The organism is Mesorhizobium sp. C264A, from assembly GCF_040324515.1.
Lineage (GTDB): Bacteria > Pseudomonadota > Alphaproteobacteria > Rhizobiales > Rhizobiaceae > Mesorhizobium.
In genome coordinates this window covers 1,301,087-1,525,280 of the sequence record NZ_JAMYVY010000001.1, presented here as the reverse complement: position 1 = coordinate 1,525,280, position 224,194 = coordinate 1,301,087, and the positions used below count along the sequence as shown (strand labels likewise).

General features: G+C 62.6%; 221 protein-coding genes, 5 tRNA genes, 5 pseudogenes and 1 riboswitch (2 of these 232 cut by a window edge). Of the genes and pseudogenes, 89 read left to right on the top strand and 142 right to left on the bottom strand.

What is annotated here, in order from left to right; translation table 11 throughout:
- The 26 genes from secY to rpsL all read right to left on the bottom strand — a co-directional run.
- Window positions 1-708 carry the 5' portion of a preprotein translocase subunit SecY gene (gene secY / locus NKL04_RS07460; RefSeq protein ID WP_023672761.1) on the bottom strand. It extends 633 nt beyond the left edge of the window, so the window shows 708 of its 1,341 coding nt (coding positions 1-708); its start codon is at window positions 706-708; its stop codon lies off the left edge, out of view.
- Between the two features lie 257 nt (window positions 709-965).
- Window positions 966-1,436, bottom strand: a complete 471-nt coding sequence (gene rplO / locus NKL04_RS07455) for a 50S ribosomal protein L15 (protein WP_023672760.1) — start codon at window positions 1,434-1,436, stop codon at window positions 966-968.
- Window positions 1,437-1,458: 22 nt separating this feature from the next.
- Complete coding sequence (gene rpmD, locus NKL04_RS07450) at window positions 1,459-1,656, bottom strand: 50S ribosomal protein L30 (RefSeq protein ID WP_006205449.1); 198 nt, start codon at window positions 1,654-1,656, stop codon at window positions 1,459-1,461.
- 24 nt (window positions 1,657-1,680) lie between these two features.
- A complete protein-coding gene (gene rpsE / locus NKL04_RS07445; protein WP_006333394.1) occupies window positions 1,681-2,244 on the bottom strand; it encodes a 30S ribosomal protein S5 in 564 nt (187 codons plus the stop codon).
- 154 nt (window positions 2,245-2,398) lie between these two features.
- The gene (rplR, locus tag NKL04_RS07440) at window positions 2,399-2,758 is read right to left on the bottom strand and encodes a 50S ribosomal protein L18 (RefSeq protein WP_023682602.1); all 360 of its coding nucleotides are present in this window, start codon (window positions 2,756-2,758) and stop codon (window positions 2,399-2,401) included.
- 140 nt (window positions 2,759-2,898) lie between these two features.
- On the bottom strand, window positions 2,899-3,432 hold the full coding sequence (gene rplF / locus NKL04_RS07435) for a 50S ribosomal protein L6 (RefSeq protein WP_023682603.1): 534 nt from the start codon (window positions 3,430-3,432) through the stop codon (window positions 2,899-2,901).
- 41 nt (window positions 3,433-3,473) lie between these two features.
- On the bottom strand, window positions 3,474-3,872 hold the full coding sequence (gene rpsH / locus NKL04_RS07430) for a 30S ribosomal protein S8 (protein ID WP_006205453.1): 399 nt from the start codon (window positions 3,870-3,872) through the stop codon (window positions 3,474-3,476).
- A gap of 12 nt (window positions 3,873-3,884) precedes the next feature.
- On the bottom strand, window positions 3,885-4,190 hold the full coding sequence (gene rpsN / locus NKL04_RS07425) for a 30S ribosomal protein S14 (RefSeq protein ID WP_010909282.1): 306 nt from the start codon (window positions 4,188-4,190) through the stop codon (window positions 3,885-3,887).
- A 27-nt stretch (window positions 4,191-4,217) separates the two neighbouring features.
- Complete coding sequence (rplE, locus tag NKL04_RS07420; protein ID WP_023672755.1) at window positions 4,218-4,817, bottom strand: 50S ribosomal protein L5; 600 nt, start codon at window positions 4,815-4,817, stop codon at window positions 4,218-4,220.
- On the bottom strand, window positions 4,810-5,124 hold the full coding sequence (gene rplX / locus NKL04_RS07415; RefSeq protein ID WP_013531428.1) for a 50S ribosomal protein L24: 315 nt from the start codon (window positions 5,122-5,124) through the stop codon (window positions 4,810-4,812). The genes rplE and rplX overlap by 8 nt, the downstream gene beginning before the upstream one ends.
- Before the next feature lie 12 nt (window positions 5,125-5,136).
- The gene (rplN, locus tag NKL04_RS07410; RefSeq protein WP_006205457.1) at window positions 5,137-5,505 is read right to left on the bottom strand and encodes a 50S ribosomal protein L14; all 369 of its coding nucleotides are present in this window, start codon (window positions 5,503-5,505) and stop codon (window positions 5,137-5,139) included.
- A 72-nt stretch (window positions 5,506-5,577) separates the two neighbouring features.
- A complete protein-coding gene (rpsQ, locus tag NKL04_RS07405) occupies window positions 5,578-5,817 on the bottom strand; it encodes a 30S ribosomal protein S17 (RefSeq protein ID WP_010909280.1) in 240 nt (79 codons plus the stop codon).
- An 11-nt stretch (window positions 5,818-5,828) separates the two neighbouring features.
- On the bottom strand, window positions 5,829-6,029 hold the full coding sequence (rpmC, locus tag NKL04_RS07400) for a 50S ribosomal protein L29 (RefSeq protein WP_006205459.1): 201 nt from the start codon (window positions 6,027-6,029) through the stop codon (window positions 5,829-5,831).
- A gap of 13 nt (window positions 6,030-6,042) precedes the next feature.
- Window positions 6,043-6,456 carry a 50S ribosomal protein L16 gene (rplP, locus tag NKL04_RS07395; protein ID WP_006205460.1) on the bottom strand — a complete coding sequence of 138 codons (414 nt, stop codon included), beginning with the start codon at window positions 6,454-6,456 and terminating at the stop codon, window positions 6,043-6,045.
- Between the two features lie 26 nt (window positions 6,457-6,482).
- Window positions 6,483-7,208: a 30S ribosomal protein S3 gene (gene rpsC, locus NKL04_RS07390; protein ID WP_023672753.1), complete on the bottom strand. Its 726-nt coding sequence runs from the start codon at window positions 7,206-7,208 to the stop codon at window positions 6,483-6,485.
- Window positions 7,208-7,597: a 50S ribosomal protein L22 gene (gene rplV / locus NKL04_RS07385; protein WP_006205462.1), complete on the bottom strand. Its 390-nt coding sequence runs from the start codon at window positions 7,595-7,597 to the stop codon at window positions 7,208-7,210. Before rplV ends, rpsC begins: the two co-directional genes overlap by 1 nt.
- 2 nt (window positions 7,598-7,599) lie before the next feature.
- On the bottom strand, window positions 7,600-7,878 hold the full coding sequence (gene rpsS, locus NKL04_RS07380; RefSeq protein WP_006205463.1) for a 30S ribosomal protein S19: 279 nt from the start codon (window positions 7,876-7,878) through the stop codon (window positions 7,600-7,602).
- Between the two features lie 16 nt (window positions 7,879-7,894).
- The gene (rplB, locus tag NKL04_RS07375) at window positions 7,895-8,728 is read right to left on the bottom strand and encodes a 50S ribosomal protein L2 (protein WP_023706515.1); all 834 of its coding nucleotides are present in this window, start codon (window positions 8,726-8,728) and stop codon (window positions 7,895-7,897) included.
- 22 nt (window positions 8,729-8,750) lie between these two features.
- A complete protein-coding gene (locus tag NKL04_RS07370; protein WP_023672751.1) occupies window positions 8,751-9,044 on the bottom strand; it encodes a 50S ribosomal protein L23 in 294 nt (97 codons plus the stop codon).
- Window positions 9,041-9,661: a 50S ribosomal protein L4 gene (rplD, locus tag NKL04_RS07365; protein ID WP_023672750.1), complete on the bottom strand. Its 621-nt coding sequence runs from the start codon at window positions 9,659-9,661 to the stop codon at window positions 9,041-9,043. Before rplD ends, NKL04_RS07370 begins: the two co-directional genes overlap by 4 nt.
- A complete protein-coding gene (rplC, locus tag NKL04_RS07360) occupies window positions 9,661-10,389 on the bottom strand; it encodes a 50S ribosomal protein L3 (RefSeq protein ID WP_023682606.1) in 729 nt (242 codons plus the stop codon). Before rplC ends, rplD begins: the two co-directional genes overlap by 1 nt.
- Window positions 10,390-10,450: 61 nt before the next feature.
- Window positions 10,451-10,759, bottom strand: coding sequence for a 30S ribosomal protein S10 (rpsJ, locus tag NKL04_RS07355; protein WP_010909272.1), 309 nt, complete (start codon window positions 10,757-10,759; stop codon window positions 10,451-10,453).
- Between the two features lie 69 nt (window positions 10,760-10,828).
- Complete coding sequence (gene tuf / locus NKL04_RS07350) at window positions 10,829-12,004, bottom strand: elongation factor Tu (RefSeq protein ID WP_023723394.1); 1,176 nt, start codon at window positions 12,002-12,004, stop codon at window positions 10,829-10,831.
- 65 nt (window positions 12,005-12,069) lie between these two features.
- Complete coding sequence (gene fusA / locus NKL04_RS07345) at window positions 12,070-14,160, bottom strand: elongation factor G (RefSeq protein WP_023667430.1); 2,091 nt, start codon at window positions 14,158-14,160, stop codon at window positions 12,070-12,072.
- Window positions 14,161-14,190: 30 nt separating this feature from the next.
- Window positions 14,191-14,661, bottom strand: coding sequence for a 30S ribosomal protein S7 (gene rpsG, locus NKL04_RS07340; protein ID WP_008875664.1), 471 nt, complete (start codon window positions 14,659-14,661; stop codon window positions 14,191-14,193).
- Between the two features lie 76 nt (window positions 14,662-14,737).
- Window positions 14,738-15,109 (bottom strand): 30S ribosomal protein S12, encoded by a 372-nt coding sequence (rpsL, locus tag NKL04_RS07335; RefSeq protein WP_006333356.1) that lies wholly within the window; start codon window positions 15,107-15,109, stop codon window positions 14,738-14,740.
- Window positions 15,110-15,604: 495 nt separating this feature from the next.
- Here rpsL and NKL04_RS07330 point away from each other — a divergent pair, with 495 nt between their 5' ends.
- Window positions 15,605-15,886 (top strand): hypothetical protein, encoded by a 282-nt coding sequence (locus NKL04_RS07330; RefSeq protein ID WP_023694876.1) that lies wholly within the window; start codon window positions 15,605-15,607, stop codon window positions 15,884-15,886.
- 105 nt (window positions 15,887-15,991) lie between these two features.
- Window positions 15,992-16,927 (top strand): Gfo/Idh/MocA family protein, encoded by a 936-nt coding sequence (locus NKL04_RS07325; RefSeq protein WP_023702452.1) that lies wholly within the window; start codon window positions 15,992-15,994, stop codon window positions 16,925-16,927.
- A 46-nt stretch (window positions 16,928-16,973) separates the two neighbouring features.
- Here NKL04_RS07325 and NKL04_RS07320 read toward each other — a convergent pair whose 3' ends face one another.
- From NKL04_RS07320 to tuf (NKL04_RS07240), 17 genes are all read right to left on the bottom strand, one after another.
- The gene (locus NKL04_RS07320; RefSeq protein WP_023702453.1) at window positions 16,974-17,639 is read right to left on the bottom strand and encodes an O-methyltransferase; all 666 of its coding nucleotides are present in this window, start codon (window positions 17,637-17,639) and stop codon (window positions 16,974-16,976) included.
- A gap of 79 nt (window positions 17,640-17,718) precedes the next feature.
- Window positions 17,719-21,915: a DNA-directed RNA polymerase subunit beta' gene (gene rpoC / locus NKL04_RS07315; protein ID WP_023667434.1), complete on the bottom strand. Its 4,197-nt coding sequence runs from the start codon at window positions 21,913-21,915 to the stop codon at window positions 17,719-17,721.
- 147 nt (window positions 21,916-22,062) lie between these two features.
- Window positions 22,063-26,199 (bottom strand): DNA-directed RNA polymerase subunit beta, encoded by a 4,137-nt coding sequence (rpoB, locus tag NKL04_RS07310; protein WP_023686024.1) that lies wholly within the window; start codon window positions 26,197-26,199, stop codon window positions 22,063-22,065.
- Window positions 26,200-26,447: 248 nt separating this feature from the next.
- Window positions 26,448-26,825, bottom strand: coding sequence for a 50S ribosomal protein L7/L12 (gene rplL, locus NKL04_RS07305; protein ID WP_023667436.1), 378 nt, complete (start codon window positions 26,823-26,825; stop codon window positions 26,448-26,450).
- A 54-nt stretch (window positions 26,826-26,879) separates the two neighbouring features.
- Window positions 26,880-27,398: a 50S ribosomal protein L10 gene (gene rplJ / locus NKL04_RS07300; RefSeq protein ID WP_023667437.1), complete on the bottom strand. Its 519-nt coding sequence runs from the start codon at window positions 27,396-27,398 to the stop codon at window positions 26,880-26,882.
- Window positions 27,399-27,772: 374 nt separating this feature from the next.
- A complete protein-coding gene (gene rplA / locus NKL04_RS07295) occupies window positions 27,773-28,471 on the bottom strand; it encodes a 50S ribosomal protein L1 (protein WP_023667438.1) in 699 nt (232 codons plus the stop codon).
- A 4-nt stretch (window positions 28,472-28,475) separates the two neighbouring features.
- Window positions 28,476-28,904 (bottom strand): 50S ribosomal protein L11, encoded by a 429-nt coding sequence (gene rplK / locus NKL04_RS07290; RefSeq protein WP_006333334.1) that lies wholly within the window; start codon window positions 28,902-28,904, stop codon window positions 28,476-28,478.
- Window positions 28,905-29,077: 173 nt separating this feature from the next.
- A complete protein-coding gene (gene nusG, locus NKL04_RS07285) occupies window positions 29,078-29,605 on the bottom strand; it encodes a transcription termination/antitermination protein NusG (RefSeq protein WP_006333333.1) in 528 nt (175 codons plus the stop codon).
- Between the two features lie 27 nt (window positions 29,606-29,632).
- Window positions 29,633-29,836 carry a preprotein translocase subunit SecE gene (secE, locus tag NKL04_RS07280; protein WP_023667439.1) on the bottom strand — a complete coding sequence of 68 codons (204 nt, stop codon included), beginning with the start codon at window positions 29,834-29,836 and terminating at the stop codon, window positions 29,633-29,635.
- Between the two features lie 487 nt (window positions 29,837-30,323).
- Window positions 30,324-30,791 carry a hypothetical protein gene (locus NKL04_RS07275; RefSeq protein WP_156951509.1) on the bottom strand — a complete coding sequence of 156 codons (468 nt, stop codon included), beginning with the start codon at window positions 30,789-30,791 and terminating at the stop codon, window positions 30,324-30,326.
- Window positions 30,792-30,864: 73 nt separating this feature from the next.
- The gene (locus NKL04_RS07270; protein WP_023695292.1) at window positions 30,865-31,329 is read right to left on the bottom strand and encodes an Hsp20 family protein; all 465 of its coding nucleotides are present in this window, start codon (window positions 31,327-31,329) and stop codon (window positions 30,865-30,867) included.
- Between the two features lie 428 nt (window positions 31,330-31,757).
- Window positions 31,758-31,833, bottom strand: a tRNA-Trp gene (locus tag NKL04_RS07265).
- Window positions 31,834-31,992: 159 nt separating this feature from the next.
- Entirely contained in the window at window positions 31,993-32,475 is a 483-nt protein-coding gene (locus NKL04_RS07260; protein ID WP_023694880.1) for a group II truncated hemoglobin, read from the bottom strand.
- A gap of 92 nt (window positions 32,476-32,567) precedes the next feature.
- A complete protein-coding gene (locus NKL04_RS07255; protein ID WP_245271463.1) occupies window positions 32,568-32,804 on the bottom strand; it encodes a hypothetical protein in 237 nt (78 codons plus the stop codon).
- Window positions 32,805-32,821: 17 nt separating this feature from the next.
- On the bottom strand, window positions 32,822-34,225 hold the full coding sequence (locus NKL04_RS07250; RefSeq protein ID WP_245271464.1) for a COG3904 family protein: 1,404 nt from the start codon (window positions 34,223-34,225) through the stop codon (window positions 32,822-32,824).
- Between the two features lie 327 nt (window positions 34,226-34,552).
- Window positions 34,553-36,052: a COG3904 family protein gene (locus NKL04_RS07245; protein ID WP_352723468.1), complete on the bottom strand. Its 1,500-nt coding sequence runs from the start codon at window positions 36,050-36,052 to the stop codon at window positions 34,553-34,555.
- A gap of 282 nt (window positions 36,053-36,334) precedes the next feature.
- Window positions 36,335-37,510 (bottom strand): elongation factor Tu, encoded by a 1,176-nt coding sequence (gene tuf / locus NKL04_RS07240; protein ID WP_023723394.1) that lies wholly within the window; start codon window positions 37,508-37,510, stop codon window positions 36,335-36,337.
- A gap of 313 nt (window positions 37,511-37,823) precedes the next feature.
- On the opposite strand from tuf (NKL04_RS07240), the gene NKL04_RS07235 reads away from it, so the two are divergent.
- Window positions 37,824-38,711, top strand: coding sequence for a DMT family transporter (locus NKL04_RS07235; protein WP_023681464.1), 888 nt, complete (start codon window positions 37,824-37,826; stop codon window positions 38,709-38,711).
- A 65-nt stretch (window positions 38,712-38,776) separates the two neighbouring features.
- On the opposite strand, the gene NKL04_RS07230 is transcribed toward NKL04_RS07235, so the two are convergent.
- Window positions 38,777-39,034 (bottom strand): GlsB/YeaQ/YmgE family stress response membrane protein, encoded by a 258-nt coding sequence (locus tag NKL04_RS07230; protein WP_023667446.1) that lies wholly within the window; start codon window positions 39,032-39,034, stop codon window positions 38,777-38,779.
- A 131-nt stretch (window positions 39,035-39,165) separates the two neighbouring features.
- On the opposite strand from NKL04_RS07230, the gene NKL04_RS07225 reads away from it, so the two are divergent.
- Window positions 39,166-39,642: a YidB family protein gene (locus NKL04_RS07225; RefSeq protein ID WP_023681465.1), complete on the top strand. Its 477-nt coding sequence runs from the start codon at window positions 39,166-39,168 to the stop codon at window positions 39,640-39,642.
- On the opposite strand, the gene NKL04_RS07220 is transcribed toward NKL04_RS07225, so the two are convergent.
- Window positions 39,632-40,525 (bottom strand): helix-turn-helix transcriptional regulator, encoded by an 894-nt coding sequence (locus tag NKL04_RS07220; protein ID WP_023681466.1) that lies wholly within the window; start codon window positions 40,523-40,525, stop codon window positions 39,632-39,634. The genes NKL04_RS07225 and NKL04_RS07220 overlap by 11 nt on opposite strands.
- A 98-nt stretch (window positions 40,526-40,623) precedes the next feature.
- Here NKL04_RS07220 and NKL04_RS07215 point away from each other — a divergent pair, with 98 nt between their 5' ends.
- Window positions 40,624-40,947, top strand: coding sequence for a VOC family protein (locus NKL04_RS07215; RefSeq protein ID WP_306413607.1), 324 nt, complete (start codon window positions 40,624-40,626; stop codon window positions 40,945-40,947).
- A gap of 82 nt (window positions 40,948-41,029) precedes the next feature.
- On the opposite strand, the gene NKL04_RS07210 is transcribed toward NKL04_RS07215, so the two are convergent.
- Window positions 41,030-41,103 (bottom strand) — tRNA-Gly (locus NKL04_RS07210).
- A gap of 28 nt (window positions 41,104-41,131) precedes the next feature.
- Window positions 41,132-41,216 (bottom strand) — tRNA-Tyr (locus NKL04_RS07205).
- Window positions 41,217-41,426: 210 nt separating this feature from the next.
- Between NKL04_RS07205 and NKL04_RS07200 the strand changes: the two genes are divergently transcribed.
- Window positions 41,427-42,278 carry a TrmH family RNA methyltransferase gene (locus NKL04_RS07200; protein WP_023702457.1) on the top strand — a complete coding sequence of 284 codons (852 nt, stop codon included), beginning with the start codon at window positions 41,427-41,429 and terminating at the stop codon, window positions 42,276-42,278.
- Window positions 42,279-42,333: 55 nt separating this feature from the next.
- Here NKL04_RS07200 and NKL04_RS07195 read toward each other — a convergent pair whose 3' ends face one another.
- From NKL04_RS07195 to gcl, 3 genes are all read right to left on the bottom strand, one after another.
- Window positions 42,334-43,218 (bottom strand): 2-hydroxy-3-oxopropionate reductase, encoded by an 885-nt coding sequence (locus tag NKL04_RS07195; RefSeq protein WP_023702458.1) that lies wholly within the window; start codon window positions 43,216-43,218, stop codon window positions 42,334-42,336.
- Window positions 43,219-43,432: 214 nt separating this feature from the next.
- The gene (gene hyi / locus NKL04_RS07190; RefSeq protein ID WP_023702459.1) at window positions 43,433-44,230 is read right to left on the bottom strand and encodes a hydroxypyruvate isomerase; all 798 of its coding nucleotides are present in this window, start codon (window positions 44,228-44,230) and stop codon (window positions 43,433-43,435) included.
- A 168-nt stretch (window positions 44,231-44,398) separates the two neighbouring features.
- Window positions 44,399-46,180, bottom strand: coding sequence for a glyoxylate carboligase (gene gcl, locus NKL04_RS07185; RefSeq protein WP_352723467.1), 1,782 nt, complete (start codon window positions 46,178-46,180; stop codon window positions 44,399-44,401).
- Window positions 46,181-46,383: 203 nt separating this feature from the next.
- Between gcl and bhcR the strand changes: the two genes are divergently transcribed.
- Both bhcR and NKL04_RS07175 read left to right on the top strand, forming a co-directional pair.
- A complete protein-coding gene (bhcR, locus tag NKL04_RS07180) occupies window positions 46,384-47,202 on the top strand; it encodes an HTH-type transcriptional regulator BhcR (RefSeq protein ID WP_023681470.1) in 819 nt (272 codons plus the stop codon).
- Between the two features lie 47 nt (window positions 47,203-47,249).
- Window positions 47,250-47,612 (top strand): hypothetical protein, encoded by a 363-nt coding sequence (locus NKL04_RS07175; protein WP_245263552.1) that lies wholly within the window; start codon window positions 47,250-47,252, stop codon window positions 47,610-47,612.
- 76 nt (window positions 47,613-47,688) lie between these two features.
- On the opposite strand, the gene NKL04_RS07170 is transcribed toward NKL04_RS07175, so the two are convergent.
- The 3 genes from NKL04_RS07170 to NKL04_RS07160 all read right to left on the bottom strand — a co-directional run bounded on the left by NKL04_RS07170 (window position 47,689) and on the right by NKL04_RS07160 (window position 48,777).
- Window positions 47,689-47,997 carry a BA14K family protein gene (locus NKL04_RS07170; RefSeq protein WP_023667455.1) on the bottom strand — a complete coding sequence of 103 codons (309 nt, stop codon included), beginning with the start codon at window positions 47,995-47,997 and terminating at the stop codon, window positions 47,689-47,691.
- A gap of 200 nt (window positions 47,998-48,197) precedes the next feature.
- Window positions 48,198-48,446: a hypothetical protein gene (locus NKL04_RS07165; protein ID WP_023702462.1), complete on the bottom strand. Its 249-nt coding sequence runs from the start codon at window positions 48,444-48,446 to the stop codon at window positions 48,198-48,200.
- A 163-nt stretch (window positions 48,447-48,609) separates the two neighbouring features.
- Window positions 48,610-48,777 carry a hypothetical protein gene (locus NKL04_RS07160; protein WP_023702463.1) on the bottom strand — a complete coding sequence of 56 codons (168 nt, stop codon included), beginning with the start codon at window positions 48,775-48,777 and terminating at the stop codon, window positions 48,610-48,612.
- A 158-nt stretch (window positions 48,778-48,935) separates the two neighbouring features.
- Between NKL04_RS07160 and NKL04_RS07155 the strand changes: the two genes are divergently transcribed.
- A tRNA-Thr gene (locus NKL04_RS07155) sits at window positions 48,936-49,011 on the top strand.
- A gap of 127 nt (window positions 49,012-49,138) precedes the next feature.
- Here the strand turns inward: NKL04_RS07155 and NKL04_RS07150 are convergent.
- From NKL04_RS07150 to NKL04_RS07135, 4 genes are all read right to left on the bottom strand, one after another.
- Window positions 49,139-49,666: a DUF2569 family protein gene (locus tag NKL04_RS07150; RefSeq protein ID WP_245260196.1), complete on the bottom strand. Its 528-nt coding sequence runs from the start codon at window positions 49,664-49,666 to the stop codon at window positions 49,139-49,141.
- A gap of 166 nt (window positions 49,667-49,832) precedes the next feature.
- Window positions 49,833-50,522: a TetR/AcrR family transcriptional regulator gene (locus NKL04_RS07145; protein ID WP_023702464.1), complete on the bottom strand. Its 690-nt coding sequence runs from the start codon at window positions 50,520-50,522 to the stop codon at window positions 49,833-49,835.
- A 69-nt stretch (window positions 50,523-50,591) separates the two neighbouring features.
- Window positions 50,592-52,019: an amidase gene (locus tag NKL04_RS07140; RefSeq protein WP_023688399.1), complete on the bottom strand. Its 1,428-nt coding sequence runs from the start codon at window positions 52,017-52,019 to the stop codon at window positions 50,592-50,594.
- A 97-nt stretch (window positions 52,020-52,116) separates the two neighbouring features.
- Window positions 52,117-53,151 (bottom strand): extracellular solute-binding protein, encoded by a 1,035-nt coding sequence (locus NKL04_RS07135; protein ID WP_023688398.1) that lies wholly within the window; start codon window positions 53,149-53,151, stop codon window positions 52,117-52,119.
- A gap of 285 nt (window positions 53,152-53,436) precedes the next feature.
- Between NKL04_RS07135 and NKL04_RS07130 the strand changes: the two genes are divergently transcribed.
- From NKL04_RS07130 to NKL04_RS07120, 3 genes are all read left to right on the top strand, one after another.
- Window positions 53,437-56,412, top strand: coding sequence for a caspase family protein (locus NKL04_RS07130; RefSeq protein WP_156951511.1), 2,976 nt, complete (start codon window positions 53,437-53,439; stop codon window positions 56,410-56,412).
- A gap of 444 nt (window positions 56,413-56,856) precedes the next feature.
- The gene (locus NKL04_RS07125; protein ID WP_023681482.1) at window positions 56,857-57,624 is read left to right on the top strand and encodes an NAD kinase; all 768 of its coding nucleotides are present in this window, start codon (window positions 56,857-56,859) and stop codon (window positions 57,622-57,624) included.
- A gap of 192 nt (window positions 57,625-57,816) precedes the next feature.
- Window positions 57,817-59,430, top strand: a complete 1,614-nt coding sequence (locus NKL04_RS07120; RefSeq protein WP_031196539.1) for a DEAD/DEAH box helicase — start codon at window positions 57,817-57,819, stop codon at window positions 59,428-59,430.
- Between the two features lie 166 nt (window positions 59,431-59,596).
- Here the strand turns inward: NKL04_RS07120 and NKL04_RS07115 are convergent, their stop codons facing one another.
- On the bottom strand, window positions 59,597-60,490 hold the full coding sequence (locus NKL04_RS07115) for a LysR family transcriptional regulator (RefSeq protein ID WP_023702466.1): 894 nt from the start codon (window positions 60,488-60,490) through the stop codon (window positions 59,597-59,599).
- Between the two features lie 119 nt (window positions 60,491-60,609).
- Here NKL04_RS07115 and NKL04_RS07110 point away from each other — a divergent pair, with 119 nt between their 5' ends.
- Both NKL04_RS07110 and NKL04_RS07105 read left to right on the top strand, forming a co-directional pair.
- The gene (locus NKL04_RS07110) at window positions 60,610-61,494 is read left to right on the top strand and encodes an NmrA/HSCARG family protein (RefSeq protein ID WP_023702467.1); all 885 of its coding nucleotides are present in this window, start codon (window positions 60,610-60,612) and stop codon (window positions 61,492-61,494) included.
- 47 nt (window positions 61,495-61,541) lie between these two features.
- Window positions 61,542-61,811, top strand: coding sequence for a DUF2798 domain-containing protein (locus tag NKL04_RS07105; protein WP_023667468.1), 270 nt, complete (start codon window positions 61,542-61,544; stop codon window positions 61,809-61,811).
- A gap of 236 nt (window positions 61,812-62,047) precedes the next feature.
- Here NKL04_RS07105 and NKL04_RS07100 read toward each other — a convergent pair whose 3' ends face one another.
- The 4 genes from NKL04_RS07100 to NKL04_RS07085 form a co-directional block, all read right to left on the bottom strand.
- Window positions 62,048-62,656, bottom strand: coding sequence for a hypothetical protein (locus NKL04_RS07100; protein ID WP_023702468.1), 609 nt, complete (start codon window positions 62,654-62,656; stop codon window positions 62,048-62,050).
- Between the two features lie 237 nt (window positions 62,657-62,893).
- On the bottom strand, window positions 62,894-63,544 hold the full coding sequence (locus NKL04_RS07095; protein WP_023667470.1) for a YiaD family glycine zipper/OmpA-like lipoprotein: 651 nt from the start codon (window positions 63,542-63,544) through the stop codon (window positions 62,894-62,896).
- 151 nt (window positions 63,545-63,695) lie between these two features.
- On the bottom strand, window positions 63,696-64,064 hold the full coding sequence (locus NKL04_RS07090) for a GFA family protein (RefSeq protein WP_023667471.1): 369 nt from the start codon (window positions 64,062-64,064) through the stop codon (window positions 63,696-63,698).
- A gap of 147 nt (window positions 64,065-64,211) precedes the next feature.
- Complete coding sequence (locus NKL04_RS07085) at window positions 64,212-65,102, bottom strand: LysR family transcriptional regulator (protein ID WP_023681487.1); 891 nt, start codon at window positions 65,100-65,102, stop codon at window positions 64,212-64,214.
- 103 nt (window positions 65,103-65,205) lie between these two features.
- On the opposite strand from NKL04_RS07085, the gene NKL04_RS07080 reads away from it, so the two are divergent.
- On the top strand, window positions 65,206-66,075 hold the full coding sequence (locus NKL04_RS07080; protein WP_023667473.1) for an NmrA/HSCARG family protein: 870 nt from the start codon (window positions 65,206-65,208) through the stop codon (window positions 66,073-66,075).
- A gap of 53 nt (window positions 66,076-66,128) precedes the next feature.
- Here NKL04_RS07080 and NKL04_RS07075 read toward each other — a convergent pair whose 3' ends face one another.
- The 5 genes from NKL04_RS07075 to NKL04_RS07055 all read right to left on the bottom strand — a co-directional run bounded on the left by NKL04_RS07075 (window position 66,129) and on the right by NKL04_RS07055 (window position 72,530).
- The gene (locus NKL04_RS07075; RefSeq protein WP_023667474.1) at window positions 66,129-66,524 is read right to left on the bottom strand and encodes a hypothetical protein; all 396 of its coding nucleotides are present in this window, start codon (window positions 66,522-66,524) and stop codon (window positions 66,129-66,131) included.
- Window positions 66,525-66,812: 288 nt separating this feature from the next.
- On the bottom strand, window positions 66,813-67,232 hold the full coding sequence (locus NKL04_RS07070) for a GFA family protein (protein ID WP_023667475.1): 420 nt from the start codon (window positions 67,230-67,232) through the stop codon (window positions 66,813-66,815).
- Window positions 67,233-67,338: 106 nt separating this feature from the next.
- Window positions 67,339-68,470, bottom strand: a protein-coding gene (gene prfB, locus NKL04_RS07065; RefSeq protein ID WP_155922402.1) for a peptide chain release factor 2 whose coding sequence is annotated in 2 segments (ribosomal slippage) — window positions 67,339-68,403 and window positions 68,405-68,470 — 1,131 coding nt in all. Because the reading frame shifts where the segments join, the coding sequence is not laid out codon by codon here.
- A gap of 130 nt (window positions 68,471-68,600) precedes the next feature.
- A complete protein-coding gene (locus tag NKL04_RS07060) occupies window positions 68,601-71,057 on the bottom strand; it encodes a penicillin-binding protein 1A (protein WP_023702469.1) in 2,457 nt (818 codons plus the stop codon).
- Window positions 71,058-71,270: 213 nt separating this feature from the next.
- The gene (locus tag NKL04_RS07055) at window positions 71,271-72,530 is read right to left on the bottom strand and encodes an N-acetylmuramoyl-L-alanine amidase (protein ID WP_023702470.1); all 1,260 of its coding nucleotides are present in this window, start codon (window positions 72,528-72,530) and stop codon (window positions 71,271-71,273) included.
- A 647-nt stretch (window positions 72,531-73,177) separates the two neighbouring features.
- Between NKL04_RS07055 and NKL04_RS07050 the strand changes: the two genes are divergently transcribed.
- The gene (locus NKL04_RS07050) at window positions 73,178-76,096 is read left to right on the top strand and encodes a ribonuclease E/G (protein WP_023702471.1); all 2,919 of its coding nucleotides are present in this window, start codon (window positions 73,178-73,180) and stop codon (window positions 76,094-76,096) included.
- A 93-nt stretch (window positions 76,097-76,189) separates the two neighbouring features.
- Here NKL04_RS07050 and NKL04_RS07045 read toward each other — a convergent pair whose 3' ends face one another.
- Both NKL04_RS07045 and NKL04_RS07040 read right to left on the bottom strand, forming a co-directional pair.
- Window positions 76,190-77,119: a glutaminase gene (locus NKL04_RS07045; RefSeq protein WP_023702472.1), complete on the bottom strand. Its 930-nt coding sequence runs from the start codon at window positions 77,117-77,119 to the stop codon at window positions 76,190-76,192.
- Window positions 77,120-77,130: 11 nt separating this feature from the next.
- Window positions 77,131-78,279: a pyridoxal phosphate-dependent aminotransferase gene (locus NKL04_RS07040; protein WP_352723464.1), complete on the bottom strand. Its 1,149-nt coding sequence runs from the start codon at window positions 78,277-78,279 to the stop codon at window positions 77,131-77,133.
- 144 nt (window positions 78,280-78,423) lie between these two features.
- Here NKL04_RS07040 and NKL04_RS07035 point away from each other — a divergent pair, with 144 nt between their 5' ends.
- From NKL04_RS07035 to aat, 6 genes are all read left to right on the top strand, one after another.
- On the top strand, window positions 78,424-79,836 hold the full coding sequence (locus tag NKL04_RS07035) for a M48 family metalloprotease (RefSeq protein ID WP_023702473.1): 1,413 nt from the start codon (window positions 78,424-78,426) through the stop codon (window positions 79,834-79,836).
- Window positions 79,837-79,894: 58 nt separating this feature from the next.
- Window positions 79,895-80,698: a DsbA family protein gene (locus NKL04_RS07030; RefSeq protein WP_023667484.1), complete on the top strand. Its 804-nt coding sequence runs from the start codon at window positions 79,895-79,897 to the stop codon at window positions 80,696-80,698.
- A gap of 150 nt (window positions 80,699-80,848) precedes the next feature.
- Complete coding sequence (gene aroQ, locus NKL04_RS07025) at window positions 80,849-81,283, top strand: type II 3-dehydroquinate dehydratase (RefSeq protein ID WP_023667485.1); 435 nt, start codon at window positions 80,849-80,851, stop codon at window positions 81,281-81,283.
- Window positions 81,284-81,309: 26 nt separating this feature from the next.
- Window positions 81,310-81,774 (top strand): acetyl-CoA carboxylase biotin carboxyl carrier protein, encoded by a 465-nt coding sequence (accB, locus tag NKL04_RS07020; RefSeq protein WP_023681496.1) that lies wholly within the window; start codon window positions 81,310-81,312, stop codon window positions 81,772-81,774.
- A 10-nt stretch (window positions 81,775-81,784) separates the two neighbouring features.
- Window positions 81,785-83,128, top strand: coding sequence for an acetyl-CoA carboxylase biotin carboxylase subunit (accC, locus tag NKL04_RS07015; RefSeq protein WP_023681497.1), 1,344 nt, complete (start codon window positions 81,785-81,787; stop codon window positions 83,126-83,128).
- A gap of 27 nt (window positions 83,129-83,155) precedes the next feature.
- Window positions 83,156-83,773 (top strand): leucyl/phenylalanyl-tRNA--protein transferase, encoded by a 618-nt coding sequence (gene aat / locus NKL04_RS07010; RefSeq protein ID WP_023681498.1) that lies wholly within the window; start codon window positions 83,156-83,158, stop codon window positions 83,771-83,773.
- Between the two features lie 42 nt (window positions 83,774-83,815).
- Here aat and NKL04_RS07005 read toward each other — a convergent pair whose 3' ends face one another.
- The 3 genes from NKL04_RS07005 to NKL04_RS06995 all read right to left on the bottom strand — a co-directional run bounded on the left by NKL04_RS07005 (window position 83,816) and on the right by NKL04_RS06995 (window position 85,340).
- Window positions 83,816-84,199, bottom strand: a complete 384-nt coding sequence (locus tag NKL04_RS07005; RefSeq protein WP_023702474.1) for a hypothetical protein — start codon at window positions 84,197-84,199, stop codon at window positions 83,816-83,818.
- A 75-nt stretch (window positions 84,200-84,274) separates the two neighbouring features.
- Window positions 84,275-84,826, bottom strand: a complete 552-nt coding sequence (locus tag NKL04_RS07000; protein WP_023667490.1) for a DUF2155 domain-containing protein — start codon at window positions 84,824-84,826, stop codon at window positions 84,275-84,277.
- Between the two features lie 115 nt (window positions 84,827-84,941).
- A complete protein-coding gene (locus NKL04_RS06995; protein ID WP_023667491.1) occupies window positions 84,942-85,340 on the bottom strand; it encodes an NADH:ubiquinone oxidoreductase subunit NDUFA12 in 399 nt (132 codons plus the stop codon).
- 325 nt (window positions 85,341-85,665) lie between these two features.
- Here NKL04_RS06995 and panB point away from each other — a divergent pair, with 325 nt between their 5' ends.
- The 4 genes from panB to NKL04_RS06975 all read left to right on the top strand — a co-directional run bounded on the left by panB (window position 85,666) and on the right by NKL04_RS06975 (window position 90,327).
- On the top strand, window positions 85,666-86,496 hold the full coding sequence (panB, locus tag NKL04_RS06990; RefSeq protein ID WP_023702475.1) for a 3-methyl-2-oxobutanoate hydroxymethyltransferase: 831 nt from the start codon (window positions 85,666-85,668) through the stop codon (window positions 86,494-86,496).
- A gap of 11 nt (window positions 86,497-86,507) precedes the next feature.
- Window positions 86,508-87,365: a pantoate--beta-alanine ligase gene (gene panC, locus NKL04_RS06985; protein ID WP_023688379.1), complete on the top strand. Its 858-nt coding sequence runs from the start codon at window positions 86,508-86,510 to the stop codon at window positions 87,363-87,365.
- A 224-nt stretch (window positions 87,366-87,589) separates the two neighbouring features.
- Window positions 87,590-88,750: a helix-turn-helix transcriptional regulator gene (locus tag NKL04_RS06980; RefSeq protein ID WP_023667494.1), complete on the top strand. Its 1,161-nt coding sequence runs from the start codon at window positions 87,590-87,592 to the stop codon at window positions 88,748-88,750.
- Between the two features lie 182 nt (window positions 88,751-88,932).
- Complete coding sequence (locus NKL04_RS06975) at window positions 88,933-90,327, top strand: ArnT family glycosyltransferase (protein WP_352723462.1); 1,395 nt, start codon at window positions 88,933-88,935, stop codon at window positions 90,325-90,327.
- A gap of 16 nt (window positions 90,328-90,343) precedes the next feature.
- Here the strand turns inward: NKL04_RS06975 and NKL04_RS06970 are convergent, their stop codons facing one another.
- From NKL04_RS06970 to NKL04_RS06955, 4 genes are all read right to left on the bottom strand, one after another.
- Window positions 90,344-90,832, bottom strand: coding sequence for a GNAT family N-acetyltransferase (locus tag NKL04_RS06970; RefSeq protein WP_023702477.1), 489 nt, complete (start codon window positions 90,830-90,832; stop codon window positions 90,344-90,346).
- Between the two features lie 4 nt (window positions 90,833-90,836).
- Window positions 90,837-92,336: an Asp-tRNA(Asn)/Glu-tRNA(Gln) amidotransferase subunit GatB gene (gene gatB, locus NKL04_RS06965; protein WP_023667497.1), complete on the bottom strand. Its 1,500-nt coding sequence runs from the start codon at window positions 92,334-92,336 to the stop codon at window positions 90,837-90,839.
- A 202-nt stretch (window positions 92,337-92,538) separates the two neighbouring features.
- Window positions 92,539-92,970 (bottom strand): CBS domain-containing protein, encoded by a 432-nt coding sequence (locus tag NKL04_RS06960; protein ID WP_023667498.1) that lies wholly within the window; start codon window positions 92,968-92,970, stop codon window positions 92,539-92,541.
- Between the two features lie 138 nt (window positions 92,971-93,108).
- Entirely contained in the window at window positions 93,109-93,876 is a 768-nt protein-coding gene (locus NKL04_RS06955) for a rhomboid family intramembrane serine protease (RefSeq protein ID WP_023702478.1), read from the bottom strand.
- 400 nt (window positions 93,877-94,276) lie between these two features.
- Between NKL04_RS06955 and NKL04_RS06950 the strand changes: the two genes are divergently transcribed.
- From NKL04_RS06950 to NKL04_RS06940, 3 genes are all read left to right on the top strand, one after another.
- On the top strand, window positions 94,277-94,915 hold the full coding sequence (locus NKL04_RS06950) for a PAS domain-containing protein (RefSeq protein ID WP_023702479.1): 639 nt from the start codon (window positions 94,277-94,279) through the stop codon (window positions 94,913-94,915).
- 124 nt (window positions 94,916-95,039) lie between these two features.
- Entirely contained in the window at window positions 95,040-95,657 is a 618-nt protein-coding gene (locus NKL04_RS06945; RefSeq protein ID WP_023667501.1) for a PilZ domain-containing protein, read from the top strand.
- 289 nt (window positions 95,658-95,946) lie between these two features.
- On the top strand, window positions 95,947-96,555 hold the full coding sequence (locus NKL04_RS06940; protein WP_023691212.1) for a transglutaminase-like cysteine peptidase: 609 nt from the start codon (window positions 95,947-95,949) through the stop codon (window positions 96,553-96,555).
- Between the two features lie 244 nt (window positions 96,556-96,799).
- Here NKL04_RS06940 and NKL04_RS06935 read toward each other — a convergent pair whose 3' ends face one another.
- Both NKL04_RS06935 and NKL04_RS06930 read right to left on the bottom strand, forming a co-directional pair.
- Window positions 96,800-97,327: a gamma carbonic anhydrase family protein gene (locus NKL04_RS06935; RefSeq protein ID WP_023667503.1), complete on the bottom strand. Its 528-nt coding sequence runs from the start codon at window positions 97,325-97,327 to the stop codon at window positions 96,800-96,802.
- 85 nt (window positions 97,328-97,412) lie between these two features.
- Window positions 97,413-97,781 carry a DUF6949 family protein gene (locus tag NKL04_RS06930; RefSeq protein ID WP_023667504.1) on the bottom strand — a complete coding sequence of 123 codons (369 nt, stop codon included), beginning with the start codon at window positions 97,779-97,781 and terminating at the stop codon, window positions 97,413-97,415.
- A gap of 110 nt (window positions 97,782-97,891) precedes the next feature.
- Here NKL04_RS06930 and NKL04_RS06925 point away from each other — a divergent pair, with 110 nt between their 5' ends.
- Window positions 97,892-98,617, top strand: a complete 726-nt coding sequence (locus NKL04_RS06925) for a hypothetical protein (protein ID WP_023702480.1) — start codon at window positions 97,892-97,894, stop codon at window positions 98,615-98,617.
- 153 nt (window positions 98,618-98,770) lie between these two features.
- Window positions 98,771-99,853, top strand: coding sequence for a transposase (locus NKL04_RS06920; protein WP_023701472.1), 1,083 nt, complete (start codon window positions 98,771-98,773; stop codon window positions 99,851-99,853).
- Window positions 99,854-100,237: 384 nt separating this feature from the next.
- Here NKL04_RS06920 and NKL04_RS06915 read toward each other — a convergent pair whose 3' ends face one another.
- The gene (locus NKL04_RS06915) at window positions 100,238-100,441 is read right to left on the bottom strand and encodes a DUF3126 family protein (protein ID WP_006200852.1); all 204 of its coding nucleotides are present in this window, start codon (window positions 100,439-100,441) and stop codon (window positions 100,238-100,240) included.
- A 256-nt stretch (window positions 100,442-100,697) separates the two neighbouring features.
- Window positions 100,698-101,546: a serine O-acetyltransferase gene (cysE, locus tag NKL04_RS06910; protein WP_023667506.1), complete on the bottom strand. Its 849-nt coding sequence runs from the start codon at window positions 101,544-101,546 to the stop codon at window positions 100,698-100,700.
- Between the two features lie 133 nt (window positions 101,547-101,679).
- Here cysE and NKL04_RS06905 point away from each other — a divergent pair, with 133 nt between their 5' ends.
- The gene (locus tag NKL04_RS06905; RefSeq protein ID WP_023702481.1) at window positions 101,680-102,294 is read left to right on the top strand and encodes an HD domain-containing protein; all 615 of its coding nucleotides are present in this window, start codon (window positions 101,680-101,682) and stop codon (window positions 102,292-102,294) included.
- On the opposite strand, the gene NKL04_RS06900 is transcribed toward NKL04_RS06905, so the two are convergent.
- The 6 genes from NKL04_RS06900 to NKL04_RS06875 all read right to left on the bottom strand — a co-directional run bounded on the left by NKL04_RS06900 (window position 102,291) and on the right by NKL04_RS06875 (window position 105,705).
- Window positions 102,291-102,791 (bottom strand): GNAT family N-acetyltransferase, encoded by a 501-nt coding sequence (locus NKL04_RS06900; RefSeq protein ID WP_023702482.1) that lies wholly within the window; start codon window positions 102,789-102,791, stop codon window positions 102,291-102,293. The two genes, NKL04_RS06905 and NKL04_RS06900, sit on opposite strands and share 4 nt — an antisense overlap.
- A gap of 39 nt (window positions 102,792-102,830) precedes the next feature.
- Window positions 102,831-103,145: a hypothetical protein gene (locus NKL04_RS06895; protein ID WP_023667509.1), complete on the bottom strand. Its 315-nt coding sequence runs from the start codon at window positions 103,143-103,145 to the stop codon at window positions 102,831-102,833.
- A 70-nt stretch (window positions 103,146-103,215) separates the two neighbouring features.
- Window positions 103,216-103,587 carry a hypothetical protein gene (locus tag NKL04_RS06890; protein WP_031209729.1) on the bottom strand — a complete coding sequence of 124 codons (372 nt, stop codon included), beginning with the start codon at window positions 103,585-103,587 and terminating at the stop codon, window positions 103,216-103,218.
- A 57-nt stretch (window positions 103,588-103,644) separates the two neighbouring features.
- Window positions 103,645-104,412 carry an alpha/beta fold hydrolase gene (locus tag NKL04_RS06885; protein WP_023702484.1) on the bottom strand — a complete coding sequence of 256 codons (768 nt, stop codon included), beginning with the start codon at window positions 104,410-104,412 and terminating at the stop codon, window positions 103,645-103,647.
- A 10-nt stretch (window positions 104,413-104,422) separates the two neighbouring features.
- Window positions 104,423-104,995 carry a DUF192 domain-containing protein gene (locus tag NKL04_RS06880; protein ID WP_023691205.1) on the bottom strand — a complete coding sequence of 191 codons (573 nt, stop codon included), beginning with the start codon at window positions 104,993-104,995 and terminating at the stop codon, window positions 104,423-104,425.
- Between the two features lie 113 nt (window positions 104,996-105,108).
- Window positions 105,109-105,705: a cold-shock protein gene (locus tag NKL04_RS06875; protein ID WP_031209730.1), complete on the bottom strand. Its 597-nt coding sequence runs from the start codon at window positions 105,703-105,705 to the stop codon at window positions 105,109-105,111.
- A 354-nt stretch (window positions 105,706-106,059) separates the two neighbouring features.
- On the opposite strand from NKL04_RS06875, the gene NKL04_RS06870 reads away from it, so the two are divergent.
- On the top strand, window positions 106,060-106,500 hold the full coding sequence (locus tag NKL04_RS06870) for a VOC family protein (RefSeq protein ID WP_352723459.1): 441 nt from the start codon (window positions 106,060-106,062) through the stop codon (window positions 106,498-106,500).
- Window positions 106,501-106,633: 133 nt separating this feature from the next.
- A complete protein-coding gene (locus tag NKL04_RS06865) occupies window positions 106,634-106,927 on the top strand; it encodes a DUF2218 domain-containing protein (protein ID WP_023702485.1) in 294 nt (97 codons plus the stop codon).
- Between the two features lie 112 nt (window positions 106,928-107,039).
- Here NKL04_RS06865 and NKL04_RS06860 read toward each other — a convergent pair whose 3' ends face one another.
- The 3 genes and pseudogenes from NKL04_RS06860 to ilvA form a co-directional block, all read right to left on the bottom strand.
- The gene (locus tag NKL04_RS06860) at window positions 107,040-107,738 is read right to left on the bottom strand and encodes an outer membrane protein (protein ID WP_023702486.1); all 699 of its coding nucleotides are present in this window, start codon (window positions 107,736-107,738) and stop codon (window positions 107,040-107,042) included.
- Window positions 107,739-107,888: 150 nt separating this feature from the next.
- Window positions 107,889-108,466: pseudogene (locus NKL04_RS06855) on the bottom strand (DUF1697 domain-containing protein).
- Complete coding sequence (ilvA, locus tag NKL04_RS06850; protein WP_023702487.1) at window positions 108,463-109,719, bottom strand: threonine ammonia-lyase IlvA; 1,257 nt, start codon at window positions 109,717-109,719, stop codon at window positions 108,463-108,465. The pseudogene NKL04_RS06855 and the gene ilvA overlap by 4 nt, the downstream one beginning before the upstream one ends.
- Before the next feature lie 123 nt (window positions 109,720-109,842).
- On the opposite strand from ilvA, the gene NKL04_RS06845 reads away from it, so the two are divergent.
- The 3 genes from NKL04_RS06845 to NKL04_RS06835 all read left to right on the top strand — a co-directional run bounded on the left by NKL04_RS06845 (window position 109,843) and on the right by NKL04_RS06835 (window position 113,717).
- A complete protein-coding gene (locus NKL04_RS06845; RefSeq protein ID WP_031209731.1) occupies window positions 109,843-111,246 on the top strand; it encodes an aminopeptidase P family N-terminal domain-containing protein in 1,404 nt (467 codons plus the stop codon).
- A 100-nt stretch (window positions 111,247-111,346) separates the two neighbouring features.
- Window positions 111,347-112,420 (top strand): alpha/beta hydrolase, encoded by a 1,074-nt coding sequence (locus tag NKL04_RS06840; RefSeq protein WP_023702489.1) that lies wholly within the window; start codon window positions 111,347-111,349, stop codon window positions 112,418-112,420.
- A gap of 133 nt (window positions 112,421-112,553) precedes the next feature.
- Complete coding sequence (locus NKL04_RS06835; RefSeq protein ID WP_031209732.1) at window positions 112,554-113,717, top strand: alpha/beta hydrolase; 1,164 nt, start codon at window positions 112,554-112,556, stop codon at window positions 113,715-113,717.
- A 21-nt stretch (window positions 113,718-113,738) separates the two neighbouring features.
- On the opposite strand, the gene ade is transcribed toward NKL04_RS06835, so the two are convergent.
- Window positions 113,739-115,550 carry an adenine deaminase gene (gene ade, locus NKL04_RS06830; protein WP_023702491.1) on the bottom strand — a complete coding sequence of 604 codons (1,812 nt, stop codon included), beginning with the start codon at window positions 115,548-115,550 and terminating at the stop codon, window positions 113,739-113,741.
- A gap of 247 nt (window positions 115,551-115,797) precedes the next feature.
- On the opposite strand from ade, the gene NKL04_RS06825 reads away from it, so the two are divergent.
- From NKL04_RS06825 to NKL04_RS06815, 3 genes are all read left to right on the top strand, one after another.
- Window positions 115,798-116,649: an alpha/beta fold hydrolase gene (locus NKL04_RS06825; protein WP_023702492.1), complete on the top strand. Its 852-nt coding sequence runs from the start codon at window positions 115,798-115,800 to the stop codon at window positions 116,647-116,649.
- Window positions 116,650-116,778: 129 nt separating this feature from the next.
- Window positions 116,779-117,441 carry an outer membrane protein gene (locus tag NKL04_RS06820; RefSeq protein ID WP_023702493.1) on the top strand — a complete coding sequence of 221 codons (663 nt, stop codon included), beginning with the start codon at window positions 116,779-116,781 and terminating at the stop codon, window positions 117,439-117,441.
- 128 nt (window positions 117,442-117,569) lie between these two features.
- Window positions 117,570-117,655 (top strand) — tRNA-Leu (locus tag NKL04_RS06815).
- 237 nt (window positions 117,656-117,892) lie between these two features.
- Here NKL04_RS06815 and NKL04_RS06810 read toward each other — a convergent pair.
- Window positions 117,893-119,089, bottom strand: a complete 1,197-nt coding sequence (locus NKL04_RS06810; protein WP_023700062.1) for an IS256 family transposase — start codon at window positions 119,087-119,089, stop codon at window positions 117,893-117,895.
- A gap of 661 nt (window positions 119,090-119,750) precedes the next feature.
- Between NKL04_RS06810 and NKL04_RS06805 the strand changes: the two genes are divergently transcribed.
- The gene (locus tag NKL04_RS06805) at window positions 119,751-119,942 is read left to right on the top strand and encodes a hypothetical protein (protein WP_023667524.1); all 192 of its coding nucleotides are present in this window, start codon (window positions 119,751-119,753) and stop codon (window positions 119,940-119,942) included.
- Between the two features lie 943 nt (window positions 119,943-120,885).
- Window positions 120,886-121,134 (top strand): hypothetical protein, encoded by a 249-nt coding sequence (locus NKL04_RS06800; protein ID WP_023695401.1) that lies wholly within the window; start codon window positions 120,886-120,888, stop codon window positions 121,132-121,134.
- Here the strand turns inward: NKL04_RS06800 and NKL04_RS06795 are convergent.
- Complete coding sequence (locus tag NKL04_RS06795) at window positions 121,131-121,994, bottom strand: ATP-dependent DNA ligase (RefSeq protein WP_023667527.1); 864 nt, start codon at window positions 121,992-121,994, stop codon at window positions 121,131-121,133. The genes NKL04_RS06800 and NKL04_RS06795 overlap by 4 nt on opposite strands.
- A 162-nt stretch (window positions 121,995-122,156) precedes the next feature.
- On the opposite strand from NKL04_RS06795, the gene NKL04_RS06790 reads away from it, so the two are divergent.
- The gene (locus NKL04_RS06790) at window positions 122,157-122,300 is read left to right on the top strand and encodes a hypothetical protein (protein WP_245259867.1); all 144 of its coding nucleotides are present in this window, start codon (window positions 122,157-122,159) and stop codon (window positions 122,298-122,300) included.
- A gap of 1,286 nt (window positions 122,301-123,586) precedes the next feature.
- Here the strand turns inward: NKL04_RS06790 and NKL04_RS06785 are convergent.
- Entirely contained in the window at window positions 123,587-124,558 is a 972-nt protein-coding gene (locus NKL04_RS06785) for an ATP-grasp fold amidoligase family protein (RefSeq protein WP_023681534.1), read from the bottom strand.
- Window positions 124,559-124,646: 88 nt separating this feature from the next.
- On the bottom strand, window positions 124,647-125,225 hold the full coding sequence (locus NKL04_RS06780; RefSeq protein ID WP_023688346.1) for an NUDIX domain-containing protein: 579 nt from the start codon (window positions 125,223-125,225) through the stop codon (window positions 124,647-124,649).
- A 143-nt stretch (window positions 125,226-125,368) separates the two neighbouring features.
- Here NKL04_RS06780 and NKL04_RS06775 point away from each other — a divergent pair, with 143 nt between their 5' ends.
- From NKL04_RS06775 to NKL04_RS06760, 4 genes are all read left to right on the top strand, one after another.
- Entirely contained in the window at window positions 125,369-126,466 is a 1,098-nt protein-coding gene (locus tag NKL04_RS06775) for an NADH:flavin oxidoreductase/NADH oxidase (protein WP_023701165.1), read from the top strand.
- A 124-nt stretch (window positions 126,467-126,590) separates the two neighbouring features.
- Window positions 126,591-126,905, top strand: a complete 315-nt coding sequence (locus NKL04_RS06770) for an SH3 domain-containing protein (RefSeq protein ID WP_023701166.1) — start codon at window positions 126,591-126,593, stop codon at window positions 126,903-126,905.
- A gap of 84 nt (window positions 126,906-126,989) precedes the next feature.
- A complete protein-coding gene (locus tag NKL04_RS06765) occupies window positions 126,990-127,268 on the top strand; it encodes a DUF982 domain-containing protein (protein ID WP_032891817.1) in 279 nt (92 codons plus the stop codon).
- A gap of 59 nt (window positions 127,269-127,327) precedes the next feature.
- On the top strand, window positions 127,328-127,567 hold the full coding sequence (locus tag NKL04_RS06760; RefSeq protein ID WP_023667535.1) for a DUF2188 domain-containing protein: 240 nt from the start codon (window positions 127,328-127,330) through the stop codon (window positions 127,565-127,567).
- 119 nt (window positions 127,568-127,686) lie between these two features.
- On the opposite strand, the gene NKL04_RS06755 is transcribed toward NKL04_RS06760, so the two are convergent.
- Together NKL04_RS06755 and NKL04_RS06750 are read right to left on the bottom strand one after the other, a co-directional pair.
- Entirely contained in the window at window positions 127,687-127,959 is a 273-nt protein-coding gene (locus NKL04_RS06755) for a hypothetical protein (protein WP_023688343.1), read from the bottom strand.
- A 65-nt stretch (window positions 127,960-128,024) separates the two neighbouring features.
- Window positions 128,025-129,026, bottom strand: a complete 1,002-nt coding sequence (locus NKL04_RS06750) for an alpha/beta fold hydrolase (RefSeq protein ID WP_050593569.1) — start codon at window positions 129,024-129,026, stop codon at window positions 128,025-128,027.
- A 175-nt stretch (window positions 129,027-129,201) separates the two neighbouring features.
- On the opposite strand from NKL04_RS06750, the gene NKL04_RS06745 reads away from it, so the two are divergent.
- From NKL04_RS06745 to NKL04_RS06715, 7 genes are all read left to right on the top strand, one after another.
- On the top strand, window positions 129,202-129,942 hold the full coding sequence (locus tag NKL04_RS06745; protein ID WP_023681539.1) for a competence/damage-inducible protein A: 741 nt from the start codon (window positions 129,202-129,204) through the stop codon (window positions 129,940-129,942).
- A 98-nt stretch (window positions 129,943-130,040) separates the two neighbouring features.
- Window positions 130,041-130,874, top strand: coding sequence for a universal stress protein (locus NKL04_RS06740; RefSeq protein ID WP_023681540.1), 834 nt, complete (start codon window positions 130,041-130,043; stop codon window positions 130,872-130,874).
- 87 nt (window positions 130,875-130,961) lie between these two features.
- Window positions 130,962-131,462, top strand: a complete 501-nt coding sequence (gene gpt / locus NKL04_RS06735; RefSeq protein ID WP_023667540.1) for a xanthine phosphoribosyltransferase — start codon at window positions 130,962-130,964, stop codon at window positions 131,460-131,462.
- Window positions 131,463-131,671: 209 nt separating this feature from the next.
- Window positions 131,672-132,169, top strand: coding sequence for an NUDIX hydrolase (locus NKL04_RS06730; protein WP_023667541.1), 498 nt, complete (start codon window positions 131,672-131,674; stop codon window positions 132,167-132,169).
- Window positions 132,170-132,354: 185 nt separating this feature from the next.
- A complete protein-coding gene (locus NKL04_RS06725; protein ID WP_023688340.1) occupies window positions 132,355-132,675 on the top strand; it encodes an ArsR/SmtB family transcription factor in 321 nt (106 codons plus the stop codon).
- On the top strand, window positions 132,672-133,136 hold the full coding sequence (locus NKL04_RS06720) for an SRPBCC family protein (protein ID WP_023688339.1): 465 nt from the start codon (window positions 132,672-132,674) through the stop codon (window positions 133,134-133,136). The genes NKL04_RS06725 and NKL04_RS06720 overlap by 4 nt, the downstream gene beginning before the upstream one ends.
- A gap of 20 nt (window positions 133,137-133,156) precedes the next feature.
- The gene (locus NKL04_RS06715; RefSeq protein ID WP_023695410.1) at window positions 133,157-133,570 is read left to right on the top strand and encodes a GFA family protein; all 414 of its coding nucleotides are present in this window, start codon (window positions 133,157-133,159) and stop codon (window positions 133,568-133,570) included.
- Between the two features lie 43 nt (window positions 133,571-133,613).
- Here the strand turns inward: NKL04_RS06715 and NKL04_RS06710 are convergent.
- From NKL04_RS06710 to NKL04_RS06685, 6 genes and pseudogenes are all read right to left on the bottom strand, one after another.
- Window positions 133,614-135,420: pseudogene (locus NKL04_RS06710) on the bottom strand (ABC transporter ATP-binding protein).
- 388 nt (window positions 135,421-135,808) lie between these two features.
- The gene (locus NKL04_RS06705) at window positions 135,809-136,219 is read right to left on the bottom strand and encodes a GNAT family N-acetyltransferase (RefSeq protein ID WP_023701169.1); all 411 of its coding nucleotides are present in this window, start codon (window positions 136,217-136,219) and stop codon (window positions 135,809-135,811) included.
- A 70-nt stretch (window positions 136,220-136,289) separates the two neighbouring features.
- Entirely contained in the window at window positions 136,290-137,240 is a 951-nt protein-coding gene (locus NKL04_RS06700) for a diacylglycerol kinase catalytic domain-containing protein (RefSeq protein WP_196813700.1), read from the bottom strand.
- A gap of 13 nt (window positions 137,241-137,253) precedes the next feature.
- Entirely contained in the window at window positions 137,254-138,138 is an 885-nt protein-coding gene (locus tag NKL04_RS06695; protein WP_023701171.1) for an SPFH domain-containing protein, read from the bottom strand.
- A gap of 33 nt (window positions 138,139-138,171) precedes the next feature.
- Entirely contained in the window at window positions 138,172-139,887 is a 1,716-nt protein-coding gene (locus tag NKL04_RS06690; RefSeq protein WP_023701172.1) for an NAD+ synthase, read from the bottom strand.
- Between the two features lie 62 nt (window positions 139,888-139,949).
- Entirely contained in the window at window positions 139,950-140,666 is a 717-nt protein-coding gene (locus NKL04_RS06685) for a DNA-3-methyladenine glycosylase I (protein ID WP_023701173.1), read from the bottom strand.
- Window positions 140,667-140,757: 91 nt separating this feature from the next.
- Here NKL04_RS06685 and NKL04_RS06680 point away from each other — a divergent pair.
- A pseudogene (locus NKL04_RS06680) lies at window positions 140,758-141,320 on the top strand (DUF1003 domain-containing protein).
- Complete coding sequence (locus tag NKL04_RS06675) at window positions 141,317-141,925, top strand: DedA family protein (RefSeq protein WP_023701174.1); 609 nt, start codon at window positions 141,317-141,319, stop codon at window positions 141,923-141,925. Before NKL04_RS06680 ends, NKL04_RS06675 begins: the two are co-directional and overlap by 4 nt.
- Window positions 141,926-141,928: 3 nt before the next feature.
- Here the strand turns inward: NKL04_RS06675 and NKL04_RS06670 are convergent, their stop codons facing one another.
- From NKL04_RS06670 to NKL04_RS06660, 3 genes are all read right to left on the bottom strand, one after another.
- Window positions 141,929-142,516 carry a hemerythrin domain-containing protein gene (locus NKL04_RS06670; protein WP_023667553.1) on the bottom strand — a complete coding sequence of 196 codons (588 nt, stop codon included), beginning with the start codon at window positions 142,514-142,516 and terminating at the stop codon, window positions 141,929-141,931.
- A 43-nt stretch (window positions 142,517-142,559) separates the two neighbouring features.
- Entirely contained in the window at window positions 142,560-142,919 is a 360-nt protein-coding gene (locus NKL04_RS06665; protein ID WP_023681553.1) for a diacylglycerol kinase, read from the bottom strand.
- A gap of 75 nt (window positions 142,920-142,994) precedes the next feature.
- Window positions 142,995-143,414, bottom strand: a complete 420-nt coding sequence (locus NKL04_RS06660) for a GFA family protein (protein WP_023667555.1) — start codon at window positions 143,412-143,414, stop codon at window positions 142,995-142,997.
- Window positions 143,415-143,752: 338 nt separating this feature from the next.
- Between NKL04_RS06660 and NKL04_RS06655 the strand changes: the two genes are divergently transcribed.
- The 3 genes from NKL04_RS06655 to NKL04_RS06645 all read left to right on the top strand — a co-directional run bounded on the left by NKL04_RS06655 (window position 143,753) and on the right by NKL04_RS06645 (window position 146,057).
- Complete coding sequence (locus tag NKL04_RS06655; protein ID WP_023701175.1) at window positions 143,753-144,823, top strand: GGDEF domain-containing protein; 1,071 nt, start codon at window positions 143,753-143,755, stop codon at window positions 144,821-144,823.
- A 105-nt stretch (window positions 144,824-144,928) separates the two neighbouring features.
- Window positions 144,929-145,327, top strand: coding sequence for an MbcA/ParS/Xre antitoxin family protein (locus NKL04_RS06650; protein WP_023701176.1), 399 nt, complete (start codon window positions 144,929-144,931; stop codon window positions 145,325-145,327).
- The gene (locus tag NKL04_RS06645) at window positions 145,287-146,057 is read left to right on the top strand and encodes an RES family NAD+ phosphorylase (RefSeq protein WP_023701177.1); all 771 of its coding nucleotides are present in this window, start codon (window positions 145,287-145,289) and stop codon (window positions 146,055-146,057) included. The genes NKL04_RS06650 and NKL04_RS06645 overlap by 41 nt, the downstream gene beginning before the upstream one ends.
- Window positions 146,058-146,115: 58 nt before the next feature.
- Here NKL04_RS06645 and NKL04_RS06640 read toward each other — a convergent pair whose 3' ends face one another.
- The 3 genes from NKL04_RS06640 to NKL04_RS06630 all read right to left on the bottom strand — a co-directional run bounded on the left by NKL04_RS06640 (window position 146,116) and on the right by NKL04_RS06630 (window position 151,420).
- Window positions 146,116-147,489: a class II 3-deoxy-7-phosphoheptulonate synthase gene (locus tag NKL04_RS06640; protein WP_023701178.1), complete on the bottom strand. Its 1,374-nt coding sequence runs from the start codon at window positions 147,487-147,489 to the stop codon at window positions 146,116-146,118.
- A 135-nt stretch (window positions 147,490-147,624) separates the two neighbouring features.
- The gene (gene mfd, locus NKL04_RS06635) at window positions 147,625-151,122 is read right to left on the bottom strand and encodes a transcription-repair coupling factor (protein ID WP_023701179.1); all 3,498 of its coding nucleotides are present in this window, start codon (window positions 151,120-151,122) and stop codon (window positions 147,625-147,627) included.
- Window positions 151,123-151,132: 10 nt separating this feature from the next.
- Entirely contained in the window at window positions 151,133-151,420 is a 288-nt protein-coding gene (locus NKL04_RS06630) for an FAD assembly factor SdhE (protein ID WP_023681561.1), read from the bottom strand.
- A gap of 313 nt (window positions 151,421-151,733) precedes the next feature.
- Here NKL04_RS06630 and recG point away from each other — a divergent pair, with 313 nt between their 5' ends.
- Complete coding sequence (gene recG, locus NKL04_RS06625) at window positions 151,734-153,842, top strand: ATP-dependent DNA helicase RecG (RefSeq protein WP_023701180.1); 2,109 nt, start codon at window positions 151,734-151,736, stop codon at window positions 153,840-153,842.
- On the opposite strand, the gene NKL04_RS06620 is transcribed toward recG, so the two are convergent.
- From NKL04_RS06620 to NKL04_RS06605, 4 genes are all read right to left on the bottom strand, one after another.
- Window positions 153,794-154,564, bottom strand: coding sequence for a DUF502 domain-containing protein (locus NKL04_RS06620; protein ID WP_031193123.1), 771 nt, complete (start codon window positions 154,562-154,564; stop codon window positions 153,794-153,796). The two genes, recG and NKL04_RS06620, sit on opposite strands and share 49 nt — an antisense overlap.
- A gap of 92 nt (window positions 154,565-154,656) precedes the next feature.
- Window positions 154,657-156,480, bottom strand: a complete 1,824-nt coding sequence (glmS, locus tag NKL04_RS06615; protein WP_023701181.1) for a glutamine--fructose-6-phosphate transaminase (isomerizing) — start codon at window positions 156,478-156,480, stop codon at window positions 154,657-154,659.
- A gap of 194 nt (window positions 156,481-156,674) precedes the next feature.
- Window positions 156,675-158,048, bottom strand: a complete 1,374-nt coding sequence (gene glmU / locus NKL04_RS06610; protein ID WP_023701182.1) for a bifunctional UDP-N-acetylglucosamine diphosphorylase/glucosamine-1-phosphate N-acetyltransferase GlmU — start codon at window positions 158,046-158,048, stop codon at window positions 156,675-156,677.
- Between the two features lie 121 nt (window positions 158,049-158,169).
- A complete protein-coding gene (locus NKL04_RS06605; protein ID WP_023701183.1) occupies window positions 158,170-158,919 on the bottom strand; it encodes a cytochrome c biogenesis CcdA family protein in 750 nt (249 codons plus the stop codon).
- Window positions 158,920-159,136: 217 nt separating this feature from the next.
- Between NKL04_RS06605 and NKL04_RS06600 the strand changes: the two genes are divergently transcribed.
- The 8 genes from NKL04_RS06600 (at window position 159,137) to rpmG (ending at window position 168,504) form a co-directional block, all read left to right on the top strand.
- On the top strand, window positions 159,137-159,514 hold the full coding sequence (locus tag NKL04_RS06600) for a COG4315 family predicted lipoprotein (protein ID WP_023701184.1): 378 nt from the start codon (window positions 159,137-159,139) through the stop codon (window positions 159,512-159,514).
- Window positions 159,515-159,830: 316 nt separating this feature from the next.
- A complete protein-coding gene (gene topA, locus NKL04_RS06595) occupies window positions 159,831-162,497 on the top strand; it encodes a type I DNA topoisomerase (protein ID WP_023701185.1) in 2,667 nt (888 codons plus the stop codon).
- 4 nt (window positions 162,498-162,501) lie between these two features.
- Window positions 162,502-164,808 (top strand): ribonuclease R, encoded by a 2,307-nt coding sequence (rnr, locus tag NKL04_RS06590; RefSeq protein WP_023701186.1) that lies wholly within the window; start codon window positions 162,502-162,504, stop codon window positions 164,806-164,808.
- On the top strand, window positions 164,808-165,260 hold the full coding sequence (locus NKL04_RS06585; protein ID WP_031209414.1) for a DUF983 domain-containing protein: 453 nt from the start codon (window positions 164,808-164,810) through the stop codon (window positions 165,258-165,260). Before rnr ends, NKL04_RS06585 begins: the two co-directional genes overlap by 1 nt.
- 87 nt (window positions 165,261-165,347) lie before the next feature.
- The gene (locus NKL04_RS06580) at window positions 165,348-166,088 is read left to right on the top strand and encodes an NUDIX hydrolase (RefSeq protein WP_023701187.1); all 741 of its coding nucleotides are present in this window, start codon (window positions 165,348-165,350) and stop codon (window positions 166,086-166,088) included.
- Window positions 166,089-166,167: 79 nt separating this feature from the next.
- Window positions 166,168-167,343 carry an MFS transporter gene (locus tag NKL04_RS06575; RefSeq protein WP_023701188.1) on the top strand — a complete coding sequence of 392 codons (1,176 nt, stop codon included), beginning with the start codon at window positions 166,168-166,170 and terminating at the stop codon, window positions 167,341-167,343.
- A gap of 116 nt (window positions 167,344-167,459) precedes the next feature.
- Window positions 167,460-167,915, top strand: a complete 456-nt coding sequence (locus NKL04_RS06570; protein WP_023688312.1) for a YqfO family protein — start codon at window positions 167,460-167,462, stop codon at window positions 167,913-167,915.
- Between the two features lie 421 nt (window positions 167,916-168,336).
- Window positions 168,337-168,504, top strand: coding sequence for a 50S ribosomal protein L33 (gene rpmG / locus NKL04_RS06565; protein WP_006201775.1), 168 nt, complete (start codon window positions 168,337-168,339; stop codon window positions 168,502-168,504).
- Window positions 168,505-168,912: 408 nt separating this feature from the next.
- Here the strand turns inward: rpmG and NKL04_RS06560 are convergent, their stop codons facing one another.
- The gene (locus tag NKL04_RS06560) at window positions 168,913-170,286 is read right to left on the bottom strand and encodes a PleD family two-component system response regulator (protein ID WP_023701189.1); all 1,374 of its coding nucleotides are present in this window, start codon (window positions 170,284-170,286) and stop codon (window positions 168,913-168,915) included.
- Window positions 170,287-170,310: 24 nt separating this feature from the next.
- Entirely contained in the window at window positions 170,311-170,682 is a 372-nt protein-coding gene (locus NKL04_RS06555) for a response regulator (RefSeq protein WP_023667574.1), read from the bottom strand.
- A 239-nt stretch (window positions 170,683-170,921) separates the two neighbouring features.
- Between NKL04_RS06555 and NKL04_RS06550 the strand changes: the two genes are divergently transcribed.
- Together NKL04_RS06550 and NKL04_RS06545 are read left to right on the top strand one after the other, a co-directional pair.
- A complete protein-coding gene (locus NKL04_RS06550; RefSeq protein ID WP_023691161.1) occupies window positions 170,922-171,221 on the top strand; it encodes a DUF3572 domain-containing protein in 300 nt (99 codons plus the stop codon).
- Window positions 171,218-171,871 carry a hypothetical protein gene (locus NKL04_RS06545; RefSeq protein ID WP_023701190.1) on the top strand — a complete coding sequence of 218 codons (654 nt, stop codon included), beginning with the start codon at window positions 171,218-171,220 and terminating at the stop codon, window positions 171,869-171,871. The genes NKL04_RS06550 and NKL04_RS06545 overlap by 4 nt, the downstream gene beginning before the upstream one ends.
- Before the next feature lie 25 nt (window positions 171,872-171,896).
- On the opposite strand, the gene NKL04_RS06540 is transcribed toward NKL04_RS06545, so the two are convergent.
- A complete protein-coding gene (locus NKL04_RS06540; RefSeq protein WP_023701191.1) occupies window positions 171,897-173,426 on the bottom strand; it encodes a hypothetical protein in 1,530 nt (509 codons plus the stop codon).
- A 98-nt stretch (window positions 173,427-173,524) separates the two neighbouring features.
- Window positions 173,525-174,099 (bottom strand): annotated as a pseudogene (locus NKL04_RS06535) (GNAT family N-acetyltransferase).
- 67 nt (window positions 174,100-174,166) lie between these two features.
- Here NKL04_RS06535 and NKL04_RS06530 point away from each other — a divergent pair.
- Window positions 174,167-175,495 carry a DNA polymerase IV gene (locus NKL04_RS06530; protein ID WP_023701192.1) on the top strand — a complete coding sequence of 443 codons (1,329 nt, stop codon included), beginning with the start codon at window positions 174,167-174,169 and terminating at the stop codon, window positions 175,493-175,495.
- A 6-nt stretch (window positions 175,496-175,501) separates the two neighbouring features.
- On the opposite strand, the gene NKL04_RS06525 is transcribed toward NKL04_RS06530, so the two are convergent.
- Complete coding sequence (locus NKL04_RS06525) at window positions 175,502-176,008, bottom strand: hypothetical protein (RefSeq protein WP_023701193.1); 507 nt, start codon at window positions 176,006-176,008, stop codon at window positions 175,502-175,504.
- Between the two features lie 182 nt (window positions 176,009-176,190).
- On the opposite strand from NKL04_RS06525, the gene NKL04_RS06520 reads away from it, so the two are divergent.
- Window positions 176,191-177,072 carry a DMT family transporter gene (locus NKL04_RS06520; RefSeq protein ID WP_023701194.1) on the top strand — a complete coding sequence of 294 codons (882 nt, stop codon included), beginning with the start codon at window positions 176,191-176,193 and terminating at the stop codon, window positions 177,070-177,072.
- A 7-nt stretch (window positions 177,073-177,079) separates the two neighbouring features.
- Here NKL04_RS06520 and NKL04_RS06515 read toward each other — a convergent pair whose 3' ends face one another.
- The 4 genes from NKL04_RS06515 to NKL04_RS06500 all read right to left on the bottom strand — a co-directional run bounded on the left by NKL04_RS06515 (window position 177,080) and on the right by NKL04_RS06500 (window position 184,400).
- On the bottom strand, window positions 177,080-177,883 hold the full coding sequence (locus NKL04_RS06515; protein ID WP_023701195.1) for a potassium channel family protein: 804 nt from the start codon (window positions 177,881-177,883) through the stop codon (window positions 177,080-177,082).
- A gap of 147 nt (window positions 177,884-178,030) precedes the next feature.
- Window positions 178,031-178,429 (bottom strand): nuclear transport factor 2 family protein, encoded by a 399-nt coding sequence (locus NKL04_RS06510; protein ID WP_023701196.1) that lies wholly within the window; start codon window positions 178,427-178,429, stop codon window positions 178,031-178,033.
- 169 nt (window positions 178,430-178,598) lie between these two features.
- Window positions 178,599-182,126, bottom strand: a complete 3,528-nt coding sequence (gene dnaE / locus NKL04_RS06505; RefSeq protein ID WP_023701197.1) for a DNA polymerase III subunit alpha — start codon at window positions 182,124-182,126, stop codon at window positions 178,599-178,601.
- 261 nt (window positions 182,127-182,387) lie between these two features.
- Window positions 182,388-184,400, bottom strand: a complete 2,013-nt coding sequence (locus NKL04_RS06500) for an acetyl-CoA carboxylase biotin carboxylase subunit (protein WP_023701198.1) — start codon at window positions 184,398-184,400, stop codon at window positions 182,388-182,390.
- 237 nt (window positions 184,401-184,637) lie between these two features.
- Between NKL04_RS06500 and NKL04_RS06495 the strand changes: the two genes are divergently transcribed.
- The 6 genes from NKL04_RS06495 to NKL04_RS06470 all read left to right on the top strand — a co-directional run bounded on the left by NKL04_RS06495 (window position 184,638) and on the right by NKL04_RS06470 (window position 189,460).
- Window positions 184,638-185,765, top strand: coding sequence for an S-(hydroxymethyl)glutathione dehydrogenase/class III alcohol dehydrogenase (locus NKL04_RS06495; RefSeq protein ID WP_023701199.1), 1,128 nt, complete (start codon window positions 184,638-184,640; stop codon window positions 185,763-185,765).
- A 67-nt stretch (window positions 185,766-185,832) separates the two neighbouring features.
- Complete coding sequence (gfa, locus tag NKL04_RS06490) at window positions 185,833-186,402, top strand: S-(hydroxymethyl)glutathione synthase (protein ID WP_023691150.1); 570 nt, start codon at window positions 185,833-185,835, stop codon at window positions 186,400-186,402.
- Window positions 186,403-186,466: 64 nt separating this feature from the next.
- Window positions 186,467-186,940 carry a YaiI/YqxD family protein gene (locus tag NKL04_RS06485; protein WP_023701200.1) on the top strand — a complete coding sequence of 158 codons (474 nt, stop codon included), beginning with the start codon at window positions 186,467-186,469 and terminating at the stop codon, window positions 186,938-186,940.
- A gap of 21 nt (window positions 186,941-186,961) precedes the next feature.
- Window positions 186,962-187,654, top strand: coding sequence for a DUF1345 domain-containing protein (locus NKL04_RS06480; RefSeq protein ID WP_023688301.1), 693 nt, complete (start codon window positions 186,962-186,964; stop codon window positions 187,652-187,654).
- Window positions 187,655-187,806: 152 nt separating this feature from the next.
- A complete protein-coding gene (locus NKL04_RS06475; protein WP_198029306.1) occupies window positions 187,807-188,667 on the top strand; it encodes a cytochrome b/b6 domain-containing protein in 861 nt (286 codons plus the stop codon).
- Between the two features lies 1 nt (window position 188,668).
- Window positions 188,669-189,460 (top strand): molybdopterin-binding protein, encoded by a 792-nt coding sequence (locus NKL04_RS06470; protein WP_023701202.1) that lies wholly within the window; start codon window positions 188,669-188,671, stop codon window positions 189,458-189,460.
- A 19-nt stretch (window positions 189,461-189,479) separates the two neighbouring features.
- On the opposite strand, the gene NKL04_RS06465 is transcribed toward NKL04_RS06470, so the two are convergent.
- Window positions 189,480-190,481 carry a hypothetical protein gene (locus NKL04_RS06465; RefSeq protein WP_023701203.1) on the bottom strand — a complete coding sequence of 334 codons (1,002 nt, stop codon included), beginning with the start codon at window positions 190,479-190,481 and terminating at the stop codon, window positions 189,480-189,482.
- A gap of 229 nt (window positions 190,482-190,710) precedes the next feature.
- Window positions 190,711-190,797, top strand: a riboswitch (glycine riboswitch).
- Window positions 190,798-190,946: 149 nt separating this feature from the next.
- Here NKL04_RS06465 and gcvT point away from each other — a divergent pair.
- From gcvT to gcvP, 3 genes are read left to right on the top strand one after another with little or no spacing between them, the layout of a single operon-like run.
- The gene (gene gcvT, locus NKL04_RS06460; protein WP_023701204.1) at window positions 190,947-192,047 is read left to right on the top strand and encodes a glycine cleavage system aminomethyltransferase GcvT; all 1,101 of its coding nucleotides are present in this window, start codon (window positions 190,947-190,949) and stop codon (window positions 192,045-192,047) included.
- Window positions 192,048-192,052: 5 nt separating this feature from the next.
- Window positions 192,053-192,421, top strand: a complete 369-nt coding sequence (gcvH, locus tag NKL04_RS06455) for a glycine cleavage system protein GcvH (RefSeq protein WP_023681591.1) — start codon at window positions 192,053-192,055, stop codon at window positions 192,419-192,421.
- A 17-nt stretch (window positions 192,422-192,438) separates the two neighbouring features.
- Window positions 192,439-195,249 carry an aminomethyl-transferring glycine dehydrogenase gene (gene gcvP, locus NKL04_RS06450; protein WP_023701205.1) on the top strand — a complete coding sequence of 937 codons (2,811 nt, stop codon included), beginning with the start codon at window positions 192,439-192,441 and terminating at the stop codon, window positions 195,247-195,249.
- A 12-nt stretch (window positions 195,250-195,261) separates the two neighbouring features.
- Here the strand turns inward: gcvP and NKL04_RS06445 are convergent, their stop codons facing one another.
- The 11 genes from NKL04_RS06445 to cpaB form a co-directional block, all read right to left on the bottom strand.
- A complete protein-coding gene (locus NKL04_RS06445; RefSeq protein ID WP_023701206.1) occupies window positions 195,262-196,425 on the bottom strand; it encodes a GGDEF domain-containing protein in 1,164 nt (387 codons plus the stop codon).
- Between the two features lie 161 nt (window positions 196,426-196,586).
- The gene (locus NKL04_RS06440) at window positions 196,587-197,057 is read right to left on the bottom strand and encodes a hypothetical protein (RefSeq protein WP_023667596.1); all 471 of its coding nucleotides are present in this window, start codon (window positions 197,055-197,057) and stop codon (window positions 196,587-196,589) included.
- Window positions 197,058-197,190: 133 nt separating this feature from the next.
- Window positions 197,191-197,682, bottom strand: a complete 492-nt coding sequence (locus NKL04_RS06435) for a PA3715 family protein (RefSeq protein WP_245271407.1) — start codon at window positions 197,680-197,682, stop codon at window positions 197,191-197,193.
- Entirely contained in the window at window positions 197,652-198,026 is a 375-nt protein-coding gene (locus NKL04_RS06430; RefSeq protein ID WP_245260193.1) for a hypothetical protein, read from the bottom strand. Before NKL04_RS06430 ends, NKL04_RS06435 begins: the two co-directional genes overlap by 31 nt.
- Window positions 198,027-198,172: 146 nt before the next feature.
- A complete protein-coding gene (locus NKL04_RS06425; protein ID WP_023701207.1) occupies window positions 198,173-199,138 on the bottom strand; it encodes a type II secretion system F family protein in 966 nt (321 codons plus the stop codon).
- A 1-nt stretch (window position 199,139) separates the two neighbouring features.
- Window positions 199,140-200,105: a type II secretion system F family protein gene (locus NKL04_RS06420; protein WP_023667599.1), complete on the bottom strand. Its 966-nt coding sequence runs from the start codon at window positions 200,103-200,105 to the stop codon at window positions 199,140-199,142.
- 4 nt (window positions 200,106-200,109) lie between these two features.
- Window positions 200,110-201,531 (bottom strand): TadA family conjugal transfer-associated ATPase, encoded by a 1,422-nt coding sequence (locus tag NKL04_RS06415; RefSeq protein WP_023667600.1) that lies wholly within the window; start codon window positions 201,529-201,531, stop codon window positions 200,110-200,112.
- On the bottom strand, window positions 201,528-202,742 hold the full coding sequence (locus NKL04_RS06410; protein ID WP_023667601.1) for a CpaE/TadZ family protein: 1,215 nt from the start codon (window positions 202,740-202,742) through the stop codon (window positions 201,528-201,530). The genes NKL04_RS06415 and NKL04_RS06410 overlap by 4 nt, the downstream gene beginning before the upstream one ends.
- A 45-nt stretch (window positions 202,743-202,787) precedes the next feature.
- The gene (locus tag NKL04_RS06405) at window positions 202,788-203,054 is read right to left on the bottom strand and encodes a hypothetical protein (RefSeq protein ID WP_023667602.1); all 267 of its coding nucleotides are present in this window, start codon (window positions 203,052-203,054) and stop codon (window positions 202,788-202,790) included.
- Between the two features lie 4 nt (window positions 203,055-203,058).
- The gene (locus NKL04_RS06400) at window positions 203,059-204,417 is read right to left on the bottom strand and encodes a type II and III secretion system protein family protein (RefSeq protein WP_352723452.1); all 1,359 of its coding nucleotides are present in this window, start codon (window positions 204,415-204,417) and stop codon (window positions 203,059-203,061) included.
- A gap of 120 nt (window positions 204,418-204,537) precedes the next feature.
- Complete coding sequence (cpaB, locus tag NKL04_RS06395; RefSeq protein ID WP_023701208.1) at window positions 204,538-205,443, bottom strand: Flp pilus assembly protein CpaB; 906 nt, start codon at window positions 205,441-205,443, stop codon at window positions 204,538-204,540.
- 257 nt (window positions 205,444-205,700) lie between these two features.
- Between cpaB and parE the strand changes: the two genes are divergently transcribed.
- Entirely contained in the window at window positions 205,701-207,755 is a 2,055-nt protein-coding gene (parE, locus tag NKL04_RS06390; protein ID WP_023667605.1) for a DNA topoisomerase IV subunit B, read from the top strand.
- A gap of 102 nt (window positions 207,756-207,857) precedes the next feature.
- A complete protein-coding gene (locus tag NKL04_RS06385; RefSeq protein WP_023701209.1) occupies window positions 207,858-209,924 on the top strand; it encodes an FUSC family protein in 2,067 nt (688 codons plus the stop codon).
- A 4-nt stretch (window positions 209,925-209,928) separates the two neighbouring features.
- Here the strand turns inward: NKL04_RS06385 and NKL04_RS06380 are convergent, their stop codons facing one another.
- The gene (locus tag NKL04_RS06380; protein ID WP_023701210.1) at window positions 209,929-211,050 is read right to left on the bottom strand and encodes a DUF2336 domain-containing protein; all 1,122 of its coding nucleotides are present in this window, start codon (window positions 211,048-211,050) and stop codon (window positions 209,929-209,931) included.
- A gap of 91 nt (window positions 211,051-211,141) precedes the next feature.
- On the opposite strand from NKL04_RS06380, the gene NKL04_RS06375 reads away from it, so the two are divergent.
- Window positions 211,142-211,654: a MaoC family dehydratase gene (locus NKL04_RS06375; RefSeq protein ID WP_444848965.1), complete on the top strand. Its 513-nt coding sequence runs from the start codon at window positions 211,142-211,144 to the stop codon at window positions 211,652-211,654.
- Window positions 211,654-212,529 (top strand): HpcH/HpaI aldolase/citrate lyase family protein, encoded by an 876-nt coding sequence (locus NKL04_RS06370; RefSeq protein ID WP_023701211.1) that lies wholly within the window; start codon window positions 211,654-211,656, stop codon window positions 212,527-212,529. The genes NKL04_RS06375 and NKL04_RS06370 overlap by 1 nt, the downstream gene beginning before the upstream one ends.
- Here NKL04_RS06370 and NKL04_RS06365 read toward each other — a convergent pair.
- Together NKL04_RS06365 and NKL04_RS06360 are read right to left on the bottom strand one after the other, a co-directional pair.
- Complete coding sequence (locus NKL04_RS06365; protein ID WP_023701212.1) at window positions 212,526-214,427, bottom strand: CASTOR/POLLUX-related putative ion channel; 1,902 nt, start codon at window positions 214,425-214,427, stop codon at window positions 212,526-212,528. The two genes, NKL04_RS06370 and NKL04_RS06365, sit on opposite strands and share 4 nt — an antisense overlap.
- 106 nt (window positions 214,428-214,533) lie before the next feature.
- Window positions 214,534-215,118, bottom strand: coding sequence for a nitroreductase family protein (locus tag NKL04_RS06360; RefSeq protein ID WP_023701213.1), 585 nt, complete (start codon window positions 215,116-215,118; stop codon window positions 214,534-214,536).
- Between the two features lie 165 nt (window positions 215,119-215,283).
- Between NKL04_RS06360 and NKL04_RS06355 the strand changes: the two genes are divergently transcribed.
- Window positions 215,284-216,246 (top strand): RgsD C-terminal domain-containing protein, encoded by a 963-nt coding sequence (locus NKL04_RS06355; protein WP_023701214.1) that lies wholly within the window; start codon window positions 215,284-215,286, stop codon window positions 216,244-216,246.
- A 59-nt stretch (window positions 216,247-216,305) separates the two neighbouring features.
- Here NKL04_RS06355 and NKL04_RS06350 read toward each other — a convergent pair whose 3' ends face one another.
- Complete coding sequence (locus NKL04_RS06350; protein WP_023701215.1) at window positions 216,306-217,244, bottom strand: lysophospholipid acyltransferase family protein; 939 nt, start codon at window positions 217,242-217,244, stop codon at window positions 216,306-216,308.
- Window positions 217,245-217,329: 85 nt separating this feature from the next.
- Entirely contained in the window at window positions 217,330-219,303 is a 1,974-nt protein-coding gene (thrS, locus tag NKL04_RS06345; RefSeq protein WP_023667614.1) for a threonine--tRNA ligase, read from the bottom strand.
- A 207-nt stretch (window positions 219,304-219,510) separates the two neighbouring features.
- Between thrS and NKL04_RS06340 the strand changes: the two genes are divergently transcribed.
- A complete protein-coding gene (locus tag NKL04_RS06340) occupies window positions 219,511-220,347 on the top strand; it encodes an SAM-dependent methyltransferase (protein WP_023695453.1) in 837 nt (278 codons plus the stop codon).
- A gap of 13 nt (window positions 220,348-220,360) precedes the next feature.
- Here NKL04_RS06340 and blaOXA read toward each other — a convergent pair.
- Window positions 220,361-221,175 (bottom strand): annotated as a pseudogene (gene blaOXA / locus NKL04_RS06335) (class D beta-lactamase).
- A gap of 157 nt (window positions 221,176-221,332) precedes the next feature.
- The gene (gene yidD / locus NKL04_RS06330) at window positions 221,333-221,701 is read right to left on the bottom strand and encodes a membrane protein insertion efficiency factor YidD (RefSeq protein WP_023667617.1); all 369 of its coding nucleotides are present in this window, start codon (window positions 221,699-221,701) and stop codon (window positions 221,333-221,335) included.
- A gap of 374 nt (window positions 221,702-222,075) precedes the next feature.
- Between yidD and NKL04_RS06325 the strand changes: the two genes are divergently transcribed.
- A complete protein-coding gene (locus tag NKL04_RS06325; protein ID WP_023701216.1) occupies window positions 222,076-223,011 on the top strand; it encodes a LysR substrate-binding domain-containing protein in 936 nt (311 codons plus the stop codon).
- Here the strand turns inward: NKL04_RS06325 and tolA are convergent.
- Window positions 223,008-223,403, bottom strand: a complete 396-nt coding sequence (gene tolA / locus NKL04_RS06320; RefSeq protein ID WP_156933737.1) for a cell envelope integrity protein TolA — start codon at window positions 223,401-223,403, stop codon at window positions 223,008-223,010. The genes NKL04_RS06325 and tolA overlap by 4 nt on opposite strands.
- Window positions 223,404-223,463: 60 nt before the next feature.
- On the bottom strand, window positions 223,464-223,910 hold the full coding sequence (locus NKL04_RS06315; RefSeq protein ID WP_023701218.1) for an iron-sulfur cluster assembly scaffold protein: 447 nt from the start codon (window positions 223,908-223,910) through the stop codon (window positions 223,464-223,466).
- 241 nt (window positions 223,911-224,151) lie between these two features.
- On the opposite strand from NKL04_RS06315, the gene folE reads away from it, so the two are divergent.
- Window positions 224,152-224,194, top strand: the start of a protein-coding gene (gene folE, locus NKL04_RS06310) for a GTP cyclohydrolase I FolE (protein ID WP_023667622.1). It continues 593 nt past the right edge of the window; 43 of the gene's 636 nt are visible here — the first part of the coding sequence; the start codon lies at window positions 224,152-224,154; the stop codon falls past the right edge of the window.

Genomic DNA, 224,194 nt, shown 5'->3' with positions numbered 1-224,194 from the left:
CACGATCAGCGCGATGACGATGATGGCCAGCACGATGATCGCGAGTATCAGCCCGGTCGATAGGGCGCCGGTGCGGCCGAGCTCCAGCGTGCCGGAGATGGCGCGCGGCAGGCCGGCGACGATGCCGGAAAAGATGATCAGCGAAATGCCGTTGCCGATGCCGCGGGCGGTGATCTGCTCGCCCAGCCACATCAGGAACATGGTGCCGCCAACCAGCGTGACGACGGTCGAGATGCGGAAGAACATGCCGGGATCGTTGACGATGCCGTTGCCGCCTTCCAGGCCCACTGAAATGCCGTAGGCCTGCACCAGCGCCAAGAGCACCGTGCCGTAGCGCGTGTACTGGTTGATGACCTTGCGGCCCTGCTCGCCTTCCTTTTTCAGCGCTTCCAGCGACGGAATGACCGAGGTCATCAGCTGCATGATGATGGAGGCTGAGATGTAAGGCATGATGCCGAGCGCGAAGATCGCCATGCGCTGCACGGCGCCGCCGGCGAACATATTGAACATGCCGAGCACGCCCTTGGCCTGCGAAGAGAAGGCCTGCGCGAATGCATCCGGATTGATGCCGGGCAGCGGGATATAGGTGCCGAGGCGATAGACGAGCAGCGCGCCGACGGTGAACCAGATTCGCTTCTTCAGGTCCTCCGCCTTGGCGAAAGCCGCAAAGTTCAGATTCGAGGCTAGTTGTTCAGCAGCCGAAGCCATGCCTGATTCTCCGCTAGAGCATGATGCCGAAAAGTGTGAAGCGGTTTTCGGACAACGTCATGCGCTACTTCTTTGATTTGTATGTCACGCTCGATGCCCGCAGCTCAGGCGGCGCGTGGCACCGAAGCTCACGAGATAAGCTCCGGGCTCTAAACATGCAAGCGGCCGCGTTGACGCGGCCGCCTAATTGATTGGATCAAAGCGCAATCATGAACAAAAACGGATACCGTTCCTGCCGACCGCGCTTCAAATTGCCGTTACTCCGCTGCCGCTTCCGGCAGCTTGACCGAACCGCCGGCCTTTTCGATCTTCTCGATCGCGGCCTTGGAGGCGCCGGCGACGTCGAAGGCAAGCTTTGCCTTGAGCTCGCCGTCCGAGAGGATGCGCACGCCGTCCTTGACGCGGCGGATGACGCCGGCGGCAACGAGTGCCTCGGCCGTCACGGTCGCCTTGGCGTCGAGCTTCTTGGCATCGAGCGCCGTCTGGATACGAGCCAGCGACACGACGACAAAGCTCTTGGCGAAGATGTTGTTGAAGCCACGCTTCGGCAGGCGCCGATAGAGCGGCATCTGGCCGCCCTCGAAGCCGTTGATGGCAACGCCGGAGCGCGCCTTCTGGCCCTTGACGCCGCGACCGCCGGTCTTGCCGGAGCCGGAGCCGATGCCACGGCCGAGACGCTTCTTGGAGTGCGTCGCGCCGTCCTTGTCACGCAGATCGTTGAGTTTCATCTGGGTTCTCCTGCGCTTTTGCTCAGCCCTCGTCCACGACGCGGACGAGATGCTGGACGGCAGCGATCATGCCGCGCACCGAGGGAGTGTCCTCCAGCGTGCGCTGCTTGTGCATCTTGTTGAGGCCGAGGCCGACCAGCGTTGCGCGCTGTTCCTTCGGGCGGCGGATCGGCGAACCGATCTGCTCAACGGTGATGGTCTTGGTTGCTTTCTTGGCCATGGTCAAAATCCCTGGTCAGATCGACTATTCTTCAGCCGCAACGGCGGTGCCGCGGCGGGCCTGAAGGGTCGAATACTTGATGCCGCGCGCAGCAGCCACATCCTTGGGATGCATCTGGCTCTTCAGCGCGTCGAATGTGGCCCGAACCATGTTGTAGGGGTTCGACGAACCCATCGACTTGGCGACCACGTCATGCATGCCGAGCGTCTCGAAGACAGCGCGCATCGGGCCGCCGGCGATGATGCCGGTACCCTGCTTGGCAGCGCGCAGCAGCACGCGTCCGGCGCCCCAGCGTCCTTCGACGTCGTGGTGCAGCGTGCGGCCCGAGCGCAGCGGCACGAAAATCATGTCGCGCTTGGCCGACTCGGTTGCCTTGCGGATCGCTTCCGGCACTTCGCGCGCCTTGCCGTGACCGAAGCCGACGCGGCCCTTCTGGTCGCCGACGACGACGAGTGCTGCAAAACCGAAGCGACGGCCGCCCTTGACGACCTTGGCGACGCGGTTGATGTGGACGAGCTTGTCCACCATGCCGTCATCGCGTTCTTCACGATCGCGGCCGCGGCCGCCATCCCTACGTTCCTGTGCCATATCCTGTTCCTTGTTCTTTTCCGGAAGCACGGTTGCTGATAAGATCCGGTGCGCCTCTTTGGGTCACCGGGGGCGAATTATTTTTCCTTGCATGATCTTGTCCGAAAAGTCTGCAACTTTTTGCTGCGCTGACCTTCGGTTCGGGATCAGGCAATTAGAAGCTCAGACCGCCTTCACGGGCAGCCTCGGCCAGCGCCTTGACGCGGCCGTGATAGATATAGGCGCCGCGGTCGAAGACGACTTCCTTGACGCCGGCCTTCGAAGCACGCTCGGCGATCAGCTTGCCAACAGCGGCTGCTGCCTCGGTGTCGGCGCCGGTCTTGAGCGAACCCTTGAGGTCCTTCTCGAGTGTCGACGCAGCCGCGATGGTATGGCCCTTGGCGTCGTCGATGACCTGCACGTAGATGTTCTTCGACGTGCGGTGAACCGAGAGACGCGGACGTTCGCCGGCGACCTTCTTGATCTGGCGGCGGACGCGCTGCGCGCGGCGCTGGATGGATTCCTTGGTAGCCATGATAATCTTCCTTGCCTTCAAAAAACGGGGGCCGCCATGTGCGGTAGGCGAAAGCGCCTCCCGCGACCGCTCCCCGCGGCGTTGCACTTCTTTGGCTTGGCCTTTTCCGAAAAGTCTGCAACTTTTCGGGGCCAGGCCTACTACTTCTTCTTGCCTTCCTTGCGGACGATCTTCTCGCCGGCATAGCGGACACCCTTGCCCTTGTAGGGCTCGGGACCGCGATACTCGCGGATCTCGGCTGCAACCTGGCCGACCTGCTGCTTGTCGATGCCGGTCACGGTGATTTCCGTCGGCTTTGGCACAGTGATCGTGATGCCGGCCGGCGTCTCGTAAACGACGTCGTGGCTGAAGCCAAGCGCCAGCTGCAGGTTCTTGCCCTGAAGTGCCGCGCGATAGCCGACGCCGGTGATCTCGAGCTTCTTCTCGAAACCGTCCTTGACGCCCTGCAGGATGTTGACGATCTGCGTGCGCGACATGCCCCACTTGGAGCGGGCGGTCTTGGTCTGGTCGCGCGGCTGGACAGCGATTTCGCTGCCTTCCATCTTGACCAGCACTTCGTCGTTCACCACGAACTTCAGCTCGCCCTTGGGGCCCTTCGCCGTCACGGTCTGGCCGTTGACGGTCGCGGTCACGCCCTGCGGCAGCGAAACGGGTTTCTTTCCAATACGAGACATTTGGTTGTCCTCGTCACTTCTCTTGTTTCAGGTCTGCCGAATTAGAAAATCTGGCAGAGGATTTCGCCGCCGACATTCTGTTCGCGTGCTTCGTGATCGGCCATCACGCCCTTCGGCGTCGAAAGGATGGCGATGCCGAGGCCGTTGGCGACGTGCGGGATCGACTTGGCCGAAACGTAAACGCGGCGGCCAGGCTTCGAGACGCGGGCGATTTCGCGCACGACCGGAGCACCGTCGAAATACTTCAGCTCGATTTCGATTTCGGACTTGCCGTTGTCGAAGTCGGTCTGGCTGTAGTCGCGGATATAGCCTTCAGCCTTCAGCACGTCGAGGACGCGGGTACGCAGGCGCGACGCCGGCGTCGAAACGCTCGACTTCTTACGGCCATACGCGTTGCGGATGCGGGTCAGCATATCGCCGAGAGGATCGCTCAATGACATGTTATGTCCTCCTTACCAGCTCGACTTGACCAGGCCCGGGATCTGGCCGTTATTGCCGAGATCACGAAGCGCGATGCGCGATACTTTGAGCTTGCGATAATAGGCGCGCGGACGGCCGGTAACTTCGCAGCGGTTGCGGATGCGGATCTTGGCCGAGTTGCGCGGCAGGGCAGCAAGCTTCAGCTGAGCGCGGAAACGCTCTTCCATCGGCTTGGACTGGTCCATGATGATCGCCTTGAGCGCTGCGCGCTTGGGACCGTACTGGTCGGCAAGCTTGCGGCGCCTGTTGTTCTTCTCGACTGAGCTGGTCTTTGCCATTTCAGATTTTTCCTTTTCTCGCTGCCGTTACTGGCGGAAGGGGAAGTTGAAGGCCTTGAGCAATGCCCTGGCTTCGTCGTCCGTCTTCGCAGTCGTACAAACGATGACGTCCATGCCCCAGATCTGATCAACCTTGTCGTAGTTGATCTCCGGGAACACGATGTGTTCCTTGATGCCCATGGCGTAGTTGCCACGGCCATCGAAGCTCTTCGGATTCAGTCCGCGAAAGTCGCGGACGCGCGGCAGTGCGATGTTCACGAGACGGTCGAGGAACTCGTACATGCGTTCCTTGCGCAGCGTGACCTTGGCGCCGATCGGCATCTTCTCGCGGACCTTGAAGCCGGCGATCGAATTACGGGCGCGGGTGACGACGGCCTTCTGGCCGGCGATCATCGCCAGGTCTTCGGCCGCGATCGAAGGCTTCTTCGAATCCGCGGTCGCTTCGCCGACGCCCATGTTCAGCACGATCTTGTCGATGCGCGGAACCTGCATCTCGTTCTCGTAGCCGAACTGCTCCTGCAGCGCCTTGCGGATGGTCTCGTTGTAGACCTGCTTGAGGCGCGGCGTGTTCTGGGCCTTGGACTGTTTGCTTTCAGCCTTGGGCTTCGTGGTTTGAGCCTTAGCCATTGATGACTTCTCCCGAGCGCTTGGCGACGCGCACCTTCTTGCCGTCCTTCTGGAAGATGAAGCCGACGCGGGTCGGCTTGCCATCCTTGGGGTCGGCGAGCGCGATGTTCGACAGCTGGATCGGCGCTTCCTTGGTGATGATCCCGCCCTCTTGGGACTGGGACTGCTTCTGGTGACGACGGATCATGTTGACGCCGCGCACCAGCGCGGTGTCTTCCTTCGGCTGAACCGAGAGGACTTCGCCCGAACGGCCCTTGTCCTTGCCGGCCAGCACGACGACCTTGTCGCCTTTTCTAATCTTTTGCATTGGTCCGGCTCCTTACAGCACTTCAGGCGCGAGCGAGATGATCTTCATGTGGTTCTTGGCGCGGAGTTCGCGCGGAACCGGTCCGAAGATACGCGTGCCGATCGGCTCTTTCTTGTTGTCGACGAGAACGGCCGCGTTCTTGTCGAAACGGATCACGCTGCCGTCCGGGCGGCGGATGTCCTTGGCCGTGCGAACCACGACCGCCTTCATCACATCGCCCTTCTTAACGCGGCCGCGCGGAATGGCTTCCTTGATCGACACCACGATGATGTCGCCTACGGAAGCGTATTTCCGCTTCGAGCCGCCCAGCACCTTGATGCACATGACACGACGGGCGCCGGAATTATCCGCGACGTCGAGGTTTGTTTGCATCTGAATCATGACTGGCCGCCTTCTTCTCTTCTAACGGGACGGGCTCAAAGCCCCTCCCCGGTCTGTCCAAAATTCGGTTTGTTACGCCTGGTCCGAAGACACGACGATCCAGCGCTTGTCCTTGGAAATCGGCTTCGATTCCTGGATGAACACCTGATCGCCGACCTTGTGGGCGTTGTTCTCGTCGTGCGCCTTGTACTTCTTGGTCATGCGCACGGTCTTCTTCATCACGGGATGCGTGAAGCGCCGTTCGACCTTGACGACTACCGTCTTCTCGTTCTTGTCGCTGACGACAGTGCCCTGCAGAATGCGCTTTGGCATGATTTTCGTCCTTAAGCCTTCTTGGCCGCGGACTTTTCCGCAGCGATGGTCTTGATACGCGCAATGTCCTTGCGAACCTGCCGCACGCGCGCGGTCTTCTCGAGCTGGCCGGTGGCCTTCTGGAAGCGCAGGTTGAACTGCTCCTTCTTCAGGCTGGCCAGATCGTCGGTCAGCTGGTCCTGGGTCTTGGTCCGGATGTCTTCGGCTTTCATGATCAGCCCGTCCTTATTCTGCGATGCGCTGTACGAAGCGCGTCCTGACCGAGAGCTTGGCCGCGCCGAGACGCAGCGCCTCACGGGCGGTTTCTTCGTTGACGCCGTCGATCTCGAACATGATGCGGCCCGGCTTTACGCGCGCCGCCCAGTAATCGACAGCGCCCTTGCCCTTGCCCATGCGCACTTCAGTCGGCTTCGACGTCACCGGCACATCAGGGAAAATACGGATCCACACGCGGCCGGCACGCTTCATCTCACGAGTGATCGCGCGGCGGGCCGCTTCGATCTCACGCGCGGTGACGCGGTTCGGCTCAAGCGCCTTCAGCCCGAAACCACCGAAATCCAGGTTGGTGCCGCCCTTTGCGGTACCATGGATACGGCCCTTGAACTGCTTGCGGAACTTTGTGCGCTTTGGCTGCAGCATCGTTCTAACTCCAAATTCCTAAATAATCAGGCGTTTTCGCGACGACGACCGCGTTCGCGATCACCACCACCGCCATGCGCAGCATCACCCTCGGTCGCGCGACGCTCCGAAGCCATCGGATCGTGCTCGAGGATTTCGCCCTTAAACACCCAGACCTTGACGCCGCAGATGCCGTAAGCCGTGTGCGCTTCGGCCGTGCCATAGTCGACATCGGCGCGCAGCGTATGCAGCGGCACGCGGCCCTCGCGGTACCATTCCATGCGCGCAATCTCGGCGCCGCCGAGACGGCCGGCGCAGTTGATGCGGATGCCTTCGGCGCCAAGGCGCATGGCCGACTGAACGGCGCGCTTCATGGCGCGGCGGAACGCGATACGACGCTCGAGCTGCTGGGCGATCGACTGGGCGACCAGGGTTGCGTCGATTTCCGGCTTGCGCACTTCAACGATGTTCAAGTGCGTCTCGGACTTCGTCATCTCCATCAGCTTCTTGCGAAGCTTTTCGATGTCGGCGCCCTTCTTGCCGATGATCAGGCCCGGGCGCGCCGCATGGATGGTGACACGGCACTTCTTGTGCGGGCGCTCGATCACGACCTTGGAAATCGCAGCCTGCTTGAGTTCCTTTTCAAGATATTTGCGGATCTTGATGTCCTCATGCAGCAGCTTGCCGTACTCGCCGGTGTTCGCGAACCAGCGCGAATCCCAAGTGCGGTTGATGCCGAGGCGCAGACCGATCGGATTGACTTTCTGACCCATTATGCGGCCTCCCCTTTTTCTTCGACTTCACGAACGACGATCGTGAGGTGCGAGAACGGCTTTTCTATACGGCTGGCGCGACCGCGGCCACGAGCATGGAACCGCTTCATGACGATCGACTTGCCGACATAGGCTTCCGCCACGATCAGCGCATCGACGTCGAGGTCGTGGTTGTTTTCCGCGTTGGCGATCGCCGATTCCAGCGTCTTCTTGACCGTGCCGGAAATCCGCTTGGCCGAGAATTCGAGATCGGAAAGCGCTGTCGCGACCTTCTTGCCGCGGATCAGCGCGGCAACCAGGTTCAGCTTCTGCGGGCTGATACGGATCGTGCGCAGAACGGCGCGCGCTTCGTTGTCAGCAAGCCTGCGCGGAGCTTTGGCCTTGCCCATGATTATTTCCTCTTCGCCTTCTTATCCGCGCCGTGACCGTAATAGGTCCGGGTCGGAGCGAATTCACCGAACTTGTGACCGACCATGTCCTCGTTCACCGAGACCGGAACATGCTTCTGGCCGTTGTAGACACCGAAGGTGAAGCCGACGAACTGCGGCAGGATGGTGGAGCGACGGCTCCACATCTTGATCACCTCATTGCGACCACCTTCACGAACCTTGTCCACCTTCTTGAGAAGGTAGCCGTCGATGAAGGGGCCTTTCCAAATAGAACGAGTCACTTGGCGTTACCTCTTCTTAGCTCTTGCGCTGATGGCGCGAGCGCAGGATGAACTTGTCGGTCGCCTTGTTGGACCGCGTCTTCTTGCCCTTGGTCGGCTTGCCCCACGGGCTGACCGGATGACGGCCACCGGAGGTGCGGCCTTCACCACCGCCATGCGGATGGTCGACCGGGTTCATGGTCACGCCGCGATTGTGCGGGCGCTTGCCGCGCCAGACCGTGCGGCCGGCCTTGCCGTCGTTGATGTTGCCGTGGTCGGGGTTCGACACGGCGCCGACGGTGGCCATGCAGGAGCCGTGAACGACACGCTGCTCGCCCGAGTTGAGGCGCAGGATCGCCATGCCCTGGTCGCGACCGACCAGCTGGCCATAGCCACCCGCTGAACGTGCGACCTGGGCGCCCTTGCCCGGCTTCAGCTCGATGTTGTGGACGATCGTGCCGACCGGCATCGAGGCCAGCGGCATCGCATTGCCCGGCTTCACGTCGACCGATTCACCGGCCACGATCTTGTCGCCGGCGGCAAGGCGCTGCGGAGCGATGATGTAGGACAGCTCGCCATCGTCATACTTGATCAGCGCGATGAAGGCGGTGCGGTTCGGATCGTATTCAATGCGCTCGACCGTGCCGACGACGTCGAACTTGCGGCGCTTGAAGTCGATGATGCGGTACGAACGCTTGTGACCGCCGCCGATGAAGCGGGCCGTGATGCGGCCGTGATTGTTGCGGCCGCCCGACTTCGTCAGGCCTTCGGTCAGGCCCTTGACGGGCTTGCCCTTGTAGAGGCCCGAGCGGTCGACGATGACCAACTGGCGGGTGCTCGGCGTTACCGGGTTGAATTTTTTAAGTGCCATTGTCCTGTCCTCGCGGCCTAGCTCAGAGACCCGTCGCGACGTCGATCGACTGGCCGTCGGCCAGCGTCACGATCGCCTTCTTGACGTCGCTCTGGCGGCCGATCGTGCCGCGGAAGCGCTTGATCTTGCCCTTGCGGACAAGCGTGTTCACGGCCGTAACCTTGACGCCAAACAGCGCTTCGACAGCGGCCTTGATTTCCGGCTTCGACGCCTTCTTGGCGACGTTGAAAACAACCTGGTTGTTCTCGGAAGCCATGGTCGACTTTTCGGTGATCGCCGGCGAGACGATCACGTCGTAATGACGGAGGTCGGTCATTTAAAGCGCTCCTCGAGAGCCTCGACGGCGGCCTTCGAAAGGACCAGCGTGCCGCGGCGCAGAATGTCGTAGACGTTGATGCCCTGGATGGGCAGCACATCGATGTTCGGGATGTTGGTCGCCGCCAGCTTGAAGTTCTGGTCAAGCTCGGCACCGCCAATCACCAAGGCATTGGTCAGGCCCAGCGTCGCGAAATTCGCGATCAGCGCCTTCGTCTTGGCCTCGGTCAGCTTCAGCTCGTCGATGATGATGATCGACGCGCTCTTGGCCTTGGCCGAGAGAGCATGCCGCAAGCCCAGAGCGCGCACCTTCTTCGGCAGATCGTGCTCGTGGCTGCGAACGACCGGGCCGTGGGCCTTGCCGCCGCCGCGGAACTGCGGAGCGCGTGCCGAATGGTGACGGGCGCGGCCCGTACCCTTCTGCTTGTACATCTTGGCGCCGGTGCGCGCGATTTCGGCGCGGCCCTTGGCCTTGTGCGTGCCCTGCTGCCGTTTGGCCAGCTGCCAGCGCACGACGCGCTGCAGGATGTCCTCGCGCGGATCAAGGCCGAAAATCTCCTCGGAGAGTTTCACCTTGCCGGCGTCCTTGCCGCCAAGCGTTGTGATCTTGAGATCCATTATTCTGCTCCCTCTGCGGCCGGAGCCTCGTTCTTGGCGCCACTCTCGGCGGCAACGGCGCGGATCGCGGCAGGCTTCGGCGCATTGGCCGGCAGTGCCACCTTGGCCGCATCGCGGACCAGGATCCAGGCGCCCTTCGATCCGGGAACCGCACCGCGGATCAGGATCAGGCCGCGATCGGCGTCGGTCGAAACGATCTCGACATTCTGTGTGGTGACGCGGGTGTCGCCCATGTGGCCAGCCATATGCTTGCCCTTGAACACTTTGCCCGGATCCTGACGCTGGCCGGTCGAACCGTGCGTACGGTGCGAAACCGAGTTACCGTGCGTCGCGCGGCCACCACCCATGTGGTGGCGCTTGATGACGCCCTGGAAACCCTTGCCGATCGTCGTGCCCGTCACATCGACCTTCTGGCCGGCGACGAAGTGCTCGACGGTGATCTCGGCGCCGACATCGATCATGTTGTCGGCGGAGACGCGAAACTCGGCGACCTTCGCCTTCGGCTCGACGGAAGCGGTCGCGAAATGGCCGCGCATCGCCTTCGACGTGTTCTTCACCTTGGCAAGGCCAACGCCGAGCTGGACGGCCGTATAGCCGTTCTTCTCCTGCGTGCGCTGAGCCACGACCTGGCAGTTCTCCATCTGGAGAACGGTGACGGGAACATGTTCCCCGGCATCATTATAGATGCGGGTCATTCCCACCTTCTTTGCAATCACACCTGAACGCATCGGTTCAATTCCTTTAGAGTTCCGGGCCAGGGGCACCGCCCCTTACCGCGCTCTCATTCCCTTAGAGCTTGATCTCGACGTCGACACCGGCGGCCAGATCGAGCTTCATCAAAGCATCGACCGTCTGCGGGGTCGGATCGACGATGTCGAGCAGACGCTTGTGCGTGCGCATCTCGAACTGCTCGCGGCTCTTCTTGTCGACGTGAGGCGACCGGTTGACCGTGAACTTTTCGATCCGCGTCGGCAGCGGAATGGGGCCGCGGACGTTTGCTCCGGTGCGCTTGGCCGTCGACACGATTTCTTTCGTCGAGGCGTCAAGCACGCGGTGATCAAACGCCTTCAGGCGGATGCGGATATTCTGTCCGTTCATGCGTCACTTCCTTGTTCTGGCGCGGCGCGGGCAAATCCTGCGCCCGCGACAGATCGGTTTAAGTCTAAATTACTCTTTGATGGTGACGACGATGCCGGCACCGACGGTACGGCCGCCTTCACGGATGGCGAAGCGCAGCTTCTCTTCCATGGCGATCGGCACGATCAGCTCGACATCGACCGTGATGTTGTCGCCGGGCATAACCATTTCCGTGCCTTCCGGCAGCGACACGATGCCGGTCACGTCGGTCGTGCGGAAGTAGAACTGCGGACGGTAGTTGGTGAAGAACGGCGTGTGACGGCCACCTTCGTCCTTGGTCAGGATGTAGGCTTCGGCCACGAACTTCTTGTGCGGCTTCACCGTACCGGGCTTGGCCAGAACCTGGCCGCGCTCGACGCCTTCACGATCAACGCCGCGCAGCAGCGCGCCGATGTTGTCGCCGGCCTGGCCCTGATCGAGCAGCTTGCGGAACATCTCGACGCCCGTGCAGGTCGTCTTGGTCGTCGGGCGGATGCCGATGATTTCCAGTTCCTCGCCGACCTTGACGATGCCGCGCTCGACGCGGCCGGTCACGACCGTGCCACGGCCCGAGATCGAGAACACGTCTTCGATCGGCATCAGGAACGGCTTGTCCAGCGGACGAACCGGCGTCGGGATATAGGCATCGACCGCAGCCATCAACTCGCGGATCGCATCTTCGCCGATGGTCTTGTTGGAATCTTCCAGAGCAGCCAGCGCCGAACCCTTGACGATCGGAATGTCGTCGCCGGGGAACTCGTTCTTCGACAGAAGCTCGCGAACCTCGAGCTCGACCAGTTCGAGCAGCTCGGCATCGTCGACCTGGTCGACCTTGTTCAGGAACACCACGATCGACGGCACGCCGACCTGACGGGCAAGCAGGATGTGCTCGCGGGTCTGCGGCATCGGGCCGTCGGCGGCCGACACCACCAGGATCGCGCCGTCCATCTGCGCAGCGCCCGTGATCATGTTCTTCACATAGTCGGCGTGGCCGGGGCAGTCGACATGGGCATAATGGCGCGCTGCCGTCTCGTATTCGACGTGCGCCGTCGAAATCGTGATGCCGCGGGCCTTCTCTTCGGGCGCCGCATCGATCTGGTCGTAGCGCTTGTATTCGCCAAAATACTTCGTGATCGCCGCCGTCAGCGACGTCTTGCCATGATCGACATGGCCAATCGTGCCAATGTTCACATGAGGCTTGTTACGCTCGAATTTACCTTTTGCCATGTGATGTCTCCAATCTGCTCGCCCGTACGGGCCTTGAATTAAGTTACCGATGCAACCCGTTCAGGTTACGCGTATTTCTTCTGGACTTCCTGGGCGACCGCGGTCGGCACAGGCTCATAGTGATCGAACTGCATCGTGTAGGCCGCGCGGCCCTGGCTCATCGAGCGCAGGTTGTCGACGTACTTGAACATGTTGGCCAGCGGCACCATCGCGTTAATGACGACAGCCACGCCGCGAGCTTCCTGGCCCTGGATCTGGCCACGACGGCCGTTCAGGTCGCCGATGACGCTGCCGACGTAGTCTTCCGGGGTCACGACTTCGACCTTCATGATCGGCTCGAGCAGCTGCACGCCAAGCTTGGGTGCGGCTTCACGGAAGCAGGCGCGGCCGGCGATTTCGAACGCCAGGACGCTGGAGTCCACATCGTGGTAAGCGCCGTCGATAAGCGTCGCCTTGACGCCGATCATCGGGAAGCCCGCGAACGGACCCGACGACATGACACTGTTGATGCCCTTTTCGACACCCGGGATGTATTCCTTGGGAACCGCACCGCCGACGATCTTGGTCTCGAACTCGAACTCCGAGCTTTCCGGGTTCGGTTCGAACACGATCTTGACGCGAGCGAACTGACCGGTACCGCCGGTCTGCTTCTTGTGGGTGTAGTCCTGCTCGTGCCTGCGGGTGATGGTCTCGCGGTAAGCCACCTGCGGCGCGCCGACATTGGCCTCAACCTTGAACTCGCGACGCATGCGGTCGACGATGATGTCGAGGTGAAGTTCGCCCATGCCCGAAATGATGGTCTGGCCGCTTTCCTCGTCGGTCTTGACGCGGAATGACGGATCCTCGGCGGCCAGGCGGTGAAGGGCGAGGCCCATCTTTTCCTGGTCGTTCTTGGTCTTCGGCTCGATGGCGATCTGGATGACCGGATCCGGGAATTCCATGCGCTCGAGGATGACCGGGTGCAGCGGATCGCTGAGCGTATCGCCGGTGGTCGTGTCCTTGAGGCCGGCCAGAGCAACGATGTCGCCGGCAAAGGCTTCTTCGACGTCGGCGCGCGAATTCGCATGCATCTGCAGCATGCGGCCGATGCGCTCTTTCTTGCCCTTGACGGTGTTATCGACCGAGATGCCCTTGGTCAGTTTGCCCGAATAGATGCGGGCAAAGGTCAGCGAACCGACGAACGGGTCGTTCATAATCTTGAAGGCCAGCATCGACAGCGGCTCGTTGTCGTCGGCATGACGCTCGATCTCGGCATCGGTCTTGGCGTCGACGCCCTTGATGGCGGGAACATCGGCCGGCGACGGCAGGTATTCGACGACGGCGTCGAGCAGCGGCTGCACGCCCTTGTTCTTGAAGGCCGAGCCACAGAACATCGGGTAGAACTTGACCGCGATGGTGCCCTTGCGGATCAGCGCGCGGATCTCGTCATTCGACGGCATCTTGCCTTCGAGGTAATTCTCGAGGGCCGTCTCGTCCATTTCGACGGCGGCTTCGATCATCTTCTCGCGGTATTCTTCGGCCCGGGCCTGAAGGTCGGCAGGGATCTCGACGACGTCCCAGGCAGCGCCCAACGTCTCGTCGCGCCAGACCAGCGCGTTCATCTCGACGAGATCGACGACACCCTTGAACTCGGTCTCGGCGCCGATCGGCAGCTGCATGACGACGGCATGCGCACCAAGACGCGAGCCGATCATCTCGACCGAGCGGTAGAAGTCGGCGCCGATCTTGTCCATCTTGTTGCAGAAGATCATGCGCGGAACTTTATACTTGTCGGCCTGGCGCCAGACAGTCTCGGTCTGCGGCTCGACACCGGCATTGGCATCGAGCAGCGCAATGGCGCCGTCGAGCACGCGCAGCGAACGCTCGACTTCGATGGTGAAGTCGACGTGTCCGGGAGTGTCGATGATGTTGAAGCGGTACATCTTGCCGCTGCGACCCTTCCAGAAGGTCGTGGTGGCGGCGGACGTGATCGTGATGCCGCGTTCCTGCTCCTGCTCCATCCAATCCATGGTGGCAGCGCCGTCGTGGACTTCGCCGATCTTGTGCGACTTGCCCGTGTAATAGAGGACGCGCTCGGTGGTCGTCGTCTTGCCGGCGTCAATATGCGCCATGATACCGAAATTGCGGTAGTCTTCGATTTTATATTCGCGGGCCATCTTGGATGCCTTCTCAGTCTCGTTCGCGCTTTACCAGCGGTAGTGTGCGAAAGCGCGGTTGGCTTCTGCCATCTTGTGGGTGTCTTCACGCTTCTTCACGGCGGTGCCGCGGTTATTGGCCGCGTCCATCAGCTCGCCGGAGAGGCGGTCGACCATGGTGGTCTCGTTGCGGTTGCGGGCCGCGGCGATCAGCCAGCGGATCGCCAGGGCCTGACGGCGCTCGGGGCGCACATCGACCGGAACCTGGTAGGTAGCGCCGCCGACGCGGCGCGACCGGACTTCCACATGCGGCGCGACATTGTCGAGCGCCTGATGGAAGACGGTGACCGGCTCCTGCTTGGTCTTCGACTGAACCTGGTCGAGCGCACCGTAGACGATGGTCTCGGCAACCGACTTCTTGCCGTCATACATAACGGCGTTCATGAACTTGGTAACGATCAGATCGCCGAACTTCGGGTCCGGATTGATCTCACGCTTTTCTGCACTGTGACGACGCGACATGGCTTTTGTCTCTCAATCTCGTAGCCCGACGCATTCAAGCAGCGCCAGGGCCGGAAAATCTTACTTCGGACGCCCCTTACTTCGGACGCTTGGCGCCGTACTTCGAACGGCGCTGCTTGCGGTTCTTCACGCCCTGCGTGTCGAGCACGCCGCGGATGATGTGGTAGCGCACGCCCGGAAGATCCTTGACGCGGCCGCCGCGGATCATGACCACGGAGTGTTCCTGAAGGTTGTGGCCTTCGCCGGGGATGTAGCCGATCACTTCAAAGCCGTTGGTCAGGCGGATCTTGGCCACCTTGCGCAGTGCCGAGTTCGGCTTCTTCGGCGTCGTTGTATAGACGCGCGTGCAGACGCCCCGCTTCTGCGGGTTCTGCTGCATGGCCGGGACCTTGTTGCGCTTCACCGGCGCAATGCGCGGCTTGCGGATCAGCTGGTTGACGGTAGGCATTAAACCCTCTTGTCTCTCAATTCCGTGTCTCGCCCGGTCAGGGCCGCTCAAAGCGCCAATTCCATACGCAAATTCGGGCCATAAACCGCGCCTCGCGGTCCTGCCCGAACAAAATGCAGAGGAAGCGGGAACCGCTTCATGCGCGCCGGAAATGTCTTTTCGCTCGTAAAACGAACCCTGTTTGAGGCAAACTCCAAAGCGTGTCGCTTCGGAAGGGAGAGCCTCACATCGGTTCTGACTGGGCGGCTTCTACTCGCAAGACCGTGAACCGTCAAGCCCGGCACGCCAAATATTGCGCGCTGACGACGGCTTGGCAGCCATGCGAAAAACGCATGTAATTTTCTTTCTTCGTTTTGCAAGGCAGAGGAAGAAAGTGACCGGGGCAGACAAGAAAGTGACCGGCTTTTGGCTGTCATGCGCGGGTTCTTCATGGCAAAAGGCGCCATGGACAGCCCAAAACCCCTCGCCCGCCCCCGCCTCAAGAGGAATCAGCCCGTGAACGACAATGAGGAACGCCCGGTCACCATCGTCACCGGCCGGGTCTGGAAAAAGAAGGGCGGCAAGCCGGAAGGCGTCCATGTGATGCTGGTTGCGCCCGACGACGATTCGGCCGTGCGCCGGGTGCTCGAATCGCTTGCGGCCGAAGGCTATGCCGAAGTCGAGCTCGACCAGATCGGCGATATGGACGGCGAACCCGACGAGGAGCCGCATCTGTCAGCCTTTCAGGGTGCCCTCGAAGGTGAGGTGTCGATCGTCACGTTTGACGTGCCGCTCTGAGCGTCACAGGCTGCTTGCGCCTGTACCGCGCCGGCTTGCCCGGCACCGGTTCTCTGCTAAGAACCAAGCGACTTAACAAGCCAAATTCGAATCCGCGGAGTCCCCATGCCCTCGAACAATGGTCCCATCAAGCTCGGCATCGTCGGCGTCGGCAAGATCGTGCGCGACCAGCATCTGCCGGCAGTGGCCAAGGATGCGGACTACCGCCTCATCGCCGCTGCCAGCCGGCACGGCAAGGTGGACGGCATCCCGAATTTTCCGACCATTGAGGCGATGCTCGACGCGGTGCCCGACCTCGAGGCCGTCTCGCTGTGCATGCCGCCGCAGTTCCGCTACGACGCGGCACGCACCGCGCTGATGGCGAAGAAGCATGTTTTCCTGGAGAAGCCGCCGGGCGCCACCGTCAGCGAGGTCGAGGACCTGAAGCGGCTGGCGGCAGCCAGTGGCGTCTCACTGTTCGCCAGCTGGCATTCGCGCTACGCGCCGGCGGTGGAAGCCGCGCGTGCCTTCCTGGCGTCGGCCAAGGTCAACTCGGCCGCCATCGTCTGGAAGGAAGATGTCCGCCGCTGGCATCCGAACCAGGATTGGATCTGGGCGCCGGGCGGTTTCGGCGTCTTCGATCCCGGCATAAACGCACTGTCGATCGCAACCCACATCCTGCCGGCGATGTTCATCACCTCGGCCGTCCTCGACTTCCCGGAAAACCGCGCCTCGCCTGTGGCGGCCCACGTGACCTTCCGCACCTCGGATGGGTTGCCGGTGACCATGGAGCTCGACTGGCTGCAGACGGGACCACAGAGCTGGGACATCCGGGCGGACACCGACAAGGGCAAGATGGTGCTGTCCGGCGGCGGCACCAAGCTTGCCATCGACGGCAAGTTGGTTCACGACGAGCCGGAGGCCGAATACCCCCAGCTTTACCGGCGCTTCGCCGAAGTCGTACGCGACGGCGTCTCCGATGTCGATTTGGCACCCCTGCAGCACGTCGCCGACGCGTTCATGCTCGGCAAGCGCAATGTGGTGGAAGCGTTCTTCGATTGAGCGATGAGTTCTGCCGGACCGCAGTCCGGACACTCACCATGCAGCCTTACTCGACGATCGCAATCGCAAACCCGTCATAGCCTTTGGCGCCGACGGTCTGGATGGCGGTGCCGTCCAGGCCATTGTCGCCGCCGATGAAGGAAAACGCACCGCGTGCGCCTTCGACATACGCGTCACGGCCATCGTCGTTGAGCACGGTGCCGTCGCGGATGACGTTGTCGCAGATGATGACCGTCCCCGGCCGCGACAGGCGCATGGCCCATGACAGATAATTCGGATTGTTCGGCTTGTCGGCGTCGATGAAGATCAGATCGAACGGAGCGGCATTTTCGGCAACCAGCGTCTCAAGCGACTGAAGCGCGGGGCCGATCCTGAGCTCGACCTTGTCCGACACCCCTGCCCGCTCGAGATTCGAGTGCGCGACTTTTGCATGATGCGGCTCGAGTTCGAGCGTCACGATCTTGCCGCCGACGGGCAATCCCCTTGCCATCCAGATGGTCGAGTAGCCGCCAAGCGTGCCGATCTCCAGCACCTTCCTGGCGCCGCTGATGCGGACCAGCAGCGACAGCAGCTTGCCCTGCGCCGGCGATACGTCGATGGCCGGCAGGCCCTGGTCGCGGTTGGCCGCAAGCACCGCTTCGAGGATGGGATCTGCCTCGAAGAGAGAGGAAACGATGTAGTCGTCGACGTCAGTCCAAACCTTCTTGCTCATGTTTTCCTCGATTCGATTGGGGGTCAAAACGCGAAAAGGGGCCACTGGGGCCCCCTTCCTTCTTCTCGTCCTACCGCGCTTACTGCGCGGCGTTGACCATGTCGGTCAGCATCGGCTCAGCGACCTCGACACCGGAGGCCTTGCGGCGCTCGTCGATGATCAGTTCGTCGCGCGAGGTGGCGATGCGCCGGATCTGGCTCATCGTGCCGCCGGTACCGGCCGGGATCAGCCGGCCGACGATGACGTTTTCCTTCAGGCCCTGCAGCATGTCGGTCTTGCCGGCAACCGCAGCTTCGGTCAGCACCCTGGTCGTCTCCTGGAAGGAGGCGGCCGAGATGAAGGACGGCGTCTGCAGCGAGGCCTTGGTGATGCCCAGCAGCACCGGCTGGCCTTCGGCCGGCTTCTTGCCGTCCTCGACCAGGCGCTCGTTGACCTCTTCCAGTTCGATCACGTCGACGTGGTCGCCCGGAATGTAGGTCGAGTCGCCCTGCACCGTGATCTCGACCTTCTGCAGCATCTGGCGAACGATCACCTCGATGTGCTTGTCATTGATCGACACGCCCTGCAGACGGTAGACTTCCTGGATTTCGTTCACGAGGTAGGAAGCAAGTGCTTCCACGCCCTTGATCGCCAGGATGTCGTGCGGCGCCGGATTGCCGTCGAGGATGTAGTCGCCCTTCTCGATGACGTCGCCGTCCTGGAGATGGAACGGCTTGCCCTTCGGGATCAGGTATTCGACCGGCTCAAGCGTCGAGTCATGCGGCTCGATGATGATGCGGCGCTTGTTCTTGTAGTCGCGGCCGAAGCGGATCGTGCCATCGATCTCGGCGATGATGGCGTGATCCTTCGGACGACGTGCCTCGAACAGTTCGGCAACACGCGGCAGACCGCCGGTGATGTCCTTGGTCTTGGCGCTTTCCATCGGGATACGCGCCAAAACGTCGCCGGGACGAACCTGCGAACCCGGCTCGACCGAAAGAATGGCCTCGACCGAGAGCAGGAAGCGGGCGTCGCCGCCCTTCGACAGCTTGCCGACCTTGCCCTTCGGGTCAAGGATGGCGATCGCCGGCTTGAGGTCGTTGCCGCGTGGCGTCGAGCGCCAGTCGATAACCTCGCGCTTGGTGATGCCGGTCGATTCGTCGGCCGTTTCCTGAACGGAAATGCCGTCGACCAGATCCTCGTACGACACCTTGCCCTCGATTTCGGTGAGGACGGGGCGGGTATAGGGATCCCATTCGGCGATACGCTGGCCGCGCTTCACCTTGTCGCCATCGTCCACGAAGATGCGCGAACCATAGGTAAGGCGATGCGAGGCACGCTCCTTGCCGGCTTCGTCGAGGATCAGCACCGCCATGTTGCGGCCCATGACCATCTGCTGGCCGTCCGAGTTGCGCACCACGTTGCGGTTGCGGATCTCGACCTTGCCCTCATACGAGGCTTCAAGGAACGAGCTGTCCACCACCTGCGCCGTACCGCCCATGTGGAAGGTACGCATGGTGAGCTGGGTCCCCGGCTCGCCGATCGACTGCGCCGCGATAACGCCGACGGCTTCGCCCTGGTTGACCGGGGTGCCGCGGGCAAGATCGCGTCCGTAGCAGACCGCACAGACGCCGATCCTGACCTCGCAGGTCAGTGCCGAGCGAATGCGGACCGACTGCACGCCGGCCTTTTCGATCTTTTCCACGTCACGTTCGTCCATCAGCGTTCCGGCCTTGACCAGAACCTCACCCGAAACCGGATGCGTGATGTCGTCGAGCGAGGTGCGGCCCAGCACGCGCTGGCCGACCGAAGCGACGACCTGACCGGCATCGACGATCGGCTGCATGGTGAGGCCCTTGTCGGTGCCGCAATCCACGGAGTTGACGATGCAGTCCTGCGCCACGTCGACCAGACGACGGGTGAGGTAGCCCGAGTTCGCCGTCTTCAAGGCGGTGTCGGCCAGACCCTTGCGGGCGCCGTGGGTCGAGTTGAAGTACTCGAGCACGGTCAGGCCTTCCTTGAAGTTCGAGATGATCGGCGTCTCGATGATTTCACCCGAGGGCTTTGCCATCAGGCCGCGCATGCCGGCGAGCTGACGCATCTGGGTGGGCGAACCACGCGCACCCGAATGCGACATCATGTAGATCGAGTTCATCGGCTTTTGACGGCCACTGTCCTCGAACTCGACGGCCTTGATGCGGGCCATCATCTCGTCGGCGACCTTTTCCGAGCACTTGGCCCAGGCGTCGACGACCTTGTTGTACTTCTCGCCCTGCGTGATCAGGCCGTCATTGTACTGCTGCTCGTATTCCTTGGCCAAAGCCTCGGTGTCGGAAACCAGCTTGATCTTGGCGTCCGGGATCAGCATGTCGTCCTTGCCGAACGAAATGCCGGCGCGGCAGGCGTGGCTGAAGCCGAGGGCCATGATGCGGTCGCAGAAAATGACCGTCTCCTTCTGACCGCAGTGGCGGTAGACGGTGTCGATCATCTTGGAGATGTTCTTCTTGGTCATCTCCTGGTTGGCCGTCTCGTAAGGCACATTGACGTTCTTCGGCAGCAGCTCGCCGATGATCATGCGGCCAGGCGTGGTGTCGTAGATTTTCGACACGACCTTGCCTTCGGCGTCGACCGTGCGGAAACGACCCTTGATCTTGGAGTGCAGCGTCACCGCCTTGGTCTCGAGCGCGTGCTGGAGTTCGCCCATGTCGGCAAACACCATGCCTTCGCCCGGCTCGTTCTGATTGACGATCGAGAGATAGTAGAGACCCAGGACCATGTCCTGCGAAGGCACGATGATCGGCGCGCCGGAAGCCGGGTGCAGGATGTTGTTGGTCGACATCATCAGCACGCGGGCTTCAAGCTGCGCTTCCAACGAGAGCGGCACGTGAACGGCCATCTGGTCGCCGTCGAAGTCGGCGTTGAAGGCCGTGCAGACCAGCGGATGCAGCTGGATCGCCTTGCCTTCGATCAGGATCGGCTCGAACGCCTGGATGCCGAGGCGGTGCAGCGTCGGTGCACGGTTCAACAGCACCGGATGCTCGCGGATGACCTCGTCGAGGATATCCCAGACTTCCGGACGCTCCTTCTCGACCAGCTTCTTGGCCTGCTTGACGGTCGAGGAGAACCCCTTGGCGTCGAGGCGGGCGTAGATGAACGGCTTGAACAGTTCGAGCGCCATCTTCTTCGGCAGGCCGCATTGGTGCAGCTTGAGCTCCGGACCGGTGACGATGACCGAACGGCCCGAATAGTCGACGCGCTTGCCGAGCAGGTTCTGGCGGAACCGGCCCTGCTTGCCCTTCAACATGTCGGACAGCGACTTCAGCGGACGCTTGTTGGCGCCGGTGATGACGCGGCCGCGACGGCCGTTGTCGAACAGCGCATCGACGGCTTCCTGCAGCATGCGCTTTTCATTGCGCACGATGATGCCGGGGGCGCGCAGCTCGATCAGCCGCTTCAGACGGTTGTTGCGGTTGATGACGCGGCGATAGAGATCGTTCAGGTCGGACGTCGCGAAACGTCCACCATCCAGAGGAACCAGCGGGCGCAGGTCCGGCGGGATCACCGGAACCACCTTCATGATCATCCATTCCGGACGGTTGCCGGACTCCATGAAGTTCTCGACGACCTTGAGTCGCTTCAGATACTTCTTCTGCTTCAGCTCGGACGTGGTCGAAGCCAGTTCCGAACGCAGGTCGCCGGCGATCTTCTCCAGGTCCATGCCGGCCAGAAGGTCATGAATGGCCTCGGCGCCGATCATGGCGGTGAACGAATCCTCGCCATACTCGTCGACGGCGATCATGTACTCTTCCTCGCTGAGCAGCTGGTGCTCCTTCAGCGCGGTTAGGCCAGGCTCGGTGACGATGTAGTTCTCGAAGTAGAGGACGCGCTCGATGTCCTTCAGGGTCATGTCGAGCAGCGTGCCGATGCGCGACGGCAGCGACTTCAGGAACCAGATGTGAGCGACAGGTGCCGCCAGCTCGATGTGGCCCATGCGCTCGCGGCGAACGCGCGACAGCGTGACTTCGACGCCGCACTTTTCGCAGATGACGCCCTTGTACTTCATGCGCTTGTACTTGCCGCACAGGCATTCATAGTCCTTGATCGGGCCAAAAATGCGCGCGCAGAACAGACCGTCACGCTCCGGCTTGAAGGTGCGGTAGTTGATGGTCTCCGGCTTCTTGATCTCGCCGAACGACCAGGACAGAATCTTCTCAGGGCTGGCGAGCGATATCCGGATGGAATCGAACACCTGCGCCGGCGCCTGCGGATTGAAGAGATTCATGACCTCTTGGTTCATGCCGTTCTCCTTTTCGGGGTCCTCGAAAACCCCTTGCATCTAACGCGGGCCAAATGCCCGCTGAGTGGTCGGCCCACTGGCCGTAGAATTTGTCGCATCCGGTCGCGGCGTTCCGCGACCGGATGTCTTGCTTACTCGGCCGCGCCCCTATTCGGCAGCATCTGGCAGCCGGACAGGGTTGTCGTCGAGCTTGGTATTCTCCAGCTCGACATTGAGGCCGAGAGACCGCATTTCCTTGACGAGCACGTTGAAGCTCTCGGGAATGCCGGCCTCGAACGTGTCGTCGCCGCGCACGATCGCCTCGTAGACCTTGGTGCGGCCGGCGACATCGTCCGACTTCACCGTCAGCATTTCCTGCAGCGTGTAGGCGGCGCCATAGGCTTCCAGCGCCCAGACCTCCATTTCGCCGAAGCGCTGGCCACCGAACTGCGCCTTGCCGCCCAGCGGCTGCTGGGTAACGAGCGAGTAAGGACCGATCGAACGCGCGTGGATCTTGTCGTCCACCAGGTGGTGAAGCTTGAGCATATAGATATAGCCCATCGTCACCTTGCGATCGAACGGCTCGCCTGTGCGTCCGTCATAGAGCTGCGACTGACCGCTGGTGTGCAGGCCCGCCTGCTCCAGCATGATGTTGATGTCGACTTCATGCGCGCCGTCGAACACCGGTGTCGCGATGGAGACGCCGCGGCGCATCTGCTCGCTCAGGCGAACGATGCTCTCGTCGTCATATTCGCGGACCGGCTCGTTGCGGTCGTTGGCTGGGATGAAGCTCTCGAGCGTCTTGCGCAACGGCTTGATGTCTCCAGCCGTCTTGTACGCGTCGATAAGCTCGCCGATCTTCTTGCCCATGCCCGCGCATGCCCAGCCCAGATGCGTTTCCAGGATCTGGCCGACATTCATGCGGCTCGGCACACCCAGCGGGTTGAGCACGATATCGGCATGCGTGCCGTCCTCGAGGAAAGGCATGTCCTCGACCGGAACGATCCGCGACACGACACCCTTGTTGCCGTGACGTCCCGCCATCTTGTCGCCCGGCTGCATCTTGCGCTTCACGGCCACGAAGACCTTGACCATCTTCATGACGCCCGGAGGCATTTCGTCGCCGCGCTGGACCTTCTCGACCTTGTCCATGAAGCGCTGCTCGAGCGCCTTCTTGGAATCGTCGTACTGGCCACGCAGGGCTTCCAGTTCGCTCTGGAGCTTTTCGTTCTCCACCGCAAACTGCCACCACTGCGAACGTGGATACTCGTCAAGCGTGTCCTTCGACAGCTTCGAGCCCTTCTTGAAGCCCTTCGGCCCGGCAATCGCTTCCTTGCCGACGAGAACGTCGGAAAGGCGCGAATAGACGTTGCGGTCGAGGATCGCCTGCTCGTCGTCGCGGTCCTTGGCGAGGCGTTCGATCTCCTCGCGTTCGATCGCCATGGCGCGCTCGTCCTTCTCGACGCCGTGGCGGTTGAACACGCGCACTTCGACGACGGTGCCGAAGGTGCCCGGAGGCATGCGCATCGAGGTGTCGCGAACGTCCGACGCCTTTTCGCCGAAGATGGCGCGCAGGAGCTTTTCTTCCGGCGTCATCGGGCTTTCGCCCTTCGGCGTGATCTTGCCGACCAGGATGTCGCCCGGCTGCACTTCCGCGCCGATATAGACGATGCCGGCTTCGTCGAGGTTCTTCAGCGCTTCTTCCGAAACGTTCGGAATGTCGCGTGTGATTTCCTCCGGTCCAAGCTTGGTGTCGCGGGCCATGACCTCGAATTCCTCGATGTGGATCGAGGTGAAGACGTCGTCGGCCACGATGCGCTCGGAGAGCAGGATCGAGTCCTCGTAGTTGTAGCCGTTCCACGGCATGAACGCGACCAGCACGTTGCGGCCGAGCGCCAGATCGCCGAGCTCGGTCGACGGACCGTCGGCGATGATGTCGCCCTTGTTGACGCGGTCGCCCATGCGCACCAGCGGACGCTGGTTGATGCAGGTGTTCTGGTTCGAACGCTGGAACTTCATCAGCCGGTAGATGTCGACGCCCGACTTGCCGGGATCGAGATCTTCCGTGGCGCGGATGACGATACGCGTCGCGTCCACCTGGTCGACGATGCCGCCGCGGCGGGCGCCGATGGCGGCGCCCGAGTCACGGGCAACGATCGGCTCCATGCCGGTGCCTACGAACGGCGCTTCGGCGCGCACCAGCGGCACGGCCTGACGCTGCATGTTGGAGCCCATCAGCGCGCGGTTGGCGTCGTCGTTCTCGAGGAACGGGATCAGCGCCGCGGCCACGGACACCATCTGCTTGGGCGACACGTCCATCAGATCGACGTTTTCGCGCGGCGCCATCATCACTTCGCCGGCGCTGCGGCAAATGACGAATTCGTCGACGAAACCACCATTCTTGTCGAGCTCGGCATTGGCCTGCGCAACGTGGTGCTTAGACTCTTCCATAGCGGAGAGATAGACGACCTCATTGGTCAGCTTGCCATTGACGATCTTGCGGTACGGGCTTTCGATGAAGCCGTACTTGTTGACGCGCGCGAAGGTCGCCAGCGAGTTGATCAGACCGATGTTCGGGCCTTCCGGCGTCTCGATCGGGCAGATGCGGCCGTAATGCGTCGGGTGCACGTCGCGCACTTCGAAGCCGGCGCGCTCGCGGGTCAGACCGCCCGGGCCAAGTGCCGACAGGCGGCGCTTGTGGGTGATCTCCGACAGCGGGTTGGTCTGATCCATGAACTGCGACAGCTGCGAGGAACCGAAGAACTCGCGCACGGCGGCAGCCGCCGGCTTGGCGTTGATCAGGTCCTGCGGCATCACCGTATCGATCTCGATCGAGGACATACGTTCCTTGATCGCGCGCTCCATGCGCAGCAGGCCGACGCGGTATTGGTTCTCCATCAGCTCGCCGACAGAACGCACGCGGCGGTTGCCGAGATTGTCGATGTCGTCGATCTCGCCCTTGCCGTCGCGCAGCTCGACCAGCGTCTTGACCACGGCCAGGATGTCGTCCTTGCGCAGCACGCGCACGGTATCCTCAGCCTTGAGCTCGAGGCGCATGTTCATCTTGACGCGGCCGACGGCCGACAGGTCGTAGCGCTCCGAGTCGAAGAACAGCGAGTTGAACATGGCTTCGGCGGTTTCAAGCGTCGGCGGCTCGCCCGGGCGCATCACACGATAGATGTCGAACAGTGCGTCCTGGCGGCTCTCGTTCTTGTCGACGTTGAGCGTATTGCGGATGTAGGCGCCGACATTGACGTGGTCGATGTCGAGAACCTTGATCTCGCTTTCGCCCGTGCCGAGCAGCACCTTCAGCGTCTTTTCGTCGATCTCGTCGCCGGCTTCGAGGAAAATCTCCCCGGTGCCGTAGTTGACGATGTCCTCGGCCAGGTAATTGCCGAGCAGATCCTCGTCGGTCGCCTTGATCGCCTTCAGACCCTTTTCGCCAAGCGCCCTTGCCTGGCGGGCGGTGATCTTCTTGCCGGCCTCGACGACAACTTCGCCTGTGTCGGCATCGACGAGGTCGCCAACGGCCTTGAGGCCGCGGAAACGCTCGACGTTGAACGGGATGCGCCAGTGGTCGCCGGCGCGCTTGTAGGTGATCTTGTTGTAGAAGGTCGACAGGATTTCTTCGCCGTCCATGCCGAGCGCCATCAAGAGCGACGTCACCGGAATCTTGCGGCGGCGGTCGATGCGGGCGTGCACGACGTCCTTGGAATCGAACTCGATGTCGAGCCACGAACCGCGATAGGGAATGACGCGCGCCGCAAACAAAAGCTTGCCCGAGGAGTGCGACTTGCCCTTGTCATGGTCGAAGAAGACGCCCGGCGAACGGTGCATCTGCGAGACGATGACGCGCTCGGTGCCGTTAACGATGAAGGTGCCGTTGAGCGTCATGAGCGGCATGTCGCCCATATAGACGTCCTGCTCCTTGATGTCCTTGATCGACTTTGCGCCGGTATCCTCGTCGATATCGAACACGATGAGGCGCAGCGTCACCTTGAGTGGCGCGGCATAGGTCAGGTCGCGCTGACGGCATTCGTCAACGTCGAATTTCGGTCCTTCGAACTCGTACTTCACGAACTCCAGCATCGAGGAGCCGGAGAAATCGGAGATCGGGAAAACCGACTTGAAAACGGCCTGCAGTCCCTCGTCCGGACGCCCACCCTTGGGCTCCGCCACCATCAGGAACTGGTCATAGGATGCTTTTTGAACCTCGATCAGGTTCGGCATCTCCGCAACTTCCGGAATCTTTCCGAAGAACTTGCGTACGCGTCTGCGGCCATTGAAAGTCTGGGTCTGGGCCATCGTCGCTCCTTAGCTACAAACTCGGGGCGAGCCTCGCCGCGGCTCACCTTGCATGCGCGGCCACCTGGGCGGCGGCCCCTGATCTGTTTCCCGCCGCCTGGCGGCGACGGCTAAAACGGGAGAAAACCCGTTTCCTGAAGGCCGGTTTCGGCCCTCAGGAAAGAGGTTCTCGTACATCTCGCGCTACGCATCCTCCCCTCTGATGAAGGGAGTGGCGGACGGCGCGAGGCCGCCCGCCGCTTTTACGCTTACTTCAGGTCGACCTTGGCGCCGGCTGCTTCCAGCTGGGCCTTGAACTTCTCAGCGTCAGCCTTGGAAACGGCTTCCTTGACCGGCTTCGGAGCTGCTTCGACCAGATCCTTGGCTTCCTTGAGGCCCAGGCCGGTGATGGCGCGGACTTCCTTGATGACGTTGATCTTCTGAGCGCCTGCCTCAGTGAGGACGACGTCGAATTCCGTCTTTTCCTCAGCCGGAGCAGCAGCAGCGGCAGCGCCGCCGGCAGCGGCAACCGCCACCGGAGCAGCAGCCGAAACGCCCCACTTTTCTTCCAGAAGCTTCGACAGTTCGGCCGCCTCGAGGACGGTCAGCTTCGAAAGGTCGTCTACGATCTTTGCCAGATCAGCCATTGTTGTATTCCTTCATCAGGTTCGAACGTGTGTTTGTGATAGCGAGGAACGGCCTCATGCCGCCTCGTCCTTCCGGGCGTAAGCGCCGATGACGCGCGCGACCGAAGCCGCTGGCGCATTGACGATCTGGGCGATCCGGGTTGCCGGCGTGGCGATCATGCCAACCAGCCTGGCGCGCAGCTCATCGAGCGACGGAAGTGTGGCGAGTGCCTTCACACCGTCGGCGTTGAGCGAGGTGGTGCCCATTGCGCCGCCGAGAATGACCAACTTGTCATTTCCCTTGGCGAAATCGGACGCGACCTTCGGCGCCGCAATCGGATCCTCCGAATAAGCGATCAGCGTCTGTCCCTTGAACAGGTCGATGATCGATGCGGAGTCCGTGCCCTGAAGAGCGATTTTGGCGAGACGGTTCTTCGCGACTTTGACGGTGCCACCGGCAGCGCGCATTTTCGACCGAAGGTCGTTCATTTGCGCGACGGTGATACCGGCGTAGTGGGCCACGACGACTGAACCAGCGCCTGCAAAAGCACCATTCAGGCCCGTGACGAGTTCGCGTTTTTCCGCTCTGTCCACTGCCTATCTCCAGTTGACCCCTGCCCCGCTAGTGGGACAGGCGTCGGGTTGCCTTTTTGCCGGCCGGGCCATCCATTACAGATCTCCCGAACGACGCTCGAGGATCCTGCCCCCTTTCGCCACATCGACGGCAAGCCGGAGATGCGCAGACAAAAGGCAAACACGGTTCGAACCTTTCATTGGAGCTTGTCGCTCCGTTGTCCGGTTTTCACCCGTCTCATGCAGGCCCAATTCGATTAAGGCTTCTGGGCCGCCTGCAATCTCGGACAGGATGTCCGGAAGCCTCTCGACTTCCGGTACCGGGCCGCCGACAAGTCGGAGGCCCGGAATTCACTTGCGGATCAACGCCTTGGCAGCCGATCCAGATGTTCGTATCAAGACGCTGCGAGCGTCGAGACGTCGAGCTTGAGGCCCGGGCCCATCGTCGAGGTGACCGACACCTTCTTGACGTAGTTGCCCTTGGCGCCAGCCGGCTTTGCCTTGGTCACGGCATCGGCGAAGGCGCGGACGTTTTCTTCCAGCGCCTTGACGTCGAACGAGACCTTGCCGACGCCGGCATGAACGATGCCGGCCTTCTCGACGCGGAACTCGACAGCGCCGCCCTTCGATGCCTTGACGGCGGCGGCGACGTCGGTGGTGACGGTGCCGACCTTCGGGTTCGGCATCATGCCGCGCGGGCCGAGCACCTTGCCCAGACGGCCGACCAGCGGCATCATGTCCGGCGTGGCGATGCAGCGATCGAAGTCGATCGTGCCCTTCTGGACGATGTCGACCAGATCCTCGGCACCGACGATGTCGGCGCCGGCGGCGCGAGCCTCATCGGCCTTGCCGCCACGTGCGAACACGGCGACGCGGACAGAGCGGCCGGTGCCGTTCGGCAGGTTGACCACGCCGCGGACCATCTGGTCGGCATGGCGCGGGTCGACGCCGAGGTTCATCGCAACTTCGATGGTCTCGTCGAACTTCACCGTCGAACGGTCCTTGAGCAGCTTCAGCGCCTCACCAAGGGCATAGGCCTTGTTGGGGTCGATGCCGTCACGGGACTTCGATACACGCTTTGCAATCTTTGCCATGATCTCAGCCCACCACTTCCAGACCCATCGAGCGGGCGGAGCCCTCGACCATGCGCATGGCCGCCTCGACGTCGTTTGCGTTCAGATCCTTCATCTTCTGTTCGGCGATGGCGCGCACCTTGTCGCGACCGATCGTGCCGGCCTTGATCTTGCCCGGCTCTTTCGAACCTGACGTCAAGTTCGCCGCCTTTTTCAGGAAGTAGCTCACCGGCGGCGTCTTCATGACGAAGGTGAAGGACTTGTCTTGGTAATAGGTGATGACGACCGGGATCGGCGATCCCTTTTCCATTTCCTGGGTCTGCGCGTTGAACGCCTTGCAGAATTCCATGATGTTGATGCCGCGCTGACCAAGTGCCGGGCCGATCGGCGGAGACGGCGTAGCCGATCCCGCTTTGACCTGGAGCTTGAGCTGGCCTGCAATTTTCTTAGCCATCTCTTTCCTGCCTTTATCTCATGCCGGCCCCAGTATCGGGAACACCGGCGGTTGCAGTCTGGTGGTGCGGTCCGCGCGGCCGGCTAAAGCCGCATTCGCCTCCCACCCGTTCATGGCCGCGCGCTTTCCGCGCCGCCTCCCCTTGCCGGGCGAACCGGCGCAGGGTTTTCGGATCAGCCCTTTTCGACCTGTCCGAATTCCAGATCGACCGGCACGGCGCGCCCGAAGATCGAAACTTCCACCTTGAGCCGCGCCCGCTCCTCGTCCACTTCCTGGACGAAACCGTTGAACGAGGCGAACGGACCATCCGAAACGCGGATCGCCTCGCCGATCTCGAAAGTGACCGAGGGCTTCGGCCGCTCGACGCCTTCCTGAACCTGGTTCAGGATGCGCTGCGCCTCGGCTTCGGTGATCGGCACCGGCTTGGAGTCACCGAGGAAGCCGGTGACCTTCGGCGTGTTCTTGACCAGCGAGAACACCGCATCGGTCAGATTGGCCTTGAGCAGCACATAGCCCGGAAAGAACTTGCGCTCGGCATCGACCTTGCGGCCGCGGCGGATTTCGACGACCTTCTCGGTCGGCACCACGATCTGCTCGATATCGGCGGACAGGCCCTTCTGCTTGGCCTTGTTCTCAATGTCCTCGGCGACCTTCTTTTCGAAGTTCGAATAGGCGTGGACGATGTACCAGCGCGCGGTCATTTCAAGACTTCTCCGTAATCGCCGGACTTAATGGCCGAGGCTCAGTAACCGCTCGATCGCGTAGCCCATGGCCACGTCGGCGGTGAAGAAAAAGATCATCGCGATGACCGCGAATACGAGCACCATCACCGTCGAGATCATCGTCTCCCGGCGCGACGGCCAAGTCACCTTGGCGGTCTCCGCGCGGACCTGCTGGAGAAAGACGAAAGGATTTGTGGTTTTCGAAGCCATATGCCGCTCTGTCTTCAAGACCCGTTGGCCGGGTCTCCTGGATGATCCCGCTGGCCGGGACGTGCCGCCTGGGTTCAACTCGGCGCCGAATCAGCGCCATTTCGCCCATGCAAATCGGACGCGTAAAGCCGGCTTCCCAGCTCCACGCGTCGCGTGTCTGTTGTGTCTACATAAAACCGATTCTTGATCCACGCAAGTGGCAAGTGTCCGCTTTATGACCAAACGCCGCCTCGGAACCATCCAGTCGTCCCGTCCCGGCTATCGGCGCCTTATGCCTCAGTTTGCCCAATATGGCAAGCCACCTGCCGTTTTTCAATGCCGGACCCGAATTCCGGAGGTGCATCCGGAAATCAGGCACGTGACTACAAGTTCGAGGAAATGGCGTTGAGGACGAACCTGCGACCTGCTGTTTTGGAAAGCAAATGAAGCACCCAAGGTTGGAATCCAGCTGCCCCTGGCGAGGCAGCTGGATCAACCCAGGGTTAGTTCAGGCACAGGCGAGTTCGACCCCGGCCACTGCGCCGATTCCGCGTGGTGGGCGTGGGCGCGGCGCGATCACTGCCGGGCACGGGGGCGGGTCGTCGTCATCGTCGGGGCCGAAAGAACGGCCACGACGCCGCCAAGCCTTGAGAGCGCTGCGGCGCGAGGAGGGTCGCCAAGGCAGCACTCGGCCTGAAGTCTCTTTCCCCAGCGTGGGTTTCTCATCCAGAGCCTTCAACGCCCTCAGAATCTGGTCGACAGGGATTACAGTGACGTTGTCCAGGCGGCGCAAGGCAGGCTGGTTTTCCACCGCGCAGGCATCGGACGCCCACGAGGAAAGCAGTGCCCGCTTTTCTCCACGGCTGAGGCGTGGATGGTTGATGACGTCGTCTGGATTGTCGAGCAGGCACAAAGAAGTTTCAATTTTGCCCGAGCGTGCCGCAGAAAGTGTCGGTGTCTCGTAGAAGTTGTCCATCTCCATTCTCCGCAATCTGGGCCTCCCGGCCGAAGCCGGGAGGCGGACCGCAGGGATAACTGAATCGATACGATCAGGCCGCTTTGCGGGTGCGTTCCGTATCCTGGGCGATCTGCTTGCCGCCCACCTGAGCGTCGCCGGCCCCGATGCTGATGCGGCGCGGCTTCAGCTCTTCGGGAATCTCACGGACGATGTCGATGGTCAGGAGACCCTTCTCAAGGTTTGCTGCCTTGATCTTCATGTGGTCGGCAAGCTTGAACGTCTGCCTGAAACTGCGGTAGGCGATGCCCTGGTGCAGCAGCTGGCGTCCGCTCTGATCATCAGCCTTCTGGCCTACCACGACCAGTTCGGGTCCATGCTGGGTCAGCTCAACCTCATCCTGGCTGAAGCCTGCGATGGCCATCGAGATACGGTAATCGTTCTCGTCGACCTTCTCGATGTTATAGGGCGGCCAGTCTGGACGCGTGCCGCTGTCGAGCATGTCGAAAAGCCGGTCGAAACCGACGGTGGTCCGATAGAGAGTATCAAAGGTTCTCATAGCCACATCCTCCTTGAAGCAACATGGGTACAAGGGCGCCGCCCAGCAGCGCCGTCTTTTGCCAAGCCAATCGGCCTCGGCGCGAAACGAATTAGGAAGGGCCGAAAACGGGTTCAAGAGCCCTGTTCAGAAAATTTCAGAAGCCAGGCCAGCATCCCGCTTCCAATAATTCGCAGCCGCTGAAAAGCAGCCGGCGGCAGCAAAATATGCCTATTCTGAATTGTGAACGCAAATGGCAATTGGCTCGCCAATGGCAGTTGGATCAAGGAAATCGGTTCGTGGAAATACGCCGACTTCGGCATTGCGCATCAGCGCTCTCGCTCTGCGCATGCCTTCGGAACGTCGCTCGTCGAGTACGCGGCTTCAGCCCAACCAAACGAGGAGCCAAAACAAGGCGTTTCTAAAATGCCGGATTCCAACGAGGAAAATGGCACGGGCAGCAGGGCTCGAACCTACGACCTGCGGTTTTGGAGACCGCCGCTCTACCAACTGAGCTATGCCCGTACGCGCGTTTCAGCGCAGGCGCTTCCTAAAAGCTTCCGGGCGCGCTGTAAAGAGTTGTCTGACGCGCTTTCAGATCCTTTGCCAAAATCCGAATAGGTGATGACCAGCCTGTCCCTGCCTATCTCGATTTTTCGCCTGCCTGAAGCCGCATGCCGGCGCTCAGCCCCCGGCCGGCGGCTTGTACGGCCCGCCCGGCACGCCCCAGCCCCAGGCCGGCATCGGTTCGGTCTGCGGGTCGCAGGTCTCGCCGAGGGTGGAATTCATCTTGGCAAGCCGTGACCCCCATTCGACATAGCCCATGAAGGCGGAACGGAATTCGGGATCGTCCGGCAGCCCGACCGCATCGGCGGCATCGGCAAGCAGGCTGATCCAGCGGCGGCGCTGTTCCTCCGTCAGATGCTTGCCCAAGTGATGCATGACCATCTCGCGATGGCCGCCATGCTGTTCGCTGTAGGTCTTGGGTCCGCCAAAAACCTCGCCGATGAAGGCCGCGACATGCGCGGGATGATCCGGCGACATGTGTTTGAACACTGGGCCGACCACCGGGTCGCGCGACACCTTGTCGTAAAAGGTTTCCGTCAGCCGGTTGAGGGCTTCGATGCCGCCGGCCCATTCGTAGAGTGTCGGGATGTCCTGGCTCATTGTCGATCCTCCGCCAGCCCGGCGCCGGCACGACGATAGCGGAAATCGCGCCCTGCTCAACCTGCCTCGATGGCGAGTGTGAACCCGCCGCGCTACAATTTGGCCGGCGCTTCGGCCTGGGCGTTGGGCGACGGCGCCACGCGGCAGTTCTCAGCTTTCGGCACCGACTTGCAGATGCCGGGACCCGTCAGCGCATCCACCGACTGGGGCCCGGTCGTCAGCCCGACCTCCAGCATCATATCAGGGTCGAGCTCACGCTCGGCGAAACGGTCCTGAAGCGCTGTGAACAGACGGGGGCTGATCGCCATCTCATTCAGATACGTCTTCACCAATTGCTTCTGTCCCATCAGGTGAAGCTGAGTCGCGCCTGGGGGCCGACAAACCGTCTGGCGCCACCGGCCAGCATGAGCGCGCAGGCCGAATCGCAGTCGGCTCCGGCGTCGAAGCTCAGCCCGGCATAGATGCCGTCCTCGACCGGGTCACCGATATCGGTGCGGCCAACGGCGACGTCGAGCTTCTTTTCATGGATGATCCGTCCGGTCGCCAGAGCGCTGAACAAGTCTCCGCCTCGTGAGCTGATCACCACGGGCAGCCGCCGGTTGCCAAGCGTGTCGAGTAATTGGCGCAATTTTTGCGGTGTCTGAGGCGTGATCGCGCCTTGCGCAGAAATCCATTGCGGACACTGCGGCGTGCAATGCTGGTCGCTGCCGCGGACCACGACAAAGCTCATATCCACACGAGCCGCTGCGGGGTCCGGCAAAGGCTTTGTGACAGCGGCGGGCTTGGCTGCCACATTCGCGAGCTTGACTGCGACCGTCGTGGCAGCGACCGGCGGCGTCGGCTTGCCTGCCGGTCCAGGCACTTCCCGGCAATTGGGAGCCGGCGGATCGAACATGCACAGACTTGCTCTGGTAAACAGGTCCAGAGTGTCCGTGCTGGTGGCCAGTTTCATCGTCAGCATATCGTGGAGGCCGATCTGCCTGATGTCGCTGGCCGGCGTCGCCTTCATCAAGTCCAGCACGCCCTGCCCGATACCCATCTCTCGGAGATAGGCCGAGATCTTTCTCGCGTACCCCTTACTCATCTCATAGGTCTTGTAGCTTTCACCGGGAGTGACGGTTTGCGTGGTGACCCGATATTTTTTGCCCCGTTTGACGCGATAGGTGGTCCGGTAGTGCGTTGTGGAGGGGAACCAGGTGGTCGTGATCTGGTGAACACCCAGATAGTTCCAGCCGCCGGCCACGCGCCGGACGCCTCCGGCAAACATTAGCGGACAGGCGGAATTGCAGCTGGCACCGTCAGACGCTCTGCCGAAAAAAGCCGTGCCCTTGCCGTAGTCGGCGCCACAACCCTCTGTCCCGGGCCAACAATCGGGAAACTCGGTCTTGCCTACGGCGATATCGAGCTTGTTCTTGCGGATTATCCGGCCAAGTTCGAGCGCTGCATTGACGTTGCCGCCAAAGGAATTGACGATAATCGGCAGTTTGCGACCGCCTAGCTTCTTCAAGGTGCGCTTGAGCAGGGCTGGCGTGCCGGCTGCGATGTCGCCTTCGGCGGAGATCCACTCCGGACAATTGGGCTCGCAGCCCGGTGCGTTGCTGCGCGCGACGACAAACTTCATCTCCGAGCGATCCTCGGACCATATCGTCGGATCATTCGTCGGATAGGGCACTCCCTGCAGAGGGAGCAATGTCTGCCATGTCCCGGGGGCGGCATCCTCGGCCTTCGCGGCGAAGGCAGCCATCGCCATCGCGGCCACCGTCGCCAGCCGAACCAGCCCGCGCCGCCACCTTGCAGCATTGTCTGAACGGTGTCCCCAAACCACGCCCGGCAAACCCCTCAATGCAATCCATAATAGTTGCGGCGACGGTGCTTGCAATAGCTTTGACCAACCGTGCAATACTTGTGCCGCGCAACGCCGGAAACAAAAAGGCAGCCCAAAAGACCGCCCTCTCCTGGTCGATCCGGCTGACACCGGCTCGACTATTTCTCGATGGTGATGACGACGCCGGCACGACGGTGCGGCCGCCTTCACGGAAGGCGAAGCAAGGCTTCTCTTCCATGACGATAGGCGCGATCAGCCATTGGACGACGGCACCACGCGGCAATTCTCAGGTTTCGGCGCCGACTTGCAGATGCTGGAACCCGTCAGCGCATCCACCGACTGGCGCCCGGTCGTCAGGCCAACCTTCAGCATCATGTCGGGTTCGAGCTGGCGCTCGACCGAACTGCCCTGGAGCGCCCTGAACAAAGCGGGGCTGATCGCCATCTCGTCGAGGTAGGACTTGACCGCCTGCTTCTGCCCCATCAGATAGAGGCTGAGCCGCGCCTGGGTACCGACAAGCCGCCTGGCGCCACCGGCCAGCATGAGCGCGCAGGCCGAATCGCAGTCGCCGTCGCCATCGACGCTCAGCCCGGCATAGGCGCCTTCCCTGGCCAGGCAATTCCACTCTGCCGGGTCGCAGCCGACGAAATCGGTGCGGGCAACGGCAACGTCGAGCTTCTTTTCATGGATGATCCGGCCCGCCGCCAGGGCGCCGGAGAGGTCGCCGCCTCGCGAGCTGATCACCACCGGCAGCCGCCGGTTGCCAAGCGTGGCGAGCAATTGGCTGAGTTTCTGCGGCGTCTGGGGCGTAATCGCGCCTTGCGCTGCAATCCATTCCGGGCAGTCGGGATTGCAGAGCGGGTTGCTGCCGCGAACCACGACAAAGCGCATGCCGTCATCGTGCGGCGCGCTCTCCGGCTTCACCGGCAGCGGCGCAGCCTTTGCCACATCCGGCAGGCCGCCGGCTGGCTTGTTCGCCGGTATTTCCCGGCAATTCGGAGCCGGAAGGTCCAGCCTGCACAGGCTTGCGCTGGTCAGCAGATCTGCAGCGTCTTCGCTGGTGACCAGCTTCATTGTCAGCATGTCGCTGAGGTCGATCTGCTGGATGTCGCTGGCCGGCGTGCTCTTCATCGTCTCGATGATGCTGAGGTCGACACCCATCTCCTTGAAATAGGCGGACAGCTTGCGCTCCACCCCCTTGCTCATCTCGTAGGTCTTGTAGCTGCCGGTGTTCTTGCGGCTGACGACCTTCTTGCTGATGACCCGCTTCTTGCCTTTCACGATCCGGTAGCGGACCTGATATTGCACGTTCATCTGCACGATCGTGGTGGTGATCTGGTGGACGCCGAGATAGGCCAGCGGCCCGACCAGGCGCCTGGTGCCGCCGGCCAGCATCATTGGACAAGCGGATGCGCAATAGCTGCCGAGCACATAGGGGCTGCCGATATAGTGCTCGCCTCTGGCGTCGTTCTCCTTGCAGTTTTTCACCCCTGGCTCGCAGCCGACGAACCAGGTCCTGCCGACCGCGATGTCGAGCTTGTTCTTGCGTATCATCCGGCCCATGGCGATGGCTGCATCGACATCGCCGCCGGGAGAGTTGATGACGATCGGCAATTTGCGGCCGCCGAGCGTTTTCAGGGCAGCCTTGAGCAGCGCCGGCGACTTGGCCGATATCGCACCCTCGGCCGATATCCATTCCGGACAGCTCGGCTCACAGCCCGCCGCGTCGCTGCGCACGACGACGAACCGCATCGGCGGATCCGGATCCGGCTCTGAATTTTTGTCTCGGCCGCCAAGGCGGCAGTGCCCATGGCAAACATCGACACCAGGCAGATCAGCCCCAGTGCCCACCATGACCGACTATGCAAACGGTGCTGTGGAACCATCCGACCAAGCCCTCAATGCAATCTATACTGTAGAGGCTCACAGACTTGCAACAGAGATTGGGACCCCAAAACAGGCACATCTGGCCAACGAAAAAGGGCGGCCCGAGGGCCGCCCCTATCCGTTTCGATCCGGCGATGCCGGGCTCGATTACTCTTTGATGGTGACGACGATGCCGGCACCGACGGTGCGGCCGCCTTCACGGATGGCGAAGCGCAGCTTCTCTTCCATGGCGATCGGCACGATCAGCTCGACATCGACCGTGATGTTGTCGCCGGGCATAACCATCTCCGTGCCTTCCGGCAGCGACACGATGCCGGTCACGTCGGTCGTGCGGAAGTAGAACTGCGGACGGTAGTTGGTGAAGAACGGCGTGTGACGGCCACCTTCGTCCTTGGTCAGGATGTAGGCTTCGGCCACGAACTTCTTGTGCGGCTTCACCGTACCGGGCTTGGCCAGAACCTGGCCGCGCTCGACGCCTTCACGATCAACGCCGCGCAGCAGCGCGCCGATGTTGTCGCCGGCCTGGCCCTGATCGAGCAGCTTGCGGAACATCTCGACGCCCGTGCAGGTCGTCTTGGTCGTCGGACGGATGCCGATGATTTCCAGTTCCTCGCCGACCTTGACGATGCCGCGCTCGACGCGGCCGGTCACGACCGTGCCACGGCCCGAGATCGAGAACACGTCTTCGATCGGCATCAGGAACGGCTTGTCCAGCGGACGAACCGGCGTCGGGATATAGGCATCGACCGCAGCCATCAGCTCGCGGATCGCGTCTTCGCCGATGGTCTTGTTGGAATCTTCCAGAGCAGCCAGCGCCGAACCCTTGACGATCGGAATGTCGTCGCCGGGGAACTCGTTCTTCGACAGAAGCTCGCGAACCTCGAGCTCGACCAGTTCGAGCAGCTCGGCATCGTCGACCTGGTCGACCTTGTTCAGGAACACCACGATCGACGGCACGCCGACCTGACGGGCAAGCAGGATGTGCTCGCGGGTCTGCGGCATCGGGCCGTCGGCGGCCGACACGACCAGGATCGCGCCGTCCATCTGCGCAGCGCCCGTGATCATGTTCTTCACATAGTCGGCGTGGCCGGGGCAGTCGACATGGGCGTAGTGGCGCGCAGCCGTCTCGTATTCGACGTGCGCCGTCGAAATCGTGATGCCGCGGGCCTTCTCTTCGGGCGCCGCATCGATCTGGTCGTAGCGCTTGTATTCGCCAAAATACTTCGTGATCGCCGCCGTCAGCGACGTCTTGCCATGATCGACGTGGCCAATCGTGCCAATGTTCACATGAGGCTTGTTACGCTCGAATTTACCTTTTGCCATAGTCTCTTTCCTTGGACGGCCTTGACCTTCAGTTCAGTCGAATGCGGGGCGATTAGCGACTACGGCCGAAAAACACAAGTGCCTTGTGGCCGGGTGCGCTGTCCACTCGGTGCGAACCGATGATCCGATTGCGGGGATGTGGCGCTGATATAGGAACGCGCGAACGGAAATGAAATGGGGGCTGCGGGCTCCAGCACCTGTTTGCTATTCCCGCCCATGTCCTGTCCCGCCCATGTCCTGGCCTTTGCCTGCCGGATGTGCAGCCGGCGCCTGGCCCATTGCCGCTGCGGCGGCGGTCTGATTTGGTTGCCCCATGCAATTCATACCGACCTCCATACGCGGCCCGCTGTTCATGATCGTTTCGACGGGGTCGTACCTCGTCAACGACACGATGATGAAGCTCGCCACAGCGGGATTGCCGTCCTATGAAGTGCTGTTCCTGCGCGGGGTCGCGGCCACGCTATGGGGCATGCCGCTGCTGTTCCTGCTGGGCTATGGCAGGCAGATCCCTTTGATCTTCGACAAACGCGTGCTGCGCCGCAACCTGCTCGAGCTGGCGGCCATCCTTTGCTACGTCGTGGCGCTGGCCAACATGCAGATCGCCGATTCGACCGCGCTCGGGCAGATCACCCCGCTTTTGATGCTGGTCGGCTCCTCCATCCTGTTCGGCGAACGGATCGGCGGCGTGCGCATGGCGCTGATCGGGCTCGGCTTCATCGGTGCGCTTATGGTGGCCCAGCCGACCATGCAGGGCATCTCGGTCTATGCGTTGCTGGCGCTCGGCAACGCGGCATTGGCGGCGGCGCGCGATCTTGCCGGCAGGCGGGTCGCGGCCGAAGTGCCGGGCATGATCGTCGCCATTTCCGCCGTCGTGGTGGTGCTGATCGGCGCGGGCGCCGCGCATCTCGTTTCCGAGCGCTGGGTGATGCCGGAAGCCCGGCACCTGCTGCTCATGGCCGGCGCCGGATTCTTCCTGATCTTCGGCCATTTCTTCATCTTCATGGCCTATCGCGTCGGTCCGACCGGCGTGGTGGCGCCGTTCTACTACTGCTTTACCGTCTGGGCGGTCATCTCAGGCGTGCTGGTATTCGGGCAGTTCCCGAATGCCCTGGCGGTCTGCGGCATCCTGCTGGTGGTCGCGAGCGGGCTGACCATCGTCTCGCTTGATGAACGCAAACGCAGGCTGACCGTCGTCGCCTGACCTTCAAGTCAACGCGTCGAAGCAGGTTTGGCCGTCCTGCGGTCAGCCAGTCGGCAGACTGGTGCCTAAAGCGTTCGCTTGCCGGAGAACTGGTGATAGGCCCACAGCACGACCACCGCGCCGATGACGGCGACGATCAGGCTCCAGATGTTGAGGCCGGTCACGCCCGTGGCGCCAAAGGCGCTGAAGATCAGCCCGCCGACGATGGCGCCGACAATGCCGAGCACGATATCCATGATCAGGCCCTGGCCGGTCTTGTTGACGATCTTGCTGCCGATAAAGCCGGCGATGACGCCGAGGATGATCCAACTGATAATGCCCATTTTTCCTCTCCATTCCCCCGCCGGCCGATCATGGTCACATGATTGTCAAAAGCTCAAGCCAACTTGAATTTCCGCCCGCATGCTCCATTGTAGCCGGCGGGACGGGCTTGGTCGTTATGGAGGATTGACCTATGGGACTTTTTGACAACGCCGTACCTGGCGGCAACATCACCAAACCGCTGATGATCGCGCTCGGCGCGCTGCTGGTGGGAAAGATGCTGAGCGGCAGAAGCGCCGAACAGACGAGTGCCGAAGAGACGGGCGAGCCCGCCCAGCCTCAAACGCCAGCCCCCACCGGAACCACGGCCTCAGGGGATGGCGGCCTGCTTGGCGGACTGGGCGGACTGCTCGACAAGCTCAAGACTGCCGGCCAAGGCAATGTCGCTGACTCCTGGGTCGGCACCGGACAGAACCAGCCGATCAACGCCAATGATCTCGGCAAGGCGATCGGCCCGCAGGTCATTCGAGAGATCGCGCAAAGGACCGGACTGGACGAGCAGGAGTTGCTCAAGCAATTGTCCACAGCCCTGCCCGGCATTGTCGACAGACTGACGCCGAACGGACAGGTGCCGCAGCAACACCAGGTCGCGTCCGCCTTCAACAGCTAGACTTCTGCGCCTGCATCACGCGCAAACACGCCCGGCACCGCCTTGCGGCTGTCGGGCGTTGCTGCGACCAGCGCCGCGAACCGCCTGGCAGTCGACGCATCGACCGGCGTGTAGACGGAAACCGAGAAATCACTGTCGCGGCCGCCCGGCTGCACGTGGCGAAATCGAACGACATCGCGCCGGCGACAGGGTGCCGGATGGATTTCCGCCAGATCGGTGGCTCGGCGATGTCGCGGCTGTTCCAGCACGTGGCGAACGCTTCGCTTGCCGCTTCCAGTGACGAAACCAGCGCAGCCAGCACCGGATCGCGAGTCATGGCGACAGTGGCAAGCCGGAACTGCGCCGCCGCCGAGCGCAAAACCTCCGGCCAGTCGACAAAGCGCTGCCGCCATTCCAGGTCGAGAAACAGCCGGGCGAGCAGGCTGCCGGACCACTCATCATCCGTCTCGAAATCCCCAAGCAGCACCGCCGCCGGATGGTTACAGGCGACGACCTGCCAGTAGCGATTGACGACATATGCCGGGTGCGGCGCCAGCCCGTCGAGCAGGCTGAGCAACGGCGCGCTGGGCAGGCCTTGCGCGCCGAGCCGGTTTCGCCAATCGAGATCGGGCCGCGCCAATTGGAAGAGATAGGCCTGCTCCGACCGGCTCAGTCTCAGCACCCGCGCCAGCGAGCGAAGCACCTGCGGCGACGCGTTCACCTCCCGTCCCTGCTCGAGCCAGGTGTACCAGGTGGTGCTGATCCCCGCCTGGGCGGCGACCTCTTCGCGCCTGAGGCCCGGCGCCCGGCGGCGGCCATTGGCGCCATCGATCCGCGGCAAGCGGTCCCGCCGCTCGCGCAGGAAGCGGGCAAGCTCATCGTGCCGTGGGCCGTCGTATGGCATGCAGTCACCTCCGATACCAGTATAAGCTATAGTCTTGTACTACTTTAAAGGAAAGCTAGGTTGCGGGCGATCGAACATCTGCCCACGGGACTTCGACAATGAATGCGCTCAATGAAATCCGTCAGATCGACTACACCGTCATCTTCGCCCGCGACATGGCCGCCATGCGGCACTTCTACGGGGATGTGATGGAATTTGATCTGCAGCGCGAACTCGGCGACAGGTGGATCGAATATCGGGTCGGCCCGAACACGCTGGCCTTGACCAGCCTCGGCATGATGTTCAACGACACGCCGCAGCAGCGGGATGCGCTGTCGCTTCAGCTGGCATTCCGGGTGGCGCCGGAGATGGTCGCTGCTTGCGCCGAGGCGCTTCAGGCCAAGGGCGTGCAGCCGGTCCTGCCGCTCACCGACCAGGAATGAGGCCACAGGACAGTGTTCTTCCGCGATCCGGACGGCAACGTTGTGGAGATATTCGCTGAGATCTGATGCGGAGTGGGGAGTTTGGAGCGGGTAGCGGGAATCGAACCCGCATATTCAGCTTGGAAGGCTGCTGCTCTACCACTGAGCTATACCCGCATCGTCCTCAAGGTTCGCGGGCTGGCAGTGGTGGAGAGGGTTGGATTCGAACCAACGTAAGCTAAGCTAACGGATTTACAGTCCGTCCCCTTTAACCACTCGGGCACCTCTCCAGCCTGCCGTCGAAGCCTTGCAACGAGGCATTCTCGCCGATCAGGTCGAAACCAGGGTTTTGTCCGAAATCAGCGAAGCGCCTTATGGCGGCAAGGCCAGTGGGTGTCAACCGCACCGCAAGGCAAAATGCGCTGATTTTGACAGCTCACCCGGCAAGCCGGCTTTCTGCCTGTATCCATGGCCCGGCGACGCGGCTATAGAAGCCGGCCATGAGCAATGACAACACGTCCAAGACCGCCAAAGACACCCACTACGCTAAGCTGCGTCGCGCTCATCGCGACGAGAAGGCCGGCGGCGCGCCTGCCTTCCGGCCGCGCCAGCCGGTGCCGCCGGGCGAGAACGCCGCCGACGGGCTGGTGCGGCTTTATGGCCTGCACACGGTGCGCGCCGCGCTCGACAATCCGCGCCGGCGGATCAGAAAGATGTTGGTGACGCGCAATGCCGCCGAGCGGCTGGCGATCGCCGACCTCGCCGCTTTGCCGTTCAAGGCCGAACTGGTCGAGCCGAAGGACATCGACAAGATCACCGGTTCGGATGCCGTGCATCAGGGCGTGCTGATCGAAGCCGAACCGTTGAAGCCGAAACGCCTCGACACGCTCGGCGACACGAAACTGGTGCTGGTACTCGACCAGGTCACCGACCCGCACAATGTCGGCGCCATATTGCGCTCGGCGGTCGCCTTCGGCGCCGGCGCACTGATCACCACGGCCCGCCACAGCCCGCAGGAATCCGGCGTGCTGGCCAAATCCGCCTCCGGCGCACTGGAGCATATCGACCAGATCGAGGTGAAGAACCTGGCCGACGCGCTGGGACAGCTGCACGATGCCGGCTTCCAGACCATCGGCCTCGATTCGGACGGGCCGGCCGAACTCGAAACGGGTTTTTCAGGCGAGAAGATCGCGCTGGTGCTCGGCGCCGAAGGCAAGGGCCTGCGCCAGAAGACGCGCGAGACGGTGACGACACTCGCCCGCCTCGACATGCCCGGCGCCATCCGCTCGCTCAACGTGTCGAACGCCGCGGCGGTGAGCCTTTATGCGGCACGGAAATTCCTTGGAAAGTGAATGGTGAAATAGTGAATGGTGAATGGTGAATGGAAGCGTTCTTACCATTCACCATTCACCGCACTTCATGTCCCGCCATCCGCTCCAGCGCACGAACCAGCGCTGAGTGATCCTCTTTTGCACCGCCATTCGCCGAGCATGAGTTGAACAGCTGCTGCGTCGTCGAGGTATTGGGCAGCGAGACACCGAGTGCCTTGGCGCCTTCCAGCGCCAGGTTGAGATCCTTCTGGTGCAGTTCGATGCGGAAGCCCGGCGCGAAGGTGCGCTTTATCATGCGCTCGCCATGCACCTCGAGGATGCGCGATGCCGCCAGCCCGCCCATCAGCGCCTGCCGGACCTTGGCGGGGTCGGCGCCGGCTTTTGCGGCAAAGACCAGCGCCTCGGCGACCGCCTCGATGGTCAGGGCTACGACGATCTGGTTGGCAACCTTGGTGGTCTGGCCGACGCCGTTCGGGCCGACAAGCGTGACGTTCTTGCCCATCTTTTCGAACACGGGCTTGGCGCGCTCGAACGCCTTGTCCTCGCCGCCGACCATGATGGTCAGGGACGCCGCCTTTGCGCCGACCTCGCCGCCCGACACCGGCGCGTCAAGATAGTCGCAGCCGAGATCGTTGATTTTCTTGGCGAAAACCTTGGTCTCGATCGGCGAGATCGAGCTCATGTCGATGACCAGCTTGCCCTTGCTCAGGCCGGAAGCGACACCGTTCTCGCCGAACAGCACCTCGGCTACCTGCGGGGTGTCGGGAACCATGGTGATGATGATATCCGCGGCCTTCGCCACTGCCGCGTGGCCGGTGATGCTTCTCAAGCCCTTGGCGACGAGATCGGCCGGCGGCTTCGAGCGGTGGTCGCTGGCAATGACGGCGTAGCCGGCATCCAGGAGATGCCCCGCCATCGGCGCGCCCATGATGCCAAGGCCGATGAAGCCGATGGTTTCCATTGTTTTCTCCTTTGTTGAGGCTGAGTTCCTTCGCGCCCCCTCTGGCCTGCCGGCCATCTCCCCCACTTGTGGGGAGATTGGCAGTTTCGGCGCCTCGCTCACCCTGCAATGTTGGGGAGCGAAAGCCGGGATGACGTCCGATCTCCCCACCTGTGGGGGAGATGGCCGGCAGGCCAGAGGGGGGCGCGAAGGAACGCGACTTCAATCGTAACAGCTAAGCCGCGGCACTCCCCTGCCCGTTAAGCTCCCGAAACCACCCCAGCCCAGCCTCCGTCCCCGCCTTCGGTTTGTATTCCGCTCCGACCCAGCCGGAATAGCCGGTCCTGTCGATATGCTCGTAGAGGAAGGGATAATTGATCTCGCCCGTCCCCGGCTCGTGACGGCCGGGATTGTCCGCAAGCTGGATATGCGCGATGCGGCCGAGGTTGGCCTCGATGGTACGGGCGAGATCCCCCTCCATGATCTGCATGTGATAGATGTCGTATTGCAGGAACAGGTTCTTCGAACCGACGCGCTCGATCAGCGCCAGCGCCTGCTCCGAATAGTTCAGGAAAAAACCCGGTATGTCGCGCGTGTTGATCGGCTCGATCAAAAGCCGGATGCCGGCCTGCTCCAGTTTCTCGGCTGCAAACGCGAGGTTCTCGGCTAAAGTATTTTCCAGCACCGAACGATCCACGCCCTGCGGCGCGATGCCGGCGAGGCAATTGACCTGCTCGCAGCCGAGCGCATGGGCATAGCTGATCGCCTTGGCGATGCCTTGCCGGAATTCCGGCGCGCGGTCGGGCAAAACCGCGATGCCGCGCTCGCCCTTGCCCCAGTCGCCGGCCGGGAGGTTGAACAGCACCTGTGTCAGGCCGTTCTTCTTCAGCCGGGCCGCGACCACGTCAGGCGTATGATCATAGGGGCCGATATATTCGACGCCCTTGAAGCCGGCGCGGGCTGCGGCATCGAAGCGATCGAGGAACTCATGCTCGCCAAAGAGCATCGACAGATTGGCTGAAAAACGCGGCATTCTTTTTCTCCTTCTTCTGCTTGGCCCTAGGCGTGTTGAGATTCAGGTCGGGCAGAGTCGAAAACGGTGACTTTCGAGAACCGGAGCGGAACGTACTTTCTGTACGTGAGCACCGGAAGCGCAGGAAGGCGCCGTTTGCAGGCCTGTCTCACCTGAATATCGGCGCGCCTAATCGAGCAACACAATCGCCGTCGGCGCATCCTCATGGCTTTCGGCAAGGTCCTCGAATTCGGTGATCTTGTCGATTTCCGTGCCCATGGAAATGTTGGTGACGCGTTCGAGGATGAATTCAAGCACCACCGGCACCTGGTATTCCTTCATCAGCCGCTGCGCTTCCTTGAACGCGCCGGCGAACTCTTCCGGTTTGCGCACCCGGACCGCCTTGCAGCCCATCGCTTCTGCGACCGCGACATGGTCGACGCCGTAGCCGGCCTCCGGATCGTTGGCGCGGTTGACGTTCTCGAAGGCCAGGCTCACCTCGAAATCCATCGCAAAACCGCGCTGCGCCTGGCGGATCAGGCCGAGATAGGCATTGTTCACGACGACATGGATATACGGCAGTTTGTGCTGTGCGCCGGCCGCCAGTTCCTCGATCATGAACTGGAAGTCGTAGTCGCCCGACAGCGCCACGATGGAGCGATCCGGATCGGCGGCGCGCACGCCAAGCGCTGCCGGCAGCGTCCAGCCGAGCGGGCCGGCCTGGCCGCAATTGATCCAGTTGCGCGGCTTGTAGACATGCAGGAACTGCGCCCCGGCGATCTGCGAGAGGCCGATCGTGGTGACGTAGGTGGTGTCACGGCCGAACGACTTGTTCATCTCCTCATAGACGCGCTGCGGCTTCAGCGGCACCTGCTCGAAATGCGTCTTGCGCTTCATCGTCTTCTTGCGGGTCTGGCATTCCTTCGCCCAGCCCGACCAGTCGCGCAGCTTTCCTGCCGTCTTCCATTCGGTGGCGACGTCGAGCAGCATCTTTAGTGCCGCACCGGCGTCCGAGACGACGCCGAGATCCGGCGCGAACACCCGGCCGATCTGGGTCGGTTCGATGTCGACATGGATGAATTTCTTGCCCTTGGTGTAGACATCGACCGAACCGGTGTGGCGGTTGGCCCAGCGATTGCCGATGCCAAAGACGAAATCGGCTTCCAACATCGTCGCATTGCCGTAGCGATGCGAGGTCTGCAGCCCGCACATGCCGGCCATCAGCCGGTGGTCGTCGGGGATCGCGCCCCAGCCCATTAGCGTCGGGATGACCGGCACGCCCGTTATCTCGGCAAATTCGATCAACAGATCCGACGCATCGGCGTTGATGATGCCGCCGCCGGCGACGATCAGCGGCTTTTCCGCGGCATTGAGCATCGCCAAGGCCTTTTCGGCCTGGGCGCGCGACATTGCCGGCTTGAACGGGACCAGCGGTTCATAGGCATCGATATCGAATTCGATCTCGGCCAATTGCACGTCGACCGGCAGGTCGATGAGCACCGGGCCCGGTCGCGACGAGCGCATCAGGTGAAATGCCTTCTGCAGCGCCATCGGCACGAGATAGGGCTCCATGACCGTGACCGCCCATTTGGCGACGGGTGCGGCTATGGCGGCGATATCGACCGCCTGGAAATCCTCCTTGTTGAGCCGTGCCCGCGGCGCCTGACCAGTGATGCACAGGATCGGGATGGAGTCCGCCGCCGCCGAATAGAGCCCGGTGACCATGTCGGTGCCGGCCGGGCCCGACGTGCCGATGCACAGCCCGATATTGCCTGATTTAGCTCTCGTGTAGCCCTCGGCCATATGCGAGGCCGCCTCGACATGGCGCGCCAGGATGTGGCGGATCGAGCCCCTCGCCTTCAGCGCCGAATAGAACGGATTGATCGCCGCGCCCGGCACGCCGAAGCCGCAGGAAACGCCTTCCTTTTCGAGAACGAGAACCGCTGCATCTACAGCGCGCATCCTGGCCATGTCCAGCCTCCGCAAATTGTTGGTCTACCGACAATGCCAGTATGGTTTTCATTTTTCAATTTTTTCAGAATAATTTTTCATTTCTAGAAAACGGCTCCTGTCCACTGATTTCGCTGGCTTTTCCGTTTTTCATGAATCCGGGCACCAGAATCTGTGAAAAAGTTTTTCATTGCGATTTCGGCGAAACCGGCGACAATGCCGCCATGGAAACCAGCGAAAAACGCCAGCGCGGCCGGCCGCGCGCTTTCAACGGTCCGTCCGAGGCCGGTTCTGTACAGTCGCTGGACCGGGCCTTGCGCATCCTGGCCATCGTCGCTGAAGGCAGTGGCCTGTCGCTGAGCGAGATTTCGGCGCGTAGCGAGCTCGCGGCGTCCACCGCCTACCGCATGCTGACGACGCTACAGAACCACGGCATGGTCGAGTTCGATACATCGGACCAGCTGTGGTCGATCGGCGTCGAGACCTACCGCATGGGTGCCGCCTTCCTGCGCCGCCGCAAGCTTGTCGACCGGGCCCGCGTGGTCATGCAGGAATTGATGGAGAAGACCGGTGAAACCGCCAATCTCGGCGTCGCCGAGGACGATTGCGTCGTTTTCGTCAGCCAGGTCGAGACCCATCAGGCGATCCGCGCCTTCTTCCGCCCGGGCACGCGCAGCTCCTTCCATGCCTCGGGCATCGGCAAGGCGGTGCTGGCGCAGCTCGAGCCGGAACGCGTCGCCGCCATCCTGCGCAAGTCGGGCCTGCAGCGCTTCACCGACAAGACGCTGTCCGACATTTCGGCGCTGGCCCATGACCTGGCTGTCATCAAGCACCGCGGCTGGTCGGTCGACGACGAGGAGCGGCATCCCGGCATGCGCTGCGTAGCCGCCGCCATTTTCAACGAGTTCGGCGAGCCGATCGGCGGTGTCTCGGTCTCCGGACCGACGGTGCGGGTGACGATGGAGCGGCTGGACGAGATCGGGCCGCTGGTGCGCGACGCCGCCGCTGAGGTGACGAGGATGATCGGCGGGTTCCGATTATAATGCGGAGAACGCTTCAGCTTTTGCTCGCCGCTTCACTGTGCGGATGCGTGGCGACGGCGCCCGAACCCGCCCCTGTCTCCCAGCAAGTCAGCGAGATTCCGATCTCGCTCGCTTTGGAGGAGACAATCACGATCGGCATTCGCCAGCATTTGCAGGATCCTGTATCCGCCAGATTCGGGCAGATGCGTGCCGGCGAGCGAACGCTCGACGGCCGCCGCGAAATCCTGGTCTGCGGCCATGTCGCTGCAAAGACGTCGTCCGGTGGTCATACAACAGACCAACCGTTCGCCGCCAAGATCTATCCGGATGAAGGAAGCAGCTTCGAACTCATCGCCATGGGCGATCAATCGCAGAATGCGAGTGTTGCCCGCATCTGCCGTGCAGCGGGATTGCCGATCTCCGAACCGTAGCCCGCACCGCGGCGCGCTCAAATCAGGAAGGAGGGGCTGCGTACAGCCCCTCCTTTCCGTGTGGGGGTGCCTCCTCCTAAAGGCGGCAATAGTGGCGGTAGCCGTCATAGCCGACATAGGTGTCGGAGTACGGATCGTAACTGGCGTAGCGGTTGGCGCAGCGGCGGACGTGCCAGGAGCCACCCTCGTCGTCGACATAGACGGTGCGGGGCTGCTGGTTGAGCAGGCTGCCGAGCACGAACCCGCCGACGCCGGCGGCGATGCCGATGCCGATTTCGCGGTTGTGGTGATGGCTGTGGGCGGCCGACGGCTGGACGGTGCCGACCAGCGAGGTGGCGGCGACGGTGCTGGCGATAAGAGCGGAAGCGATTTTGCGCGTGAACATGACGATCTCCTTGTTTCGTTGCGAGAGGCGATCCATCCGCCTCTTGATGATGGGTCGTCGCGACGAGAAAAAAGGTTCGAAGGTTTTTGAGATTTCTTCTCGGGTCCGGCAAAAATCTGCTGCGTGCCGGTTTCATCGCTATCGAGGCCAAGCAAAAAAGGGCGGCCGAAGCCGCCCTTTCCGCGAGGCGGTCGTCTCGCTCAAAGGAAGATGATCACCTTGCCATGATGATGCTTGTGGTGGTGGTGCTTGTGGTGGTGGTTCCACCACCACCAAGGCTTGTCGTGGTGGTGGTGCTTGTGGTGGTGGTTCCACCACCACCAAGGCTTGTCGTGGTGCTTGTGATGATGGTGGTGGCTGTGAGCGGAGGACGACTGCACGGTGCCGGCGAGCGCGCCGGTGGCGACGAGAATGGCGACGAGGCCTGACGTAAGAGTGCGCTTCAACATGATGATCTCCCTGGTCGAGGCGACCATTCGCCTCTGGAGATCAGTCGTCGCGGTGCGGCGAAAGGTTCGAAGGTTTCAGCGAGTAGCGAGTAGCGAGTAGCGAAATGGCTTTCGGGAGTTAAGACTTCCCTATTCGCTACTCCCTATTCGCTATTCGCTCCCGTCACCCCATGCCCGTAACGTGCCGCAGCCAGAAGGCCAGCACGATGAAGCCGATGATGGTGGCGACGCCGGTCCAGTCGATCTTGGCGCTCTTCACATCCTTGATGAGCTCCACCACGAGAAACCAGGCGATGACGACAAGCGGCAGGATGATGACAAGTCTGATCATGCGACACCCCGTTCGATGCGTTTGCACGTGAGAGATATGTAGGGATCGCATTGGCGGTTTTCAGCATGGCGGCCCGCCCACCTCGGCGGGGTCCATTAGCGATCGAAAACGGAGTTTTGTCTTTACTGGCGCACGAAATATGCTAACCGGAGCGCCGTGCCCTTGTAGCTCAGCTGGTAGAGCAGCGGTTTTGTAAACCGAAGGTCGGCGGTTCGATTCCGTCCGGGGGCACCACCCCTTCGCTCTTCGAGCTTCGGGTGGCAGGCCACCCAAAGCTCGTTAGACGAAGGAGGACTGCCGACGGTTCTATTCGGCGGAGCTGGCAGCACGACATCAGGCCAACTCGCAGCCGTCGGACCTTCTAGGAAAATGTGGCAGCCTGTATGGCTGCCGTATCGCCGAACGTGTTCCTCACCCTAACCGACCTGTAGACGTAGGCGGCCCAGATCCCTGTGACTATGAAGGATGCCAAAGGTGTAACCAGAGCTCCTCCGGCAAGCAAACGGTTTACCGGGACACCAAGCACAGTCGATATCCAAACTGTGTCCAGTACGAACAAGAGAGGGATCGCGAACCACAGACATATGAACAGCTGCGGAAAGCGGTGGCTTCGCCGCAGCATCGAAACAAGCACGACCAGCTGAAGCACCAGAAATGCCAGATTGAGGGCTGCCTCGCCATAGATGGCCAAGGCCCCGTTGGGCACTGTAACAAGCTGTTGGTAGGTTTTGACCAGACTGGCCATATCGACAAGTGTGCGCAACGGCGAAAGGGACAGGCTGATCGCCAGCAGGATCAGCCAGCCGCCGAACCCCACGAGGTCATCTGGGCTCTGTGAGGATTTGCGCGACGACCGGACGGCGAAGAAAACCGGCACGCCAATCAGCAACAGAAGTATCGCCCAATGCCACATTTACCCACCCTCGAATGCATCCCTGGGTTGTTTAGCTCGCACCTCTGGATTGTGCAAGCGTTTTTACAGAGATCAAGGCATCGTAGAGATTTTCGGGTTTAGGTTTGCAGAGGACGCTTTCGTCGCTCGCAATGGCCGCATCTCACCCCAAGTCAAAATGCCGCGGAAAGGCCTGGTGCAGCAGGAGCAGCATGGTCTTGCGCAGCACGTCGGTGTCGCGGCTGGACGGGTTGAGATGGTCCCAATACCAGGCGCCATGCACCAGATAGTTCAGGCTCTCCGACAGCGTGTCTATGTCGACGCCGGTGTAACCGCCGCTGCGTGAAATCTCGATCAGCAGCTCGCGCGCTTCGGCCGTGTAGGCGAGATCGCTCGGCAGGCCGATTTCATTGTAGATCTGCATGCTCTTGCGGTCGCTGGAAAACACGACGAAGACCGAGACCCATTTCGGATGCTGCCGGGCAAAGCGCTGCGCGCAATCGACCGCGCCCAACACCCGCTCCACCGGCGACAGGCCGGGCGCCCGCACCAGCGTCAGCCACAGCGCGTCATATTGCTCGCTGAGATATTGCAGGACGGCCCGGAACAGGTTCTCCTTGCTGCGAAAATGAAAGACCACCAGTGCGTTGGACGAGCCGACATGCTCGGCAATGCGCTGCATGGTGACGCTGGCCAGCCCCTCCTCCGCGATGAGCTCGATGGTGGCGTCGATGATGCGCTGGACGCTCGCTTCGCCGCGCTCGCGCCGGCGGTCCTTGGGCGCGGCGTCGTTCGCCGCACCCTTGGCCGCCTTGCTTTTTCCCGCATCCGGAGTGGCTATGCGTTGCGCCATTGTCGTCAGGCCTTTCCCCGGCGGCCGAAACATCCCGCCGCTGCCTTGGCATGCCGGCGCCCTGCGGACTCACAGCGCCGGGCGTGTCCCGGCATTCGTGTACCACTGACCACGAGCCGTCTCATAGGCCATACCCGCCCGGAACACGTCAGCGTCGCTATAGGTGCGGCCTACAATCTGGATGCCTGTCGGCACGCCGTTGGCGGCGCGGCCCGACGGGATCGACAGAACCGGGCAGCGGCTCAGCATGTTGAACGGCGTCGTCATCACCCAGCCCAGCGACGGGTTCACCTCTCGTCCATTGATCTCGACCTTGCCTTTGGTCTGATCGAATTCCGCCGGCACTGCGGGAAGCGCATTGGTCGGGCAGATCAGCACGTCGTATTTTTCCAGCAAAGGCCCCAGCGTCAGGTACATCCTGGCCGCCACATCGAGCGTCGCGACAAAATCCGTCGCCTTCGACTTCTGCCCGTCCTGCGCGAACTGCCTGGCATAGCTGGTCATGTCCTTGCCGTTCTTGGCGAGCAGCGGCGACAGCGAGGCGCCGAAGAGATGTTCGAGATAGGCCATGCCGGCCTTGAGCACCTCGTCGCCCCAGCCGAGGTCCACCTCCTCGACGGTGGCGCCGAGCGAGCGGAACACATCGCAGGCAGCGAGCGTGTTCTTGCGCACGTCCGCATCCACCTCGAAGGACCCGAGATCCATGGAGAATGCGATCTTCCAACCCTTGATCGGCTTGTAGTCGAGCGGCAGGCGCAGTTTCGGGCGCAGCGTGGCGATGTCGAGCGGGCTCGGCCCGGCCATGACGTTCTGCAGCAGGATCGCATCCCCGACGTTTCGGGCCAAGGGCCCGGTGTGGCAGAAAAAATCGAGATTGAACGGCGGCTCATCGGGATTGCGGCCGTAAGGCGGCTTGAAGCCGACCAGGCCGCAGGCCGAGGCAGGGATGCGGATTGAGCCCGCTATGTCCGAGCCGGTTGCGATCGACGACGTGCCGGAGGCCAGCGTTGCCGCCGAACCGCCCGACGAACCGCCCGGCGTGAAATCCGGGTTCCAGGGGTTGCGCGTGACGCCCCAGCGCTTCGACCAGGTATAACCGGCGCAGCTGAATTCGGGCGTCGCGGTGCGGGCGTGGACGATGCCGCCGGCCTTCATGACACGCTCGTTCATGGTCGAGGTATGGCCGCCAATGGCGTCCCCGGACAGCAGCGAGCCATGCGAGGTCGGCTTGCCCTTGATGTAGCTCTCATCCTTGATGCCGATCGGCAGGCCCTCGAGCGCGCCGGTCCTGGCGCCTCTGGCGTATTTCGCCTCGGCTTTTCTGGCGAGATCCATCGCCTCGTCGAAATGCGTGAAGGTGAGGCAGTTGATCGTCGCCTTGGTTGCCTCGGCGCGGCGGATGGTGGCCTGCATCAGTTCCAGAGGCGACAGTTTCTTCGCCTTGAACAGCCGCAACGCCTCGCTGGCCGGCATGTAGCAAAGGTCGAGATCGGACATAAAAAATCTCCCGCGGCGGCTTTACGGCATCTGGCATTGGGGATGGCCGAGCCGCGATGCGCGGCCCGATGTTGGTCAGCTTCGGCCGGCGGCGCTGCTATTTCTGCAGATCGGTCCAGATCCTGGTGTAGAGCGCCTGGACGTCGGCGGGACAGGCCGACATGAATTGGCCCTTGTCGGCAAATTCGGCCGGAACATCCACTTCGGGCGCGCCCTTCATATCGGCCGGCAGGAAGGGCTCGGAGCCCTTGATGCCATTGGCGTAGTGCGCGAAGGCCGAGATCATCGCTGCATTCCTGGGGTCCATGATGAAATTCTGGAAGAGCTTGGCGTTCTCGACGTTCTTGGCATCCTTGAGCACCGCGACATTGTCCATCCAGATTGGAAAGCCCTCCTTGGGATAGCCGTAGACGATCTTGTCGTTCTCCAGCCGCTCGCGCAGCGATATGCCGTTCCAGTTGACGCCGGCGGCAATGTCGCCCCTGCCGAGACCGTCGACGGCCGCATAGTCGAGCGACAGCCATTTCGCTTTCGCCTCGATGAGCTTGTCATGCACCTTTTTCAAAAGCACCTTGTCGTCGGTGCAGTACTTACCGCCCTCATAGGCAATGGCGAGGAACATGATGTCTCCCATTTCGGGCACGACATTGATCTTGCCCACGAGTTCCGGCGGCGGATCGAGGAAAATCGCCGAGGTGTTCGGATCGCCCGCATAGACCGATTTGTTGACCGAGATGCCGGTCGTGCCCCATTGCCACGGCACCGAATATTTGCGGCCGGGGTCGAACGGCACGTCGACCCATCTCGGATCGACGTTTCTAAAGTTCTCCATCGTGTTGGGATCGGTTTCCAAGAGCAGGCCTTCGCTGATCCAGATCGGCATCACGCTGGCCGATGGAACGACGATGTCATAGCCGGAAGCGCCCTGGCGGACCTTGGCCAGAGCCGTATCGTTGGAGTCGTAGTCGGTGACGGTAACCTTGACCTTGTAGGTTTCCTCGAACTTCTTGATCAGGTCCGGGCTGGTGTAGTTGCCCCAATTGTAGATTTGGAGTTCGCCCTCGGCGCGGGCAATGCCGGTCATCGCCAGCAGCGACAGGCCGAGCGCCGTGGCGGTCGATTTCAACTGCATGCTTGTGTCTCCCATTGTTGGGACCGGCGGGATTGCGCCTCGAGTCCCTAAGTTCCCTTCGTCCTGGTGATCATTCACCGGCGAATGCCGGCTGACCAACTCGGTATCTCGGGCAACGGTATTAATTACTAAACATACAGTCAATATCTTTTAGCGACACAACTGCATCATCGGCACCGGCAGTGCGCCGGCGAAGCCGACATGATATGGTCAAGGATGGGCCATTGATGAATTGGGGCAAGCCGTGGCGTGAGCGCCGCAGCCTGCAGGGCTTGGATCACGGTCATGCGCCTTTTTCTGGCGGTCGTGCTGCTGATGACCATGGCGCTCTTCTCCGCTGCGCGCGGCGAAGAGCGGATAGCGCTGGTTGTCGCCAATCCGGCCTCTGAGGGCTCACCGGCAATCGCCAACGCCGACCTCAGTGCCGAACTCGTTGCAGCGACACTACGATCGCTTGGCTTCACCGTCCGGCAGGTGTCGGATGGCGACCGCGCCGATGTCGCGCGCGCCATGCATGATTTCGCCCAATCCCTGGCCAAACCGGACTCCGTCGGCATCTTCTACTATGTCGGCCACACCGCGCAGGCCAACGGCAGGAACTATTTACTGACGCGCGGCACCCGGATCGATTCAAAGGAAACGGTCGACCAGACGGCATTGCCCCTCGATCTGTTCATGCAGGCGCTCGAGGCAACCCCGACATTGAAGGTGGTTCTGCTCGACAATCCCGGCGATGGCCACAACCCTACTTCCGGCGTGATGCAGGGTCTGGCGGCGGTCGATCCCCTCACCCACGCCATCGTCGCTCTGTCGGCCAAGCCCGGAACCGTTGCACTGGGCGAAGCCCGCCCCGTCACCGTATTTGCCGATGCGCTCACCGCTGCGCTGGTCAAGCGCGGCGCGGACATAGCCATCATCCTCGCCTCGGTCAGGCAAACCACTATCGACAAAACGTCAGGCGCCCAGTGGCCATGGATGGCATATGGCCGCTCGGCAGACGCTGCCTTTGTGCTGACGCCGGACCAGGTGGCCGGCGCGGCACCGGCGCTGCCGCTTGTGCCGGAACCGGCACCGCCGGCGATGGCGAGCGGCGGCTACATCTCCGGGAGTGGCGGTTGGGAGCCTGATGGCAGCGACTACGCCGATGGCAGCGGTCAGGAGCCCTACCCCATGGACGTTGCACCGGGCTCCGGCAGTCCCGATGCCGCGATGGGCGACAGCGCCAAGGAGGCGGCGCTCTACGAGGAATACAAACGCCAGGAACAGCAGCGCCAATTGCAGGAAGAGCAGGCTCGGCAACGATACGAAGAGGAAAAGCAACGTCTTGAAGACGCAGCTGTGGCCGCTGCCCAGAACAATCTCGGCGGGACCTATCCGCAGGATGGCGGAGCCACCGGCGCCGAACCGCCCCCCGATAAGGCAGGGATCCCCCCTGAGGACGGCATGACATCGGCCCCGCCACCCGCGACCGGCGCCGAAAGTCCGCCGGAGGCGCAGGCGCCACCGAAACCAGCGCCGCCGCCCATCGACCAGGCGCAAAGCCCTCCTTCCGGCGGCGCCCTTCCACAACCCGAGACGGGCGCTGTCGAGGTGGTGCGCCATCCAACCATCGATGCGCCGGATGAGATTGTCGCCGGCGAGACGGTGACCGTTTCGATCGCCCTTACCGAAGAGCAATTCACGCCCGAAGTGAAGGTGAAGGCAGCGCCGGGCTCGTCGGTGACGGAAGATGGCGCCCTGGCCATGGCGATGCCGGCGGGAACCGAGCAATGGCCGATCGATATCGATCTGTTCGCCTCCGGCTTCGATCTCGCTGACGGCGGCAAATGGAGCCGACGGACGACGCTCTACCGCCAGGGCGACAGCGACTTCGTCCGCTTCGACGTCAAGGCGCGGCCGATCGCCAAGGACAGCAAGCCGGCCCAGTTCATCGCGCGCACCTACAGCGCCGAGAGGTTCCTGGGATCGGCATCGCGGTCGGTTATCATTCGCCGCACCGCGCCTGTCGAGGCAGCCGCTCTGAGCGCCACAGCCGAACGCTCCGCAGCACCTGCCATGCTGATGCTGGCCGCAGCGGCGCCGCAGCCGGCGGTAACTGGCAATGTGACGCTCGGCGGCGCAGCCGGCGATGACGTCCCCGATCTCGACGTGACCATCCTCTATGACGATCCGAGCGGGCTGGGTTCGGGGCAGATCATCATCCATTCGCCGCATCTGGCCGGTCCGGTGACCGATACGTTCTCGACGCCACCTGAGATGGCGGCATGGCTGGACTCCGAATACCGCCGCCTGCTGCAGCTCGGATTGAGCCTGCGCGGCGCCGTTTCGCTGCAGCAGCCTGCCGCAAGCAGCGATACGGGGGCGCAAAAGCGCTTTGTCACGCTCGCCGCCGAAGGTTTTGGCGATGCGCTCTACCGCGACTATGTGCCGAAACCGTTCAAGGACGTGTTCTGGTCGCTGCGCGGCAAAGGCGAACTCCATTCGATCCAGATCACCTCGAACAGCCCGACGCTGCCCTGGGAATTGATCCGCCCGCGCAGCGCCGACGGCGCCGTCGCCGACGGTTTTCTCGGCATGGGCTACCGGCTGGCGCGCTGGGCTCCGCGCAGCAGTGCCTCACAGGTCGACAACCCGCTCGACCGCATGACCTTCACCGGCGTCGCGGCCGTCGCGCCCTCCTATCTCGACAAGCGCTCGCTGCGCTTTCAGCAGGACGAGATCGCGGCGCTGAGCAAGCTTTACGGCTACCGCCGCTTCGATGGCGATTTCACCTCTTTCGAGAAACTGGTCGGTGAAGTCTCGACCGGTTTCATTCATTTCTCCGGTCATGGCGAGGTCAACCAGCCGAGCAGTGGCCGGCCGGTCTTTGCCATCGATCTCGTCGACCAGTCGCTCGACCCCGATACATGGGCCGCGCTGGTCGCGGCCGCGCATGGCAAGGGCAATCCGTTCTACTTTTTCAACGCCTGCGACACCGGCCGTTCGCAGATGCTCGGCGGTTTCGTGCAGGGCTGGGGTCCGGCGGTGCTGGCGGGCGGCGCTTCCGGCTTCATCGGCGGCATGTGGCCACTGACCGACCGCGCGGCAGCGGCCTTCTCGACCGATTTCTATGGCGGCATCAGCACGCGGATCAAGGACGGGCCGGTCTATCTGGCCGAGATCCTGCAGGATGTCCGCAGAGAATTCTACCGGACCGGCGATCCGACCTATCTCGCCTACACATTCTACGGCAACGCCAATCTGAGGATTGTCGGGCAGTAGGCGACGGATCGTCGTTGGCGGATTGGCTTCGCCTACAATGCGTTTTGCGGGCATGGCACGCCGGCGCCGCCGCAGCGTGAGGCCATCGGCCTGGAGCTCATGTCTTCGGACTGCCGCACAAGCTCCGCAAAGAGAAGGGCGAAACTTCCCATCACAAGGAAGACGATAATCAGGCGTGTCACCGGCAATAGACAGGTCTCGACTGGCTAGCCCCCCAGCCACCCATCCTCTGTCGGCTAACATGATCGATCAGGCTTTACGAGTGCTTAAGCTCGCACTTAACCATCACATTCGCCGTTCCGGCGACATGAAGCGCGAGCCGCCGATTTCGTTTCGCCGCGGCCGCAACTGGCCCGGACGATGCCTCCCTTTGCAGATGCGCTTGCCCATGCTACCCCACGCAACCGCCGCCGACCGCCATCGGCCGACCGCCATCGGAATGTCATGAGCAAAGCCAATCTCGCCTTCGTCTCCTCCGACACTGCCGATGCCAAGGCGGCGATGGAGAGCCTGTCGGCCCGCTATGGCCAGGCATCCTTCGACGACGCCCAGGTGGTGGTGGCACTGGGTGGCGACGGCTTCCTGCTGCAGACCTTGCGCGACACGATGAGCACGGGAAAGAAGGTCTACGGCATGAACCGTGGCACCATCGGCTTCCTGATGAACGAGTACCGCGTCGGGGGCCTCACCGAGCGCATCGCGGCCGCCGTCGCCGAAACGATCCGCCCGCTGGAAATGCTGGCGTTGACGCATGAGGGCGAGACGGTTTCGGCACTCGCCATCAACGAGGTGGCGCTGTGGCGTCAGTCCTACCAGACGGCAAAGATCCGCATCACCGTCGACGAGCAGGTCCGCATCGAGGAACTGAACTGCGACGGCGTGATGATCGCGACGCCGGCCGGCTCCACCGCGTACAATCTTTCGGCGCACGGGCCGATCCTGCCGCTGGATGCGCCGTTGCTCGCGCTGACCCCGGTCAGCCCGTTCCGGCCGCGCCGTTGGCGGGGTGCCTTGTTGTCAAACAAGGCGACCGTACGCTTCGATATTCTGGAGTCGGAAAAGCGCCCGGTGAACACCGCCGCCGACCACACCGAGGTCAAGGCGGTGGCTTCCGTAACGGTCCGCGAATCGCCGACTGCGACGGCAACGCTGCTGTTTGATCCCAACCATTCGTGGAACGAACGCATTCTCGCCGAGCAGTTCCGCTATTGAGCCGGCGCAAAGAGTGACTACCTAATTAAGCATCGCGATTAAGCTTACGTTTTCACAATCGTGCCAATCCCGCCCGTTTCTGTTGACAAATCGCGGGCTTGCGCCTAATCGCAATACCAATCTTGCAGGCACGCTGTGCTTGCCGCGACGGATGCCGTTGCGCTTCCCCGAACCAGCCAAAGACAGCAACTCTTGTCCTCAGACACCACGACCGCTCTAGAAGCGTTGACCTTTTCAGACCTCGGCCTGTCGCCCAAGGTCCTTTCCGCAGTCACCGATGCGGGCTACACCGTGCCGACGCCGATCCAGGCTGGCGCCATCCCGCATGCCTTGCTCGGCAAGGATATTCTGGGCATAGCACAGACCGGCACCGGCAAGACGGCTTCCTTCGTGCTGCCGATGCTGACCCGCCTCGAAAAAGGCAGGGCCCGTGCCCGCATGCCGCGCACGCTGATCCTCGAGCCGACGCGCGAGCTCGCCGCGCAGGTCGAAGAGAATTTCATCAGATACGGCAAGAACCACAAGCTCAACATCGCGCTGCTGATCGGCGGCGTCTCCTTCGACGAGCAGGACAAGAAGCTGGAGCGCGGCGCCGACGTGCTGATCGCCACGCCCGGCCGTCTGCTCGATCACCGCGAGCGCGGCAAGCTGTTGCTCAACGGCGTCGAGATCCTCGTCATCGACGAGGCCGACCGCATGCTGGACATGGGCTTCATCCCCGACATCGAGCGCATCTGCGAGATGATCCCGTTCACCAGGCAGACGCTGTTCTTCTCAGCGACCATGCCGCCGGAGATCACCAAGCTCACCGAGAAGTTCCTGCATGCGCCGGTGCGCGTCGAGGTTTCCAAGGCGGCATCCGCTGCCACCAACATCATCCAGCGCCTGGTCAAGTCCGGCTCCAAGCCGTGGGACAAGCGCGAGACGCTTCGCAATCTGATAAAGGCCGAAGACGCCGAGCTGAAGAACGCTATCATTTTCTGCAACCGCAAGGTCGAGGTCGCGGAGCTGTTCCGCTCGCTGCTGAAGTATGATTTCGACGCCGGCGCCCTGCATGGCGACATGGACCAGCGCGCCCGCATGCAGATGCTGGCCAATTTCCGCGATGGCAAATTGCGCTATCTCGTGGCGTCCGACGTCGCCGCGCGCGGCCTCGACATTCCCGACGTCAGCCACGTCTTCAACTACGACGTGCCGATCCACGCCGAAGACTATGTCCACCGCATCGGCCGCACCGGCCGCGCCGGACGCTCGGGCAAATCCTTCACCATCGCCACCAAGTCCGACACCAAATACATCGACGCCATCGAGCGGCTGATCGGCAACAAGATCGAGTGGCATGACGGCGACCTGTCGACCGTGGTCGCCAGCGAAGGCGGCGAGGACGAAGCGCCCCGCCGTGGCCGTGGCGCTCCGCGCCGCGCCGGCCGCAAGGACGAGGACCGCAAGGCCCATGATCGCAAGGAGGGTGGCGAGCGCAAGCCGCGCGAACGCCATGCCAAGCGCAGCGACGACGCGCCAGCGGCAGATGCCGCGCGCGAGGAACAGCCGGTGGTAGCCGAGGCCGCGGTCGCCGACATCGGCGAACGGCATCAGCGCAAGGAAGCGATCCGCTCCGAAAACAGCGACCGCAAGGTCTCCGATCGCAACAACGAGAACCGCGCCCCGGAACGCGGCGACACAAGGCCGCAGCGCGCCAGCAACAGCCGCCCTGCCCGCGGCAACAACCGCGGTGAAGACAATGACGGCACCGTCGGCTTCGGCGACGACATGCCGGCCTTCATGAAGATCGTCGCCAAGGTCTGATTCCATGAGCCGCGGCGTCCCGAGGACGCGCGGCTTTCCTGGACGCGATTGGGATGCGAGATCTGGAGCCCGCTCAGGATCAATCAGCGCCATGCGCGGTAATCGCAAGACAGGCTCGATCTGCCCGATCTCTTCCGGCCTGGAGCGCTTCAAATACCCGTCGATGCTACAGGCTTTTGAGTTCCAGGCGGGATGCCAATAAATCCAGAAATGCCCGAACCTTGGCCGAAGATGACCGGCCTTCCTGCCACAAGGCATGGATCGGCACCGGTGCCGGCTCGAATTCCGTCAAAACCAGTTCGACGAGACCGTCGTCGACCAAATGTCTTATCTGCCACAGAGGCGAGAAGCCCAAACCCAGTCCGTGGATTGCGGCGGCATAGACCGAGGTCATCAGATTGGAGCGAAAAGCGCCTGCGACCTTCACGGTCCGGGGTTTCCCGTCGATCTGAAACGTCCATTCACCTGGACGCTCGTTAGCGGTTCTGATGATGCAACTGTGCTCACTCAGCTGGAAGGGATGGGCCGGCCGGTCGCACCGCGCGAAATAGGAAGGCGCGCCGAACACAACGCGCCGCAACGCCCCCAGGCGTTTGGCTTTCAAGTTGGAATCCGGCAAATCGCCGATACGTATTGCCAGGTCGAGACCTTCGGCGCCAAGATCGGCAAATCCATCGGAAAGTTGAAGATCGACCTCGACCCGAGGAAATGTCCTCATGTATTCCGCGATGACAGGCATCAGGACGTTCGGGCCAAACAGAACCGGCGCCCCGATGCGCAGGACGCCTGCCGGCTCCGATCGTTGATTGATCGCCTGAAGTCTTGCGTCGTTTATTTCGTCGACCGCCGGTTTGATCCGGTTGAAAAAGGCTGCTCCGACTTCACTCGGTGTCGAGCGACGCGTTGTCCTGTGGATCAGCTCGACGCCGACTGATTCCTCCAGTGCCGCCAGGGACCGGCTGACCGACTGCAGCGAGCGGTTCAGCCGATGTGCGGCAGTCGTCAGACTTCCATGCTCGACGATCGCGATGAAAGCCTCGAAATCGTCCATCCGGCTCATGTATTCTCCCGATCTTCGACATAATATATCGCAAAAACGGGTAATTGTAACGACAATTGCGACGTCGTACCTCTCTGCAAGTTGTCCCGCGAGGACAGGCTTGATGGAAGGGAATCGTCATGCAAGTAGCCAATCCAACTGTTCTGGTCGTTGGTGCCACAGGCCGAGTTGCGGGACTTGTCGTGCCTGAACTTGTCCGACGCAATGCCAATGTTCGAGCGCTCGTTCGCGACCCTGCGAATGCCGAAAAGGCCCGGAAGCTAGGGGCATCCGAGGTTGCGACAGGAGATTTGCGAAATCGTCAGAGCCTCGAAAGGGCGGTCGAGGGCGTCGACGGCGTCTTTCACATTGGGCCGGCATTTGCTCCCGATGAAGCAGCCATGGGCGTTGCCATGGTTGAGGCCGCCACGCGAGCAGGAGTTCGAAAGTTCGTCTTCTCGTCGGTGATCCAGCCTACCAATACGCGACTGAAGAACCATGCCAGCAAGGTGCCTGTCGAGGCTGCTCTCTACTCGACGACGATGGAATATACGATTCTGCACCCTGCCAATTTCATGCAGAACCTCGCAGCGGCCTGGCCGTCCGTCGTTGAACATGGTGTTTTCTCGGAACCGTTTCCAAAGACGGCGAAGCTGGCCCGCGTCGACTACCGCGATGTCGCTGAGGTGGCGGCGATCGCCCTAACCGAAGCGCGATTGTCCTACGCGACCCTCGATCTGTGCGCTGACGGCATGCACAGCCGGGAAGACATCGTTGCGATGATGAGTGAGGAACTTGGCCGACCCATCTCTTCTGGTGAGCCGACATTTGGCGAGTGGGCGGCCGAGGCACGCCTTCCCTACAATGACCGCCAAATGCAGGTGCTGGCCAAAATATACGCCCACTATGCCCACTATGGCCTTGGCGGAAACAGTCTGACATTGCGCGCCGCCCTGGGCCGCGAACCGCGTTCGTTGCGCGGCTTTATTCGGAACCTGGCCCAGCAAATGGCGCAGGCCGCCTGACTGCGCTCAGCCGCGCATACTTTCACTTTTCGAGAAGGAGATAGGTGATGCGACCGTCATCCCACAAGGTTTTGAAATCGAGAAAGCTACCGGCCTCTTACAATGCGCTGGTGATGCCATTCGTTCTTTCCATCCTGATGTCGTGCATTGTTTCCGCGGTAGCGACGCTGATCAATGCGGGCTGGACAACCGGTTTCGTGGCGACCTGGCCGTATGCATGGGGAGCATCATGGCTAGTGGGCTTTCCAAGTCTGCTGCTGGTCTTGCCGATCGTGCGCCGTATCGTTGCGGCAATTGTCGATCAGCCGACCTCGTAGGCCTTGATTACAGGGTCCGACATGCCAAACAAAACGGCCCTTGCGGGCCGCTTTTACCTTCGACTGACGGCTCGCAGCGCCATTGTCGGCTTCTGCGACCAGATACCTGTCTTCATGCGGGCAGCCTTCCTGCGCGCCAGCCCTCATGCCGATCGTCCTCCGAACCTGATCCCGAGCGCTCTCAAATGCAGCCGGCCAGCTTGCACTCTTGGCACGCTCCTATCCTGGCCCGTCCGTCACATCGGGCCGGGCATCATCTTGGTCGGTTTTTCCAGCATCGGAAACTCTGCCTTGCTGCATTTCACGTTCGGGTTGGTCGGACTGAACATGCCGTTCGGATTGTCTCTGAACAGCCAAGCATGAAGGTCGTAGTGGACGAACTCCCTCGGAATGAGCGGATAGTGCCCTTCCATCGGTCCCATGAAGGTCTGGCCAAATAGTTTTGGAGGTTCCTTGGTGTCTGGCGTCAGGGGCACCAGCCATTCCACGCCAACCAATCTCAAGCCTTTCTTGGTCGGCTCGTAGATCAGCACATTGGGGCGCATCGGATCGAGTTTCTGACCGACACTCGGGACGTTGACGAAATGGATGCCCATAGCGCCCTTCGGATAGTCCATTGCGCCCTCGATCCTGTCCCCGCTGTAATAGACACACCCGACAGTCGACAGATAAAGGTCGCGGACGGCGACCGTGTAGTCCTCATATTTGGCGAGCGATTTCTTCAAAGCTTCGATGTCGGCTTTGTTGGCGTCCTCGGCTCGAGCCGTGGCGGCTGCGCACCAAGCTGAGGCCAGACCTGTCAAAATGAGGACGCCGCAGCGCCCAAGACGAGCTGTTCTTGTCATGCATTCCTCCCAGATTTCCTTATCTGGCCGTGCAGGACCGGGGCCGACTAAGTGACTGCGCGGCCGTTTGTATCGCCCCATCCCCTCTGGAACCGCGCCAATGCTAATCCCTTCAAAGGTCTCCGGAAAGGGATTATTAGAAATCTCTAATGCATTAGACCTTTTGGCGGACCACAGGAGCCCAAAAAGAAAGCGGCCCCTTGCGGGGGCCGCCTTCGCATTTCGATGCCGAACAATTCAGGTCAGCGGCGAAAGCTGGATCTCGACGCGCCGGTTCTGCGCACGGCCGGCCGCCGTTCCGTTGGACGCGATCGGACGGGTCTTGCCGAATCCGGTGACGGCGAAGCGGCGCGAATCGACACCTTGGCCTGAGAGATAGTTGGCGACCGCCAATGCGCGGCGCTGCGACAGATCGAAATTGTGTTCGTCGCCACCGGTCGAATCGGTATGGCCGAACACGTCGACCGTGGTCTGCTTGAACTTCTTCAGCACCAGCGCAACCGAGTTCAGCACCTGGTAGAAGCCGGGCTTCACCGCATCCTGGTCGACGTTGAAAGTAATGTCGGACGGCATGTTGAGGATGATCTGGTCGCCGGTGCGGGTGACGCTGACGCCGGTGCCTTCGAGCTGGCGGCGCAGTTCAGCCTCGTTCTGGTCCATGGTCGCGCCGATGGCGCCGCCGGCCAGCGCGCCGATACCGGCGCCGATCAGCGCGTTGCGGCGGTCATTGCCGCCGGCAAGCAGGCCGAGGCCCGCGCCCGCCAGGGCGCCAAGGCCGGCGCCGGCTGCGGTGTTCGAAACCTTCTGCTCCCCGGTGTACGGATCGGTCGTGGTGCAGGCACTCACCAGCACAGCCGTCGCAACGGCGACGAGCACAGTCTTTTTCATAAGGATCGTCCCTCTCCAAAGCGCGGCCTTTGCGGCTCGCGCATATAAGCCCTTCTCCGGTCTTGTAACATGAAATGCGGCGAAAAACCGAGCGGCGAAAGCGGCTTCTCCCCGCTCGCGCCACACTTCCGCTTCGGTGGCTGGTGCTGGCCTACCAGAGGTTCTTGCCGTCAATGACGACCACCTCGACCTTGTCGAGGTCGAAATCGTCGAACAGCCGCGAATTGACTGAGATCTTGGGATTGTCGAAGTCCGGTTTTCCGGTCGACCAGTCCGGCGTTTCGGTGAAGGTGCCGCAGCCGCAAATGGCGCAAAACCCGTGTTTGACGGTCTTCGATCCCCATTGATAGAAGGAAACGTTTTCCGGCGAGCTGGTGAGCTTGAATTGCGACGGAACGTAGTAAGCCCACAGCGAACCGCGCTTGGAGCAGAACGAGCAGGTGCATTGTGTTACCGTCTCGGGCGCCTGCGAAACCTCGAACGTCGTCGCCTTGCAATGACAGCTGGCCTTGATGGTCATGAAAAGCTTTCCTCTCCGTTGCCCGCCACCCATGCGGCAAGGCACCATAAAGGAAGGCTCCTGACAACTGTCTGTCAGCAGGCTCCGGTCGATCGAGCCGAGCGGCGCTCTGGCTGAAGCAGGCCCGTCGTCACCTCCCAATCGTCGTCACCTGCCGATATAGGCGGCCAGTTCGTCCGGCGTCCCGTTTGGGAAAGCCTGTTTCAGAAAATCCAGGAACGCCGACACGCGCGCGCTGAGCAGCCGCCGGGAGGGGTAGAGCGTCCATAGAGAAATTTCGGGGCCGTCAATATCCCCCCAATTCACCAGTGTGCCGTCAGCCAGGTCGTGGGCCACCAACGAAATGGGAAGCCGTCCTGCGCCGATGCCGGCTCGCACCGCATCCCGGACCATGATGAGCGTCGACAAGGCGAGGACCGGCTCGATTCTAAGTGTTGCCCGGCCACCTGGTGTCTTCACCTGCCATGTTTGCCGCTCGCCCGTCCCGCGCGCAACGCCAGGAGCGGCGAGCCCATCGGCCGGGCGAGGAAGGTCCGGGCTCGCCACAACGACCAGGCGGTCGCGGAGAAACGCCCGTCCGACCAGGCTTTCATCGGGATCCGGATTGACCCGGATTACCAGATCGTAGCCTTCCTCGATCATGTCGACATGCCGGTCTTCGGTGGTCACTTCAAGCCTCACCTCAGGATACCTCAGGGCAAATCCCGCGGCGATCCTCCCCATTGCAGTCTGCGAAAAATGCAAAGGCGCGCTGATCCGCAATCTGCCCTTGGGTCTCTGGCCGCCCGAGGCAATCGCCGATGCCGTCTCGTCCAGCTCGGCAAGCAACGCCCCCGTCCGCTCGAAGAGCGCCCGTCCTTCTTCGGTCAGCTTCAGGTTACGCGCACCCCGTTCGAACAGACGCAGATCGAGACTGCTTTCCAATTCGCCAACGCGCCGGGACAATGTTGCCTTGGGCCGGCCGGTGGACCTTGCCGCTTTGCCGAAGCCGCCATGGCGAGCCACGAGGTTAAAATCGGCAAGGGCTAAAAGATCCATGACTGTCCCACCAGTGAGACGACGTGTCTAAAATTGCCGTCTACTGGGCTCTTTGTGAGCCACACATATTGGGGCTGTCAAGCAACCCAACAGGAGAAATTCCATGACCATTCTCGTTACCGGCGCCACCGGCAATATCGGCCGCCAAGTCGTCGAACAGCTCGCCAAGCGCGGCGCCGATGTGCGTGCTCTCGTGCGCGATCCGTCGAAAACCAGTTTTCCGGCAGGCGTATCCGTCGTGCAAGGCGACTTTCTCGATGTCGATTCGCTGCGCAAAGCCATGTCTGGCGTTTCCACGCTGTTCCTCTTGAACGCCGTGGTGCCGGACGAATTCACCCAGGCTTTGATCGCCTTGAATGTCGCCCGATCGGCCGGCATCGAGCGGATCGTCTATCTCTCGGTGATCCACGCTGACGTCTATGTGAACGTGCCGCATTTCGCGGGCAAGTTCGGCGTGGAGCGAATGATCGAACAGATGGACTTCAAAGCTACGATCTTGCGCCCGGCCTACTTCATCCAGAACGATCTGACGGTCGAAGACGTCATCACCGGCTACGGCACCTACCCAATGCCGATCGGCCCCAAGGGTCTCGCCATGATCGATGCCCGCGATATCGCCGAGATCGCCGCTCTTGAGCTGCTGCGTCGCGAACGGTCCAAGGAGCCGCTTGCGTTCGAGAGGATCAACCTCGTCGGTCCGCAGACACTGACCGGGACGGACATTGCCGCAATCTGGTCAGACGTACTCGCCCGCCCGATCAGCTACAGCGGCGACAATACGGAGGGTTTTGAGCAAAATCTCAAGCAGTTCCTGCCCGCCTGGATGGCCTACGACATGCGCCTGATGGGCGAGCGTTTCTTTACCGACGGGATGCTGCCCGAGACCGGCGACGTCGAGCGCCTGACGGCACTTCTGGGTCGCCCACTGCGGCCGTATCGCGACTTCGCCTCAGCACTCGCTGCTTCCGTCTGACGCAAGCGCCTTCAGCACCAAGGCCGGCTTCCGATGAGAACTGCCAACAGAACTCAGTAGGAACGCGGTGGCACGAACAGGCAGATCGTCTTGCCTGCGTCGAGGCCGGCCTGGTGCGCGCACCAGTGGAAATCGCCGTCGGGTGAGTCCTTGACCCGCTTGTCGCTCATCGGCACGACCTCCCCCGTTCCGGCGATGACATAGCCCTCCGGCTTTTCCAGCACCTCGCCGGTATGGGTGGTACGGCAGTCGTAGTTTGCGCAGCAGGCGAAGGGATAACTCCAGCCTTGCGGCTTCGCCGCCGTAGGCTTGGCGTCATGGGCGAAGGCGGGTGCGGTCAGCACCGCAGCAAGCATCGCGATTGCAAAGATCGGGGTCACGAACAAGGAAAACAGGAGTCGGCCAGCCGGTTGAACGGCTCTGGCCGATCGGAGAGTGGCAGCAGACATGGAAGCGTTCCTTTCAAACGAGCATCAAGCGTTTCGCTTGCCCGTTCCCGGAACGTGTCTTCCCAGTGGCCGGATCGTCAGGTCGCAGATATGCCGCGTCCGGCCATAAATGCTTTTTCTCTTCCAGCCCTCGGATGCTGGGCTGATTCCTAGGCTGGCGCAAGAAGTTGCTGCGCGAGGCCGCCACATCTACGCCGCTATCTGCAACCGCTGACGAGATCCAAGGCCAGGCTCAACTCCCGGCAGACGGGCATCGAAACAACGGGATTGGCCGAATGTGGTTCCAGCCTATACTTCGCCTGGACCGGCGACCACATGCCCTTCATATTGCGGCAAGTCGTCGGCGATGGTGAACCATGGCGCTTTGGAGCCGACGAAGATGTGCGCGGTCGGCCGGATCGTCGGATCGTCGACCAGCGTGCCCATGGCGACATGGACATAGGCGCCGTCGCGGACCAGCGAATACAGCAACGAGCCGCAGCGGCTGCAATGCGCATCGTGGCCGCTGTCATCGCCGAAATGGATGAGCCCGTGATGCCCTTCGGCAAGGGCAAGTTTCTCGCGCTCGATGCCGGCGAAGGGCTTGAAGGCGGAACCTGTGGTGCGCCGGCAGTTCGAACAATGGCAGATCGCGGCATAGACGAACTCGTCCGCCACTTCATACTGAACCGTGCCGCAAAAGCATTTGCCGGTGAGCCTGCGAGTCATGGTTCCTCCTTCGCTCCCCCGCCAAGGGATGTTCTTATTCAAGAAAGTGGCGGAAGCGCAGGTATCATCCATTCGCAGGCCGGCCTCAGCTGAATATGAACATATCCTAGTCGAGGTCGGCCACGGCTTCACCGGCACCGCCCTCGATGCGCTGCGACAACGAGGCTTCCATGAAGTCGTCGAGGTCGCCGTCGAGCACGCTCGACGGGCTGGTGCTCTCGACGCCGGTGCGCAGGTCCTTCACCAACTGGTAGGGCTGCAGCACATAGGAACGAATCTGGTGACCCCAGCCGATGTCGCTCTTCGACGCTTCTGTGGCATTGGCCACCGCTTCGCGCTTCTTCAGCTCTTCCTCGTAAAGGCGCGAGCGCAGCATTTCCCAGGCCTTCGCCTTGTTCTTGTGCTGCGAGCGTTCGGCCTGGCAGGCAACCGCGATGCCGGTGGCGATATGGGTGATGCGAACCGCCGAGTCCGTGGTGTTGACGTGCTGGCCGCCCGAACCGGATGAGCGGTAGGTGTCGATGCGTACATCGGATTCCGAGACGTCGATCTCGATCCTGTCATCGACAACCGGGTAGACCCAGACGCTGGAGAAGGACGTGTGGCGGCGCGCATTGCTGTCATAGGGTGAAATGCGGACCAGGCGATGAACGCCCGACTCGGTCTTCAGCCAGCCATAGGCATTGTGGCCCTTGATCAGGAGCGTGGCGGACTTGATGCCGGCCTCTTCGCCGTCATGGACTTCCAGCACTTCGACCTTGAAACGGCGACGCTCGGCCCAGCGCGTGTACATGCGCAGAAGCATCGAGGCCCAGTCCTGGCTCTCGGTGCCGCCGGCGCCGGCATGGACTTCGAGATAGGTGTCGTTGGCGTCGGCCTCGCCCGACAGCAGCGTCTCGACCTGGCGGGCCTTGGCCTCGCCCTGCATCGAGCGGAGGGCTGCTTCCGCCTCGGCGATCACGCTCTGGTCGCCCTCTTCCTCACCCAGTTCGATCAGGCCGATATTGTCTTCCAGCGCCTGAGTCAGGCTTTTGACGCCGGCGATCCCGTCTTCGAGGCCTTGGCGCTCGCGCATCAGCTTTTGCGCTTCCAGCGGATCATTCCAGAGGCTGGAATCCTCGGCGCGCACGTTCAGGTATTCAAGCCGCTTTATAGCCTGATCCCAGTCAAAGATGCCTCCTCAGCAGGGTGATCGCCTGCCTGATCTCGTCGACAATATTCTGCGTTTCCGCGCGCATGGCTGGTTGTTCTGTCCTGTTTTCGAAGTGGCGCTTGGGTCGGCGCGATACATAGGCACGGCATTGCTGCCTGTAAAGCGAAATGGGCCGGCTCAACAAGCCAGCCCATTCGACGTAAAAAATCAGGTCGTCAGTAGAGTCCGCCGCCGGGTGCCTGGATGGCTTCCGTTGCCTGCGGCGATAGCGGTCCGCCGGCGCCGTTGGACCCGTCGGCGCCCATGCCGATCACCCAATAGCTGTCGGCTGGGCCGGTGCCGGGCTTGAAGGCTTCGATGATGGTGCCGGGATCGCCCGACGCGGCACGCATGCCGGTCTTGCGGTTGATCGCGACCAGGTTCATGCCTTCCGGCACCTTGAAGTCGACATTCGGCGTGCCGTCCAGCGCAACGCGCATGAAGTCCTTGAAGATAGGTGCCGCCAGACCGCCGCCAGTGGCGCCATGGCCGAGACCGCGCGGCGTGTCGTAACCCATGTAGAGGCCGACGACGAGGTTCGGCGTATAGCCGATGAACCAGGCGTCCTTCTCGTCATTGGTCGTTCCGGTCTTGCCGGCGATGTGGCGGCCAAGCTCGGCGATGGTGGCGCCGGTACCGCGCTGGACGACGCCTTCCATCATCGAGGTGATCTGGTAGGCGGTCATCGGATCGAGCACCTGCTCGGAATTGTCGACCAGTTCCGGTTCGGGCTGGTTGTTCCATTCGGGCGCATTGCAACCTTCGCAGCCGCGCTCGTCCTGCTTGAACACGGTCTTGCCGTAGCGGTCCTGGATGCGGTCGATGAGCGAGGGTTTGATCGACTTGCCGCCATTGGCCATGATCGAATAGGCCGACACCATGCGCATCACCGTCGTCTCGCCGGAACCCAGCGCCATCGGCAGATACGGCGCCAGATGGTCGTAGACGCCGAAACGCTCGGCATATTCCACCACCAGCTTCATTCCCATGTCGTTGGCGAGCCGCACCGTCATCAAATTGCGCGACTTTTCGATACCGGAGCGCAAGGTCGCGGGGCCGGCCACCGTGCCGTCATAGTTCTTCGGCGTCCAGGTCGTGTTGCCGCTCTGGATGGTGATCGGTCCGTCCATGATAACCGAGGCCGGCGTATAGCCATTGTCGAGCGCGGCCGAATAGACGATCGGCTTGAAGGACGATCCCGGCTGGCGCATCGCCTGCGTGGCGCGGTTGAACTCCGACTGCGCATAGGAGAAGCCGCCGACCATGGCCAGCACGCGGCCGGTATGTGGATCCATGGCGATCAGGCCGCCCTCCACTTCCGGCACCTGGCGCAACGTGTAGGCGCCTTCCGACCCTTCGTTCTTCTGCACGAAGATGACGTCGCCGGGCTGCAGTACATCGGCCGGAGACTTGGCCTTGACCGTCTTGCCATCGACCACATGGCGCATGGCAAAGCTCATGTCTTCCTTGCTGACGGCGCCTTCGACGCGTTCCTTGACGATATCGCCCGAAATCTGCCGCGTCGGCTGCAGGCCGATGGAAAGGCCGGTCGCCGAGCTGTCGAGCACGACGGCAAGCGACCATTCCGGCACGTCTTCCAGCCCCTTGACGTTGCCCAGCGCCACGCCCCAGTCGCCGGAAGCATCGATATGCGTCACCGGTCCGCGATAGCCGCGCAGCGTGTCGTATTTGAGCAAGCCGTTCTGCATCGACTTGCGGGCGATGAGCTGGATCTTCGGATCGAGCGTCGTGCGCACCGAAAGGCCGCCCTCATAGAGCGCGTTCTCGCCATAGCGCGAGATGATCTGGCGGCGCACTTCCTCGGTGAAATATTCACCCGCAAACAGATAGGAGCCATTGCGACGCGGCGTCACGCCGAGCGGCTCGGCCTTGGCCTTGTCGCCTTCCTCGCGCGTCACGTACCCGTTCTCGACCATCTGGTCGATGACCCAGTTGCGGCGCTCGATGGCGCGGTCGGCATGCTTGAAGGGATGGTAGTTGTTGGGCCCCTTCGGCAGCGACGCCAGATAGGCGGCTTCCGCGACGGTGAGTTCGTTGACCGACTTGTCGAAATAGGTCAGTGCCGCGCCCGCAACGCCATAGGCGCCGAAACCGAAGAAGATTTCGTTGAGATAGAGCTCAAGGATGCGGTCCTTCGAATAAGCCTGCTCGATGCGGAAGGCCAGGATCATCTCCTTGATCTTGCGCTCGTAGGTCTGGTCCGAGGACAAGAGGAAGTTCTTCGCCACCTGCTGGGTGATGGTCGAGGCGCCGACCTGGCGCCTGCCCGAACCCAGATTCTGCAGGTTGACGTAGATGGCGCGGCCAAGCCCGGTGATGTCGATGCCGGGATGGTTGTAGAAATTCTTGTCCTCGGCCGACAGGAACGCCGCCTTGACCCGGTCCGGAACCGCCTGGATCGGCAGATAGAGCCGCCGTTCGCGCGCATATTCGGCCATCAGCGAGCCGTCGGAAGCATGGATGCGGGTCGTCACCGGCGGCTCGTACTTGGCCAGGACCTCGTAGTCGGGCAGGTCTTTCGACAGATGGCTGATGTATATCGCCACGCCCGCGGCGACCATAAGCGCCAGCGTCGTGCCGATACCAAAGAAATAGCCGATAAGACGAATCATGCCCGCTCCAGTCCGAGGTTCGGGAATTTCCTAGACGAAGGCGCCTTTCGCGCAAGCCTTCGCAACTGTCCCGATCCGTGATGGAAAACCCATGTCGCCACCATGTGGGCAAAATACGGCAGTGCCCGGTTTCGGCATCCCCCACCGGAAATAAAAGCGCCTGGTGTTGTCGGCGTGCAACGCTGCCTCCGGTCGTGGGCGGCGGCGACCATCTCAGCCTCCGGTTCCCGTTCCCATCTTGGCGGAGGCAAACAGGGCGACGGCGTTGGTGATGCTCTGCGCCGCCTTGCCGCGCCAGTCGGCGTCGAGCAGTTGCGCCTCATCCTTGGCGTTGGAGAGATAGCCGAGTTCGACCAGCACCGACGGCACATCGGGCGCTTTCAGCACTTTGAAGCCGGCTGAGCGCTGCGGATTGTTGATCAGGCCGACGCTGGTGGACAACTGGCCGACCAGAGTGTGGGCAAAGCTCATCGAGAAATTATGCGTCTCGCGGCGGATCAGGTCGATCAGTATGTCGGTGACTTCCTTGTTGTCGTCCTTGATCACCATGCCGGCGAACTGGTCGGAGAGGTTTTCGCGGTCGGCAAGCGCCTGCGCTTCCGGGTCGGATGCCTTGTCGGAGACGGTATAGACGGTGGCGCCTCTGATACCCTTGACGCTGATCGTGTCGGCATGGATCGAGATCAAAAGGTCGGCCTCGTGCTGCCGGGCGATGCGCACGCGGTCATCGAGCCGCAGGAACTCGTCGGTATCGCGCGTCATGAACACGTCGTAGTTGGCGACGGCGGCGAGCTTGTCGCGCAATTCGGTGGCGAAGGCCAGCGTCACGTTCTTCTCGATGGTGCCGTTGAGGCCTTCGGCGCCACCGTCGATGCCGCCATGGCCGGGATCGATGACGATGGTGAAGCGATGCCCGGGATTGGAGATCGGCCCTGTGCCGACCCTGGAGCCCTTGTCGGTGGAGACGGTCGAGCCAGTGGTCAGCGCCTGGTTGGCAAGGGCTTCGTCGAACTCGCGGTCGGAGGCTGCCGACATGTCGATGGCGATGCGATAGCCTGCGCCGTCCTCGTTCTTGAGCACCTCGAGCTTGTCGACCGAGAACGGCCCCTTGCCGGTCAGGATCAGCCGCGATCCCTCGCCCTGATCGCCATAACGCACCGCTTTGACCAGGCCGCGGGCCTTGGCGTCCTTCGCGCCAATGGCGAATCGGGTGCGCGGCAGGTCCACGACCAGCCGGTTGGGGCCGCGCAGCAGGAACCATTTGATGTCGGGCTCGCGGTCGAAATCGATGACGATGCGCATCTTGGTAGCGTCGCCGGCCATCTTGTAGGCGGTGGCGCCGAGTGGCGCATCGGCGGCGCGTGAAACCGGCGCAAAAGCAAGGCAAAGCGCCAGCAGCAACAGCACACCGGCAGCGCGCAGGAAACGGCCTGCACGGCCATGGCCCTTGTCTATGATGCCCGCCAGTCCCATTTCTTTGCAGTCGCTCCCGGTTTGGCGCTTGCGCCCGCGTGGTTGGTCGAAATGCCGGTCAGGCCGCAGACTCGATTAACGATTGGTATCCAGAGAAGGTTAACCAAGCCTTTTCATCGAGGATTAAGGCCTGTGCTTCCGTTACGGCACTGCTTTTTGCCGGCATCCGAAATCGGGGTTGCCTTCCACCCCGTCAAATCATAAAAGCGATGGTGGATCACTGCAATCCTGGAACCGCTTCTCCCGCAGCTTCCTGCTACAGGTCAGATGAAAGGCGGCTCCTTTCGCTCCAGCGAAAAGGCTTCAGGTGATCGCGACGAATTTCGCAGGTGTGCGCCCGTGGCGGGGGAATCGCCTGCGTGAGGAAAACGGCCGGGTTTGTTCCCGTGCCGGCTCTGTATGAGCAAACAAGCTGGTCCGGTTCGTCCGGGCTTTGGTTCAAAAGGTTCTGCTGGTGACGATGGCTTCAAGCGCAATCATGGAAAGGTCCGCATCAAACCGCGCCATTGTGGCTGCGGGCGGCACCGCCATGGCGCTCAAGCGGCGTCCGGCGGACATTCAGACATCCGGCACCCACATCCCAGACACGCAGCAGCGGGCTTTGCCTCGCAAGCTGCGGCTGACGGCTGCCGGGAGGAAACGAAATAATGCCCAACAAAATGCTGATAGACGCCTCCCACCCGGAGGAAACACGCGTTGTCGTTATCCGCGGTAACCGTATTGAAGAATTCGACTTTGAATCTCAGGACAAGAAGCAGCTCAAAGGAAACATCTATCTCGCCCGCGTAACGCGCGTCGAACCTTCCCTTCAGGCAGCCTTTGTCGAATATGGCGGCAACCGGCACGGTTTCCTCGCCTTCAGTGAAATTCACCCCGACTATTACCAGATCCCGGTCGCCGATCGTCAGGCTTTGCTGCGCGCTGAAGCGCAGGAAGCCGAGGACGAGGAGAACGAGGACAATGACGGCGACGACCGCCAGAGCCGCGATCGCGGCCGGCGCGGCCGCCGGCGCGGCGGCAAGGGTCGTGAGCGCGGCGAACACAAGCGCGACGCCGGCGCCGATGATGAGAACGGCGAACATGGCGATGCCGGCAGCGATGCCGTCTCCGAAGCGCCTGCTTCCGAGCATGCCGCGGCCAATACCGCCGGGCATGACGATCATGCCGGGCATGGCGACAGCGAAGCCTCCGACGCCGAGACATCCGGGACCGAACCGTCGGAAGACGGCCCGACATCGATCGCGGCAAGCGTCGAAGCGGATGTGATCTCCGAAGCTGTCCCTGCGGCGGAGCCGGGTGACGAAAGGTCGTCCAGCGAGGCAAGTGGCGAAGCCACCTCCGAGGACAATGATCGCGGCATGCTGGAAGAGGTGCAGTCCTCGCATCCGGACGACCACGAGATCGAATCCGTAGGCGCCGAGGATGCGCTGGAAGAGGTGCGCAGCCGCCGCAAGCCGGTGCGCCGCCAGTACAAGATTCAGGAAGTCATCAAGCGCCGGCAGATTCTGCTGGTGCAGGTGGTCAAGGAAGAGCGCGGCAACAAGGGCGCTGCACTCACCACCTATCTGTCGCTTGCCGGCCGCTATTCCGTGCTGATGCCCAACACCGCACGCGGCGGCGGCATTTCGCGCAAGATCACCAGTGCGGTCGACCGCAAGCGCCTCAAGGAGGTCGTTGCCGATCTCGAAGTGCCGCAGGGCATGGGCGTCATCCTGCGCACCGCCGGCGAAAGCCGCACCAAGGCGGAAATCAAGCGCGACTACGAATATCTGATGCGGCTTTGGGAAAACGTCCGCAACCTGACGCTGCAATCCACCGCCCCTGCCCTCGTCTATGAGGAAGGCAGCCTGATCAAGCGCTCGGTGCGCGACCTCTACAACAAGGATATCGACGAGATTCTTGTCTCCGGCGAGGAAGGCTATCGCGAGGCCAAGGATTTCATGCGCATGCTGATGCCGAGCCACGCCAAGGTGGTTCAGCCGTTCCGCGACACGACGCCGATCTTCGTGCGCAACGGCATCGAGGCGCAGCTCGACCGCATGCTGCAGCCGCAGGTGACGCTGAAGAGCGGCGGCTACATCATCATCAACCAGACCGAGGCCCTGGTCGCCATCGACGTCAATTCGGGCCGCTCCACCAAGGAGCACTCGATCGAGGACACCGCTCTCCACACCAACCTTGAAGCGGCGGAAGAGGTCGCCAGGCAATTGAGGCTGCGCGATCTCGCCGGCCTGATCGTCATCGACTTCATCGACATGGAGGAGAACCGCAACAACCGCTCCGTCGAGAAGCGGCTGAAGGATCACCTCAAGAACGACCGAGCCCGCATCCAGGTCGGCCGCATCTCACATTTCGGTCTGATGGAGATGTCGCGCCAGCGCATCCGCGCCAGCGTGCTGGAATCGACCATGAAGCCCTGCCCGCATTGCGGCGGCACCGGCCATGTGCGCTCCGATTCGTCGGTGGCGCTGATGGTGGTGCGGGCGATCGAGGAATTCCTGCTCAAGGATTCGCGCAGCCACATCACGGTGCGAACCCCGGCGGCGACCGCTCTCTATGTGCTCAACCACAAGCGCGGCACGCTGGTGGAACTCGAAAGCCGCTTTGGCCTGACCATCACCGTCGAGGCCGATGATACGGTCGGTGTGCAGCACTACGCGATCTTCCGCGGCGCCATTGCCGAAAAGCCGGAAGGCTTTGTCGAAGCGCGAACCTTCCCGGCCTATGTCGAGCCGGAAGAGCCCGAGGACGAGATCGTCATCGAGGAGGAAGACGACGAGGTTGTGGTACAGGCCGAGCAGCCGCGCCAGGCGCAGCCGCAATCGCAGCAGCAGCAGCCGAGATCGGCTGAGGACGGCGAAGGCCGCGACCGCAAGCGTCGCAAGCGCCGCAGGCGGCGCGGCGGCAAGGATCGCGAACGCGAACATGGCGATCGCGAGCATGGCGCCGAAGGTGCTTCGGTTTCGGCGGCAAGCGACGACTTTGCCGCTGAACCAGGCGATGACGATGCAACACAGCAAGACGAAGCCCAGGTTGGCGCCGTCGAAACGGTGGAAGCATCAGATGACGCCCAGGGCAAGAAGCGCCGTCGCGGCAAGCGCGGCGGCAAGCGCAATCGTCGCGAAGACGGCACGGAGACCGAAGCCGGCGAAACCGCCTCGGTGGCCGAGGCCGCTGAAGTCGGAACGGCCGCAAGCGAGCCCGTAGCAGCCGTAGCGGTTGAAGAAGCAGCGGCTCCCGCCGCGGCGAACGACGACGCTCCAGCCGAAAAGCCGAAGAAGAAGCGCGCTTCAAGGGCAAAGAAGGCTGTGGTGGAAGTCGCCGATGAGACGGCGGCCGAGGCTGCACCGGAAGCTGCCGTCGAAGCAGCCGCCCCCGCTGCGGCCGATGCCGCCACGGAAACGACCGTCGACGACGAGCCCGCCAAGGCTCGCCCGTCACGGCGCAAAGCCGTGGCCGCGGATACCTCCGCGGTGCCGGTGGTTTCCTCCAGCGTTGCCGACGAGGCAAAGGCCGAGGAAAAGCCGAAGCGCGCCGGCTGGTGGCAGCGGAAGGGCTTTTTCTAAGCTATTCAGCCGATTAAGATAGGTTCCTGACAAAAATCCCGCGCCGTTCAAACCACGGCGCGGGATTTTTGCATGCGCGAATGACGGAAGGCGTCAGGGGGCGAAAATCGACCAGTTCATCATCCTGGCCAGTTTTTCCAAGGCGATCGACCCCAGCTTGGAATTGCCGTTGGCGTTCAAGCCCGGCGACCATACGGCGAGCGAAGCAACACCCGGCACGATCCCCAATATGCCACCGCCGACGCCGCTTTTGCCGGGAATGCCGACACGGAAGGCGAAATCGCCGGAACCGTCATAGTGGCCGCAGGTCAGCATCATGGCGCCGATGCGCCGCGCCCGCTCGGCAGACACCACGGAGTGCCCGGTTGCCGGGTTTCTGCCGCCATTGGCGAGGAAGCGGCCGGCCAGCGCCAATTGCCGGCAGTTCATGGCGATGGCGCAATGGTGGAAGTACACGCCCAGCGCCAGCTCCGGTGCATGGTTGAGATTGCCGAAGGATTTCATGTAGTTGGCAAGCGCGAAGTTGCGATAGCCGGTGGCGCGTTCGGAAGCCGCGACCTCGCGGTCGATGATGATGGTTTCGTCATCGGCAAGGAACTGGATGAAGCGCAGGATTTCGCCGATCGCCTCGCGCGGCTGGTGGCCGGCAAGCAGTATGTCGGACACGACGATGGCGCCGGCATTGATGAACGGATTGCGCGGAATGCCGTTCTCATGCTCGAGTTGCACGATCGAGTTGAACGGATTGCCCGACGGCTCGCGTCCGACACGCTGCCACAGCGCGTCGCCGACATTGCCGAGCGCCAACGTAAGCGTAAACACCTTGGAGATGGACTGGATCGAAAACGCCTGGTCGGCGTCGCCGGCGACCAGCACGCGGCCGTCATTGGTCACGGCGGCAATGCCGAATTTCTTCGGATCGACCTTGCCGAGCTGCGGAATGTAGGTGGCGACGTCACCGCGATCGGTGCGCTCGGCCATCTCGGCGGCGACATCGGCCAGCGCTTGTTCAAGATCCGGCATGCTCGTCCCCGCTATTTCAGCCAGCGCTCGATGCGCACCATCGCCTCGACCATGTCGTCATGGCTGCCGGCATAGGAAAAGCGCATCGTGCGGTGGCCCTGAAGTGGATCGAAATCGCGGCCGGGCGTAGCCGCCACATGCGCCTCGGCTAGCATCTTGCGCGCAAAGGCCATGCTGTCATTGGTATGCCGGGTAACATCGCAGAAAGCGTAGAAGGCGCCGTCCATCGGCGCCGCCAAGGGAAATCCGAGTTCCGGCAGGCGCCGCATCAACAGCTCGCGGTTCCAGGCGTAGCGCGCCTTTACCGCTTCCAGCTCTTGCGTCGCCTTGAAGGCTTCGATCGCCGCGATCTGCGACAGTTCCGGCGGCGAGATGTAGAGGCTCTGGGCGATGCGCTCGATCGGCCTCACCAGAGCTTCCGGCAGCACCATCCAGCCAATGCGCCAGCCGGTCATGCAATAATATTTCGAGAAGGAATTGATCACCGTCACGCCTGAGCCATGGGCCAGCGCAGTGGTGTCGGGCGCGGCATAGGCCAGCCGATGATAGATTTCGTCCGATATCACCGCGATGCCGAGTTCTTCGGCTGTCCTCACCAGTGCGGACAACTCGTCGACGGGAATGACCGCACCTGTCGGATTGGCCGGGCTGGCGAACAACACGCCCTTCAGCGGTTTTTCCTGGTGCGCCGATTTCAAATGCTCGGCGTGCAGGTAGGCGTCCGTGCCGAGCTCGATCTCGACGATCTCGATGCCGAGCGCGGCCATGATGTTGCGGTAGGCCGGATAGCCGGGTGATGCGATGGCGACGCGGTCGCCGGGATCGAACATCGCCAGGAAGGCCAGATTGAAGGCGGCCGACGATCCCGTGGTCACGGCGATCCGGTTCGGCGAGACATCGATCCCGTAATGGTCGCCATAATGCGCGGCGATCGCCTTGCGCAGATCCGCCAGACCGAGCGTGTCGGTATAGCCGATGCGTCCGATCCTCAGCGCATTTGCGGCTGCTTCCCTCGCGCCCACGGGCGCCGGATCGGATGGCTGGCCGACGGCCATGGAGACGACAGGCACGCCCGTCGCCTTCAGCCGGTTGGCTTCGGCCAGAATGTCCATGGCGTGAAACGGCTCGACTTCACCGCGGCGCGACAGCGAAACTACCATTTGACCTCCGTCCGGCCCGCCGCTCGAAGCCATGAACCGGCGGCAGCGCCGCACAAATGCCCGATTGATGTGAGGATCACAAGTTCGCCTAGTTTCGGTGCCGTGACTTTTCATCGTTCGCCCGCTCGTTTACCAGTGGACCTCATGCTGAGCCGACCCAAATCGACGATGTCCAAATCTTCCATCGGGAAGACAGCGCGCGGCTTCGCGACGCTTTTGCTTGCCGCCGCCGTCGCTGTCACCGGCTCGGTGACGGCCTTCGCGCAGGCGGTGCCGGTCGTGCGCGATGCCGAGATCGAGGCGCTGGTGCGCGACTATGCGCGGCCGATCTTCAAGGCGGCCGGTCTTGCCAATGACGGTGTCGATATCGTTCTGGTCAACGATCAGAGCTTCAACGCCTTCGTCACCGGGCGCCGGCTGTTCATCAACACCGGCGCGCTGATGCAGGCAGAAACGCCCAACGAGATCATCGGCGTCATCGCCCATGAGGCCGGCCACATCGCAGGCGGCCATCAGCAGAAATTGCGCGACCAGCTCGAGCGCGCCAAGACCATGGCCATCATCGCCACGCTGCTTGGCGCCGGCGCCATCGTTGCCGGCGCCACCACCAACAGCCGCGGCCTTGCCGGCGCCGGCATGGGCGTGGCTGCGGGCGGCGGCGAGATGGCGCAGCGCAGCATTCTTGCCTACCAGCGCACCGAAGAGTCGACCGCCGACCGCTCTGCCATCACCTATCTCAATGCCACCGGCCAGTCCGGCATGGGCATGCTGAAGACCTTCGCCCGCTTCCAGAGCGCGCTGTCGCTTTCCGGCACGCAGGTCGATCCCTACCGCATCAGCCACCCGATGCCGCAGGAGCGCATCGCCAATCTCGAAGTGCTGGTCAAGCAGAGCCCTAACGTCGACAAGGTCGATCCGCCGGCACTGCAGCAGCGGCACGACATGATGCGCATCAAGATCGCCGCCTATATGGGCGGCCAGGCCGCCGCCACGCGGCTGATCCGCAAGGCCCCGGGCAGCCTCGCCTCGCGCTATGGCGAAGCGCAGATGGCCTATCTCTACGGCAATCTGGGTGCAGCACTGACCAAGGCCAATGGATTGATCAAGGAACAGCCGAAGAACCCCTACTTCCAGGAAATGCGCGGCGACATACTGATGAAGGCCAACAAGCCCAAGGACGCCGCGGACGCCTATGCCAAGGCGGTCAGCCTCGATCCGGTGAGGTCGGGCCTGTTGCCCGTTTCCCTCGGCCAGGCGCTGATGGCCATCGGCACGCCCGACTCGCTGAAGAAGGCGGTGGTGCAGATCAACAACGGTCTCGGGCGCGACAAGGAAAACACGGTCGGATACCGCTATCTCGCCCAGGCCTATGGCGAGCTTGGCAACATTCCGGCGGCGGAACTCGCCACCGCCGAGGGCCACTTTTATTCCGGCGATTACACGAATGCGAAAATTTTCGCCATGCGCGCGCAAAAAGACTTGAAGCGCGGCGAGCCCGGCTGGATTCGGGCGCAGGACATCATAAACTACAACCCTTCAGGCAAACTCAAGAAATGAACCTTCCGGTCGCCCGCGGCGACTAGGATAGACCGGAACCGGTAAAGAGGATGAGACGATGAACAAGGCAATATTGCTCGGCACGACGGGAGTGGCGGCTGCTCTTGCCATGCTCGCTTTCGGGTTCGTCGCCGGCAGTCCGCAGGTGGCCAAGGCCGGCACGGCGCAGACCGTGCAGACCGCCTCTGCCGACACCAAGATCGATCGCACCGAGGTCGAGGGCATTATCCGCGACTATCTCCTGAAGAACCCCGAAGTGCTGCTTGAAGTGCAGGAGGCGCTCGAGGCCAAGCAGAAGGAAGAGCAGCGCATAGCCAGCCTCGGCGTCATCGAGAAGGCCAAGTCCGAGATTTTCAACTCGACCTTCGACGGCGTCGTCGGCAATCCGAAGGGCAAGGTCACCATCGTCGAATTCTACGACTACAATTGCGGCTTCTGCAAACGCGCCATCGACGACATGCAGGCTCTGACAAAGGCCGATCCGGAGCTGCGCTTCGTGCTCAAGGAATTCCCGATCCTCGGGCCGGATTCGCAAAAGGCCAGCGTCGTCTCGATGGCTTTCCACCTGATGCATCCGGAGAAATACGGCGAGTTCCACAACGCCCTGCTCGGCGGCCAGGGCCGCGCCACCGAGGCGGCGGCCATCAAGGTTGCGCTGTCGCTAGGCGCCGATGAGGCGAAATTGCGCGAGAAGATGAAGGATCCGACCATCACCGAGGCTTTCTCCAAGACCTTCGACCTCGCCAACAAGCTGGCCATCACCGGAACGCCTTCCTACGTGGTCGGCAATGAGGTGGTGTTCGGGGCGCTCGGCCAGGAAGTGCTGGCTGAAAAGATCGAGGCGGCGAAAGCCGCGCTCTGATCTTGCACGCGAGCCTATTTCTCACGGGCACATTTCCGCCTGTTGTGGACAGTGAAAGATCGCACTTGTGCTCTTTCCGCGGGCGGCTATGCCCATTATAGAAGGCCCTGCGCGCCGGCTTGAGGCCGGCGTCGGAAAAGGTCGGCATTTTTGAAAACGATTTTCGTCCTGAACGGCCCCAACCTGAACGCGCTCGGCAAGCGCGAGCCGGGCATCTATGGCGGCAAGACGCTTGCCGCGATCGCCGACGACTGCAAGCAGGCGGGCGCCGCGCTTGGCCTCGAGATTGATTTTCGCCAGTCGAACCATGAGGGCGACCTCGTCGACTGGATCCAGGAAGCCGGCGACAAGGCAGCCGGCATCGTCATCAATCCGGGTGCCTACAGCCACACCTCGATTGCCATTCACGACGCCATCCGCGCTGTCGCGCCGCTGCCCGTCGCCGAAGTTCACCTCTCCAACATCCACGCGCGGGAACCATTCCGCCACGTCTCCATGGTCGCGCCGGTCGCTGTCGGCATGATCTGCGGGTTCGGGCCGCTTGGCTACTCGCTGGCGCTGCAGGCGCTGGCGGCACGCCTATGACCGGCCCACAAACAGAAGGCTCGAAAATGTCGATAAAGAAGACCGGTGTTGACCAGCAACTGATCCGCGATCTGGCGGGCATACTGAACGACACCAATCTCACCGAGATCGAAGTCGAGCTCGGCGACCTGAAGGTGCGCGTATCGCGCCAGGCGCCGGCCGTCCACGCCATCGCCGCACCGCAGGCCGGTTATGCTCCGGCAGCGCAGCAGCCCGCGGCGGGCGCGGCTGCCGCACCAGCAGTGGCCGACCCGTCCAAGAACGCGGTCCCCTCGCCGATGGTCGGCACCGCCTATCTCGCGCCCTCGCCCGACGCCAAGGCCTTCATCGAAGTCGGCCAGAAGGTCAAGGAAGGCCAGACGCTGCTGATCATCGAAGCGATGAAGACGATGAACCAGATCCCTTCGCCGCGCGCCGGCACGGTGACGGCGATCCTGTTCGAGGACGGCCAGCCGGTCGAGTACGGCATGCCGCTCGTCGTGATCGAGTAGAGCGGGCCGGATGTTCCAGAAGATCCTCATCGCCAACCGCGGCGAAATCGCGCTTCGGGTGCTGCGCGCCTGCAAGGAACTCGGCATCCAGACCGTGGTCGTGCATTCGACCGCCGACGCTGACGCCATGCATGTCAGGCTCGCCGACGAAAGCGTGTGCATCGGTCCGCCGCCGTCGCGCGACAGCTATCTCAACATCCACCAGATCGTCGCAGCCTGCGAGATCACCGGCGCCGATGCCGTGCATCCGGGCTATGGCTTCCTGTCGGAAAACGCCAAGTTCGCCGACATTCTCGCCGCCCACAACATCACCTTCATCGGCCCGTCGGGCGACCACATCCGCATCATGGGCGACAAGATCGAGGCCAAGCGCACCGCAAAGCGGCTCGGCATTCCGGTTGTGCCGGGCTCCGACGGCGCCGTCACCGACCAGAAGGAAGCCAGGCGCATTGCCGCCGAGATCGGCTATCCCGTGATCATCAAGGCATCGGCAGGCGGTGGCGGGCGCGGTATGAAGGTCGCCCTTACCGAGGCTGACCTTGAGATCGCCTTGCAGACAGCGAGCACGGAAGCGGGAGCCGCCTTCGGCGACGATGCCGTCTACATCGAGAAATACTTGGAAAAGCCGCGCCACATCGAGGTGCAGGTATTCGGCGACGGCGCCGGCCGCGGCGTGCATTTCGGCGAGCGCGACTGTTCGCTGCAACGCCGCCACCAGAAAGTCTGGGAAGAGGCGCCCTCGCCGGCCCTTAACGCCGAGGAGCGCGCCCGCATCGGCAATATCTGTGCCAAGGCCATCGCCGACCTCGGCTACTCCGGCGCAGGCACCATCGAATTCCTGTACGAGAATGGCGAGTTCTACTTCATCGAGATGAACACGCGGCTGCAGGTCGAGCATCCGGTGACGGAGGCGATCACCGGCATCGATCTCGTGCACGAACAGATCCGCGTCGCCTCCGGCGGCGGGCTTTCAGTGCGCCAGGAGGACATAAAGTTCAACGGCCACGCCATCGAATGCCGCATCAATGCCGAGGATCCGCGTACCTTCACGCCTTCGCCCGGCACGATCACGCATTTCCACACGCCTGGCGGTCTCGGCATTCGCGTCGATTCCGGTGTCTATTCCGGCTACAAGATCCCGCCCTATTATGACAGCCTGATCGGCAAGCTGATCGTGCACGGCCGCAACCGCGTCGAATGCATGATGCGGCTGCGCCGGGCGCTCGACGAATTCGTCGTTGACGGCATCAAAACGACGCTGCCGCTGTTTCGCGACCTGGTCGGCAATGCCGATATCGCCAATGGCGACTACGACATCCACTGGCTGGAAAAGTATCTGGCCAAAGAGGAATAGCGCCCGAATTGCCGCTATGATGCCGCGATGACCCGCCCTTACGCACCCGGCTATCGCATTCCGACCGACCTCTTGCTCAAGGCCTATGCCTCGGGCGTCTTCCCGATGGCGGAGAGCGCTTCCGACCCGGAAGTGTTCTGGGTGCGGCCGGAGACGCGCGGCATCATCCCGCTCGACGGCTTCCACACGCCGAAGAGCCTGCGGAAGACGATCCGCAAGCACCCGTTCGACATCCGCTTCGATTTCGATTTCGAGGCGACGATCGACGGCTGCGCCGAAAAACGCGAGGAGCGCCGCTCGACCTGGATCAACGCGCCGATCCGCGAAGCCTATATCGAACTGCACCGTCTGGGGCACTGCCATTCGGTCGAGGCATGGCGCGAGGAACGGCTGGTCGGCGGCCTCTATGGCGTCTCGCTCGGTCGCGTGTTCTTCGGCGAAAGCATGTTCGCCCGGGAAACCGACGCGTCCAAGACCTGCCTGTATCATCTGGTCGAGCGGCTGAAGGCGCGCGGCTTTGCCCTGCTCGACACGCAATTCACCACTGAGCATCTCAAACGCTTCGGCGCGGTCGACGTGCCGCGCGTCAAATACGAGAAGATGTTGGCCGACGCGCTGAAGGGCGAAGCCGTTTTTTATCCCTGATCGGAGACCGAGCGGCCGAGCCGGCTCGACCGGTGAAAGGGGTCAGCCCTTCGCGGCTTCCATCGGCGTCTGCGAATGGAACATCATCTTCCAGCCGTTGACACGGTGGACATAGCCAGTGCTGACCAGCGCCGCGTAGGGCTCGCCGTTTTCCCGTGTCGCATGAGCCTCATAGGTCAGCATGATAATGTCGCTGCCGGGCTCGATGATACCCTTGAGGTCGATCTGAAGGTCGCGCCAGCGGTTGGGCTTGGTCGCGGTCTTGGCCAGATCGGCATTGTCCATTGCCTGTGCCATCTCAGGAAATGCCACCAGGCATTCTGTGTCGACATTGGCGGCGTAGTAAGCTTCGTCGCCCGTCCAGAACCCCTTTTCGAGTTCGAGCAGGTCGTCTTTGCTGGCCGTTATCCGTTTGCTGTCCGACATCAGAATATCCTCCAAGCGCATAAATGCGTCATCGTCCATGGCCCAACGCATAGTTGCCACCACGGTTCCGGAGGATCAGTTGGTGTTGGTCGCGTCAGGTTCCGTGGGGTCTGGCTGTTCGGCGGCCGGAGCAGCGGCGGGCTTTGGCTTGGACGTGTCGACCTTGGGCGTCTCGGCATTGGCCGCGTCGGGCGGCGGCACATCCGACTTCTGCTTGCAGCCCTTTAGCCAGACGTCATAGACGGCGTGCTCGACGGCGTTTAGGCCGGGGCTCTCGGCGAACATCCAGCCGGTGAAGATGCGGCGGATCTTGCGGTCGAGCGTGATTTCGTCGACTTCGACGAAGGAATCGGTCTTCGGCTCTTCATTCTCCGGCCGCGAATAGCAGATGCGCGGCGTCACCTGCAAAGCGCCGAACTGCACGGTTTCGTCGATGTAGACATCGAAGGTGATGATACGGCCGGTGATCTTGTCGATGCCGGCAAATTCGGCGACCGGATTGGTGATGCGATCGGAGATTGCGGGTGCTGCCGCAGGCGCCTGCGCCGCGGCAAACGCTGTCGGGAACATGGCGATAGCGCCAATTGCCGCCAGTCCGGCCATCGATGTCAGGCTGAAAATGTTCATGCGGAGATACCGGTGGTTTGGGCCCGGGTGATTCTGTCACGCCCAAGGCTATTCGCCGTTGTCATATCAGCAAGCAGCTAAACGCCAATTGTGGCGACAAAGGACCGGCCGGCGGTCAAGAACCAGGCGTCCACGCATCGTAGTCGCCCGTCACCTGCGGACGGTGCTGATTGGTGAGCACGGAACCCTTCGGGCGATAAGCCGCCGGTGTTCCCGTGAGGTTCGGCTCATGCGCCTTTTCCCATTCGCGCGGCCGATAGTCATCGCTTGGCGGCGCCACATCGACGCGGTGATGCATCCAGCCGTGCCAGCCCGGAGGGATCGCCGACGCCTCCGAATAATTGGCGTAGATGACCCAGCGGCGGGTGCGGCCTTCCGAATCGACGCCGCCTTCGTAGTAGACGTTGCCGGCCCCATCCTGGCCGACCTTGTTGCCGTGGCGCCAGGTGTGAAAACGGGTTCCCAGCGTCTGGCGGTTCCACCAGGTGAAAAACTGCAGAAGGAAAGTTTTCATTCAGATCCTCGCGGGGCGCACGGCGGTGCCAGCTTCCTGCTTATGGCGTCAGGACTCCGCGAAGGCAAGGGTTTTGCGGTGCCTGCGGCACTGACGGCATGCCGAAACGCTCAGTGATTGGCCGATCCATTTCGCACCTGCGAACCGACGCTTGCCAAGCCGGCTGTGTGTTCCTAAAGCTCTCATCGTCGGCGCTGCCGCATGACCCCGAAAATCGAAATCGATTTTCGGAAAGGATCATGCGCAAACCAAAGTGCTACAGCGTCCTTTGCGCGTCCACGGGACGCGCGGCGCTGTAGTCAACGCCGGCTGCGGGAGGTGAGGAATGGCCCCAGCTGTCGCCAGGATCAGTGCGGAGACAATACGCGCCCGCAAGGGCGGCGTGCCGGTCGTATGCCTTACCGCTTACACCTATCCCGTCGCCCGCCTGCTCGACGATCATGTCGACCTTCTCCTGGTCGGCGACAGCGTTGCCATGGTGCTGCATGGCCACAAGACCACGCTTGGCGCGTCGCTGGAAATGATGATCGTCCATGGCCAGGCCGTGATGCGCGGCTCGGCAAAGGCCTGCGTGGTGGTCGACATGCCGGCCGGCAGCTACGAGACTTCGGCCGCGCAAGCCCTTGCCTCGGCGCGCCGCATCTCTGAGGAAACCGGCTGCCAGGCGGTGAAGCTGGAAGGCGGCGTCGACGTCGCCCTCCAGATCGCCGCAATCGTCGCGGCCGGCATTCCAGTGATGGGCCATATCGGCTTGCAGCCGCAATCGGTGGAAAAGGACGGTGGCTACAAGATCAAGGGCCGCACGCCGGAGAATGTGGCCGCGCTCATGCGCGACGCCGACGCGGTCGCAAAGGCCGGCGCGTTTTCGCTGGTCATCGAAGGCACGGTCGAGACCGTTGCCGCCGACCTCACCCGGCGCATTGCCATTCCCACCATCGGCATCGGCGCCAGCCGCGATTGCGACGGCCAGATCCTGGTCATCGACGACATGGTCGGCCTGACGGTCGACCGGGTGCCGAAATTCGTCAAGGAATACGCCGATTTGCGCAGCGCGGTCGCCGATGCCGCGGCGCGCTACGCAGCGGAGGTGCGCAGCCGCACCTTCCCCGGGCCGGGCCACGTCTTTTCAGCCGCGAGCGACAAGGACAAGGCATGAACCGGCCCCCCATCAGCCAGCCGCTCGTCGTCGACACCGTGCCCGGCCTTCGCGCGCAGATCCGCGAATGGCGGCGCGAAGGCCTGAGCGTCGCCATGGTGCCGACCATGGGCGCTTTGCATGACGGCCATATCTCGCTGGTCGGGGCCGCGCTCGCAACGGCCGATCGCTGCGTCGTCTCGATCTTCGTCAACCCGGCCCAGTTCGCCCCCACTGAAGATCTCGACAAGTATCCGCGTCAGCTGGCCCGCGATCTCGACCGGCTGACCGAGGCCGGCGCACAGCTTGCCTTCACGCCTACGGTTTCCGAGATGTATCCGGCAGGCTTTGCGACGAAGATTTCGGTCGGCGGCCCGTCTTCTGGCCTGGAATCGGATTTCAGGCCGACCTTCTTCGAGGGCGTCGCCACGGTCGTGGCCAAGCTCTTTCTGCAAGCCCTGCCCGACTACGCCATCTTCGGCGAAAAAGACTACCAGCAGCTTTGCGTCGTCCGAAAGCTCTGCCGCGATCTTGACCTTCCGGTGGAAATCGTCGGCGCGCCAACCGTGCGCGATGCGCATGGCCTGGCAATGTCGTCGCGCAACGCCTATCTCGACGCCGCCGAACTCGACGTCGCGCGACAGCTCAATGTCATCTTGCGCCAGACGGCGGCAGCGCTCGCGGCCGGCGCCGATGAAAACGGCGTGACCGGCAAAGCCACTGCCGCGCTTCTCGAGGCAGGCTTCGACAGCGTCGACTACGTCGCCGCGCGCAAGAGCCTGACGCTCACCTCGTGGCGGCGTGACGGCGATGGCCGCCTGCTTGCCGCGGCGTGGCTTGGCAGAACCAGGTTGATCGACAATGTGGAAGTTTCCTCATTTATTCCCTGAAAAATTGCAATTCCGTTCACTTTGATTTGTATCGCAGAGCGGCCCGAGTGCTCTTAGACAACGGCTCATCAGGCACGTTCTGGCCAGCCCGTAAGCGCTCACAATACACCGAACGCCGCTGTGAGACGTTTCACAGACGTAACCAAGCCGGCTATGTTGTGTGCGACCTCAGGCGGAGACAGTGTGTGACCTGCCACTACGCTGCAATCCTTACGAGGCTCTACGTGTCTGTCCAGGCCAACATATTCGGTCGCGCCCTGCCGCAGATCGTCGAAGCGATTTACGATTCGATTGCCGATGTCGGCCGTTGGCCATCGACGCTTGAATCAATCTGCAAATTGGCGCTCGGCCGGCTTGCCATGCTGGCGGTCGTCGATACGGCGAGAAACTCGGCCCGGTTTTCGACTTCCTGCGGCGATCCGGTCCTGCTTGAGCCGCTGCAGCGCGACTACGCCTGCGAGGTGCCCTTCTTCAAGGCGGTGCCGAAGATGGAAATCGACATGCCGTTCACCGTCGATAGCGTCTACGCCCTGCAAGGCCCTGACGCCCGCCAGAACTGGCTCGAAAGCCGCATCGTGCGCGAGTGGGTGGAACCCAACCGTCTCGACGATTTCTTCTGGGTGGCGCTGATGAAGCAGCCGGCGCGCGCCGGCACGCTGATGGTGGTTACCGACAAGGACAGGCCCCAGATTTCAGCCAGGGATATCGACCTGATGTCCACGCTCGCCCCCCATGTCCGGCGTGCGGTGACCATCGGCGACCTGTTCGAGGCCGAGCGGCGCAAGGCCGACGTCTTTCGCTCGATCCTCGAGAGCCTCGACCATCCGGTGCTGATCGTCGCCGACGATATGCAGATCATTTTCGCCAATCGGGCAGCCGAAGCCCTGCTCACCGAAACCGCCTCAGTGTCCTCGGTGCGCGGCCAGCTGTCCTTCGCTTATGCCAACGCCAACACCGCCATCGGCCGCGCCGTCCAGCTCGGCACGCGCGACGAATTCGCGCTCGGACCGTCCGGCATCAACATTCCGCTGGTGAAGGCCATGTCTCCGGCGGTGGCGCATGTCATGCCTCTGGCGCGACGCGACATTTCGGCCCGCATATCGCCGCGCGCCGCCGCGGCCATCTTCATTGCCGCCGCCGGCGCCACATCAGTGCCGGCGCTGGAAGCGATCGCTGCACTGTTCGGACTGACAGCAGCGGAAAAGCGTGTCGCCGGCCATGTCGCCGCCGGGCTGACACGGCGTGAAATCGCGGCTGCCAGCGGCGTCTCGGACGGCACCGTCAAATCACAGCTGGCGACGATCTTCGACAAGACCGCCACTGGCGACCAGCGAGAGCTGGAACTCCTGATGCGCGAATTGACGCCGCCGCTGCGCTCGGCCTGAAGCCATACTCGGAGCCAATCGTCAGATTTTTCAACTATTTGCCGGTACGCAGGCGTAATCCACAATACCAAGCCGGCATCGTTGCAATTCGGCCAAAATCATGGTGCGGTTCTGCTCCGGTCCGGAGACGGTGCATCGTGCACGACCGGACGTGGAAACCATTTCCTGGGCGGTCCCCGAACTTGATACCGACACGAATTGAACGGCTGCTGCCTTACCTCTTCCTGCTGGCCCTGCTTTGCATCGCGCTCGCTTTTCGTCCGCTATTGCCGGTCGATGAGACGCGTTATCTCAGCGTCGCCTGGGAGATGTATCTCGGTGGACATGTCTTCGTACCGACGATGAACTTTGCGCCCTATCTGCAGAAGCCGCCGCTGTTGTTCTGGCTCATCGATCTCGTCTGGAACATCTTCGGTGTGAGCCGCGCGGCGGCGATGCTCGTCATCTTCGCCGCCTCGTCGCTGGTCATCTGGCTGACGACACTTCTGGCCAAAACCCTGTTTCCCGAGCGCCCGGACATCGCCAGTCGCATCCCCTGGCTGGTGGCCGGCAGCACCGTCTTTGTCATCTATTCGACCCTGATCCTGTTCGACATGCTTTTGACGGCTTGTGTGGTCGCCGCACTGCTGTCGTTGCTGGCCTTCGCCGGCAACCGGTGGCAGGCGGTGCTGGCGGGTCTGTTCATCGGGCTCGGCGTGCTGGCCAAAGGCCCGGTCGTGCTCATTCACATCGGCGCGCCCGTCCTGCTCTATCCTCTCTGGCGTGACCGGCGAGCCGGCCTTGCCCCTTTGCAGTTCTTTGCCGGAGCCGGCCTGGCAATTCTCGCCGCCCTTGTCCCGGTCGCCATATGGCTGGCGCCCGCGACCATCCTGACCAAGGGCAGTTTCGTCTACGATCTCGTGTGGAACCAGTCGGCAGGTCGGGTTACCGGAAGCCTGCACAATTCGCATGGCCGGCCGTTTTACTTTTACCTGATGCTGTTGCCGCTCATGTTCGTGCCCTGGGCCTTTATCCCCCCGGTGTGGCGGCTGAAGCCGGCTGCCCGGATACGCAGCCTGATCGGCACGAAATCCCCGGATCTGCGTGCCCTGCGCCTGCTGTCGTTCTCGTTCATTGCGGTGCTGCTGGTCTTCAGCGCCATATCCGGCAAGCAGCCGCACTATGTCGTGCCGGCACTACCATTCGCGACCATTCTGCTGGGCTACTTCATGGCCGAGATTTCAGTCGCCAGGCTGAGGGCTACGGCCTTTGTCATGCTTGCCCTTTTCGCCATCGGCCACGCCGCCGCCTCGGCAACCGTGTTCAAACGCTACGATCTCACGCCGCTGGCGAGCTTCATCGACGAACGAAAGGACGCGGACTGGGCCGTCGCTTACGACTATCAGGGCGAGGTCGGTTTCCTTGGGCGAATAGAGAAGCCATTCGAGAACGCCGACAAGCCTGAGGAATGGCTCAAGTCTCATCCCGGCGGCTACGTCATCGAAAAGCAATCGAAAGATCCGGGCACATCCGAACAGATCGCCTTCCGGCAGCCGGTGGAACGCGGCTATCTGGTCGTCCTGAAGGGACAGCACTGAACGTTTCGTCGGACGCCTATCCCAGCGGCTTCTCGAAGATCAGCGCCGGCAACCCCGAACCGCCGCCGCAATCGGCGGTGCTGCCGACCGGCAAAAATCCCTTCGAACGGTAGAAGGCGATGGCCGGCACGTTGGCCTCTTCCACCTCGACGCGCAACCTGTTCGCCTCGGGAAAGCTGGCTTCGACCTCGTCCAGCAAGGCCTGGCCGATGCCTTGCCGCTGGCAGGCCGGCAGTACATAGAGCTGGTTCAGCAGCACGATCTTCGTATCCGTCGTTGCGGCGGCAAAAGCCATGCCGCCGATACGCTTGCCGTCATCGGCGACCAGGAATTCCGAGTTCGGCCTTGTCAGCCGCGCCTTGAGCGAGGCGATCGAATGCCAGTCGTCGGTAATTTCGGTCACCCGCTCGGCGCCATAGATCGTGTCGTACGTTGCGTGCCAGGTTTCGACCAGCAGCGCGCGGACGGCAGCAAGGTCACGTTCGCTGGCGGTGCGGACGAACATTGTTCTATTCGATACCGAGCTTGGCCTTGACCAGATCGTTAACTGCTTGCGGGTTGGCCTTGCCGCCGGTGGCCTTCATCACCTGGCCGACGAACCAGCCGGCCATGGTCGGCTTGGCGCGAGCCTGCTCGACCTTGTCGGGGTTGGCGGCGATGACTTCGTCGACCGCCTTCTCGATGGCGCCGGTGTCGGTGACCTGCTTCATGCCGCGGCTTTCGACCAGCTGGCGCGGATCGCCGCCCTCGTTCCAGACGATCTCGAACAGATCCTTGGCGATCTTGCCGGAGATGGTGCCTTCCTTGATCAGGTCGATCACGGCACCGAGCTGCTCCGGTGTTACAGGAGCATTTTCAAGGTCCTTGCCGGCCTTGTTAAGCTGGCCGAGCAGGTCATTGATGACCCAGTTGGCGGCAAGCTTGCCGTCGCGGCCCGAGGCCACCTGCTCGAAATAGTCGGCGATCGGCTTTTCCGACACCAGGATCGAGGCGTCGTATGTCGACAGGCCAAGTGAAGAGATCAGGCGCGCCTTCTTGTCGTCGGGCAGTTCCGGCAACTCCTTGGCCAGCGCGTCGACATAGGCCTGATCGAATTCCAGCGGCAAAAGGTCGGGATCGGGGAAGTAGCGGTAGTCATGCGCCTCTTCCTTGCTGCGCATCGAGCGCGTCTCGCCTTTGACGGCGTCGAACAGCCTGGTTTCCTGATCGATCTTGCCGCCATCCTCGAGGATGGCGATCTGGCGGCGCGCCTCGAACTCGATGGCCTGGCCGATGAAGCGGATCGAGTTGACGTTCTTGATCTCACAGCGCGTACCGAATTCGCCGCCGGGCCTGCGAACGGAGACGTTGACGTCGGCGCGCATCGAACCTTCGTCCATGTTGCCGTCGCAAGTGCCGAGATAGCGCACGATGGTGCGCAGCTTGGTGACATACGCCTTGGCCTCGTCGGCGGAGCGCATGTCGGGCTTGGAGACAATCTCCATCAGCGCCACGCCGGAGCGGTTGAGATCGACATAGGACATGGTGGGATGCTGATCGTGCATCGACTTGCCGGCGTCCTGCTCCAGGTGCAGGCGCTCGATGCCGATCTCGATGTCCTCGAACTCGCCCTGCCGGTCGGGACCGACCGAAATGACGATCGTGCCTTCGCCGACGATCGGCTGCTTGAACTGCGATATCTGGTAACCCTGCGGCAGGTCGGGATAGAAATAGTTTTTCCGGTCGAACACCGACTTGTGGTTGATCTGCGCCTTCAATCCGAGGCCGGTGCGGATCGCCTGCTTGACGCATTCCTCATTGATGACCGGCAGCATGCCGGGCATGGCCGCGTCGACGAGGCTGACATTGGCGTTGGGCGCCGCGCCGAAAGTCGTCGACGCCCCGGAAAACAGCTTTGCTTCCGAGGTCACCTGCGCATGGACCTCGAGGCCGATGATGATCTCCCAATCGCCGGTAGCGCCGGCAATAAAACGTTTGGCATCGGGCGTGCGGGTATCGATAAGGGTCATGGTGGCCTGCGCTTTTGGCTCGCGAAAACTGCGATTTTCGTGATTTGGGTAATCGGTCTTCGCTAGTGCAAACCGCTTCGCGAGACAAGCGCCCAAAGCAGCGCAGACCAGCGGGCTGGCCTTTTCAGCCCCTTTCGGCCGCTCGGCAACCGATAGAATGAACGCCGCCGGCCGGTATTCGGTCGGCGGTTTCTTCGTCAGGTCAGGCCGTTGCGATATAGGCCCTGATTTCGTCGGCCTCGCGCTCGACATCCTCGATGCGGCGCTTGACCACGTCGCCGATCGACACGATGCCGTCGAGCAGCCCATCCTTTTCCACCGGCAGATGGCGGAAACGGCCTTTGGTCATGATCTCCATCACCTCGTTGACCGTGTGGTTCTCGTTGCAGATCTTCACTTTCGGCGTCATCGCCGAGCGTACCGTTATATCAAGTGCGGCAGCGCCTTCCCTGGCAACGACCCGCACGATGTCACGCTCGGAAAGGATGCCGACGATCTTGCGATCGCCATTGGTGATGACCAGTGCACCGATCTTGTGGTCGGCCAGGATTCGAATGGCTTCGCTGAGCTTTACATTCGGCCCGAGCGTGAACACGTCATGGCCTTTTCTCTCGAGAATTGCCTTAACCGTCATGGCGTCCTCCTCCTCCTGCTTGGCTAGCCAGCTCCCGCCCTGACCGGCTTCACATAAGAGTGAACATCGTGCGCCGTGATCGGTTGCTTTTCAAGTGTGCCAGTGGGGTGTGCCAGTGGGCTGCGCCAATAGAGTGCGCTAGTCGGGGGTGCGCTGGTCGTCGGGGATCTCCCATTCAGGCGCCCGCCAGCGCCGGTCGAACCAGCGCAACCCGAAGAAGCCTGCGACGAGGCCGCCAATATGCGCTTCCCAGGCGATCTGGCCGGGTTCTCCGAGCCCGAGACCGTAAAGGCCGGTGGCGAGGTTGATGACCATCCAGGCGCCGAGAAAATTGACGACGCCGCGCATGCGCAAAACCATTGCGATCGGCAGCACGGGACCGGCAAAGGCCGCCCTGCCGGAGGAGCGGTCGGTACGGAACCCGAAGCGAGCCGCCGCACCCATCATGCCCGATATCGCCCCGGAAGCGCCGACCAGCGGTGCTTCGCCATATGGATGGACCGCCCAGAACAGCACCACCGCGGCCAGCCCGGTGGCGGCGAAAAACAAGGCGAACCAGAACCAGCCGAGACGGTTGGCCAGCGGCGACCCGAAGGCGGCCAGCGCAACCATGTTGATGGCAATGTGAGCAACGCCGCCATGCATGAAGGCATAGGTGAAAGGACGGGTGAAGAGGAACCAGTCGAAACCGTATTGGCCGGTGTAGAGGACCGGAATGAAGGCGCCATCGGTGAGCAATGTTATCTGCTGCTCTTCGGTCAGCACATATTGCTGCAGCAGGAAGACGGCGACGCAGATGCCGATCACCGCCAGCACCACCGGTGGCAGGTTGAACACCGGCTCGCGGCGCGGCGGCGGCGCCTCCGCGGTCTGTTCGGTCTCCAGGGGGCCGGTCGGTTCGCTCATATGCTCTGATCCAGGGATTTGCGTGTCGCGAGCATCTAGGCCATGCCCGGACAAATCACAAACTACGAATCACAAAGCGCGAATCACAAACCGCGAATCAAAAAGAAGCCGTCCAAGGTTTCCCTTGAACGGCTGGTCGAGCCCCCTGCTCCCCTAAAACTATTGACCGAAGTGCTGTTGGTCGTCGCGAAACGACCGCTTCTGGAGTGGTTTTGGTGTGCCATGGCGAGCCTGTGCGCGCAACGTAAACCGTTTGTTAACCTTAACGTCCCCGACCCGTGAACAAGTCTTAACGACGCTGGCACGCATCCTGCTCCGGAACGCATGTAGGTCATCGGAGGGCGCCCTTTCTGTTCACCGATGGGACCATCAGACGGCAGAATGCGCGGAGTTTCATAGCATGAACCAGAACGGATCAATCGCGCTGTTCCATTATTGGAATCGCCTGCGTCATGGACGTCCTGCCCCAAAGCGTTCGGAAGTCGAACCGGCCGATATCAAGGCGCTTTTGGCCGACACCTTCATCCTGGAAAGGGATACGCGCGGCGAAGCGGTGTTCCGGCTTGCCGGCACCAGGCTTTGCGCCGGCTACGGCCGCGAGCTCAAGGGTTTTTCGTTCCCCTCGCTATGGCGCGAGAAGGACCAGCGGCTGGTGTCGCGCCTCATTCACGGCGTTTTCGAGCAGAAATCCGTGGTGCTGATCACTTATGAGGGGTTCAGCCGCAGCGGCCGGTCCAACCACTTCGAGTTGCTTGCGCTGCCGCTCGACGGCGGCGTCGAGAACACGCGCTGCCTCGGCGTCATCAGCGCCGTGGAAAAGCCGTTCTGGCTGGGCGCCGACCCGATCACCGATGCGCTGATCGATGCCATCCGCGTCATCGATCCCGACAAGGACCCGATGTTCCTGAAAAACCGGCCGGAAATATCCGTTCCGTCGTTGGCTCCCACCGAACTCGAAGCGGCGGAGACCATCTCGGCGCTCGGTCGGTCGCGCCGTATCCGCCACCTCGTCGTGTTCGACGGCGGGCGCGAGCAATAGTCTCCAAGCCGGCGCTAATCTTAACTATCGGCGACCCACTTTTCTCCTTTGTTAACCTGCTTGGCTGTAGTTTTGGCCGAGATTCCACGCACGACGCGGGAATGCCAACGGGGTGTAGGCAGTCATGAGGTCAGCGGCGGTCGAATACGCACCGTCCCGCGCCGAAAGGCGTAACTTTCAGCGCGTCCGGGTCAAGATCTACGGGCGCTTCATGCTGGAGGACCGCACCGAACACCCTTGCCAGGTCGTCGATATGTCACCGGGCAATGTCGCGTTGCGCACCGAGCGCGTCGGCATGCCGGGCGAAAAAATCATTGCCTATATCGATCATATCGGCCGCATCGAGGGCGTGGTGACGCGCACTTCGCAGGACGGCTTTGCCATGACCGTCATTGCCTCGGATCGCAAGAAGGACAAGCTGGCCGCGCAGTTGACCTGGCTCGCCAACAAGCATGAACTCGACCTGCCGGAAGACCGCCGCCACGAACGCGTGGCGCCGCGCAACCCGACAAGCGTCCTGCAGCTCACCGATGGGCGCCAGTATCAGTGCCGCATCATCGACCTGTCGCTATCGGGCGCGGCGGTCGAGATCGACGTCAAGCCGGCGCTCGGCATCCAGGTGATGCTAGGCACCATGCGTGGCCAGGTGGTGCGTCATTTCGAGGATGGCGTCGCCATCGAATTCGCCGTCATCCAGCGCCCGGAAACGCTCGATTCCGAGTTCAACGCCCCGCGCGCCTGAACGATCGGCAACAGGCAGCAAAAACGAACCGGCCCTGCGCGGCCGGTTTTTTGTTGCCGGCGTTCCGCCTGCCTCTGCAGCTTGTAGCGGCACGCAGCAAATCCACGGCTCCACCCGGAAATCCGCGCCCCGACACCGCGGTTTTACGCCGAGACCCTGAACGATTTTATACTCAAATAGATCAAATTTTACGCGTATTCTATTGAGGTTTTACTCAATGTCTACTTCGGGTTTTTGCGTCAAATAAATCCAACGCTGTCATTGTCTCCTCAAACGGGGAGACTGACGAATGGCAAAGACGTGGGGCAAGCTGTTGCTCTTGGCAATGGCGATGCAGCTTTCCGCTTGGGGAACGGCGCAAGCAGCAGGACCGGCCTACATGCACACTGGCGGCCGCACGACACAGCCGGTCGGTCACTACGAATTCTGCCAGAAGCTGCCGCAGGAGTGCGCTCAGCGCACGCCGAAGCAGGCACCGGTCGAACTGACCCGCAAGCTGTGGGCGGCGATCGTCGACGTCAACAATTCGGTCAACACCCGGATCGTGCCGCGCACCGACATGGAAATGTGGGGTAAGGAAGAGGTCTGGTCCTATCCCGACAGCGGCTTCGGCGACTGCGAGGACTATGCGCTGGAGAAGCGCCGCGAATTGATGGCGATCGGCGTTCCCGCCGGCAATCTCTTGATGACCGTGGCGCGCCAACAAAATGGCGACGGCCACGCGGTGCTGACCGTGCGCACCAGCCTCGGCGAGTTCATCCTCGACAATCTGGAGTCCAAGGTGCTGTCCTGGACCGACACCGACTATACATACCTGAAGCGCCAGTCCGACCAGAATTCCGGCGTGTGGGTGACGATCAATGACGGTCGCGCCGACGCGGTTGCCAGCGTCCGCTAGGACGCCATCACAGAGGTCAAGCACATCGAATAATGCGACGTGCCTAACGAGAAAGCCCGGTCGAGTCCCCACCCTCCCCGTCCCCAACGACCGGGTTTTAAGGAGCCGGCCCCGTCCCCGGGCCGGCTCCACCATTTCAGACCATGATCCCGAGCCGAAGGACCGCGGCAGCGAAAAGTGAGAACCGGTTTTTGCTGCGCTGACCTGCCGTTCGGAAAAGATCATCGTCAAACAGGAATAGAGTTCAGGCCTTCTTCAGCCCCGCCTTGAAGCGCTTGCCGTTTGCGACATAGTGCGCGGCCGAGGCGCGCAGCCTGGCGACCGCGGCGTCGTCCAGCGTCCTGATCACCCGCGCGGGCGAGCCGACGATCAGGCAATTGTCGGGGAACTCCTTGCCTTCGGTGACCAGCGCGCCGGCGCCGACCAGGCAATTCTTGCCGATCCTGGCGCCGTTGAGGACTATGACGCCCATGCCGATCAGGCTGTTGTCGCCGATCGTGCAGCCATGCAGCAAGGCGCGGTGGCCGATCGTGCAGCCCTGCCCGATCGTCAGGGAAAAACCGGGATCGGTGTGCATCACCGTGTGTTCCTGGACATTGCTGTCGGCGCCGATGACGATCGCCTCGTTGTCGCCGCGGATGACCACGCCAAACCAGAAGCCGGCATTGCGGCCGACGCTGATGTCGCCGATCAACGTAGCGTCCGGCGCGATCCAGTTGCTGTCGGCATCCTCGAAACGGGGCGCTTTTCCGTCGATTGCGTAGGTCGGCATTTGCAGTCTCCGATTCGTCGCAGGCCGGGACAAACCCTAGAACAATCCGAGGAAAACCGCGTGCCGGTTTTCTCCCGCAATTGCCTCAAGGCAAATACCGCGCCAGCGATTCCACCAAAAGCTGAAGCGCACCAGGAGAGCCGATGCCCCAGGAGGCAATGGCGATCAGCACGATGCCCAGCGTCAGCGCCCAGGCGATCACCGTGCAGCCGCAGGACATCAGCATCAGCGTCGAAATGCGGCCCTCGCGCCGCGCATCGAGCGCATCGTTGGCGAGCATGAACGGCCCGGCGCAAGCGGTCGCGGCCAGCGAGCGCAGGATGTACGCTGGCGACACATAAGGCTCGGCAAAGGCAAGCCGGCGGCCCGCCGCCAGTTCCATCACGGACCCGGTAAGCCCGCAGGCGGTGAGGCCGACGGCGAAAGCGAAGAGAACGGGCAGTAGCAGGCTCATCTTTACCTTCCGTTTACCATGAAATCGCACAGTCGCGTCCAGCGCAGCAAGAGCCATGCCGCGGCATGTGTGCCGCCCAGGGACAGAGGGCGGCGACTATGGGGATTGCGATGAAGCAGGCAGCGACCGCAGAAGAGTTCAACGTCGTCGATTCCGTGCTGATGAAGCGGGTGTTCTATGCTTTTGCCGCATTGGCGCTGCTGTCGCTGGCGATCAGCCTTGGCGGAAAGTGGTTCGGCCGCTCGATCGCCATGGCCGGCTACACCGACGACACCACGGTCCACAGGGTAGTGATCGGCAACAATGTCATTGCCGTGCCGGCCAACGCCATCCGCTTCCTGCAGGCGCGGCGCGACGGCATCGCTTCGCGCCTCGACCTCTATCTGCGCTATCCCCAGATGGACGGCTACAGCGAAGCCGCCCGCGACGATTTCAACCACACGGGGGCCGCCAAAAACATCATCTTCCTGTCGTTTGAACCGCAGATGATGTCGCGCGACATGAGCGGCCGTTTCGCGCCGATCTATAGCGCGCTCATCAGCCAGCCCGGCGCGCCCGGCCCCGGCGGCACGACGATTTACGGTTTTACGGAAAAATCAGGCTATCTCAACGAGGTGCTCGCGGTCGCCGGCCGGGCCGGCAAGGACCCGTTCGTCGCCCGCTGCCTGAGCGGACCGAGCGCCGAGGAATCGCTGGCGCCCTGCGAGCGGGACATCCAGGTCGGCGACAGCCTCAGCCTGACCTACCGCTTTCCCCGGGAGTTGCTGGGCAACTGGCCGGCGCTTGACGCCGCTATCGTCGCCGAGGCCACGCGCGTCCTGAAGACCGGGCGCTAGCCTGCCTCTGTTCGGGCGAAGCGAAGCGGCGCAGAAGTTTACGAACGTTGGCGGGACAGCACCCCCCTCTGTCCTGCCGGACATCTCCCCCGCAAGGGCATAGGCGCTAAGATAGGTATTGCCCTGCGGAATCGGGTGTGATTCTACACTGCGATGACACACGAATCGCTTGTTGATGACGGCTGGGCCGAGACGATTGAGCTTCTGGGCGGCGAAGAGTTGATCGCAGCAAGTGCCCGCGAGACGAAGGCGTTCCTGCGCCCGCGCGGCGTCAGGTCGGCGAGCGACCTGTTGCGCCTGACACTGGCTTACTGCCTTGGCAAGGTTGGCATGCGGGGCGTCGTGGCCTGGGCGGCGGCGAGCGGGATAGCCGACATTTCGGACGTGGCGTTGCTTGGCCGGCTGCGCAATGCAGGACCATGGCTGCAGCAGTTGATTGGGCACCTTTTGAAGCGCGAGGATGCAGGTTTGGCCAAAGGCCGACTGGTTCGCATCCTCGATGCGACAGCGGTTGCCAAGGCCGGTGCGTATGAGAAGAAGAACAATGGTCTTTGGCGCATGCACTGCGCCTTCGAGCTTGAGCGCGAGCAGTTCGACTTCATCGAGATCACCGACCAGAGCGAGGCCGAGTTGATCGACCGCGTGCCGGTGGTGCCGGGCGAGATCCGCATCGGTGACCGCGCCTATCTGCAGGCCGAGCGGATCGCCAAGGTGATGGCGCAAGGCGGCGATGTTGTTGTGCGCGCGTCGTGGAAAAACGCGCGATGGCTCGACGCCAACGGCAGGGCGTTCGATCTCATCGGCTACCTGGAGAACTGCCGGGAGGAAGTCTGCGAAACGCCTGCCCGGCTGGCACTCAAGAAGGGCGAGCCTGTGAAGATGCGCCTGATCGCCTTGCGCAAATCCGAGGCCGCGGCACAAGAAGCGCGGCGCAAAATCAACAAGGAAGCCAGGGCCAAGGGCAACAAGGTTCAACCGCAGACGCTGATTGCGGCCGGCTTCGTCCTGCTTGTGACCTCGCTTGACCGGGAGGAGTTTCCCGCCGATACGGTCCTCAAGCTCTACCGCATGCGCTGGCGCATCGAACTCGCCTTCAAGCGCCTGAAGAGCCTGATCGGGCTGCGCTCTCCTCCCGCCAAAGACCCAAGGATCGCAAGGCCTTGGATCCTTGCCCACTTCCTCATCGCGCTCGTGACCGAACCCCTCTCGCAGGAGTTGGGTGTCTCTCCCCCTTGAGCGACGGGCGCCCGCTACTGTGGCGCGCAACCCGCCAGATCGTCGCCTCTCTGATCGCGACCATCTTTACTCAACCTTCCTTGGCGGCCCTGCGCCACAATCTCCATGCCTTGCGATATCGCTGGCGCGAACCACCACGAAAGCGCAAATTTCAGTCCATGCCAAAGCTATCTTAGCGCCTATGCCCGCAAGGGGGAGATTACGCCCCCATCACTGCTTTCGCCAATTATCGAGGTTGCAGAAGAAGAGCCGAGGAACTGCCGATCTCCCCCCTTGCGGGGGAGATGTCCGGCAGGACAGAGGGGGGTGGGAAGGATCGCCGAGGCTTGCTCTTCATCTCCCCACTTCGTTGGAGATAGGCAACTCCGATCCCCAGTTCCGCGATCAGGCCAGATCGATGTCGAGGATCGCCATCGAGAAATTATAGTCGCCGTCGTCCTCGTCCTTGAAGACGATGCCGAGGAACTCGTCGCCGACATAGACCTCGGCCGAATCTTCCTTGCGCGGCCGCGCCTTCACCTCGAGTTTGGGATTCTGGAAGACGCGCTTGAAATAGGCGTCCAGCTTTCTGATTTCGTCCGGCTTCAAAAGTCTTCTCCGATCGTCGGGCTTGCTCGTTGGAACGCGCTTCTGGCACGTCGACAATGGCGATGTAAAGGCAAGCCGGCTGGATAGAACGCGAACCCTGGGGCCGGATGATTTCAGGTCGAATCCAAATCCGCCTCTAAATCAAGGAGGTAGAGCATGATGTCGTCCGAAAACCGCCTCACACTTTTCGGCATCATGCTTCAGAGGCAACGGCGCCGGCAACCGGACTTCAGTCCGGCGCGCCGGGTGTTGCAAATCAGATGTCGAAGCTGACGACCTGGTCCATCGATTGCGACGGCAAAAGCTGGTCCATCTGGCGCGAAGGCTGGTCGCAGCCGGTCTCGCCGACGACGCGGGCCGGTACGCCGGCAACCGTCTTGTTGTGCGGCACCGGCGACAGCACGACCGAGCCTGCCGCGATCTTCGAGCAATGGCCGATCTCGATATTGCCGAGAATCTTGGCGCCGGCGCCGATCAGTACGCCGTAACGGATCTTGGGGTGGCGGTCGCCGCCGGCCTTGCCCGTGCCGCCCAGCGTCACGCCGTGCAGGATCGACACATCGTCCTCGATCACCGCCGTCTCACCGACGACGAGGCCGGTGGCGTGGTCGATGAAGATGCCCTTGCCGATGCGGGCGGCCGGGTTGATGTCGGTCTGGAACACCGAAGACGAGCGGCTCTGCAGATAGAGGGCGAAATCCTTGCGGCCCTGATTCCACAGCCAATGTGCCAGCCTGTGCGTCTGGATGGCATGGAAACCCTTGAAATAGAGCACCGGCATGATGAAGCGGTCGCAGGCCGGATCGCGGTCGTAATAGGCCTGGATGTCGACACGCACGATCGACGACCATTCCTTGTCGTCGGCCAGCATCGACTTGAACGTCTGGCGGATGAGGTCGGAGCCGATGTCCTGATGCGCGAGCCGCTCGGCGAGCCGATGGATGACAGCTTCCTCCAGGCTCTCCTGGTTGAGGATGGTCGAATAGAGGAACGCCGCCAGAAGCGGGTCGCGGTTGACCGCTTCCATCGCCTCGTCGCGGACCGAACGCCAGATCGGATCGACCGGCTGGACCATTGTGGGGCGGGAAATGCTGATGCTGTTCATCGACGTCTTGTCCTGCGTCCTGGCCGCTTGCCTATTCTCCGGCGGCACATATAAGCCAGATCATAGCACGATTGAACTCAATTTTCCTTAGTGCTCGGTGAAATGGATTTGGTTCACGGAAATTCAAGCCGCCATGGAAAACGAACCCTTGATCGACGCTCCGCTGAAACGCGCGCTCTCCGCGCTCTATCAAGCTCCGGATCGCCACTATCACAACCTCGCCCATATCGAGGCGTTGCTGGCGCTGGCGGACGAATATCGAGCATCGCTGCATGATTCCGGCGCCGTCGAAGCCGCGATCTGGTTCCATGACGCCATCTATGACAGCCGCGCCAAGGACAACGAGGCCAGGAGTGCGGCACTTGCGCAGGACAAACTTGCCACCCGCACCGATCCGGAGCGCCTCGGCCGCATCGCGGCGATGATCGTCGCCACCGCCACGCATGAACTGCCCAGCCTTCACCCAGGGGGCCTTGCCGATGAGAACGCCCTCCGCGACGCAGCGCTTTTCCTCGACATGGACTTGGCGATCCTGGGTGCGTCAGCCGACGCTTTCGACGCCTATGAACAAGCGGTCCGACGCGAATATGGCTGGGTCGAGGAGCCGATGTGGCGCGCCGGCCGCGGCGCGATTCTCAAGACTTTCCTTGCGCGCCAGCATATTTTTCACTCGCAGGAATTCCGCCAGAGGTTCGAGCCCCAGGCCAGGCAAAACCTGGCGCGGTCGCTCGAAACGCTCAAACCCTAATCCGGAAAGGTCTCCATGCGCTGGGCATAGGCTTTGAAACCGGCGCGCCGGTAAACCGCTTGCGCGCCAGGGTGATCGAAGGTGTCGGTATGAAGCCAGATCCTTTGCGGCGCCCGCGACCAGATGGCGCGAAGCGCCTGGTCGAGCAGGAACGGGCCAAGCCTGCGACCCTGGAAGGCGGGAGCCAGCCCGAAATGAACCAGCTCGACCTCAGGCTGGCCGACGCCGTTGAATTCGCACAGGCCAGCGGCCACGCCCTCGACGCGCAGCACGTGGATATGTGTCGAGGGCAGCGCCAGCAGGCGCTTGAGGTCTTCCGCCGGCATGCGCAGCCGCTGGTCCCATTGCACGGGCTCGCCGACCGCGTGGTAGAGGCTGATATAGTCGGCCACATCAAGTGTTTCACGCGCCACCGTGGCGCCCGATAGCGGGCAGTCGAAAGCCGGCGCCGAATTCGGTTCGCGCATGTCCATATAGGTGACGAGAAGGTCAACCAAAGCGGCACCGCCTCCGGCTGCAAGCCAGACGAAGATCGATCACCTGAAGGCGCCAACGGACTTGGTGGCCGCCCAAACAAAGAACAGGCCGATCACCAACGACAGCCCGTTGAGGATGATACCGACGATGCCGAGGACACGATTGTCGTTTGAACGTCCCAGTGCCATCAAGCCAAAAACCACGCCGGTGATGTGCGCCAGCGGCGCCGCAACGAGAAACACCAGCAGAAAAACCCCGCCGAGGACGTTTTGAGCGGCCAGCGACGCCTCGCCTGGCATCAACGCCAGCGTGACCACCGCCGCAAAATCCATTGCGAACGCCAGCAGGGCCAGGATCACCGAGCGTTTGCCCAAGCTGCTCCGCCCCGCCAAGCCGGGCATTGCTATCGTGCTTCTTCCCCATCCGGCCATTACTCGTCCCCGATCAGGTGAAAGCGCCGATCGTCGATGCCATTGCCACAAGCAGCAGGAAGCCAACCGCCAGGGAGCCGCCGTTGAGCAGGATGCCGACGACCCCAAGCACGCGGCTATCGTTCGAACGCACCAGCGCGATCAGCCCGAAAATCAATCCGGCAATATGCGCCAACGGCCCTGCCAGCAGGAAAACCGCCATGAAGAAAGCCGTGGCGATGTTCTGGGCACGCTCGGATGCGTGGGCCGGCAGCGCCACCATTGTGGTCAGCGCTATCACACCGGCACCGAAGGCGAGCAGCGCCAGGATGACGGAAGGCTTGCCGAACATGCTTGTCACGACGGCGCCCGGCAGAGCGTCGGCGCTTCTTCCCCATTGAGCCATTGTTTGCCACCCCTCGCCGGCCGCCCAATCCATTTCGCCCGAAAAATCGCTTACCGGTTAAAGCGGATTTTCGGCATAAAACTCCAAAACCCGCTGCTTGAAGGTCTTGTCGCCCACAGCCAGCATATGGTCGCGGCCGTCTATGTGAAACACCTTGGCGTTCGGCATCAGCGCGGCGAGCTCGTCGGGCGAGCCGCCGATATCGTCTGTCGTCCCGACCGCAATCAGCGTCGGTTGGGCGATGCGCGTCATGTCGTGTTCGCTGAGCAGTTCGCGCGACGTGGCGATGCAGGCGGCCAGCGCGCGGCGGTCGCTGCGCGTCTGATCGGCAAAGGCGCGAAACGAGCGGCCGCGCGGATGGCTGGTGGCGGCCGGATCGTCGGCCAGCAGCGCCTCGGCGATCGGATCCCAGTCGCCGACGCCGTCGACCATGCCGATGCCGAGGCCGCCGAAGACCAGCGTCGCCACCTTGTCGGGATCGGACAGCGCCAGAAACGCGGAAATGCGCGCGCCCATCGAGTAGCCCATGACATGCGCGCGCCTGACACCGAGATGGTTAAGCAGGGCCGCCGCATCCGAGGCCATTTTGGCTGGTGTGTAGTCGGCCTCGTCATAGCTCTTCGACGACGAGCCGTGGCCGCGATTGTCGAAGGCGATGGCGCGGTAGCCGGCGTCGTTCAGCGTCTTGAACCAGCCGGGCGAGACCCAGTTGACATAGTGGCTGGAGGCAAAGCCGTGGATCATCAGCACCGGATCGCCCGCCCCCGACGCCGGCTGGCGGTCGAGGAAGGCGAAGTCGAACCCGTCATGGGAGAAGAATTGCATCGGGAGCGGCTCAGCCGGCGCCGGGCGTGGGCGCGTTGCCCTTGTCCGATGGCGGCATGCCGGGGCCGGACACCGTGCCGACGGCCGGATGGCGCAGCAGATCGCCATGGTCGATGCCGTTTTTGGCGGCAGTGCCGGCCTTGAGCTCCAGCACGAAGCGCACTGGCACACCCGGCGAGATAACTGCATCGGACAATGGAGTGCCGTGCTTGACGGCCCGGACCTTGCCGTCCTGTCCAACAAAGATCAGGTCGAGCGGCATCGGCGTGTTGTGCATCCAGAAGCCGACCTGCTTCTGCATCTCGAAGACGAACAGCATGCCATGATTGTCGGCCATATCCTGGCGATACATCAGGCCGGCCTCGCGTTCCGAGTCGGTGTCGGCGACTTCGATCGAAAAGGATTTATCGCCGCCTTTCGTCGCCACGACCAAGGGTGTCGGATCGACGGGAAGGATCATCGCCTGACCGCCCGCGATCGTCTGCTGGGATGCGGTCGGCTGCCCGGAATAGAAGTAAGCGCCTGCGGCTACCGCAACGATGACGCAGAGCGCGCCCGCTGTCAGCCAGTTCCTGTACGCCATTGGAAATCCTCGACCAAAGACCATGATCCCTAAAAGTGGTCTCAGGTATTCGGATAAGATCGTGGTGAAACCAAGAAAAACGCCGTCCTGATTTCCTCAGGAAGGCTCGCGTCCTAATGCGCGACCGGCAAGGTGCCCATATCGGGGTGAATCTCGGCAGCCATGAGGCCCTTGTCACCGCGTCCGAAACGCACCAGCACGACCTGTCCGGGCCTGAGCTCGGTGATGCCATAGCGGCGCAGCGTCTCCATATGGACGAAGATATCCTCGGTGCCCTCCCCGCGCGTCAGAAAGCCGAAGCCCTTGGTGCGGTTGAACCACTTAACCAGCGCCCGCTCGAGCCCGCTTTCCGGCGTCACCGCCACATGGGTGCGCTGTTCCTGCATCTCGGCCGGATGGACCGCCGTAGTGGTGTCCATGGACAGCACCCGGAACGCCTGCAAACCGCGGTCGCCGTGCTTGACAAGGCACACGACACGCGCGCCCTCCAATGCCGTCTGAAAACCGTCCTTTCGAAGGCAGGTGACATGGAGGAGGATGTCGCCCGAAGAACCGTCATCGGGTAGTATGAAACCGTAGCCCTTGGCCACGTCGAACCATTTGATGGCGCCGGCGATTTCGACAAGGTCGGCGCTATCGCCGCCACTGTCCCGCTTCAGGGCGTCGTCAAGGTTCTCATCCCGCCTCGTGAAAGAGGCCTTATCCCCCATAAGAACGCCCCCTTTTTTCAAGAAAACCGCAAGTGATTCTTGACATTAGATTAACACCGCCGCTTCCGGGGTGTGCAAGACCTGCCGTGCCTTTTTTCACGGTTGAATACAGGAATAGCTGACTTGTTGTTTGCCGGCGTCGCTGCCGACAGCAATGACGATCCATCAAGGCGGTCAACCGGTCGGCAATTTGCAAGGGATTTCGCCGAAATCGGCAACCACTTGTGTCCGTCGCTTTTGTCAGAGCAATCTGATTTTTCCAAAACCGGTGACCACTTTCAGTCGATGCTCGTTGCCCTTCGGCGGGGTGGACCTTATGTTGCCTCGCAACCCAAACATCCCCGAGGAAATCCCATGCGCTACCTCCACACAATGGTCCGTGTCGCCGACGTCGATGTCTCGCTCGATTTCTACTGCAACAAGCTCGGCCTTAAGGAAGTGCGCCGCTACGAAGACGAGCAGGGCCGCTTCACGCTGATCTTCCTCGCCGCCTCCGAGGATGTAGAAAGCGGCATCACTGAGAAGGCGCCGCTGATCGAACTGACCTACAATTGGGACCCGGAGGAGTATAAGGGCGGACGCAATTTCGGCCACCTCGCCTATGAGGTCGACGACATCTACGCCACCTGTCAGCATCTGATGGACAATGGCGTCATCATCAACCGGCCGCCGCGCGACGGCAACATGGCCTTCGTCAAGTCGCCGGACGGCATCTCCTTCGAACTGCTGCAGAAGGGCCCGGCCAAGCCCAAGGCTGAGCCGTGGGCATCGATGCCGAACACCGGCACCTGGTAGCGATCACGCCATCTTGAGCGAGGCGGCCGCGCCGACAAGCCGGCCGCCTTTGCCATTTCGAGCAACGGCACCTATTTACCTGCCTGTCGCGCCAGCCAAGCAAAGCCAGTGCCTCACCCAGGAGAATTCGTTCATGCCGACCAGCCGTGCCGATGTCTCCACCGCGTATGCCAGCCGCTATTTGCAGCAGTTGTGCAAGCACTGGGCGCACAAATTTCCCGTCGAGTTCGATCCGAACCACGGCACCATCGATCTGTCGCTCGGCCGCACGGTTCTCGATGCCGATGCGGCAGCGCTGCATATCACGGTGTCGACGGATGAAAGCGGATCGCTGGAGCGCATGGAGAGCGTCGTTGCCGATCACATCAAGCGCTTTGCCTTCCGCGAGGAGCTGACTTTCGAGTGGAAGCAGGCTCCGGCGACCTGACCTCAGATCAGGCGCGACGGCGAACACCGGAAGCTAGCAGCCCCCAGATCCAAATAAAGCTATGGCGTCGCATGGTAGCGACGCCATCAGAACTTTCGGAGCGGCCGATCGATCAGAACTTGTAATTTAGGCCGATCTTGATCGTATGGGCGTCGATCTTCACTTTCGCCTTGTCGCCATCGTTGTCGGTCAGACCAACCTTGCCGAAATCGAAGTACTGATATTCCAGCTTCGTGGTCCATTTATCGGAAAAGGCCCATTCGACACCGCCGCCGATCGTGTACCCGACACGACCGCCGCTTTTCGATGCATTGCTGTCTGGGTCAATATCACCGCCGTCGAGGTCGCCGTAGCTCAATTTGTAGTGGGTCGCCGCGACACCGCCTTTGGCATAGATCAGCAGGCTGTCGGTCGCAAAGCCCAGGCGTGCGGTCAGATCGCCGTAGACGCCCAGTTTCGTCGATCCGAAGTTATCGGGGTCCTCAACGACAAAGTTGTCACCTTTGACCCCGAGATAGCCCAAATCCGCTTCAACGCCATAGACGAATGCACCGGACTGCCAGTTGTAACCAGCCTGGACGCCACCCAGAAACCCGTCAGTATCGACGTCCAACGTCTGGCCGGCATCTTCTTCGAAGAAATCGCCGGTCGGGTCGACGGCGTTCCCGCGTCCCCAGCCGTAGCCGGCGTTGATGCCGACATAGCCGCCGGACCAGACAAATCCCGCTGGTGCTGTCTCGATCACGTCGGCGGCGAAAGTCCCGCCGCAGGCTGCCGCCAGAAAAGTCGATGCAAGAAGCAGTCGTTTCATGAAATTTCCCCGAAATGCCCGTACCTGTCTTGAGCTACCAACGGGGCGAGAGATAGATCAATAGGAAATGTTGAAACCACCACAACCGGGCAGCCAAAAATCAGATCGTTGTTGCAAAACGGCGACATCCACCAGCACGGGGGAGAAAGATTAAGGGTTCTGCATCATCTGCAGCAGCGCCAGCACCGACCGCCAGTTGCGCGCGGTGCCCGGACTTTCAGCACGCGCGGGATCAGCCCGGCGAACACCGATTTGCCGAGCCTGTCCGGCGCCTTGAGGTAGAGCACGTCGTCCCTGACCTCGAAGCTTTCCGGGCCGGTGCATTTTTCGGCAAGCCTGGCGATCTCGTCCGCCGTCGGCTGGCGCTCCAGCGTGTAGGCGTGAAGCTTGGTCGAATCGCCGGCGACTTCCGGATAAGGATTCTCCTTCACCAACCGTTCGAACCAGGAGAGATCGCGCACCATGATGCGCGAGTGAAAGCCCCATTTTTTCTCGAACGCCGTTTCGATTTGTTTCGCCAGCTTGGCGGCGTCGCCCTTCCTGGCCCGGAACACGACATTGCCGCTCTGTACATAGCTGGCGACGTCGGTGAAGCCTAGCGCCTCGAATAACGCCCGCAACTCCGCCGTCTTGACGATGCGGTTGCCGCCGACATTGATGCCGGAAAACAGCGCGACGAAGACCACCCTTCGCTCTTCGAGCTTCGGGTGGCAGGCTGTACCGCTCATATGATGAACCCGGCCAGGGTCTCGTTGTCGGTGATGTCCTGATAGTGCACGCCCTCGGCCTCGAAATTCGCCCTCAGCAAATCGAAGTTTCGCCGGTCTTTGGTTTCGATGCCAATAAGCACAGAGCCGAAATTGCGTGCCGATTTCTTCAGATATTCGAAGCGGGCGATATCGTCGTCGGGACCGAGCAGTTCGAGGAAGTCGCGCAGCGCGCCCGGCCGCTGCGGAAAGCGGATGATAAAATATTTCTTCAGCCCCTCGAAGCGCAGCGCCCGCTCCTTCACGTCGGGCAGCCGCTCGAAATCGAAATTGCCGCCCGACACCACCGCGACGATGGTCTTGCCGCGGATTTCCTTGCGCGAAAAATCCTTCAACGCGTCGATCGCCAAGGCACCGGCCGGCTCCAGCACCACACCTTCGATGTTGAGCATCTCGATCATGGTGGCGCAGAGCCGGTTCTCGGGGATCAGCCGCACCGCCTGAGCGGCGAACTCCTTGAGGTGGCGCAACGGCTCGCGGCCGATCTCGGCCACCGCCGCGCCGTCGACGAAATTGTCGACATTGGCGAGCCGGACGCGCATGCCGCTGGCGAGGCTCTGATGCAGGCTCGGCGCACCGGCCGGTTCGCAAAAGACGTAGCGGGCGTCACGTTGCTGATCGGCGAAATAGTGCGTCACCCCCGCGGCCAGGCCACCGCCGCCGACCGGCAGCATGATGATGTCGGGCATGCGCGCGCCCGGCATCTGGCCGGCAATCTCATAGGCGACCGTCGCCTGCCCCTCGATAATATCCTTGTGGTCGAACGGCGGCACCATATGCGCGCCGGAACTTTCGGTGAATTCGAAGGCGGCGCGGTAGCAGTCGTCGAAGAAGTCGCCGACCAGCCTGATCTCGACGAAATCGCCGCCGAACAGCCGCGTCTTGTCGATCTTCTGCTGCGGCGTCGTCACCGGCATGAAGACCACGCCCTTCTTGCCGAAATGGCGGCAGACGAAGGCAAAGCCTTGCGCATGGTTGCCGGCCGAGGCGCAGACAAACAGCTCGGCCTCGTTGCCGGCGGCCAGTGCCTTGCGGAAAAAGTTGAAGGCGCCGCGGATCTTGTAGGAGCGCACCGGCGAAAGATCCTCGCGCTTCAAGAGCACCCGAGCCCCCGTCTTCTTCGACAAATAGTCGTTTTCCTGCAGCGGCGTTTCGGGAAAGATCTCGCGGATCGCGGCTGCGGCGGTGGCGACACGGGAGGAGAAACTGTTCATGGCGCCGTCACCTCTGGATCGAATGGTTCGAAGGCGAAGCCTATTGCACAATTCGCCGTTTGCAGCCACCGATGCGGCGCGGCCGCTTTGACGCGCCAGCAGGAATCCATTGGAGCCATCTTCATGCCTGTTTCGGCTGTCGCCCTGAAGACCATAGACCTTCCTGAATTCGGCGAACCAACAGTGATGCCGCTAGTTCAGCGGCGGACCTACGAAGCGCGCATCGAGGCTCTGCTGGCGCGCGGCGCCGAGGCCGGGCTCGACGCCTTTGCCGTCTATGGCGACCGCGAGCACGCGGCCAATGTCGCCTATCTCAGTGGTTACGATCCGCGTTTCGAGGAGACGCTGCTGGTCATCGTTCCCGGCAGCCAGCCAAAACTTCTCGTCGGCAATGAGGGTTGGGGCTATGCCGAAATCTGCGACGGGCCTTACCAGCGCGTCCTCTACCAGACCTTCTCGCTGCCGGCGCAGCCACGCGACCGCTCGGCCTCTCTATCCGACACGCTTGCCGCCTGCGGCCTGAAAGCCGGCCAGAAGATCGGCGCCATCGGCTGGAAGCCGTTCGGCCCCGGCGATGGCGGCTTTGGCGAAACGACGCTCGACCTGCCGTCCTTCATCGCCGATACGCTGCGCACACTGGCCGGCGACAGAGGCGCGGTGGTCAACGCCGCCAACCTGTTGATGAACCCGTCCGACGGCCTACGCGCCATCAACGAGGCAGACCAATTGGCGTCCTTCGAATTCGCCGCGACCTTTTCCTCGCAGGGCCTGCGCAACGTGCTTAGGAATATCGAGCCCGGCATGAGCGAATTGCAGGCCGCGCGGCTGATGGGGATCAACGGCCTGCCCCTGTGCTGCCACCCGATGCTGTCCGCCGGCAGGCGTGCGCCCTACGGCTTGCCTAGCCCGCGCCTCGACATCATCAAGCGCGGCGATCCCGTCACCATGGCCTATGGCATCCAGGGCTCGCTCAACGCCCGCGCCGGCTTCCTGGTCGAGAGCGCGGCCGAACTGCCGCGCGAGATAAGCGACTATGTCGAACAGCTGGTAGCGCCCTATTTCGCCGCCGTCGTCGACTGGTACGAGACCATCGGCATAGGCGTTGCCGGCGGAGCGCTTTGGAAAGCCGTGCACGACCGCATAGGCGACCCGTTCTTCGGCGTCTCGCTCAATCCCGGCCATCTCGTCCATATCGACGAATGGATGCATTCGCCGGTGTTTTCCGGCTCGGACATCAAGCTGCAATCGGGCATGGCGCTGCAGGTCGACATCATTCCGGCGACCGGAACCAGCTATTTCACCACCAACATCGAAGACGGTATCGCGCTTGCCGATGAGGCGTTGCGCGAGGAGATCGCGGCCCGTTATCCCGAGGCATGGCGCCGCATCGAGGCGCGCCGCGCCTTCATGGGCGATGTGCTCGGCATCAGGCTCAAGCCCGAGGTATTGCCCTTCTCCAACATCCCCGCGTTCCTGCCGCCATTCTGGCTTTCGCGCAACAGTGCGATGACCGTGGCTCGACGCTGACCACATTTCGGCTGGACACGACTTACTTCTGCCGCACTCTCACTGTCCGGGAGGTGCCGCGGGGGTATATGGGCCTTTTGGCCGGAGTGGAATTTTTGACGTGCGTTTGAAGACGATTTGCATTCTTGCACTTGCCCTGTTGATCGCCGGCTGCGGCGGCCGCAAAACCGAGGAACTGCTCGGCAGCGCCGTCATGTCCACGCCGGTGACCGAAATCTCGGGCAATCACTCGATCTTCATTGCCACCACACGCAAGAAATCCGACGATCCCAACAAAGTTTTCGACGGCGAACGCTCGGCGACGCTGAACTATGCCCGCGTCACCGTCACCGTTCCCGGCGTCCACCAGACCGGCCAGATCGAGCGCCGCTCGCGCGGCAAGTCGAACGACCCGGCGAAATACTTCATGGCTTCCGAGGTCGTCGGCTACGATGCGCAGCCTCAATTCTCAAGCGCGCTCAACACCGACATCGCCGCGCGCGGCGGCCGCGTCATGGTCTTCGTGCATGGCTACAACACCGGCTTCGACGACGCGGTCTACCGCCTGACCCAGATCGTCCACGATTCCGGCTATCCCGGCACGCCGGTGCTGTTTTCCTGGGCATCGGGCGCCAGAACCACCGACTATGTCTATGACAAGGAAAGCGCCAGCGCCGCCCGCGATCAGCTGGAGGTGACATTGCGCATGCTGCAGCAGTCCGGCGCGCGGCGCATCGACATCGTCGCCCACTCGCTCGGAACCTGGGTGACCATGGAAACGCTGCGCCAGATGGCCATCACCGGCGACCGCGATCTCGGCGGCAAGCTCGGCGATGTCGTGCTGGCCTCTCCCGACATCGACGTCGACGTCTTCAAGAGCCAGATGCGCCGCTACGGCAAGCCGGACAAGCCGTTCATCCTGCTGCTCTCCGACGACGACCGTGCGCTGCGGCTCTCAGGCCTGATCGCCGGCTCGCGGCCACGCGTCGGCGACTACAAGGATGCCGCCGACCTCGCCGCTTATGGCGTCACCGTGGTCGACCTCTCCAAGGTCAAGGGAGGCGACAGCTTCAACCACACCAAATTTGCCGACAATCCCGAACTGGTGAAGATGATCGGCCAGCGGCTGCGCGAGGATGACGGCTTTGCCAGCGACCAGACGGTGACCGACCGTATCAGCGCGCTCGGACAATAAGGCTGTCGCCTTGCGGCGACCGTCGCCGCGTGAGGTCGCGAATGCCGCTCGGCCCGATCACTTTCAACTGGACCGGGCCGGTCTCTGCCTCTACGACATTGAAATCGGCGCCAATGCGCCAGCGGGAGCCCGCGTGAACGAGCGTTGGAAGACTGTCCTGGTCCTTGCGTTCCCGCTCGCTGCCGCCGGCTGCGCCGGCCCGAACACCCATGACCTGTTGAACAAGACGACGGTTTCGGTGCCTGCCTCCGACATCGCGGCCACCCACGAAATCTTCGTCGCCACCACCCGCAAGCAGGCGACCAAGGACCCACGCCAGGTGTTCGATGGCGATCGCTCGCTGACCACCAGCTACGCCCGCGTCGACGTCACCGTGCCGAAGGTCCACCAGGTCGGCGCCATCGAGCGCGCCAAGGGCTCGGCAAATTCGAACCCGGCCAAGCAATTCACCGCCACCGACGTCGTCCACTATGGCGACGCCTCGCAATTCGCCAAGGCCGTCGGTGCCAACATCACCATGAATGGCGACCGCGCGCTGGTCTTCGTCCACGGCTTCAACAACGGCTTCGACGATGGGGTCTACCGGCTGACGCAGATCGCCCACGACACCGAATATCCGGGTACGCCGATCTTGTTTTCGTGGGCTTCGAGCGGCAAGACCACGGGCTATATCTACGACAAGGACAGCGCCAACGCCGCGCGCGACGACCTCGAGGCGACGCTCAGGATGCTCGCCAAGACAAAGGTCAAGAGCATCGACATCATCGCGCATTCGATGGGAACCTGGGTGACGATGGAAGCGCTGCGCCAGCTCGCCATCACCGGCGACCGCGATCTCGACGGCAAGCTCGGCCGTGTCGTCCTGGCATCGCCCGATATCGATGTCGACGTCTTCAAGAAGCAGATGATCCGCTACGGCAAGCCCGACAGGCCGTTCGTCATCCTGCTTTCCGCCGACGACCGTGCTCTGCGATTGTCCAGCCTGATATCCGGCGACAAGCCGCGCGTCGGCGACTACGGCAACGCCGCCGACATTGCCAGCTACGGCGTGGTCGTGGCCGACCTCAGCCAGATCAAGGGCGGCGACCGCCTGAACCACGCCAAATTCGCCGACAACCCGTTCCTGGTGCAATTGCTCGGCGACCGTCTGCGCGCTCCAGCCGGCCTGGCATCGGACGAACCCACGCAGGGCCAGATCGACAATCTCGGCCGAGGCCTCGGCAAGGCAGTCGGATCCGTCGCCGAGATCATCATCACGACGCCATTCAAGGTGCTGACCATCGCCACCGGCGGATGAGAGCCAAGCAGCGGGCTGATCTCAGATAAAAAGATCGACCTTCTGGAACGTCGTCACGTTGATCAGGCCGACATCGGAAATCCTGAGCTCCGGAATGACGACCAGCGCCAGCAGCGAGTGCTGCATGTAGGCGTTGTTGAGCGAGCAGCCCATCTTGCGCATCGCCTCGGTCAGTTTCTCCGCCTTGGCCGCCACGATTTCCGCCCGCTCGTCCGACATCAGCCCGGCGATCGGCATTTCGACCAGCGCAAGCTCCTTGCCCTTCGAAAACAGCACCACGCCCCCGCCGACCTCGCCCAGCCGGTTGACGGCCAGCGCCATGTCTTCCTTGTTGGTGCCGACGCAGATGATGTGGTGGGCATCATGTGCGACGCTCGACGCCATGGCGCAGTCGCCCATATAGCCGAAGCCTGAGACGAAGGCATTGGTGACGCCGCCGGTGCCGCGGTGGCGCTCGACCAGCGCGATCTGGCAGATGTCGTTGCGGCGGTCCATGGCGACCAGCCCGTCCTCGACCGGCAGGTCGGCCTCCAGCGCCCGCGTCGGCGCCTGGTTTTCGATCACGCCGATGACCCGCACCCGCACCTCGTTGGCGCCCTTGGGCGCCGCAATGTCGAAGTCGCCTGGCTTCAGCTTCTTGCCGAGCTTGACGGTGTTCTTCGCCGATTTGGGGTAATCATAGGCCGGAATGTCGATCTCGAGCTTGCCGCCTTTGGCCAGCCTGACGCCGCGGCCATAGACCTCGTCGATGGTCATGGCGGCGAGATCGGCGACGATCAGCAGATCGGCCAGCCGTCCCGGCGCGATCGAGCCGATCTCGCGCTCCAGCTTGAAATGCTGGGCGGTATTCAGCGTCGCCATCTGGATCGCCGTCACCGGCTTCAATCCCTGTTGGATGGCGTGGCGCACCACCCGGTCCATATGGCCTTCATGCACCAGCGTGCCGGAATGGCTGTCGTCGGTGCACAGGATGAAGTTGCGCGGGTCGAGCCCGCTCTCGGTCACCGCCTTGATCTGCGAGGCAACATCGTACCAGGCCGAGCCCAGCCGCAGCATTGCCTTCATGCCTTGGCGCACGCGGGCGATCGCGTCCTCGGCGCGCGTGCCTTCATGGTCGTCCTCCGGCCCGCCGGCGACATAGCCATGGAACGGCAGGCCGAGATCGCGCGACGCATAGTGGCCGCCGACCGTCTTGCCCGCTCGCACCGTGGCGGCTATCTCGCCCGACATCACCGGATCGTTGGCCACGACACCGGGAAAATTCATCACTTCGCCGAGCCCGATGATGTTTTCCCAGGTCATCGCTTCCGCGACATCGGCGACCGTCAGTTCGGCCCCGGCATGCTCCAGCCCCGGCGCGGACGGCACGCAGGACGGCATCTGGACATGGACGTTGATCGGCATGGCGACGGCCTCGTCATGCATCAGCCGCACGCCGGGCAGACCCAGCACATTGGCGATCTCGTGCGGATCGATGAACATCGAGGTGGTGCCGTGCGGGATGACGGCGCGGCAGAACTCGGTCACCGTCACCATGCCGCTCTCGACATGCATGTGCGCGTCGCACAGGCCGGGCACGAGATAGCGACCGCCGGCGTCGACCACCTTGGTGCCCTGGCCGATGGCATGGCTGGCATTCGGCCCGCAATAGGCGAAGCGGCCGCCTGATATGGCGATGTCGGTGCCGGCTATGATTTCGCCGGAGTGCACGTTCACCCAGCGGCCGTTGCGAATGACGAGATCGGCAGGCTTGCGCCCCGTCGCGACGTCGACCAGATGCGTCGCCATCTCGGTCCAGGGCTTGGGTTTCGTCGCCGACGGCTGCTTGGCCATGAAAGACTCCTGTTTGCCAGACTGTGCCAAGCCGGCAAGGTTTTGGCCAGCGATCACGGACGAAATCCGCTCGATGATCGGCGGATGCGCTGCACCCGTTCACACCGGCGAGCGTCACGGCGGTCATTCAGTTTGGCTTGTGCCGGCACTTATGCTACTATTCTGCCGACGGTGCTGATTTGCGCCGACGACCCGCCGCGAGGCGGGTTTTTGTTGTGATGAGGCCGAAATCTCCTGAGGTGAAGTCATGACCCGGTTCCTGAAAGCACTCGCCTTCGTCACCCTGTTCCTGATCTCGGCCGGCTTTGCATCCGCCGAGGAACGTTGGCAGACCTTGCCCGAACCGGCGGCCATGCCCAAGCCTGAACAGAGCGGATATGCGCCGGTCAACGGCATTCAGATGTACTACGCCGTTTTCGGCGCCGGTGATCCGATTCTCCTGATCCATGGCGGCCTTGGCCATGGCGACATCTGGGCAAGCCAGGTGGCGACCATGTCCAAGACGCATAAGGTTATTATCGCCGACAGCCGCGGCCATGGCCGCTCTACCCGCACCGAGCAGCCTTACGGCTATGACCTCATGGCGTCGGACTATCTTGCGCTGCTCGACTATCTCAAGATCGACAAGACCGCTCTTGTCGGCTGGAGCGACGGCGGCATTATCGGCATCGACATCGCGCTGCATCATCCGGAGCGGCTGACAAGGCTCTTTGCGCAGGCCGCCAACGTCACCACCGATGGCGTCGATCCGGGTGTGCTGACCAACAAGACCTTTGCCGCCTATATCGACCGCTCGGGACGCGACTACAAGAAACTGTCGAAGACTCCCGACCAGTACGATGCCTTCGTGGCGCAGATCAGCCACATGTGGGAGTCGGAGCCGGCCTGGACCAAGGAACAGCTCGGCAAGATAACCACGCCGACTGCGATCGTTGCCGGCGACCATGACGAGGCGATCAAGCGCGAACACACCGAATACATGGCCTCCGTCATTCCGGGCGCCAAGCTCATCATCCTGCCCAACGCCAGCCATTTCGCCATGCTGCAGGCGCCGGACGAATATAGCAAGGCGGCGCTGGACTTCATCGACGCCAAATAGCGCCCCCCAAGATAGAGCACCCAGCGCAGCAACGGGTGCTTCCGATTGTTGAACAATGGGTTCCGTTTTGCGGCGAATAGGATTACCTTCCGGCAAGGCGCCTTCTGAACAGCCTTTTCGGAGAACTCGATGCGGTGTCTGACGATTGCCAGTGCCGGATTTCTGATCGCTCTGGCCGCGCCGGCATTCGCCGCCGACCCGATGGCGGTGCCGATGACCGAACCAGGCTTCGACTGGACCGGCTACTATGCCGGCCTGCAGGCCGGCTACGGCTGGGGCCAGTCCGACATATCAGTGACGGAAGGCGCGCCGTTTTCCATCTCGCCCGATATTGACGGCGGTTTCGTCGGGGGCCATGTCGCCGGCCTGTGGCAGTTCGATCAGGCGGTGCTCGGCGCCGAGGCGGAGCTCAATTATTCCGCCGTCGACGGTACGGCGGTATCAGGCCTTGGAAGCACATTCCGCACGGACATCAAGTGGTTCGGATCTGTAAACGCCAAAGCGGGCTTCGCCATGGACCGCGTGCTGGTCTACGGCGTCGGCGGCGTCGCCTTTGCCGGCATCGAAACGTCGCAAGTCGCGGGCGCGTCGTTCGCCGGCACACGCACGAATATCGGCTGGACCTTGGGCGCCGGCGTTGACTATGCGCTGACCGACAAATTCATCGTCGGCGCGCAATATCGCTATTACGATTTCGGCTCCGAGCACTATGACGTGGCGGAACCCTTCAACGATCGCGATCAGGATGTGAAGCTGAACGCGGTCGGTATCAATCTCAGCTACAAATTCTGAGCCTTCTCGGCGACTGAGATTTTGGCAACAACCAACTGTTTTGCCATCACGAACCACCTTTCATGAGTCCGACACTCGGCAAAAGATGGCTTGACGGGTTTTCGCTGGCGTCTGAAAAGGGCTGGCCTGCGGACGTGGCGGAATTGGTAGACGCAAGGGACTTAAAATCCCTCGATCTCTGATCGTACGGGTTCGATTCCCGTCGTCCGCACCATTTGAAATGCTTAGGATTTGTTCTGTAAGAACTCACTGGCTACCATAGAAAAGGCTGACGCGGGTAGCAACTGAAGAGGTTTAACACTCTTGCTGGAATACCTGCTGCAACACTCCTGTCGGTAGCGACCGACCGCGCGGGCCAGGTCAAGGCACTCCCTTAGGAGCCGGCTGGGGCCGCAGCGGCCTTAAGGTTGTGTGCGTCAAGTTCTGCAAAATGGGGCGATCATGAAACTGGTCATGCGGCTTGGCGTAGAGCGAGCTTCTTGTGCTCGCGCAGATCATCCATGTTGATATAGCGGTTGGCCTCCATCCAGTTTTCGTTGGTTTCGACGGCCAGCGCCCTGACCAGGCGCAGGCAGCTTTCGGCGTTCGGGAAGATGCGCACGACATAGGTGCGCCGGCGGATTTCCTCGTTGAGCCGTTCAAGCATGTTGGTGGACTTGAGGTGCTTGTGATGCTGACGCGGCAGCCGGAAGAAAGTCAGCGTCTGTTCTATGGCTTCTTCCGCCCAGGTGGTCAGCCGCGGGTAGCGGGCGGACCATTTGGACAGCCACGCGGCGAGATCGGCCTTGGCCTCGGCGAGATCGCGCCGGTCGTAGAGCCAGCGCAGTTCCTGCAGGCAGTCGTCGCCGTGCTTCCTGGGCAGGTGATCGAGCGCGTTCCTGAGGAAGTGGACGTAGCAGCGCTGCCATGCTGCTTCTGGGATCACCTCGCCGATCGCCGCGACCAGGCCGGCATGGTCGTCGGACACGGCCAGTTCGACGCCCTTGAGACCGCGTCGTTTCAAGCCGACGAGGAAGTCCTTCCAGGCCGAGCGGCTCTCGCGATTGGCCATCTCCACGGCCAGGATCTGCCGGCGCCCGTCCCAGTCGATGCCGACCGCGATCAGCACCGCCTGGCTCATCACGATGCCGGCTTCGCGCACTTTCTCGTAGCGGGCATCGAGAATGAGGTAGGGGAATGGCTCCTGAAGCGGTCGTTCGGCAAACGCCTTCAGGCTCTCGTCCAAGCGCTTGTTGATGGCCGAGATCGACGAAGCCGAGAACGCATGACCGCACAGCTCTTCCGTGATCGCCTTGACCTTGCGGGTCGACACGCCCTGCACATACATCTCCGCAAGCGTCGCAACCAAGGCCCGCTCGGAACGCTGGTAGCGCTCGAACAGCTCGGTGGAGAAGTGACCCGCCCGGTCCTGTGGAACCCGCAGCTCAAGCTTGCCCACCCGGGTGACCAGGGTGCGGCCGTAGTAACCCGAGCGATACCCAAGGCGCTCAGGCGTGCGTTCGCCCTTCGAAGCACCCAGCGCCTCCTCCATCTCGGCCTCGAGAACCTCCTGCATTACCGCACGGATCACTTCGTGCAGCCCCTCCGGGTTCGAAAGCAGAATGTCTTTGACGGCAGCGCTGGTCGATTTACCTTCTGTCTTGGTCATGGTGGCGTTCCTTCCAGGGAATCGGTGACGTTGAACATCACCAGCCTGCCATGACCGCCCTCTCTCAGCGAATTTGCAGAACTCTCAACACACTACCGGCCTTAACCCGGTGGGCATGCTCCGTCGCGATTTTAAGAAGAGTTGCGGCCGTTTCCTGTGGCGTCCAACCTTGCGCTTCTGACGCAGTCACCAAGGCCGCAAACGCGGCTTCTAATGCGACTTCACAGTTCACCCCACGGTCTGGGCTATCCTCTGGCAATATCGGGGGTTCGACGGATTGGGACATGGTGACTTCTTTCAAAGGGGAAAACCCGCCGCCCCAGCCTTTTGCCACTTGAAAATTTCAGCAAAGGATCATTCCAGCTATCAGCAGCGTGATTAGAACTGACAACGGCACGGCCAGAAGACCGACCAACTCAACATTTCTTGTGTTTTGTCGCTTGTCCATCTTCGTCGCCCGCATGTCGTTGGCTTTGGCATCTTGCCGTCAACGTGCAGCTGTTGGAACCAACCACAAGTGCCGCTGATCGGAGATTCAGTCGGTGCTGCATATTAGCAACACATTGTGGAACGATCGGGCGGCATCAGCCAATTGCTTTTGAATGCGCTTGCACTTGCTTCGTACGATTCCGTACAGTTTCCCCCATAGGGGAGGCGGCCGATGGACCATGACGAGGAAGGCTACAGCATTGACGCCTTCGATTTCGATGTGGTGTGCGAGACCTTCAGGAGATCCGTTCGGGAGTTGAACCTGGCTGAAGAGCATTGGGTAGACCACGCGAAGGCGCTGCTACGGGAATTCACCGACAGCGCACCTGATGACGACATGATTAGCCGGATCGTCGGGCGCTAGTGGCCTATACAGCGGTAGTTGGTTAGAATCGTACCCCGGTCCTGCCACGGAAACCTTTTCCAAGGTTTGCCGCGTCATAGAGGCATCACAGAAGCTCCTGGAACAGATTGCCCAGCGCGGAGGGCCCTATAACGAAAAAGCTCGCCACCGTGAGGCAGCGGGCAGTTTTGGGAGAAACAGAAATGGGAACAATGGACCCCCGAATTGCCAACGGGCCATCGCCAATGCCGTCAGAGAGCCCTGCCTGGACGTGTGGCGTCCTGTCCGGCCCTCGCCATTGATTTCGTCGGCAAGCTTGTCTTTGGCCTCGTGATAGGTCTTGAAGTTGGCATCGGGATGGCAATCGCCGGCTGCCAAGGAGGCCGGCCGCTGGCCGACCCATCAGTTAGGCGTCCGTAGCCAGAGCGTTATAAAGCAGCAAACACGCCAGGATAGGAACGGCGCTGCCTAGCAGCTGGTCTGCCGTGAGGCCGGAAAAATAGACAAGATGAAACGTCACCATCGCTCTACCAATCACGGTTCGGAACACTGCCGAATTAACCGTTGGCCGACGCTAATGTTCCGCTCTGGACTCACTACCGCTTTGGAAGAATCCTGCATCAGCGCCCCGCCGACCTTGATCTCAACGTCCGTGCCACAAGGCTTTCCTTCGTTCGCATGGTTCGCAGAGATTAGCACGATCGCATACTCTCATCTCATCCGGCGTCGTCTCCCTCACAAAGCAGCGCCGGTAAGGCTCGGCGACCTTCTTGTTTGTCCGTGTGCCAAAGGAGGTCGCCGGGCCTGCCGTTGCTCATCTTTGCTGGTGGTTGCTCCTGATGCTGCGCTTGGCGCCGTCGCCCTACTGCTACCTGCGGGGTAAGGCCGGCGAGCCCTCTTGTCAGGCAGTCCGGCATGTAGGATTATAGTCCTCGTTGCGGCGACCCCTCAATGGAGAGCGCCAATGGCCAGAACCAAACCTTCGGAACAACTTTCCCGGGCTGAAATCGAGCGCTTCCTGGCGGCAGCCGAAGCGCTGCACAAGAGCATCGTCGGGCCGCTCCTGGCGTACCACGGCGAGCACTACCAAGCTCTACGTAAGGTCCATGGACCCCTGTTGAAGTCGATCGAGACCATCACCGGCCAGAGGGCGAAGTTCATCCAGTGGAACGGGACAGGACCGGCACAGCCCCGGGACAAGCCTCCGGGCTAAGTCTCCTCCCGGAAATCCAGCAGCTTGGCATGGCGAAGCTTCTCCTCGCCCTTTAGGAACCGCACGCGGCCGACCAGGCCCGGCTTTAGCCATTCGGCCTTGTCACTCTTGAGCCCTTTCGGCGCCGGCCCGCCAATCTTGCCTTGCACGCGGTCCCATAGGCGCTGGCGCTTGTCCGCCTTGAAGGTGACGAAGGCGCCGCCGGCATAGTGGCCTTTGTCGGCCATCAGCACCATGGCAGGCTTGCCGGCCTCGCGCTGCACGCCGATGATGTCCATCTCCTTTTCGGCATAGCACTTGATCTTGCGCCAGTTCGTCGTCGGACCCGACCGATACTTGCTGCCCTTCCGCTTTGAAACGATACCTTCAAGCCCAGCCTGGTCGACCAGATGAAAGACGGCGTCGCCAGTGCCCGGCATCGCTTCGCTGAACTGAATTCGGCCGCCGTCCGGGATCAACGCCCGGAGTATCTCGCGACGGTCTTCCACCGGCGTGTTCCGCAAGTCATGCCCGTTCAGGTGCAAGAGGTCGAATGCTAGCAGATACAGATCGCGCGAAGGCTTGCGGCTGGTCGCGGCTGATTGATGCGCATGGAAGTCGGATAGGCCAGCCTCATTGATCGTAATGGTCTCGCCGTCGATGATGAAGTCTTTCGCCTCGATCGCTTCCGCCTCACCGGCAAGTTGGATGTAGCGGCCCGTCCAATCATAACCGTTCTTGGTGATCAGCCGAATCCCGTCATCATCCTTGATGACCTGGGTGCGGTAGCCATCGAATTTGATCTCATGAATCCAATCATCGCCCATCGGCGGCGTGTCGACCAGTTCGGGTTCCATGGGCTTGATGAATTTCAGACGCATGCACTGACTCGCAGAACTGCGACTTCAATTAGCAATTGCTAAATTAGTTCCGGAACATTTTAGACGAATTGGATGTTTGAAGGGCTATGAAGATCGAAGCCGACCAATGCCGGGCAGCGCTGACGCTCATCCGGCGCACAATGGAAGAACTGTCCTCCTGGCGTGCTGCCGAGCGAAGAGATGGTCAATGGGCTCTATGGTCCGGAACTGATCCATGAGGCGGAAGCCATTGCCGCCGGCATCGTCGCAACCATTGACCAGCTGCAATTGCCCGTGATGAAACCGCCGTCCCCTAGTATCAAATAGAGACCGACACAGGGAAGGTCGCTTGGCCGCGCGATCGTGGGCTCGCAACGACCGGCGAGGCGATGCCGGCCTCACCAAGGGTTACAGCCCCTCGACCAGCAGCGAAGGCGGCTCGCGGCAGTGCAACGCCCGAAGTGTTTCGAGACGACGATGTCCACCGAGCGTAGCCAGCGCGCGTTGTGCTGCACAAGGACCGAGGCAGCGGCACGGCCGCCCGGGCTACTCCAAAGGCGGCTCTTCGCTCTGTGGAGCCAAAACGGTGATATCCATCCTGGCGATTGTCGATGCGGCGCGCCCCTGGGCGCCAGAAACCGTGTCGCCACTTTCTGCCGCCATTGCCTTGGCGCGATGTCCTACGCTGTCTGCGCTTTTGCCTGGCGCAAATCCTTCGCCCGGTTCTGTCTTTGCGGGTTTCGGTCGAGTTTCAGCTGCCTGCCGATGTTGGTTTCCAATCGCCGAGACCATTGATACCTCCCCTTGATGAGGCCGCGACTGTACCTGTCAAGGCTGTAGCGAGGCTGATCACTTAAGTGGTCGGGTTGCGCCCGCTCGTAGTGGCCCTCCGATCACTGGGCTCTCGATGCCTTGGCGCTCGCGGACGTCTGGTCGGGTGGGAAGTTCAAACTCAGCCGCCCTTTGCGGCACCGGTTTCGCCCGACAACTAGGAACGATTTCGGCCGCCATGTGTTACGCAATCATGAATCTCGCGGATCCCGGATCAACAATGGCAACCGATCTTTTCACGATGCAACTCGCTGATGCTCAGCAGCGCATCAAACAGACCGAGTTCGCGCTGGTACTCAGCGAGAAAATGGTGGCTGAGAACCTCGCTTTATCCAGCAGGATACGATCGGCGAGGCGCCGAGTCCTGAAGACCGGAGGGCCTCTGGCGACAGTCGACTCAACAAGCTGAAAGAGTTCTTCAAATGATCTCGACCCAGTCCGGACGTGGGAGAGCTTGCCGGTAACCTTAGCGGTAATCGGCCGAGTCGCAGCAGGAAGCGCGCTGAAAACTTGCTCCATGAAGACTGCGGCGTCGCTATGAATCTCGCCTTTGTGTTGCCGAATCCGATCTGCGCAAAGGCGCGTGGTCGAGACCAGGCAGCGGCTCACGAAGATTGATCCCAGCAGGGCAAATTGACCGCTACGGCTCAGTTGAGGCAGCACTTCGAAATCACGGCTATTGACCTGCTGAGCTATCAGTTTCCCTCGATCTCTAATCGTATGGGTTCTCCGCACCATCCTTCGCTCTTCGAGCTTCGGGGTGGCAGGCCACCCAGTAGCCGTCAAACGTCGAGATAGCCGGCGGCGACCAGCGTTGCCTTATATCGCCGGGCAAATCGGCTGGGCAAACGACTGAGGTAAGCTGACGCGCCAATATCCCAATGCGCGCCCAGTTCGCGGTCGAAGGCAGCCGGGTCGAATTGCAGCAAGCCGCTGCGTGGGTAGACCGTGAATTCTCCGAAGATCGGCTCCCCCTCCTCCTCGTAGAAATCGACACGCACCATGTCGAACTCGCTGCCGAGCGCCTCGGCTGCCTCGATCATCCGCGCCAGGCTCTTGGGAGGGGGAATTTCCAGGCTCGAGTCGATCGCGCCCTGGGCAATGTTCAGCGGGCGCCAATCGCGATCCAGGTGGGCGGTATTCTTGACCGTGGAACGGAAGGCGACGACGACGATGTAGGCGACGCGGCCAGCCAGCACACAGAATTTGTAGTCGACCGGGTCATAGCCCTGGTCCTTGCCCACAAGTGCTTCGACGAAAACCCGCCGCTCTATGTGCGCATAGCTGCGCTCCAGCTTCCGGGCGCCATAGGTTTGGCCAAGGTATTCCGTCATCTCGGCAATGATCGCCTCCCGGTCGGCGTTGGCCGGATCGCGAACGATGACATTCATGGCGCAACCGTGGTTGCATTTGACGGCGTAGGGGATTTTTAGGTCATCGAAGGGGATCTGGCGCGGATCGTCGCCCTGCCACAGCACCTCAGGGATGGCGAGCCCGGGAAGCCGCTCCCTGACGATTTCCTTGGACTTGAGCTTGTCGAGAAGACCGGTAAAGCGAGGATCGTCATCGAAAATCTTGCGCCAGTGGATCTTTTCCGTGAACGTCACCGGGGCTGCAAAATTCGGCAGATGCCGCATCCGCTCAAGGAAACGCTGGGTCAACCGGCGGTAGCGGACAAGCAGCGCGGCGTTCAGCAACAGGAGAGATGCCCGCGCGCTGTTTCGCTTCAGCCATGCCTTTGCGCCACGCGCCATTCCGGTGTCCTTGCAACTTGCGCAACTTCATCCGCGAAGTGGACGGCCACCCTGCCCGCAGCAGTGAGGCACGTCGAGCTTCGCCGAGCTAGCCCTTCATCGGGTACAGTTTCAAATGCTGGATCAGGATGATCGTCTTGGCATCGATGATGCGGCCGTCTGAAATGCCGGCCAGCGCTTCATCAAGCCGCATTTCCAGAACCTCGATGTCCTCGCCCTCGTCGGCCGCGCCGCCGCCGGCCGAGATGCGGTCGGCGGGTGAATAGCGCGCCACGAAGAACCACAGCCGTTCGGTGACGCTGCCCGGGCTCATATAGGGGGAAAACAGCCGCTCGATGTTCTGTAGGCGATAGCCGAGCTCTTCCTCGGCCTCCTTGAGGATGGCGGTTTCGGGATCGTTTTTGTCGAGCAGGCCGGCGCAGGCCTCGATCAGCGGTTCGCGGTGGCCGGTGACGTAGGCGGGGTAGCGGAACTGCCGCACCAGAAGCACCGTCTGACGCTCGGGATCGAAAGGCAGGATCACCGCGCCGTCGCCACGATCGTAGGTCTGGCGAATCTGCGTCTCCCACTGCCCGTCGCGCCGACGGTAATCGAGAACAGTCTTCTTCAGGACCGCCCAGTCGTCGGACAGGACTTCCTCCGAGCGGATGCGGATACGATCTTCCATGATGAGCTCCAAGCTGTCGGCGCCATGGCGTAACCGCGAACGGTTTTGCGCGCAACCGAAACGGCGAAGCTTTCACCGCCTCGTGTCTGGTGCCGGCAACTGCCATCGCCTAAATAGCTGCAGTCCCTCTCCGGAGTTTTTTGATGACCGCAGCGCTTTTCCAGCCGATCGCTCTCGACGGCCTGACCTTTCCGAACCGTATCGCGGTGGCGCCGATGTGCCAGTATTCCGCCGAAGATGGCTCGGCCAGCGACTGGCATCTCTATCACTGGATGAACTTGGCGATGTCGGGCGCCGGCATGGTCACCGTCGAGATGACCGACGTCGAACGGCGCGGCCGCATCACCCATGGCTGCCTCGGCCTCTATTCCGACGACAACGAGGCGGCCGCCCGGCGCACGCTGGATGCAGCAAGGCGCGTCGCCGCGCCGGAAACGAAATTCGGCATTCAGCTTGCCCATGCCGGCCGCAAGGCCTCCAACCGAAAGCCCTGGGAAGGCGGCGGCCCATTGCAGCCGGGCGAGGATCCCTGGCAGACCGTCTCGGCCTCGGCCATCGCCTATGACACCGGCTGGAATGTGCCGCATGCGCTGGAGGAGGATGAAATCCTGCAGCTTATCGAGCGCTTCACTCAAGCCGCGAAGCGGGCCGAGCGCGCCGGCTTCGACTTCCTCGAGTTGCACGCCGCGCACGGCTATCTGATCTTCCAGTTCCTGTCGCCGCTTTCCAACCAGCGCACCGACCGCTGGGGCGGCTCGCTGGAAAACCGCATGCGCTTCCTCATCGAGATCGCCAAATCGGTGAGGAAGGCAGTTCCAAACCTGATGCTTGGCGCCCGCCTGTCGGTGAAGGACTGGGTCGATGGCGGCTTCGAGGTCGAAGAGGCGATCGAGGTGGCCAAAGCCTTGAAGGCGCTTGATGTTGCCTATATCTGCTGTTCGAGCGGCGGCAATTCGCCGTTGCAGAAGCTGCCGACCGGCGCCGGCTATCAGGTGCATCTGGCCGAAGCGGTGCGCAAGGGCGCCGGCATCCCGACACGGGCTGTCGGCCTGATCGACGATCCCTCGCAGGCAGAGGCGATCGTCGCCGACGGCCGCGCCGACATAGTCGCGCTGGCCCGCGCCTTCCTCGCCGATCCGCGCTGGGGCTGGCGCGCCGCCGCCACCTTCAGCGAGAAAATCCATCCCGCGCCACAGCTCGCCCGCTCGGTGACGACGATGCAGCATTGGACGAAGGGCTGAACAGGCAGCGCCGACGGATGCGCCAAACGCATCTGCTGGACAGATTGCCGCAGCTTCGCGTTAATCCGCCCGCTATAGTCCCTGGGGGCAGGCCGCCTTGGCGGCCGGATTGGGAGCAAAGTCCATGGCATCAAGGGCAATCTATCCGGCGGCAGCCGCTCTGGTGGTCGCACTGTCGTTCGCCGCGTCGTCTCCGGTCGGCGCGCAATATTGCGAAGGCACGGTGCACGGCCTGTCCAGGCACTACGATCTGGATACCGGCAGCGGGTTTCTCGCCGTGCGCGTACGGCCGAACTCGTCGTCGCGCATGATCGGGCAATTGTTCAACGGCGACCACACGGAGATTTTCGACCGCCGCGGCAACTGGTACCAGGTCGAAATCGGCGGACGGACCGGCTGGGCCAACGCCCACTGGCTGCGCAACGACTGCGGTTACTGAGACCAACGATTGCGGTTGGTGAGACGTTTGGGCGCAGGCTGACGGCCACTTTTGCAACCATATTGGCTGCTTTGCGTTGCGGCCATCATGGATAACAAACCTTTTGAAACCCCGGTCGTGGTCGAACTCGGCCATGTCGGCAAATATCGCCAGATCCGCAGCACCCAGGAAGCGGCGGAGTGTCTGATGACGGTGTGGCCGCTCAATCGCGGCCCGCGCCATCGTGATGCTCTCGACACTTGCCTCAAAGTGCTGGAAGGTTATCGTTCGACGGCCGATGCACGCAGGGCTTTGATCGAAGCGGCCAAGGAATCGGAAGTGCTGGTTCCCGAAGACCGGCTGCCAGACGCCAAGTTGCATTGAAGCCCAAATTGCAATGAAAAACGGGCCGCATTGAGCGGACGGACGAACCGGAGGATTCCATGGCGAAGCTGACTTACAAGATCGTCGAGCATGACGGGGGCTGGGCCTACAAGGTCGGTTCGACATTCTCGGAGACATTCCCGACCCACCAGGATGCGCTGCGCGCCGCCGAGATCGCCTCGGCCGAACAGCAGATCGCCGGCGCCACGGACGGCATCCAGTATGAGGATGCCGAAGGCAAGTGGCACGACGAACTGGCCGACGGCCGCGACCGGCCGCAGACCGAAGTTTCCGACTGATCCTTGCCCCTCAGCTTTCGCTGCCGGCCATGGATGCTCGCCTAAGCAATTCCCTTGGGAATTGCGTGTCAAAACAAACAGGCGGGACATCCTGCCGGTCAGTCGAAGCCGCGGCTTGATCACTTGCCGCAATATTGATCGTTCACGTTGGGCCTCACATTTCCATAGGGTCCTGACGGGTCGGAGGCGCACGGCCCCGTAGCGCCGCCATAGCCTTGGCTGCCGTCGGCATTGATGCTGCCGGTGGTGCTCTGGTCGACGGTCGATGACTGCTCGTTCCCGAACGGCCACCAGCTGTGATGGTTGGAATACGTGCTGTCCGATGACTGCGCCATCGCCGATGTGGCAAGACCGATCGTCAGCACGGATGCTGCAAAAACTTTCCTGTACATTGAATTACTCCGTATCCGCCGCCTTGGGTGCGACACGGGGTAAAACCGGATATCAGCCGAATGGTTCAGTGAAATTGTTGTGAGGCTGTGGTGAGGTCTTGGCCGGCGAATGTCCGCTCGGCAATGCGCTTGATGAAGGCGATGACGCGGTCCGGCTCGACGAATTGCGGCATGTGGCCGAGGCCTTCGACCGTCTCGAAATCGAGCCCTTCGATCCTGTCCTTCATCGGCTCCCCATGTATGCGCATGGCGATGACGCGATCGGCTGTCCCGAAGAAAATGCCGGCCGGCATGGCGATCTCTTCATAGCGCTCTTCGATGCGGCCAAGATCCTGTTCGACCGCTACGAAATCGGTGGAGGTTGCATGGAAATGGCTTGGCCTCAGCCCGAGCCATCCGCCGCCATCGATCATGTAGTCGGCGGGAACGGCCTGCGGCGCGAAGATGAACTCCAGTGTCTGCCGCGCATATCTGAGGCTTGTCGGTATCGCGACGGTGTAGGCCATGATCCAGCGCCAAAGCCGCGAACGGATATAGAGCAGGCCCGCTTTCTCGCGGGCGCCGGCTTCCAGATGCGTCAGCGGCGCCAGCAAAGCGATGCCGGAAATCGCGCCGGGATGCTCCAAGGCCAGGGTCAGCGCGACGGCGCCCCCCAGCGAGTGCCCGACCACGAGCGGCCTTTCCAGCCCGAGTGTTTCGATGAAGCGCCTGATGATCTCGACCTGTTCAGGCAGACGGCCGGTGGCTCCTCGCGCGCGAACAGAATAGCCCGATCCCGGCCGGTCGAGTGCAATGAGGCGGTAGCCAGGGCCAAAGCGCTCAAACAGCATGTGGCGAAACTGGTGGAGTTGCGCGCCAAGTCCGTGCACGAACAGGATCGGCCGTCCCTCGCCCGTTTCGACATAATGGATGCGGCTGCCGTCGATCTCGACGAAGTTTCCGCTGGCCGGCACCAGCCTTTCGGCCTTGGCGGCAATCCAGAGCGTAGCGGCCACCAGACAGGCCACGATGACGAGAGCCAGCACGGACAGGCCGGCGACAAGCCAAAGCAGAATCGATACCAGCATGTTTTCACCCGGGAAGCGGACCGGCGCGCACCATCACCCACTGACGAACGCTCGGCAAGGCAGATGGCGGCTTGTGTCGGCATTGCCGCCAGTTCGATGGCGCGCTATCTCAGGCGACCTTCTTTCTGCCTCAGGCGACCTTGTCTGCCAACGGGCCTGTTTGCCGGAGCCTTCCATGCCTGAAATCGTCACTGCCGCCATGCTTGTCATCGGCGACGAGATTCTGTCCGGCCGCACCAAGGATAAAAATATCGGCCACCTCGCCGACATCATGACGGCCATCGGCATCGACCTGAAGGAAGTGCGCATCGTTCCCGACGAGGAGGACGAGATTGTCGCTGCGGTGAATGCCGTACGCGCCCGCTACACCTATGTCTTTACCACCGGTGGCATCGGCCCGACGCATGACGACATCACCGCCGATTCCGTTTCCAAGGCTTTTGGGGTGCCGTGCGAATACGACGCCAAGGCCTATGCCATGCTGGGCGAGAGCTATGCCGCGCGCGGCATCGAATACACCGAGGCCCGCAAGCGCATGGCGCGCATGCCGCGCGGCGCCGACCATATCGACAATCCGGTCTCCGTCGCGCCCGGCTTTCGCATCGGCAACGTCCATGTCATGGCCGGCGTGCCGGCGATTTTCCAGGCCATGCTCGACAATGTCGTGCCGACGCTGAAGGCCGGCACCAAGATGCTGTCGGCCACCGTCCATTGCCCGTTCGGCGAAGGCCTGATCGGCGGTCCCCTGGGCGACATCCAGAAGGCGCATCCCGACACCATCATCGGCTCCTATCCGAAATATGGCGACGGCAAATTCTGGACGGAGCTGGTGGTCCGCGCCCGCAGCCAGGAGGCGCTGGATTCGGCACGCAAGGACGTCGAGGCGATGGTGGCCGGCTTCACCGCCGCCAATTGACCCTGGGTTCGCGGACCATCGCCGGGCCGGAACCAAGCACCGCACTCCCACGTTTTCCCTCGGGCGCAGCACGCGCTGGCAGATTTGAGGGATTTCGCATGCGCTTCAAGACCATCGTCGCCATATTGCAGAACGAACAGGACGCCGAACGCGTGCTCGACTGCGCCATCCCGCTTGCCGACCGGTTCGAGAGCCATCTCATCGGCATCCATGCCGAAGCGCTGCCCGTTCCCTACACCTCGGCAACCGGCTTCCCCGACACTGAGTTCCTGCAGGTCTCCGCCGACATGAACCGCGAGCGCGCCGAGAAATTGCAGGCGCTTTTCGTTGGGCGGATCGAGAATTCCGGCCTTTCCTTCGAATGGCGCAGCCTCGAGAGCTTTTCCGGCGACAGCGCGCTGACGGGTATTTCCAGCGTGCGCGCCGCCGATCTGATTATTGCCGCGCAGCGCGAGACCGGGGGCGACACGAGCGCCGATGTCGACACGCTGGTTTACGATGCCGGCCGGCCAGTGCTGGTGGTGCCGCATGAGGGGCCGTTGGTCACCACATTCAAACATGTGCTGCTGGCCTGGAACGGCAGCAAGGAGGCGGCGCGTGCCGCCTTCGACGCGCTGCCCTTCATCATCGAGGCCGAAAAGACCGACATTCTGGTCATCGATCCGCCGGATACGCTGGATGACAACCCGGAAGCCGCCGGCGCCGAGATCGCCGCGGCACTCTCCAGGCATGGCGCAACGGTCAGCGTGTCGGTGCAGAAATCGGGTAATGCTTCGGTCGATGACGTCATCCAGACCCGGATCGCCGAGACCGGAGCCGACCTTCTGGTGCTCGGCGCCTACAGCCATTCCTGGCTGCGTCAGCTTTTGTTCGGCGGCGTCACGCGCACCGTGTTGCGCAGCGTGCCGGTTGCGGCCTTTTTGTCGCGGTAACTCCACAGACTGGCCCCGCCCTTGCCAATGCCCTGACTTTCCAGTTAATTCCGCGCGCATTCCACAATGGTGCGCGCGGAGTGCAGAATGTCCCTTCCCGAAAAAGCCTTTCCGGTCTCCTGGGACCAGTTCCACCGCGATGCCCGGGCGCTCGCCTGGCGGCTTGCCGGCGCCAACAAGGGACAGTGGAAGGCCATCGTCTGCATCACCCGTGGCGGCCTGGTTCCCGCCGCCATCATCTCGCGCGAACTCGGAATACGCGTCATCGAGACGGTCTGCGTCGCCTCTTATCACGACTACACCAGCCAAGGGCAGTTGCAGGTGCTGAAGGAGATCACCCCGGCGCTGCTCGCCGATGATGGCGCGGGCGTGCTGATCATCGACGACCTCACCGACACCGGCAAGACGGCAGGCATCGTGCGCGCCATGATGCCCAAGGCGCATTTCGCCACCGTCTACGCCAAGCCGAAAGGCAGGCCGCTGGTCGACACCTTTATCACCGAAGTCAGTCAGGACACCTGGATCTACTTTCCCTGGGACATGGGTTTTACCTACCAGAAGCCGATCGCCGACGATCACGCAGGCTGATTCGCGCCAGCCCCCATTTCTGCCCAGACGGCCAAACCCGCCCCGTTTGCTATGAAAACAGGCACTGGAAGGGACAATATTCTGTCGAATCGACAGCTGTTGGCGGAGTTTGACGGGTCGGTGTGATGTTTTTTACTTTTAAGACTTACACTTGTCGGTAAGATTCATACGGCGGCTAACGATTCTGAGGGCTGGGGTAGCTTTCACTGATGCTGACGACACCGGCGACACACGACCATCTGGCTGAAAGGGTCCGCAAGCTCTTCGGCACTTCGCCTTGTCGCCTGCAGGTTGCCGCTTTGCCATGGCGCAATAACGAAGACGGCGTCGAGATCATGCTGATCACCAGCCGAGACACCGGGCGTTGGGTGCTGCCTAAGGGCTGGCCCGAGGCCAGGGAGCCGCTCTGCGAGGCAGCGGCGCGCGAGGCGGGCGAGGAAGCCGGATTGCGTGGCAAGATTTCGCTTTTCGAGGCCGGTCGTTACTTCTACGCCAAGGCCCTCGCGTCCGGCGAGGAAGTCCCTTGCGAAGTGCTGGTGTTTCCGCTGCAGGTCGAGCACGTTGCCGACCGCTGGAAGGAAAAGCGCGCGCGCACCCGCAAATGGGTCAATGGGGCCGAGGCCGTACGCATGGTCAACGAGCCGGACCTCTGCCAGATCATCGCCCATTTCTGCGCCGATCCCGACAAGTTCGTCGTTAGAGCCTAGCTCACAGCCACCGCTGCATAGTCCTGCGCGCCCGCACCGGTTCTTGCCCCGATTCCGGGCTCGGTGCTTCGCTCCGCGCGCCAGCAATCCGACACTATAAATCCCTCCCCTTCAGGCCAAGCTTAGCCACAGCTTGACATGCAGGTATTTACCTGCATATTGTGTCTTCAAGATGAGTGAGACCGATGGACGCCGACAAGGTTTTCAAAGCGCTGGGCGACCCGACCCGCAGAAGGCTGCTCGATCTTCTGTGTGAGAAGAACGGCCAGACGCTCGGCGAGCTTTGCCAAAACCTCGACATGGCAAGGCAATCCGCGACCCAGCACATCGATCTTCTGGAGGCGGCCAATCTGATCAGCACGGTCAAGCGTGGCCGAGAGAAGCTGCATTTCATCAACCCCGTGCCGCTGCACGAAGTCTACGAGCGGTGGGTGCGAAAATTCGAACGGCAGCGGCTGAGCCTGCTGCACGACCTGAAACAAGAACTCGAAGGAGACGACCAATGACCCGGGAAACCACCAGTTTTGTCTACGTGACCTACATCAGATCGACGCCACAAAAGGTGTTCGAAGCCATCACCAGGCCCGATATCGCCAAGCGCTACTGGGGCCACGAAAACGTCTCCGACTGGAAGCCCGGCTCGAAATGGGAACACATCCGCGCCAATGACGAACGGACCGTCGAACTCGTTGGCAAGGTCGTCGAAATCTCGCCGCCAACCCGGCTGGTCATGAGCTGGGCCAACGCCTCGCAGGCCGACGATCCGACCAAGCACAGCCAGGTGACGTTCGCCATCGAGGAATACGACACTATGGTCAAGCTGACCGTCAGCCATGACGAGCTCGAAGCCGGCAGCGGCATGGCCAAGGGCATCAGCCAAGGTTGGCCGGCCGTGCTGTCCAGCATGAAATCCTTCCTCGAAACCGGCACAGGCATCGACCTGTTCGCCAAGCCGAAATCGGCCTGAAGCAACCGCGGAGAACGATGATGACCAGGCACTTTACCGGCGGCTGCGCCTGCGGCGCGATCCGCTATGAGGCCAGCGGCGAGCCGATCTTTCAGAACCACTGCCAATGCCTCGATTGCCAAAAGCGCAGCGGTACTGGCCATTGTTCCTATGTGACCTTCGGCCGGCGCGCTGACGTAAAGATCACCGGCGAGCCGAGCACGTGGCGGATGATCGCCGACAGCGGCAATGAAAAAGCCCAGGCCTTTTGCCCGACCTGCGGCACGCCGGTCTACGTAACGTTCGTCGCCATGCCGGAGGTGACGGCTATCCAGGCCACGAGCCTCGATGATCCCGGCCAGTTCGACCCGCAGGCGGTCACCTACACCGTGCGCGGCCACGCCTGGGACACGATCGACCCAGCGCTTCAGCCATTCGAGCGAATGCCTGGATGAACCAGGCAGAGCCCTATCCCTCGGATAGGGCTCTGCGTTCAGCTCAGATCACCAGGCCCTTGGTCAGTTCCAGCGCCTGCCGCTCGAACAGGCGGCGGTAGATGCCGCCCTTCAGCCGGATCAGCTCGTCATGCGAGCCTTCCTCGACGATCTTGCCACGGTCGAACACGAGCAGCCTGTCCAGCGCCCGCACCGTCGACAGACGGTGCGCGATGACCAGCGTCGTGCGGCCAACCATCAGCCGCTCCATCGCCTGCTGGATCAGCACTTCCGATTCCGAATCGAGGCTCGATGTCGCCTCGTCCAGGATCAGGATGCGCGCATCCGCCAGGAAGGCGCGCGCGATCGCCACCCGCTGGCGCTCGCCGCCCGACAGTTTCACGCCGCGTTCACCGACCAGCGTGCCGTAGCCCTTCGGCAGGCCGGTGATGAAGTCGTGCGCGCTGGCGAGCTTGGCGGCATGCTCGATCTCGGCCTGCGTGGCGTCCGGACGGGCATAGGCGATGTTTTCCGCCAGCGAGCGGTGGAACAGGATGGGCTCCTGCTGGACGATGGCAATCTGCGCGCGCAGCGACGCCTGTGCAACCTGGGAGATGTCTTGGCCATCGATCAGGATCCTGCCGCCGCTGACATCATAGAGACGCTGGATCAGCTTCACGAAGGTCGTCTTGCCCGAGCCGGAATGGCCGACCAGTCCGACCCGCTCGCCCGCCGCTATCTCCACCGAAAAGTCGCGGTAGAGCGGCAAGCGATGGCTACCATAGTGGAAGGTGACGTTATCGAAGGCGATGTGGCCATGCGTGATCCGGATCGGCTTGGCGCCGGGCCGGTCCTCGACGCCGAGCGGTTGCGACTGGAAATCGACCAGTTCCTCCATGTCGTTGACCGAACGCTGCAAATTGCGGATATGCGTGCCGATGTCCCTGAGGTAGCCCTGCAGCACGAAGAACGAGGTCAGCACGAAGGCGACATCGCCCGCACTTGCCTGGCCCCAGGCCCACAGCATCAGCGACAGGCCGATTACTGCCGTCCGCAGCACCAGCAGCATGGCGCCTTGCGTCGTGCCCGTTGATGGTGCCGCGCGCCCAGGTGCGGCTGGTCCGCGCGCGCCATTTGGCGACGACCTTGGCAAGCCGCGTTTCCTCGCGCGTCTCGGCACCGAAACCCTTGACCACGGCATTGCAGCTCACGGCATCGGCAAGCGAGCCGCCAAGCCGCGTATCCCAGCTGTTGGCGAGCCGTGCCGCGGGCGCGACATAGCCGAGCGACAGCAGCGCCGTCACGGTGATGAACAGCAGCGAGCCGACTGCCACGACCAGCCCCATCAGCGGCCAGAACCAGCCGAGCAGCAACGTCGAGCCGACCAGCATGGCGACCGACGGCAGCAACGCAATCAGGATGGTGTCGTTGAGCAGGTCGAGAGCCCACATGCCGCGCGTGACCTTGCGCACCGTCGATCCGGCAAAGCTGTTGGCGTGCCAGTCGGTTGAGAAGCGCTGCACGCGATGGAACGCGTCGGCGGCGACGTCGGCCATCATCTTCAGCGTCAGCTCGACAATACCCATGAAAGCCAGGTTGCGCAGCACCACGCCGGTCAGCGCCAAAGCGATGAGCGCGGAGAACGCCGCCATTGCCGCATTCCACGCGACATCGTCAGCCAACGCACTGCTGGCGACGGCGTCGACCAGCCGGCCGGAATAGAGCGGCGTCAAGACGTCGGCCAGGGTCGACAGCAGGAAGCTGCCCATGATCAGCGAAAGCCGCCACGGCTGGCGCCGCCAGTGGCTGAGCGTGAAGCTAAGAACGCTGCGAAAGGCGCTTGCACGCAGATCGATTCGGAAACGAGCCATGTTGTCATCCGGGCGCAAATCTGCCCGGTCCCGGTAAGGTCTGAAATTGAAAACCGCGCTGGGCAATTCGCCCGGGGCTGCGGAGGTTCGGCATAGGTGGCGGCGCGCCCGATTTGCCGGGTGGCGACCGGCATCGGCAGAAGCCTGTGCTCGACCCGGCATCGGTGCGAAGGACAAACCTTCGCCGGACGCCAGGTGAGACCTAGGCTTCGCGGCCTCGCATTACCATGTGAAATACTGCCATTCGGACCTCCCGCAAGGCACTTGCGGAGCGGTCCTTATAGAGACGCCATGAAGGATCGCCAAGGCCGGGCACGTGGCAAAGCGTAACTGGTCCAACCAGTGAGGTTATCTTGCAACAACAGCCGGTCAACCCCCTCGCTATGCCTCATTCCGGGTTGCGATCGAGGCGCATGTAGCGGCCGTCGATCGATGCCTTGAAGCCCAGCTTCTCATAAAGGCCATGCGCGTCACTGGTCGACAGGCTCCAGTGCGAGACCGTGCTGAGTTCAGGGTGGTCGATGAGCGCCCGCACCAGTTGCGTGCCAATGCCTTGGCCGCGATGCTGCGGCCAGATGATGATGTCGGCGAGATAGGCAAACACCGTACGGTCGGTGATGGCCCGGCCAAAACCGACTTGGTTCCCATCGATATAGGCCGCGGTGCAGAACGAGTTGGCAAAGGCGCGGCGATGAAAGTCATCGCTGCGGCCGGCGCCCCAATAACTCGCCATCAACAGATCGGAGGTCGCCCGGAAATCGATCCGTGACATGTCGAAGCTGATTTCACAGTCGGGCATGGTGCCTCGCAAAGAATGGAGGGCGGCCGAATTCAGTCCGGCCGGTGATTTGGCTGCCCACGTGGCGCGCTTATGGCACCACGAGATAGGCCTTCTGGTCGGCGATCGCGATGGTCACGTCGGTGCCGGAATTGAACTCGACGAAATCGAGCTCCATCCCGTCGCTGAAGATGACGCCGCCCCTGCTCTGCCGCGAAGAAACCACCAGCGGCCGGTCGCGGGTGATGACGCCATGCACAAGCGACACGCCGGTCGTGTTGCTCGGAAACGGTTCGCGCACCGAAAAGAACAGCTGTTCGCCTTCGCGATCGTAGCCTTGCGGCGGCACGGTCGGCACGGAGTTGTCACCATAGGCCGCGGCCAGTCCCGCGGCGCCCGCCATCACGGAGCGCAGCCAGCCGGTGGAGCCGGCGCCCGTGGAGATGATAATGCCGCTCGACGACTGGCGCTCGGTCCTGCCGCCATAGGTCAATTCGTAGCGCGCCGAGACATGCGTCGAGGCGCCGACGAACAGATCGTTGAAGGCGATCAGCCGGCGTCCGTCATTGGAGCGCGCTTCGGCCATCACCACCGCCTGGCGCTTCGCCTTGCCGGCTATCGTCAGGCGGAGGACCTTTTCGGTATCGTCGGCATTCCACGGCAGCAGCACGCCGTCGAAAAGCGCCGGGTTCGGGTTGATGCCGATCAGCGGCTGGTACGGGAGGTACTTCGCGGTGTTGGACACCAGCCCGTCCTGACCGAGCGCGATCACCACGTCGGACCCGAATTCGAACTGCGGTACCAGTTCTCGGTCGAGCCGCAACTGTTTGAGGCCTTGGGGAAGCGAACCCATCACCCGGTCGAGCGCCTGGTGATAGACGTCATGCGCCGCCTTGACCGGGTCGAAATTCATGCCGGCCTGCCGGAGATAAAAGCGCGCCTGTCCCTGCGTGTTGAAGCGCGTCGTCAGCTCCTCCAGCTCGGTCTTGCGGGTGACGACGATCACCCGGTCGATCGGCCTGCCGCTCTGGTCGCTTGCCACCCGAGCTTGCCTTTCAGGACCCGGCTTTCGGAGTGGAAAGCTGGCTGAGCGCGCTGGTGAGCATATCAGGCGTGATCGACAGATTGCCGACCGAACCGCCCTTTTCCGCCCAGGCCTTGAAAGCCATCGCCGTCAGCACGTGCGCCGGCGCCGACGAATAGACGGTCAGTTCCAGCTGTTGGGCCTTGGCTTGCGCCTCGGCAAGCGTCAGCTTGTTGCGCGCCTCGGTATCGACCAGCAGCTTGTTGCGTTCGGCAAGCTCGATTTCGGTCGCCAGCTCGCTCTGCTTGATCTCGCGCTCCTTCTCCACGCCCCAGGCACGGCGCCCATAGATCGCGGCATCGGCCTGGCGCTGCAGCGCCTCGCGATATTCGGTCTGGAGCGCCTTGCGGATCTCCGGCGTCGGCTGGACCGAGGTGATGTGAACCTCCTCGATCGACAGGCCGGCGGTCGCGGCAATCGGATCGTTGCGCAGGAGTTCGGCGAGATTGCCACCGAGCTTGGTCACCTCGGCCAGCGCCTGTTCCAGCGTCATGCTCGAAACCACCGCGCGGGCGCGGCTCTGTATCGCAAGCACCAGGCGCTCGGCGATCTTCTCCCGGCCGTCGCCGACGACGTCGGCACGGCTGAGCTTGGCGCTGAAATCAAAACCTTCGGCTGCCTTGAGTGGATCGATGATGCGGTAGCTGACCGACCCCTGGATTGCCAGATCCTGAAAATTCGCCGTCGTCTCGGTGAAGATGAAGGGGTTATCGAGCGACGTCACCGGCACCATCGCTATCGTGGTGCCGAACGTGCCGTACCAGAAGGAGATGCCGCGCCCCTGCTCCCTGATCTTGCCGTTCTTGAAGCGCAGGATGTGATACTCAGGCGTTCCCTTGAAATAGCTGATAAACATGCGCCCCCAAGGTTTACCAATTCAATCAGATGTTTAGCCGCGATCCCTGAAACGGTTGGTGATGGGATAGCGGCGGTCGCGGCCAAAATTCTTCCGGGTGATCTTCACACCCGGCGCCGCTTGTCGGCGTTTGTACTCGGCAATGTAGAGCAAATGTTCGACGCGCGTCACCGTCGCCCGGTCGTGGCCGCGCGCGACGATGTCGTCGACGCCCATTTCGTTCTCGACCAGGCATTCCAGAATGTCGTCCAGCACCGGATAGGGCGGCAGCGAATCCTGGTCGGTCTGGTTCTCGCGCAATTCCGCCGACGGCGCCTTGTCGATGATATTCCTGGGGATCACCTCGCCTGAGGGACCGAGCGCGCCCGGCGGCACATGGCTGTTGCGCCAGCGCGACAGCGCATAGACCTGCATCTTGTAGAGGTCTTTTATCGGGTTGAAGCCGCCATTCATGTCGCCATAAAGCGTGGCGTAGCCCACCGACATCTCGCTCTTGTTGCCCGTGGTGACGACCATCGAGCCGAACTTGTTGGAGATCGCCATCAGGATCGTGCCGCGCGCGCGGCTCTGCAAATTTTCCTCGGTAATGCCTTCCTTGGTGCCCTCGAAAAGCTGCGTCAGCGTATGCAGAAAACCCTCGACCGGTTCGAAGATCGGCACGATGTCATAGCGGCAGCCAAGCGCACGGGCGCAATCCTCGGCATCCTTCAGCGAATCCTCCGAGGTATAGCGGTAGGGCATCATCACCGCCCGCAGCCGCTCCTCGCCGAGCGCATCGACGGCCAATGCGGCGCAGATCGCCGAATCGATGCCGCCGGAGAGACCCAGCACGACGTTCTTGAAGCCGTTCTTGTTGACGTAGTCGCGCAGGCCGAGCATGCAGGCGCGGTAGTCCGCCTCCTCGCGCTCGGGGATTTTCGACATCGGCCCTTCCGAGCAGACCCAGCCGTCAGAGTTTTCTGCATCTTGCGCGCCTGCGGCGACGCGGTTGCGCTTCCAGGTGGTGACATCGACAGTTTCCTCGAACTGGCTCATCTGGAAGGCGAGCGTCTTGTCGGCGCCGATGGCAAAAGAGGCGCCGTCGAAGATCAGCTCATCCTGGCCGCCAATCTGATTGGCATAGATCATCGGCAAACCGGTCTCGATGACCTGGCGGATAACGACCTGATGGCGCACGTCCATCTTGGCGCGGTAGTAGGGCGAGCCGTTCGGCACTAGCAGGATTTCCGCGCCGCTCTCGGCCAGGGTTTCACAGATGCCAACGTCGCCCCAGATGTCCTCGCAGATCGGAATTCCGATGCGCACACCGCGGAAATTGACGGGTCCCTGAGCCTCGGGCCCGGCCTGGAAGACGCGCTTCTCGTCGAACTCGCCATAGTTTGGCAAATCGAGCTTGTAGCGCTCGGCGAGGATCTTGCCGCCATCGGCGACGATGATCGAATTGTGGGTGCCGCTCTTGCGCTTCAGCGGCGTGCCGATGATGACGCCCGGCCCGCCATCGGAGGTATCCGCGGCGAAATCCTGAGCGGCCTTCTCGCAAACCTTGAGGAAGGCCGGCTTCAGCACCAGATCCTCCGGCGGATAACCGGCAAGGAAAAGCTCGGTGTAGAGCACGATGTCGGCGCCCTGGCGGGCGGCATCCGCCCTCGCCTCACGCGCCTTGGCAAGATTGCCGGCGACATCGCCGACCGTCGGGTTGAGCTGGGCAACGGCGATGCGCAGAATATCGGGTGCGGTCTTCTGGGTCATCTGTGCGGTTTAGCGCGGCAAATTTGCCCGAGCAATGGCGTTCGTTTGGACCAATTCGGTGATCAGTCGTCGCCCATATATTCGCGCAGCGATTGCGGCGAATGGTTCTCTCCGATCGACATCGCCAGAATGCGCGAAATGTGCCGGCGCGGCAGGCCGGTTTCTTGCGCCCATTTGTTGATCTGCGCCTGAATCCTGTCGAGATCCCTCTTCGACGTCGGACTTTCGGCGATGTCGAGGCCGGCGTCACGCAAAGCCGCGACCATATCGGCCGAGATGACGAAGGCGTCCCATTGCAGCCAGCGCAGGAAATACTGGCCGGTGTTGCCGCCAAGCCGGCTGCCATGCTTGCCGAGATACGCCATCAGCCCGACCTGGTCGTCGTCAGGCCACTCCGCGAGGAATTTGCCGAAACCGCCATGTTCCTTCGACACACGCTCAACGAAGGCGGCGTTGTCGCGGACGGATTTGATCTTCTGCGGGTTGCGCACAATGCGTTGATCAGCCGTCAGGTCGTGCCAGAAGTCATCAGGTTGAAACAACAGCCGTTTCGGCTGGAAATGGAGAAACGCGTCCTCGAACCCGGGCCATTTCTGTTCGATGACGCGCCAGACGAAGCCGGCGGCAAACACCCGCTCGGCCATCGTCGACAGGATACGATCGTCCGTAATTTCGGCAATCGCAGCATTGTCAGGCGCCGGCCCGAGCAGCGAGGTCAGCACCGCGTCGCCGCCTTTGCGTTTTGCAGCACGGGCGCGAATCTTCGCGAAATCGGGCATCCTGCATCCTCGCGCCGCGCTTTTGACGAAACGCCATCTTCCTATATGCAAACAAGGCTGCCAAGCCGACGCTTTTCCTATGGAGACATCCATGCACAAGACCGTGCCAGAACTTGCCAACCGCTGGTTGAGGCGAACGCCTGAAACCCTCAGCGAGCTCGAGCGGCGGGTGTTGCAGAGCACTGTCGACCGCAAGCCCATCTCGCAGGATATCAACGACAGCCTCACCGGCCTTGAGGGCGCCGGCGACCGGATCGCCGATGCCATTGCCCGCATCGGCGGCTCGTGGACGTTCATCCTGTCCTTCATTGCTTTCCTGGTGCTGTGGATCGGCGCCAATTGGTGGCTGCTCGGGCGAGACTCGTTCGACCCTACCCCTTCATCTTCCTCAACCTGGTGCTGTCGATGATCGCCGCCTTGCAGGCGCCGGTGATCATGATGTCGCAGAACCGACAGGCCGCGCGCGACCGCATCGACGCCGCGCATGACTATGAGGTCAACCTCAAGGCCGAGATCGAGATCATGGCTCTGCATGAAAAGCTGGACGAACTGCGCCACAGCCAGATCATCGGCGTGCGCGAGGACATCGCGCGCCTGGCCGAACAGGTGAACCGCATAGACGAAAAACTGTCGGGCCGGCAAACCTCTCAATGACCGGGATCGTCCATCACCTCATCGAGCAATATGGGTTGATCGCGGTTTTCCTGGGCTGTGTCGCCGAAGGCGAAAGTGCGGCCATCCTCGGCGGCTTCTTCGCCCATCAGCATGTCTTCATCCTCTGGAAGGCTTTCCTCACGGCCGCCATTGGCGCCTTCGTCGGCGACACGTTTTTCTTCATTCTCGGCCGCAGCTTTGCCGACCATCCCAGGGTGCTGAAACTGAAGGCGAGGCCCGGCTTCAACCACGCCTACCGTCTCGTCTCGTCCCATCCCAACATATTCGTCCTGTCCAACCGCTACATCTATGGCCTGCGCCTGGTCGGCGGCATCGCGGCCGGTTTCGCCAGCATTTCGGTAGCGCGCTTCGTTATCCTCAACGCGGTGTCGTCGCTGGTCTGGGCGGCTTTGTTCTGCGGCATCGGCTACGTCTTCGGCCTCGGCGCCGAGCAGATGATAGGCGAGGCACTGCTCCATCACGAACGGCTGCTGATCGCGCTTGCCATAGGTCTGGGTGTCGCCATCCTTGCCTGGCTCATCGCCCGCACCGTCGCCGGCAAGGAGCGCGCCAAGGACGCCCGCGACAGCGAAACCACATCGTAAGGTTCAGTCGTCGTCCTCGACCAGAGCCCGGTCGCCGCGATCGAGGATCAGCGGGATGATGAGATCTTCCTCGTCGGCCAGATGCCGCTTCAGCATGGCGATCAGCCGGCTGTTCTCGTCCGCATAGGCGTCGGCGGCGAAGCGCTGCCTGTCCTCGCTCTCCTCGAGCGTGCGGATGAAGGCGTTCGCCGTCTCGGCGTTGCGCTCCAGCCCCTCATGAATGGTGTGATGGTCGGCATCGAGGATTTCGAAGCCGCGCTTCAGGCGCGGCTCCGCCTTGGCGAAAGCCGGGAAATATTGGTAGTCCTCGACATTGTGGTGGCCGTCGAGATTGCCGAGAAAGTGGTTCAGCCGCGGCGCGAACCAGCGCGCGAAATCCGGCGCCGTCAGCCTGCCTTCGCGATAGTCGCCAATGCCGTTGGTGAGCATGCCGCCCAGCTCTCGGAACATGTCGTGCCGCTGCAGCCACATGTTTGCCATGCCGTGGATGTTGGCGTGGCCCTGCCATGTCTCGCGCGGATATTTTTCCGCCAGCCAGCGCAGGTCTTCCGGCAGGCCGGCTCTTTCAAGCAGCAGAAAATTGGCTTCCACGACGTCAGTCTCCTTTGGTGACTAACATATGGGAGCGTTCAGATCAGATCGGTAGTCCCGTGATGCGCTCGATGAGGGCGATTCCCCAGACGCCGGCGACGATAATAACCGAAATCAGCACCGCCAGCGAGCCGCAGTCCTTGGCGAGTTGGATGTCGACGTTGAACTCGCGACTGAAGGCATCGCAGGCTGCCTCGATGCCGGTGTTCAGCACTTCGACCATGATGAGCAGTAGCACCGCGCCGATCAACAGCGCGTAGCCGCGCCACGAGACCGAGACGAACCAGCCGAGCGGCAGCGCCAGCACCAGCAGCATCAGTTCCTGCTGAAATGCCCTTTCGCTGGCGGCGAGCTTGCGAAAGGCTCGCACAGAATTGAAGTAAGCACCGATCAGCCGCTGCATGCCGCATCCCCTTCGAATCACCGGCAGGGGATATCGCAATGGCTGGATCAAGGGAATAAGGCAGCCGCCGCAAAATCACTCCTCCGCAACCTTGATCGTCGGCGTCGACTTCTCGAACTGCGGCAGTCCATCGTCGATCGTATAGTAATCGCCCTTGTCGCCGACAAAGATGTGGCATTGGCCTTCGAGCCCGGTCGGGTTGTCGAATGATCCGGCCAGAACTGAGACATAGGCATCCTGACCCGGCTTCCAGAACAGCACCGAGCCGCAGATCTTGCAAAAGCCGCGCTTGGCAAAGGAAGACGATTCGTACCAGCTGATGTTGTCGGCGCCGGTTATCGTGATGTCGCCGTCGGCGACGTTGGTCGCGGCGTAAAAATGCCCGCTCTGCTTGCGGCACTGCGAACAGTGGCAATAAATGACGCCGCGCAACGGCCCTCGCGTCTGGAAACGCACGGCTCCACACAGGCAAGATCCGCTGTGGTTGTTGCTCATCCCTACCTCCACCAGCCATCGTCCACGGCTTCGCCGCTGGCCGAGAGGATTTCAGTTTTGCCGCAGCCGGGCACCGGCAAATGCGACATGGGGTGGGCGTGTTCGGACCTGACCTCAGGATCTTTGCAAACCATTTCTGCAGCCTGCGGTAGAACGGACGCGTTACCTGGCGGCACATTAAGGAAACTTTAGCGCCGGCGCATCTATGGTCGTTGCCAAGCGAATGTCGCGATTGGGGACGTGTCTTTCGCAGGATGATCCGAAATACGGCTGGCACTCTCCGGTCGGCGGCATCTCGCACGGTCTGCGATGGTTCCCAGAGGCAGAGTGAACAGAACATGCAGCCGGCAGCCGTCCAGACCGACCGAAACAGCGACATTGCAACAGCCGTTGTGGCGACCATGCGTCAGCTCGGCGTGCTTGGCCTGCCGCGCAATTACGAAATCTTCTACGAAGCACTGAAAAGCACCAATCGCGAACTCGGCCTGGCCGTCGTCGCGCTGGGCAACCAGCCGACGCAGGACGATCTCGACCGCATCGGCCGCGCTTTCTTTGCCCAGCATCACGGTCCCGGCATTGTCGAGCAGGCGCGCGACGTGCTGGCCAGGGAACTCGAGGACATCGCCTTGCTGCTGCGCAGCGAACGTAGCCATATCGAGAAATACGGCAAGATCCTCGATGAGACATCGAGTGGCCTCGCCAACCGCAGCCTGCTTTCGCAGGATCTGCTGCAGAAGGTCGCCAGCGCCATGGCGGCGGCCACCAACTCGACCCTCGACCACGGCAAGCAGGTTGCAACCACGCTGAGCGACAAGACGGCGGAACTGGAGAGCGTCAAGTCGAAGCTTGAGGAGTACAAGCGGCTCGCCGACACCGACCCCTTGACCCATATCTGGAACCGCCGCGCCTTCGACAAGCAAATCACGGCGATTTACACCTCCAACAAGGGGATCCTGTTCAACGCCCTGATCCTTGCCGACATCGACCATTTCAAGGGTGTCAACGATCGCTACGGCCACCCGGTCGGCGACAAGATCATCCAGATCGTCGCCGACATCTTCCAGACCAGCATCCGTGAAGACATGTTCGTTGCCCGCACCGGCGGCGAGGAATTCGCGCTGATCGTCGAGGGCGCCAGCGAGGATACCACTTACGAGATCGCCGAACGCATCCGCGTGCTGATCGAACAGACGCCGTTCACCAGCAGCCAGACCGGCGCCAATTACGGCACGGTGACCGTTTCCATGGGCATCTGCATGGCTTCCGAAGCGGAAAGCCCGGAGGATCTTTACACCAAGGCGGACCGGGCGCTCTACCGCTCCAAGGTTGGCGGGCGCAACCGCGTCACCCGGCACTCGACAATGGCCGGCCGCACTGGCAAGAACTGGCTGCTCTACAAGAAAGACTGACGCTTCGGCGTGCAGCCAATTCCCGGGCACAGGCAAATTTATCGGATCCCGCCTCTTTCCATATGAATTTCCGTGGACTATATTTTCCATGGAAAGAGAGAGGCCATGTCTGTTACACCACCCAATGCTGCCGCCCCTGATCTGACCGCGAAGGCGGCCGAAAACGCGGTTCTGACCAAGGCCACGCTGCGCGCCGCCGAACTCTTGGATATAACCGCCAGGGTGCTTGCGTCGATCATCGGCGTCTCGGAAGCCACGGTTTCACGCATGCGCAGGCAGGAATTCCTGCTGGAGCGCGGCACCAAGCCGTTCGAACTCGCGGTGCTGTTCGTGCGGCTGTTCCGTTCGCTCGATGCCATTGTCGGCGGTGACGAGACGATAGCCCGGGCATGGCTGAAGAACGCCAACACGGCTTTCGATGGCAGCCCGCTTGAAAAGATCCTCACCATTACCGGGCTTGTCGATGTCATTGCCTATCTGGACTCCCGACGCGCTCTCGTCTGAAGCCGTCCGGCTCGACGGCAAATACTGGCGCATGGTCGAGGCGCAGCACCGCGTCTCGACGCTTAAGATCGTCGACACGCTGGACGAACAGGCGCTGCTCGAGGATCTGATCGAGGAGACCAAGCCGCAAATCCCCATGGAATGCCGGCATCTCCACTACCTTCTGGCGACGCCGTTCCGCTACGGGTCGATCTATCCGTACGGCTCGCGCTTCCGCCGCGCCGGCCGCACCCTGGGCGTCTATTATGCGGCCGAGACAATCATGACCGCGGTCGCCGAAATGGCTTTCTACCGCCTGCTGTTCTTTGCCGATTCGCCCGACACGCCATGGCCGCACGACGCAGCCGAATACACCGCCTTCGCTGCCGCGATCCGCGCCGACAAAGCTGTCGACCTGACGCGGCCGCCGCTCGACCGCGACCAAGCCCAGTGGACGCATCCGACCGACTACGCCGCCTGCCAGGCGATTGCCGATGTCGCTCGCGAGGTCGGGCTGGAGGCGATCCGCTACCGCTCGGCGCGCGACCCGAAGGGCGTCAATGTGGCGCTGCTGACATGCCGCGGCTTTACCAAGGCCAAGCCGCTGGAGCCGCATACATGGCGCATCCGGCTGGGCTCCCTCGGCGTCCAGGCCATCTGCGAATTTCCGGAAAGGCGCATCGAGTTTTCCAGAACCGCCTTCGCCAATGATCCCCGGCTCAACGGATTGCGCTGGGAACGCGGGCGTTGATCTAAACGAAAAGCGCCGGATTTCTCCGGCGCTTTTCCACTTCAATCTGAAAACAGGTTCAGCCGTTAGCCACCTGCTTGTGCTGCACCGGATGGCTCTTCTTCAAGAGATCCGACACCAGGAACGCCAGCTCGATCGCCTGGTCGGCGTTGAGGCGCGGGTCGCAATGGGTGTGATAGCGGTCCTGCAGCTCCTCGGCGGTGATGGCGCGGGCGCCACCGGTGCATTCGGTGACGTTCTTGCCGGTCATCTCGACATGGATGCCGCCGGGATGCGTGCCTTCGGCGCGATGCACCTCGAAGAAGGTCTGCACTTCCTTGAGGATGCGGTCGAACGGCCGCGTCTTGTAGCCGGCGGCCTCGATGGTGTTGCCGTGCATCGGATCGGATGACCAGACGACGCTGCGGCCTTCCTTCTGCACCGCGCGCACCAGCTTCGGCAGATGGTCGGCGACCTTGTCGGAGCCGAAGCGGGCAATCAGCGTCAGCCGGCCCGGCTCGTTCTCCGGATTGAGCAGGTCGATCAGCTCCAGCAAACCATCCGGCGTCAGCGACGGACCGCATTTGAGGCCGAGCGGGTTCTTGATGCCGCGGCAATATTCGACATGCGCATGGTCGGGTTGGCGCGTGCGGTCGCCGATCCAGATCATGTGGCCCGACGTTGCGTACCAGTCGCCCGAGGTCGAATCGACGCGGGTCAGCGCCTCTTCATAGCCGAGCAGCAGCGCCTCGTGGCTGGTGTAGAAATCGGTCTCGCGCAGCGCGTAATTGGTTTCCGAGGTGATGCCGACGGCCTTCATGAAGTCCATCGTCTCGGTGATGCGGTTGGCGAGCTTGCCATACTTCTCGCCCTGCGGGCTGTCGGAGACGAAGCCCAGCATCCAGCGATGCACATTCTCCAGGCTGGCGTAGCCGCCTTGGGCGAAGGCACGCAGCAGGTTAAGCGTCGCCGCCGACTGGCGGTAGGCCATTTCCTGGCGGGCCGGGTCGGGAATACGCGACTTGGGGTCGAACTCGATGCCGTTGATGATGTCGCCGCGATAGCTCGGCAGCGTCACCTCGCCCTTGGTCTCATTGTCGGAGGAGCGCGGCTTGGCGAACTGGCCGGCGACACGGCCGACCTTCACCACCGGCTGCGCGCCGGCGAAGGTCAGCACCACCGACATCTGCAGGAAGACGCGGAAGAAGTCGCGGATGTTGTCCGCGCCATGTTCGGCGAAACTCTCGGCGCAATCGCCGCCCTGCAGAAGGAATGCGTCACCGGCAGCGACAGCTGCAAGTTGCTTCTTCAGCTTGCGCGCCTCACCGGCAAAAACCAGCGGCGGAAAGGTGGAAAGCTGGGCTTCCGTGTTCTTCAGCGCGGCAAGATCCGGATAGGTGGGAACCTGCTTGATCGGCTTTGCTCTCCAAGAATTCGGCGACCATTTCGTCATCGCTGCACCCAAACGCTCTTTCCAGCAGGCTTTTGCCCGCCATTCCCGCCCCATATGGGGATGGCGGCTCCATACACGAAGCCGATTTCCTATTCTAGACCGGAATTCAAGCGCTGGCGAATGGTAGCCGGCGGGCTATGCGGCCTTCTCCACCAGCCGCGCCAACTGCGTCATGACGACAGCCGAGCCCGCCAGGCGCTTTTCCGCCGTCGGCCAGTCGCGGATGAAGACCACGCTGTGGTCGGCCCTGATCTTGGCCAGCGAGCCCTGTTCGCCGATGTACTTGACCAGCCCGACCGGGTTGGAAAACTCGCGCTTGCGGAAATGGATGACGACGCCCTTGGGGCCGGCATCGAGCTTTTCGACATTGGCCCTGCGGCAGAGCGCCTTGATGAAGACGATCTTGAGAAGATGTTTCACTTCCTCCGGCAGCGGACCGAAACGATCGATCAGCTCGGCGCCAAAGGCGTCGATTTCCTCCGTGTTTTCGAGATCGCCAAGGCGGCGGTAAAGCGCCAGCCTGAGCTGCAGGTCCGGCACGTAGCTTTCCGGGATCATGACCGCCGTACCGACGGCGATCTGCGGCGACCAGCCGCCATCCTGCACCTCGCCGGAATCCTTCACCTCGGCCACCGCCTCCTCCAGCATCTGCTGGTAGAGCTCGAATCCGACCTCCTTGATATGACCGGATTGCTCTTCGCCCAGAAGGTTGCCGGCGCCACGGATGTCGAGGTCGTGGCTGGCGAGCTGGAAGCCCGCGCCAAGCGTGTCCAGCGACTGCAGCACCTTCAGCCGGCGCTCGGCCGTGTCGGTGAGCTTGCGGTTCGCCGGCAGCGTGAACAACGCATATGCCCGCACCTTGGAACGGCCGACGCGGCCGCGCAGCTGGTAGAGCTGCGACAGGCCGAACATATCGGCGCGATGGATGATCAGCGTGTTAGCGGTCGGAATGTCGAGCCCGGATTCGACGATGGTGGTCGACAACAGCACGTCGTACTGGCCGTCATAGAAGGCGTTCATGATGTCGTCGAGTTCGCCCGGCGGCATCTGGCCATGGGCCACCGCCACCTTCAGCTCGGGGACGGATTCGCGCAGGAAATCATGGATTTCGGCGAGATCGCTGATGCGCGGAACGACATAGAAGGAATGGCCGCCGCGGTAGCGTTCGCGCAGAAGCGTCTCGCGGATGACCAGCGGGTCGAAAGGCGAGATGAAGGTGCGCACCGCCATTCGGTCGACCGGCGGCGTGGCGATCAGCGACAGTTCGCGCACGCCGGTCAAGGCAAGCTGCAGCGTGCGCGGGATCGGCGTCGCCGACAGCGTCAGCACGTGGACATCGGTCTTGAGGTCCTTCAGCCGTTCCTTGTGCTTGACGCCAAAATGCTGCTCCTCGTCGATGATCAGCAGGCCGAGATTCTTGAACGAGATCGCCGACCCGAGCAGTGCATGGGTGCCGATGACGATGTCGACCTGCCCCTCGGCGATGGCTTTCTTGGTTTCCGCCAGTTCCTTGGCGCCGACCAGCCGCGAGGCCTGGCCGACGCGGATCGGCAGGCCGGAGAAGCGCTGCGAAAAGGTCTTGAAATGCTGGCGCGACAACAGCGTCGTCGGCACCACGACCGCGACCTGGAACCCTTCCATCGCCGCGATGAAGGCGGCGCGCAACGCCACTTCGGTCTTGCCGAAGCCGACATCGCCGCAGATCAGCCGGTCCATCGGCTTGCCGGCGCCGAGATCGTCCACGACGGCATCGATCGCGCCCTGCTGGTCGTCGGTCTCCTCATAGGGAAAGCGCGCCGAGAATTCGCCGTAAAGCCCTTCCGCCGGCACCATGGGCGGCGCGGTACGCATCTGGCGCTCGGCGGCAATGCGGATCAGCTGTCCGGCCATGTCGAGCAGGCGCTTCTTCAGCCGCGCCTTGCGCGACTGCCAGGCGCCGCCGCCGAGCTTGTCCAGCGTCGCCTCGGCTGTGTCAGAGCCGTAGCGCGACAGAAGCTCGATGTTTTCCACCGGCAGGAACAGCCGGTCGTCGCCGGCATAGTGGATTTCCAGGCAGTCATGCGGCGCACCGACCGCCTCGATGGTGCGCAGGCCGATGAAGCGGCCAATGCCGTGATCGGCGTGGACGACGATGTCGCCGGCCGACAGCGACGAGGCCTCGGCGATGAAATCCGACGCGCGCTTCTTGCGCTTCGAGCGGCGGATCAGCCGGTCGCCCAGAATGTCCTGCTCGGCGACGACAACCAGCTGTTCGGTCTCGAAGCCGGATTCCAGCGGCAGCACGGCGAGTGCCGCCTGCCCCGGCTCGAGCTTTTCCGCCTCGGCCAGCGTCGCCACCGGCACGAGATTGCCGAGATGGTGCTCGGCCAGGATCTGGCCCAACCGGTCGAGCGAGCCTTCGGTCCAGCCGGCGACGATGACCCGGCGGCGCGCCGCGCGCTCGTCGGCGATGTGTTTTACGACGACATCGAAGACGTTGATGTTTGGGTCAGCCCGTTCCTCGGCAAAGCTGCGGCCATGGCGCGAGCCGCCATGGAAGACCTTCTTGGCCCCGACATCGGGCGCGTCGAAGGCGGTGAAGTCGATGGCTTCGCGCGGTCCGAGCGACGCTACGAGGTTTTCCGGTGAGAGATAGAGCAGGTCCGGCGCCACCGGCTTGTAGGGCACGGCGTCCTTCAAGGCGGCGTCGGCCTGTTTGCGGCGCGCTTCGTAGTGGTCGAGGATCAGCGTGTGACGCTCAGCCAGCGCTTCGTGCGCCAGATGGTCGAAGATGACAGGCGCATCCGGCAGATAATCAAACACTGTCTCCAGCCGCTCGTAGAACAGCGGCAGCCAGTGCTCCATGCCGGCAAAGCGCCGCCCTTCGCTCACCGCCGCATAAAGGCCGTCGTCGCGCTGCGGCGCGCCAAAGGCTTCGATATAGGAGCGGCGGAAGCGGCTGATGGTTTCGGGGGTCAGCGCCACTTCACTCATCGCCTGCAGCGCCATCGACTTGCGCTGGCCGGTGGTGCGCTGCGTGGCGGCGTCGAAGACGCGGATCGATTCCAGCGTGTCGCCGAAGAAATCGAGCCGCAGTGCTTCCGTCCAGCCGGGTGCGTAGAGGTCGAGGATGCCGCCGCGCACGGCGAATTCGCCGATACCGCGCACCGTCGGCACTCGCTCGAAGCCGGAAATCTCCAGCCGGGACACCAGCGCGTTCATGTCGATCTGGTTGCCGGGCTTTGCGTGGAAAGTCTGCGCTTCGACCAGATCGGCCGGCGGAATGCGCTGCAGCAGCGCATTGGCAGTGGTCAGGATGACCGCGCGATGCGGCTTTTTTGCCAGCGCGATCATCGCCGTCAGGGCATCGAGCCGCTTGGCGGCGGCATCGGAGCCTGGCGAAACGCGGTCATAGGGCAGGCAATCCCAGGCCGGCAACTCCAGCACCGGCAGGCCGGGGGCGGCAAAGGTCAGCGCCTCGATGATCGACGGCAGGCGCTGGCCGTCGCGCGCCACGAACAGCACCGGTTTGTCAGGCGCAATCTCATGGATCGCCTGCACCAGCGCAAAGGCTTCGTAGCCATCGGCAACGCCGTCGACGATGAACTGGCCGGCACGGCCTTTCGGCAGACCGATTTTGGGAATGAGGCTCATGGTTGCACGTTTAAAATGTCATGGTCCGGCGCGATGCCAGGATCTTTTGCAGGACGGCACAGTCGATATTCCTGGGAACCGGGCGTTCGCCGGTGACCATGGGCAGGAATTCGGTGTCGGGAATGTCGAGCAGCCTTTCATATTGGTCGATTTCATCGCCGGTCAAGGCGCCGATCTCGTTGTCGGCAAACGTACCGAGGATAAGGTCCATCTCGCGCATCCCGCGATGCCAGGAGCGGAACAACAGCTTGCGGCGCCTGATATCCAGCCCCTCGCTTGATCGTTTCGTCCCGGTCATCGTGCCGCATCCTTGTTTGGTGCGGCGCATATAGCGTGGATAGAGGGCGGTGTCAGCCTTGCAACGCACGGGTGGGCGGCTAAACATCCCGGGTGTGAAGAACACTCCTGACAACGCTGGTGCCGGACACCGCCCGCACTTCACCCTCCCCCTTGTGGGGAGGGTCGGCGAGCACGCTTCGCAAAGCGAAGCGAGTGAGACGGGGTGGGGGTGCGGCGCTGACCTACCGACTTCCTCGAAAGTTAGACGCGCACCTACCCCACCCCGCTCCGCTTCGCGGATCGACCCTCCCCACAGGGGGGAGGGTAAAGGCATGCGCCCCTCCCTCCTCGACCCTCTCTTCGTCCCCATCACTTCGCTTGCCGGCGTCGGCCCCAAGGTTGGCGCTCTGATCGAGAAGGTGGTGGCGGCCGATCTCGGCGAACGGCCGGCGCGCGCGGGCGACCTGTTGTTCGTGCTGCCGCACACCGTCATCGACCGTCGCAATCGTCCCGGCATCGCGCTTGCGCCGGCCGGCGCCATCGTCACGCTCGACGTGCGCATCGACCGCCACCAGCCGCCGCCGCGCGGCAACCGGTCGGTGCCTTACCGCGTCTATGCCCATGACGACACCGGCGAGATCGGCCTGATCTTCTTCCACGCCCATGCCGCCTATCTCGAAAAGGCGATGCCGGTGGGCGAGCATGTCGTCGTCTCCGGCCGCATGGAGTGGTTCAACGGCCGCCCGACCATGGTCCATCCCGACCATATCGCCCTGGTGAGCGAGGCGGAAACACTGCCGCTGGTCGAACCGGTCTATCCGCTGACCGCCGGCCTGTCGGGCAAGGTGCTGCGCCGCGCCATCGGCCAGGCGCTCGGCCGGCTGCCGGAATTGCCGGAATGGCAGGACGGCGCCTTCATGCGCAAGCAGACTTTCCCCGCCTTCGCCGACGCGCTCGCCCGCATCCACTATCCCGCGGACCCGATCGATGTCGCCATCGAGGGGGTGGCATGGCGCCGCCTTGCCTATGACGAGCTTCTCGCCGGCCAAGTCTCGCTGGCATTGGTGCGGGCAAAAGTGCGCCGGCTGTCGGGCCGGCCGCTCATCGGCGACGGTCGCATCGTCGAGAAACTGCGCGCAGCCCTGCCGTATTCATTGACCGGCAGCCAGGAATTCGCGCTTGCCGAAATCAATGCCGATCTGGCCGACCCCGAGCGCATGCTGCGCCTGCTGCAAGGCGATGTCGGCTCCGGCAAGACGGTGGTGGCGCTGCTGGCCATGGGGCGCGCAGTCGAGGCCGGCGGCCAGGCGGCCTTGATGGCGCCGACCGAAATCCTGGCGCGCCAGCATCTGGCGACAATCACGCCGCTGGCCGAACAGGCCGGCCTGCGCGTCGCTATCCTGACCGGCCGCGAAAAGGGCCGCGAACGCACTGAAACGCTATCAGGTCTCGCCAGCGGCGAGATCGACATCGTCGTCGGCACCCATGCGCTGTTCCAGGAAACGGTGACCTATCACGACCTCGTCTTTGCCGTGGTCGACGAGCAACACCGCTTCGGCGTCCACCAGCGGCTTGCCATCACCGCCAAGGGCGACGCCCCCGACATGCTGGTGATGACGGCGACGCCGATCCCGCGCACTCTGGTGCTGACCGCCTTCGGCGACATGGACGTCTCCAAGCTGACGGAAAAGCCGGTTGGCCGCCAGCCGATCCGCACCGTCACGCTGCCGCTGGAACGGCTGGACGAGCTGGTCGGGCGCATGCTTGATGCCGTTGCCGACGGCCAGAAGATCTACTGGATCTGCCCGCTGGTCGAGGAATCCGAAGAGATCAAGCTGATGTCGGCCGAGGACCGTTTTGCCTCGCTGCAGCCCTTGTTCGGCGATCGCATCGGCCTCGTCCATGGCCGCATGAGGGGCGCCGAAAAGGACGAGGCGATGCGCGCCTTCAAGGCCGGCGAAACCCGCATCCTGATCGCCACCACCGTTATCGAGGTCGGCGTCGACGTGCCGGACGCCACGATCATGGTCATCGAGCATGCCGAGCGTTTTGGCCTGGCGCAACTGCACCAGCTGCGCGGCCGCGTCGGGCGCGGCGACAAGCCTTCTTCCTGCGTGCTGCTTTACAAGGACCCGCTCGGCGAGACGGCAAAGCGCCGGCTGTCGGTGATGCGCGAGACCGAGGACGGTTTCCTGATCGCCGAAGAGGATCTGAAGCTGCGCGGCGAAGGCGAATTGCTCGGCACCCGCCAGTCCGGCACGCCGGGCTTCCAGGTGGCGCGCATCGAGGTGCACGCCGACTTGCTCGAAGCAGCCCGCGACGATGCAAGGCTGATCCTGTCGCGCGACCCGGAACTACAGTCTGAGCGCGGCGAGGCGCTGCGCCTGCTGCTCTATTTGTTCGGCCGCGACGAGGCCGTACGGCTCTTGCGCGCCGGCTGAGCGCCCTCGGCGATCAGCCCGCCAAGCGGCGGGTTGGCGAGATCTCCGTCGATCGGCTGGCCGTTCATAGTCACCATTTTCGGCTTGACTTCGGGCGCCACCAGCCCGGCCGAGACGATCAGCCTGGCGCCGTCCTCGATCGTCATGTCGAGCAGCACGATGTCGGATTTCGGCACGTACATCAGGAAACCGGTGGTAGGGTTCGGCGTGCACGGCATGAACACGGCGATCATCGGGTCGCCTGCATGGTCGAGCTTCTGGTTGATCTCGGTTTCCTTCTCGCTGGCGACGAAGACCAGCGACCAGACGCCTTTTCGCGGATATTCGACCAGCCCGACCTGGCGGAACATATCGCCCTTGTTCGACAGCACCGTCTGGAAAATCTGCTTCAGCGAACCGTAGATGCCGCGCACCAGCGGCATACGGCCAAGCAGCCGTTCGCCGAAATTGACGATGGCGCGACCGACGATGTTGGCGGTCATGAAGCCGATCAGCGTGATCAGCACGAGCGCCACGATCAGGCCGAAGCCGGGCACCGGAAACGGCAAATAGGTGTCGGGGCTGTAGCGCGCCGGAATGTACGGCTTCACCCAGGAATCGACCCAGCCGACGAACGACCAGGCGATATAGGCGGTGATCGCCAGCGGCGCGCAGACGATAAAGCCTGTGAGGAAATAGTTCCTCAGCCGGGTCATGCCTGAAGTTCTGGGAGCATCGGACATGGTTCACCGGGGACGCGGGTTGCAGCGCCACACTAGTGAAGCGAACGGCGCTTTGGAACCGCGAAGTTTTTAAGACCGCCGATGAGCGCCGACTACTCCACAGTCACCGATTTCGCTAGATTGCGCGGCTGGTCGACGTCTGTCCCCATAAAGACGGCGGCGTAGTAGGCCAGCATCTGGATCGGCAGCGCGTAGATGATCGGCGAGATGATTTCCGGCACGTCGGGCAGGATGATCGTCTCCATCGTCTTGACGCTGACCTGCGCCGCGCCCTTGGCGTCGGTGATCAGGATGATCTTGCCGCCACGCGCCGCCACTTCCTGCATGTTCGACACCGTCTTTTCGAAAATGCGGTCATGCGGCGCGATGACGATGACCGGCATGTTCTCGTCGATCAGCGCGATCGGCCCGTGCTTCAGTTCGCCCGCGGCATAGCCCTCGGCATGGATGTAGGAGATCTCCTTGAGTTTCAGTGCGCCTTCCATGGCCAGCGGGAAATTGGTGTCGCGGCCGAGATAGAGCACGTCCTTGTAGCGCGAGATTTCGCGCGCGATGCGCTCGATCTGCTCCTCGAGCTTGAGCACCTGGTTGGCGTAGCGAGGCGCCTCCGAAAGAGCGCGTACCAGCGTCTTTTCCTCGTCCTTCGAGATCGTGCCGCGGGCCACGCCGGCGCGCACCGCCAGCGAGGCCAGCACCGAAAGCTGGCAGGTGAAAGCCTTGGTCGAGGCTACACCGATCTCCGGGCCGGCCAAGGTCGGCAGCACGACATCGGATTCGCGCGCCATGGTCGATTCGCGCACATTGACGATGGCGCCGATCTTCATGCCCGCCTTGCGGCAATAGCGCAGCGAGGCCAGCGTGTCGGCGGTTTCGCCGGACTGCGAAATGAAGAAGGCCGCGTCATCAGCCGATAGCGGCATTTCGCGGTAGCGGAACTCCGAGGCGACATCGATGTCGACCGGCAGCCGCGCATAGCGCTCGAACCAGTATTTGCTGATCAACCCCGCGAGATAGGCGGTGCCGCAGGCCGAGATCGCCAGCCGGCCGATCTTGGCGAAGTCGAACGGCAGCTCCAGCGGCTTCGACACGCCGGAGACGAAATCGACATAGTGCGCCAGCGTGTGCGAGATCACTTCCGGCTGTTCATGGATTTCCTTTTCCATGAAATGGCGGCGGTTGCCCTTGTCGACCATGAAGCTGGTCGACAGCGATTGCTGGCGCTTGCGGGCAACCTCTTTGCCGTCGATGTCGAAAATGGTGACGCCATCGCGGCGCACCACCGCCCAGTCGCCGTCTTCGAGATAGGTGATGGAATTGGTGAACGGGGCGAGCGCAATGGCGTCGGAGCCCAGAAACATCTCGCCATCGCCATGGCCGACGGCCAGCGGCGGGCCATTGCGGGCGCCGACGATGAGATCCTCGTCGCCGGTGAACATGATGGCCAGAGCAAAGGCGCCTTCCAGTCGCTTCAGCGCCTGATGCGCCGCCTCGATCGGCTTCAACCCCTTGGCGAGTTCGCGCGCCACCAGATGCGCTACGACCTCGGTGTCGGTCTGCGACGAGAAGGAATAGCCGTCGCGGATCAGCTCATCGCGCAACTCGGCGAAATTCTCGATGATGCCGTTGTGAACGATGGCGACGCCGTTGGAAAAATGCGGATGGGCGTTGGTCTCGTTGGGCACGCCATGGGTCGCCCATCGCGTGTGGCCGATGCCGATGGTGCCGTCGAGCGGTTCTTCCTTCAGCCGGCGTTCGAGGTTGATGAGCTTGCCTTCGGCGCGGCGGCGGCCGAGCGCACCTTTCTCGACGGTGGCGACTCCGGCGGAGTCATAGCCACGATATTCAAGCCGCTTCAAAGCATCGACAATGAGCGGCGCGACTTGGCTCTGGCCGACAATTCCGACGATACCGCACATGCGCCTGCCCCCGATTCACCTGGAAAACTAGTCCCGATGGAAAACCAGCGCTATCTAGGGATTGCCGGCCCGCCGCGAAAGTCACTTTGCATTTCGTCTGGTGTAACGGAACGCTTCTCAACCCGATGCACCATGACACACCGCTCTTGCAATCCGGTTACCGCAATTCCTCGGTTGTTCAATTGCTTCGGCGGTTAATGGTCGGTGCCGGCCTTTTTCTTCGCCGCAGCGGCCGAGGCAAAGCGCTCGCGCAATTCCTTGCCTTTCCCGGGAATGGTCTTCTGGCGGGCGCGGCCGAAGGCCAGCGCATCGTCCGGCACGGTTTCGGTGATGACGCTGCCCGAGGCGATGTAGCCACCCTTGCCGATGGAAACCGGCGCCACCAGCGACGAGTTCGAGCCGACAAAGGCACCCTCGCCGATATCGGTGAAGAACTTTGAATAACCATCATAGTTGCAGGTGATGGTGCCGGCGCCGATATTGGCCCCCGCGCCCACACGGGCATCGCCGATATAGGTCAGATGATTGACCTTGGCGCCCTCCTCGATGACCGCCTGCTTGACCTCGCAGAAATTGCCGACCTTGGCCTTTTGCCTCAGATCGGCGCCAGGCCTGAGCCGCGCGAACGGACCGACGTCGCAATTGGAGGCGATGGTGGCGCCCTCTATGTGGCTGAAAGCGTGTATCTTGGCCCCGGTTGCAATTTTCACGCCCGGGCCGAACCAGACATTGGGCTCGACGATCGTGTCGGCGCCGATTTCGGTGTCGTGCGAGAAATACACCGTCTCCGGCGCGATCAGCGTTACGCCCGACAGCATCGCCTCGTGCCGGCGACGCGTCTGCCAGATGTCTTCCGCCTGCGCCAGTTCGGCTCGGTTGTTGATGCCTAGCGCACTCTCGAAGCTGGTTTCGGTGGCAACGACATCGACGCCCTGCGCGCTGGCGATCTCGACGATGTCGGTGAGATAGAACTCGCCCTTGGCGTTCTTGTTGCCGACCTTGTCGAGCAGTTCGAGCGCATGAGCGCCGGCCACCGCCATCATGCCGGCATTACAGAAGCCAATCTTCTTTTCCTCGGCGGAGCAGTCCTTCTCCTCACGGATGGCGGTGAGCTTGCCGCCCTTTTCGATCAGCCGGCCATAGCCGGTCGGGCAGGGCGGGCGGAAGCCGATCACCACAACAGCCGCGCCATCGGCAAGCTTTTGCCGCGCGGTCACCAGGGCTTCAGCGTCGATCAGCGGCGTGTCGCCGAACATCACGAGAATATCGTCATAACCCTTTGATATCGCATCGCGCGCAGCCCGCACGGCATGCGCAGTGCCGAGCCGCTTCTCCTGCACGAAGGTCTCGGCCTTGGGCGCGAATTTCGCCGCCGCCTTGCGCATATCATCGGCGCCATGGCCGATCACCAGCGCCTGGCTGCGGGCGCCGGCGGCCTCGGCCGCTTTCACCACATGGGCGACCATCGGCAGTCCGGCGATCTGGTGCAGCACCTTCGGCATCGCGCTCTTCATGCGCGTGCCTTCACCGGCGGCGAGAATGACGGACAGGCAGGATCTCTGGCTCATGGATGGCAACCGTATGAAAGGGATCAGGAATCGCAGAGTGGTAGCATCTGGCGTCATGCTGCACCAATGCGGTTAAATTCCGGTGAGGTGATGAGGCAGTTCACTCTCGATCAGCGGATCGCTACCCCAGCCGGCCCAGCACCGGAAAATTCTCGAGCAGCCAGTAGGACACCGTCTGCACGCCGCCGGTGAGGAAGAACATGCCGGCGACGACCAGCAGCGCGCCGATGGCTTTTTCGACGCGGCCGAGATGGACGCGGAACCTGCCGAGGAAGCGCATGAAGGCGCCGGAGAACAGGGCAGCAATCAGGAACGGAATGCCGAGGCCAAGCGAATAGGCGGCAAGCAGAAGAGCGCCCTCGCCCACCGTCTCGCGGCCGCCGGCCAAGGTCAGGATCGGCCCCAGAACCGGGCCGATGCAGGGCGTCCAGCCGAAGGCGAAGGCCAGCCCCATGACATAGGCGGCGACCATGCTGGCAGGCTTGCCCTGCGACTGAAAGCGCGCCTCGCGCGACAGAAGCGGTATGCGCAGGATGCCGAGGAAATTCAGCCCCATCAGGATGATCAGCACCCCGGCCGCCATCGCCAGCGGCTCCTGCCAGACGCGCAGCCAGTGGCCGATGGTCGAGGCGCCGGCGCCAAGCGCCACGAACACGGTGGAGAAACCGAGTACGAAGGCGAGCGAGGAATAGATGAGCGCGCCGCGGGCGCCGGCCTTGGCCGTGACGCTGGCATCGTCACCGCGAAAATCGTCGACCGACACGCCGGCCATGTAGCAGAGATAGGGCGGCACCAGCGGCAGCACGCAAGGCGACAGGAACGAGATCGCCCCCGCTCCGACCGCGCTGACATAGCCGATGTCCAATGGCATTCCAGAACTCCAGATTCCCTGGCGCCGATATAGCGGTGCAAACCCGTGTTCGCCAATCACCATCGTGTGGCATTTGGCTACAGATACGCTCCGGCGGACGAATTGTTGGCGGCCAATCCCAAGTTGACCAAGCCGGGGAAGAAATGTCCCTCGCCGAACGTTCACAGAGCGAAGCCGCGATTTCTGCGCGCTTCGTCGGATCACCAGGGAGATTTCCATGAAAACGATCACCGTCGGCCTGGCCGCCCTTCTGCTCAGCACCGCCGCATCCTTCGCCGCCGAAGCGTGGAAGGAAGCGGAAGTCGGTGGCACCAAGATCTACACCGATGCCAATGGCATGACGCTCTATACCTATGACAAGGACGAGAAGGGCAAGACCAACTGCTATGACAAATGCGCCACCAACTGGCCGCCGCTGAAGGCCGAGGATGGCGCCAAGGCGGACGACGAATGGACCATCGTCGAACGCACCGACGGCACCAAGATGTGGGCCTATGACGGCAAGCCGGTCTACACCTTCATCAAGGACAAGAAGGCCGGTGACATCACCGGCGACGGCGTCGGCGAAGTCTGGCACATCGTCAAGGCCGACTGATCGTCCGAACCTCTATCCCGCACCCCATCGGCGGGACTCGGGTGGCCGCCGGCTCCAAGCGACCCGGCGACCAGTTCGGCATTTACGGGCAGCACGAACTGGTCGCGGCGCCTTTCCCGGTGGCTCGAAACACGAACCCTCCCAGACAAAAATTTTGTGATCTTCTCCATACACTCTAAGAGTGTATTGCGGCACACGCCTCCGCATTTTGGCCGCTTGCCCTTGACCGATCGCAAAAGCGCGGCCATGTGAGCGACCAATTGAATGCGTCACGCAGCGGAATTCTTCTGCCGCCCCACAGCTGATATGAGACCTCATGGACGTCGTCGTCGTCGAATCGCCGGCCAAGGCAAAGACAATCAACAAGTATCTGGGCAAGAACTTCAAGGTTCTGGCCTCGTTCGGCCATGTCCGCGATCTGCCGGCCAAGGATGGTTCGGTGCGTCCCGACGAGGATTTCGCCATGTCCTGGGCGGTCGACACCGCGTCCGGAAAGCGTCTCACCGACATCGCCAACGCGGTCAAGGATGCCGATGGCCTGATCCTCGCCACCGATCCGGATCGCGAGGGCGAAGCCATTTCCTGGCACGTGCTGGAGGTGCTCAAGCAGAAGCGCGTGTTGAAGGACAAGCCGGTCAGCCGCGTCGTCTTCAATGCCATAACCAAGTCGTCGGTGCTGGAAGCGATGGCCAATCCGCGCCAGATCGATGCACCATTGGTCGATGCCTATCTGGCTCGCCGCGCACTCGATTATCTCGTCGGCTTCACGCTGTCGCCGGTGCTGTGGCGCAAATTGCCGGGCGCCCGTTCGGCCGGCCGCGTCCAGTCGGTGGCGCTGCGCCTGGTCTGCGACCGCGAATCCGAGATCGAGCGCTTCATCCGCGAGGAATACTGGCAGATCGCTGCCCTCCTCGGCACGCCACGTAACGACAGCTTCGAGGCGCGGCTGACCGCGTTCGAGCGCAAGAAGCTGCAGAAGCTCGACATCGCCAGCAAGGCGCAGGCCGACGATATCAAGGGCATGCTCGAAGGCGCGACCTTCAAGGCTCTGTCGGTGGAAGCCAAACCGACAAGGCGCAATCCTGGCCCGCCCTTCACCACTTCGACGCTGCAGCAGGCGGCATCGTCGGGCCTCGGCTTTTCGGCGACGCGCACCATGCAGGTGGCGCAGCGCATCTATGAAGGCATGGAGATCGGCGGCGAGACCACCGGCCTGATCACCTATATGCGAACCGACGGCGTGCAGATGGCGCCGGAGGCGATCGACGCCGCCCGCGACACCATCGCCAAGGAATTCGGCCCACGATACCTCCCGGAAAAGCCGCGCCAGTACACAGCCAAGGCTAAGAATGCCCAGGAAGCGCACGAGGCGGTCCGCCCGACCGATTTCATGCGCACGCCGGCTTCGGTCAGGCAGTATCTCGATTCCGACCAGCTGCGGCTTTACGAATTGATCTGGAAGCGCGCCATCGCCAGCCAGATGCAGTCGGCCGAGATCGAGCGTACCACGGTCGAAATCGAGGCGGTCAATGGCGCCCGCACCGCGGAGCTTCGCGCCGTCGGTTCCGTCGTTCGCTTCGACGGCTTCATCGCCGCCTACACCGACCAGAAGGACGACGACGCCGAAGACGAGGAAAACCGTCGTCTGCCCGAGATCCGTGCCGGCGAGCAGCTGGCCCGTCAGGCGATCAATGCCACCCAGCACACCACCGAGCCGCCGCCGCGCTACTCCGAGGCGTCGCTGATCAAGAAGCTGGAAGAGCTCGGCATCGGCCGTCCGTCGACCTACACCGCGATCCTGAAGACGTTGGAAGACCGTGACTACGTCACCATCGACAAGCGCCGGCTGGTGCCGCAGGCCAAGGGCCGGCTGCTGTCGGCTTTCCTCGAAAGCTTCTTCGAGCGCTATGTCGAATATGACTTCACGGCCTCACTCGAGGAAAAGCTTGACGAGATTTCCGACGGCAAGCTCGCCTGGAAGGACGTGCTGCGCGACTTCTGGAAAGACTTTTCCGGCGCGGTCGCCGACATCAAGGAACTGCGCGTCACCGACGTGCTCGATGCGCTGAACGAGGAACTGGCGCCGCTGGTGTTCCCCGCGCGGGAGGATGGCTCGAATCCCCGCATCTGCCCGAAATGCGGCTCCGGCAATCTGTCGCTGAAACTCGGCAAGTTCGGCGCCTTCGTCGGCTGCTCCAACTATCCGGAATGTTCCTTTACCCGCCAGCTCGGCGACGCCGCCAACCCGAATGGCGAGAATGGCGGCGGCGAGGACGGCACCAAGGTCCTCGGCAACGATCCCTACACGGCAGAGGAAATCACGCTGCGCTCAGGCCGCTTCGGTCCTTATATCCAGCGCGGCGACGGCAAGGAAGCCAAGCGCTCCAGCCTGCCCAAGGGCTGGACGCCCGACTCGATCGACCATGAAAAGGCCTTGGCGCTGCTGTCGCTGCCGCGCGATATCGGCAAGCATCCTGAATCCGGCAAGATGATCTCCGCCGGGCTTGGCCGCTATGGTCCATTCGTTTTGCATGATGGCACCTATGCCAATGTCGACAGCATAGAGGATGTGTTCTCGATCGGCCTCAACCGCGCTGTCACCGTGATCGCCGAGAAGCAGCTGAAGGGCAAGGGCGGCCGCAATGGCGGCACTGCGGCGGCGCTGAAGGAACTCGGCGACCATCCCGATGGCGGCGGCAAGATCGTCGTGCGCGATGGCAAATACGGGCCCTATGTCAACTACGGCAAGGTCAACGCGACGCTGCCCAAGGGCAAGGATCCGCAGTCGGTGACGGTCGAAGACGCGCTGGCGCTGATCGCCGAGAAGGAAGCCAAGGGCGGCGGCGGCAAGAAGCCGTTCCGCAAGGCGGCAGCCGCCAGGGCCCCCACAGCCAAGAAAACCACTGCCAAAACAACCACTGGCAAGAAAACCACAGCCAAGAAGTCGGCGACCAAGAAGCCGGCGGCGAAGAAAAAGGGATAGCAGCGTGGCGCGCAGGATCACCGGTAGAAGCCACGGCGATCCGCGCACCGCCGACACGAGGGCCAAGGTCAAGGACGACTACAGGCCGTCGCGTGACGAAATCCTGCGCTACATCGCCGAGAACCCCGACCGCGCGGGAAAACGCGACATCGCAAAGGCGTTTGCCTTGCGCGGCGACGACCGCATTTGGCTGAAGGACATTCTGCGCGACCTGCAGGACGAAGGCATCCTGACCAAGGAGCGCAAACGGCTGGCCCGTGTCGGCGCCTTGTCGCATGTCGCCGTACTCGACATTTTTGGCCGCGATGGCGACGGCATCCTGCTGGCGCATCCTGCCGAGCCCGTAGGCACCGGCGAACCGCCCGTCGTCTCGATCCGCGTCTCGCGCGGCGGCAATGGCCCGCAGCCGGGCATCGGCGACCGTGTGCTGGCCAAGACCTTCCCGACCGACGAGGCGACCGGGCCTGCCTATACCGGCCGCGTAATGAAGATTTTCGAGAAGCGGACAGATGCCGTGCTGGGCGTCTTCCGTATCCTTCAGGACGGCACTTTCCGCATCGAGCCGGTGGAACGTCGCCAGCCCGAACTGATCGTCGACAAGGAATTCCAGAACGGCGCCAGGAACGGCGACCTTGTCGAGGTCGAGCCCGCGCGGGCCTCCCGGTATGGTTTGCCGCGCGCAAGAGTGCTGGCGGTGCTGGGCTCGCTGACCAGCGAAAAGGCGGTCTCGATGATCGCCATCCACGCGCACGACATTCCGCATATCTTCCCGGCCGACGTCATCGCCGAATCCGAGGCGGTAAAGCCGGCGACGCTTGCTCACCGCGAGGACTGGCGCGACCTGCCGCTGGTGACCATCGACCCGGCCGACGCCAAGGACCATGACGACGCCGTCTTCGCCACGCCCGACCTCGATGAGAAGAACCCCGGCGGCGTGATCGCCACAGTGGCGATCGCCGATGTTGCGGCCTATGTCCGCTATGGCACCGCACTCGATCGCGAGGCGCTGAAACGCGGCAATTCTGTCTATTTCCCCGACCGCGTCGTGCCGATGCTGCCCGAGCGCATCTCCAACGACCTGTGCTCGCTGCGCGAAGGCCAGGACCGTCCCGCACTTGCCGTGCGCATGACTTTCGCCGCCGATGGCCGCAAGCTGCGCCACACCTTCCACCGCGTCATGATGAAGTCGGCGGCCAAGCTCGCCTATCCGCAGGCCCAGGCCGCGATAGACGGCGTGCCCGACGACAAGACCGGTCCGATCCTCGATACGGTGCTGAAGCCGCTGTGGCACGCCTACGCCATCCTCAAGCGCGGCCGCGATGGCCGCCAGCCACTCGAGCTTGATCTGCCCGAGCGCAAGATCCTGCTCAAGCCGGACGGCACCGTCGACCGCGTCATCGTCCCGGAGCGGCTCGACGCCCACAAGCTGATCGAAGAATTCATGATCCAGGCCAATGTCGCCGCCGCCGAAACGCTGGAAGCGAAGAAGCAGGCGCTCGTCTACCGCGTCCACGATGCGCCGTCGCTGGCGAAGCAGGAATCGCTGCGCGAGTTCCTGCAGACGCTCGGCCTGTCGCTGGCGCGTGGCGCGCAGATGCGGCCCGCCCAGTTCAACGGGATTCTCGAGCGCGTGCGTGGCGCCGACAATGAGGGGCTGGTCAACGAAGTGGTGCTGCGCTCGCAGAGTCAGGCCGAATATTCGCCCAAGAACATCGGCCATTTCGGCCTCAACCTGAAGCGATACGCGCATTTCACCTCGCCGATCCGCCGCTATGCCGATCTGATCGTGCATCGCGGGCTGATTGCCGCACTTGGGCTCGGCCCCGGCGGGCTGACGCAGGACGAAGAGACGCGGCTGGAAGACGTCGCGGTGCTGATCTCCGGCACCGAGCGCCGCGCCATGGCGGCCGAGCGCGACACCGTCGACCGGCTGATCGCTGCCTACCTCGCCGAGCGCATCGACGACCGCTTCGACGCCCGCATTTCGGGCGTCACCAAATCGGGACTATTTGTCCAATTGCCGCAGTTTGGCGCAGATGGCTTCATCCCGGTGTCAAGTCTGGATGGCGATTACTATATATATGACGAAACCGCGCGATCGCTGTTCGGAGAACGCACCGGCAAGGGCTATCAGCTTGCCGACCGCGTCGAGGTTCGCCTGATCGAGGTGGCGCCTATGGCTGGCGCGATGCGTTTCGAGATGCTGACCGACCCGAAGCCCCTGCCCGGCTCCAAACGGTCGTTTCACAAGGCAAAAGGCCGCGCCCGCGCGTCGCAATCGCGCCCGGGGTCGCGCGGCAGGAGACGATAATGGCAAGCGAAATGAGAATCCAGAAGCAGGTTTTCGGCGGCGAACATCATTCGGGCCGAGTCGCCCGCCCGCTGTGGACGGCGATGAAGCGCGGCGCCCTTGGCCGCTGCCCGCATTGCGGCGAAGGCAGGTTGTTCGCCGGCTTCACCAAAAGCGTCGACAAATGCGCCGCGTGCGGTGAGGAGTTCCACCACCACCGCGCCGACGACCTGCCCGCTTATCTCGTCATCGTCATCGTCGGCCACATAGTTCTCGGCGCCTTCATGGGCGTCGAGGCGACGTCGACGCTCTCCATGTGGCAGCACATCGCCATTTGGGTGCCGTTGACCATCGTGCTGTCGGTCGCTCTGCTGCAACCGGTCAAGGGCGCCGTCATCGGACTGCAATGGGCGCTCTATATGCACGGCTTCGGCGGCGAAAAAGACGGCACCGAGCCGCATCCCGGAACCTAGTTTGCGTCAGGGCAATGTCGCCTGGCGCAACATGCCGACCGTGAAAGGCCACTTTCGTTTGCCAGAAGTTTCCGCTAGGTCCTGCGCATGGAAGGTATGACCAAGGCGGAAGTCAGCAGGATGGACCGTGGCGCAGCCGCCCACAGCGGCCTGCCCATACGCCCGCGCGATGCCGCCACCCTGATCCTGCTCGACCGCGAGGGCGACGAGATTCTGGTGCTGATGGGCCGGCGCCATGCAGGCCACGCCTTCATGCCCGGCAAGTTCGTCTTTCCCGGCGGCCGCACCGATTCGGCCGACAGCCGCATTGCCGTTGCCACCCCATTGCTTCCGGAGGAAGAAACCAGGCTGACCGCCGGCGTCGGCCGCATCAGCCCGTCGCGGGCCCGTGCCATCGCGCTCTCGGCCATCCGCGAGACTTATGAGGAAGCCGGCCTGCTCATCGGCCGCAAAGGCTCGTTCGCAACCGACAAACGCGACTGGCAGGGCTTTGTCGAGCACGGCGTCCAGCCTTCGCTGGCGCCGCTGCGCTTCATTGCCCGCGCCATCACCCCGCCCAATCGCGTGCGTCGTTTCGACACCCGCTTCTTCAGCGCCTGGCGCAGCGATGTCGCCGTGGAACTGCCGGGTGGCGGCCCGACCAATGAGCTGGAAGAACTGGTCTGGCTGCCGCTCGCCAAGGCCAGAGAGGCCGATATCCCCGACATCACCCGAACGATCTTGCAGGAGCTGGAGACGCGGCTTGCCGGCGATCCGCGCCTGCGACCCGGTGGGTCCGTGCCGTTCTACCGGCTTGTCCGCAACCGCTTCGTTCGCGAAATTCTTTAGAGCAATTCCAGGAAAAGTGTGACGCGGTTTTCCGTCCGGAATTACGCAATATCAAACAGACAGAGTATTCAGGCATCACATGACGGTCGATACCCAGCAAGAGGGCGACGAGCGCGTACATTGGCTACCGATGATCGCCGCGATCTCGTCGATCAGCGTCGTCGGCATCGCCATAGGCCTCGGAATGCCGTTGCTCAGCGTTATTCTTGAGAGCCGCGGCCACTCGGCATCGATGATCGGCCTCAACACCGCGGTCGCCGGCCTCGCCTCGATCGCCGGCGCCCCGCTGGCCACGCCGCTGGCGATGCGCTTCGGCGTCGCCTGGACGATGATCGCCATGATCGCCGCCGGCGCGCTCGCCTTTGTCGGCTTCCACTTCGCGCCGGACTTCTGGATGTGGTTCCCACTACGCATCGTGCTGCACATCGCGCTGACGGTGCTGTTCATCCTGTCGGAATTCTGGATCAGCACCTCGGCGCCGCCGCGCCGGCGCGGCCTGGTGCTCGGCATCTACGCCACCGTGCTGTCGCTTGGCTTCGCCGCCGGGCCATGGATCTTCGCCCATATCGGCAGCACCGGCTTCTTGCCGTTCGGCGTCATCATTGTCCTGGTCGCGCTGGCCGCAATCCCGGTGCTGGCCGCACGGAATGAAAGTCCCACAATCGTGGTTGACGGCGAAACCAGCAACTTCCTGCGCTATATCTGGCTGGTGCCGACAGCTACCGCCGCCGTGCTGGTGTTCGGCGCTGTCGAGACCGGCGGCTTTGCGCTGTTCCCCGTCTATGGCAACCGCATCGGCTATTCCGAGGCGGATGCAGCCCTCCTGCTCACCATGATCGGCCTCGGCAACGTGCTGTTGCAGATCCCTATCGGCATGATCAGCGACCGCGTCTCAGACCGCCGCTATCTGCTTTTGGCCTGTGCCACGGTCGGACTTGCCGGCACCATCTTCATGCCGTTCTTCGCCGGCAATTGGCACCTGATGGCGGCGCTTCTGTTTGTCTGGGGCGGCGTGGTGGCCGCCATGTACACGATCGGCCTTGCCCATCTGGGCTCGCAGCTCTCCGGCCATGAACTGGCCTCGGCCAATGCCGCCTTCGTGCTCTGCTACGGCGTCGGCATGGTGCTTGGCCCGCAGGCGATCGGCATCGGCATGGATGCCTTCGGGCCCTCCGGCTTCGGCTGGTCGCTCGGCCTGTTCTTTGCCGCCTATATCGCCTTGGTCAGCGCCAGGCTGGTCCGCAAGATCTGGTAGCCTGTCCGTCGCCAGCCTGCGCAATCCTGACGGGATGTCGCCGCTGCTGACAGAACCGTGTCAGGAGACCTCAGCTAAAAGGGTGTCCCAAAAAACCCGAGTTTGAGGATACGGCGATGATCGACAGCGGCTTTGAAACCACATCTCTGCGCATGACGCTTCTGCTGCTTGTCAGCTTCCAGGCCCCGGCAGCCGATGTCGACCGCATCATGGACGCCGTGGTCGCGATCGCGCCGCTGGCAATGGGCAAATACGACCGCAACGCCTATCAAACGGCGCACGGCATCGAACGCTACCGACCGCTGGAAGGTGCAGCCGCCGGCGTCGAAACCGAACTGCGCCGCCGCCCCGGCACCGTCGAGGTCTCGTTCGAGTTGCCCGACGACCAGGTGCTCGCCGCCCGCGTCGTCGAGGCGATTTTCCAGGCGCATTCCTACCAGGAGCCGGTGATCCGCATCCAGCCGATCCTCGCCAGCCGCTCCAAGGGCCTGGACGACCGCGCCAATCCGAATCGCTGGTGGAACACCACCGGGGACTGGAAGAAAGCGCTTCCAGTTAAGGAAGAAGCCTAGAAATCCGGCCCCGCTGAGGGGAAGCAGCGACCTTACCTTCTCCCGTTGTGAGGTGAGAAGCGGTCCGTAGCGGACGAAAAGCCAATTGCTTGCTTTTTCGAGATTCGAACGCCCTGAGCCTGCGAAGAGTTGTTCGGGGTGACCAATCCACCCTGCCGAACCCCGCCGCTTCGCAGCGTCCCGGCATTCGCCGGCCTATAGCCATGCTGTCCGTCTCATCCTCAGCCTCCATCGGGCCGATGATAAAACCGGACAACTCATGTGCTACCTAATCCGGACAACTCATGTGCTTACGACACAGGCAAGGCGTCGGGCTTGACTTTCCGGGCACGTTCTTTATGTGTCGCGCCAAGTTTCCCGCGTCCGGGTGTTTTCCCCCGCTCCAGCGGCCAAAACCCCACGAACATAACGGACTGATACAATGGCCAAAGCCGCAAACATCAAGATCAAGCTTCTGTCGACCGCCGACACCGGTTTCTTCTACGTGACCAGCAAGAACAGCCGTACCAAGACCGACAAGCTGTCGTTCCGCAAATACGACCCGGTCGCCAAGAAGCATGTCGAGTTCAAGGAAACCAAGATCAAGTAATCTGGTTTTCATACGCTCTGTCAAAAGCGCCGCCCCTTCGGGCGGCGTTTTTGATTCAAGGCCCCGAAAGCCAGAACCCTCCGCTGTTTGGCGCGAAGTGCTCATCTCATTTTTTGGCAAAAAAGGGGGCCGGTCGGCGTATGGCAGCGGTACGAGGAGGCCACTATGTGCCAGCGCCGGCCGGCCGACCCCACGGACCCAGGAGATGCGGCGGACCTGAGCATCATGGGGTATTCGGCGAAGCGATGCGGCTGTCTACCCTCGTGCCCGCATCGCCCTTGTTCTTGCACCGCACATTTGCGCAACAATGTTTGAAAATCAATAGTTTCTTAACCAAGCCTGCCGAATCGCTTGGATTAAGGTAAATTCCTAACCCTGTCCGATTGACTGCATAATCGGTGTTCTAGCCTACGCTGCCTTGGCGACGACCCGGTTGCGGCCGCCACTTTTGGCTTCGTAGAGCGCCACGTCGGCACGTTTCATCAAAGCCGCGACCGTGTCCGCGCCCTTCAGAACCGATGACACGCCGACGCTGACCGTGACTTCGATCGCCTTGCCTTCAGGGCCGATGGCAAAGGGCAGCTGGGCGATTTCGGCGCGAATGCGCTCGGCAACCTTCTCCGCCACCGCGCCGTCCGTGTCCGGCATCACAACGACGAATTCCTCGCCGCCGAAGCGGCAGGCAAGGTCGATGCCCCTGACGTTCTTGCGCAGCCGCCTTGCGAACTCGCGCAGCACATCGTCGCCGCCGTCATGGCCATGCGAGTCATTGACGGTCTTGAAGCGGTCGAGATCGGTGATCATCACAGACAGAGGCCGCCGCCGCGCCACGGCGCGGTCGAACAGCGTCTGCAGATGGCTGTCGAGGTAGCGGCGGTTGTGCAGCCCGGTCAATGCGTCGGTCACCGCCATCTCTATGGTCTGGGTGACGCTGGCGCGCAGCTGGTCATTGTAGCGCTTGCGGCGCACCTGCGTGCGCAGCCGCGCCGTCAGCTCCTGCTGGTCGATCGGCCGCATCAGATAGTCGTTGATGCCGAGTTCGAGGCCTCTGATGATGCGGCCCTCCTCGCCTTCGTCGGCAATCAGGATGATCGGCAGGAAGCGGGTGCGGTCGAGCGAACGCAATTGCGAACACAACCGCAGCGGATCGAAATCGGTAAAACCGGTCGAGATCAGCACGCACTCATAGGGCGCCTCGGCGGCCTGGAAGAAGCCGGCATGCGGATCGGTGGCAATGTCGAGCTCGGCGCTGCCGCGCAGCATGTTCTGGATGCGCTCAACCGACGATTTGCGCTCGTCGATCAACAGCACCTTCGGCGTGGCGTCCTCCGACGCGAAGCTGCGGCTCAACAGCGCCTCGATGCCGATGTTGCGGGTGGTCGATGCGCGCAGCCGCAGCTCGTCGGTCAGCGACTTCAGCCTGACCAGGCTCTTCACCCGCGTCATCAGTTGCAGATCGTTGACCGGCTTGGTGAGAAAGTCGTCGGCGCCTGCCTCGAGGCCGCGCACCCGGTCGGCAACATGGCCCAGCGCGGTCACCATGACCACCGGTATATGCGCGGTCGCCGGATCGCTTTTCAGCCGCTTGCAGACCTCGAACCCGTCCATGCCGGGCATCATCACGTCGAGCAGCACGACATCGACCTTGCCGTTTTCGCAGGTCTCGATCGCGTCCGGCCCGTTGGAGGCCGTCAACACCTCGAAATATTCGGCCAGCAGCCGAACCTCGAGAAGTTTGACATTGGCAGGGATGTCGTCGACGACGAGGATCCGCGCGGTCATGTCACAAGGCTCCGGCTGAAGGCATCAGGCATCACCGAGATAGGATTTGATGGTCTCGATGAAACGCGGCACCGAGATCGGCTTGGAGATGTAGGCCTCGCAACCGCCCTGGCGAATGCGTTCCTCGTCGCCCTTCATGGCGAAGGCGGTGACGGCGATGACCGGAATGGAATGGAGGTCGTCGTCCTCCTTCAGCCATTTCGTCACTTCCAGCCCCGACACTTCGGGCAGCTGGATGTCCATCAGGATCAGGTCGGGCCTGTGCTGGCGCGCCAGATCGAGCGCCTCGAGCCCGTTGCGCGTGCGCACCGTTTCATAACCGCTGGCTTCGATGAGGTCGCGAAAGAGCTTCATATTGAGCTCGTTGTCCTCGACGATCATGACCTTCTTAGGCATCGATTTCCCGTCCCGGCCAGGCTTCTGCCCGAAGCCCTGCCGCTATGCGCCCTTGTCGAAGCACACCAAACCCTCGCTCACCCTTAAGGCAATATGATTGACGAAATGGAAACCCGAAGCGGCAAAAGCCATTCGGATTCCACCTCGAAAACCACATTGGATCGGGGCTGTGGCTTGCCGCAGGCGACGCTTGCGATTACTGCGGAAAAGAGACTCATTTCCGCAACGAGAAGGTAGTGATGGCAAACGCAGCGTCAATGCGCGAGGAAGCGGAAACCATTGCCGTGAAGGCACTGGGCTTCGTCGCCGCCGACCCCGAACTCCTGCCGCGCTTCCTGGCCATCACCGGCATCGAGGCGTCCGCCATCCGCCGCGCCGCGGCCGAACCGGGATTCCTTGCCGGCGTGCTGCAGTTCATCCTCGCCCACGAGCCGACCTTGCTGCGCTTTGCCGAGGAAACCGGCACCCCGCCTGCCTCAGTCGGCAAGGCGTTGCGCGCGCTGCCTCTTGGCGGCGACGACCATGAGCATTCGATATGAGCGACGATCCCGAGACGGCACGCCAGATCGCCGAACTTGCAGCCGACGACCGGCCTCTGCTGATCCTCGATGTCGACGATGTCGTGCTCGAATTCATCCGGCCGTTTCCGCATTTCCTGAAATCGCGCGGCTTCGGCCTGACGCTGGCCTCGTTCCGTCTCACCGGCAACATTGCCGAAACGGCGAGCGGCCGGCTGATCGAACAGCCGGAGGTGACGGCACTTCTCGGAGATTTCTTCGATACGCAGGCCGACTGGCAGAGCGTCACCGATGGTGCCGAACAAGCGCTTGCCAGCCTTGGCGACCGCGCCGAGATCGTCCTTTTGACCGCCATGCCGCACCGGCATCGCGCTGCGCGCCGCGCCCATCTCGATGCGCTCGGGCTGCCCTATCCGCTGTTGACCACCGAGATGGCCAAGGGACCGGCGGTGGCGAAACTGCGCGGCAAGAACGGCCGGCCGGTGGCCTTTGTCGACGACCAGCCCGCCAATCTTATCTCGGCGCGCAATTCCGTCGCCGACGCCCATCTCTTCCACCTGATGGCCGACAATTCGCTGCGCGCCTTCCTGCCGCCGGTGCCGGACGACATCATCTCCGTCGAGGACTGGCACGAGGCCGCGCCGAAGATCGCGAGCGCGCTCGGGCTTTAAGCCCAAGCGCCTCCAAGCTTGGCGATCAAGGCTGCAGCTTCGCCCCTGCTCCGCCATTGTTGCCCTCGCCAGGGATCGCATCCTGATCGGTGTTGTCTTCCACGACCGGATCCGGCCCCTTCAGCATGGCGCCGTTGACCGTCACCGACCCATCGTGCCTGGCGTTGATCACCCATTCGATACGGCCATCCGGCAGCGTCTTGGCAAATCCCTTGATGGCCAAGGCGCCGGTAAAAGCCTGTGAGGCCTGCGGGTCGGTCTTCGCCGCCTCCTGCAGGCTTGCCACGATCTTGTCGTAGCCGGTCACGTCGATCCTCACGTTGGCATCGGGCTTCTCGCCATCGGGAAACGTCATATCGCCCTCCAGCCCGACTTCGGCACCGCCGCCCTTGACCGTGCTGTGGCCGATGAGGATCTTGGGGCCGTTCGCCAGAAAATCTTTCTTCACGCCGTCGCCGAAATCCGCCGAAAGCGGCGGGTTGTTGTTGAGATCGAAGGCCTCGATAGCCTTCTTGGCCATTGTATCGAGATCGATGTTGGCCCCACCGAAATTGAGGTCGATGTCGGTGGGCAACAGCGCGACGCTCCAGGCTGGAACAAGATTTTGCGGTATCGAGAGCCCAGACGCTTTGATCCCGTAGCTGATCGTTCCGTTGCGCAAGACACCGTCCATGCCGAAGGCGATGCCGAGTGTTGCTGCGCCGAAACTGCCGATCGGGCTGCCGACGCTGAAATCCTTGAGACTGTAAGCCCCATCAATCCGCTCCCATATCGGCAGCGCGGTCAGAAGATGCGACTTGAGCTCCGCCTGATTGGCTTTCAGTTTCGCCTCGTCCTCATTGGCCACGGCGAAAGCCAACAGGTCCAGAATAGGCTTCGTGCGCAGCCCCTTGCCTTTCGCGTCGACCGAAAATTCGGGCGACTTGACCGTCAGCGGGATTTTCTGCCCGCTGTTGGGGTTGTCGATCGTGATGACCTCTGCAAAATCGGCAATCGTCTGAACCATGCTAAAATCGACACCGCCATTTGCGCCCTTGGTAGCGCTCATTGTGGCGGTTCCAGCACCAGAACTCATCTCCGTGCGCTGCCTGGCGTCCTGCGACGTCATATTCATGCCTTCAAGTGACGACGTGGCGCTGCTGAAAGCCGCCAACTCGGGATGGAAGACACCAACGAACTTCCCGCCCTTGATAGACATCTTCATGCTTTGCGGCCCCTGAGGGCCGTTGAACTCCATCGACCCTTCCGGCGCCAGATTGCCTGAGACATCCCACGCGCCATCGCTGCGTGGTTTGGTCAACAGCGTATAAGGGGTGAGATCGAGCTTCAGGCCATCCTGTTTTGCCAAGAGTTCCACGACGGGCTTGAAATCGAATGCGAGCTTGTAGGCGTCGCCTTCGACCGAGACCTTCAGAAATCCGATCTCGAACGGCTTCTTGCTGAAATAGCGCGCCAGATTGTCGGTAAGCTGCTTGGCGCCCTCGCTGTCGACCGTCTGCCCAAGCGCCGGCGCACTGCAGGCTAGAAGCAAAGCGAATGGCAAAACGCGCTTCATATCGATCCTCCACTTTATTGCAGTCGTCAAAACCGCTTCTACCACTGGTAGGAAAATACCATCACAGCCGCAAGACAAGACCTATGGATTGCTGCCGCCTACAACACCAGCCGCATCAGCGGCCGTCCGGCCTTGCGTTCGACAAGCCGCTCGAAGCCGGCCTTTTCGAACACACGCGACGAGCCGACGAACAGCCCGATCGAACGCGAATCGCGCGACACGTCGATCGGACACGCTCGACCAGCCGCGCCTTGTTCTGGCGGGCAAAAGCGATGCCGCCCTCGACCAGGCGGTGGCTGACGCCCCGGCCGCGCGCGCTGGCGCGGATGAAGAAGCAGGAGATGGCCCAGACGCCGGGATCTACGGCGTCGGTCGGATCGACCGGCGCCGAGCCCCTGCCCCGATTGTTCCATTCGGGCACGTCGGCGCGCGGGCCGATCTGCATCCAGCCGACCGCTATGCCGTCCTCGAAAGCCAAAAGCCCCGGCGGCGGCCCTGCCTCGATGCGCGCCTTGATATGATCCTTGTTGCGCTGTTTGTCGCTGGCCCGCCGGACCGCCGGCGCCATCCGGAAATGCGTGCACCAGCACCCGTAACAGGCGCCCTGCTTGCCGAAAAGATCCTCGAAATCCGCCCACAGGTCGGGCGCCAGCGGCGCTATGGTCGTGCTCATGAGTTATCTCCCGGCTAACCGCTTGTGGCGGCTTCCGTCCTGACGTACCATTGCATCTGTTCTCTTTATGTTCGCAGCGATGGCGGCCCCTGTCAACAATCCCGAGCACGGTTTTTGCCGCGACTGCCTGACCTTTCAGCGCAGCGATACCAGGCGCTGTGAGCGTTGCGGCAGCCCTCGACTCACCCGCCATCCCGAGCTCTACCAGCTGCATCTGGCGCATATCGATTGCGACGCCTTCTATGCGGCGATCGAAAAGCGCGACAATCCGGCGCTGAAGGACAAGCCGCTGATCATCGGCGGCGGCAAGCGCGGCGTCGTTTCCACCGCCTGCTACATCGCCCGCATCCAGGGGGTGCGCTCGGCAATGCCGATGTTCAAGGCGCTCGAAGCCTGTCCGGAAGCGGTCGTCATCCCGCCCAATACGGAGAAATACGTCCGCGTCGGCCGCGATGTCCGCGCCTTGATGCAGGCGCTCACGCCGCTGGTCGAACCGCTCTCCATCGATGAGGCGTTTCTCGACCTCGCCGGCACCGAGCGCCTGCACGGCATGCCTCCGGCGGTGGTGCTGGCGCGCTTTGCGCAGACCGTCGAAAAGGAAATCGGCATCACCGTTTCGGCCGGCCTTTCCTACTGCAAGTTCCTGGCCAAGGTTGCCTCCGATTTCCGCAAGCCGCGAGGCTTTTCGGTGATCGGCGAAGCCGAGGCGCTGGGTTTCCTGGCCGAACAGCCAGTGACGCTGATCTGGGGCGTCGGCAAGGCTTTTGCCGCAACGCTCGAACGCGACGGCATCCGCAGCATCGCCCAGTTGCAGCGCATGGAGCGCGCCGATCTTATGCGCCGCTATGGCGTGATGGGCACCCGGCTCTACCATCTCTCGCGCGGCCAGGACGACCGCCGTGTCGATCCCCACCAGGATGCGAAAAGTGTGTCGGCCGAAACCACTTTCGACACCGACATAGCTGAAATGGGCGAACTGGTTCCAGTGTTGAGGGGATTGTCGGAAAAGGTCTCGGCGCGGCTGAAGAAGTCAGGCATTGCCGGGCGCACGGTGGTGCTGAAGCTGAAGACGCAGGATTTCAAGCTGCGTACCCGCAACCGCCAGCTCGGCGACCCGACCCGGCTGGCCGACCGCATTTTCCAGACCGGGCTCGAGCTGTTGCGCAAGGAGGCGGACGGGACAAAGTACCGGCTGCTTGGCATCGGTGTCAGCGATCTCTCGGATGACGAGAAGGCCGATCCGCCCGATCTCGTCGACGTCGGCTCGCGCAAGCGCGCCATGGCCGAAAGCGCCATCGATACGCTGCGCGACAAGTTCGGCAAGAAGGCGGTGGAAACCGGCTACACCTTCGGTAAAGGCCGCAACGCCAACCCGCCGGAGCCGATCGAGGAGTGAGACGGCTTAGATACGCTTGAGATCGATGCGGCTCGTCACCACGTTCTTGCCGGTTTTCGGATCGACGTCGGTAACGGTCAATCGCATTCCGTCGCCGCTGGTTTTCTCGACCGTCAACCGCGCCTTGCGATCACCATTGACCTCCGCCGCCCAGCGAATGCCGAGACTGATCGCGTTGCCGGAGCGGCTGCCGGCGAGCTGTGCCGGCCCGGTGCGCGACCCGACATAGACGCCTGTATACGTCGCCCCGCGGGCCTTCAGATTGGCGCTGATGGCGCGCGTCACCACGACAAGACCACGGCAATTGCCGTCAAGCGACAATGAGCTCGAGGTCGCGTCTGAATTGAAGGTGCAGGACACATTCATCGTCGGTGCGTCGGTGGTGACCTTGACTGTCCCCTTGCCGGAGAAATTCCCTTGCAAGGAGCTGAGAAAATTCGCCTCGTCGGCATGGGCCGCGGCGCTTGCAGTTAGCAGGCAGCCGGCTAGCAGAAACCGCGCGAATGATTTCATCGGAACCTTTCCCCCGTTGATGTTGAAGAAACGATGCGTCCAGCAATTGGCCAATACCGGGAACCAACGCCTGCCGTTGCGTCAGGTTCCACTTCCAGCATGGCTGTTTTGCAACGGTCTGGCCCAGTCGAATGCGTCGCCTAACGGTTGCGATAGAAGTCCCGGCTTGCGACATAGCGCCTATGGCACCTTCCCCATCGATCCCCAAAGCCGCGTTCTGGATGGCGCTGTCGATCGCCTCGTTTCTGGCGATGTCAGTCGCCGGCCGCGCAACCACCGCCGAGCTCAACGTCTTCCAGGTGCTGGAACTGCGCTCGGTAATCGGCTTCTTCATCCTGTTGCCGCTGGTGATGATGAGCGGCGGATTCGCCGCAATGCTCACGCAGCGCCCGTTGGCCCATATCGCTCGCAATGTCATCCACTATACGGGCCAGGCGGCATGGCTCTATGCGCTGACGCTGATCCCGCTTGCGGTGCTCATATCGATCGAATTCACCACACCGATCTGGACCGCGATCCTGGCGGTGACCTTTCTTGGCGAAAGGCTCTCCCGCCCGAAAATTGCGGCGGTCGTGCTTGGCCTGATCGGCGTGGTGGTCATCGTTCGCCCCGGCGTCGGCTCCATGGATCCGGGTCACCTCGTCGTTCTCGGCGCGGCCGTGTGCTTTGGCGTATCGGTGGTGTTGGTCAAGTCGCTGACCCGCACGGACAGCGTCGTGCGCATCATCTTCTGGATGCTGATCATCCAGTCGGTGGTCGGCCTGATCCCGGCGCTTTATGAATGGCGCAACCCACCGCTCGAACTCTGGCCATGGATCCTGCTGATTGCCTTCACCGGCATGTCGTCGCATTTCTGCATGGCGCGTGCCCTCACCTATGCCGACGCTACGGTGATTTCACCGATGGATTTCCTGCGCGTGCCGCTGTCGGCGCTGATCGGCTGGCTGCTCTACAGCGAGCAGATCGACATCTTTACAGCCGGCGGCGCCCTGCTGATCCTGATGGGCAACCTGCTCAACCTGCAGCGCAAGGCGCCAAAGCCGGCCGAGGTCGCGGCCTCGTAGCGGTCGGTCAATTCCCCTCATCCGGTATGTTGAGAAGATGCCCGCAGGCCTTGCAGTGCACGGCGTCCGGCTCATGCCGTTGCAGTCCGCATTGCGGACAGGGAAAGAACACCTTGGCGGGTCGAAAAATCGCCGTCGCCAGTCTGACGAACAGCGAGATGCCGATGATCATGGTGGCGATCGCGGTCAGCTTGCCGGCGATCCCCGGCAGCACGATGTCGCCGAAACCGGTGGTCGTCACCGTGGCAACGGTGAAATACAGCGCATCAATGTAGTTTTCGAGGCCGGCGCCGGTGCGGAAGAAGAAGGTGTAGACGAAGCCGGTGATGACGAACAGGAACGTCAACAGGTTGATGACCGCGTGGCTCGCCTCGCGCCAGGGCCTCAAGCCACGCATTTCGAAATGCCGCCACAGCGACCCGCTGCGCGACAGCGACCACAGCCGCAGGATGCGCAGGAACGCCAGATTTGCCAGCGCCGTCGGCATCAGCAGCGTCAAAAGGATGAAGACATCGACCCAGGATGTCGGCTGTTTCATCAGCCGCAACATGTCGTTGGAGGCTAACAGCCGGGCAATCAGGTCGGCGGCGACCAATGCGGCGACGGTATAGTCGAGCCACAGGAATGACGGCTTGTCCTGGAGCACCGGCGTGGCAACGAAGAAGGCGATGATGGCGAGGTCGATGATGACCGCCGCCAGTTGAAACCGGAACGCCGCCGGCGTGCGCCCGTGATAGAGCTTGCGCAGCCTGTCACGCAGCCGCGCCATCGCTGAGTTTTGCTGCAATCCGTCCTTCTCGGCTGCCTTCATCACAAGTGCGTAACGGTCCCAGCCGGGGCCGTCTAGAGCATGATCCCAAAAAGTGGGTGCCGGTTTTGGAAAAGATCATGCTCCAACAAAGGGTTAGATCATGATGAGATTTCAACCAAATCTCATCATGACCTGACCCGGTGATCGTCACCCCTCCACCACCTTGCCATCCGGCCCCACGAGGCGCCAGGCCGAGGCGGTGTCGTAGACGAACCGCTCCTCCGCAATCCGGTCACCATGCCAGCGCTGCAGGGCCACCTCTTCCAGCCGGCGCACGGTGCCGACCTTGTCGACACGGTCGAAGGTCCAGCGTATGGCGACATTGTCGCCATCGACCAGGAATGTCTGGACAGGATGGGTGTGCATCTTCTCGATCCGGTCGAGTGCTGCCTGCTCATGCGCCATCAGTGTTTCCTTGCCGCGCCGCGGGACGCCGAGATTTTCCTGCATGGTGGCATCGTCATGGTAGAAGTCGGCGATCGCCTTGACGTGGCAGCCTTCGACCACCTCCTTGAGGAAGGCTTCGACGCGTTCGCGGCTGGGCATGATTGTGCGTTCCTGTGAAGTTTCTGCTCAACGCATGTGGTTCAAAGGAAGGTCAGTTCAACCACGCCCCGCACGCTGGCCCTATCGGCTGCAATGTCAGGCCCAGAGCATCTTTAGGCCGTCATGCACTGGCCGACGTCGATGCGACTGCCGTGTATATCAGCGCAGCCTAGACGAGCTCGACCTCGACCACCCCCGGCACCGCGCGCATGGCCGACGCGATTTGCGGCGAGATGCGGTAGCGGTTGGGCAATTCGATCTCGATCTCGCCTTGGCCGGCCTCCTTGATCAGCACGAAGCTGACCTGGCCTTCGCCCTTCACCGCCAGTTGGCCGGCCAGCATGCCGATCGGAGCCGCATCGCGCACGAAGATGCGCAGCGCCTTCTGGATGCGGCTGGCCTCATCCTCCAGCGACTGCACCGTCTGGATGCGCAGATTGACCCCTTCGGGCCTATCCTCGGCCGAAACGGTGATCACCACCGAACGTCCGGGCTCGAGCAGATCGCGATACTGCGCCAACCCTTCCGAAAACAGCACGGCTTCATATTGGCCAGATGTGTCGGAAAAGGCGATGACGCCCATCTTGTTGCCGGTTCGGGTCTTGCGCTCCTGCTTGGTGGTGACGGTGCCGGCGAGCCGGCCCGCGGCGGCACCGCGTTTGACCGCAGCCGAGAACTCGCCCCAGTTTTGCACGCGCATCTTCTGCAGGGCCGCCTTGTACTCGTCGAGCGGATGCGCCGAAAGATAGAAGCCGACGACCTGGAATTCACGGTGCAGCCGGTCGGCGGCAAGCCACGGATCGGTCTGCGGCAAATTGAGCGCCTGCTGCTGCGCGCCGAGCGACGCGCCGAAAATGTCGTGCTGGCCCGAAATGGCATTCTGCTGCGCCAGCGAAGCCAGCCCCATCATCCGTTCGACGCCGGCCATCATCTGGGCGCGGTCGTGGCCGAAGCAGTCGAGCGCGCCGGCCATGATCAGGCTTTCGAAGACGCGCTTGCCGACGATCTTGGGATCGACCCTTTCACAGAAATCGGCGAGATTCTTGAACGGCTTTTCGCCGCGCATGGCGACGATGTGCTCGACCGCAGCGTCGCCGACGCCCTTGAGGGCCGCCAGCGAATAATAGATGCGGTTCTCGCCGACCTCGAAATTGCGGAAGCTGGTCATCGCCGACGGCGCCACCACCTCGATGCCGAGACGCAGCGCATCCTGGCGGAAATCGGCGAGTTTGTCGGTATTGCCCATGTCGAGCGTCATCGACGCCGCCAGGAACTCGACGGGGTAATGCGCCTTGAGATAGGCGGTCTGGTAGGACACGACGGCGTAGGCGGCCGCGTGCGATTTGTTGAAGCCGTAGTCGGCGAACTTGGCCAGAAGGTCGAAGATGAAGTCGGCCTGCGGCTTGCCGACGCCGCGTTCGACCGCACCGGTGACGAAGCGCTCGCGCTGCTTGTCCATTTCGGCGCGGATCTTCTTGCCCATCGCGCGACGCAGCAGATCGGCTTCGCCGAGCGAATAGCCCGACAGTTCCTGCGCGATCTGCATCACCTGTTCCTGGTAGACGATGACGCCTTGCGTCTCCTTCACCAGATGGTCGATCTTGGGATGGATCGATGCCATCTCCTCTTCGCCATGCTTTCTGGCGTTGTAGGTCGGGATGTTCTCCATCGGGCCGGGACGGTAGAGCGCCACCAGCGCGATGATGTCCTCGATGCAGTCGGGCCGCATGCCGATCAGCGCCTTGCGCATGCCGGCACTTTCCACCTGGAACACACCGACCACTTCGCCGCGCGACAGCATGGCGTAGGTTTCAGGATCGTCGAGCGGGATCGTCGCCAGGTCGATCTCGATGCCGCGCCGGCGGATCAGCTTCACCGCCGTCTCCAGCACCGTCAGCGTCTTCAGGCCGAGGAAGTCGAATTTTACCAGCCCGGCCTGCTCGACATATTTCATGTTGAACTGGGTGACCGGCATGTCGGAGCGCGGATCGCGGTACATCGGCACCAGTTCCGACAAGGGCCGGTCGCCGATGACGATGCCGGCGGCGTGCGTCGAAGCGTGGCGGTAGAGCCCTTCCAGCTTTTGCGCCATATCGAGCAGCGTCTGCACGATTGGCTCCTTCTCGGCCTCCTCGGCAAAGCGCGGCTCGTTGGCGATGGCATCCGCCAGCTTGACCGGATTGGCCGGGTTTTGCGGCACCATTTTGGAGAGCTTGTCGACTTGGCCGTAAGGCATTTGCAGCACGCGGCCGACGTCGCGCAGCACCGCGCGCGCCTGCAGCGTACCGAAGGTGATGATTTGTCCCACCTGGTCGCGGCCATATTTCTGCTGGACGTAGCGGATGACCTCTTCGCGCCGGTCCTGGCAGAAGTCGATGTCGAAGTCGGGCATCGACACGCGGTCGGGATTGAGGAAGCGCTCGAACAGCAGCGAGAAGCGCAGCGGATCGATATCGGTGATGGTGGTGGAATAAGCGACCAGCGACCCCGCGCCAGAACCGCGGCCCGGCCCGACCGGAATGCCTTGCGCCTTTGCCCATTTGATGAAGTCGGCAACGATGAGGAAGTAGCCGGGAAACTTCATCTTCTCAATGATGGAGAGCTCGAAATCGAGCCGCTCGCGGTATTGTTCGACCGTGTAGCCGGCGGTGGGTCCATGCGCCGCCAGCCGGGCGTCGAGACCTTCATGGGCCTGCCGGCGCAGTTCATCGGCCTCGGCCTTCAGCGCCACCTCATTGTCGGCGACATCGCCGCCGGTAAAGCGTGGCAGGATCGGATTGCGGGTCTTGGGATAGTAGGAACAGCGCAGCGCGATCTCGACGGTGTTGTCTATCGCTTCCGGCAGGTCGGCGAACAGCCGCGCCATATCCGCCTGGCTGCGCAGGAAATTGTCCGATGTCAGCCTGCGGCGGTTGTCGGCGGCGACCACCGAACCTTCGGCAATCGCGATCAGCGCGTCATGCGCTTCATAGTCGTCGCGGGCGGCGAAGAACGCCTCATTGGTGGCGACCAGCGGCAGATCATGGACATAGGCAAGGTCGACCGATGATTTCTCGATGGCGCGGTCATAACCGGAAACGCGATCCAGTTCGACATAGAGCCGGTCGCGGAACAGCGCCTTGAGTGCCAGAAGCCGCGTCTCGGCAAGATCTCGGCGATCCTCCTTCAGCGCCCGGCCGATCGGGCCGCGCGGGCCGCCGCTGAGGCAGATCAGGCCATCGCTACGGCCTTCCAGCATTGCCGACGTCAGATGCACGGGCTCGCCCGGCGGCGTCTCCAGATAGACCTGGCTGACCAGCCTGACGAGGTTGCTATAGCCAACCTCGGTGGCGGCGAGCAGCACCACGGCGTTCATCTCCGGCCCGTGGCGGCGGCGGTCGCGCTGTGCGTCACTGGTCTCGCCGGAAAAGGCGAGATCGATCTGGCAGCCGATAATCGGCTGGATGCCTTCCTTCACCGCCTTCTGGGCGAACTCAAGCGCGCCGAACAGATTGTTTGTGTCGGTGACGGCGATTGCCGGGCACTCGTCCTTGACGGCATGACCGACAACGGCGGCGACCTGCAAGGCGCCCTCGAGCAGCGAATACGCCGAATGCACGCGCAGATGGATGAACGGCCGCGCCGGCGCCTCCGGGCGCGCAGCAGCGAGCGCTGCTTCGCGCCTCAGGGGATCGCGTGGAAGTTTGTCATCAGCCATGATGTTTCAAATTGCTCGAAGGGCTTTGAGTCGATGGAGATGTATTGTCCCGGACCGGGCGATGCCAGTCCAGCACAAATGACCACCGACCACAGGCTTCCGTACCCAGCCGCACGGCTCAGAGATTGTTCGAAATTCGCTCTGGCGAGTCATATGATGGTGGTTTCGAGAACCGGAGCGCAGCGGACATTTGGTCCGTGAGCACGGGAAGCGCAGAAACCGCCTTCAGATGGCCGCCGGAGTAGAATTTCCAAACAATCTCTAGGCGAACTCCATGATCACCGCATCCACAGCCAGGCTGTCACCCGGCTTGGCGTTGAGCTTCGACACGACAAGATCGCGGTCGGCGCGCAACACGTTTTCCATCTTCATCGCCTCGACCACGGCCAGCGTCTCGCCGGCCTTGACCTCCTGCCCCTCGGCAACCGCGATCGACACGACCAGGCCCGGCATCGGGCAAAGCAGCATCTTGGACGTGTCCGGCGCCACCTTTTCCGGCATCAGCCTTTCCAGTTCAGCCGTTCGCGGCAGCATGGCGCGCGCCGTCACCGACATGCCCTTCCAGGCGATGCGCAGGCCGTTCGGCAGCGGCCTGATCTGCGCCGTGACCTTGCGGGCACCGACAGTGCCGCGCCAGATGAGGTCGCCCGGCCGCCAGTCGGACGCCACGGTCAGCGCTTTGCCGCCATCGACCGACAGATCGATTTCCATCGGAATGGAGATCATGCCCTCGATGATCGAAGCCTGGAGATAGTCGTCGCCGAGCTTCACCACCCAATCGCGCTTGAGTGCGCCCGAATGCGGCGCCAGCCGCCCGCCCAGCCGGTCAAGCCGATCGCGGCGCAGAAGCTCGACCGCGGTGGCGATCGCCGCCAGCACTGCCTTTTCATCGCCATTGGGCACGATCGGCGCGAAGCCGTCAGGATATTCCTCGGCGATGAAGCCCGTCGATATCCGCCCCTCGCGCCAGCGCGGATGCTGCATCAGCGCCGCCAGGAACGGGATGTTGTGCTCGATGCCGTCGACGACGAAACTGTCCAGCGCTTCCGACATGGCATCGATGGCCTCGATACGCGTGGGCGCCCAGGTGCAGAGTTTTGCCACCATCGGATCATAGAACATCGGAATCTCGGAGCCTTCGGTGACGCCGGTGTCGTTGCGGATGACGACATCGCCGAACGTGCCCTCCTCCGGCGGCCGGTAGCGCGTCAACCGGCCGATCGAGGGCAGGAAATTGCGATAGGGATCCTCGGCATAGAGCCGGCTTTCCACCGCCCAGCCGTTCAGCTTGACGTCGCTCTGCTCGATCGCCAGCTTCTCGCCGGCGGCGACACGGATCATCTGCTCGACCAGGTCGATGCCGGTAACAAGCTCCGTCACCGGATGCTCGACCTGCAATCGTGTATTCATTTCAAGGAAATAGAAGTTCTTTTCAGCATCGACGATGAACTCGACGGTGCCGGCGCTCTGGTAATCGACCGCCTTGGCCAGCGCCACGGCCTGCTCGCCCATGGCCTTGCGCGTCCTGGCATCGAGGAATGGCGACGGCGCCTCTTCCGCAACCTTCTGGTTCCGGCGCTGGATCGAGCATTCGCGCTCGCCGAGATAGAGGGCGGTGCCATGCGCGTCGGCCAGCACCTGGATTTCGATATGACGCGGATCGACGACGAACTTTTCGATGAAGACGCGGTCGTCGCCGAACGAGCTTTTCGCCTCCGAGCGCGCCCGGTCGAAGCCGTCGCGCACTTCCGACTGGCTCCAGGCAATGCGCATGCCTTTACCGCCGCCGCCGGCCGAGGCCTTGATCATCACGGGATAACCGATCTCGCCGGCGATCTTTTCCGCATGGTCGGCATTTTCGATGACACCAAGCCAGCCCGGTACCGTCGACACTTCTGCGGCATTGGCGAACTTCTTCGATTCGATCTTGTCGCCCATCGCCTTGATCGCCTTGGGTTTCGGACCGATGAAGACAATGCCCTCAGCCTCAAGCGCTTCGCAGAAAGCGGCCCGCTCCGACAGAAATCCGTAGCCGGGATGCACGGCCTGCACGCCCGTCTCCTTGCAGGCAGCAATGATCTTCTCAGGCAGGAGATAGCTTTGCGCGGCAGGCGATGGCCCGATATGCACGGCTTCGTCGGCCATTTCGACGTGCACGGCGTCGCGATCGGCGTCGGAATAGACCGCTACGGTGGCAATCCCCATCCTGCGCGCCGTCTTGATGACGCGGCAAGCAATCTCGCCGCGATTGGCGATCAGGATTTTCGTGAACATCGAAGGCGTTTCCTCGGTCTTTCGTCCTTCTTATGGGCTTCGGCAGCCGGGCTCAAGCACCGCCGGCAGCGCACCCATCAAGACACTCCCTGCCCGCCAGGCCCGTGCCGAGGGGCGAAGGTTGGGCTCGCCGACGACTGGGCCAAGATTTGCGCCATATTTGGTCGCCAAATCGGGTTGAAACAGTATAAAAACCCTGAAAGCCTGAAGACCAATCGCCTTGGGAGGAATTGCCTAATGAAAACCCGCGCCGCTGTCGCTGTCGCCGCCGGAAAGCCGTTGGAAATCATGGAGGTCGACCTCGACGGACCGCGCGAAGGCGAGGTGCTGGTCGAGATCAAGGCGACCGGCATCTGCCACACCGACGAGTTCACCCTGTCGGGCGCCGATCCCGAAGGCCTGTTTCCGGCAATCCTCGGCCATGAAGGCGCTGGCGTTGTCGTCGATGTCGGCAAGGGCGTCACCTCGGTCAAGAAGGGCGACCACGTCATCCCGCTCTACACGCCGGAATGCCGGCAGTGCCCATCCTGCCTGTCGCGCAAGACCAATTTGTGCACCGCCATCCGCGCCACGCAGGGCCAAGGCTTGATGCCCGATGGCTCCTCGCGCTTCTCGATCGGCAAGGACAAGATCTTCCACTATATGGGCTGCTCGACCTTCTCCAATTTCACCGTTTTGCCCGAGATCGCGCTCGCCAAGGTCAATCCCGGCGCCCCCTTCGACAAGATCTGTTACATCGGCTGCGGCGTCACCACCGGCATTGGCGCTGTCATCAACACGGCCAAGGTCGAGCAAGGCGCAACCGCCGTTGTGTTCGGCCTCGGTGGCATCGGTCTCAACGTCATCCAGGGCCTGAAGCTTGCCGGCGCCGACATGATCATCGGCGTCGATCTCAACAACGACAAGAAGGAATGGGGTGAGCGCTTCGGCATGACGCATTTCGTCAATCCGAAGGAGATCGACGGCGACATCGTCCCTCACCTCGTCAACATGACCAAGCGTGGCGCCGACCAGATCGGCGGCGCCGACTACACATTCGACTGCACTGGCAACACCAAGGTGATGCGCCAGGCGCTGGAAGCCTCGCATCGCGGCTGGGGCAAGTCGGTCGTCATCGGCGTTGCGGGCGCCGGCCAGGAGATTTCGACCAGGCCATTCCAGCTGGTCACCGGCCGCACCTGGATGGGCACCGCCTTTGGCGGCGCACGCGGCCGCACTGACGTGCCAAAAATCGTCGACTGGTACATGGACGGCAAGATCCAGATCGACCCGATGATCACCCATTTGCTGAAGCTGGAAGACATCAACAAGGGCTTCGACCTCATGCATGAGGGCAAGTCGATCAGGAGCGTCGTCGTTTATTGAGGAGAAGAAGCCGCCGACCGAAGGGCCAGCGACTGTAGTTGCATGGGTTCAACAAGGGAGGAAGATAATGCCTGAGAAACTGCATCCGAAAATCGACAATGGCCTGCCGAAGGAAAGCGCAAGCTTTGCTGGCGGCACGCTGGTCTGTGCCTGCACCAGCAAGCCGGTGAAGGTGACGGTCAAGGGCCAGATCGCCCACAACCATGCCTGCGGCTGCACCAAATGCTGGAAACCGGACGGCGCGGTGTTCTCGGTCGTGGCGGTCGCCGGCACTGGCGACGTCACCGTCACCGAGAATGGCGACAAGCTGAAGGTGGTCGATCCGGCAGCATTGATCCAGCGCCATGCCTGCACCGGTTGCGGCGTCCACATGCACGGCCCGGTCGAGCGCGATCATCCGTTCAAGGGTCTGTCCTTCATCCATCCCGAGCGCTTCGAGGAAGACGGCTGGTCACCGCCGGGCTTCACCGCTTTCGTCTCGTCGATCATCGAATCCGGTGTCGACCCCAAGCGCATGGACGGCATTCGCGGCCAGTTGAAATCGATCGGCCTCGAACCCTATGACTGTCTCAACCCCGGCCTGATGGATTACATAGCCACCTGGACGGCGAAGAAGTCGGGCGCGCTGCCGGCCTGACAGTACGAGATTTCTGGCATGGGGCCGGGTAACATGCCGGCCCCATGTCCGTTTTGGAGAGATAATGCCCGCACCCGCCATCTACGTCGACGCCGACGCCTGCCCGGTGAAAGCCGAGGTCGAGAAGGTCGCCGAGCGCCATGGCGTGGTCGTCACCTACGTCTCCAATGGCGGGCTGCGTCCGTCGCGCGATCCTATGATCCGCAACGTCGTCGTCTCTAAAAGCGCCGATGCCGCTGACGATTGGATCGTCGGGAACGCAAAACCCAACGACATCGTGATCACCGCCGACATCCCGCTTGCCGCTCGCAGCGTGGCGCTCGGCGCGCATGTGCTTGGGCCAACCGGCCGGCCGTTCACGCCGGAGACCATCGGCATGGCGGTTGCAATGCGCGATTTGAAGCAGCATCTGCGCGAAACCGGCGAGAGCAAGGGCTACAATGCCAGCTTTGCGCCACAGGATCGCTCGCGTTTCCTGGGTGAGCTCGACCGTATCTTGCGGCGGGCTCTGAAATCCGTCACACCCGACCAGACGTGAAGCATCATCCGAGGTCGGGCTATGGCCGACACATCGCCGAATAACCCCTTGCAGCGGCACAAGCAGTTCTTTGTGTCGCTAGCCGTCGGTCTGGTCGTATTTGCCGCGGTATTGCCTTTGATTGGATCGCTCCCCGTCTCCACGCGGCTTGCCTATTCGATCTCGATTGCCGCCGATTCCTTCTTCGTCGTCTTCATCGCGCTCGTCATCGCCAAGATGCCGCTGCTGTCCGGCCGCTATCTCAGCAAGAACGCGCGCGAACTGGACCTCCCAGTGCTGGGCATCTTTGCCATCACGCTCGGCATCGTCGCCATGGCCATTGTCCTGCTGTTCCTTTTGATCAATCACAAGGATCGCGACCCCATCGAACTCGGCTTCGCCATGCTGTCGATCCCGCTTGGCTGGTTCACCATCCATGCCATGGCCGCCCTCCACTATGCGCATGTCTACTGGATGGACGGCGACGCGATCGATGCCGAAACCAAGAAGAAGATACCGGTCGGCGGCCTCGATTTTCCCGGCAGCAAACGGCCGGACGGTTGGGACTTTCTCTATTTCGCGACGGTGATCGGCATGACCGCGCAGACCGCCGACACCGCGATCACGACCTCGCATATGCGCCGCGTGGTGCTTGTCCATTCGATCCTGTCGTTCTTCTTCAACGCCGTCATCGTCGCCGCCGTCGTCAATCTCGCGGTCAGCCTCGGCAATTGAGTATCCGTGCCCGCGATAAACCCGTGCCCGTAATAAAAACGTGATCGCATGAAACATCGCTTTCGATAGCGACGTATTGGGAGGACAAGGACGAGCGCGGCCGTCCCAGGATCGCGCAGCCGGAAGGCGAGGAAAAGATGGAAGCCATTGCCATGAGTCAGCCCGCCGCAGGCGCCAATGCCGCCGGACCGAAGGATGCGACGCTGATCTACCGGCAATCGCGCTGGACCCGCCTGACGCACTGGCTGTGGGCGATCTCGCTGTTCTTCATGCTTTTGTCCGGCCTGCAGATCTTCAATGCCCGGCCGCAGCTCTACATCGGCAAGCAATCCGGCTTCGAGTACAACAACACCGTCTTTGCCATCGGCGCCGAAAACACCGCCACCGGCCCGCGCGGCTATACCGAAATCTTCGGCCATCGCTTCGACACCACAGGCGTGCTCGGCTGGTCGGGCCCGGCCGGGCAGCAAACGTCGCGTGCCTTCCCGTCCTGGGCGACAATCCCGTCCTATTACGATCTCGGCACCGCCCGCGTCGTGCATTTCTTCTTCGCCTGGATACTGACAACCACCTTGGTCGTCTGGCTGGTCGCCAGCCTGGTCAACGGCCATCTGCGCCGCGATCTGGCGCCGCGCCTTGACGATCTCAAGCGGCTGCCGCAGGACATCATCGAGCACGCCAAGCTCAGGTTCCACCACACACGCGAATACAACACGCTGCAGAAAATGGCCTATGGCGGCGTACTGTTCGTGCTGTTGCCACTCATGATCATCACCGGCCTTGCCATGTCGCCGAGCATGAACTCGGTGCTGCCCTGGCTCAACGAACTGCTCGGCGGAAGGCAGACGGCGCGCACCATCCATTTCACGGTGATGGTGCTGCTGGTCGGCTTCTTCATCGTCCATATGCTGATGATCCTCGCCGCCGGCCCGATCAACGAACTGCGCTCGATCATCACCGGCTGGTACCGCACCGATCCGCCCACGCGTGGTGACACCGAGAGGAGTGCGTGAGATGACCAAATTCCAAATCAGCCGCCGCAAATTCCTGACGGGTGCCAGCCTCGGCGTTTCCGGCATCATGCTGTCGGGCTGCGATGCCTTCGACAGCCAGCTCGGCATGGGCGACGGCCTGCGCAGTTTCCTCGAAAATGCCAATGGCCTGACCTATCGGGCCCAACGGCTGCTGGCCGGCCGCGACGCGCTGGCGCCGGAATTTTCCGAGGCCGACATCCGCCAGCCGCAGCGGCCGAACGGCGTTACCGCACCCGACGACGACACCTACAAGGGCCTACTCGCCAACAATTTCGCCGACTGGCGGCTGGAGGTGACGGGCCTGGTCGAAAAGCCGCTGTCGCTCAGCCGCGAGCAGTTGCAGAACATGCCGAGTCGTAGCCAGATCACCCGTCACGACTGCGTCGAAGGCTGGAGCTGCATCGCCAAATGGACCGGCACCCCGCTGTCGCTGGTGCTCGACCAGGCGGTGGTCAAGCCTGAGGCGCGCTACGTCATGTTCCATTGCCTGGACACGATCGACCGGTCTCTTTCCGGCGAGATCAAATATTACGGCACCATCGACCTGATCGACGCCCGCCACCCGCAGACGATCCTGGCCTACGGCCTCAACGGCAAGCCGCTGCCGGTCGAAAACGGCGCGCCGCTGCGCGTCCGCGTCGAACGCCAGCTCGGCTACAAGATGCCGAAGTACCTCTACAGAATAGAACTCGTCGACAGTTTCGCCAATGTCGGCGGCGGCCGCGGCGGTTACTGGGAAGACAATGGCTATGACTGGTATGGCGGGATTTGATTGAGCCGGCCGATCGACCTCACGCTACTTTATCCAGCAGCGGCTTGAGCGCCGGATGGATCTCCGGCGAGGCGTGCTTGATCAGCGTCAGCAGCGCACGTTCGTTGTCGTGCAGCGGGCGGTCGGTGCCGATGCGCTCGGCCAGCCATTTCGCCTCGCCGGCGTCGATCGTCTCGGCCCGGCGGGCGAGCGCTTCGGCGGCACGGTTCTTCGATTCCCACTCGGCCTCGATATCGCCGGGCGAACGATAGGCTTCCATGATGCCGGCAAGTCCGCCCGACACCATGCGGCTGAAGAAGCCGCCAACTTCGGGCTCGGCCTGGTCCAGGAAACTGTCACGACGCAGCGCCACATCGCGCGTCGGCGCTTCGTAGCCGGCCGAACACATGACGAAATTGGCGAGCGCCTTGACGAACAGATCGTTCCAGGACGGGTCGTTGTCGGCGGCAGCACTGCTCTCATTGATCCTGAACAGCACTTCGGCCTCGGTGCGGGTGATGGCGATATTGCCGTCACCGCCATAGGCATAGAGGATGCGGCGCAGCAGATCGACCTCGGCGTTGGCGACCAGCCTGGGAACCAGCGCGCCGCCGAGCATCAGTGGTCCCTTGCCGTCGACCACCGCGTTGGCGACCTGCTCGAGCGCATAGGCGGAGAGCCGGCAGGGCGATGATTTCGCCTTTTCCAGCACATGCACCAGCAGCTCCAGTTCGGTCACACTGTCGACCATGCCGTCGCGCGAGATCGTCCTGATCAGCCAGCCGGCATTGTCTTCAGAGATATAGCCTGCCGGCTTTTCCTGGTGGACGATGTAGTCGGTAACGGCCTCGACGAAGAATTCAGGCCATTCCGGGCATCTGTCCGTCGCCGTCGCATCGAGCGCGAACAGTGCTTCGGCCTCGCCGCGCGTCACCACGCCGTCGGCGAACACTTCGCGACGCAGCATGACGACATCTTCCGCCGTGATGCGGTCCTTCGAGGCCAGCCCCGCCACCAGCGCGCTCCCGATCCCTTCGCCCATCTCTGTCGTTCCCCGTCTACTGCCGTGCCCAACGCAATTGCCGGTCAAACTATCAGCCCAGAATATCGGCATTGTCTTGAAAAACCGGCAAACGGCGTGGTTAGCGAAGACTTGCCGGCTTGCAGGCCGGCATCACCTGAATATCGATATACCTTTGATGTCGCGGGCAGGTGACAAGGTGTCGCCGACAAGCTATGGATGGCGCGTCGAGGGCTCAAGTTTTGAGTCCTACCTGTTTGCGGGAGAGAGCAGCGCGAGCTGCCGCCGAAGGGGAAATCGCCCGAAATCTCTCAGGCAAAAGAACCGTAGACGGGAAAGACACTCTGGAAAGTCGGGGCTTGCCCCCGCGCCGAAGGTGTAAGCGTCGCCGACAGAGTTCCGGTTGCGCGAGTCTCTCAGGCTTCAGACAGAGGGGCACGGACTGGTCGCCAGCAGCGGCCGATTGCGTGCGACTCTGGAGATGACATGACGGGCGACGACACCAAACACCTACCCCTCGAAGATCTGCACACCGCCGCCGGCGCGCGCTTTGGCGCCTTCGCCGGCTGGTCGATGCCGCTGACCTATCCGGCCGGCGTGATGAAGGAGCACCTTCACACCCGCGAACATGCCGGCCTGTTCGACATTTCGCATATGAAGCTGTTCGCGGTCAGCGGACCGGGCGCTGCGGCACTTCTGAACCGCGCCTGCCCGCTCGATGCCGGCGCGCTCGACATTTCGCAGTCCAAATACACCTTCTTCCTCAATGAGGCCGCCGGCATCATCGACGACCTGATCGTCACCCGGCTCGGCGCCGAGCGCTTCATGGTGGTCGCCAACGCCGGGAATGCGGTCGAGGACGAGAAGCATTTGCGTGCGCTGGCGACCGATTTCGACGTGAAGGTCGATGCGCTCGATCGCGTCTTCCTGGCGATCCAGGGGCCCGAAGCCTGGGCTGCCTTGTCCCGCGCCGGCATCGAGACCGGCTCACTCTTGTTCATGCATGGCATCGAGCCGAAGCAAAACTGGTTCATGAGCCGCTCCGGCTACACCGGCGAGGACGGCTTCGAGATCGGCCTGCCGGAGGCGGATGCGCGCGCTCTGGTCACGAAACTGCTCGAGGACGAGCGTGTGTTGTGGATCGGCCTTGCTGCCCGCGACTCGCTGCGGTTGGAGGCCGGCCTGTGCCTGCACGGCCAGGACATCACGCCGGAGATCGATCCGGCGAGTGCCGGCCTGATGTGGGCGATCCCCAAAGATCTCCGCGCCGGCGGGTCCTTCATCGGCGCCGATGCGCTGCGGTCCATCCTGGAGCGCGGGCCGTCGCAAAAGCGCGTCGGCCTGAAGCCGGACGGCCGCCAGCCGGTGCGCGCCGGCGCTGCTTTGTTCGATGCCGACGGCGATCCGGCCGGCTACGTGACATCAGGCGGCTTCGGCCCGTCGGCCGGCCATCCCGTCGCCATGGGCTATGTGTCAACGGCCTTGGCCAAGCCGGGCACGAAACTGTTCGCCGACGTTCGCGGGACGAAAATCCCGGTCGATATCAGTTCCTTGCCCTTCACTCCTCATCGCTACCGCAAAGGATAATTCCGATGGCAAAAACCTATTTCACACAAGATCACGAATGGCTGAGCGTCGAGGGAGGCATCGCCACCGTCGGGATAACCGACTATGCGCAGGAACAGCTTGGCGATCTCGTCTTCGTCGAACTGCCTCAAATCGGCACCAAACTCAGTAAGGGCGACACCGCCGTGGTCGTCGAATCCGTCAAGGCGGCATCCGATGTTTATGCGCCGGTTGATGGCGAGATCACCGACGCCAACGGCGCGCTGTCCTCGGACCCGTCGCTGGTCAACTCCGCTGCGACCGGCGACGGCTGGCTGTGGAAGATGAAGCTCGCCGACGAAGGCCAACTCGCAGGCCTCATGAATGAGGCCGCCTACAAAGCCCATATCGGTTGACATCAGGACCTATTGCCATGAGCGCAGCACTTACCCCCTTCTCGGCCCGCCACATCGGTCCTGATGTAAACGATGTCAGAGCCATGCTTGCCGTGATCGGCGTTCCCTCCGTCGAGACGCTGATCAGCCAGGCCGTGCCGCAGTCGATCCGCCTCGATCTGCCGCTTGCCCTTCCCGCGCCGGCCAGCGAAGCCGAAGCGCTGGCCGAATTGGCTGCGACCATGGCAAAAAACAGGGTGCTGAAGAGCTTCATCGGCGCCGGCTATCACGGCGTCCATGTGCCGCCGGTCATTCAGCGCAACCTGTTCGATAACCCGGCCTGGTACACCGCCTATACACCCTACCAGGCCGAGATCAGCCAGGGCCGCCTGGAAATGCTGTTCAACTTCCAGACCTTGGTTACCGAATTGACCGGCCTGCCGGTGGCTTCGGCCTCCCTGCTCGACGAAGCGACGGCGGTGGCCGAAGCGGTCGGCATCGCGCTGCGCCATCATCGCGACAAGCGCACCAAGGTGGCGCTGGCCGGCACGCCGCATCCGCAGACGCTGGACGTCGTGCGCACCCGCGCCGAGCCGCTCGGCATCGAAATCGATGGCGAGACCATCGACGACAACACCGCCGCCCTGCTGGTCTCCTGGCCGGACACGTTTGGCGTCTATGGCGACCACAAGGCGGCGATCGAGAAGGCTCGCGCCACCGGCGCCGTGGTCGTCTTCATCGCCGATCCGCTTGCGCTCACCCTGACCGAAGCGCCGGCCAGGCTTGGCGCCGACATCGCCGTCGGCCCGATGCAGCGCTTTGGCGTGCCGATGGGCTTTGGCGGCCCGCACGCCGCCTATTGCGCCGTCTCCGACAAGCTGACCCGGCTGATGCCCGGCCGCCTCGTCGGCCAGTCGATCGACAGCAAGGGCCGTCCCGGCTATCGCCTCGCCCTGCAGACGCGCGAACAGCATATCCGCCGCGACAAGGCGACCTCCAACATCTGCACCGCGCAGGCGCTGCTTGCCAACATGGCGACCGCCTACGCGATCTGGCACGGCCCCACTGGTTTGCAGGCGATCGCAGCCCGCATCCATGAGCTCGCCAACGGCCTCGCAGCAGGCCTGAAAACCGCTGGTGTTTCCGTGCTCGGCTCAAGCCGTTTCGACACGGTGACGGCCGAAGTGAAGGGCAAGGCAGCTTCGATCGCCGCTGCCGCTGAAAAAGGTGGCCGGCTGCTGCGCGTCATCGATGCCGACCGCATCAGCATCGCCTTCGACGAAACCTCGACCGAGGCGGATGTCGAGGCTATCGCCGCCCTGTTCGGCGCCAAGTCCGGCGCTACTGAGGCGGGCGCGATGCCCGGCAAGCCGCGCGGCAAGGAGTTTCTGACCCAGCCGGTTTTCCGCGAAAACCACTCCGAGACCGACATGATGCGCCTGCTGCGCAGGCTAGCCGACAAGGATTTGGCGCTCGACCGCACCATGATCCCGCTGGGCTCCTGCACCATGAAGCTCAACGCGGCGGCCGAAATGATGCCGGTCAGTTGGCCTGCTGTCGCCAACCTGCATCCCTTCGCGCCGGCCAGCCATTCGGCCGGCTATCGCGCCATGGTCGGCGAGCTGGAAGGCTGGCTGGCGGAGATCACCGGCTTCGACGCCGTCAGCCTGCAGCCCAATGCCGGCAGCCAAGGCGAATATGCCGGCCTGCTCGCCATCCGCGCCTATCACCGCGCACGCGGTGAAGGCCATCGCACCATCTGCCTGATCCCCCAGTCCGCGCATGGCACCAATCCGGCGAGTGCGGCGATGGCCGGCATGAGCGTCGTCGTCGTGCGTTGCCTGGAGGACGGCAATATCGACATGGACGATATGCGAGCCAAGGCCAACGAGCATTCCAAGAATCTCGCAGCTCTGATGTTCACCTATCCCTCGACGCACGGCGTCTACGAGGAAGGCGCGCGCCACCTGTGCGCTCTCATCCACGAACATGGCGGCCAGGTCTATTTCGACGGCGCCAACCTTAACGCGCTGGTCGCCCTGGCGCGGCCCGCCGATATCGGCGCCGATGTCTGCCACATGAACCTGCACAAGACCTTCTGCATCCCGCATGGCGGCGGCGGTCCGGGCGTCGGTCCGATCGGCGTCAGGGCGCATCTGAAACCCTATCTGCCGGGTCATGTCACCGAAGATTCGGCGCATGCCGTGTCCGCTGCCCCGTTCGGCAGCGCTTCCATCCTGCCGATCACCTGGATGTACATCCGCATGATGGGCGCCGCCGGCCTGAAGCAGGCGACGGAGACGGCGATCATCTCGGCCAATTATGTGGCGACGCGGCTCGCGCCGCACTTCCCGCTTCTCTACAAAGGCAGGCACGATCGCATCGCGCATGAATGCATCCTCGACACGCGCGTGCTCAAGGAGAGCGCTGGCATCAGCGTCGACGATATCGCCAAGCGGCTGATCGATTACGGTTTTCACGCGCCGACCATGTCGTTCCCTGTCGCCGGCACGCTGATGGTCGAGCCGACCGAATCCGAGCCCAAGCGCGAACTCGACCGGTTCTGCGAGGCGATGATCGCCATTGCCGGCGAGGCAGCGAAAGTGGCGAAGGGTGAATGGCCGCTCGAGGACAACCCGCTGGTCAATGCCCCGCACACGGCGGCCGAAACCCTTGCCGGCCAGTGGACCCACCCCTATTCGCGGCTGGAAGCGGCCTACCCCGCCGGCGATGTCGATACAGCGGCCAAATACTGGCCGCCGGTCTCGCGCATCGACAATGTCGCCGGCGACCGCAACCTCGTCTGCTCCTGCCCGCCGCTGTCGGAATATCTCGGCGCCGCCGAATAACACTCTGGCCTGTCAGGCTGAGCGCAGGGCCGGTCCGTCGGCTTTGCCGTTGAGGACAAGCACGCGATTTCGCCCGGCGTTCTTGGCCGCGTAGAGCGCCCGGTCGGCCTCGGCCAGCACTTCATCCAGGCTGCTGCCGTCTTCCTTGCCAAAGCCAATGCCGCCGCTGACGCTGCTGCGCAACGGCCCGCGCGGCGTCGGCACCACTTCCGTGCCGAAGGCGACGCCGATCCTGCTGGCGAAATCGTAGGCCTTGTCTTCGGTCATCCGAGACATGACCAACGCGAACTCCTCGCCGCCCAGCCGGAAGGCGTCGACGCCAACCCTGCCATACTTCTTGATGACTGCGGCGAAACGGCAGAGCACCCGATCGCCGACGGGATGGCCATAGACATCGTTGGTTCGCTTGAAGTGGTCGAGGTCGAACATGGCGACCGACATGAACGGGCCGAAGACGCGCTCGCGATAGAGCGAGTTCAAAGCCCGCCGGTTCATCAGACCGGTCAACGGGTCGGTCAGGGTCTCGGCCTTCAGTTCGATCTGTGCCTGCAGATGATGCAGCGACAGCGTCAGCGCGCCGAGAGCCGTCATGCAGGCGACCGCCACGACCGAATTCAACCGCTCGGCCCAATTGTCGGGTGCGACGCCGAGCACCCAATGGCCCTTGACCAGAAGCACGGCGCCGCAGAGCCCGAAGGATACGCCGCAGACGCCGCTTAGCGCCGAAACGACCAGCAGAATGCCGCGATCCTGACCGCCCTTGATCCAGAACATCACCCCGATCGAGGCGAGCAGCACTGTTACCGTCGTATAGGTGAGGATGAAGCCGACACCATCGAAACCGAGATAGGTCACGCCGGCGCAGACAGCGATCGCGAGCATGGCCGGCAGGACAGCGCGGCTGTAATTGCGCACACCAAGATATTGCATGGCCGAAAGTGAAAGCGCCAGGAAACCGAGGCTGAGCAGCGCCAACGCTGCCTGACAAAGCAACGGACTGGGCTCCCTCGTGTAGCGCCAGAAGACGATGACGTGGGCGACAAGGACGAGAATACCGCACGCAACCGTCAGCACGAAGCGTGCACGCGGCGCCGTGAACCAGATCACAAACATGGTGACGCTCAGGCATGTGCCCGACAGCGCAGCCGCCAGCAATAGCGAACTGAAATCCAGCATGGATGAGCGGCAACCTTTGGGATCTTCGATTTGTGGCGCATCATAGGCATGCAACCGGCCGGAGATACCGTTTTCGGCCGGTTTTCAAAGCAACCTGCCGACAGGGTTTACAAAGCGTCGACTGCCGTCCCGCGAAGCTCGGCACGCGAGTGTCCCTAGTCTCAGCCCTTGTTGAGCAGCGCCAGATTGGCGTTGATCACGCTCGGGTCGGCCATGCCGGCCCTTGCTTCCATGAGCAGCGCTCTCGCCTTCTTCTTGTTGCCGCGCAGCAGCTGCGAATAGCCCATATTGTTGACAATCTGCGGCTTGCGCCCGGCAACCTTCAAAAGCTGGTCGTAGGCGCGGTCGGCGAAGTCGAAGCGGCCGAGTTCGTCATAGGAGGCGGCAAGCCCCATCCATCCCTCGGCACTGTCGGCCTTCAGTTCCACGGCCTTGCGGAAATGCTGTTCGGCAAGGCCGTAATTGGCCTCGCGGAACTGCGCCTTGCCTTGCGCAAGGTCGGAGGTGCTGACGTCTTTTGCCACCGGTTGGATCGATGTGGTCTTGGTTTTGTCGACGTTGTCGGTCGTGCAGCCGCCGACCATCAAGACCGCCGCTAGCGCGGCCATTGCCGTGAAACTTCTGTGACGCATGCCCCTGGCCCCAATCGCCCGATTTACCGGGTCGTTCTCTGAGGAAGCAGACTACAACAGGGCGATTAAACTTCAGTGCGGAAACGCGCCTAAAATTTGGTTTCGGGCACAGAAGCCATTAACCAACCGAAGCCTATTCCGGCTCCAGCTCCTTGAGCCCCGCCGGAAACTGATAGCGCCTGCCGTCGTAGCGCAGCCGGTAGGTTCGTTTCATGGACCTGCCGGGATGGGACTGGCACTCGCCATTCTTGTCGACAGACGGATTGTCGGTGTCCAACCGCTCGAACACCGTGATGTCGTGATAGCCGTGATGTCTCGCCGGGCTCATCGCCAGGCTGACCCGGTTGGATTGAAAGGATCCTGCGCAATTGGTGTCGCCTTCGCCGCCAAAGCCGGCCACGATGATGCCGTCGAGCACCAGGCGCAGAGCACCGCCGTCAAGGGCATAGAGCCGCAGGTCGGTTTCACTGAAAGGATTCGGCTGCGAATGGTTTGCCATGTCGATGCGCAGGCCGAAGGCGCCGACATCGGGCGCCAATCTGTAGCGCCCGGTATCGAAGTCGATCTCGCGGATGCCGACGGCATCATCGGTCATCAGCCCGGGCTGGAGCAGGCGCTGGCGCACTGCCGGGTCTTCCTGTCGACGACCAGAAGCTCGACATCGCCGACATGCCCGTCGTCGCTGGATTGGGAGCTGTCGATCAGCGGCACGGCGACCAACAACAGGTCGTCATGGGCGGGCCAGATCTTGCAGACCACGCCGAATGGCGCATCGCCATCCCAAAGCGTCTGGGCGATGCTGGTGTGAGGTTCGAGCGTGAAGGAGGCGCCATCGGCACTCTTTTGGGCTTTCGGATATGCCTGCTGCACCAGAGCGGCAGCGTCGCCGCAATCGTCGGCCGCGGCCGAGGCCGGCGACAGACTGGCCGCGGCGAGGCCGAGGAAGGCGGTGCACAAGACTATTCGCATGGACGGCTCACTCATTTTGCTTTTTGCGGATTTTGCCGAAGGAGAGCGGCCAAACCGGCCGGATATGACATCCAGGCGAAGCGTAGTTGAAGTGAGTAACCGTAGAAAGCCGCCGGGCGGCCACTTGGTATCTACTGCCTTGGTATCTACTGAACCGCCGTCATTTTGACGATGATCGGGATGACGGCGATCATCAGCACCACCGGCAGGATGCACACCACCACCGGCACCGACATCTTGGCCGGCAAGGCATGTGCCTTCTCCTCGGCCAGCGACATGCGCTTGTGGCGCATTTCGTCGGAGAACACGCGCAGCGCCCCGGCGAGGCTGGTGCCGAGTTCCTTCGACTGCTGCAAGAGCGTGGCGAAGGAGCGCACCTCGTCCAGGCTGAGGCGGTCGGCGAGCGCCTTCAATGCATCGTCGAGGCTGCGGCCGGCCCTGAGTTCCAGCGACACCAGCTGCAGGTTTTGGCTCAGCGACGGATAGGTCTTGGCCAGTTCCTTCGAGACCCGCTCGATGCCTGCCTCCATGCTCATGCCGGCATCGGAGCAGACGATCATCAAATCCATGAAGTCGGGAAAGCCGTTGCGGTATTCGCGCATCTTTTCCCGCACCTTCTGGCTGAGCACCAGGCCGGGCACGAAATAGCCGGCGGCTCCCGACAGGATGATGAAGGTCCAGCGGCTGGTCGCGGTGGAATCGGCGCTGCCCATCCAATAGTTGACCAGGAACGCGCCGATGGCTGCGCCCACCAGGCAGGCGAAGCGGATCAGGAAGAATGTGCCGACCGCGCGCGGCTCCATATAGCCCGCCTGGATCAGCTTCATACGCAGCCGGGCGACATTTTCCGGATCGCTCTTGGCGTAGAATTCCTGCGCCCGCTTCACCGCCTTCTCGCGCACGACGCTCTGGTTCTTCTTCGGCGCCACCTCGGCCTGTTGGGGAGTCTTGCTGTCGTCGATCTTGAGCCGGCGCTTGAGATCGTTGCGGTCGCCTTTGGCCACCACCAGCGGCCATGCCACCGCGCTGCCGCCCAGTGCCAGCAGCAGCGCGGCCACCGGCATCAGCGACGTCGGCGCCAGCGAGGCAAGAAACTGGATCACCTGCTCCATCTCAGAACCGGAAGTTCGACATCTTGAACATGATGATGTTGCCCAGCATCAGCCATGTCACCGAACCGCCCAGCAGATACCAGGTCTTCGGCACATCCCAGACGCTTTGATAGAATTGCGGCATCATCACCATGATGGCGGCGAACAGCAGCGCCGGCACCGCCGTCAGGATATAGGCCGACATACGACCCTCGGTCGAAATGGCGCGCACCTTGCGGCGCAGCTTGCCGCGTTCGCGGATCGTCGTCGACAGCCCGTCGAGGATCTCGCGCAGATTGCCGCCCGAACTCGTCTGGATGGAAACCGCGGTGACGAACAGCGGCAGATCCTCCTGGCCGACGCGATCAAACAGTGAATTCAACGCCGAAACCAGGTCGGAACCATAAGTCACCTCGTCGGAGATAACGCCGAATTCGGTGCCGATCGGATCGGGCATCTCGCGTGACACCATCGAGATCGCCACCGGAACCGGATGCCCGGCCTTCAAGCCGCGCGTGATCAATTCCAGCGCCTCCGGCAACTGCACGCCGAAACGCTTCACCCGCCGGGCACGCTTGGAGCGCAGCACAATTACCGGCAGCAGCGCTGTCAGCACCACAAACAGCAAAATGGCGAGCAACAGCGGCAGGCCGTACCAGAGCGCGACGAGCATCATCGCCAGCGCCACGCCCGTCGTCATCGTCAGGAATTTCGGCAAGGGCATCACCATGCCAGACTGCGTGCGCAGCGCGCGAAAACGGTCGGGCGAGAAGGATGACGTGCCGGAATCGAGGCCGCGTTCCTTGCGCAGCTGGATCAGCACCTGTTCCTGGCTGATCTTGTTTTCCTGCAGCTTCATGCGCCGGTTGATAGCCAGGCGCTTGTCGCTGCGGCCGGCATAGAGCAGATAGCAGCCTTCGGCGATCATGATGCCGGTCAGCGCTGCCGCGGCATAGACGACATAGATCGGGCTGAAATTCTCGAACACCCGGCTACTCCTGCGGCCGGCCGGGTTCGAAATATTTGCCGGGGAATTCAATGCCCATATTGCGCAGGTCCTCGAGGAAACGCGGGCGAATGCCGGTCGCCTCGTAGTGACCGAGGATCTTGCCGTCGGCTTCCATGCCGGTGCGCACGAAGCGGAATATCTCCTGCATCTGGATGACGTCGCCTTCCATGCCGGTCACCTCGGCGACGCTGGTCACCTTGCGCTTGCCGTCCGACAGTCGCGTCAGCTGGACGATAAGGTCGAGCGCGCTGGCGATCTGGCTGCGGATCGACTGCACCGTCATCGGCATGCCGGTCATGCCCAGCATCTGCTCGAGGCGCGAAATGGCGTCGCGCGGCGTGTTGGCGTGGATGGTCGCCATCGAGCCTTCATGGCCGGTGTTCATCGCCTGCAGCATGTCGAAGGCCTCCTCGCCGCGGCACTCGCCGAGGATGACGCGGTCAGGGCGCATGCGCAGCGCGTTCTTGACCAGGTCGCGCTGCTTCAGCTCGCCATGACCTTCGATGTTGGCGGGGCGCGTTTCCATGCGCGCGACATGCGGCTGCTGCAGCTGCAGTTCGGCCGCGTCCTCGATGGTGATCAACCGTTCGTCTTCCGGAATAAAGGCTGACAATGCGTTGAGCATCGTCGTCTTGCCGGTGCCGGTACCGCCCGAGATGATGGTCGTTTTGCGGGCGTGGACTGCAGCCGCCAGCACCTCGGCCATGTTCTGGGTGATGGCGCCGAACTCGACCAGCTTGTGCAGGCCGAGCTTGTTCTTTGAAAACTTGCGGATCGACACCAGCGGCCCGTCGACGGCGACCGGGCGAATGGCGGCGTTGAAGCGCGAGCCGTCGAGCATGCGGGCATCGACCATCGGCTGCGATTCGTCGACCCGGCGGCCGACGGCGGCGACGATCTTGTTGACGATGCGCAACAGGTGCGCCTCGTCCTTGAACGGGATATGGACCTGCTGCAGCTTGCCCCGTTTTTCGACGAAGCAGTTCTGGTGGCCGTTGATCAGGATGTCGTTGATGTCGGGGTCCTTGAGCAGCGGTTCCAGCGGGCCGAGGCCGACCATCTCATCGACGATGTCATCGACCAGCGCTTCAAGTTCGACGGTGTTGATCGCCATACGCTCCTGGCGGGTCTTTTCCGACACGAACTCCTGCACCTGCCGGCGCATCTCATCCTTGGGCAGGCGCTCCAGCGCGACCAGGTTGATTTCCTCGAGCAGCAGCCGGTGGATGCGCACGCGGGCATCGAGCACCTTGTTGGCGCTTTTTCCCGGTGTTGTCTCCGGCTTCGGCGGCAAGGCCTTTCGGTTCGTCGGGATGACCACGGCGTGATGCGCGACCGGCGCCGCCTCGGCCGGCTTCAGCGCGCGGACGTCACGGTTCTGCAGGGTCGAGAAGCGGCTGGTCATCCGGCTTTCCTCTTCAGGAGGCCCCTGCCGATGCCGAACAGCGAGCGCGATTTCTCCGGCGTCACCACGGCTTCTTCCGGCAGGATGATCCTCTTCAGATCGTTGACGACATTGGCGTTCGGGTCGATCTCATGCAGCGGCACGCCGCGGTCGACCGCTTCACGCACAAGCCGGTAATTGTTGGAGATGCCGCCGACGAAATGCTCGCCCAGGATTTCCTGGACATCCGCCTGCTTGATGCCGTTGTCGAACATCTTCTGCTCGAAACGATTGACGATGACGTTCGGCTTCACTTCCTTGCCGGCCGTCTCGTAGACCGCCTGGATCAGCCGCTGCGTGTGGCGCAGGCATGGCACCGTCATTTCGGCGACGATGTAGAGCTTGTTGGAGCCGAGCAGCACCGTCTCCGTCCACGGAAACCAGGTGCGCGGCATGTCGATGACGACGTTATCGAAATAGGCCGAGACGAGATCGAGCATGCGCACCACGACATCGGTCTTGAACGAGCGCATTTCCGACGGATGCGTTGGCGCCGCCAGCACGCAGAGCCCGCTCGCATGCTTGGACAGCATCACATCCAGCAGCTGACGGTCGAGGCGCTCGGGCTGGTTCTCGATTTCGGTGATGTCGAAGCGCGGCTCGAGGTCGAGATATTCGGCGCAGGCGCCTTGCTGGAAATTGAGGTCGACCACGCAGGTCGACGCGCCGCGCGTCACCGAATGATGCAGCTGGAAGGCGGTCTGCAGCGCCAGCGTCGTGGTGCCGACGCCGCCGGCGGCCGGCATGAAGGTATAGATCTGCGACTCGGTGTTTTCCTCGCGCCCCGGCCCTTGCAGCGCGCGCACGACCGACCGCACCAGATCGGCGGTGGTGATCGGCTTGACCAGGAAATCGGCGACCTGGAGCTGCACCAGGATACGCACTGCGGCTGCGTTGAATTCCTGGGTGACGACGACCACCGGAACGCGGCCTTCAAGCCGGCGCATGATGCGCTGCAGCGACTCGATCTCTTCCAGCTTTGCCGCATCCATGTCGACGATGAGCGCGCCGAAATCGGCTTCCTGGACCTCGCCGCGCAGTTCGGTAATGTTCTTCTCGACGGTCGAAAGCTGGATCACCTCCGAGGCCGCGAACGCGGTGCGCGTATCCTGCGCAAAGGTCCGGTCGCTGGACACCAGCAGGATCTTCTTGGTCTTGATGCCGCTTGCCATTTTGTCAGCCTGTCAGGTCATTCCCGGTCAAATCACCGGGGCAAATCAATCGGTTGTCGCTGTCGGTTGCACGGCCTTGGCAGCAGCAGCCTGGTCGGCGGCGTTGACTGCCGCCTCACTGCGCTGCGCCGGCACCAGCAGCCTGGTGTTCTGGACGCCGTATTTCCAGGGATCGACCATCTGCATGGCCGTATTGGCGGCCTGTGCGTTGCCGGCGGCAATCGTCGGTCCCTCGGAGCGGACATAGTCGTCGCTGGTGCAGCCGCCGGCGAGGCCGGCGATCAGCAGGGCGATGCATGATTCCACGCGCATGGCTTCAATCCTTCGGCAGGTCGAGGAAATGCCCGACGGTGGTGACCGCGGCCGGCTGTGGCGTACTGCCGCTGGCCATTGCCACTGCACGATTGGCTTCGGACGATTTCACTTCCTCGGTGTTGTTGAGGAAATAGTCGACATTGCTGGCCGGCTGCGTGCCGTCGGTCGGCTCGAGCAGCTTCTTCGACGGATCGACCGGCTTGACCAGATAGGGGGTGACGATGATCACCAGATCGGTCTCGCGCCGCTGATAGGATTTGGAGGAGAACAGCGAGCCGAGCACCGGCAGCTTGCCGAGGCCGGGTAGACGCGATGTGGTAATGTCGTTCTGTGACTGCAGCAGGCCGGCGATCATGAAGCTCTGGCCATTCTTCAGGTCGACGGATGTTTTGGCGCGGCGCACGATAAAGCCCGGGACCGAGATATTGCCGATATTGTAGGAGGCCGAAGCGTCGATCGAGGACACTTCCGGCGCGATGTCGAGGCTCACCAGCCCGTCCTTGAGAACCGTCGGCGTGAAGTCGAGGCTGACGCCGTATTTCTTGTAGCTGACGGAAATCTTGCCATTGTCCTCGGAGACCGGGATCGGGAACTCGCCGCCGGCGAGGAAGCTTGCCGTCTGGCCCGAGCGGGCGATCAGGTTCGGCTCGGCCAGCCGCCTGGCGAGACCACGTTCCTCCAGCGCCTTGATGGCGACGTCGATCGACAGGCCGTTGGACAGCAGCCGGCCGATGATCTCGCCATTGCCGGCTCCCGGCACCGTGCCAGGATCGAGGGTGACGTCGCGCCCGCCAATGCCGTAAGCGAAATTGGCGCTGTATTTGGCGCCGAGATCCTGTCCGGCCTGGCGATTGATCTCGACGAAGCGGACGTTGAGCTGAACCTGCTGCGAGGACGAGATGTTGACCGAATTGATCACTTCTTCATTGCCGGAGAAGCGGCTGGCGATCTTGCTTGCCTTCTCGGCGGCGACCGCGTCATCGGCCTCGCCCGACAGCACGACGCGGCCATTGGCCGAGCCGACCTTGATCTTGGCGTCCGGCACGCTGGCGCGAATGGTGCTGGCCAGCTGGTCGGTGTCCAGCGTCACCTCGATGTCGACGGTGCCGACCAACTGCTTGTTCTCGTCGAACAGCGCGATGCCGGTGGTGCCGAGATTGTTGCCCAGCACATAGAAGGATTTGTCGGTCAGCGGATTGACGTTGGCGATCTCCGGATCGCCGATGACGATCTGGTAGAAGGCGGCATTGGTCATGACCGTCTTCGGCTTGCCCTTGGCTACCTTGATCGACGCATTCGTTGTGGACGAGACATGGACGATATCGTTGTCGGCCTTGGCTGGCGCACTGAGGCCGAGCATTGCGGCCGCGGCCAGGCAAGCCCCCACCGCAAGCGCCCGCATTGGGCGCAGCCCTTTCGTAGTTCGAAATGCATGAAGTCCCGACATCTGTCCCGTCCCTCGCCCGGTCCCCACCGGCAGTTATTGCTGGTCCCGCGCAGGAACCTGGTATTCTTCGACCTGCGTGCCGCGCGTCACGATGATCGTCTTGAATTTCGGCTTCTCAGGCTCCTTGGTCGCGGCAGTGAACAGCGCGCCGGCAGCGGCCTGGACGCCGGAGGCGACCGATCCGCCGAAGGACGAGATGGTGGTGACGCCGTCCTTGGCGGCCCCTCCGTCTGCGGCCGAGCGGAGCGACAGCGACAAGGTGCCGACGGTGCGGGCAAGCGCCACTTTCTGCGCGCCTTCGGTCGTCACCTCGATGGTGACGGAATTGGCGATCTGCGGTGCGGTCTGGCGCTCGTCGGCGCCCTGCCCCACGGTCAGCACCTTGGCGTCGGAGACGACAATCTCGGAGGTAACGGTCGATCCGGCAGCGCCCTGTGCGTTCTTGGCCACTTCCTGGATTTCGCCCGCATCGCGTGTCAGCACCACGTCGACCCGGTCGCCCGGCATGACGAAGCCGCCGACACCGGCGATCTCGTCGGTGCGGATTGTCACCGCCCGCATGCCGGGCGTCATCATGTTTGATAGCGTCGCGCGGCCGTTCGGCCCCGACAATTTGCTGATCAGCACCGGCTCGTTGACCTCGATCGGCGACAATACCACGCGGCTGCCTTCGGCGAGCAATGCATTGACTGTGGTGAACGCGCCCTGCGGCACCGAATCCTCGGACCATGGGATTTCGCTGAGCTGCGCCCGGTCAAGCTCCATGCCGTAACGCAGCGGCGCGTTGGCCACCACTATGGTCTTGAAGACGACCTTGGGGACGGCGGGCGCCGGGATCGACGCCGTTTTCTCTTCGGCATCGGCCTTGGCCTGGCTTTTCACCCAGAAATCCGCGGCAAAGATTGAAATCGCGCCGAAGACGGCAGCGATGCCAATCATCGTTATGGCCTTGCCCCTCACAACCAACCCCTGACATTCGTGGTCTTTTGTTTTGTTGAGGCGACGCTAGGCCGCTTTGTTAAAGATTCAGGAATCGCGGCCGCTCTCGCTGGACCTATTTCCGCCGGCTTGGTTATCGAAAGGTTTTAGGATAAGAAGGGTTTAATCCCCGAACGTAACAGGAACTTCCGTCGCTTGGCGCCGAAAAGCGTGGCAGTATCGACGGGTGATTCGCGGCACCGGATTCTATGGCAGGCATGGACGACAACAACGATCTTTTCGGCAATCTGGAAAAGCAGCCCCAATCGGCTCGGACACCGGCGCGGCCGGCCGACCCGCTGCTGCAGGCCACGAAACGTTCCGTTGCGACCAAGGACGGCAGCGAGGGCTATAGTGCCGCCGACATCGAGGTGCTGGAGGGGCTGGAGCCGGTGCGGCGCCGTCCCGGCATGTATATTGGCGGCACCGACGACAAGGCGATGCACCATCTGTTTGCCGAGGTCATCGATAATTCGATGGACGAGGCGGTCGCCGGCCATGCCACCTTCATCGATGTCGAGCTGTCGGCCGACGGGTTTCTGACCGTCACCGACAATGGCCGCGGCATTCCGGTCGATCCGCATCCGAAATTCAAGAAACCGGCGCTCGAAGTCATCATGACGACGCTGCATTCGGGCGGCAAGTTCGATAGCAAGGTCTATGAGACCTCCGGCGGTCTGCACGGTGTCGGCGTCTCGGTCGTCAATGCGCTGTCGGACCATCTCGAAGTCGAGGTCGCGCGCGGTCGCCAGCTTTACCGCCAAAGGTTCTCGCGCGGCGTTCCGGTGAGCGGGCTGGAGCAGCTCGGCGAAGTGCACAACCGGCGCGGCACCAAAATCCGCTTCCATCCCGACGAGCAGATTTTCGGCAAGGGCGCCGCCTTCGAGCCGGCGCGGCTCTATCGCATGACCCGCTCGAAAGCCTATCTGTTCGGCGGCGTCGAGATCCGCTGGAGCTGCGACCCATCGCTGATCAAGGAAAAGGACCAGACGCCGGCCAAGGCGGAGTTCCATTTCCCCGGCGGCTTGAAGGACTATCTCAAGGCATCGCTCGGCGATGATTTCCAGGTGACCCGCGAAATCTTCGCCGGCAAGAGCGAGAAGCAGGGCGGCCACGGTTCGCTGGAATGGGCGGTGACCTGGTTCGGCGGTGACGGCTTCGTCAACTCCTACTGCAACACCATCCCGACCGGCGAAGGCGGCACGCATGAGGCCGGCTTTCGCAATGTGCTGACGCGCGGGCTTCGGGCCTATGCCGACCTGGTCGGCAACAAGCGCGCCTCGATCGTCACCTCCGAAGACGTGATGATCTCGGCGGCAGGCATGCTGTCGGTGTTTATTCGCGAGCCGGAATTCGTCGGCCAGACCAAGGACAGGCTGGCAACGATCGAAGCCATTCGCATTGTCGAGACCGCCATCCGCGATCCCTTCGACCACTGGCTGGCCGACAATCCGCAGGAAGCCTCCAAGCTGCTGGAATGGGTGATTGCGCGCGCCGACGAGCGGGTGCGCCGGCGCCAGGAAAAGGAAGTGTCGCGCAAGAGCGCGGTGCGCAAGCTGCGCCTTCCCGGCAAGCTCGCCGACTGCACGCAGAATGCCGCCGCGGGCGCCGAACTGTTCATCGTCGAAGGCGACTCGGCCGGCGGCTCGGCCAAGCAGGCGCGCGACCGCGCCAGCCAGGCGGTGCTGCCGCTGCGCGGAAAAATCCTCAACGTCGCCAGCGCCGGCAACGACAAGCTAGCCGCCAACCAGCAGATTTCGGACCTGATTCAGGCGCTCGGCTGCGGCACGCGCTCGAAATACCGCGACGAGGATTTGCGCTACGACCGCGTGATCATCATGACCGACGCCGACGTCGACGGCGCTCACATAGCCTCGCTGCTGATCACCTTCTTCTACCAGGAAATGCCGAATCTGGTGAATGGCGGCCATCTCTATCTGGCGGTGCCGCCGCTCTATTCGATCCGGCAAGGCGGCAAGGTTGCCTATGCCAGGGACGATGCGCACAAGGACGAGCTGTTGCGCACCGAATTCACCGGCCGCGCCAAGGTCGAGATCGGCCGCTTCAAGGGCCTGGGCGAGATGATGGCCGCGCAGCTCAAGGAAACCACCATGGACCCGAGGAAGCGCACGCTGCTCAGGGTCGATGTCATCGACGCCGTGGCCGCGACCAAGGATGCTGTCGACGCGCTGATGGGCACCAAGCCGGAAGCCCGCTTCCGCTTCATCCAGGAACGCGCCGAATTCGCCGCGACGGAAGTGCTGGATATCTGAGCGCTGGCCAACTCTTCGTTTTGACGCAGTTCCGGGCGGAAAACCGTTTCACACTTTTCCTGGAACTGCTCTAGCCTGCGCTTCCGATACGGAGACCAGCTTATGATCTGGGCGCGGCTGAAGAGCTACTTCGAAACCAGTTTGGCGGGCCTGACGCAGCCGACGCGCTCGGATTGGATTTTCGCCCTGCGCACGGTTTCGGCCGGTCTGATCGCGCTTCTCGCTGCTTACGCGCTAAAACTCGACCACCCGCAATGGGCGATGATGACGGTCTTCATCGTCGCCCAGCCGGTCGCCGGCATGGTGCTGGCGAAAGGTTTTTACCGGCTGCTCGGCACGCTGGCCGGTGGACTTGCGGCGATCGGCATCACCTCGGTTTTCGGCACCAATCCCTGGCTGCTGGTCACGGCGCTGTCCGTCTGGATTGGGCTGTGCACGCTGGTTTCGTCGCTGCTGCGCAATCCGGAAGCCTATGGCGCCGCACTTGCCGGCTATACCGCGATGATCATTGGGCTGCCGGCTTTCGGCCAGCCGCATGTGATCGTCGATCTCGCTGTCGCGCGCTGCGCCGAGATCGTGCTCGGCATCGTCTGCGCCGGCCTGACCAGCCGGCTGATCCTGCCCAAGCTGGCCGCTGACGCCATCATCTCCAGGCTGAAGCGCAGCATCCTCGACCTTGCAACCTATGCGGGCGGCGCTTTTTCCGGCGGCGACCCGGCGAGACTGGCCGGCCTGCACGGCAAGCTGATCACGGACGCCCAGATGCTGGCCGAGATGCGCACCTATGCCCGGCTCGAAGCCCCGAGCTTCGCCACCCGCGCCCATCCGGTCCGCCTCACCATCGGTCAGCTTCTGTCGGCGCTGTCGGCGGCACGCGCGCTGCATTCTCACGCCGCGCCGAAAAACGCAGCGCTCATTCCGGTGCGCTCGGAACTGCAGTCGCTGGTCAGCGAACTGGCAGCCACGCCCGAGGCGCTGGAGGACACGTCGCCCTGGGTGACGCGGCTCGACGCGATTGCCGGCAAGGCCCGGCAAATGCCCGATGCCTCGACCGATCAGGACGACAGGGTCGGCACCATCACGCGCCTCACCATCGCCGCCGATTTCGCCGAAGCCTTCAAGCAGGTGCTGCGCGGCCTCGACGCCCTGCGCGCACCGGTGACGCGCCCGAGCCGGAGCAACAGGCAGCTGCCTGCGCTGGTGGTGCATCGCGATTATCCCGGGGCTTCGCGCAATGCCATACGCGCCGCCCTTGCCACGCTGGCGGTCGCCGCCTTCTGGCTGACGACGAAATGGTCCGACGCGGCCGGCACCGTTATCCTCGTTGCGGTCGTCTCCAGTCTTTTCGCCGCGCGGCCTGACCCGGTGCGGGTGTCCTGGGGCTTCTTCAAGGGTACGCTGCTGGCTTTGCCCTTTGCCTTCCTTGTTGGCCAGGTCGCGCTGCCTGCTTTGCCCGGCTTCGGCTGGTTCACGCTGTTTGTCGTGCCGATCCTGGTACCGACGGCGCTGGGCATGGCCAATCCGCGCACCGTCGGCGTGGCGACGGCCTTTGCAATCAATTTCCTCGCCTTCCTCAGCCCGCATCAAGCGATGGCCTATGCACCAGGCCCGTTCTTCGCCGGCTCGGCGTCGGTGCTGGTCGGCATCCTGCTGGCTATCTGCGTCTTCATCGTGGTGCTGCCGGTGGATCCATGGCGCGCGGCCAACCGCATCGTGCGCGCCATGCGCGAGGATCTGGCGCGGCTGTGCCTGCATGAGCGGGTGCCGCGGCGTTCGGCCTTCGAGAGTCTGGCCTATGACCGCATCAACCAGCTGATGCCGCTCTTGCAAAATGCCGGCAGGAAAGGCGATGCGATCCTGGGCGGCGGGGTCGCCGCCGTTACCGTCGGCCTCGAAATCCTGCGCCTGCGCGCCGCGCAGCAGAGGCCGTCCACTCCTACCGACACCGCGCTCTCGATCGCCAATTTCCTGCGCGGCCTCGCGCGTGAACTGCTCTTTCGCGCAACCGGCGATCCACAGACAGCAACTGTCACTGTGGCCCGGCAATATGCAGCCAGCCTTTCAGAGCGCAGCGGCGGTGCGGATATGCTGCAGATCGCAGCCTCGCTGCGCATCATCGCCGCCGCGATCGAGGATTTCCCGGATTTCTTCGCCAAGGACCGAGTTTAGGGCGTCAGGCCGCGGCTATCGCCAGCGCATGCCCGCGCGCGTTTTCCCGCAGCGCGTCGAGGTGGATCGACTTGACCAGGCCGGCGAGATCGCCCTCGGTGGCCGGACCGCCGAGCTCCTTCAGCATCAGCCAGCTGACCTCCTGCACGCCAGCGAGGCGCTTGCCGTTGGCGACTTCGCGCCAGATTTTGAGCGCGCGCAGGATGATGCCATGGGTGGAAGCGGCAAGGCCGGCGCCGCGGAACAGCGCCTGCAACGCAACGTCCTGGCCGCCTGCGAGCAAGGCCCGCACCCGCTGCTCCGACTGCTGGCTGAGCGCAACCAGGGCCGAGCCGAAAAAGTCGACCTTGCCGTGGGCAATGGCACGGATGATGAAACTTGCGGTCAGGTCGCCGCGCAGGCGCAGATGTTCGATAAGTGCCGCATGTTCCTCCGCGCGCGTGCCTTCGACCAGCCGCACCGAAGCCTTGACGCAAGCATCGCGCGTGACGCGCTCGGCTCTGGCCGCCCCCATCAGCGCCATCACCAGCGGCGAAGCCTTCAGCGTTTCGCCGAGCTTGACCAGTAGCATGTGCCGGCAGTCGGCCGGCAGCCGCACATCCGTGACCATTGCCTCGCGCAAATGAGCGATATGGCCATGCCGCTCGGCGATGCGGCGGAAGGAGAGCGAGGCTATGTCGGCGCCGTCATTGGCGAGCAGCGCCGCACACGCTTCCGGTTCGCCGATCTCGGCGATCGCCGCGGCAACCGCCATCGAAACGACCGGCCGGTCGGCGATCAGTTTTTGCGTCGCCTTGTGCCCGGCCGCGACGCGGTCGATCAGGTCGGCGTCCGTCAGCAGCGGGGAGCGCGCCAGCACCAGGGCTGCCACTTCCGGCTGATCGGAGGCAAGCGCGCTGATGATCTGCAGCGGCGCGTGATGGCTCATCGACAGCGCTTCGGCCATAGCCAGCCGCACCTTCGACGAGGCGTCGTCGAGCAGCAGCGTCAGCGCCGCTTCGGCCGCGCAACGGTCTTCGAAAGGCAGGTCGGAATTGACGTAGGCGCGGGCCAGCGCGCTCGCCGCCGCGGCGCGCTCCGAAACTCTCGCGGTGTAGATCCATTTGAGAAAATGCGAGACAACCATACTGCCTGCTACGCCCCTTGCCGGAAAGCTTCCGGCCCCAGGAATGACCCTAGGCAGAAATGGTTTACGAACGGTTCACCATGTTTATTAACTGGCTTGCGGGTGGCATGGGCAGCGCCTATCAACCGTCAGGCAGCGGAGGAGAAAAACGATGCCCGGGCTTTATCTCGAAGAGTTCGTCGTCGGACATGTCTTTCGGCACACGCTGCGCAAGACCGTCACCGAAAGCGATAACATGCTGTTCTCGGTGATGACGCTGAACCCACAGCCGCTGCACATCGACTTCGACTTCGCCGCCAAGAGCGAATGGGGCAGACCGCTGGTCAATTCGCTGTTCACGCTCGGCCTGATGATCGGCATTTCCGTCAATGACATCACCGTCGGCACCACAATTGCCAATCTCGGCATGAAGGAGACGGTGTTTCCGCACCCGGTCTTCCACGGCGACACCATCCGTGTCGAAACGACGGTGCTCTCAGTCAGGGACTCGAAATCGAAGCCGGACCGCGGCATCGTCGAGTTCGAGCATCACGCCTACAATCAGAACGATGTGCTCGTTGCCAAATGCACGCGCCAGGCGATGATGATGAAAAAGGCGGCCTGATGCGCTCGCTGCTGTTTGTGCCCGGGGATTCCAAAAAGAAACTGGAGAAGGGTTTTGGCGCCGGCGCCGACGTGGTCATCGTCGACCTTGAGGATTCCGTGGCGCCACAAAACAAGCCGTCGGCACGCGACATCGCAGCACGCTTTATTGCCGGCAACAGGCAGCAGACAAGCTCCGCCATCTATATCAGAGTCAACGACCTATCGACCGGGTTGACCGACGATGATCTGGCCGCCCTGGTTCCGGTCAAACCCGACGGCATCATGCTGCCGAAGTCGAACAGCGGCCAGGATGTCCAGCAGCTATCCGTAAAGCTCCGCGTACATGAGGCCGAAAACGGATTGCCGGATGGCGCGATCAAGATCCTGCCGATCATTACCGAGACCGCTGCTGGGTTGCTGGCCGCCGCGACCTATGCCGGGGCAAGCGCCAGGCTTGCCGGCCTCACCTGGGGTGCCGAAGATCTGTCGGCGGCGATCGGCGCGCAGGCTGCGCGCGACGACAACGGCCGCTACACCGATGTCTTCCGCCTTGCCCGCACCATGACCATCCTTGCCGCCGGCGCAGCTGAAGTCGCGGCGATCGACACGGTTTTCCCTGCCTTTCGCGACATGGCCGCCTTCGAAGCCGAATGCACGGAGGCCGAGCGTGACGGCTTTGCCGGCAAGATGGCGATCCATCCGGCGCAAGTGCCGGTCATCAACGCCGCCTTCACGCCATCGGCGGAGGCAGTGCAACGCTCGCAGGCCATCGTCGCGGCCTTCGAGGCGGCCGGAAATCCCGGCGTGGTCGGCATTGACGGCAAGATGTATGACCGGCCGCATCTCAGGCTCGCCGAACGGCTTCTGGCTCGCGCCAAGGCAGTCGGGGTTTAGTCCCGCGCCAGCACGATGACCCGGTCCTCAGGCAGGTAGGCCAGCGCTTGCGACTTCAACGGGTTGACGGTGACGCCGCCCAGAGCCCGCTCATCACTCTGCGCAGCGCGAACGCGCCTATGTCCGATGGCGATCTCGCCGCGCAGCCGCGCCGATTCCGCGATCGTCCAGAACGTCACCGGCTGATCGATGGCGACATAGTGGCCGACCGGACGCATGTAGATTTCGGAGCCCTCCTCGTCGAGCAGGTCATCGAAGATCGCTGCGAGATGCTGGTTCTCCGATGCCTGCGCCAGCATCAGGCTGACCAGCCGGTTGCTGACGACGAAGTCATCGGCCTTGGTCACCGCCGCCAACTCGCGGTTGCGCACGTCGATCATTTCGCTGACAATCGAGATATGCGTGCCGGCATCGTCTGCGATTTTGCGCAAATGCAGCAGCGTCACCAGCGTGCGCGTATCGGCGGGCTGCGCTGCCATGGTCTCGCTGTAGCCGAGGACGAGCACGTGGTCGTAGGAAGGCACGTCCAGGCTTGCCAGTGCTGTGCTGCTCGACGTGTCGGTGATCCGGCAGGAAACCGACAGATTGTCGCCGACGACCGGCAGCCCGGCAACTTCCTGTTCGAGGCCTGGCGTATCGGCGGCGATGGTCAGGATCGAACCAGGCGCGACATAGCGCGACAGTTCATAGGTTATGATCGGACCGCGCCGGTTCCAGCCAAGGATCAGCGTGCGCTCCGGCTTCGCCTCGATGGGCTGATGGCGAAGAATCGCCGCGGCATCGATCTTGGCTCCGGCGCTTCCCAGCTTGATGGCGGCATCGTCCTCGGCAATGATGATGGCGCGCATGTCCTTGCCGATCACCAGATCCGACGGCGGGTTGAGATTGACGCGCCCGGTTTGGTCGCAGAGCCCGATCAGCGTGCAATGCTCATACGCCATCACCGCCTCACCGAAGGTCTTGCCGGTGAGATCAGGCTGCTCGGTCGTGTAGATTTCGCAGCCGTCGAAATCGAGCAGTTCCGAATAGACGCCGCTGAGACCCGACTGCCGGCTCGAATGCACGACGATGCGCGAGATCAGCTGGTCGGCCAGCACAAGCTGCACCTCGGCCCCGCCAACGACGCGGGCGACCTCGGCGTTCTTGCCGTCGCGGATCTCGGCGGCGATGTTGTAGGCCGCCGTGCGCCGGTTCGGGTCGTTGGCCAGCGCGAGCACTGTCTTGATGACCTGCGAATCCGGGTCGTCGCCCTCCGGCGACAGCACGATGATCGAGCGCGAGCTCTGCGGGTTGACGATGGCTAGGTCGTAGAGGTCGGTCGGGTCGCCGCTGCGGCAGATGATGCGCGTATTGCCCAGTTTGTCGACCTTGGCCGCGATCTCGTCCTCCATCGCCACCTTGTCCATATTGGCCATGACGACAATGCGCGGATGGCGGCGGCTGGCATTGGCAATGACGAGTTCGGAGATGACGTCGAAGATCGACGGCGACCAGTTGAGGATGATGGTGTGGTCGCTCTCAAGCACCCGAGAACGACCCTTGCGCAATTCATCGAGCTTGCTGTCGACGCCGGCGCTGAGCACGCCGATGAGGGCCGACACGACGAAGATGCCGGCAAGCGTGACAAACAACATGACGAGACGGAAGGCCCAGCCGGTGTCGCCGCCCATCGTGCCCGAATCGAGCGTGCGCATCAGCGATTCCCAGAACGCTTCGAAGAAGTTCAGCGGTTCGCCGCCCTCCGGCGCGATGCGGGTCACCGCAAGGAAAGCCGCGGCGGCGATGATGATCAGCAGGGAAGCGACGGCGAGCCAGCCGATCAGCGCGATAGGGCCGGCGGCCATGCTCTTGTCAAACCCGTAGCGCAGCCGGGTTCCCAGCGAGTCTCGTTTCTTCATGTCGCCGGCGTCCCCCAATATCCCTATGGTCGATGCGCCAACCCCAACGCTCGCCGAAGCCGCTGTCTTAGCCTGTGTTTAAATAAAGGGGAATCGCTTTCGGGTGTCAGCCGTTCCACGGCCCCTCATAATCGGCATAGAGCTTTGCCGGATCGGGTCGCGGCCGTTCCGGCGCCGGGCCCTGGTAGGAGCCGATATGGATAAAGCCGACGACGCGCTCCTGCGGCGCCAACCCCAGGATCGCCCTGCCCTCGGCCACATCGGAATACCAGTTGCTGATCATGTTGGTGCCATAGCCCAGCGCATTGGCTGCAATCATCAGGTTCAGCGCCGCCATGCCGCCGGACAGGAACATTTCCCATTGCGGGATTTTTGGATTGTCCTTCGGAACCGACACCACGCCGATCACCAGCGGCGCGCGGGAAAACCGCGCAAGCTCCTGGTTGCGGCGGTTTTCCGGCAGCGGCCCTTCGCGCTGTTCGGCGAGCGCCGCCAGCTTCCTGCCGATCTCGAATCGCGCCTCGCCGCGATAAAGGATGAAGCGCCACGGCTCCAGTCGGCCGTGATCGGGCACACGGCTTGCAGCCGCGATCATGGTCGCGATATCGCCATCGCTGGGCGCCGGTTCCTTCAATTCAGGAATCGGTGCGGAGTTTCGGGTCAGCAGGAAGTCGATGATCGGCGACGCCATGGGGGCCAGGTCTCCTAAAGCACTCGATTTTGAGCTGAAGCGCGCCATTGCGGATCGGGGCGGCTCGGGCATTGGCGCGGGCGCGCCGGACGAAAGAACCTGTTGCCAAGGCGGTCGGACTCTTAAGCCTTGAAATTGCCACCGCCTTGGGCTTCAACGCAAGGCATGTTTGAGGGGAGATCGCGCCTTTTCCTGATTTGGCTCGCCGTAGCGCTGTTTGCGCCGGCCTCGATGGCCATGGCGCAGAATGCCGACGGCATCGGCAATCTGAAACTCCCCGATATTTCGAGCTATGCACCGCCCAAGGGCGAGACGCCGCTGGCACTCGGTGGCGGCGGTGCCATAACGCTGTCGGCGCAGTTGACCGACAAGGGCGCCGACATCACGCGCGGCATCGTCTGGCGCGTCTTCAAGCCCGAGGCCGCCGGCGACGGCAAGCTGCCGATGGTGGCTTCCGCGCATGGCGGCAGCGCCGTGTTCCAGCTCGAACCCGGCAGCTATCTGGTCCACGCCTCATACGGACGCGCCGGCGCCACCAAGCGCATCACCGTCGGCAAGGACGCCAGGCGCGAAAGCCTGGTGCTCGATGCCGGCGGCCTCAAGCTCGACGCGGTGCTGTCGGGCGGCGCGCGTATTCCGCCGAAAAAACTGCGCTTCTCCATTTATGAGGGCACCGCCGAGGCCAATGGCGACCGCGCTTTGATCATTCCCGATGTCGAGCCGAACAGCGTCGTGCGGCTCAACGCCGGCGTTTATCATGTCGTCTCCACCTATGGCGCGGTCAATGCCGTTATTCGCTCTGACATCCGTGTCGAAGCCGGCAAGCTGACCGAAGCCACCGTCGAGCATCGCGCGGCGGAGGAGACCATGAAGCTGGTGCGCGAGACCGGCGGCGAGGCCATCGCCGATACATCCTGGTCGCTGCTCAACGAATCCGGCGATCCGATCAAGGAGGCCGTCGGCGCCTTCGCCTCGATGGTGCTGGCCGAAGGCCAATACACCATCATCGCCAAGAACCGCGACCGCATCTACCAGAAGGATTTCACCGTGGTCGCTGGGCAGAACCAGGAGATCGAGGTGCTGGCCACTGATGCCTCTGCGATCGATCCGGAGGAAGGCGCCGACTGACCGGCGCGCCCATTGGCATCGGTTTGGCTGCTCAGTTGAAGTGGTAGTTCAGGGCTACGTCAGGCGGCCTTGCACAGGCGGCGCTGCAGGAAGTGGACCCGGCCGCGCGGCGCGTCGGGCGCTAGGTCGAAGACACCGCGATGAAGACGGTCGAGCAGCGTCTTGCGGTCGCGCAATGGCTCCAACTCATCCCAGCTCAGCACATCGCCGACGCGCACGTCGATCGCCTTGCCGGACAGCCGCGCAAATTCGCGGATGAGCATTGAAAGGCGCAACGTCAGCGACGCCTTGCCGACGAATTTCGCCACCCTTCCTTCGCGCTCGGCCATGTTCATCGGACCGCTGACCAGATGGAACAGCCGGCCGTTCTGACCTGAAAAATGCATCGGCACCACCGACGCCTTGGCGTCCTGCACGAGGCGCGCCGGAAACATCTTCCACGGCAGGTCGCGCGCCCGGCCAAAGCCTTTCGGCGCCGTGGCGACGCCGCCGGCCGGAAATACGACGATGGTGACGCCCTCTTTCAACAGCCGCACTGCCTCGTGGCGCACCGCCATGTTGTTCTTCACCGCGTCCTTGGTCTCGGAAAAGTCGATCGGCAGCGAGTACGGTTCCATCTCGCGGATCTTCAGCAGATCCTTGTGGATCATGACGCGGAACGGACGCCCGAGCTGCTCGACGAGCGACAGCACGGCAATGCCGTCGCCAATGCCGAACGGGTGGTTGGCTACGATCACCAGCGGCGTGTCCGGCAGCCCCGCCGGCGGCCACCGATCGGTGCTGCGCACCTCGACGTCGATCAGCTCCAGCATGCGGCTGAACACGCGCTCGCCGGTCGGCGCCACCTGGCGGCGCCAGAAATCATAGAGCGCGGCATACCGGTCGCGCCCCGACAGACCTTCAATGGAATGGATGAACCAGCGCGTCAGCGCCGGCTGGCTCGCATTGGCGTAGGAGAGTTCGGGAAACGGCCTTTCCCGTATCTTCAGCTTGAGCATGGGGGCTCGTTACAAGGTTGGCGTGACAGGCATGTGAAAATGGCGGTGGATCGCTCCACCGCCATTTCTCCGAAATATTGATTGCTCAGGCCGCGCTGCGCCTTCGGTCGGGCGAAACAGCCTCGTCGGAAAGCAGCTTCAGCGCGTCGGCCAGCTTGAGCGATTCCTGATCGCGCGAGCCGAGCCGGCGGATGTTGACCGTCTCCTCTTCCGCCTCGCGCTTGCCGCATACGAGGATCACAGGAACCTTGGCCAGCGAATGCTCACGCACCTTGTAGTTGATCTTCTCGTTGCGCAGATCCGGTTCGGCCAAAAGTCCTGCCGCCTTCAACTGTGCGACGACCTTTCGCGCATAGTCGTCAGCATCCGAGGTGATCGTCGCCACAACCACCTGCAGCGGCGCGAACCACAGCGGGAAATGACCGGAATAATGCTCGATCAGGATGCCGAGAAAGCGTTCCATCGAACCGCAGATGGCGCGATGCACCATCACCGGCTGCTTCTTTTCCGAATCCGAACCTATGTAGAAGGCGCCAAAGCGTTCCGGCAGATTGAAGTCGACCTGCGTGGTGCCGCACTGCCATTCGCGGCCGATGGCGTCCTTCAGCACATATTCGAATTTCGGCCCATAGAAAGCGCCCTCGCCCGGATTGATCGAGGTCTTGATGCGGTTTCCCGAGCGCGTCCTGATTGTATCCAGCACGTTGCCCATGATCGCCTCGGCATGATCCCAGGCCTCGTCGGTGCCGACGCGCTTATCCGGCCGCGTCGACAGCTTCACGCTGACATCGTCGAAGCCGAAATCGGCGTAGGTCGACAGGATCAGATCGTTGATGCGCAGGCACTCCGCGGCCAGCTGCTCCTCGGTGCAGAAGATGTGCGCATCGTCCTGCGTGAAGCCGCGCACGCGCATCAGCCCGTGCAAGGCGCCGGACGGTTCGTAACGATGCACATTGCCGAATTCCGCAAGCTTTACGGGCAGATCGCGATAGGATTTCAACCCATGCTTGAATATCTGCACGTGGCCCGGACAATTCATCGGCTTCAGCGCGAACACGCGGTCGTCGTCGGTGTCGTCGCCGGCCACCGTCACCTTGAACATGGCATCGCGATACCAGCCCCAGTGGCCAGACGTCTCCCACAGGCTCTTGTCGAGAACCTGCGGTGCGTTGACCTCCTGGTAGCCCTGCTCGTCGAGGCGGCGGCGCATGTAGTTGACCAGATTCTGGAACATCTTCCAGCCCTTGGCGTGCCAGAAGACGACGCCCGGCCCCTCTTCCTGGAAATGGAACAGGTCCATCTCGCGGCCGAGTTTGCGGTGGTCGCGCTTCTCTGCCTCTTCCAGCATCGTCTGGTAGGCATCGAGTTCAGCTTGCTCGGCCCAGGCCGTGCCGTAGATGCGGGTCAGCATGGGGTTGTTCGAATCGCCACGCCAATAGGCGCCGGCCACCTTCATCAGCTTGAAGGCGTTGCCGATCTGCCCGGTGGAGGCCATGTGTGGGCCGCGGCAGAGGTCGAACCAGTCACCCTGGGAATAGATCTTGAGATCCTGGTCTTCGGGAATGGCGTCGATCAGCTCGAGCTTGTAGCGCTCGCCCTTCTCGGCAAAGACCTTTTTCGCCTTGTCGCGCGACCAGACTTCCTTGGTGAACGGCTTGTTACGCGCAATGATCTCGCGCATCTTCTTTTCGATCACCGGGAAATCGTCAGGCGTGAACGGCTCGTTGCGGGCGAAGTCGTAATAGAATCCGTTCTCGATCACCGGCCCGATGGTCACTTGCGTTCCCGGCCACAGTTCCTGCACGGCCTCCGCCAGCACGTGTGCTGCATCATGACGGATGAGTTCCAGCGCGCGCGGATCGCTGCGGGTGATGATCTCGACCTTGCCGGACTTGCCAAGCGGGTCGGAAAGATCGCGAACGGTGCCGTCGATGGCATAGGCGACAGCCTTCTTGGCCAGCGACTTCGAGATCGATTCGGCGAGGCCCGCACCGGTCATCGCCGCGTCATAGTCGCGGACGGAGCCATCGGGAAATGTCAGGGAAACGGAATTCAGCATCGGGTATCTCCTATCCAGTCCCGCAAACGAGCGCGGGTGGTCGTGGTGTGAAGCCGGAGGCATCCGGCAGCGGGCGGGTTTTAGAGGCCACGCGGCATCAGGTAAAGAGCCGTCGTTGGCGCAGCTGTCAGGAAATGGCGCGACAGATGTCGCAGGCCAGTCGCACAGGCTTGCGAATTTCCCCGACACGAGGTTGGAATCCCCGGCATGGAAGACGCAAAATCCAGCCGAACCGCCTTGGGCGTCGCGCGCATGCGGGCCCTCCACCAGTTCTCGCAGCAGGCGGCGCTGTTTCGCGACCCATATGCGAGTGCGATACTGGGCGATGCCGCACCGACGGTGCAGGAGCTCGAGCAGGAAGGTGAGCGCAGCCGGCGCATGCGCCTGTTCGTGGCAGCGCGCGCCCGCCTCGCCGAGGACTGGCTGGCTGCGGCGGTGCGCCGGGGCGTCCAGCAAGTGGTGGTGCTCGGCGCCGGCCTCGACACTTTCTCGCTGCGCAATCCGTACCCTGATGTCGCGGTGTTCGAAGTCGATCACCCGGCGACACAGGCCTGGAAACGGAAATGCATCGCCGATGCTGGTCTTGCCGAACCGCGGGCCACCATGTTCGTGCCGGTCAACTTCGAGCGCCAGCGCCCCGCGGATGGCCTGGCATCGGCCGGTTTGCGGCAGACCGAGCCCAGTTTCTTCATCTGGCTGGGTGTCGTTCCGTATCTGAGCCAGGACGCAATCTTCAGCACCCTGTCCTGGATTGCCGGCATGCCCGGTTCGGAGGTCGTCTTCGACTACAGCGAGCCGGCCGAGAACCGCGATGCGGCTGGACAGGCTGCCCTCTCTTTCCATGCGGCGCGCGTCGCCGCTGCCGGAGAGCCCTGGATCAGCTTCTTCGTGCCCGCGGCACTGGCGCAATCGCTGCGCGAGCTCGGCTTCGATGAGATCGAAGATCTGGAAAGCAGCGACATCGCCGCCCGCTTCTCCAGGACGCCAAAGGCGGAGACAAGGAATTCCGGCGGCCACATCCTTCGTGCCCGCCGGAGCACTTGAAGCTAAAGCAAGTTCACTTCACCAGTTGCGGCAACTCCCTCAGTAACGCCGCGCGTGTCGCCGGGCCTTTCGGCATGTCGATCGGCTTGGTGTCGACGACCAGCCGGGCGAAGACGATCCGGCGGCCGCCCTTTTCGGCCCAGCCGACGAACCAGCCCAGCGCGCGCTTGTCCTTGCTGTTTCCCAGCCTGGTGCTGCCGGTTTTGCCCCGCACCGTCCAGCCGCCGGCCTGGAAAGTCGGCAGGATGGCTCGGGTCATCTCATGCGCCTTGGCAGAAACCGGCATCTTGCCGGCGAGCAGCTGGCGCAGGAAGGCTGTCTGTTCGACCGGCGATATCTCAAGCGAGGAATTTATCCAGGATTGCGTGAGCCCGTTGTCCTTGTCGGCATCGCCCGAGACATCCATGTTGCCGTAGCCGAATTTCGAGACGTAGAGGGCAAAGCTTTTTGCGCCGAGCCGGCGCACGATCTCGCGCGAATACCATACGATCGAGTCGCGCTCCCAGATCGTCGGGTCGACGGCTTTGTGGTCGCGGCTCACGGCCCTGAATTCAGGCTTGTAGTCCCAGGTCGGCGTATGCGCATCGCTCAGGATACCGCTGTCGTAGCCGATCAGCGCCAGCGGCACCTTGAAGGTCGACGCCGGCTGACGCGTTGGTCGCAGACGCCGCTTTGATACAGCGTCTCGCCGCTCGCCGCGTCCTGGATAAGCGTGCAGGCGACATCGCCAAGCGGAGCCGATTGCGCCCGCATCGGAAATCCCAGAAACCAGGCCAGCAGGAAGAGGACCGCGGCAATGATGAAGGGATGGGTTTCGATCCGACGCATGTGGGCTCTCCTGGGAATGAACAGGAGGCGCTTAGCCAAGTGTCTTGGCTCGATTTTGACTCAAATGCGCAGTCTTTGTGCAGCCCGTTGTTAACCTTACCGGATTGTAAAGAAATGCCGCGCTGGCGATCTGGATCAGGGACCAGCGCGCCCGCCGTCAGGCCTCGCCGCGCTTCCTGCCGATCTGCCAATAACGCCATGGCATGAACCAGACATAGCGCTGATCGAGTACCTCCGGCACGCGATCGATGCCATGCGAACCGAAAGGGCCGCAGCGCAGCACGCGGAACAGCCCCATGAAGCCGCCGGCCCACAGACCATGGCGGGCGATCGCCTCATGCGCGTATTCGGAACAGGTCGGCAGATGCCGGCAGGAATTGCCGACAAATCCGGACAGCGTCAGTTGATAGAGGCGCACCAGCGACGTGCCGAAAATGCGGCCGGGTGTTTTGCGCCAGGGACCGGGCCAGTTGCGCCCGCGCCGGGTCCGTCCGGCGGCATGCACATGCCGATGCTGGTCGCCCACCGCAGTCTCTTTCCGAACGCGACCCGAAACCGGCTTCCGGGTCAGCTTGCGTTTCCAAACCGATAGATGTGAGCTTCGGCCGGCAAACGCAATCCTCTTCACTCACTCGCCTCTTTGTCGGCTCAGGGTCGCGAGCGGCGAAAGGGATGCCGCTCCGATGGAGCCGCCCAGCGGGTGGCCGGCCTTTGCTCGGTGCGCTGCACATGATGCCGCCTGTGGCCATGCCACTGAAACGTCGCGATCCGCATCACATCGCAAAAGATTTCCAGTAACTGGATCATGGCCGCATCTCCTTTGAGGTGGATTAGACGCCCGCTGGCCTTCGCCTTCAAACGAGTATAATTTCCGGTTCGGATAACTTCGGGTTATGCGAAATGAAGCGCGGACGGTTGCCCCTGACGGCGTTGCGGAGTTTCGAGGCAGCCGGCCGGCAATTGAGCTTTAGCCGGGCCGCCGAGGAGCTGTTCGTCTCCCAGGCCGCCATCAGCCGGCAGATCCGCGAACTCGAGCAGTTCCTGCACCAGCCCTTGTTCCACCGTCATCACCGTCGCGTCGAGTTGACCGAGGCCGGCCAGCGCCTGCTCGATCAGCTGGTCAGGAGTTTCGATGACATCGACAGGCTGGTTTCGGACCTGGTGGCGGCCCCGGCGCAGTCGGTGGTTCGCGTCAGCGTCGAGCCGTCGCTGGCCTCTGTATGGCTGTTGCCGCGGCTCAACCGCTTCAGCCAGTTGCGGCCCGATATCGACGTTTCCCTCGAAGTCGACCCAAGGCCGATCGAGTTCCGCAGCGATCAGCCCGAACTCGCCTTGCGCTTCAGCGCGCGCGCCACCTCATGGCCGCGCAGCGAGGCCGAATGGCTAGCCTCGACCGTCGATTCACCGGTCTTGTCGCCGGTCTTGCTGGCATCGGGCCCTGCCCTCGAAAAGCCGCTCGACCTTGCCCGCTACACGCTGTTGCACGAGGAAAATCGTCAGGGCTGGGCGCGCTGGTTCGAAGCGGCTGGCGTCGCCGCCGACGCCATTCCGGCGCGCGGCCCTATGCTGGCGGATGTGTCGCTGTCGAAGCAGGCGGCCCTGCTCGGCCACGGCGTGGCGCTGGGCGACCTCTTGCAGATCGGCGAGGAGATTGCATCCGGCGCGCTGATCAAGCCGTTCGACATTGATGTCGCATCGGGCGCCTACTGGCTGGTCGCCAGGAGTTTGAAGGACCTGGCGGAGCCGGCCAAGGCCTTCGCCGACTGGGTGAGAAGCGAATTTGCCGAAAGCAGACGGGCGCAGCAAACCAAGAGCCGCCTGACCGGCCTCAGCTAATTTGGCTTCTTGCGGAATTTTTCGAGGGCTTGGTCGAGCTCCTTCGCATCGATGCCCAGAGCCCTGTCCGAAGTATCCTGTCCCGGGTCGAATGTCAGCACGACATCACGCCACAGATCATAATGGGCCGTATAGGATGTCAGCCTGGAAAATGGTGCGCAGCGCGAGATGGCCCGGACAGCGGCCTCGGCAACCTTGTCCGGCGTCGGTGGCGCAGGGCTGAGGATTTTTGGCGGACCGGCGAGCGAACCGTCCTTGTTCAGGCTGAACTGGACGCGGACTATGCTGTGGGCGTCTACAGGTATGCTCCAGCAGAGCTGGATGGCCTTCTTGAGATACTCGCCGATATCGCGCTGGACCGCCACGTCCGCCCGGCTCGCGCCGCTGCTCAACGCAACTGCGCCAGCAAGGCTCGCGGCGAACACCAGGCTTTGGCGATCAAATGGCAAGGGTCACGCCGCTTGTTCGGCGCGTTTCTTCTCGATCTGACCGATGGCATCGACGACCGCATCGAAGGTCAGCATGGTCGAGGCATGGCGCGCCTTGTAGTCGCGCACCGGCTCCAGATATCTCAGATCGGCAAAGCGGCCTTGCGGCGGCGCGCCATTTTCCTTGAGCATCTTCAGCATGGTGTCGCGCACCGCCCGCAATTCGTCGGCGCTGGCGCCGATGACATGTTGAGCCATGATCGAGGACGAGGCTTGGCCGAGGGCGCAAGCCTTCACGTCATGAGCGAAATCGGTGACGACGCCATTGTCCATCTTGAGGTCGACGGTTACCGTCGAGCCGCACAATTTGGAATGAGCCTTGGCACTCGCATCCGGATGATCGAGCCGGCCTATGCGGGCGATGTTTCCGGCAAAACCCAGAATTTTCGCATTGTAGACGTCGTCAATCATATTTTTCCAATCCGTCGCCGCCAAGCGAACAGCGATTGCCGCTGTGGCGTCTTTCATTCGCTGCGCACGACCATATATAATGCTGGCAGTCGGGTATCGACAAGGCAACGCAAAGCCGCCGTCCTTGCCCATTTCGTTCACGCCGCTTGCGGGCTGGAAACCGGGCGAGTTTTCAGCACCCGAAAGGTCGTGGTCCGTTCAACTCGTTCCTCCTGAGAGAGGAACTACGGGAGACGCCTTTATGGATGCCGTCATCAAGAAAATCATGCCCCCTTCCGACTATC

Bases quoted from the DNA above. Each gene is read 5' to 3' on its own strand.
- rplO (WP_023672760.1), bottom strand. From the start codon at position 1,436: ATGAAACTCAACGATCTGCGTGACAAGGACGGCGCGACGCACTCCAAG.
- rpmD (WP_006205449.1), bottom strand. From the start codon at position 1,656: ATGGCCAAGAAAGCAACCAAGACCATCACCGTTGAGCAGATCGGTTCG.
- rpsE (WP_006333394.1), bottom strand. From the start codon at position 2,244: ATGGCACAGGAACGTAGGGATGGCGGCCGCGGCCGCGATCGTGAAGAA.
- rplR (WP_023682602.1), bottom strand. From the start codon at position 2,758: ATGGCTACCAAGGAATCCATCCAGCGCCGCGCGCAGCGCGTCCGCCGC.
- rplF (WP_023682603.1), bottom strand. From the start codon at position 3,432: ATGTCTCGTATTGGAAAGAAACCCGTTTCGCTGCCGCAGGGCGTGACC.
- rpsH (WP_006205453.1), bottom strand. From the start codon at position 3,872: ATGTCATTGAGCGATCCTCTCGGCGATATGCTGACCCGCATCCGCAAC.
- rpsN (WP_010909282.1), bottom strand. From the start codon at position 4,190: ATGGCAAAGACCAGCTCAGTCGAGAAGAACAACAGGCGCCGCAAGCTT.
- rplE (WP_023672755.1), bottom strand. From the start codon at position 4,817: ATGGCTAAGGCTCAAACCACGAAGCCCAAGGCTGAAAGCAAACAGTCC.
- rplX (WP_013531428.1), bottom strand. From the start codon at position 5,124: ATGCAAAAGATTAGAAAAGGCGACAAGGTCGTCGTGCTGGCCGGCAAG.
- rplN (WP_006205457.1), bottom strand. From the start codon at position 5,505: ATGATTCAGATGCAAACAAACCTCGACGTCGCGGATAATTCCGGCGCC.
- rpsQ (WP_010909280.1), bottom strand. From the start codon at position 5,817: ATGCCAAAGCGCATTCTGCAGGGCACTGTCGTCAGCGACAAGAACGAG.
- rpmC (WP_006205459.1), bottom strand. From the start codon at position 6,029: ATGAAAGCCGAAGACATCCGGACCAAGACCCAGGACCAGCTGACCGAC.
- rplP (WP_006205460.1), bottom strand. From the start codon at position 6,456: ATGCTGCAGCCAAAGCGCACAAAGTTCCGCAAGCAGTTCAAGGGCCGT.
- rpsC (WP_023672753.1), bottom strand. From the start codon at position 7,208: ATGGGTCAGAAAGTCAATCCGATCGGTCTGCGCCTCGGCATCAACCGC.
- rplV (WP_006205462.1), bottom strand. From the start codon at position 7,597: ATGGGCAAGGCCAAAGCTCCGCGCAGGCTTGCTGACAACGAAGCGCGC.
- rplB (WP_023706515.1), bottom strand. From the start codon at position 8,728: ATGGCACTTAAAAAATTCAACCCGGTAACGCCGAGCACCCGCCAGTTG.
- NKL04_RS07370 (WP_023672751.1), bottom strand. From the start codon at position 9,044: ATGACCGACCTCCGTCATTACGACGTGATCGTCTCGCCGGCGATCACC.
- rplD (WP_023672750.1), bottom strand. From the start codon at position 9,661: ATGGATCTCAAGATCACAACGCTTGGCGGCAAGGACGCCGGCAAGGTG.
- rplC (WP_023682606.1), bottom strand. From the start codon at position 10,389: ATGCGTTCAGGTGTGATTGCAAAGAAGGTGGGAATGACCCGCATCTAT.
- rpsJ (WP_010909272.1), bottom strand. From the start codon at position 10,759: ATGAACGGACAGAATATCCGCATCCGCCTGAAGGCGTTTGATCACCGC.
- tuf (WP_023723394.1), bottom strand. From the start codon at position 12,004: ATGGCAAAAGGTAAATTCGAGCGTAACAAGCCTCATGTGAACATTGGC.
- fusA (WP_023667430.1), bottom strand. From the start codon at position 14,160: ATGGCCCGCGAATATAAAATCGAAGACTACCGCAATTTCGGTATCATG.
- rpsG (WP_008875664.1), bottom strand. From the start codon at position 14,661: ATGTCGCGTCGTCACAGTGCAGAAAAGCGTGAGATCAATCCGGACCCG.
- rpsL (WP_006333356.1), bottom strand. From the start codon at position 15,109: ATGCCTACCGTCAACCAGCTGATCCGCAAGCCGCGCATTGCGCCGGTG.
- NKL04_RS07325 (WP_023702452.1), top strand. From the start codon at position 15,992: ATGCCCTCGAACAATGGTCCCATCAAGCTCGGCATCGTCGGCGTCGGC.
- NKL04_RS07320 (WP_023702453.1), bottom strand. From the start codon at position 17,639: ATGAGCAAGAAGGTTTGGACTGACGTCGACGACTACATCGTTTCCTCT.
- rpoC (WP_023667434.1), bottom strand. From the start codon at position 21,915: ATGAACCAAGAGGTCATGAATCTCTTCAATCCGCAGGCGCCGGCGCAG.
- rpoB (WP_023686024.1), bottom strand. From the start codon at position 26,199: ATGGCCCAGACCCAGACTTTCAATGGCCGCAGACGCGTACGCAAGTTC.
- rplL (WP_023667436.1), bottom strand. From the start codon at position 26,825: ATGGCTGATCTGGCAAAGATCGTAGACGACCTTTCGAAGCTGACCGTC.
- rplA (WP_023667438.1), bottom strand. From the start codon at position 28,471: ATGGCAAAGATTGCAAAGCGTGTATCGAAGTCCCGTGACGGCATCGAC.
- rplK (WP_006333334.1), bottom strand. From the start codon at position 28,904: ATGGCTAAGAAAATTGCAGGCCAGCTCAAGCTCCAGGTCAAAGCGGGA.
- nusG (WP_006333333.1), bottom strand. From the start codon at position 29,605: ATGACCGCGCGCTGGTACATCGTCCACGCCTATTCGAACTTCGAAAAG.
- secE (WP_023667439.1), bottom strand. From the start codon at position 29,836: ATGGCTTCGAAAACCACAAATCCTTTCGTCTTTCTCCAGCAGGTCCGC.
- NKL04_RS07275 (WP_156951509.1), bottom strand. From the start codon at position 30,791: ATGGACAACTTCTACGAGACACCGACACTTTCTGCGGCACGCTCGGGC.
- NKL04_RS07270 (WP_023695292.1), bottom strand. From the start codon at position 31,329: ATGAGAACCTTTGATACTCTCTATCGGACCACCGTCGGTTTCGACCGG.
- NKL04_RS07260 (WP_023694880.1), bottom strand. From the start codon at position 32,475: ATGAGCCAGGACATCCCGACACTCTACGAATGGGCCGGCGGCATCGAA.
- NKL04_RS07250 (WP_245271464.1), bottom strand. From the start codon at position 34,225: ATGGCGATGGCTGCCTTCGCCGCGAAGGCCGAGGATGCCGCCCCCGGG.
- NKL04_RS07245 (WP_352723468.1), bottom strand. From the start codon at position 36,052: ATGCGGTTCGTCGTCGTGCGCAGCGACGCGGCGGGCTGTGAGCCGAGC.
- tuf (WP_023723394.1), bottom strand. From the start codon at position 37,510: ATGGCAAAAGGTAAATTCGAGCGTAACAAGCCTCATGTGAACATTGGC.
- NKL04_RS07235 (WP_023681464.1), top strand. From the start codon at position 37,824: ATGCAATTCATACCGACCTCCATACGCGGCCCGCTGTTCATGATCGTT.
- NKL04_RS07230 (WP_023667446.1), bottom strand. From the start codon at position 39,034: ATGGGCATTATCAGTTGGATCATCCTCGGCGTCATCGCCGGCTTTATC.
- NKL04_RS07225 (WP_023681465.1), top strand. From the start codon at position 39,166: ATGGGACTTTTTGACAACGCCGTACCTGGCGGCAACATCACCAAACCG.
- NKL04_RS07220 (WP_023681466.1), bottom strand. From the start codon at position 40,525: ATGCCATACGACGGCCCACGGCACGATGAGCTTGCCCGCTTCCTGCGC.
- NKL04_RS07215 (WP_306413607.1), top strand. From the start codon at position 40,624: ATGAATGCGCTCAATGAAATCCGTCAGATCGACTACACCGTCATCTTC.
- NKL04_RS07200 (WP_023702457.1), top strand. From the start codon at position 41,427: ATGAGCAATGACAACACGTCCAAGACCGCCAAAGACACCCACTACGCT.
- NKL04_RS07195 (WP_023702458.1), bottom strand. From the start codon at position 43,218: ATGGAAACCATCGGCTTCATCGGCCTTGGCATCATGGGCGCGCCGATG.
- hyi (WP_023702459.1), bottom strand. From the start codon at position 44,230: ATGCCGCGTTTTTCAGCCAATCTGTCGATGCTCTTTGGCGAGCATGAG.
- gcl (WP_352723467.1), bottom strand. From the start codon at position 46,180: ATGGCCAGGATGCGCGCTGTAGATGCAGCGGTTCTCGTTCTCGAAAAG.
- bhcR (WP_023681470.1), top strand. From the start codon at position 46,384: ATGGAAACCAGCGAAAAACGCCAGCGCGGCCGGCCGCGCGCTTTCAAC.
- NKL04_RS07170 (WP_023667455.1), bottom strand. From the start codon at position 47,997: ATGTTCACGCGCAAAATCGCTTCCGCTCTTATCGCCAGCACCGTCGCC.
- NKL04_RS07165 (WP_023702462.1), bottom strand. From the start codon at position 48,446: ATGTTGAAGCGCACTCTTACGTCAGGCCTCGTCGCCATTCTCGTCGCC.
- NKL04_RS07160 (WP_023702463.1), bottom strand. From the start codon at position 48,777: ATGATCAGACTTGTCATCATCCTGCCGCTTGTCGTCATCGCCTGGTTT.
- NKL04_RS07145 (WP_023702464.1), bottom strand. From the start codon at position 50,522: ATGGCGCAACGCATAGCCACTCCGGATGCGGGAAAAAGCAAGGCGGCC.
- NKL04_RS07140 (WP_023688399.1), bottom strand. From the start codon at position 52,019: ATGTCCGATCTCGACCTTTGCTACATGCCGGCCAGCGAGGCGTTGCGG.
- NKL04_RS07135 (WP_023688398.1), bottom strand. From the start codon at position 53,151: ATGCAGTTGAAATCGACCGCCACGGCGCTCGGCCTGTCGCTGCTGGCG.
- NKL04_RS07130 (WP_156951511.1), top strand. From the start codon at position 53,437: ATGCGCCTTTTTCTGGCGGTCGTGCTGCTGATGACCATGGCGCTCTTC.
- NKL04_RS07125 (WP_023681482.1), top strand. From the start codon at position 56,857: ATGAGCAAAGCCAATCTCGCCTTCGTCTCCTCCGACACTGCCGATGCC.
- NKL04_RS07115 (WP_023702466.1), bottom strand. From the start codon at position 60,490: ATGAGCCGGATGGACGATTTCGAGGCTTTCATCGCGATCGTCGAGCAT.
- NKL04_RS07110 (WP_023702467.1), top strand. From the start codon at position 60,610: ATGCAAGTAGCCAATCCAACTGTTCTGGTCGTTGGTGCCACAGGCCGA.
- NKL04_RS07105 (WP_023667468.1), top strand. From the start codon at position 61,542: ATGCGACCGTCATCCCACAAGGTTTTGAAATCGAGAAAGCTACCGGCC.
- NKL04_RS07100 (WP_023702468.1), bottom strand. From the start codon at position 62,656: ATGACAAGAACAGCTCGTCTTGGGCGCTGCGGCGTCCTCATTTTGACA.
- NKL04_RS07095 (WP_023667470.1), bottom strand. From the start codon at position 63,544: ATGAAAAAGACTGTGCTCGTCGCCGTTGCGACGGCTGTGCTGGTGAGT.
- NKL04_RS07090 (WP_023667471.1), bottom strand. From the start codon at position 64,064: ATGACCATCAAGGCCAGCTGTCATTGCAAGGCGACGACGTTCGAGGTT.
- NKL04_RS07085 (WP_023681487.1), bottom strand. From the start codon at position 65,102: ATGGATCTTTTAGCCCTTGCCGATTTTAACCTCGTGGCTCGCCATGGC.
- NKL04_RS07080 (WP_023667473.1), top strand. From the start codon at position 65,206: ATGACCATTCTCGTTACCGGCGCCACCGGCAATATCGGCCGCCAAGTC.
- NKL04_RS07075 (WP_023667474.1), bottom strand. From the start codon at position 66,524: ATGTCTGCTGCCACTCTCCGATCGGCCAGAGCCGTTCAACCGGCTGGC.
- NKL04_RS07070 (WP_023667475.1), bottom strand. From the start codon at position 67,232: ATGACTCGCAGGCTCACCGGCAAATGCTTTTGCGGCACGGTTCAGTAT.
- NKL04_RS07060 (WP_023702469.1), bottom strand. From the start codon at position 71,057: ATGATTCGTCTTATCGGCTATTTCTTTGGTATCGGCACGACGCTGGCG.
- NKL04_RS07055 (WP_023702470.1), bottom strand. From the start codon at position 72,530: ATGGGACTGGCGGGCATCATAGACAAGGGCCATGGCCGTGCAGGCCGT.
- NKL04_RS07050 (WP_023702471.1), top strand. From the start codon at position 73,178: ATGCCCAACAAAATGCTGATAGACGCCTCCCACCCGGAGGAAACACGC.
- NKL04_RS07045 (WP_023702472.1), bottom strand. From the start codon at position 77,119: ATGCCGGATCTTGAACAAGCGCTGGCCGATGTCGCCGCCGAGATGGCC.
- NKL04_RS07040 (WP_352723464.1), bottom strand. From the start codon at position 78,279: ATGGTAGTTTCGCTGTCGCGCCGCGGTGAAGTCGAGCCGTTTCACGCC.
- NKL04_RS07035 (WP_023702473.1), top strand. From the start codon at position 78,424: ATGCTGAGCCGACCCAAATCGACGATGTCCAAATCTTCCATCGGGAAG.
- NKL04_RS07030 (WP_023667484.1), top strand. From the start codon at position 79,895: ATGAACAAGGCAATATTGCTCGGCACGACGGGAGTGGCGGCTGCTCTT.
- accB (WP_023681496.1), top strand. From the start codon at position 81,310: ATGTCGATAAAGAAGACCGGTGTTGACCAGCAACTGATCCGCGATCTG.
- accC (WP_023681497.1), top strand. From the start codon at position 81,785: ATGTTCCAGAAGATCCTCATCGCCAACCGCGGCGAAATCGCGCTTCGG.
- aat (WP_023681498.1), top strand. From the start codon at position 83,156: ATGACCCGCCCTTACGCACCCGGCTATCGCATTCCGACCGACCTCTTG.
- NKL04_RS07005 (WP_023702474.1), bottom strand. From the start codon at position 84,199: ATGTCGGACAGCAAACGGATAACGGCCAGCAAAGACGACCTGCTCGAA.
- NKL04_RS07000 (WP_023667490.1), bottom strand. From the start codon at position 84,826: ATGAACATTTTCAGCCTGACATCGATGGCCGGACTGGCGGCAATTGGC.
- NKL04_RS06995 (WP_023667491.1), bottom strand. From the start codon at position 85,340: ATGAAAACTTTCCTTCTGCAGTTTTTCACCTGGTGGAACCGCCAGACG.
- panB (WP_023702475.1), top strand. From the start codon at position 85,666: ATGGCCCCAGCTGTCGCCAGGATCAGTGCGGAGACAATACGCGCCCGC.
- NKL04_RS06970 (WP_023702477.1), bottom strand. From the start codon at position 90,832: ATGTTCGTCCGCACCGCCAGCGAACGTGACCTTGCTGCCGTCCGCGCG.
- gatB (WP_023667497.1), bottom strand. From the start codon at position 92,336: ATGACCCTTATCGATACCCGCACGCCCGATGCCAAACGTTTTATTGCC.
- NKL04_RS06960 (WP_023667498.1), bottom strand. From the start codon at position 92,970: ATGACGGTTAAGGCAATTCTCGAGAGAAAAGGCCATGACGTGTTCACG.
- NKL04_RS06955 (WP_023702478.1), bottom strand. From the start codon at position 93,876: ATGAGCGAACCGACCGGCCCCCTGGAGACCGAACAGACCGCGGAGGCG.
- NKL04_RS06950 (WP_023702479.1), top strand. From the start codon at position 94,277: ATGAACCAGAACGGATCAATCGCGCTGTTCCATTATTGGAATCGCCTG.
- NKL04_RS06945 (WP_023667501.1), top strand. From the start codon at position 95,040: ATGAGGTCAGCGGCGGTCGAATACGCACCGTCCCGCGCCGAAAGGCGT.
- NKL04_RS06940 (WP_023691212.1), top strand. From the start codon at position 95,947: ATGGCAAAGACGTGGGGCAAGCTGTTGCTCTTGGCAATGGCGATGCAG.
- NKL04_RS06935 (WP_023667503.1), bottom strand. From the start codon at position 97,327: ATGCCGACCTACGCAATCGACGGAAAAGCGCCCCGTTTCGAGGATGCC.
- NKL04_RS06930 (WP_023667504.1), bottom strand. From the start codon at position 97,781: ATGAGCCTGCTACTGCCCGTTCTCTTCGCTTTCGCCGTCGGCCTCACC.
- NKL04_RS06925 (WP_023702480.1), top strand. From the start codon at position 97,892: ATGAAGCAGGCAGCGACCGCAGAAGAGTTCAACGTCGTCGATTCCGTG.
- NKL04_RS06920 (WP_023701472.1), top strand. From the start codon at position 98,771: ATGACACACGAATCGCTTGTTGATGACGGCTGGGCCGAGACGATTGAG.
- cysE (WP_023667506.1), bottom strand. From the start codon at position 101,546: ATGAACAGCATCAGCATTTCCCGCCCCACAATGGTCCAGCCGGTCGAT.
- NKL04_RS06905 (WP_023702481.1), top strand. From the start codon at position 101,680: ATGGAAAACGAACCCTTGATCGACGCTCCGCTGAAACGCGCGCTCTCC.
- NKL04_RS06890 (WP_031209729.1), bottom strand. From the start codon at position 103,587: ATGGCTCAATGGGGAAGAAGCGCCGACGCTCTGCCGGGCGCCGTCGTG.
- NKL04_RS06885 (WP_023702484.1), bottom strand. From the start codon at position 104,412: ATGCAATTCTTCTCCCATGACGGGTTCGACTTCGCCTTCCTCGACCGC.
- NKL04_RS06880 (WP_023691205.1), bottom strand. From the start codon at position 104,995: ATGGCGTACAGGAACTGGCTGACAGCGGGCGCGCTCTGCGTCATCGTT.
- NKL04_RS06875 (WP_031209730.1), bottom strand. From the start codon at position 105,705: ATGGGGGATAAGGCCTCTTTCACGAGGCGGGATGAGAACCTTGACGAC.
- NKL04_RS06870 (WP_352723459.1), top strand. From the start codon at position 106,060: ATGCGCTACCTCCACACAATGGTCCGTGTCGCCGACGTCGATGTCTCG.
- NKL04_RS06865 (WP_023702485.1), top strand. From the start codon at position 106,634: ATGCCGACCAGCCGTGCCGATGTCTCCACCGCGTATGCCAGCCGCTAT.
- NKL04_RS06860 (WP_023702486.1), bottom strand. From the start codon at position 107,738: ATGAAACGACTGCTTCTTGCATCGACTTTTCTGGCGGCAGCCTGCGGC.
- ilvA (WP_023702487.1), bottom strand. From the start codon at position 109,719: ATGAACAGTTTCTCCTCCCGTGTCGCCACCGCCGCAGCCGCGATCCGC.
- NKL04_RS06845 (WP_031209731.1), top strand. From the start codon at position 109,843: ATGCCTGTTTCGGCTGTCGCCCTGAAGACCATAGACCTTCCTGAATTC.
- ade (WP_023702491.1), bottom strand. From the start codon at position 115,550: ATGGCCAAGCAGCCGTCGGCGACGAAACCCAAGCCCTGGACCGAGATG.
- NKL04_RS06825 (WP_023702492.1), top strand. From the start codon at position 115,798: ATGACCCGGTTCCTGAAAGCACTCGCCTTCGTCACCCTGTTCCTGATC.
- NKL04_RS06820 (WP_023702493.1), top strand. From the start codon at position 116,779: ATGCGGTGTCTGACGATTGCCAGTGCCGGATTTCTGATCGCTCTGGCC.
- NKL04_RS06810 (WP_023700062.1), bottom strand. From the start codon at position 119,089: ATGACCAAGACAGAAGGTAAATCGACCAGCGCTGCCGTCAAAGACATT.
- NKL04_RS06805 (WP_023667524.1), top strand. From the start codon at position 119,751: ATGGACCATGACGAGGAAGGCTACAGCATTGACGCCTTCGATTTCGAT.
- NKL04_RS06800 (WP_023695401.1), top strand. From the start codon at position 120,886: ATGGCCAGAACCAAACCTTCGGAACAACTTTCCCGGGCTGAAATCGAG.
- NKL04_RS06795 (WP_023667527.1), bottom strand. From the start codon at position 121,994: ATGCGTCTGAAATTCATCAAGCCCATGGAACCCGAACTGGTCGACACG.
- NKL04_RS06785 (WP_023681534.1), bottom strand. From the start codon at position 124,558: ATGGCGCGTGGCGCAAAGGCATGGCTGAAGCGAAACAGCGCGCGGGCA.
- NKL04_RS06780 (WP_023688346.1), bottom strand. From the start codon at position 125,225: ATGGAAGATCGTATCCGCATCCGCTCGGAGGAAGTCCTGTCCGACGAC.
- NKL04_RS06775 (WP_023701165.1), top strand. From the start codon at position 125,369: ATGACCGCAGCGCTTTTCCAGCCGATCGCTCTCGACGGCCTGACCTTT.
- NKL04_RS06770 (WP_023701166.1), top strand. From the start codon at position 126,591: ATGGCATCAAGGGCAATCTATCCGGCGGCAGCCGCTCTGGTGGTCGCA.
- NKL04_RS06760 (WP_023667535.1), top strand. From the start codon at position 127,328: ATGGCGAAGCTGACTTACAAGATCGTCGAGCATGACGGGGGCTGGGCC.
- NKL04_RS06755 (WP_023688343.1), bottom strand. From the start codon at position 127,959: ATGTACAGGAAAGTTTTTGCAGCATCCGTGCTGACGATCGGTCTTGCC.
- NKL04_RS06750 (WP_050593569.1), bottom strand. From the start codon at position 129,026: ATGCTGGTATCGATTCTGCTTTGGCTTGTCGCCGGCCTGTCCGTGCTG.
- NKL04_RS06745 (WP_023681539.1), top strand. From the start codon at position 129,202: ATGCCTGAAATCGTCACTGCCGCCATGCTTGTCATCGGCGACGAGATT.
- NKL04_RS06740 (WP_023681540.1), top strand. From the start codon at position 130,041: ATGCGCTTCAAGACCATCGTCGCCATATTGCAGAACGAACAGGACGCC.
- gpt (WP_023667540.1), top strand. From the start codon at position 130,962: ATGTCCCTTCCCGAAAAAGCCTTTCCGGTCTCCTGGGACCAGTTCCAC.
- NKL04_RS06730 (WP_023667541.1), top strand. From the start codon at position 131,672: ATGCTGACGACACCGGCGACACACGACCATCTGGCTGAAAGGGTCCGC.
- NKL04_RS06725 (WP_023688340.1), top strand. From the start codon at position 132,355: ATGGACGCCGACAAGGTTTTCAAAGCGCTGGGCGACCCGACCCGCAGA.
- NKL04_RS06720 (WP_023688339.1), top strand. From the start codon at position 132,672: ATGACCCGGGAAACCACCAGTTTTGTCTACGTGACCTACATCAGATCG.
- NKL04_RS06715 (WP_023695410.1), top strand. From the start codon at position 133,157: ATGACCAGGCACTTTACCGGCGGCTGCGCCTGCGGCGCGATCCGCTAT.
- NKL04_RS06705 (WP_023701169.1), bottom strand. From the start codon at position 136,219: ATGCCCGACTGTGAAATCAGCTTCGACATGTCACGGATCGATTTCCGG.
- NKL04_RS06695 (WP_023701171.1), bottom strand. From the start codon at position 138,138: ATGTTTATCAGCTATTTCAAGGGAACGCCTGAGTATCACATCCTGCGC.
- NKL04_RS06690 (WP_023701172.1), bottom strand. From the start codon at position 139,887: ATGACCCAGAAGACCGCACCCGATATTCTGCGCATCGCCGTTGCCCAG.
- NKL04_RS06685 (WP_023701173.1), bottom strand. From the start codon at position 140,666: ATGCCCGATTTCGCGAAGATTCGCGCCCGTGCTGCAAAACGCAAAGGC.
- NKL04_RS06675 (WP_023701174.1), top strand. From the start codon at position 141,317: ATGACCGGGATCGTCCATCACCTCATCGAGCAATATGGGTTGATCGCG.
- NKL04_RS06665 (WP_023681553.1), bottom strand. From the start codon at position 142,919: ATGCAGCGGCTGATCGGTGCTTACTTCAATTCTGTGCGAGCCTTTCGC.
- NKL04_RS06660 (WP_023667555.1), bottom strand. From the start codon at position 143,414: ATGAGCAACAACCACAGCGGATCTTGCCTGTGTGGAGCCGTGCGTTTC.
- NKL04_RS06655 (WP_023701175.1), top strand. From the start codon at position 143,753: ATGCAGCCGGCAGCCGTCCAGACCGACCGAAACAGCGACATTGCAACA.
- NKL04_RS06650 (WP_023701176.1), top strand. From the start codon at position 144,929: ATGTCTGTTACACCACCCAATGCTGCCGCCCCTGATCTGACCGCGAAG.
- NKL04_RS06645 (WP_023701177.1), top strand. From the start codon at position 145,287: ATGTCATTGCCTATCTGGACTCCCGACGCGCTCTCGTCTGAAGCCGTC.
- NKL04_RS06640 (WP_023701178.1), bottom strand. From the start codon at position 147,489: ATGACGAAATGGTCGCCGAATTCTTGGAGAGCAAAGCCGATCAAGCAG.
- mfd (WP_023701179.1), bottom strand. From the start codon at position 151,122: ATGAGCCTCATTCCCAAAATCGGTCTGCCGAAAGGCCGTGCCGGCCAG.
- NKL04_RS06630 (WP_023681561.1), bottom strand. From the start codon at position 151,420: ATGACCGGGACGAAACGATCAAGCGAGGGGCTGGATATCAGGCGCCGC.
- recG (WP_023701180.1), top strand. From the start codon at position 151,734: ATGCGCCCCTCCCTCCTCGACCCTCTCTTCGTCCCCATCACTTCGCTT.
- NKL04_RS06620 (WP_031193123.1), bottom strand. From the start codon at position 154,564: ATGTCCGATGCTCCCAGAACTTCAGGCATGACCCGGCTGAGGAACTAT.
- glmS (WP_023701181.1), bottom strand. From the start codon at position 156,480: ATGTGCGGTATCGTCGGAATTGTCGGCCAGAGCCAAGTCGCGCCGCTC.
- glmU (WP_023701182.1), bottom strand. From the start codon at position 158,048: ATGAGCCAGAGATCCTGCCTGTCCGTCATTCTCGCCGCCGGTGAAGGC.
- NKL04_RS06605 (WP_023701183.1), bottom strand. From the start codon at position 158,919: ATGCCATTGGACATCGGCTATGTCAGCGCGGTCGGAGCGGGGGCGATC.
- NKL04_RS06600 (WP_023701184.1), top strand. From the start codon at position 159,137: ATGAAAACGATCACCGTCGGCCTGGCCGCCCTTCTGCTCAGCACCGCC.
- topA (WP_023701185.1), top strand. From the start codon at position 159,831: ATGGACGTCGTCGTCGTCGAATCGCCGGCCAAGGCAAAGACAATCAAC.
- NKL04_RS06585 (WP_031209414.1), top strand. From the start codon at position 164,808: ATGGCAAGCGAAATGAGAATCCAGAAGCAGGTTTTCGGCGGCGAACAT.
- NKL04_RS06580 (WP_023701187.1), top strand. From the start codon at position 165,348: ATGGAAGGTATGACCAAGGCGGAAGTCAGCAGGATGGACCGTGGCGCA.
- NKL04_RS06575 (WP_023701188.1), top strand. From the start codon at position 166,168: ATGACGGTCGATACCCAGCAAGAGGGCGACGAGCGCGTACATTGGCTA.
- NKL04_RS06570 (WP_023688312.1), top strand. From the start codon at position 167,460: ATGATCGACAGCGGCTTTGAAACCACATCTCTGCGCATGACGCTTCTG.
- rpmG (WP_006201775.1), top strand. From the start codon at position 168,337: ATGGCCAAAGCCGCAAACATCAAGATCAAGCTTCTGTCGACCGCCGAC.
- NKL04_RS06560 (WP_023701189.1), bottom strand. From the start codon at position 170,286: ATGACCGCGCGGATCCTCGTCGTCGACGACATCCCTGCCAATGTCAAA.
- NKL04_RS06555 (WP_023667574.1), bottom strand. From the start codon at position 170,682: ATGCCTAAGAAGGTCATGATCGTCGAGGACAACGAGCTCAATATGAAG.
- NKL04_RS06550 (WP_023691161.1), top strand. From the start codon at position 170,922: ATGGCAAACGCAGCGTCAATGCGCGAGGAAGCGGAAACCATTGCCGTG.
- NKL04_RS06545 (WP_023701190.1), top strand. From the start codon at position 171,218: ATGAGCGACGATCCCGAGACGGCACGCCAGATCGCCGAACTTGCAGCC.
- NKL04_RS06540 (WP_023701191.1), bottom strand. From the start codon at position 173,426: ATGAAGCGCGTTTTGCCATTCGCTTTGCTTCTAGCCTGCAGTGCGCCG.
- NKL04_RS06530 (WP_023701192.1), top strand. From the start codon at position 174,167: ATGTTCGCAGCGATGGCGGCCCCTGTCAACAATCCCGAGCACGGTTTT.
- NKL04_RS06525 (WP_023701193.1), bottom strand. From the start codon at position 176,008: ATGAAATCATTCGCGCGGTTTCTGCTAGCCGGCTGCCTGCTAACTGCA.
- NKL04_RS06520 (WP_023701194.1), top strand. From the start codon at position 176,191: ATGGCACCTTCCCCATCGATCCCCAAAGCCGCGTTCTGGATGGCGCTG.
- NKL04_RS06515 (WP_023701195.1), bottom strand. From the start codon at position 177,883: ATGAAGGCAGCCGAGAAGGACGGATTGCAGCAAAACTCAGCGATGGCG.
- NKL04_RS06510 (WP_023701196.1), bottom strand. From the start codon at position 178,429: ATGCCCAGCCGCGAACGCGTCGAAGCCTTCCTCAAGGAGGTGGTCGAA.
- dnaE (WP_023701197.1), bottom strand. From the start codon at position 182,126: ATGGCTGATGACAAACTTCCACGCGATCCCCTGAGGCGCGAAGCAGCG.
- NKL04_RS06500 (WP_023701198.1), bottom strand. From the start codon at position 184,400: ATGTTCACGAAAATCCTGATCGCCAATCGCGGCGAGATTGCTTGCCGC.
- NKL04_RS06495 (WP_023701199.1), top strand. From the start codon at position 184,638: ATGAAAACCCGCGCCGCTGTCGCTGTCGCCGCCGGAAAGCCGTTGGAA.
- gfa (WP_023691150.1), top strand. From the start codon at position 185,833: ATGCCTGAGAAACTGCATCCGAAAATCGACAATGGCCTGCCGAAGGAA.
- NKL04_RS06485 (WP_023701200.1), top strand. From the start codon at position 186,467: ATGCCCGCACCCGCCATCTACGTCGACGCCGACGCCTGCCCGGTGAAA.
- NKL04_RS06480 (WP_023688301.1), top strand. From the start codon at position 186,962: ATGGCCGACACATCGCCGAATAACCCCTTGCAGCGGCACAAGCAGTTC.
- NKL04_RS06475 (WP_198029306.1), top strand. From the start codon at position 187,807: ATGAGTCAGCCCGCCGCAGGCGCCAATGCCGCCGGACCGAAGGATGCG.
- NKL04_RS06470 (WP_023701202.1), top strand. From the start codon at position 188,669: ATGACCAAATTCCAAATCAGCCGCCGCAAATTCCTGACGGGTGCCAGC.
- NKL04_RS06465 (WP_023701203.1), bottom strand. From the start codon at position 190,481: ATGGGCGAAGGGATCGGGAGCGCGCTGGTGGCGGGGCTGGCCTCGAAG.
- gcvT (WP_023701204.1), top strand. From the start codon at position 190,947: ATGACGGGCGACGACACCAAACACCTACCCCTCGAAGATCTGCACACC.
- gcvH (WP_023681591.1), top strand. From the start codon at position 192,053: ATGGCAAAAACCTATTTCACACAAGATCACGAATGGCTGAGCGTCGAG.
- gcvP (WP_023701205.1), top strand. From the start codon at position 192,439: ATGAGCGCAGCACTTACCCCCTTCTCGGCCCGCCACATCGGTCCTGAT.
- NKL04_RS06445 (WP_023701206.1), bottom strand. From the start codon at position 196,425: ATGCTGGATTTCAGTTCGCTATTGCTGGCGGCTGCGCTGTCGGGCACA.
- NKL04_RS06440 (WP_023667596.1), bottom strand. From the start codon at position 197,057: ATGCGTCACAGAAGTTTCACGGCAATGGCCGCGCTAGCGGCGGTCTTG.
- NKL04_RS06430 (WP_245260193.1), bottom strand. From the start codon at position 198,026: ATGCGAATAGTCTTGTGCACCGCCTTCCTCGGCCTCGCCGCGGCCAGT.
- NKL04_RS06425 (WP_023701207.1), bottom strand. From the start codon at position 199,138: ATGGAGCAGGTGATCCAGTTTCTTGCCTCGCTGGCGCCGACGTCGCTG.
- NKL04_RS06415 (WP_023667600.1), bottom strand. From the start codon at position 201,531: ATGACCAGCCGCTTCTCGACCCTGCAGAACCGTGACGTCCGCGCGCTG.
- NKL04_RS06410 (WP_023667601.1), bottom strand. From the start codon at position 202,742: ATGGCAAGCGGCATCAAGACCAAGAAGATCCTGCTGGTGTCCAGCGAC.
- NKL04_RS06405 (WP_023667602.1), bottom strand. From the start codon at position 203,054: ATGCGCGTGGAATCATGCATCGCCCTGCTGATCGCCGGCCTCGCCGGC.
- NKL04_RS06400 (WP_352723452.1), bottom strand. From the start codon at position 204,417: ATGCTCGGCCTCAGTGCGCCAGCCAAGGCCGACAACGATATCGTCCAT.
- cpaB (WP_023701208.1), bottom strand. From the start codon at position 205,443: ATGATTGGCATCGCTGCCGTCTTCGGCGCGATTTCAATCTTTGCCGCG.
- parE (WP_023667605.1), top strand. From the start codon at position 205,701: ATGGACGACAACAACGATCTTTTCGGCAATCTGGAAAAGCAGCCCCAA.
- NKL04_RS06385 (WP_023701209.1), top strand. From the start codon at position 207,858: ATGATCTGGGCGCGGCTGAAGAGCTACTTCGAAACCAGTTTGGCGGGC.
- NKL04_RS06380 (WP_023701210.1), bottom strand. From the start codon at position 211,050: ATGGTTGTCTCGCATTTTCTCAAATGGATCTACACCGCGAGAGTTTCG.
- NKL04_RS06370 (WP_023701211.1), top strand. From the start codon at position 211,654: ATGCGCTCGCTGCTGTTTGTGCCCGGGGATTCCAAAAAGAAACTGGAG.
- NKL04_RS06365 (WP_023701212.1), bottom strand. From the start codon at position 214,427: ATGAAGAAACGAGACTCGCTGGGAACCCGGCTGCGCTACGGGTTTGAC.
- NKL04_RS06360 (WP_023701213.1), bottom strand. From the start codon at position 215,118: ATGGCGTCGCCGATCATCGACTTCCTGCTGACCCGAAACTCCGCACCG.
- NKL04_RS06355 (WP_023701214.1), top strand. From the start codon at position 215,284: ATGTTTGAGGGGAGATCGCGCCTTTTCCTGATTTGGCTCGCCGTAGCG.
- NKL04_RS06350 (WP_023701215.1), bottom strand. From the start codon at position 217,244: ATGCTCAAGCTGAAGATACGGGAAAGGCCGTTTCCCGAACTCTCCTAC.
- thrS (WP_023667614.1), bottom strand. From the start codon at position 219,303: ATGCTGAATTCCGTTTCCCTGACATTTCCCGATGGCTCCGTCCGCGAC.
- NKL04_RS06340 (WP_023695453.1), top strand. From the start codon at position 219,511: ATGGAAGACGCAAAATCCAGCCGAACCGCCTTGGGCGTCGCGCGCATG.
- NKL04_RS06325 (WP_023701216.1), top strand. From the start codon at position 222,076: ATGAAGCGCGGACGGTTGCCCCTGACGGCGTTGCGGAGTTTCGAGGCA.
- NKL04_RS06315 (WP_023701218.1), bottom strand. From the start codon at position 223,910: ATGATTGACGACGTCTACAATGCGAAAATTCTGGGTTTTGCCGGAAAC.